A 222,824-nucleotide genomic window follows, 5' to 3' on the forward strand; every position below is an offset into this window, starting at 1 on the left:
GGATCAGTCCTGGATGCTTTCACTCCTGACGAATGCGCCAACTTCTTTACAGCCGCTGGATATGAGCCGGAATAAAGTGGACGTGCTCTAGCAAGAATTTCCGGCACTATGGTTAATTTCAGGCTTCACTTCGTGCCGATCGGAAGAAATCTGCGCCGAACGCGGCACCATCTGTTCATGATGCGTTGACTTCCCACCACGTCCTTGCGCATGGTCCGCCCCGATGAGTGCCGCTGTCCAGGGATGATCCATGCCGTTTTCCGCCCTTCGTGAGTCCATCGAAGCCCATTGGGAAAACCGGGATGCGCTCGGCCCCCGCACCGAAGGGCCGGAGCGCGAGGCCGTGGAACACGCCCTGGCGCTTCTCGACGCCGGTACGCTGCGCGTCGCCGAGCCTGGTAGCAACGGCTGGATCGTCCATGACTGGCTGAAAAAGGCCGTGCTTCTGTCTTTCCGTCTCAATGAGAGCCGCGTCGTCGAACGCGCCTGTGCCGGAACGCCGGGTTTCGACAAGGTGCCTCTGAAATTCGATGGCTGGGACCAGTTCCGTTTCGCCGAGGCCGGGTTTCGTGCCGTGCCGGGCGCCGTGGTCCGTCATTCCGCGTTCATCGCGCCGGGCGTCGTGCTGATGCCGTGCTTCGTCAATGTGGGCGCCCGCGTCGACAAGGGTGCGATGATCGACACATGGGCGACCGTGGGGTCCTGTGCCCAGATCGGCAGGAACGTGCATATCAGTGGCGGCGCCGGGATCGGAGGCGTGCTGGAGCCCCTTCAGGCGGCGCCGGTCATCATCGAGGATGACTGCTTCATCGGCGCACGCTCGGAAGTGGCCGAAGGCGTGATCGTCGAGCGCGGTTCGGTGCTGTCCATGGGCGTGTTCATCGGGGCGTCGACGAAGATCGTCGACCGTGCGACGGGAGAGATCTTCATGGGGCGCGTGCCCGCCTATTCCGTCGTGGTTCCCGGAACGTTGCCCGGCCGGACGCCGGAAGCACCGCATCTGGCTTGCGCCGTGATCGTCAAGCGTGTGGACGAGCGTACGCGCTCCAAGACGTCGATCAACGAGCTGCTGCGCGACTGAGCGCCAGATCATGACGCTGGACCGCTCCGGCTTCGACACCGCCGGATTTGCACAGGCGCTGCTGCGCCGTGCCTCCGTGACACCCGCTGATGACGGTGCGCTGGGTGTCGTGGCGGGCGCGTTGCTCAGGCTTGGCTTTGCCATCACACGCCTCGATTTCGGTCCTGAAGGGAAGCAGACGCCTAATCTCTTTGCGCGTCTCGGCACGCGCGGGCCTCATCTCTGTTTCGCGGGACATACGGATGTCGTCCCTCCCGGAGCGGGCTGGACGCATGCACCGTTCGACGGCGAGATCGTGGACGGTCGGATATACGGACGCGGCGCCGCCGACATGAAGGGCGGTATCGCGGCCTTCGTCGCGGCCGTGGCGGATATCGTGGCCCGTGGCGGATTGAAGGGTTCGATCAGCCTCCTGATCACGGGTGACGAGGAGGGGCCTGGCCGTCATGGCACGAAGGACGTCCTCCCCTGGATGGTCGAGAATGGTCATGTCCCTGATTTCTGCCTGGTGGGCGAGCCGACCAATCCGCAGGCGATGGGCGAGGTCATCAAGATCGGCCGTCGTGGCTCGATCAGTGCCGTGATCACGGTGCGCGGCGTGCAGGGCCATGTCGCCTATCCGCATCGTGCCGACAACCCGGTCCATCGCGCGGTCTCCCTGGCGCACGCTCTTCAGACCCATGTGCTCGACCGGGGCAACGAGACGTTCGAGCCATCCTCGCTTCAGATCACCAGCATCGACGTCGGCAACCCGACGACCAACGTCATCCCGGCCGAAGCCGTGATTCGCCTCAACATCCGTTTCAACGATATCCATCAGGGTCATGATCTTGCCGCATGGATCAGAACGGTGGCTGAACGCTACGCGCCCGACGCTGAAGTCGAGACGCATATCAGTGGCGAGGCGTTCCGTACGGCGCCAGGCGGCGTGGTCAGTCTGCTGGCCGATGCCGTGCGCGATGAGACGGGGCGTTCTCCGAAGCTCGATACCGGGGGGGGGACGTCCGACGCCCGATTCATCGCCTCCTATTGCCCGGTTGCGGAGTTTGGACCTGTGGGAGCCACGATGCACAAGGCTGACGAGTATGTCGCACTCGCCGATCTGGAGACGTTGCGGCGGGTCTATGGACGCTTCATGGAAGCGTTCGGTCTGTGATGAGTGGCAGAACCGAAACTCCGAAACCGCGCGGGCCGATCATGGCCGTGATTTACGGGACATGGCGGCTCACGCGTGGCGATCCGCGCGGGCTCTCTCTCTTCGGCGGAGATGTGGACGCTTTCGGCGCGGCCTTTGCGCCCTGGCTCGCGGTGTTCTTCGTAGTCGGATCCGTGTTCGCGCTCAGTGACGGGGCATCGGTCGGTTTCACGGCCATATTGCTGAATTTCACATGTATTCTTGCGCAACTTGTCATTGCCCACGCATTTGCGGCCCACTGGGCGCGCGAGCGACTGTGGATGCGTTATGCCGTTGCCGCGATGTGGACCATGTGGCTGCCGTTCCTGTTGCAGGTTTTCGTGACGCCCCTGCTGCATTTCACCCTGCCGTCGTCGATCATCGACACGAGGGGCGGCGCTATCGGCACGAACCTCGTCTTTTTCGTCTACGAACTGTGGCTGACCTGGTTCGTGGCGCGCGTAGCCCTGGCTCTGTCACGCGGGCGGGCTGTTCTGCTCGTCTCGGCGATCTACGGCGCCGGGATTGTTATGGATGTCACAGCCGCCCTGCTGCCGCCGTACTATAATTTCTGGACCGATTTTTCCACGCCGCTATTTGGAAACTGATGGGCGCAAGCCGACAGTCGCAAACTGACAGGCGCGCGGCGTTCAGGATGCGAACGGGTCGGTCGGGTAGCCGACGCCGGTCAGGCAGAGTCCCTCAGGCGGGGCGGTCGGCCCTGCCTTGCTGCGATCGCGCGCGGCGAGCGCCGCGCCAAGACGCTCGGGCGTCCATTGTCCGCAGCCGACCAGTTGCAGCGAACCGGCGAGATTGCGGACCTGATGATGCAGGAAGGAGCGCGCCCGGGCGTCGATGGTTACATATTCGCCCTGACGCTGGATATCGAGACAATCGAGGGTGCGGATCGGGCTGTTGGCCTGACACGACACCGCGCGGAATGACGAAAAATCATGATGTCCGACGAGGAGCGCCGCACCGGCGCGCATCGCCGCGATATCGAGCGGTCTTCGGATATGCCAGACGTGTTCGGGGTTCAGAACCGGGCGCGTGGGGCGGTTGAGGATCGTGTAGCGGTAGGAGCGCCAGATCGCGGAGAACCGCGCATGCCAGCCGGGTGCTGCGGGTGCCGCGGCGATGACGGCCACGCGATGGGGCTTGAGATGATAGCTCAACCCGTCGCGGACGTGATGGGGGGCGAAGCGCGTTTCTTCGGGAACGTCGAGTTGCACCACCATTCCGGCGGCATGGACACCCGCATCGGTGCGTCCCGCCGTCGCTGTCGCGACCGGGCGGCCGCTGACCATCCGCGAGGCGGCTTCCTCGAGCACCTGCTGTACGGAAAGCCCGTTGATCTGGCGCTGCCAGCCGACGAGACCCGTGCCGTCATATTCGATTTTCAGTGCCCAGCGGACGTAACCTTCCGGCGGCATGTCCTTGGACGACAGGTCCCTGGGCGACAGATTCCCGGGCGGCGAATCCCGAGGCGGGAGATCCGGCTGGACGGAGTTCGGGTCGACGTCAGGTTCCAAGGCGCTCATTCCGCCCGACGGTCTGCCCGCGCAGGAAGGCATCGGCGTCCATCATCGCGCGACCAGGGCGCTGGAGGCGTGTCAGGCGCAGCGCGCCCTCGCCGCATCGCACGGTCAGGCCATCATCCAGAAGTTCGCCCGGCTCGCCGCCAGCTCCGTCGACAGGGGTGGCGCTCCCGATCTTGAGCACTTCGCCCTTCAACGTCGTGAAGGCACCGGGCCAGGGCGTCAGACCGCGGATCTGGCGATCGATCTCCGTGGCCGGGCGCGTCCAGTCGATGCGGCCGGATTCCCGTGTCAGTCGTTCGGCATAGGTGACGCCGCCTGCGGGCTGGGGACGCGCATGAAGCGGATGCGCCAGCGTCTCGACGAGCAGTTTGGCTCCGAGCACACTCAGGCGGCCATGCAGCGTGCTCGCGGTTTCGGTGGCGGCAAGGTCCGTCGCGGCCTCGGCAAGCACCGCGCCCGTATCGAGACCTTCATCCATCTGCATGATGGAAACGCCGCTGCGCTCGTCGCCGGCGAGAATGGCGGACTGAATGGGCGACGCGCCCCGCCAGCGCGGCAGGAGGCTGGCATGCACGTTCAGGCAACCCAGACGGGGTGCTTCGAGCATTTCGACCGGCAGGATCAAGCCGTACGCCACCACGATGGCGGCATCGGCGTCCAGTGCGGCGAAAGCCGCATGCTCCGTCGGGTCGCGACGCACCTTTTCCGGCGTGCGTACCGCGATGCCAAGTGCCGCCGCGGCTTCGTGAACCGGCGAACGCCGCAGGGCCTTGCCGCGCCCGGCGGGGCGGGGCGGCTGGGTGTAAACCGCGATGATATCGTGCCCGGCGTCCCGCAGGGCGTGCAGGGCGGGCACGGCGAATTCCGGCGTGCCCATGAAGATCAGACGCATGGGAAGCTCCCTCCGGGCGTTCAGCGCCGGGCTTTCTGCTCTTTCGCAAGGCGGCGCATGATCATGTTGCGCTTGATCGCCGAGATATGATCGACGAACAGGATGCCGTCGAGATGATCGATCTCGTGCTGCACGCATGTCGCCAGGAGATCGTCCATCTCCCGCTCCTCGGTCGTGCCCTCGAGCGTCGTGTATCGCATGCGGATCGCCGCCGGGCGCATGACGTCCGCATATTGGTTCGGCAATGACAAACAGCCTTCCTCGCGGATGCTCTCATCCTCGCTTTCTTCGATGACCTCGGGGTTGATCATGACGAACGGGGCGCGATCTTCCCCTTCGGCCACGTCCACGATGGCGAAGCGCATGCTCAGCCCGACCTGTGGCGCGGCGAGACCGATACCGGGGGCCTTGTACATCGCCGAAAACATCCCCGGAAGAGCGGCGCGCAGCTCGGGCATGTCTTCAGGGCGCACGACACGCGCCACTTTGCGCAGCACCGGCTGGGGGGCGATCAGAATGGGCGTCGGCTCGACGGCATCGATCCCGTCAAGAAAAGCGAAGGCGTTCATGCGTTGCGATGTAGCGCCCGGGTCGGCGCATGACCAGTGGTTGAGGCGGGAATTTGTCCGTAGCCCGCGACCTCGGTTCATCCCGACGAGGTCAAGGTTTCGCGGCAGCGGGTGCGTTTCTCGTTATCAGCCGGGTGGATCGGATGTCTCGCAATATCGGGACATAAAAGTTCAAAAAACATCGGAAAACAGAAACGCAAGGAAATTTTCGTTTAAAAACGCCGGAAACGCTCACTTTATATATAAACTGTTGCATAAAAGACGCATAAAGAACAGGCAGGCAACAGATTGCAACGTAAATATGGCCTTCGCTAGGGAGGTTTATCACCAGATCCCGTAAGGTTTGCCATTCTTCATGCCCGTCGCTCCCTCCGTTCATTTCATCTCCGGTCTGCCGAGAGCGGGTTCGACGCTTCTCGCAGCCCTGCTCTCGCAGAATCAGGCCATCACGGCTCACGGTCGGACCTCCCCGGTGGCGCCCATGATGATTCGTCTGTCCTCCATGATGGCGGAGGGCGAGCATGCGACGGATTTTACTGACGGCCAGCGTGAGGCGTTGCTGCGCGGCGTTCTCGAAACCTATTACGGGCCGGAGCGTGGGGGAATCGTGCTTGATACCAGTCGGGAGTGGTGCACGCGGCTGGCCCTGATCGAGCGTCTTTATCCGGCGGCGAAAGTCATATGCTGCGTGCGCGATCCCGTGTGGATCGTGGACTCGCTTGAACGCCTGATCGTGCGGGATCCCATCCTGTCGTCGCGCCTCGTGCCGATCGGTCAGCGGGGTACGCAGCACGACCGGCTGGAGTATCTCCTCTCCCGCGAGGGTGTGTTCGGATACGCATGGCGCGTCCTGACGGAGGCTTTCCACGGCCCGTTCGCCCATCGGCTGGTGCTCGTGGACTATCAGAAGCTCGCGACGGACCCGCTATCCGTGCTCGCCTCGCTGACGCGGTGTCTCGGCCTGCCGCCTTGCGCTTACGACCCCATGAACGTCGTCAATCCGGATGCGGCCTCATTCGATCGCGCGCTTGGAACGCCCGGATTACATACGGTTCGGCCCGTCGTGACGCTTCAGTCACGCAACTGCATCCTGCCGCCGGACGTCATCAGTCGTCTTCAGGGCGGCATGTTCTGGCGCAAGCCGCAGGCGACGGGTCAGGGAGCGCGGATCATTGCCTGAATCCCCGAATTTTGCCGATCTCGTGTGGCGGGGCGATCGCCTCGCCCTTCCCCTCGCCTTGGTGGTTGCGTGCTGGGTGAGCATGACGTCCACCGCCTATGCCGGACCGCCGTCATATTTCATGCCACCGCATCCGGTGACGCGGCCTTCTTCCGCCACACCCGGTACCGGGCCCGACGCCAGTGCCCGCAGCTCATGGCCCGGTTCCGTTTCCGTGTTGCGATATCAGAACGAAGCCCAGGCGCCGGTGATGCCGAAGCCGGACTGGCAACCTCTGGATCTCTCCGCTCTGTCGCGGATCGGCCCTGTCGTCGTGGAACGAAGTCAGGGCTCTCCACTGCGGGAGGAAAAAGGCGTGACGACGATCTTCGCCTATCCCCTGAAGGGCGTGCCGGGCATGGATCTCACCGCCAGCTTCTTCGGAGGGCAGCGCAACACGGTTCAGGGTGCGCCCGGCGGGTCGGCAGCCATCACCGCCGGGATTCGTATTCACTGGTGAGCGCGTGATCCATGCCGACGATGGCAGTTCAGGGGTGGTGCCACGCCGCGCCGGTATAAAAGAAACGCCCCAGCCCGACCGTGAAAATCAGGCAACCGTAAAGACTATGTTCGAGGCATGTGAGCCGCAGGGAGCGGTGTCGCGCATAATCGGTGGCGAAAAGGAAACCGCCGACCAGTGTCATGGCGATCGCGATCCAGTTCAGGAACAGGATATGCGCGAAGCCGAAAGCGACGGCGCTGGCGATAACGGTTCCGGTGCGGGCGCGAAAAACAGGCTCGTAGCGCGCGAACAGAAACGCCCGATAGAGCATTTCCTGCGGCCAGACTGAGAGCAGGGGATAGAGCACCATGATCAGGAGCCAGAACCACGGTTTCTGTCGCGGGAGGCTCAGGAAGGCGTCCGGCAGGAACCACCATGTGGCGGCGGCGATCAGAGGGCCGAGGACGGCGAATCGCAGGAGCAGCCGTCGCAGCTCCTGTCCCGGGTCGTGCGGGATCGGCAACGTGCGTCGGACAGCGAACCCCGCGAGCGCGGCGCTGATCCACAATACCGCGAACAGCACGCCCGGACGTCGTAGAAACAGGAGAAGAAGCGGTCCGCCACCGAACAGGACGAGAAACTCGACGAGCAGCCGTCCGCGCGTCGCGAGGCTGATGTCAGAAGCTGGTGTCATGGGATGCGATCATGGGGAGCCCTCGCGCGAACCGTTCCGCGGCGCCATCGACAGGCGAGCGACGATGCGGCTTCGTTCCTATCACGGCGGGTTCGATCATGGACAGTCCGGTCGCGACCTGTCCGGTGGCTCCGGTTGGGGTCGGGTTGCACATGACGGGCAGCTCGCCATATTGTTATCCATGGAGCGTGGTGCCGTCCTTCGGGCCGCGTGACATTTCGTCTCGCTCATGGAGGAGGCTTCTCTGGTGTCTGGCCGACTTTTTACATCACCCATGTTCCTGGGCTTCGATCATCTGGAGCAGATGCTGGAACGCGCGGCGAAAACGGCGTCGGACGGTTATCCGCCCTATAATATCGAGCAGGTCAGTCAGACGACCCTGCGGATCACCCTGGCTGTGGCCGGTTTCGTCATGGATGATCTGCAGATCACGCAGGAAGACAATCAGCTCGTGATCCGGGGACGGCAGACGGATGATACGCAGGGGCGGGTTTTCCTGCATCGGGGAATCGCCGCAAGGCAGTTTCAGAAGGCGTTCGTGCTGGCCGAAGGTATCGAGGTCGGGGGGGCGTGGCTCGATAACGGGCTTCTGCATATCGATCTGCACCGTCCGCAGCCCGAAGTGCGCGTCAAGCACATCACGATTTCGCAGGGACGACGGGACGACGAGGGCATGACCGCCCCGCTTGGCACCCATCTGGACGTTCCCAAGCCCCGTCGGCCGCGCGCCGTGCGTGATATCGACATCGACTGATGTCGGGGTTTCCCGTCGATACATCATTCGGTCTGGCTGACGGAAAATCTCAAGCATCCTTGCGCCCTTGAACTCGACGGGGTGCGGAAGGAAGGACACAGGATATGAGCAGTTTTTCTTACGAGGACGCCAATCGGCCCCGTGCCGTGCGGCCATGCGATCCGCGGCGGATCAGCGGGCGTGAACTGCGTGATCTTGGCATGACGCAGCTCGCCTATGTGAAGGCGGTCGAACATGAGGGCGAGGACGCCTTCGCCATCCATGCGGCGGATGGCACGCCCATGGCGCTTGCCGGTGATCGGGCGAGTGCCGTGGAAGCCATTCTCGACCATGAAATGATTCCGGCATCGGTGCACTGACCATGACCAGACGATATGCTGAAGAAGAGCGGCTGAGTGGCGCGGTTCATCATGGCGGCGTGCTCTACCTGGCCGGTCAGGTGGCGGATGACACCACGCTCGACACCGAAGGGCAGACGGCGGACATCCTGCGACAGATCGACGCGCTGCTGGCCGAGGCGGGAACCGACAAGACGAAGCTGCTCTCCGTGCAGATCTTCCTGACCGACATCACCGAAAGTGCCGCCATGAACCGGGCGTGGGATGCGTGGCTCGACAAGCGCCACAAGCCTGCCCGGGCGACGGTCGAAGCGAAGCTGGTCAATCCGGACTGGAAAGTCGAGATCACCGCGATCGCGGCGTGCTGAACCCGCCTCCGGTCAAGCTGGCAGGTGGGGCCGTCTCCGATGCGCTCGATCGTCAGTGCGGGCGGAAGCCCGCCAGTCCCATCCGCCGCTTTCCGGCCGCGCAGGGTACGCGCACGGGGTCGAGGCATTCCGTCCGGTAGGCGTTGGCATGCAGCCTGACGACGGCGATCGCATCGGCGGCGATGCTGCGCGCGCCCGCGTCGTCGAACATGCCCACGAGATCGCTCTGCGTGTCGGATGCGATGTCCATGACCTCATGGGCGAGATGACCCGTGATGTGCGTGAATTCCATGCAGCCGAAAGGCGTGCGGCAGGTCGAAGCCTGGGCGCAGGCTTCGATATAGGCGGGTACGACCGTGGCTTTGCAGGGCTTGCAGAAGTGACGCTGGTGCCAGATCCGGGCCAGATGGTGCTCCCGTTCGGCGCGCAGATGCATGTCCAGTGAATCGCCGTCCGACGTGTGGGGACAATGGCATGTCCAGGCGGCAAGCCACGCGGCGGCGAAATCCCGATACCCGACGCAGGCCCAGTGCGGCTCGTGCGCTTCTCCCGGCAGTGAGAAACGGAAGCGCCGGGCACCGTCGATGCCATAATAGATCGGCATGTGCTTCGGGCTTCCGGGATCACGTCCGACGATGAGAATCTGATCTTCGTCGCCCGCGTGCATGTGACGCTGCCACGTGAACAGGTCGAAAAAAGCCTCGTCGTCATAGGACCGCGCGACATGGCGCTTCACGTAGCTCAGGAAGTTCGGATTGCTGACGCCGGTGGCGCCGCGGGGACAGAATGCGAAGTCCCACCAGAACGACATGCGGACCAGGTGGAAAGCCAAAGCGTCGCGCAGGTCGGAGAGAGCCTGATGGGAGGAGGGCGCGTCGCACAGATCCTCGACGGCCCGGAAACGACTGGTCATGAGATTGATCTGTCGCGCGAACGGCGTGCAGGGATTGAAATAATCGACCAGCTGAGCCGGCTGGGAATGTGCGAGATGCCACTCGGCATGCTGGAGGATCGTATTCATCGGGCGTCTCCTTTCCGGTGTCGGGCTTTGTTGGCCTGGGGCGTTGTGAGCCGGGGCGTTGAGGGGGATGATCAGTCGGTCACGAGGGAATCGAGCATGTGCTCGAGAGCCGGACGTCGCGCGGGGTCTTTGCCGGTCAGGACATGTTCGCGGGCGCGTGTCGCAATGCTGGCGCTGAGGCGGCCGACGCAGGGCAGTGTGCCAAGCGTGAGAAGCAGGGTCCGGATCGTCGTGCCGCTTTCGGATGCGCGGCGCGCGATGCGAAATGCTAGGTCATCGGCGATCCGCTCCATTTCGACCATGCCGATGGCCGAACGACAGGCGGCCCGTTGGGTCTGGGCCCGGGAGTAGGCCTGCACGAGTTCGGCGTCGCCGTAGGATGCGAAATGACGACGGTGCCAGATCGTTGCGAGATTGTGTTCCTCGCGTGCGAAACGCCATTCCGGCCGGTCTTTTCCCGCTATGTCCCAGTGACTTGCGACGACGCGGGCGGCGATCCATGCCGAGAGGAAGTCCGCGTGGGGCTGGCTGCCCCAGAGCGGCATACCTTCGGGCGCGATCCAACCGAAGCGAAAGCTCCGTCTTTCGTCCAGACCGATGAGGATGGGATGTCGTGTCGTGTCATCACGGGTGAGCACGAGAGCGGAAGGCGTAATTCCGGCAATCGTGCGGCCGGGTTCCGTCAGCAGATCGAGGAAGGTCTCGTCAGTATCGCTGCGACCTGCATGATGTCGGGCATAGGCGGTCAGCGTCTCCCGGGAAAGGCCCAGAAGCACCTGCGGAAAAAGATCCACGCCCCACCAGTGCGCGGTTTTGACGAGATGGAAGGCGAGTTCGTCGCGCAAGGCGATGATGTCTTCGCAATCCGTTCGTGCCGCGTCCAGAGCCAGAACTCCGCGCAACCGCTCGATGAGGGTATCGAGGCGCGCGCGCCAGTTTTCATGAGCATTCCCATAAGACGCCTGATGATCGAGGCGTGAATGGGTGAGATGCCAGCTGATGGTGTCCTCGTGCCCGGTGATCATGGACGCGGCTCCTTGCCTGCAACGCGGTCGGCTTCCAATAATGCGAACGATTATCAGTTGCATTGATGGAATGCAACAGGGAATTGCGTCGCATGAATACGATTGGCCGATCGGCGTCAGTCGCGCGCGGTCTGGCGGAGCCTCAGATGTCGCCGTCTCTGGGCGGAGTTCGCGATGCCCAGGCCTTCACGATATTTCGCCACCGTCCGTCGCATGATCTCGATGCCGCCATCCTGGAGTTTTGCCGTGATCGCATCGTCGGAAAGGATGTCAGCCAATGTTTCCGCGGCGATCATGTCCCGGATGCGCTGGCGGATCGACTCGGCGCTATGGGCGTCCCCTGTCTCGCTGGGAAGCGCGGTCGAGAAGAACGCGCGGAGCGGAAGAACCCCGCGCGGTGTTCCGATAAAGCGCGTGGCCGTGATCCGGCTGACGGTGCTTTCATGGAGCCTGGTCACGCTGGCGACGTCGCGCAGGGTCAGCGGGCACAGGGCGCCGATGCCATGTTCGAGGAAGCCCTGCTGGCGCATCACGACCTCGCGCGCGACGAGGAGGATCGAGCGCGACCGTTGCTCCAGCGCGGTGGACAGCCAGTTGGCGTGCGCGATGCGCTCTTTGCCATACTGGCGCGCCGCCGGGTCTCCGCCATCCAGGCGACGGGCCAGCATGTGGTCGATTCTCACGCGCGGGAGGGTCTCGGCATTGAGCTCGACGCCGAAGCCGTCCGGATGTCGCACGACGAGGACATCGGGGATGGCGGGCTGTCCCGCGTTCCGGGGATCGAAGCCGGGCTTGGGATCGAGCGCCCGGATTTCGCCCAGCATGTCGGCGAAATCCTCTTCATCCACGCCGCAGAGGCGACGCAGACGTACGAGTTCGCCGCTTCCGATGAGGGGAAGATGGCGAAGCAGGGCGTCCATCGCCGGATCGAAGCGGTTTTTCGCCCGAAGCTGGGCCGCGAGGCATTCCCTCAGGTCCCGGGCGAAGCAGCCGACCGGGGCAAATCCCATCATGAGCGTTCGGACGGTTTCGATCCGCGCGATCGGGACATTCAGGGTTTCCGCGATGTCCTCGATCCCGTCGGGGATGCGCCCGATCTCATCCAGAAGACCGATCAGTGAAATGCCGATGATGAGGTCTTCGTCGGAAAGGGCCGCCTGGCGCAGCTGCTCAGCCAGCCTGTCCCGGAGCGACGAGACCGCGGCCTGTTCGAAAGGGCTGTCCTCGTCATCGGGAATGATGCCGCCGCGATCCTCGTCATGCGTGAGCGTGTCGCGGGGCGCGTCAAGGAGCCAGTTGTTGTCCCGGTCGTCGTCTCTCGTGTGGTCCGCGTCCCCGGCGCTCTGGAATGCGTCGTCGATGCCATGCGTCGCGTCGGACGGTTCGCTGCCTTCCCCGGCCGCCTGTTCGGCGGGTTCGATCTCGACGAGCGGGTTGGTCTCGGCTTCCTGCAGAAGCCATTCCAGCGCTTCCTGATTGCTGCGTTGCAGGAGGGCGATGCCCTGCTGCATGCGCGGTGTCATCGCAAGGCCGCTGGTCTGCCGAAGCTGGAGGCCGGGCAGCATCATGGGCGGGCTAGAGGGAGAAGTTCTCTCCGAGATAGACGCGTCGCACGTCCTCGTTGGCGACGATCTCCTCGGGGGTACCTTCCATCAGCACCTGTCCACTGTGCATGATATAGGCGCGGTCAATGACTTCGAGCGTCTCGCGGACGTTATGGTCGGTGATCAGCACGCCGATTCCCCGATCCTTCAGATGCGAGACGAGGTCGCGGATTTCCCCGACCGCGATCGGGTCGATTCCCGCCAGCGGCTCGTCGAGCAGGATGTAGTTCGGCTGGCTGGCCAGCGCGCGGGCGATTTCGAGTCGGCGGCGCTCGCCGCCCGAAAGCGCGAGAGAGGGCGAGCGCCGCAGATGGGTGATGCCGAATTCCGCCAGAAGACCGTCCAGCATGGCCTCTCGCCGTGCGAAGTCCGGCTCGACGACTTCCAGCGCCGCGAGAATGTTCTGTTCGACGTTGAGGCCGCGGAAGATGCTGGCTTCCTGCGGAAGATAGCCGATGCCCAGACGGGCGCGGCGATACATCGGCAGTTGCGTGATATCCGCGCCATCCAGCGTAATGGCGCCTGTATCGGGCTGCACCAAGCCGACGATCATGTAGAAGCTCGTCGTCTTCCCCGCGCCGTTGGGGCCGAGCAGGCCCACGGCTTCGCCACGCTGAACCTGAAGGGAGACGTTCTGCACCACGGGGCGTTTCTTGTAGGTCTTGCCGATCCCGTGCGCGACGAGGCCCGCCTGAATGGAAGACGATGCCGCGTCGCGTGTGATGGCCGTGTCGCTGTCGCTCACTTGCTGCCGCCCGGTTTGCTGCTGCTGGCTTCGTTGGGAATGACTAGGCCTTCGATCCTCTGCCCCGCGCTCGGGTTCATGATGGAAATGCCTGTTTTCATGTTTACGATGGCGGAGGCGCCATTGTTCTGGTTCTGGCCGCTGGTCACGTGAACATGGCCGATGAGCCGGGCGATTTCCGTTGCGAACACATAGACGCCCCGATCGCCCGTCGCCGTTTCATTGGTCGTGCGCATGACCACATGGCCCCATCCATAAGCGCGATCCAGCTTCGAATTGCCGCCCAGAGGACCGTTCCCGCTGGCCGCCGGAGCCGCGCCGGGGGTGGTGACCGACTTCGCGGTCGGCTTGCTGTCATCGGCGGGGACGCTGAAGGCCACGAGCACGTCGGCGCGCACGCGCTTGCCGTCATTCGTCGTGACGGTCGCGTCGCCGCGCCCGACGGACATGTGTTCCTTGGAGTGATATTCCATGACGTCGCGCGCGGTCATGACCTGCTGGGGGGTCGTGACCTTCAGGGCCTTGCCCGTCATGACCAGGACGCCCTGGTCCATGTCATAAAGCGCCTTGTCGCCCCATGCCTGATCGGTCTGGGTGAAGATATGGACATGCCCGACCGCCTCGATGCGGTACAGCTCCATGCTGCCGCCCATCGTCGAATCTTCGCTGCTCTTCTTTTCGGCGTTTTTGTCTTCAGGCGGCGCGCCCGGAGCGGGCGCGCGTTTGCGCAGGAAGCCGATGAGCTGGTCGGCGTCCACGGTCGTGTCACCCCGGACTGCCCGTGCGCGATCGACCATCGTGACGGTCTGGGCATTGCGGTCATAGGTCTGCGGGCCAGACGAACTTAGGAAAACCTGATCGCCATGGGACTGGTCAGGGGCCTGGGACGTCGGGGCCGAAGTGCTGGTTTCAGGCAATGGCTCGACAGCCGTCTGCGCGGTGGCCGCGACAGGGGCGAGGATGATGGCGAGTGCCAGCGGGACGAGGTGGCGTTTCATGGTCTGGAGGCCGTGTCAGGAGTCGCCGCCGCATCGGCGGATTGCGGCGGCATGGCGGACTGGTCGTCGTTACGTATCACCCGTTGCGGTCCCGTGAATTGCAGCAGCCCGGCGTGCTGGTCGATAAAATAGCCCTGTGCGTCGAGAACGCCAAACGGACCTTCCGCATGCACCCAGTCGTCCGAGGCCAGAACGCTCTGCTTGAGGTCGATATCGGATGTGACGCCGTTCATGAGCGTGCCGTCATCGCGATAGAGCACCACATGGTCGCGCAGGTTCAGCGTCTGTTCGTGCTGCATGTAGACGCCGTGTTCCGCGCGGACGTCGGCCCAGCCGCCATCCATGAAAATATCCGCTTCGGGATCGGTCAGTTCCACCCGGTCCGGTCCCGTCTGGTGGGTCAGGCGGGCCGTGATCATATAGGGGCGTCCATGCTCGTCCAGACCGCGATAGATGGCGCCTTCCATGTTGCCGCTCTCGACTTTCATCTTCGCCATTTCACGCATGGCGGCACGATTCTCGTTCACGAGGCGGGAAAGCTCCGGCCAGACGGCGATGGATCCCAGAAGCAGAAGTGCCAGTGTTGGGAGCGCCCATTTGGCTGCCCCGAGAAAGGAGCGGCGACGGGCCAGATCGGCGGGGGTGGGAATGTGGCGATTGCGGGAGGGATCGCGCCCCATGGCTTCCCGGAGCATCTGGAGTCGGTTTGGGCTGTGGGCGAAATCGTCGCGTTGAGGTCTCCTGTCGTCCGCGCCTTTGCTCCCTGTCTCGCGGCCTTCGCTCATATGGACCCCGCGCGCAGCAGATCGTGCAGGTGAACGATACCGACTGGCCTGCCGTCGTGGTCGAGCACGAAAACGCTCAGGATCGGTTTGGTGCGGGCGCTCATCATGCGGAGCGCGTCCTGAACCAGAATGTCGGCCCCGACGGTGATGGGCTGATGGTTCATGACGGCGTCGGCGCGCGTCGCGGCGAGATCCTGGCTCAACGCGGGACGCAGATCGCCATCCGTAATGAGCCCGATCAGCGCGCCGTCTCCGTCCACCACACCCATGCAGCCGAACGTCTTGCGCGTCATTTCCATGATGACCGCGGCCAGCGGCATGTCGGGGCCTCCCAGAGGCATGGCCGCGCCCGTATGCATCAGCGCGCTGACAGGGCGCAGCATGGCGCCGAGGTGGCCGCCGGGATGATAGGCGCCGAATTCGCTGGGCGTGAAGCCGCGGGCTTCGAGCAGGGCGATGGCGAGCGCATCGCCGAGCGCCATCTGCATCAGCGTGCTGGTGGTGGGAGCCAGACCCATGGGACAGGCTTCCGGCGCGCGCGGCAGAACCAGCGGTATGCGACTGGCGCGCGCGAGGGCGGATTCGGGTGCTGCGGTAACGCCGATGACCGGCAGGTCGTGACGCGCGGCATAGGTCAGGATCGAGGCCAGCTCCAGCGTTTCACCGGATTGGGAGAGGACGATCAGCACGTCCTGCGGAGCGATCATGCCGAGATCGCCATGCGCGGCTTCCGCCGGATGGACGAAGATGCTGCGCGTGCCGGTGGAGGCGAGGGTGGACTGGATCTTGCGCGCGACGTGGCCGGACTTGCCGATGCCCGCAAGCACGACGCGACCGGCGCACGCCAGAAGGAGGTCGGTGGCGCGCGTGAACGCGCCGCCCAGCGCTGTGGGGTCCGCGAGAGCCCGGGCGAGCTGCGCCAGACCGTCCTTCTCCGTAGCCAGTGTCGCAAGCGCACTCTTGACCGGCGGCCGGTGCGATCTTTCGGGCGCGCTACGGCTCGGACGGGAGGCTGTTAATACTGTCATCCGCGCTGTCTTCCCCGTTTCTGCCTTTGTGGTCAATTGCCCCCTCATTGCGGCAATTTTCAGGGCGAGCGTCGCTAACGGACGAAGACCGACCGAGAAATGTCCGGGCGTCAGGCTCTGTGCGAGAAGATGTCCGGGTCTTCATAGCCGAGAAGGTCGAGTTCCGCTCGCGCGGGCAGGAAATTGTAGCACGCCTGCGCGAGATCGCGACGTCCTTCGCGATGCAGCAGGGCTTCGAGTTTGGCCCAGAGCGCGTGGAGATGCAGGACGTCCGAGGCCGCGTAAGCCAGTTGCTCGGGAGTCAGGGTGTCCTGCCCCCAGTCCGAGGTCTGCTGATGTTTGGCGAGATCGACGCCCAGCAGCTCCCGGCAGAGATGCGCCAGACCGTGGCGGTCCGTAAACGTGCGGACCAGACGGGCGGCGATTTTCGTGCAGATGACGGGCGATACCGTGAGTTTCAGGGCATGTTGCAGAACGGCCACGTCGAATCGGCCGAAATGCATCAGCTTCGTCACGGCCCGATCTTCCAGCAGCGCGCGGAGATTGGGGCACGGGCGGCAGGTCACGCCGCCGGATATGCCGGTCCGGGCTTCCGGACGGATCTGCACCAGATGAGCCTCGCCGTTCCCTGAGGAAAGCTGCACGAGACAGAGACGGTCGCGATGCGGATTGAGACCCATCGTCTCGGTGTCGATCGCCACCAGCGGGCCGAGATCGAGATCGTCGGGCAGGTCGCCGTCATGAAGATGAATCGCGGCGCTGGATCGGATCATGGCGGAGTTCTTTATGCTGAAAGCACGGAAGCCGACGATTTCTCGCCGGCTTTCCGTTGTGCCTGGTGCCCAGAAGAAGACTCGAACTTCCACGTCCTTGCGGACACAGATACCTGAAACCTGCGCGTCTACCAATTCCGCCATCTGGGCTCAGAGGCTTTCCTGAAGCACGGAACGGCACGAAGCCGGTGCATCCAGGATGGTGTTGAGGCGTTTAGCTTCGCGAAAGGGTGGCGTCAACACCCGCTCTTAAAAATTCCGTCGCAATCGCCGTGGGCGCGTTATGTGCTGGCGAAAGGGCGACGCGTCGAGAAAGGAACGGCCTATGGATCGCGTGGCAACCATCGTGGGAGGGGCAGGCTTCATCGGTCGCCATGTGGTCGAGGCGCTCGTTCGTCGCGGCTACGTTGTCCGTGTTGCTTCCCGCCGTCCCGACCGGATGCGGCGTTCGCGGCGATTCGCCGAGCATATCCGCAGCGGTCACGTCGTGCCGGTCTATGCGTCGTTGGTGGACGAGCCGACGCTGGATCTGGCGATCGATGGCGCGGAGGTGGTCGTGAATCTCGTCTCGATCCTGACGGAAACGGGGGACGAGACGTTTCAGGCGATCAATGCGCAGGGCGCGGGTCGGGTTGCCGATGTCGCGGCGCGTCATGACGTGAGCCGCTACGTGCATGTTTCGGCAATCGGCGCGGATGTGAATGCGAAATCGCATTACGGGACCAGCAAGGCCGAAGGAGAACTGGCGGTTCGCCGCGCCATGCCGCGCGCCGCGATCATCCGGCCTTCCGTCGTTTTCGGACCGGGAGACCATTTCCTCACGATGTTCGCGATGATGGCGCGATTCCTGCCGATCCTGCCCGTTGTCAGCGGCGGGACGCGGTTTCAGCCCGTCTATGTCGGCGATGTGGCGGAGGCGATCGCCCGGCTGGCGGACAGCGCCCAGGAAAGCGCGCGGACGGTCGAGGCGGGCGGGCCGAATATCCTGACGATGCGCGAGATCATGCGGTTCGTGCTGGATCAGACCGGTCGCCAGAGACGCCTGTTCGATCTTCCGATGCCGCTGGCGCGCCTGCAGGCGACGGTTCTCGAACGCCTTCCGGGCAAGCTGCTGACCAACGACCAGCTCAATATGATGCGGACCGACAATATCGTGTCGCCCGGGGCGATGACGTTGCAGGAGCTGGAGATTCGCCCGTCGTCGCTATCCGCCGTCGCACCGCGCTATCTGAGGCGAAAATCCAGCCGTTAAGAATATGTATGGCCGAAACGGACCTTAAGTATGAAATGAAATTGTTGTTTTGTGGTGGATGCGAGAAAGAAACTTCATTATTGGTCAGTATAGCTGACTTATAACCATTCGTGCCCTGATCTAGCTCACATGCATCCGGCAACGAGCCATGTGTCGGACGTGTTCATGGCGCCCTGTCCGAGGGCGCGGTCAGATCGGGGAGTGCGCACGGTGGCCGAGCGTATGCTGCAATTCGTATCCTTGCCGCAGGCACAGCCGGACAAGCGTCCGGCCAGCGAGCGCCGCGAGGATTTCGGCGAGATCTATCGCGCCTTCGCGGTCGAGCGCGCCGAGCAGCAGGCCAGCCGCTGCTCGCAGTGCGGCGTGCCGTTCTGCTCGGTGCATTGCCCGCTGGGGAACAACATTCCCGACTGGCTCAAACTGACGGCGGAGAACCGGCTGGAAGAGGCTTATGCCATCTCGGCCGCGACCAACACCTTCCCGGAAGTCTGTGGCCGCATCTGTCCGCAGGACCGTCTGTGCGAAGGCAACTGCGTCATTCAGAAGGGCTTCCAGGCCGTCACCATCGGCGCGGTGGAAAAATTCATCACGGAGACGGCTTTCGAGAAAGGCTGGGTGACTCCCAACCTGCCGACGTCCGAACGGTCGCAGAGCGTGGGCGTCGTCGGTGCGGGCCCCGCCGGGCTGGCGGCTGCCGAACGTCTGCGGTCCATGGGCTATCAGGTGCATGTCTATGACCGGTATGATCGCGTCGGCGGGTTGATGGTCTACGGCATTCCGAGCTTCAAGCTGGAGAAGTCCGTCGTCGCGCGGCGGCATCGTCTGCTCGAGGCGCAGGGTATCGTTTTCCATCTTTCGACGCCGATCGGTTCGGATGCGGGCGAAACGCCTCTGGAGGATCTGCGCGCGCGCCATGACGCCGTGTTCATCGCGACCGGCGTCTATCGCACGCGCGAAGTCATGGTGCCGGGCGTGGGGCTGGAGGGCGTCGTGCAGGCGCTCGACTTCCTGACGGCGTCGAACCGGCGCGGCTATGACGATGATCCGGGCGAGGACGCGGGGCTGCATGCCCGTGGAAAGCGCGTCGTCGTCATCGGCGGCGGCGATACGGCCATGGATTGCGTGCGCACCTCGATCCGTCAGGGCGCGACGTCAGTGACGTGCCTCTATCGCCGCGATCACGCGAATATGCCGGGTTCGATGCAGGAAGTGAAAAACGCCGAGGAAGAAGGCGTGGCGTTCGCGTGGCTCGCGGCTCCCGAGGCCTTTCTGGGCGATGGCGGGGTGCGGGCCGTGCGCGCGCATCGCATGCGTCTCAGCCTGCCGGACGCCACGGGGCGCCAGTCGGTCGAAGTCATGCCGGAGAGCCACTTCACGCTGGACGCGGATCTGGTCGTGCAGGCGCTTGGTTTCGAGCCTGAACCGCTTCCCGAAATGTGGAACGCGCCTGATCTGGCCGTGACGCGCTGGGGCACGCTGAAGGTTGAGCCAGGGCATTTCGCCACCAGCCTGCCCGGCGTGTTCGCGGGCGGCGATATCGTGCGCGGGGCGTCCCTGGTCGTATGGGCCATCCGTGACGGACGCGACGCGGCCGATGAAATCCATGATTATCTGTCTGTCCATGCCGGGTCCGACCGCGCGGGTCAGGCTCTCGAAGCGGCGGAGTGAGCGCGATGACCGACGGACGCGATTCGATGGCACAGGAAGATTTCGCCCAGGCCTACGCGGCCAACGTCGCCCGGCTCGAAGGTCTGTATGATCCTTCGCAGGAGCGTGACGCCTGTGGCGTCGGCCTGGTGGCCGCGCTTGACGGCCAGCAGCGGCGCGATGTGGTCATGGCGGGCATCAATGCGCTCAAGGCCCTGTGGCATCGTGGCGCGGTGGATGCCGACGGCAAGACGGGGGATGGCGCGGGCATCCATGTCGAGATCCCGCAGGATTTCTTTGCGGACGCCATCCATACGTCGGGCGACGATCATATCGAGGGGCGGATCGCCATCGGCATGGTGTTTCTGCCGAAGACCGATCTGGGCGCGCAGGAGGCCGGTCGCGCGATCATCGAGACCGAAATTCTCGAATTCGGCTATGGGATCTATGGCTGGCGCCAGGTGCCGATCGATACGGCGTGCATCGGCGAGAAGGCCAATGCGACGCGACCCGAGATCGAACAGATCATGATCCGCAACCGCCTTGGCCGATCCGAGGAGGATTTCGAGCGCGACCTCTATGTGATCCGTCGCCGGATCGAGAACGCGGCGCTGGCGAAGCATGTCGATCTCTATATCTGTTCGATGTCCTGCCGCTCGGTCATCTACAAGGGCATGTTCCTCGCCGAGAACCTGACGGATTTCTATCCCGATCTGCTCGACGAGCGCTTTACGTCGCGGTTTGCGATCTATCACCAGCGGTATTCGACCAACACCTTCCCGACCTGGAAGCTGGCCCAGCCTTTTCGACGCATCGCCCATAATGGCGAGATCAACACGATTTCGGGCAATGTGAACTGGATGCGCAGCCACGAGACGCGTCTGGCGGACGAGGCCCTCAATCCGTTCATGGGCGATCTCAAGCCGGTCGTGCAGCCCGCGGGTTCCGACACGGCCATGCTCGACAACGTGTTCGAGATGCTGACCTTCGCGGGGCGCGACGCGCCCATGACCAAGACGATGCTGGTCCCGGCCAGCGTCGGCGCGAATTCGGCCATGACGGAAAAGCAGCGCGCCCTGTTTTCCTACTGCAATGCGGTCATGGAGCCCTGGGATGGTCCGGCGGCGATCTGTGGCACGGACGGGCGCTGGATCGTGGCCGGTCTGGACCGCGCCGGTCTGCGGCCTCTGCGCTACATGATCACGGAGAACGACTTGCTCGTGGTCGGGTCCGAGACCGGCATGGTGCGTTTCCCCGACGCGCAGATCCGCGAACTGGGACGGCTCGGGCCGGGGCAGATGCTTGGCTTCGACATGAAGGAAGCGAAGCTCTACCAGCCCGCCGAACTGCTCGATCTCCTGGCTGGACGGCAGGACTATGAGGGCTGGAGCCAGCGCATCCGCAATATCGGCTCGGTCGTGCGCGACGACGTGGCCGAGCCCGTCTTCTATGCGGCGGATGAACTGCGTCGTCGTCAGCTCGCGGTCAATCTGACGCATGAAGAGCTGGAGACGATCCTCCATCCCATGGTCGAGACCGCGGCCGAGGCCATCGGCTCGATGGGGGACGACACGCCGCTTCAGATCGTATCGTCGACCTATCGCGGCCTGTCGCATTATTTCCGGCAGGGATTCAGCCAGGTCACGAACCCGCCCATCGACTCGCTGCGTGAAACGCGCGTCATGAGCCTGACGACCCGCCTGGGGAATCTGGGCAACGTCATGGACGAATCCGCCGAGCAGTGCGACATGCTGCAACTGCCGAGTCCGGTGCTGACGATCGGGGAGTTCGAGGCGCTGCGGGGTTTCTGCGGCCGTTCCGGCGCGACCGTGGATTGCACCTTCGACGCGTCCGAAGGCGAGGCCGGACTGCGTGACGGCATCGCGCGCATCCGGCGCGAGGCCGAGGACCACGTGCGCGGCGGGTGCGCGCATCTTTTCCTCAGCGACGAAGGGCAGAATGCCGGGCGCGCCGCGATCCCGATGATCCTCGCGACGGCGGCTGTGCATATCCATCTCGTGCGCCAGTCCCTGCGCACGTTCACCTCGCTGAACGTGCGTTCGTCCGACGCCATGGACGTGCATGCGATCGCGGTGACGATCGGCGTCGGCGCGACGACCATCAACCCCTATCTCGCGCAGGAATGTATCCAGGACCGGCTGCGTCGCGGGTTGTTCGGCGACATGACGCTGCGCGAGGCCGTCGAGCGTTATCGCAAGGCGCTCGACAAGGGGCTGCTCAAGATCATGTCCAAATCGGGCATTTCGATCGTTTCGGCCTATCGCGGCGGCTATAATTTCGAGGCGGTCGGCCTGTCGCGCGCGCTGGTGGCGGAGTTCTTCCCCGGCATGGCGTCGCGCATCTCCGGGATCGGCCTGCCGGGCATCGCGCGCAACGTCCTGACGGCGCATGAAGCGGCCTGGGGTGGTCCCGCGGGCGCGCTTCCGATCGGCGGGCTGTACAAGCTCCGCCGCTCGGGCGAAGTCCACGCGTTTAATGGCCAGCTCATCCACATGCTTCAGACGGCCGTGGCGACGGACAGTTTTTCGCTGTTCCGCCGCTATACCGACGCCGTGCGCCGTCAGCCGCCCGTCTCCCTGCGCGATCTGCTCGATTTCCGCCGCACGCGCGATCCGATCGCCGTCGACGAGGTGGAGAGCATCACGCAGATCCGCCGTCGCCTCGTCGCGCCCGGCATTTCGCTCGGCGCCCTGAGCCCCGAGGCGCATGAAACGCTGGCGATCGCCATGAACCGCATCGGCGCGAAGTCCGATTCCGGCGAAGGCGGCGAGGACTCGGCACGCGCGAAACCGCGCCCCAACGGCGATAACGCCAATTCCGCCATCAAGCAGGTGGCCTCGGGCCGTTTCGGCGTCACGGCGGAATATCTCAACAACTGCCGCGAAATCGAGATCAAGGTCGCCCAGGGTGCGAAGCCCGGCGAGGGCGGCCAGCTTCCGGGCTTCAAGGTTACGGAGCTGATCGCCAAGCTGCGCCATGCCACGCCGGGCGTGACGCTGATTTCGCCGCCGCCGCATCACGACATCTATTCGATCGAGGATCTGGCGCAGCTCATCTACGATCTCAAGCAGATCAACCCGACCGCGACGGTGACGGTCAAACTCGTCGCGCGGACCGGCATCGGCACGATCGCCGCCGGGGTCGCGAAGGCGAAGGCCGATTCGATCCTGATTTCCGGCCATTGCGGCGGCACGGGCGCCAGTCCGCAATCCTCGGTCAAATATGCGGGTCTGCCGTGGGAAATGGGGCTGAGCGAAGCGCATCAGGTGCTGATGCTCAACCGTCTGCGTCATCGCATCCTGCTGCGTGCCGATGGCGGGCTGAAAACCGGTCGGGACGTGGTGATCGCGGCGATGCTGGGCGCCGAGGAGTTCGGCATCGGCACGGCGGCGCTCGTGGCCATGGGCTGCATCATGGTGCGTCAGTGCCATTCCAACACCTGCCCGGTCGGGGTGTGCGTGCAGGACGAGGCTTTGCGCGCCAAGTTCGAGGGCACGCCCGAGAAGGTCATCAACCTTTTCACCTTCGTCGCCGAGGATGTGCGCAACATCCTGGCCGATCTCGGCTTCCGCAGTCTCGAAGAGATCATCGGGCGCACGGACCTGCTGCACCAGGTGTCACGCGGCGCGGATTATCTCGACGATCTCGATCTGAACTCGCTGCTGGTTCAGGCCGACCCCGGCCCCTATGCGCGCTACTGCACGCGTGAAGGCCGCAACGAAGTGCCCGAAACGCTGGACGCCCAGATCATCGCCGACGCCAGGCCGCTCTTCGAGCATCGCGAGAAGCTGCATCTGCACTACACGGTCCAGAACACGCACCGCGCCATCGGCACGCGCGTTTCGGGCCTGATCACGAGGCAATTCGGCATGCACGAACTGCCGCCGGACCATCTGACGCTGCGCCTGCGTGGCTCGGCGGGTCAGTCGCTCGGCGCGTTCGCCGTGCAGGGCGTGAAGATCGACGTGATCGGCGATGCGAATGATTATGTCGGCAAGGGGCTGTCCGGCGCGACCATCGTGGTCCGTCAGTCGCCGACCGTACAGCGCCGCACGGAGCGCAATGCCATCATCGGCAATACGGTGCTCTATGGCGCGACGTCGGGCATGCTGTTCGCGGCGGGGCAGGCGGGCGAGCGCTTCGCGGTGCGCAACTCCGGCGCGATCGCCGTGGTCGAGGGCGCGGGGTCGAATGCCTGCGAATACATGACGGGTGGAACCGTCGTGATTCTCGGTTGCACGGGCGATAATTTCGGAGCGGGTTTCACGGGCGGCATGGCGTTCGTGCTGGATACCGACGATCAGTTCGAGAGCCGGATCAATCCGGACACCGTGCTCTGGAACCGTGTCGAAGACGAAAAATACGAGGTCATGCTGCGTGAACTCGTCGAACGGCATGCGAAGGAAACCGGGAGCGCCTACGCGGCGGAACTTCTCCATCGCTGGGAGACGAACCTGCCGCGCTTCTGGCATATCGTGCCGCGCGATTATGCGCGGATCATCGGCTATGAGGCACCCGCCGCCGTTCAGGCGGCGTGAAACCCTGCCGGGCGGTGCACCTGCCCGGCGGGAGTCCTATCGTCCCAGATAGGTCGCACCGATCAGCCCGGCGTCGTTCCCGAGGCTGGAGCACAGGACCAGAGGCTCATCGGTGCGACGCAGGATGCGTCGTCGCGTTTCAATATCAAGCGCGTCGATGAGATCGGCGGCGTTCGAAAGCCCGCCGCCGACGGCGATGACCGTGGCCCCCGTGATGTTGACGGCCAGAGCCAGCGCGGACGACACATAGGACAGGAAATGCGCGATCGCCCGGCTGGCCGCGGAGTCGCCGGTCCGCCAGGCGTCAAGAATGGCCCGGCTTTCGCGGTTATCGTTCCCACCGACCCAACGATAGAGACGTTCGATCCCTCGCGCGCCGCCAATCGTATCCACGCAGCCCCGCTGGCCGCATCCACAGGGAAAGCAGGGAAGAAGATCATGCGCGTTTCTGATGTCGGGAACGAAAGGACCGTGACCCCATTCACCCGTCAGTCCGTTTTTTCCAAACACGGGCTTGCCGCCGATGACGAGACCACCGCCGACGCCGGTGCCCAGAATGATGCCGAACACACTGTCATGACCCCGCCCGACGCCCTGATGGCTCTCGGCCAGTGCGAAACAGTCGGCATCGTTGCCGATGTGAACCGGACGTTCCAGCAGATCGGATAATAGACGGGCGATGGGTCTATTGTTCAGACAAGGGATATTGGCAGCCGAGCAGAGGCCGGTCTCAGGGTCCTGGAGTCCTGCGAGCGCGATATGGAGCGCAACGCCGGGATGAGGGTCCGCCAATGTTTTGAGCGCTAACGCGAAAGCCTGGAAATCATCGCGTGGAGTCGGGACTCTTTGGCGTGCGAGCAGCACGCTGTTATCGTGGACAACGGCGCTGTCAATAAACGAACCACCGATATCAGCGCACAGGATTTTTTCTGGCATCAGATGCGGGCGGCTTTCATGTGTGTATCGGTCGCATGGCTTGGTGCCGCTGGCTTGAAATTCACGGCTGCGTCGTTCGGCACCCCTTTATGACCTGTCCTGTTGGCTTTGACCTCACGCTATCGAGGGAAATTTTGTTCAGCAAGAGAAATAATCATTCCTGAGCGTATACGGTGCGGAGCGTTTTTGGGGCTCGACCGAAATGAGAATATGCCGGTCATGCGACATCTCCTTCACGAGGATGTCTTTTGACAAAGCCCGAGATTTTCGAGGCGCATTTTATGGATGACTCCGCCATGCGGGCAGGAATGATGCGAAAGAAAGTTTGTTCCGACAAACAAATAAAAAGAGATTGACCTCGGGCCGGGAATTAATTCACAAATTTAACATGATCCTGTCCGCCCATGTCCGCGATCGATTTCATGTGGCTCTGACGCTCCTGTGCTGCGGCGGCTTCGGCATGGTCGTGGCGCCAGCTTTTGCTGCTGCCATACATCCGGATGTCGTCGCGCCAACCTCGGCCCTGACTCCAGCCCAGATTGACAGGGTGTGGGCACAGAGCCGGGCGCCTTTTGCAGCGTCCCTTCGTTCAGAGCTTGATCAGATCGAACGCGTCAATGCACAAGGTCCGTTCCGCGCCGACTGGGAGGGGCTGGAACCTTATCGTGTACCGGAGTGGTATCGGGACGCGAAATTCGGAATTTTTATCCACTGGGGTGTTTATTCAGTGCCAGCATTTGGCAATGAATGGTACCCAAGGCTCATGTATCAGGAGGGATCGGCGGACTGGAAACATCACGTCGCAACCTACGGATCTCCCGAAAAATTCGGTTATAAGGATTTTATTCCCCTTTTCCGTGGCGAGCATTTTGATCCGCGTGCCTGGGTCGCCCTCTTTCGCGATGCGGGCGCACGTTATGTCGTTCCGGTTGCGGAACACCATGACGGATTTGCGATGTATGATTCGCATATGTCCTCCTGGACTTCGGTGCTCATGGGACCGCATCGGGATGTGGTCGGCGAACTTGCCAAGGCCGCGCGAGCCGAGGGATTGCGTTTCGGTGTATCGTCTCACCTCGCGGAGCATAATTTCTTTTACGAAGAAGGTCGCAAGATCCGTTCGGATGTGAACGATCCGCGCTATGCCTCTTTTTACGGCCCCGCGCATAAGCGTATTCTGATGTCATCGGACGATGCCGATGTCATCACGGATTACACGCCGATTTCCCAGATGTGGCAGGATGAGTGGCTGGCGCGTTCGGCGGAGCTCGTGGATCTTTACCATCCGGATCTGGTCTATTTCGACTGGTGGATCGGGCATCCGCAGTTCCGTGGCACCCTTCCGAAATTTCTCGCTTATTATTACAATACCCGGCACGCCCGAACGCCAGATGACGAGGGCGTCGTGAATTACAAGCAGAACGGGTTCATGCCCGGTACCGGGGTTCTCGATATCGAACGTGGGGTAGCGGATGGTATTCAGGCTCAACCCTGGCAGACCTGCACGTTCGTCACGACCAAAGCCTGGGGATATGTGAAGGGGGATCATGCGCGCAAGGCGGATGTCCTCTTGCAGCTTCTCGTTGATGTCGTCTCGAAAAATGGCAATCTGCTGTTGAATGTCGGTCCACGAGCAGATGGCACGATCCCTGAGGACGTCGCGACAACGTTGCGTGATATGGGGCAGTGGCTGACGCGTAATGGCGAGGCGATCTATGGCACGCGTCCCTGGCGTGTGTTTGGGGAAGGCCCGACACGCCTGCCGACCGGTTCATTCGCAGAAGCGCATGGCCAGCATTATACGTCGGCTGATTTTCGGTTTACCCGTCGTGACGCCACGATTTTTGCCATCGCAATGGGGCGTCCTGCCGGGCGTTTGACGCTGCACTCCTTTCATCCGGACGATGGCGTTCAAGCCGTGTCCCTGCTGGGGGGCGGCGTGGTTCCCTTCACCGTTGATGCGACCGGACTTCATATTGATGCGCGTGGGTTTGGGTTGTCCGCCATGCCGGTTTTCCGTGTGACTACAAGATCATGATCAAAGGCGCAGACATGGCATTTCTTTTCAAAAAAACCACAGCGCGCCGCTGCGCTGCCCTCGGTTTACTCGCTGCCGTAGCGATGCCGGCATTGCAGGCATCCGCAAAAGCGCCGGAAAAACTGTTCTATATGATCGGGAGCGTGAAATCCTTTAACTCGTTCCAAAATCATATCGATAAAATCGATGTCGTCGTGCCGACCTGGTATAATACCGATAAGGACGGTCTCGTCAGCGGGAACGTCGATCCGCGCGTCCTTGCCATAGCGCACGCTCATCATGTACCGGTCGAGCCAATTCTCGCCTTGATGAATCATGATGATTTTCACAAGCTGTTGGGAAATCCGAAGGCGCGTCACACGATGATCGAAAGCATCGTCGATCAGGCGGTCACGAATCATCTGGATGGGATTCAGCTCGACTTTGAGGATGTTCTTTGGACCGATCGGGACGCGCTGAGCAATTTCGTGCGTGAGATCGGCACGGGGCTTCACGCGCATCATTTGCGCTTTTCCGTTGCGATCTGTCCGAATGCGCCGGGGCGACCGGGTGCGGGCGCGTTTGGCCGCTGGATGTGGCAGTACTGGCGCGGTTCCTATGATCTCAAGGCCATCGGTGCCGCGACGGATTATATTTCGCTCATGACGTATGACCAGCATACGCGCTGGACCGCGCCCGGCCCGGTGGGAGGATGGCCATGGATGGTCGAGAACATCGAATATGCGGAACGCTTCGTGCCGAAGGAGAAAATCTCTCTTGGCATCCCCCTATATGGTTATCACTGGTGGGCGGGCGATCCAGTCCACAAAGACGGGACGACGGGGCCGAATATTTCGGCTGATTATATCGATGCCGATGAATCCCTGCCGCTGGCGGCGCAGTATCATGCGGATATCCAGTGGGATTCCCGGGAGCATGAAGCTTTTTTCTGGTTTGAGCGTGACCAGTTGCGTGAATGGATTTTCCTGCCGCTGGCCCGCAGCGTCCGCGAGCGGTACGATTATGCGAAGGAAAACGGCCTGCTGGGAACGTCGGCCTGGGTTCTGGGCGCGGAAGACCCCGCGACGTGGGACGCTCTGCCTGCCACGCACGGCCAATGAAAACAGCCATCAGCAGGCTTTTGCCGCTCGCCGTTTTTCTGGCGTGCGGCCCGGTTCGGGCCGAAACGGTGGTCCGTGATCTTGATCAGGGCTGGATGTTCCGGCTGACTCCCGGAGAGGCGGCGGGGCGCACGCATCCGCTGGCCGCAGACTGGCAGGAGGCGCGTGTACCGGGAAGCACGCTGGCCGATCTCATCCGTGCGGGCGAAGCGCCGGACCCCTTACAAGGCCTGAACGAGGCGAAAATCCAGTGGATCGGTCTGTCGGACTGGCAGTATCGCGGTCGTCTAACTTTAACGGATAGCGAAAAGCAGGCTGCGCATCTCGATCTCGTCTTTGACGGGCTCGATACGTTTGCGAGCGTGTCCATCAATGGACACACGGTTCTCGATGCCGACAACATGTTTCGGACGTGGACCGTCGCGGATGTGCGGCAATATCTGCGCGACGGTGAGAACGAAATTCTGGTGACGTTCCGCTCACCCATTCGCGTGATGCATCAACGTCTTCTACACGTTGCGCACACGCTGCCGGGCGAATTCGAGACACCCTTTGGCGATGAGGCCGAAGGGCGGCAAAGTCAGGCTTATGTGCGCAAGGCGGGCTATCAGTATGGGTGGGATTGGGGTCCGCGTGTTCTGACGGAAGGCATCTGGCGCGGTGTTCACCTCGTGGCGCGGGATACGGTATCGCTCGCGCATGAATATCCGTCGACCGTCGGGCTGGACGCGCATGTCGCGAGGCTGAACGTCATGGGCGATATCAGTCTCGACGCGCCGGGCACCTATCGGCTGCAGGCGCGTTATCGCGGCCCGGATGGCAAGATGGGGCAGGCCGAACAGACGGCTCAGCTACCGGCCGGTACGACGGGCATCGCGGTTCCGCTGAGCATTCCGGAACCCGCGCTATGGTATCCGATCGGAGCAGGTCCGCAGCCTCTGTATCAGGTCGAACTGGCGGTGTTCGATGTGGCCGGTCATCGGGTGGCGTCGAGCACCCGCAGGATCGGTCTGCGGACTGTCGAGCTGGTGCGGGATCGTGACGGGAAAGGCCGGGCTTTCGGGTTTCGCGTCAACGGGCGGATCCTGTTCGCGAAAGGTGCGAGCCTGATCCCCATGGATATTTTCCCCGGTCAGGAGAGTGCCGCGCATCGCGACCGCCTGCTGACGATGGCGCGCGATGCGAACATGAACATGATCCGCGTCTGGGGCGGTGGGCTGTATGAGAGTGATGCTCTGTATGATCGGGCTGACGAACTCGGGCTGATGGTCTGGCAGGATTTCGCATTTGGCGGCCCGGTTCCACCGCCCGATGCGGCTTATGCCGAAAGCGCGCGGCAGGAAGCACGTGAGCAGATCCTGCGTCTGCGTCATCATCCTTCACTCATGCTGTGGTGTGGCAACAACGAAGTTGAGACGGGTTGGGAATCCTGGCCGGATCGTAAGGATTACGCGCGCGCCATCGGGCCGGTGCGGCGGGATGTCGTGGTGGCGGGCATGGCGCACCTGTTCGGTGGTGTTCTGCCGCAGGAAGTGGCGTCGCTGGATCCGCAAACGCCTTACTGGCCGACCTCGCCGGGAACGGATTACGACGGTCCGGCTAATGTGCCCGAACGGGGAGACATGCATGTTTGGAACGTATGGTCCGGTTCAGCGCCGATCGCGGATTATCTGAAAACGACGCCGCGCTTCCAGTCCGAATATGGCTTGCAGGCCATGCCGCCGATGTCCACCCTGGCCGACGCGATCGCGCCGGATCAGATGGGCGAGAACACGCAGGTCATGCGAGCCCACCAGAAATTTGCAAGCGGCGATGGCAACAGGCGCATCGGCTTTTATCTCAAGGCGGAATACGGTCGGGCCCGCGATTTTCCGGCCTTCGTCTACCTGTCGCAGGTCATGCAGGCTGATGGGATCGCGCTGGCGGCGGAGCATCTGCGAGCCAGCCGTCCCTGGACACTGGGATCGCTCTACTGGCAGCTGAACGACCTGTGGCCCGGACCGTCATGGTCGGCTGTCGACAAGCATAATCGCCCGAAAGCGCTCTGGTATCGGACGCGCGCGTTTTATGCGCCGCGCATGGTGACCATTCTGCCGGAAGGGGACGGTTTTTCCGTGAGCGCGGTTTCCGATCTGAACGCGGCGGAACCTGGGCATGTGGACGTCGAGCGCGTCAGCATGAACGGCACGAGAACCCTTCTCCTGTCCAGAGATGTGATCCTGGCGCCTGACGCCGTCATGGCGATTGGACATCTGGATCGTGCCAGGCTCGATCCCACGCGGGACGTGCTGGTCGCGACCTTGCGCGTGGACGGCAAAATCGTTTCTCGCCGGATCTTGCCGGTGGGGACTTATCGTCAACTCGCGCTGCAAGATCCTCAGCTTTCCTGGATCTGGTCCGCGAACGGTGAGACGGTCACTTTCACGGCGCGGAATTTCGCGCATGCAGTGTCTCTGGGTGTTGATGGGCCTGATACCCTTCCCGACGATGATTTTTTCGATCTTCTGCCGGGCGAAAGCCGGATGATCCATTTTTCGGGTCCGGCACTCTCTAAAGCGGTGCGGGCACATCTGAAGCCACGCTCTCTGTTCGGTGCGACACGATGAAAGCATATGTGTTCGTGCTTCTGCTTGTCATGATGGGAAGCCTACGCGCGCGCGCGGATACGATCGACGATCTCGTCGCGCGCATGTCCGTCGATGAGAAAATCGGACAAGTCCAGAGCTCCGCTCCCGCTATTCCCCGTCTGGGCGTGGCGGCCTATGACTGGTGGAGTGAGGGGCTGCACGGCGCGGCACGCAATGGGGCCGCGACCGTCTTCCCGCAGGCGATAGGGCTGGCGGCGACGTTCGATCCGGCGCTTGTGACCCAGATTGGGCAGGATATCGGCGCCGAAGCGCGTGAAAAATTCATGGTTACGGGGTGGCACGCGGACCATGGCCGTTTCGATGGGCTGACGCTCTGGTCGCCGAACGTCAATATTTTTCGCGATCCCCGTTGGGGACGCGGGCAGGAAACCTACGGCGAGGATCCCTGGCTCGCGGGTGAACTCGGGGCTGCCTTCGTTAGCGGCATGCAGGGGCAGGATGTGGCGCGTCCCGTTGCGGCGGCAGCCGTCAAGCACTTCGTGGCGCATTCCGGGCCGGAGCCGGGGCGCGACAGTTTCGACGTCGATCTCGCACCGTCCGATCTGGGCAATACCTATCTGCGCGCCTTTCATCGTGTAACAGGGGCGGGCAGCGCGGGTCTCATGTGCAGCTACAACGCCGTGAACGGAACGCCGAACTGCGCCAATCCGAAGCTCCTGCACGATGTCGTGCGCAAGCAATGGGGTTTCGGCGGGTATATCGTCGCGGATTGTGATGCGGTGATGGATATTACGGCTTTTCATCATGCCGTGCCGACCATGGCGCAGGCTTCCGCAGCCGCGCTTAAGGCAGGGGTCGATCTCGATTGCGGTGCGGCCTACGCGGCGTTGAAAGAGGCGTTGCGTGAAAAGCTGGTGACGGAAGCGGATCTCGATCGCTCGCTGAAAAGGCTGCTGCGCCTCCGTGCGGCGCTGGGCTGGACGCCAGGGCGGGCATCCGTCGCGGAGGTTCCCGTATTTCCGAAAGATACGCGTAGTGCGGAACGACATGCGCTGGCCTTGAAAGCGGCTGAGGAATCGCTGGTTCTGCTAAGCAACCCCAAAGGGACTTTGCCGATCAGCACGCAGAAAATCGCGGTGATCGGACCGGATGCCGACTCCCTGCCGGTTCTGGAGGGCAATTACCACGGCACGGTCCAGGACGCCGATACGCCGCTCCTCGCGCTTCGTCATGCGATCGGGGCGCAGCGCGTCGTTTACGCGCCTGGAAGTGTCCTGGCGAGCCATGTCCCGCAGACCGTGCCCGAAACGGCGCTCGTAGGTGGAATGCTGGAAGCTGTTTTCGCGCATGATGATTTTGCGTCCGCGCCTGTTGTGCTCCAGTCGGCGCGTCTGGTGGATGTGGACTGGGACCGTGCGCCTCCCGCGCCCGGCGTGGCGACATCACATTTCTCGGTGCGCTGGAGCGGGGTTCTCAGTGTGCCCGAGGGCGGTGCACAGCTCTCGGTCCATGTGGAGCGTTGCTTCGACTGCGCCGGGCACGATCCGGTGCGACTGGAAGTGGACGGGCGCACGGTCCTGACACATGCGGGAGACAGTCAGTCCGACATGGTCATGGCGGAACCCGTTGCGGCAGGACGTCACTGGGTGCGGCTCGATGTCGTCCATACGGGGCAGGATGGTGGTGTGCGAATGCAATGGCAGGTCGAGGCGGTGCCGCAGAGACGGGAAGCGCTGGCCGCTCTGGCACAGGCGGATATGGCGATCGCCTTTCTCGGCCTGTCGCCGGAAGTCGAGGGAGAAGCGCTGTCGGTGCACGCGCCGGGGTTTCTGGGCGGCGATCGGACTGAAATCGAATTGCCGGAGCCCCAGCGTGCTCTGCTTGACGCGTTGATGGAGACGGGCAAGCCGGTTGTGGTTGTTCTGCACTCGGGCGGAGCGGTGGCGCTTGGTCCGGCGCGCGAAAGGGCGGCTGCGGTTCTGGCGGCATGGTATCCCGGCGAGGCGGGTGGTGAAGCCATTGCGAACGTGTTGCTGGGGCAGGCTGAACCTGGAGGGCGGCTGCCGGTCACGTTCTACCATGCGACTGATGATCTGCCGCCATTTGCAGACTATGCCCTGTCCGACATGCTCGGTGGGCGGACCTATCGTTATTTCTCAGGGAAGCCTGACGCGCCCTTTGGATATGGGCTCGGCTATGGCGATGTTGTTTTCGGCCAGACGCATCGGGCTGGAAAGGGATTTGAGGTGACGCTGCAGAACAGAGGCAGACGGGCGACGACAGCCGTGCCTGAGTTGTACATTTTCCCGCCTGGTGGCGAAGGGCGGCCCGGTGTTGAACTCGGCGGCGTGCAGCGTGTGCCTCTCCGGGTGGGCGAAAGCCGTGTCGTGCGATTTGATGTTTTGCCGGAAGCTTTTTCTTTCGCAGATGTTCAGGGCGTGATGCATCGTGTGACAGGCACTTACCAGGTGGCTGTTCTTCCTGCGGCGCCTGTCGCCGGAAAGCCGCCATCAGGTGCGGCGACGTTTTCTGTTGGAATGGGCGCGCCATGAGCGCGTCCCGGTCACGCAATGGGCTGTGGATGGGGCGACGTGTTTTCGGCTCGACGCTCAGTGCGGCGATGGCGGGTCTGTCGGGGGCCTCAAAGGGATGGGCTGCGACGGCCGCATTCAAGGCCACCCCCGTGCGTTGTCCCGCTCTTGAACATGAAATCCGCCATGTGGCGGCTCGGATCGCGGATCAGAAACTCGCGAACCTGTTCAGCCGCTGTCTGCCCAATACCCTCGAAACTGCCGTTGTGCAGGGTGAGCTGGATGGGCGTCCCGATACATTCGTGCTGACAGGGGATATTCCCGCCATGTGGCTGCGGGATTCGGCATGTCAGCTTCATCCGTATGTGGCTTTCGCAAAGGGCGACAAGGGGCTGACGCGCCTGTTTCATGGGCTTTTCAACCGCTACATCCGCTCGATCGCCATTGATCCTTATGCCAATGCGTTCTGGCGCGACCCGGTCGATACGCGGCGCCTGGACTGGGCGGTGCATGATGAGACTGAGATGCGTCCGGGCGTGGCAGAACGGAAATGGGAACTGGATTCCCTCGCTTTCCCGATCTGGATCGCTCATGCCTACTGGCGGGCGACGGGAGATGGCACGCCGTTCGATGCGCGCTGGTGGGAGGCCATGGCGCGGATCGTCGCCGTATTTTCGGAGCAGCGCCGCTTGATGGGGAAAGGCCCCTACCGGTTCCGACGGCTATCTCTACAGCCGAGCGAGAGTCAGTTCGGAGAGGGCTATGGCAATCCGACGCGACCGGTCGGGCTCATTCACGCCGGGTTTCGCCCCTCGGATGATGCCTGTCAGTATCCGTTCAATATTCCGGGTAATCTGTTCGCCGCCCACGCGCTGCGACTGATGGCGGAGATGGCGCGCGCGATGGGCGGTCCGACGGCTCTCGTCGAGGATGCCGAAAGGCTGGCGGCGTCCGTGCAGCGGGCGGCCGAGGATCACGGACAGATCCGGGATCGGGACGGCGCCGTGTTCTGGGCTTATGAGGTCGATGGATACGGCAACACGCTGTTCATGGATGACGCCAATCTACCGAGCCTCCTTTCTCTTCCTTGGCTGGGGATCAGGACGGCGCGTGACCCCGTTTATGTGCAAACCCGCAAGCGTGTCTGGAGCGACGCCAATCCGTGGTTTTTTACGGGCAGGTTCGGTTCTGGCATCGGAGGGCCGCATGAGGGAGCGCGGATGATCTGGCCGCTGTCCCTGGTCACACTGGCCATGACGAGCCGCGACGACCTGGAGATCGCGTCGTGCCTGCGGGAACTGCGCGACACGGATGCGGGCACCGGATTGCTTCATGAGTCGTTCGACGTGGACGATCCCGCAAAATTCACGCGTCCCTGGTTTGCGTGGGTGAACGGCATGTTCGGCGAGCTGATCCTCGATCTCGCCAGACATCGCCCTGATCTTCTTCGTCGTCCTCTTCCGGCCCGATATGTGGGCGCGCTTTCTCTCTCCCGTCCCTGAATTTTCCGGAGTCTTCGCCATGTCTTCACGCTTTTCGCTGCGTCGCCGTTCGCTTCTGGGCTCTGTTCCCGCAGCATTGATGGCCGGTGGTCTTGGCGGATGCGCCGGGGAGAGGGCGGACGAAGTCACAGCGGTTCCTGGCTTGAACGCGTCGGGGGCGTTCGACCTTGTCGATCCTTTCATCGGGACGGGCGGACATGGACATACCTACCCAGGCGCTTCCGTGCCGTTCGGGTTCGTGCAGGTCAGTCCAGACACCGACAACACACGGTGGGATTCCGTTTCGGGCTATCACATGGATGATCCGACCATGCTCGGTTTTTCCCACACGCATCTGAGCGGGACGGGCGTGGGGGACATGCTTGACGTGCTGTTGCGTCCGGGCGTGGGCGAGCCCGTGCTCAATCCCGGCACGCTGGCCAACCCGGAGGGCAGCTATCGCGCGCGATACGCCCATCAGGACGAATATGCCGAGCCGGGTTATTATCGGGTGCTTTGGCGCGAGGAAGGCATTACGACCGAAGTGACGGCAACCTGCCGGACGGGTCTTCAGCGCTATCATTTTCCAGCGACAGGCGATGCTTTCGTGCTCGTGGATTTCGCCCATGGCATGCAGGATCATGTCGGGGTGCCAACCCGCATCAAGAATGCCTCCCTGCAATGGACCGGCGTGCGGCTCACGGGCTCGCGTCAGGTCTATCAGTGGGCGTCGGGGCGCATGATCGCGTTTGCCATGGAGTTTTCGCGCCCGCCGCGCTCGGTCACGCTTTATTCGGAAGACCGGCCTGTGGGCGACGGTGCGACGCATGTGACGGGTGAGCGTCTCAAGGCGGTCGTACGGTTCGACGGCACGCAGCCGGTCACCGTGCGAACGGGACTGTCACCGGTCGACGAAGCGGGCGCGCTGGCCAATCTGACGACCGAGTTGCAGACCTGGGCTTTCGACACGGTGCGACATGCCGCACGGCATGAATGGACGACTCTGCTGGCCCGCGCCGAGGTCGAGGGGGGGACGATCGACGAGCGCAAGAGTTTCTATACGGGGCTCTATCACGCGGCGCTCGGCCCGACCGTCGTCAGCGACGCGGACGGGCGGTATCGCGGGCTTGACAAAGCCATCCATACTGCACCTCAAGGCCGGGCGGTCTACTCGACCTACTCCATCTGGGATACGTATCGCGCCGAGCACCCGCTTCTGACGCTGCTGTTTCCAGAGCACGTGCCGGATATCGTTCAGAGCCTCGTCCTGATGATGGAGCAGACGGGCCGGATGCCGATCTGGCCGCTTCAGGATGCGGAAACGGGCTGCATGACCGGGCGGCATGCGGCGTCTATTATAGTTGAAGCCATGAACAAAGGCTTCGAGGGATTTGACCGCCGCGCCGCGTGGCGCGTCCTGCGCTGGAGCGCTTTTGAAGAACAGCAGGATGGGCTGGACTATTATCACCGGCAGGGATGGATTCCCGCCGATCGGGTCGAAGAATCGACGACGCGGACAGTCGAATACAGTTTCGACGACTGGGCGTTTTCGCAGCTTGCGGCCCATATGGGAGACACTCGCGCCGCCGAGCGGCTCAAGGCACGCAGCGCGTCCTATCGCCATCTTTATGATCCATCGACGGGGTTTATTCGTCCGCGCCTCTCCAGCGGGCGTTGGGCCGAGCCTTTCGCCCCCAACGAGATGGGACATATGAAGCGGTGGCGGGACTACACGGAATCCAATCCCTGGCAGGCCACGTTTCTCGCCCAGCATGACGTGTACGGCATGACGGCGATGATGGGCGGTGAGTCGCGTTTCATCGAGAAAATCGATGGGATTTTCGCCGCCGATCCGGCGCTTCCGGCGGATGCGCCGCCCGATATCGCGGGGCAGGTGGGGCAATATGCGCATGGCAACGAGCCCAGCCAGCATATTGCCTATCTCTATAGTTTTGCCGGTCAGCCCTGGAAAACTCAGGAGCGCGTGCGGATGTTGCAAAAAACGATGTATGCGGCGTCTCCCGATGGCCTTGCCGGGAATGAAGACGTCGGCCAGATGAGCGCATGGTTCGTCATGAGTGCGCTCGGTCTTTATCCGGTGGATCCGACGACGGGGATTTACGTGTTCGGCAGCCCGCTGTTCGAGAGGGTGACACTGAAGCTCGCGCAGGGCAGGACGCTTCGGGTGGAGGCGCCCGGTGCGAGCACGGATGCACGTTTCATCCAGAGCGTGACGTGGAACGGCCAGGCGCTGAGCCGCATGTGGATCTCCCATCAGGATATTGTCGCGGGCGGCACTCTTCGATTCGTTATGGGTACGAGTCCCAACGTCATGCTCGGGGCGGCTCCGGGTGATCGACCGCCCAGCCTGGGCAGGATTTCGGTTGCCGGATAAATTTCCTTTTAATTCAATACTATTCCATTACGATACAACTCCGTATCGGAATGCATCTAAAAAAAGAGCCCTCCGGGGCTCTTAATTTATTTCTGCGAATAAACTAATAGAATTGATTTACGTTGCGATATAGGAATATCCAGAAAGGGAAGAGGCGGTAGCGAACGGCAATGATTGAATGCAGCCGGGCGGTCCCTCCGGGTTGTTTTGTAAATTAACAATCTCCTGGGTGAACGGAATGAAACTGCGCGCGCGCAAGATTGCATTACTGACAACGACACTCGCATGGCCAGCATGTGCTCTGGCGGCTCAGACATCGGCTCCAGTCAGCACCGATACGGTTCATACCGGCAAGGTCCGGACCCATGCACGCTCCGTGAAGACGAGCGCACATCCGCCTGCTGTTACGCAGGACGCGCCTCATACAGTCCCCGCACTGAAGACGGCTCCCGCTGCGAATGCGACGGTTCCGGCCGCCGTGACGCCGACGATGGGCAATACGGCGAGGAATGCGGTCCCGGCAGCAGAAAATATCAGCGTGACCGGTCTGCGCCGCTCCATTCAGCAGGATATCGCCCTGAAGCGTCGGGCGAATGCGGTTGTGGACGTCATTACCGCGCAGGATGTCGGGCGTTTTCCGAATCTCAACGTCGCCGAAGCGATGGCGCATCTTCCGGGCGTCAGCGTCGATCACCTGTTTGGTGAGGGCGAAAAGGTCTCTATCAACGGCACCGATCCGGCTCTGAATCGCATTTTCATCGACGGACACGACGTCGCATCGGCTGACTGGGGCGGAAATCCGAACGATCCGACGAGCCGTTCCTTCAACTATTCCTTCCTCGCGCCGGACGTGATCAACACGCTTGAGGTCTATAAGTCTTCCGAAGCACGTCTCGACGAAGGTTCTCTTGGTGGCACGGTAATTGTGAAGACCCGCAAGCCGCTCGACATGAAAGCTAATACGGCCATGCTTCAGGCGGGGTGGCTGTATAACAGCAACTCCGGCACCAGCAATCCGAAGGGGTCGGCGCTGTGGAGCTGGCACAACAAGAAGGGTACGTTCGGTATCATGCTTTCTGGTGCGTATCAGAAAGAAAATCTTGCGCGCGCCGGTGCCGAGTTCTTTGGTTATGCCAGCGGTTCGGCGTTCTCTGCCTACAATCCGACCATTACCGGCGGGACGTCTGACGACCTCAAGAACGCCCGTTATCCAGCGGGTATCAACGCCGCCTATTTCCAGCAGCAGCGTGAGCGTCAGACGTATCAGGCTACCGCGCAATGGCGTCCGACGGAAGAACTGCAGTTCACACTGTCCGGCATGGTCATTCATGGAAATTATACAAACTATAATCAGTCAGAATACATCGATCCGACCTGGGCTGCAGCCTCAGTCCAAAGTGTGACGGTCAGGAAGGGCCTGGTGACCAACGCGACATTCGGCCAGACATCTTCCGCCCTCCCTGCGGCAGAACTGGATTCGATTTATCGTAAGGACCCGATGGGGAATTACTCCATCAATTTCGCGCCGCAGTGGGATCACGGCCCCTGGCACCTGAAAGCCGACGCGGGTTACACGCGTGCCGTTGGCGGTGCGGATCCTTATTACATGTTGACGGCCAAAAGCACGGTTCCGTTTAGCTACAGCTTCACCGGCAAAAGCACGTCAATCAACTATGCACAATCGCCCACCGATCCGGCGACATTTTCGCGCAATGGCGTTACGACCCAGACCGTCAACGGTCAACAGGTGACCGGCATCAATGTCGGTGGGGCCGAGTGGGACATGACGTATGACAAGGAAGTTTATGGCCAATTTTCCATGACCCGCGACCTGAATATTTCCTTTCTGAAGGATATTCAGTTCGGTGCGAAATATGTCGACCATGACAACCTGATCCAGGCGTCATCGGTTTCCTACTATGCCAATGACGGTTTCAACCTTGGAGATCTGAATTACGTTCTCACACCGAACGGAATTTTTGATGGTTTGAACATCAGTGGCAACGGGACACAATATGCCAGTGTGCCCAAGGGCGAAGTGGAGAAATATCTTTCAAGCCAGCAAACCATCTGGGGCGGCACCGACTTCGGGGCGAGCGAGGATGTGCGTGAACAAATTGCTGCTGGCTTTGCCCAGCTTGATTTCGAGGGCCATCGCTGGCGCGGCAATCTCGGTATTCGTCTTGCGGAGACGGTCGACAATTCAAGCTATTTCACGACTGAAGACAGCGGGCTGACCTATACCCGGACCACGTCGCGCAACGCGTATTTCCGGCCGCTTCCGGCCCTCAACCTCAGCTATGACGTGACGCATAATCTTCTGGCGCGCTTTTCGGCCGCAGAAGTCATCGCCCGTTCCCGTTATGCGGATCTGGCGGGGGCGCTCACCCGTGATGACCAAAGTCAGACGGCAAGTGGCGGCAATCCCAATCTCAAGCCCTATCAGGCCCTCAATCTTGAGGGATCTCTGGAATGGTATTTCGGGCATGGCGATCTGCTGGCCATCGAAGGCTTCTACCGCGACATCAGCAATTACGTTCTGGACACAACGCATGTCGAAAACATGTATAACCGCCTGCGCGACGTGGTGACACCCTATCAGGTCACGTCACCGATCAACGCGGGGGGCGCCAAGGTTTATGGATTTTCTCCCAGCCTGACCTGGCAGATCTGGAACGGTTTTGGTGTTCGCACCAACTATACAATGGCCTTTTCCGATACCGGCGCCAATTACAACATGCCGTTTCTGTCACGTCATAACGTGACCTTCTCTCCCTTCTACGAAAAGGGGAAGTGGATGACGACGGTCAACCTCAACTATCGCTCCAACTACTTCAATCAGGTCGGACGCCTAAATTCGAAGGATATGACGGCAGGTTACATGCAGCTTGACTACACATTGAGCTATAATTTCTACAAGAACGCCGTATTTACATTCAACGCTCAGAATCTTCTCAATGAAACCTACTATCAGTATTCGACGGTCAAGGACGCTCCGACCGCGTTCTACAAAAACGGACGCTCCTTCAACGTCAATATCAGCTATCGTTTTTAAGGCGATCCCGGGAGAGCGGGCTGCACGCATGAAAATGTCGCGGCCCTGTTTTTCCTGACATGAAACGGCGAGAACTCCTTGGAGGTTTGGCCGCAGTCGGAGCGGGTGCGCAGTTTTTTCCGTTGCGTGCGTCTCTCGCTGGCTCCGGCAGATGGGCTGTGCCGTCCGCCCGGCAGATTGCATGGCAGTGTCGAGGACGAATGGCGTTCATTCATTTTGGAATGAACACGTTTACCGATCGCGAATGGGGGTTCGGAAATGATCTCCCCGATCTTTTCAATCCCACCGATTTTTCGGCGGATCAGATTGCGGATACGGTGCGGGATGGTGACTTTGCAGGCCTGATTATTACCGCCAAGCATCATGATGGCTTCTGTCTCTGGCCCAGCCAATACTCCGATTATTCTGTCAAACAGGCGCCCTGGCGAAACGGACAGGGAGATGTCGTCGGGGATTTGGCCGCTGCGTGTAAAGCGCGTGATCTGAGGTTCGGGGTTTATCTTTCACCGTGGGACCGTCACCGGGCCGATTACGGGCATGAGGGGTATGTGCAGTTTTACATGCGCCAGCTTCACGAGCTTCTCACGCGGTATGGGCCGGTTTGCGAAGTCTGGTTCGATGGCGCCAATGGTGGTGACGGCTGGTATGGTGGAGCGGCGGAGACACGTCACATCGACGCCGAAACCTACTATCGCTGGCCCGAGATTTTTGCGCTGGTGCGAAAGCTTCAGCCGGAGGCTGTTATTTTCGCCCCACAGGGCGGCGACGTGCGCTGGATCGGCAATGAAGCTGGACGGGTGACGTCTCCCTGCTGGCCTACCGTTCCAAAGGGCTCTCTCAATTCGGATATTTTGCCCCATGGCATGTTCGGGGCTCCCGTCTGGCGCCCTGCCGAGGTGGATGTATCAATCCGGCCCGGCTGGTTCTGGCATGAGGAGGAAAATGGAAGCATTCGTTCAGCAGCCGAACTTTTCGACCTCATGTTTGCCACGCTCGGTTCGGGTGCCAACCTGCTTCTGAATCTTCCTCCTGACCGGCGTGGGCGTATTCCCGCTCTGGATCGGGACGCGGTGCGGGGGATGGCCGCGCTCTGGCGCGGCATGTTGGCGCGGGACTACGCCGGGGCGGGTCACATAACCGCAAGCGATACGGAAAATGGACGGAGTGGCGACGTGCTACTCGTTGATGATGTTCGATATTGGCAAGCGCCTGCCAGCGTGCGCGATGTCTCGCTGAAACTCATGCTGCCCACACGTCGTCGTTTTGATGTGGTGATGCTCAGTGAACCGCTCTCATGTGGTGTCACGATCCAGCATTATGAGATCGAGGTTCAGGAGCACCCTAGAGGGGCCTTCCGGCGTGTCGCTGGTGGTGAAGCCGTTGGGCATTGCTGTCTTGTGGCATTGGGCGGCCCGGTCGAGGCGATTGCGATGCGTGTGCGACTTTTCTCTTCCGATCGGGCACCGGCGTTGCGTCGTCTGGCACTGTATCGGGAACCGAAACGCGTCTATCCGCCGACGATCATGCGGGACGAACGCGGGCTGGTGGTCATAACGGCGCGCGACGGCGCTGCCGTGCTTTATACGGCCGATGGAACAGACCCGGCTTCTTCGGGAACGCTTTATCGAAAGCCTTTCCTTTTTGCCGGTGGCACCGTCAGGGCGTGCCTCGCCATGCACGCTGCGGAAACAGGCCGGGAGGCGATCTATGGTCTTCTTCCGACGTTGATACGGATTGTCGAGGCCAGCGCTCCGGGGGCCGAGGTTCTTTTGACGGGTCGGGGAGGGGGGTGGCGCTCATCTGTCGGTCCCGGGCATTCCGCGCGGATCGTCATGACGTTTCCAGCCAGAACGTGCATCTATGGTGTGGTTCTGACGCCGGTTGAAGGCGAGCCTGCGCCTGTGACTTATGCCGTTGCGAACGGGGATGACGGGCGGGAAATTCTCTCCGGGCGTTTCGACAATATGGCCGCGAACGCCGCGTCTCGCGAGATCCGATTCCGCGAGGCCGTTTGTTGCACGCGCCTGGTCCTGACCTTCTCTCGCGCAACGGGCGAATCTCCCGTGCTGTCGATTGGCAGTCTTAAGCTTCTGTCACGTTAGTCGCGCAGTCTCTCTGGGGGCTTGCGCTGCAAACTATGTCCGGGCGTTATGATCTCACCGGAACGTGAACAGAAAGGCACAGCCATGGACATCCAGACGATCGAGCAGGGTTACAATCAGCTTCAGGCACAAGGGCAGCAAACGACCCAGGCGCTTCAGCTCCTTGGCGGCAAACTTCAGGCCGCGGCGAATGCCGGTGATCAGCAGGCTCGCGAATGGTTTCTGGACCTGCGGGAGTTGGCGCTCTCTTTTCAGGCCGAGCAGCAGCAGGTGATGGCGCTCCTTCAATCCCTTCATGCCGGGATCGCCACGCAGGTCCAGTCTGCCCAGCCCTCCTACGCCGAAGCGCCGCCTGCCGCGCCTGCTCCCCAGCCGTCGCAGGGCGGCTTTCTCGGGAATTTGATGAATTCCGGATTCGCACAATCGGTCGCAGCCGGGGCGGGTTTCGGCATCGGCGATGATCTGATCAAGGAAATCTTCTGAGAGACGGGTCAAAAGAGGAATTTACTCGCTTGCCTCTTCGTGAGACGTTACGTTCAACGAACCATGAAGGAGGGAAATCATGCGCGATGTGATCGAGGGAGTTTCCGCGTTTTCCCGTGCCCGTATCGAACTGGCGCGGCGGGCGCCGTTCGTAACACCGCCGCTGCTTCTCGTGCTGGGAGCCGGTGCCGCGCATAATGCGACGATCGTGATCGTTCCCGTCGTCGTCGCGCTCCTGTTCGTGGTGATGAATGCCGCGCAGGTCTATGGCACCAATGCGGGGGCGGTCGAGCGCACGCGGGCTTCGGCTGCCGCCCAGGGATCGGGCGCGGACGTCCCGCAGCGTCGTCCCCTCTCTTTCTGAACGGTTTTTTGATCCTGCCGGACGCCAAATCTGGCAGGATCGCTTTCAGACCCGGATTACAGGCCGCCGAGCGGGGGCGGAACGCGTGCTTCGGCAAGGGCCGCGCTCTGGCGTGCCGCCAGTTCCGCTTCGTCGAAGTCCGCGATGACTTCCTGGAACAGCCGATGCCAGTTCAGTTTCGCGCCCAGGCGCAGGAACACGCTGCCAAGGCCGATGGCCGAGCGATCCACCAGCACGAATTCCCGTGACGGTTTGACGCCTCCCGTCCGCTTGATCCCTTCATAGACCTTTTCCAGCAGTTCGCGGCCCTCATTGGGATTGTCGCTGAACTGGATCGGCCGTTCGCGATCGTCCATCAACGGGCCGTAGAGGAACGCCGCCCATTCGTTGAGGATACTGGCCGTCTCGCGGGAAATGCCGGTAATGCCCCACATCTCGTAGGCGTGGAACGCTCTCTCCTCGTCCTTTTCGCTGAGTGCGGTGAAGAGTTCGATGATGCCTTTGACGAGACGTGGCGGCAGGATACGGATGGCGCCGAAATCGAGCAGGTTCAGGCCGGAGTCGTCACGGACCGTGAAATTGCCCATATGAGGGTCACCGTGAATGACGCCATAGCGATAGACGGGTACATACCACGCACGGAACAGGGCGCGTGCGATGGCGTTGCGTTCTTCCTGCGTCGGATTTGCGTCCAGAACTTTTTGCAGGGCGCGTCCGTTGACCCAGTCCATGGTGAGCAGACGGCTGGTCGTGAGTTCCTCGACCGGGGCCGGGACCGTGACCTCGGGCGTCTGGGCCAGCATCAGCCTGTAGAGGCGCAGATGGGAGGCTTCGCGCTTGTAATCGAGTTCCTCGCGCAGGCGTTCGGTCAGTTCCTCGATGACGTCTTCCTGCCGGATGGCGGGCGCGACTTTCTGGAAAATGCCCACGGCGGCACGGAACTGGCGCAGATCGGATTCGACGGCGGCGTGCATGTCCGGATACTGGAGCTTGCAGGCGACGTCCCGTCCATCGGTCGTCAGGGCTCGGTGGACCTGTCCGAGGCTCGCGGCTGCGACCGCGTCATGACTGAAGGAGCGGAAGCGGCGTTCCCAGCCCGTGCCGAGCTCGGCTGTCATGCGACGACGCACGAAGCTCCAGCCCATCGGGGGGGCATTGGCCTGAAGCTGGGCCATTTCCCGGGCATAGTCGTCCGGCAGGGCGCCGGGGATGGTGGAAAGAAGCTGGGCGACCTTCATCAGCGGTCCCTTCAGACCGCCCAGGGACGCCTTGAGATCATTGGCGTGGATCGCACTGTCGGTTTTGAAACCGAAGCGGTTTCCCGCCACGCGGGCGGCGATGCTGCCGACGGCGCCCGAGGTGCGGGCCATGCGCTTCAGCTCCCCGAAGAAGCCGCTACGGTCCATGTCCTTGCGGTCACTCATGACGGATTCGGCTCCTCACTGTCGCGGGCGAGATCGTCGATGAAGCCCGAGATCACGTCCAGCCCCTTGCGCCAGAAGGCGGGGTCGCCTGCGTCAAGTCCGAAGGGGGCCAGAAGTTCCTTGTGCCGTTTTGTTCCACCCGCTTCAAGCATGGCGACATATTTGTCCTGAAAACCGGGGAGGCCGCCCCGGAAGACGCCATAGAGTGCGTTCACGAGACAGTCGCCAAACGCGTAGGCGTAGACGTAGAAAGGCGAGTGCACGAAGTGCGGAATATAGGACCAGTAGAGGTCGTAATCGGGTGTGAAGTCGAAGATCGGGCCGAGACTGCGTTCCTGGATTTCGCGCCAGATTTCGCCCAGGCGCTCTTTGGAGATCTCGCCCTTGCGGCGTTCGTCATGGACGCGGGTTTCAAACTGGTAGAACGCGATCTGACGGACCACCGTGTTCAGCATGTCCTCGACCTTGGCGGCCAGCATCAGGCGGCGGCGCGCCGGATCGGTCTCGGCGTCGAGCAGGGACTGGAAGGTCAGCATCTCGCCGAAGACCGAAGCGGTTTCGGCCAGCGTCAGCGGCGTGCCCGACTGGAAATAGCCCTGCCGGGCGGCCAGGATCTGATGCGCGCCATGGCCGAGTTCATGGGCCAGAGTCATCACGTCGCGCACGCGGCCATGGTAGTTCATGAGGATATAGGGATGCGCGCTCGGGACCGTCGGATGGGCGAAGGCTCCCGATGATTTGCCGGGCACGGCGGCGGCGTCGATCCAGGGATTGGTCATGAACCGATTGACGAGAGCGCCGAGACGCGGGTCAAACGCGGTATAGGCCGAGCGCACGATGTCCTTGGCCCGCGACCAGGGGATCTGGCGCTCGTCCGCGCCGGGGAGGGGCGCGTTGCGATCCCAGTGTTCGAGCTTTTCAAGACCCAGCCATTTGGCCTTGAGCGCGTAGTAGCGATGCGCCAGACGGCCGTAATCGGCATCCACGGCGGCGACGAGCGCATCGACGACTTCGTCTTCGACCATGTTGGAGCGATTGCGATACGAGCCGGGGCGCGGATAGCCACGCAGCGTATCGCTGATCGCCTTGTCCTTGGCGAGGACGTTGGTGATCATGGCCAGAACGCGACTATTGGCGCCCAGAACCCGGCTGATTTCTGCTGCCGCCTCCCGCCGCTTCGCGCGGTCGGGGTCGGACATGCGATTGAAGGCATCGCCGAGCGGTTTCGTCTCGCCATCGAGCGTTACCGTCAGCTCCGCCATGGTTTCGTCGAACAGACGGTTCCAGGCGTTGCGTCCGGTGACGGATTTCTCCATCAGCACCTGCTCGACGTCATCGGAGAGCTGATAGGGCTGGAACACGCGCAGATCGCGCAGGAACGGCTGCCACGCGCTCAGGGCCGGATCAGCGGTCAGGGCCGCCATCGCGACATCTTCGATGCGGTTGAGTTCCAGCGTGAAGAACAGGAGATGTGCGCTGATCGCGGTGAGGCGCTCGTTCATGTCCTGCGCAAAGCGACCGCAGGCCGGGTCACTGGTATGGGCGGAAAAGGAGAGCTGAGCAAAGGAGCCCAGACGGCCCAGCCCTTCATCGATGTCCTGATACTGGTCCAGCGTCTCCGCCAGTTCGGCGGCGGTGAGGGCCGCCACACGCGTTTTCCACCGGTCGGCGAAAGTGCTTGCGCGGGCGTCCAGGGACTGGAGGTCGCGCTCGATGGCGGGGTCCGTGAGCGACGCGTAGAGATCGGACAGATCCCAACGTGGCGGCTCCTGGCTGCCAGCGGTCGAGACGGGATCGGACGCCGCGTCACGCGGGGCGGGCATGGGATGAATGATCATGACCCGAGATTAGTATGCCCCGCGACGGGAGCAACCCCTGATGCCCGGACGCATCTCACATTTGGGTTGCGTCCGGTTCCAGGCCGATCCGTCCATAGCGGCGGGCATAGGCGAAAATCGCCAGGTAGATGGGTGCGACCAGCACGACGAAAGCCAGCTGGAAGCCGAGAAGAGGCTTCAGCAGGACATAGAACTGCGGGATGATCGCGCCGCCGCTATAGGCCATCACCAGCCAGGCGGAGGCCAGCGGCGTCGCGGCGCCTGCGCCACGGATGGCGACCGGGAAGATGGTGGGCATGATCATGGCGTTGGACAGGCCCATCAGCGCCACGAACAGCACCGAAACATAGCCATGTGTCAGGAAGGCCAGCATGGCGAAGACGATGCCGAGTCCGCAGGAAATTTCCAGCAGACGCTCCTGCGGCAGAACGCGCGGAACCAGCAGGAAACCCGCGATATAGCCCACCAGCATCGCCGCGAGGGTCAGGGTCGTGAAGAATTTCGTCTGGTCGATCGGAATGCCGAAACCTTGCGCGTAAGTGCCGATGGCGTCGCCCGCCATGACCTCCACGCCGACATAGATGAACATCGCCAGCACGCCGAAGACGAGATGCGGACGAAACAGCCGGGACGTCGCCTCTCCGGAAAGCGCGGGCATCGGAGGCGCTTCGAGCTGGGGAAGGGCGGAATGCCAGACGATGACGGCCAGAAGGACGAGGAGCGCGGCCATGCCGAGATAAGGCAGGTAGATGGCATGGACGAGGCCCGCGAGAAGTGCCTCGCGCACGGCCGGATCGGTCGCATCCTGCGCGCGCTGCGCGACGGCGCCGATGTCGTGCATGACCAGGGTGCCGAGCACGATCGGCGCCAGCATGCCTGCGAATTTGTTGCTGATCCCCATGATTGCGATGCGTGTGGCCGCATGGGTCGGCGGGCCGAGCAGGCTGACGAGGGGGTTGATGACGACCTGCATGAGCGCCAGCCCGGCGCCGAGCACAAGCAGGCCGGTCAGTGCGCCGCCGTAAATCCGCATGTTCACGAACTGACCGAAGATGGCGACGCCGATGGCCGAGACCACGATAGAGGCGGCGAGTCCTTTTTTGAGGCCCAGCCTGCTCGCGATCTTCGATGCCGGGATCGAGAAGATCAGATAGGAGATGTAGAAAACCATCGGTACGAAGAACGCGTTGAAATCGTTCAGGCTGAACGCGACGCGCACGAAGGTGATGAGCGGCCCGTTGAGCCAGGTGACGAACCCCATGGCGAAGAAAATCAGGGCCGCGATGATCAGCGGTCGCCATCCATGAGCGCCGACCAGGCCGTTTCGGGGGGCGTTCGTTCCGACAGGACGTGAAATCGTGTCCATCGTCGAGGTCTCTTTCACGAAAGATCCGCTCGCCGCACGGCGCGGCGCGTCGGGGAAACCTGGAAAAAAAGAACAGGCCATTGCCGCGCGACGGGCGCAGGTGAGAGGATGCCCGGGCGGCGCATGTCGATTCGATAGGGAATCATCTATCATTTCGATACTTCATCCTCTAGGCTTTCTTTCCGACAAGTTGTTTCATGAATTGAAATAAGAGGCGCGCGGCGTCGGAGGAGTGGTGACGTGTTCTCGGCGGGTCATCATCGCATTCTCAGCACGATCGGACGGCTTGGTCCGATGAGCCGGACGGATCTTTCGCGCGTGCTGGCGTTGAGCAAAGCGAGCATTTCCATGCTTGTGCGCGATCTGCTGACGCAAGGGGTTCTGCGCGAGCAGGCGCTGGTTTTCGGTCAGGGTCGGCCTTCCGTGACGTTGGGTCTGCGCAGCGACGCGGCGAGCTTCATCGGCATTTCCCTCCATGCCGACCCGGTCACGATCGTTCTGACCGATCCCTACGGCGAAGTTCTGGCGCGGCACCTCCAGCCCCGGATCAGCGAGCCGGAAGCATGCTTCCGCAGCCTGGCCGCGGTCGTCGAGGCCGTCACGCGGGAGATCGGCGAGGGGGGCGGACCCGTCGCCGGGATCGGGATCGCGCAGCCGGGTTTCGTGTCGCGCGATCGTCGGGTGTGTCTTGCATCCGCGGCGCTCGGCTGGGTGGACGTCGATGTCGCGGGCCGCATGGGCAGCCTCACCGGGCTGCCGGTCTTTGTCGAAAATGACACGAATGCGCTGATTCTGGGCGAGCAGCTTTTCGGCGGCTTCGGTGATCGTCCCGATTTCAGCCTCGTGTTTCTGGGCGACGGGATCGGGAGCGCGCATATCATCGGTGGCCGACTGCACCGGGGCGCTCATGGCGGCGCGGGCGAGATGGCCCATTCGCCCATCGCGATCGACAGCCACGCAGCGCTTCCCTGTCGATGCGGCAACAAGGGCTGCCTTGAAACCGTGGCTTCTCTGCGCGCCATTCGCGGCGCGGCGCGGCAGGCCGGGCTCGAGGACGATCTCGCGCTTCTTTCGGCGCGCGCGGCGGATGGTCATCCGGATGCGCTGGCCATTCTGCATCGTGCCGGCGCGGCGCTCGGCGTCGCGCTCGCCCAGCTCGTGCAGATGATCGACCCTGCCCAGCTGGTCGTGATGATCGAGCCCGATCTGGAGCAGAGCGTGTTTACGCGCGTGATGCGGCAGGAAATGGAGACGCATGTTCTGCGGCGCTCCGGCGTGCAGATGGAACTTGTGCTGCGCGCGCCCGAACCCGACAGCTTCGCCAAGGGGGCCGCCGGTCTCGCGGCCAAGCATTATCTGTTCGGCGAAGACTGGGCATGACACCCGGCGTCACAACTGCGGGCATCGCTCCCACGGCATGGCATTGGAAAGAAGAGGAATGGACGTCAGCATGATATGTATTCGACACGCCCGCCGGGCGCTGATGGGCGCAGCCTGTACGATCGCCCTTCTCGCTTCAGGCGTAGCGCTGGCAACACCCACAATGATGCCCCTGCCGCGCGTGGCCAGCTTCGATGGCGGCATGTTGCCGCTGGGGGGCGGAGTGCGCGTGAGCTGGGATCAGGGACGTCCCACGCCGCTTCTTGAGCGCGCGGCCTCGCGCTTCGCCACGCGCCTCTCCATGCTGTCGGCGCCCCGCGCGGGTGTGGCGCCTGTTCTGGTGCATATCAGCGTCGAGGAGGACCCTGCCTATCTTTCGGTGCGGGAAAAGGAACATTACACCCTCCAGGTTGACGCCAACGGCGTCGTGCTGAAGGCGGACGGTCCGGCTGGCGTGCTGCACGGGCTGGCGACGGTCCTGCAACTCGTGGAGAAAACGCCGCAGGGCGACGCGCTGGCGACGGGTTCCATCGATGACACGCCGCGTTTTTCGTGGCGCGGAATCATGCTGGACGTTTCACGGCACTTCCTGTCCGTCGAGACGGTCGAACGCCAGATCGACGCCATGGAACTGACCAAGCTCAACGTCCTGCACTGGCATCTGAGTGACGGCACCGGTTTTCGCGTGGAAAGTCGCCTCTATCCGAAATTGCAGGCGGTGGGCGGCCATCACCAGTATTATACCCAGGCGCAGATCCGGGCGATCGTTCGTTATGCGTCGGACCGTGGCGTACGGATCGTGCCGGAATTCGATGTGCCGGGTCATACGCTTTCGCTGCTTCAGGCCTATCCCTCCCTTGCGGCGCAGCAGCCCGTGCCTCTGACGCAGGCATGGCTCAAGACATGTCAGACCAAATTCGGCGATGGCGGTTCCACGACGAGTTGCGGCAAGGGAGTCAATCTCAACAATTCCGCGATGGACCCGACGCGCCCCGACGTCGTGCATTTCGTCGCCGGTCTTTTCGGGGAAATGGGCGGCCTGTTCCCGGATCGTTATTTCCATTCGGGCGGCGATGAAGTGGTTTCGAAGCAGTGGACGACCAATCCGCAAATCGCTGCCTACATGAAGGCGCATGGATATGCGGACGCACCGGCCATGCAGGCGGCGTTCACCGCCGCCATCCAGAAGGTTCTCGCCAGCAAGGGCAAGATCATGATGGGCTGGGATGAGGTGAGCGAAGCGCCGATCCCGGCGGATGTCGTCGTCGAAGCGTGGCGCGGATCGAAATGGATTGCCTCGGCGACGAAGGCCGGTCATCCGGTCGTGGTGTCGTCGGGATATTATCTCGATCTCCTGCGGCCCTCGCGCGAGCATTATGCCGTCGATCCGACGGATGTTCAGGGAGAGGGATCTCACGGCGACGCGGGTGGCAAGGATGATCCGTTCGCGGCCGACCCGACATTGCCGCCGCTGACGCCCGAGCAGGAGAAGCTGGTGCTGGGCGGCGAGGCGCCGCTGTGGTCCGAGGTCGTGACGGACGAGATGACCGATGCGCGCCTCTGGCCGCGTTCGGCCGCGATCGCGGAGCGCTACTGGTCGTCCCGGGATGTGCGCGACATTGATGACATGGAGCGTCGCCTGCCGGGCGTTTACGCCGAGCTTGAGGCGCTGGGACTTGAGGCCTCGCAAAACCGTGCGCGCATGATCGCGCGTCTGACACCTGCGAACATCACGCCGTTGACGGTCTTCACCGATGTGACCGTGCCGGTGATGAATTACGCCCTGAACAAGCTCAACGGGCCGAATTCGGACAAGATGCTCAGCGCGCCGGTGGCGATCGCCGAACCGGACAGCTTTATCGGAATCCGGTTCAATGCCCTGGCTGCACGCTACGGCGCGGGGGATCATGCTTCCGAGGCCGATCTGCGCTCCATGCTGACGATGTGGCAGGCCAATGACGCGGCTTACGCCACGATTGCGACGACGCCGGACCTGCAACTGGCGCGGCCGGTTTCTCAGCGGCTCGCCGCCCTGGCGACCACGGGGCTGGAAGCTCTCGAAGCGGGTCGTCATTCCAGAGCGTGGCGTGAGAAGGCGCAAGCCCAGCTGGCCGAGCAGGATGCCGCCTTTGCATCCTGCGCGACCCATGCCTCGTCGCTCAAAGAGCCGTTGCCGCCGAGCGGCCTGCTGATCTCGATCGTGCCGGGTCTTCACGCGCTGGTGAATACCGCGCGCTGAGACCGACGACGGGCACGGCGGCTGTGGCCGGAATATGTGGGATTTGAAGCCCTATCGTTATTTTGATCGTTGTCCGGTCGGGCATTTTTATCCGACCGGATAAGCCCATCCGGCCGCCTGCCGTCCGGATGGTGTTCCGGGTGTTCCGTTCGCCGGTTTACAGCCGATCAAACGCGCGCTTTGCTGACATGGAGAGAGTTTGAAATCTCACGTCAGCAAGGAAGGAACGGAGCATGACGCGGATCGACGGGGCAGGTGTGGACGTATTGGACGGGAAGGCGCTCGTCATCCATGCCGCCCGCGATCTGCGTCTGACGCCGATCAGCACGGCTGCGCCCGGCGCGGGCGAGATCCGCGTCAGGCTGGCCTGGGGCGGCCTCTGCGGGTCCGATCTGCATTATTTTCTGCATGGCGGGGTAGGGGCCTCCGTTCTGCGTGAACCGATGGTCCTGGGCCATGAAGTGTCCGGCACGATCGATCGCCTCGGTCCTGGTGTGGAAGGGTTCCGCATAGGGCAGGACGTTGCCATTCACCCCGCGCAACCGTGCGGCGTATGTCCGGAATGCCAGCGCGGGCTTCGGCATCTCTGTCGTTCGACCCGCTTTTTCGGCAGCGCCGCTTTTCTGCCCCATACCGATGGCGGCTTTCGGACCTCGATGATCGTGCGCGCCGATCAGGTCCGCGCTTTGCCGCCGGGCCTGGATGCCCGCCGAGCGGCTCTCGCCGAACCTCTGGCCGTCGCCCTGCATGCCATCGCGCGCGCCGGTGACGTGCGGGGCCGGAGCATCCTGGTGCAGGGCGTCGGACCGATCGGGGCTCTGGTGGTGGCCGGGTTGTCCGATCACGGTGCGGGGCGGATCGTCGCCACGGATTTGCAGGACTTCGCCTTGTCTCTGGCGTCGAAGCTCGGCGCGCACGCCACATGGAATGCGCGTGAAGAAGCGCCGGAAGAGGAATTCGACGTGGTTTTCGAGGTCACGGGCGTGGCCGCGGCCCTTGCGAATGCCGTCGCACGCACGCGTCGCGGGGGGATTATGGTGCAGGTTGGCATGTTCCCTCCGGGTCTGGTGGAGACGCCTCTGGCGCAGATCATCAGCCGCGAGATCGATTTCCGCGGCACGCTTCGCTTCGACACGGAGTTCGACGATGCGCTGCGGTTGCTGGCGAAGCGGCCGGAGATCGCGGATATTCTCGTGACGCACCAGCTCGCGCTCGACGATTATCAGGATGCTTTCGCGATCGGCACGGATCGTAGCCGGGCCGCGAAGGTGCTTCTCGACCTGAACGCGTAACCGGGTCGGCTGGAGGCCGGAACAACTCGGCACGCTGCCCGATCTTCCGAAGCCCGCGTATTCCGGTTGCCCTGTTTTTCCGTCAGCCGATAACCGCGCGGGCGCGTGTTTCCGGGGAGAGATTGGAGGCGGCATCCTCGTCGAGGATGACGGTCACGTCGTGATGCAGGCGAATGGCGGAGGCGCTGACCTGGGGGCTGACGGGGCCTTCAAGCGCATCGGCGATGATGCGGGCTTTGACACGGCCGGTGGCGAGCAGCAGCAGGCGTCCGGCATCGAGGATCGTGCCCACGCCCATCGTGATGGCGCGGGACGGCACGGCGTCCGCGTCGCCTCCGAACATGGACGCGTTCTGCTCGCGCGTTTCGTCGTCGAGTTCGACGACGCGGGTGCGTGTGTCGAACAGGGACGGCGGTTCGTTGAAGCCGATATGGCCGGTATTGCCGATGCCCAGCAGTTGCAGCGCGATGCCGCCCGCATCCGCGATGGCTTTTTCATAAGCCGCGCATTCGGCATCGAGATCCGCTGCCGCGCCGCACGGGACATGCACGCGCGCCGGGTCGGGGCGCACGTGATCGAACAGGTGTTCCTGCATGTAATGGCGATAGGAATGCGGATCACTGGCGCTCAGCCCGACATATTCATCGAGATTGAACGATGTCATCTCACTGAACGATGTCTCGCGGGACTGCACCGCGCGCACGAGATGGCCATAAACGCCCTCCATCGTCCGACCGGTTGCCAGGCCGAGCACGCTGGCCGGTTCGGCGCTCAGGGTTTCGGCGATGATCGCGGCGGCCGTGGCGGTCGCCTGCAGGGTGTCCGGGGTGACGATGAGTTTCATGGAGTCTCGCTTGCCGGTTCTTGCGGAAAAGAGCTTGCCCTTTTTCGGGCGAGCGCATGAAATAGGCCAGCCCGGTTAGTTCGGCGAGAGAAATTAATCCCTTGCCGCCTCGGAGGCGACTGGACCGGTTTCCGTTGGGCTGGCTGGTTGCGAAGAAGAAACGTTGACGCGACCGGATCGCCCCTGAGCCGTCGTCAGGGCAGGGGACATGGAGAAACGGATGCGGCTGCGACATATCGAGGTGTTTTACAGCATCATGGCGACCGGGTCCCTCCGGCGCGCCGCGGAAGCCCTGCATGTTTCCCAACCCGCGGCGAGCAAGGTTCTGCGCCATGCCGAGCAGTCTCTGGGCTTTGCCCTGTTCGAACGCGTCGGGGGGCGTCTCGTTCCCACGCGCGAAGCCGAGATCATCATTCCGCGGATCAACTACATCTACGAGCAGATGGTGAGCCTGCGTCGCCTGACCGAAAATCTTCGCCTGGGACGGGGTGGGCACGAGCTGCATATCGGTTGCGTGCCCAGCCTGGGCCTGAGCGTCGTGCCGAAGGTCATCAAACGGTATACGGAAAAAGCGCCTGGCAATGTCCTGACGGTCGATGCCATGCACGGCGCGGATATCGTCAGCCGATTGCTCAAGCACGATCTGGATTTCGGCATCGTCTTCGGGGAGCAGCGCGCTCCCGGTCTGCGGCTGGACAAGATCGCGCGCGTTCCGCTGGTGCTGCTGGATTCGACGCTCAGCGAAGGTCCGGTTCGCTTGCAGGACATCGATCCGGACCGGTGGATCGGACTGAGCGAAAATGACCCGACCGCCTGGGCCGTGTCTCATATCTGGCGCCGTCTGGATCGCGAGGTCAGTCCGGTCATCCGGGTGCGGACGCATTACATGGCGGCCGAACTGACGAAGCTGGGAGTGGGCTGCACGATCGTCGATGCGTTTACCGCCCTGCACGACAAGACGTTACCGAAACCCCTGATGCTGGACCCGCCGATGTCTGTGGATTGCAGCGTGGTCTATCGCGAGGACTATGCGCTTGGTAAAATCGCGCAGGACCTCATCACGATCCTGAAAGACGAGTTTCAGGATCTTCTGGCGCAGTTCGAGCCTGACGGCAGTCATTAACCGGGGGTTATGCCTCAGGCCTCACTCCGACATGGGAACGTGAGATCGTTTCGCTAGGATGCTTTTTTCAGCGTGAAGGAAAAGGTGCCGCCGGAATGGAGACGTCGCGTCATATCGTGGTGATCGGGGGCGGTGTCGTGGGGCTGTGCGCCGCCTATGCCCTTTTGCGGCGCGGGCATGAGGTCACGTTGATCGAGGCGCTGCCGCAGGTCGGGCATCAGGCGAGCTATGCCAATGGCGGTCAGTTGAGCTACCGTTATGTCAGCCCCCTGGCCGATGCCGGAGTTCCCACGGACGCCATCCGCTGGCTGTTCCGCGCGGATTCCCCCATTGCGCTGACATTGCGGGCGGACTGTCGACAGTGGCGGTGGCTGCTGGAATTTCTGCGTGCCTGTCGGGCCGACATCAATCGCGCCCATGCGGCGCTTCTTCTGGAACTCGCCCTGCGCGCGCGGGATAGCCTGACGTCGTGGCGCCATGAGGGGCTGGGCGCATTCGACTGGCGACAGGCCGGCAAGCTCGTCATTCATCGCAGGAGCGCGGCGCTGAAAAAAGCGGCCGCGCATATCGTTCAGCAGGATTTGCAGCATGTCCTGACGGCGGACGAGTGCATCGCTACGGAACCCGCGCTGGATACAATGCGCGGACGGTTTGCGGGGGGTATTTTCACGCCCGATGAGGAGGTCGCGGATTGCGCGAAATTCTGCGAGGTGCTGGACGCGAAAATGTCTGAAAATCCGCTTTTCTCTCGCCTTAAGGGGGAGGCGACATTGCATTCAGGCAGCGGCGGGGGGCGTGAATTGCGGGCGTCCGTCATGGTGGAGGGCGTGACGGTCGATGCGGATGACGTCGTCGTCGCGGCGGGGCTGAATGCCGCCGGGCTTCTGCGGCGCTGCGGGGTCGACGTTCCGATATACGGGCTGAAGGGATACAGCCTCACGGTCACGCATCCTCAGGGCGTCGTGCCTTCGATCAGCGTGACGGATTATGCCAACCGCGTCGTTTATGCCCGGCTAGGGGATCGTCTGCGGGCCGCGGCGATGGTGAATATCGGGGCGACGCAGGCCGCTCCGAATCCCCGGCGCATCGCGCAGCTTCGAAAGCTCGCGCAGGATATTTTTCCGCTGGCCGACGATTACGCGCATGCGGATGTCTGGGCCGGTTTCCGGCCCGCGACGCCGACCGGCCTGCCGATCGTCGGGCGGGCGCCGGGATTTTCCAATCTCTACATCGATGCCGGACAGGGTGCGCTGGGCTTCACGCTGGCCCCGGGCTGCGGTGAAGTGATCGCGGATCTGATTTCAGGTGACACCCTCCCGTCGTCCATGACGGCGTTCGGGCTGGCATGAAGGGGCGGCCATTGGATCAGGAGCAGGGCATGAGCGGTCGCGTGACGCGGCGCGCGGCTCTCATGGGGAGTGCGGCGGCTTTTCTGGCGGGCTGCGTCGCCTCTCCGGGAGCGCCGACACGCCGTGTCGTCCGGGGCGCGACGGCGGATATCGAAATCCTGACGGACCGTCTCGGCGTCCCCCATGTGCGCGCGCGGACGATTGCCGATGCGTATTTCGGCGATGGATACGTCGCGGCGCGCGATCATCTCTGGCAACTCGACTTCGATCATCGGCAGGGACTGGGACGTCTGGCCGAGGTGTGGGGGCCGCCCCTGGTCGAATGCGATACGGCCAACCGGCTCTTTCTGTACAGGGGCGATGTCGGCGCGGAACTCGCGGCGCTCGATCCCCGCGTTCGCGGATGCGCGGAAGCGTATGTCGCGGGCGTCAACGCGTTCATCGGCGAGACGGAAAACCGGCCGGACCTTCTCCCCGTCGTTTTTTCGGCGCTCGGCTATCGACCGCTATCTTGGAAAATCGAGGATCTGATCCGCCTGCGCGCGGAGGCGACCGGCAATACCAGGGCGGAGATCCGCCGGGCGCGCCTTGCCGCGCGCGGCGCGCTGGAGATGGACGCGCTCATCCAGCCGCTTCAGCCCGCATGGAAGCTGCGTGTACCCGAAGGGCTCGACGTGCATGCGGTGCGGCCCGAAGATCTCGGTCTTTTCGCGGTGTTGCAGAAGGGGCCGCCCTTCGGCGCGGCGCTGGGGCGACCCGTGCGGCGTCGGCGCAATGAAGGCAGCAATGCCTGGGTGATCGCGCCGTCGCGCACGGCGACCGGGCGTCCCGTTCTCGCCAACGATCCGCATCTGGGCTTCGGCATTCCGGGGCCGCGCCATGTCGTGCATCTCAGCGCGCCCGGCCTGGATGTCATCGGCGGCGGCCTGCCGGGGATGCCGGGCGTCATGCAGGGGCATAACGATCGCATCGCGTTCGGGCGGACGAATTTCCATATCGATCAGGAAGACCTGTTCGTTCTGAAAACGGACCCGCTACGGCCCACGCATTACCGGCATGGCGGCGCATGGGTGCCGATGACGGAGATCACGGAGACCATCGCCGTCAGAGACGCGCCGTCGCGTTCCGTCACGCTGCGCTATGCGGCTCAGGGGCCGGTCGTCTCGGAAGAGCCGGACAAGGGCCGGGCGGTCGCTGTGGCGACCACGTGGCTTCATGCCGGAGCCAATGGATTATTGGCCAATATCGGCATCAATCTGGCGCGCGACTGGGACGAATTCCGTCAGGCCCTGAAGCTGCATACGAGCCCGACCAATTTCGTCTATGCCGATGTGGACGGCCATATCGGTTGGCAGGCGGCGGGCGGGCTGCCCGCGCGCGCCGAGGGTCATGACGGATTGCTGCCCGCGCCGGGCGACGGGCGCTATGACTGGCGCGGCCTCCAGACGCTCGACGATCTGCCGCATGTGCTGGACCCGGCATGCGGCTGGTTCGGCACCTCCAACCAGATGAACCTGCCCGAAGGCTACGATCAGGAGCAGCGGCGCGTCAGCTTCGAGTGGAGCCCGCCCTATCGCTATCATCGCGTTTCGGAATGGCTGACGGAGAACGCGCGCAGCACCGTGCGCGACAGCGCGGCCCTCCAGCATGATACGCTGTCGAAATTCGGGCGCTCTCTGGCGGTGCTGATGCCGGACTTGCCCGGATACGAGGCGGAGGTTGCGCGGCTGCGGCAATGGGACGGCGACGTTCGGGCCGACAGCGCGGCGGCGGCGCTGTACGAAGTCTGGTGGTCGAAATTGCGGGTGGCCCTGCATGAACATGTCGTGCCGAAGGCGTTGCACGATCTGGTGCCGGAACTGGACGTGACCGTCATCGAAGCCTTGCTGAAAGCGCCGGATCGCCGTCTCGGCGCGCGGCCCGTGGCGGTGCGCGACGCGCTCATGCGCCAGGCGCTCATGGCGGCGCGGGAAGAACTGGCGCGTCGTCTGGGGCCGGATTCCGCGATGTGGCGCTGGGGCGCGCTGCACAGCGTCACCGTGCGCTCTCCCCTGGCCCGGGTGCCGGGCATGGCCGATCTCTTCCCGCCTGTGGGGGGGGCGGGGGATGCCAGCGGCGGGGACGCCTATACGGTCATGGCGCGCTGGTATGACGCTACCCGCAAGGTGCCGAACCCGTACGAGGCGACGGGCGGGGCCAGCTATCTGATGGTCTGCGATGTCGGCGCGTGGGACAATTCGCTCTTTCTGAATTTCCCCGGACAGAGCGACGATCCGCGCTCGCCGCATTACGGCGATCTGATGCCGGAGTGGCTCGCCGGGCGCATGCAGCCCTTCACCTTTTCCAAAGAGGGCGTCGAAGCTGCGACCGTGCAGCGCGAAACACTGACGCCGGGAGATCGGACATGAAACGTTTTTCTGCGCTGGCGACGGCGCTCGTGCTGACGACGCCCCTGTTGACGACCTCCCTGCTGGCGATTCCCGTTCACGCCCAAACGACGACGGCGCTCGATGCCGAAATGGCCGGTATTCTCGGTCCGGCTTCGGCGCCGCGTCTGGAAGGGATCGCGGCGATCCGGCTCCATGACGGGCGGGAGATCTATCACTATTACGGCGGCTTCCGGCATCGGAAAGGTGAGAAAACCTGGCCGGTCCGGGCCGATACGCTGTTTCGCGTGGCGTCGGTGTCCAAAGTGGTGACGACCATCGGGCTGATGGAGCTGGTCGAGCAGGGCAAGGTCGATCTGGATCGCGACGTGTCGGACTATCTCGGTTTCAGGCTTCGCAATCCGTCCTTTCCCGACCGACCGATCCTCGTGCGGATGCTGCTCGACCATACATCGAGCCTGCGCGACGCGGATGGCTACTCCTTTCCGCCGGGCACGACGCTCGAATCCGTGCTCGGGGCGGGCGCGCCCGTCGGCAAGAGCGGCGATCATTTCGCGCATGAGGCGAACAGGGCGCCCGGAACATGGTTCGAATATTGCAATCTCGGCTATGGCATCGTCGGCACGATCATCGAGCGGGTGAGCGGCGAGCGGTTCGACCGCTACATGCGCGCGCATGTTCTCAGGCCCCTGAAGATCGAGGGCGGTTACAACGTCTTCGCTTTGCCGCATCCGGATCGTCTCTCGACGCTCTATCAGCGCACCCCCCAGGGCTGGAGCCTCGAATATGATGACTGGCCCCCGGAGGGCTGGACCGAGGACGCACTGAAAGATGACCGCATCGGCAGCAACGCCACGATGTTCTCGCCTCAGGGCGGCCTGCGCATTTCCATGCCGGATCTGGCGAAGATCGCGCGGCTGATGATCGGGCGCGGGGCGGTCGATGGCGTGCGGTTGCTGAAGCCGGAAACCGTCATCATGATGGAAAAGCCGCAATGGACCTATGACGGCCATAACGGCGTCACGGGTGAAAACAGCGCGGGGCCGTTCGATGCCTATGGTATGACGATCGCCACGCTTACGGGCTGGAAAGATGCTTCGGGCCGGGGCGATACGCCGTTTCCCGGCTATCATGGCGGTCTGCGCGGCCATCTGGGGGATGCCTATTCCCTTCACTCCGGCCTATGGTACGATCCGGCAAAGGGAGATGCCTATGTCTTCGCCTCGACAGGCTATCCTCCCTATGGCGCACCGGACGAGAAAGGCTTGTATTCCTATTTCACGCGCAGCGAGGAACGTATTTTCACGGCTCTGTCCCATGCTGGGGGCGCTGCTGATGCCAGCGCTCCTGATGCTGGCACTCCTGATGCCGGGGCTGGCGGCCGCTGAACCGCCCGGCGTCGGCGACCACCGGGGCGGGACGCTGCATCTGAGCGCGGTCGGATCGGGGGGGACGCTCGATCCGCAGGTCAACTACACGTCCGAATATATCAATCTTTTCGCCACGATGTATGACGGGCTCACGGGTTTTCGGAAGGCGCGCGGGCTGGCGGGCGACGGGATCGTGGCCGATCTGGCCGAGGCGCTCCCCGAGCCGCAGGATGGCGGCCGTACCTATGTGTTCCGACTGCGTGACGGCATCCGGTTTTCCGATGGGCGTCCGGTGACGGTCGAGGACGTCGCGGCCTCGATGCGCCGGATCTTCAGGGTGGGATCGCCGACCGCCGGATCGTTCTACGGCGCGATCATGGGCGCGAAAGCCTGTCTTGAACATGGCGCGGAGTGCAGGCTCGAAGGCGTCGTGGCTGATCCGTCGAACCGCACCGTGACATTTCACCTGACGGAACCCGACAGCGAGTTCCTGATGAAACTGGCTTTTACCCATGCCAGCATCCTGCCCGCCGATACGCCCGATCACGATCTGGGCAATGACCCGGCCCCCGCCACGGGACCGTACCGCATCGTGCGGTACGATCCGCAGGGCGGCATTTTCGCCGAGCGAAACCCGTATTTCCATGTCTGGAGCCAGGAGGCCCAGCCCGACGGCTATGTCGACAGGATCGAGTATCGCTTCGGGCTGACCGACGAGGCCGCCGTGACGGCGATCGCCAACGGACAGGTGGATTTTCTCTACGATCCCGTGCCGCTCGACCGGCTGGGCGAACTGGGTTCGCGCTACACGGCGCAGACGCATATCGAACCGCATCTGACCGTCTATTTCGCGCCGATGAACGTCCATATCCCGCCCTTCGACAATCTCAAGGCGCGTCAGGCCGTGGCCTATGCGATCAATCGCCACGCCATGACCATTCTCTATGGCGGCCCTGCGATCGCCGGGCCGCTGTGCAGCATGGTGCCGCCCGAACTGCCGGGACGCATGACGACGTGTCCCTATACGCGCGGCGCGTCGCTCGAAAATCCGGCGCCGGAATGGAAGGCGCCCGATCTGGAAAAGGCGCGCGCGCTGGTGCGCGAAAGCGGCACGGCGGGGCAGAAGGTGACGGTCGTGGTCGCCAATCGCAGCGTGGACAAGGCGATGGGTAACGAGCTGCGCGACACGTTGCGCGCCATCGGCTACGAGGCCGCTCTGCGGCCGCTCCAGCCCGCGTTGATGTTCAGCTACATTCAGAACAGCGCCAACAACGTGCAGATCTCGATCAAGGACTGGTCGTCGGATTTTCCCTCGCCATCGAATTTCCTCGACGATCTGTTCGGCTGCGAGAATTTCCATCCGGGATCGAGCAGTTCGATCAATATTCCCGGTTTCTGCGATGCGCCGACGCAGGCGCTGATCGACCGCGCGAAAACCGATGTGACGCTGACGGACGCGGCGCGCAACGACCTGTGGGCGCAGGTCGATCACTGCATCGCCGGGCTGGTTCCCGCAACCCCGGTGATCCACAAATACGACGTGGTGTTCGTCTCGAAACGGCTCGGTAATTTCTTTTACACGCATAATTTCGGGCTCTTTTTCTCGCAGGTCTGGGTTCAGTGAGCGCGACGGATTTCCTCGCTCTCGACGCCGTGGCGCTGCGCGACGCGATCCTGCGACGGGAAGTGAGCGCGCGCGCGCTTGTGACGGCGGCGCTCGAACGCGCCCATGCCGTGCAGGCGCGGCTCAATCCCTTCGTGGCGATTCGGGACGCTGGCGCGCTCGCGGAAGCGGCGAACGCCGACGCGGCGCTGGGGGGCGATGCGCCAGCGGGGCCGCTCCATGGCGTGCCGGTCGTCATCAAGGACATGACGCCGACGCAGGGCGATGTCTGGACCGAGGGTTCGCGCCTGTTCGCGGGGCGCGTGGCGGAGCGCGACGCGCTGATCGTCGAGCGTCTGCGCCGCGCGGGCGCGATTGTCATCGGCAAGACGACGACGCCCGAATTCGCATGGGCGGGGCGGACGGACAGCGCGCTCTGGGGCATCACGCGCAATCCGTGGAATCCGGCCCATAGCTGTGGCGGCAGTTCCGGTGGTTCGGCGGTGGCCGTCGCGACGGGTTGCGCGCCGCTTGGCGAAGGCTCGGACATGGGGGGCTCGATCCGCATTCCGGCGAGCGCCTGCGGGATCGTCGGGTTGAAGCCCGGCCTCGGGCGCATTCCGTTCGACGGGAGCGCCAACCGTTTCGATCCGCTGGCGCATTGGGGGCCGTTGAGCCGCTCGTGTCGCGATGCCGCCCTGTTTCTCGACGTCACGCAGTCGCGCTACTGGCACGACATCGCGGGCGCGCCCCCGCCCGAAGATTTTCTCGGCGCCCTGTCGGAAAGCGGCGCGGCATCTCCGCTCCGGGTGGCGCTGTCGGTCGATCTCGGCTGTTTCACGGTCGATCCGGCCATCGAGGCCAATCTGCGGGCGGTGGCCGCGCGGCTCGAGGGCCAGGGCGTTGTTGTCGAGGAGGTGGCGCTGGCTTTCCCCGCCGAGGCGTCCGCCGCCTGGGATCGTGAATGGGATGTCTGGCAGGCGTTCATGTATGGCGATGCCGTGCCCGGATGCGGGGATCTTCTGACGCGTGATGTGCGCGGGCTGATCGAACGCGGGCGGGACGTGCGCGCCGTCAGCTATCGTCAGGGCGAGCATGTGCGCACGCGCATGGCGCAGGCCCTGCAACCGGTGCTGGAGCGCTGCGATGCGCTGCTATGTCCCACGCTGGCCCGGGATGTCCCGCCGGCCGAGGGGTTCTATGCCAGCGCCGCGCCTGTGGACAGGAAGCTCAATGACACCACCATGACGGGGGTTTTCAACCTGCTCGCGCGTCTGCCGGTTCTCTCGATGCCCAGCGGTTTCGCGCCGTCCGGTCTTCCGACGGGCGTGCAGATCGTCGGGAGACCGGGCCGTGAACTCGACGTGCTGCGGCTCGGCCAGAAGCTCGAGCCCTGCCCGCGACCGCCGCTCCGAGTGGAGCGCGGGGCATGAGGGATGGTCCGTGGTCGCGGGTATGGCATGGGCTTGGCCAGCGGCGGGGTGCGATGGCGGCTCTCGGTCTGCTGGGGCTGATCGTCGCGGCGAGCCTTGCCGCGCCGTTCTATGCGGCCTGGGTGGGCGTCGATCCGTTCGTGTCCAACGTGGCGGGCACGACGCTGCGTCATGGGCAGGTCGTCGATCTCATGCAACCGAACGACAATCCGCTGCATCTCGGCCTGACGCCGCTCGGGCCGGACTGGCGGATCGGCGAAGCCTATGGGCTCGGGTCGGATGCGCAGGGGCGCGATGTGGCCGCCCGCGTGCTGTACGGGGGGCGCAATTCGCTGCTGATTTCGGCGGCGGCGGCGATCCTGTGCATGATGACGGCCACGGCCATCGGGCTGTGCGCGGGGTATTTCGGCGGGTGGGTCGATATCGTGCTGAGCCGGATGCTCGACGTGCTGTGGGCGATTCCGGTCTATCTGCTGGCGATCTCTCTTTCCATCGTGACCGTGGGCCATGGGCTGCGGCTCGGACCGGTGACGATCGGGGCGGATAACCTGCTCATTCCCGTCATCATCATCGCGCTCGTGTATATCCCCTATGCCGCGCGGCCCCTGAGGGCGCGGGCGCTGAGCCTGTCGCGCGCCGAATTTGTCATGGTGTCGCGCGGTCTCGGCGCTTCGCACTGGCGCATCCTGACACGCGAGATCCTGCCCAACCTGGCCGATACGCTCGTCGTGCTCGCGCCGCTGCTCATGGCGCTGTGCCTGCTGGCGGAGTCCTCGCTCTCGTTCCTCTCGCTGGGCGTGCAGGCTCCGGCGGCCTCATGGGGGACGATCATCCAGGACGGCGAGGGGCTGCTCTATACGCGGCCCGCTGTCGCGATCCTGCCGGGGCTGATGATCGTCGCGACGGTACTGTCGCTGAACGTGCTGGGTGATGCGCTGCGCGACACGCTCGACCCGAAGCGGCGGGGGCGTTCGTGATGCTGCGTATGCTCGCGGCCCGGCTGGGGCAGATGGTTTTCGTGCTGTTCGGCATTTCGGTGCTCGTCTTTGGCGTGTTCTTCGCCACGCCGGGCGCGGACCCGACGGCGCGGATCGCGGGGCGCGGGGCCAGCCCGGAAGTCATGGCCAGGGTGCGGAGCGCATATGGTTTCGATCGCCCGCTCCCCGTCCAGTATGCGCGGATGATGGAAAAGCTGTTCGTGTCGCGCGATCTGACGTCCTTCGTCGATCATGGCGCGCCGGTCGTGCCGGAAGTCATGGCAGCGGCGCCGGTGACTCTCTCGCTCGTGCTCTGGGCGTCGTTGTTCTGGGTCGTGTTTTCGCTGGCCATCGGCATCGTCTCGGCGGTGCTGCGCGATAGCTGGGTGGACCGCTTCTTCATGGGGATCGGGTTGCTGGGCCTGTCCATGCCGGTGTTCTGGCTGGGCGAGGTCGTCAACCTCGTCACGCAGAGCCGTTTTCACGACACATGGCTGTTTTCCTGGGTGCCGCCGCTCGGCTACGTGCCGTTCTCGGAAAGCCCGCTCGGCTGGGCCAGGGCCCTTCTCCTGCCCGCGCTGACGCTGTCGGTGGCGTTCATCGGGCTTTACGCGCGCGTGTTGCGGGCCGAGCTTCTGGCTGCGATGGGCGAGGACGCCATCCGCACCGCGCGCGCCAAGGGGGCGGGACCGGCGCGCGTCTGGCTGTGGCACGGGCTGCGTCTGTCGTGGCTGAGCTATGTTTCGCTGTTCGGCATGGATTTCGCCCAGCTCGTCGGCGGCGGCGCGTTGCTGACGGAAGTGGTGTTCGCTCTGCCGGGCGTGGGGCGGCTGACCTATCAGGGGCTGAACACGCTCGATCTGCCGCTGATCATGGCGACGGTGATGTATGCCGCCGTTTTCGTCGTGCTGGCCAATGCGGTGATCGACGGCGTGTATGCGCTGCTGGACCCCCGGATCGCGGAGGGTCGGCATGGACGCTGAGACGCTGCTCTCCATCGAGGATCTGCGTCTGGCCCTGCCGGATGGTCGCGTGCTGCTCGATGGCGTGTCGCTCTCGCTCGCACGTGGCGAAGCGCTGGGCGTCGTGGGCGAGTCCGGTTCCGGCAAGAGCCTGACGGCCATGACGGTCATGGGACTGCTGCCGGACGTGCGGTCCTCGGGAGCTGTGCGTTTCCGGGCGCGGGACCTGCTGATGCAGGACGCGCGGGCGTGGCGACGGCTGAGGGGCAAGGAAATCGCCATGATTTTCCAGGACCCCATGACGGCGTTTCTGCCGGTCCGGCGGGTCGGCGCGCAGATCGACGAGCAAATCCGCCTGCATGAGAAGCTGTCGCGTCGCGAAGCGCGGGCGCGCACGGTGCGTCTGCTGGGCGAGATGGGCGTGCCGGACCCCGCAGCGGCGGCGGAACGTTTCCCGCATCAGCTTTCGGGCGGCCTGCGCCAGCGCGCCATGATCGCCATGGCGCTGTCCTGCGCGCCCGCCCTGCTCATTGCCGACGAGCCCACGACGGCGCTGGATGTGACCGTTCAGGCGCAGATTCTCGTGCTTCTGACGCGATTGCGCGAAACGGGCGCGGGGCTGATGCTGATCACCCACGACATGGGCGTGGTCGCGCAGGCCTGCACGCATGTGGCCGTGCTTTATGCCGGTGTCGTGGTCGAGCGCGGTCCGGTCCGTGCCGTGCTCGATGCGCCGCTGCATCCTTATACGCGCGCGCTGCTGGCCGCGATGCCACCGCTCGACGGGCCACGTCCGGCGCATCTGCCCGCCATTGCCGGTCAGCCGCCAGCGCCGGATGCGCGACCACCGGGGTGTGTGTTCGCGCCGCGCTGTCCGCAGGTGCGCCCGGACTGCGCGATCCGGCCGCCCGTCGTGAGAATGGGCGAACAGGAGGTGGTCTGCGTGCTGTATGCGTCATGAGCGCGCTGCTGGAAGCGAAGGATCTGGAGCGGCGCTACAGGTTGCGGGATGGTCGGGAATTGCAGGCCGTCGCGGGCGTTTCGCTGACGATCGCGCCCGGCGAAGCTCTGGCGCTCGTCGGTGAATCCGGTTGCGGCAAGTCCACGCTGGGGCGGCTGCTCCTGCGGCTGGACGATCCGACTTCCGGCACGCTGCGCTTCGATGGGGAAGAGATCACGACCCTGTCCGAACGTCGGCTGCGGGCGCTGCGGCCACGCATGCAGATGGTGTTTCAGGACTCCTATGCGTCTCTCAATCCGCGCCGGACGGCGGGAGACGCGCTGGCCGAGCCGCTACGCATTCATCGCCGACCGGGCGTGGCGGCGCGGGTTCGCGAACTGCTCGGGCTGGTGGGGCTGCCGGAAGCGGCGGCGGCGAAGTTTCCGCATGAATTTTCGGGTGGCCAGCGTCAAAGGCTGAACATCGCCCGCGCCATCGCGCTCGGTCCGGCGCTGATCGTGGCCGATGAGCCGGTTTCGGCGCTCGATGTTTCCGTGCAGGCGCAGATCATCAATCTGTTCCGCGATCTACAGGCCCGGCTTGGGCTGGCCTGCGTGTTCATTTCGCATGATCTGGCCGTGGTACGGCAGATGGCGGACCGGATCGCGGTCATGTATCTCGGCGCGATTGTCGAGGAAGGCGAGGGCATGGCGGTTCTGGCGGCGCCCGCCCATCCCTATACCCGAGCACTCCTCGACGCGGTCCCGCGTGCCGACCGCCCGTTGCCGCCGCCGCTTTCAGGCGAGGTTCCCAGCCCGATCTCGCCGCCGTCCGGCTGTCGTTTCCATCCGCGCTGCCCGATCGCGCGGGATCGCTGCGGCATCGAAACGCCAGCTCTCCGCATGACAGGAACGGGGCGTGCGGTGGCGTGTCATTTTCCGCTGGTGTCGGAAGCGGGGAGCGGTTTTTCCTCCTGAAACGCTTTTGGCAGGCGGTTCCGCGGCACGATGGCACCTGGCGTTCGCAGGGGCAGTTCGGCGGGGCGGATATGTGTGGGTGTGGGGAGTATGATGGCGCGCTCCGGAGGGATGGGCTCGCCGGGATGATAATAGGGGCCTTGATAATTGGCGTTGATCTGCGCGTCGTTCAGGCGGTCCACGGCGGAGTCTCCCGTGCCATCGGGATAGGTGGATGTCGGTTTTGCCGCTGGTGACGCGACGGTTACGGGTGTTTTTGTTTCACGGGCGAGAGGAGGCGTGACGGTTGCCAGAACCGCGCCTGTCAGGGCGAAGATCAGTGTTCTTTTCATGGCTCGAAGACCTTTCCGCCGACATATGGGTCCACCGACACATGGGAGCGGAAGGGGGGCTTTCGCAAGTGGGGACCATGCTTTCCGATGAGCCGTGCGGACAGCTGAAAGGCTCCACTCATAAAAAATTAAGACTTTCATGCGAGATTGGGGCAATCGTCCTCAGAAGGAAGGTCTCGGTCCTATGTCAGGCAGCATTTCCTCCATGTCCGGCGCATCGGCCGTCAGCAGACTCTATGGCAGCCAGGGCGCATCATCATCCGCGTCGTCGTCTGCTAGCTCGTCTTCCTCGTCTTCGAGCAACACCACGACCACAACCCGCATGAACGCCAACGGCTCCATCACCACCATCGTGACGGACGGCTCGGGCAATATCGTTTCTGAAACGACAAGCGGCGGAAGCAGCAACAGCAACGGTAGCAACAGTTCATCGAACAGTCAGAGCCGTCTCGATCTGTTCGCCTGACCGGGCGGGTTTAAGAACCGGACGGGTTCAGGAGGAGAAACCCCGCGTTTCTCCTCCATGTCCGTTCTTTTCAGCGCCCGTTCGCTCCAGTGTCTGTCAGCATTCGGTCTGTCAGCATTCCGGGAGATTGACGGCCAGTCCGCCAAGGGACGTTTCCTTGTAGCGGTGGTTCATGTCTCGCCCCGTTTCGGCCATCGTGCGAATGACCTGGTCGAGCGAGACATGATGATCCCCGTCTCCATGCATGGCGAGGGACGCCGCATTGATGGCCTTGACCGCGCCGAACGCGTTGCGCTCGATGCAGGGGATCTGTACGAGACCCGCCACCGGATCGCATGTCATGCCGAGATGATGTTCCATCCCGATTTCCGCGGCATTCTCGACCTGGAGAGGGTTGGCGCCCAGCGCTGCGGCAAGCCCCGCCGCCGCCATGGATGACGCGACGCCGACTTCCCCCTGACAGCCGACTTCGGCGCCGGAAATCGAGGCGTTCAGTTTGAACAGCCCCCCGATCGCGGCGGCTGTGAGCAGGAAGTCCCGCATGCCCTGACGCGAGGCATTCGGGCAGAAATCCCGATAATAGCGCAGGACGGCGGGGATGACGCCAGCGGCTCCGTTGGTCGGGGCCGTGACGACCCGACCGCCAGCGGCGTTCTCTTCGTTGACGGCGATGGCGAAAAGGCTGACCCAGTCCATGATCTCATGGGCCGGACGCTGATTCTGCAAGGCGCTTTCGCGCAGGCGCGCGTAGAGGGCCGCGGCGCGTCGGCGCACCTTCAGGCGTCCCGGCAAGGTGCCGGTCTGGTGCAGGCCGCGTTCGATGCAGGCCATCATGATGTCGATGATGCGATCGAGATAGGCGTGGATCTCGGCTTCGGATCTCAGCGCGCTTTCATTGGCCGTGACCACACCGGCGATGCTCTGCTGGCTTTCGACGGTGCGGGCGAGCAGTTCCTTGCCGCTGGTGAAGTCGAATGGCATGTCCGGCAGGGCGTAGGTCGCGCCTTCGGTGTGGGTTTCCGGGACGATGAATCCGCCGCCGACCGAGCAGAAACGCGCGCGGGCAAGGCACGTCCCGTCGGGCGCGAGCGCCTCGAATTGCAGCGTATTGGGATGGAAGGGGGGCACCGTTTCCTTATCGAGTACGATGTCCGTCGCGGGATCGAATTCGATGCGGCGGTCGTCGATCAGGAGCGCGCGCCGCGCTGTGACGCTCTCGACGATGCCGTCCGCCGCGTCCGGATCGATGGTCTCGGGAGCCTCGCCGACGAGGCCGAGAATGACGGCCTTGTCCGTGGCATGCCCGCTCGCCGTCCAGGCCAGCGAGCCGTAAAGCGTGACGCGGATGCGCTCGACGGGGGCATCGGGCTCCAGATGGGTCATGAAGCGCCGCGCGGCGCGCATGGGGCCGATCGTGTGGGAAGAGGAGGGGCCAATACCGATCTTGAAGATGTCGAAGAGGCTGATCATTCCGTCCGGGACTCACAAAAAGCAGAAACACACGCAGCGTAACATGCCGCGTGCGTTTCCAGGAAAGCTTTCGGTTCGCCCGATGGACGGGAAATATCAGTGGTCGGTCCAGCCTTTGTACTGGCCGACATTGTCGCGCGTGATGAGAGCGGGCGCGATCAGCTTGACGGAACCCTTCTTGAGCTTGCCATCCATGATGTCCTGCCCAGCGGTCACCGCATCGATGCCCATCTGGTAGGGGTCCTGGCTGGCCGAGGCGACGACGGAGGAGTTCGGGTCTTTCAGCGCGGCGACGATATCCGGCGCGCCGTCGACCGACGTGATGACGATGCCTTTTCGATGGGCCTGGCGGATGGCGAGGTCACTGCCGACGGCCTGCGGGTCGTTGATGGTGAAGACGCCGCTCAGGTTGGGGAAGCGGACGAGGTAGCCCTGCATGACCTGGAAGCCGATATCACGCGCCCCTTCGCCGCTCTGATCATCGCTGACGATCTTGATGCCGGGGAACTTGGCCAGGGCCTCCTTGCATCCTTTCACGCGCTCGATGATGGACGTAACCTGCTGCCCGTTCTGGATGGCGACTTCGCCTTTCCCGTTGAGTTTCTGGGCGAGATATTCGCAGGAGAGACGCCCTGCGGCGGTATTGTCGGTCTGGACGGTGGCATCGACGCCGGTGGCGCCCACGTCCACGGCGACCACGGTGGCTCCGCCTTTCTGGGCGCGGCGAATGGCGGGCAGCGTCGCCTGCGGGTCGACGGCATTGAGTAGGATCAGCTTGGCGCCGGACGACATGAAACTGTCCATCTGGGAGAACTGCTTGTTGAGGTCCCAGTCCGCCGAAAGCGCGTTGACGCGGGCGTCAGGGGCCGTCTTGTGGATGGCGGTCGTCGCGCCTTTGACGAGGGTGACGAAATACGGGTTGCCGAGCGAGCCGACGGAGATTCCGACGCTGGAGATATCGGCTGCCGTGGCGCTTGTGGCCCCCGTGGTGGCTCCCATGGTGGCGACGAGAGCGAGAGCGCTGACGAGCAGAGTGGATTTGAAGGTCATGAAACGATGTCCGAAACAGTGAGGAAAGATAAAATCGGCAGGTGAGGTGAAAAGATTGCCCGCGCGTCAGGTGCGCGTGGCGGGCTGGCGGAAACGGTCAAGAGCGACGGCGATGATGATGACCAGTCCCTTGACGATGAACTGCCAGATGTCGGAGACGCCGATGAGGATCAGTCCGTTGGTCAGCACGGCGATCATCAGCGCGCCGACCAGCGTGCCCCAGATCGATCCCACGCCGCCGACGAAGGATGTGCCGCCGAGAATGACCGCTGCGATGGCGTCGAGTTCGTAGGACTGGCCGAGCTGGAGGCCGTTGGCCGCGTAGAGGCGCGCCGATGACATCACGCTGCCCAACCCGGCCAGGAAGCCGGAAGCGGCGTAGACGAACAGCAGCACCGCACCGACGCGGATGCCCGCCAGACGCGCGGCGGCGGGATTGCCGCCAATGGCGTAGATGTGGACGCCGAGCACGGTGCGCCGCAGGATGAACCAGCTTGCGGCCACGACGGCGAGCGCGATGACCGCGAGCCAGGGAATGGTCAGGGTCGATGTCACCGCAATGCCGTCATTGCCGATCCAGGCAAAGGACAGATCGGGATTGAAGATGGTCCTGTCTCCGCCCATCAGCCTCGCGAGGCCGCGCACGGCCGTCAGCGTGCCGAGCGTCACGATGAACGGGGGGATTTTGATGCCCGCGATCAGCACGCCGTTGAACAGGCCGATGAGCAGTCCGGCGCCGAGGCACGCCGGAACGGCGAGCCATCCCACCGATGGCAGGAGCGAAACGCTCAGCCCGCACATCGCGGCGAAGGCGAGCGTGGAGCCGACGGAGAGGTCGATGCCTCCGGTCAGGATGACGAAGGTCATGCCGGAGGCAAGGACGGTATTGATCGAGGCCTGCTGGGCGACGATCGAGAGATTCTGACCCGTCAGGAAACGGTGGCCGCCAAAGAAATGAAAGCCGAGCGCGATCAGGATCAGGACCGGCAGCATGCCCGCAGCCTGAAGGATGCTGCGCGTGCGTTCACGCGCACCGATCTGTTGCGAGGGGGTCGGCAGGGCGGCCGGTGTGAGTGTGCTGGACATGGCGAGGACTTCCTCAGGCCGCGATGGAAGAAGGACCGATTCCGGCGGCAAGAGCCATGATGGCCTCCTGCGTGATCTCGGAACCGTTGAGTTCACCGGTGACGACGCCTTCGCGCATGACGAGCACGCGATCGCTGACGCCGATGATTTCGGGCATCTCGCTGGAGATCACGATGATCCCGAGACCCTTGGCCGCGAGTTCGCCGATGATCCGGTAGATTTCCGATTTTGCGCCGATATCGACGCCGCGCGTCGGTTCATCGAGAATGATGACGCGCGGGCCGGTTTCGAGAAGACGCCCCAGCAGGACCTTCTGCTGGTTGCCGCCCGACAGGCCGCCGACATTGACGAGCGTGCTGGCCGCGCGCACGCGCAGCGTCGAAAAGGCTCCGGTGGCGCGCTGGCGGCCCTTGGCCCTGTCGAGCACGCCGCCACGGGCGTCCTTGCCGAGCACGCCAAGATTGAGATTGCCCGCGCACGACATGTCGAGGAACAGCCCCAGGGCCTTGCGGTCTTCGGTCAGATAGGCGATCCCGGCGGCGAGCGCGTCGCGCGGCGTACGGATATCCAGAGCTTTGCCGTCGAGCCGAATGGCGCCCCCGGTGCGGACGTCGGCCCCATAAATGAGGCGGGCCAGTTCGGTGCGGCCGGCGCCGACCAGCCCCGCGATGCCGAGAACTTCCCCGCGCCGCAGGGCGAAGCTTACGGGCTGCACGCGGGCACCGTCGGTCAGGCCGTCCACTTCGAGGACGGCTTCTTCCTCGGGCTGGGCGTGACTGCGGTCTTTCACGTAAAAGCCCGAAAGGTCGCGGCCGACCATCATGCGGACGATCTGCGCGGATGAGAGTTCGCCTTTTTCGAGTGTGCCGACATAGGCGCCGTCGCGCAGGACCGAGACGCGATCCGCGAGTTCATCCACTTCGGCCATGCGATGGCTGATATAGATCAGGGCAATGCCTTCGGCGCGAAGCTGGCGGATGAGCTTGAACAGTTGTTCGGTTTCGCGGTTCGACAGTGCGGTCGTCGGTTCGTCGAGAACCAGGATACGCGCCTTGCGGTGCAGCGCGCGCGCGATCTCGACGAGCTGCTGCTCCGCGACCGAAAGGGAGCCGACGATGGCTTCGGGTCCGAAGGGCGTGCCGAGCCGTTGCAGGAGAGGACGGCAGGCATCGTCCATGGCGGCGCGGTTGATCATTCCGGCCCGACGGATTTCCGCCCCGAGATGAATATTCTCCGAAACCGTCAGGTTCGGCGCGAGCGCCAGTTCCTGATAGATGATCGCGATTCCGGCCTCACGCGCCGCCGACGGACTGCCCATTCTGGCGAGTTCGCCATGGATGCGAATTTCCCCGCCGGGGTCTGCCGTATAGGCGCCGGAAAGGATTTTCATCAGCGTGGATTTCCCCGCGCCGTTTTCACCCATCAAGGCCAGGATTTCGCCGCCATAGGCCTGGAGCGAAACGTCCCGCAGGGCCTTGACGCCCGGGAAAGTCTTGGAAATTCCAGACATTTCCAGGATCGGCCTGGGGTCATGAACCTGTGAGTCTTCTGAATGAGGCATCGTCATGGAGCCTGCGCCCTGATTGAAACGAGGGAGTGCCGGAACCCGTCTTTTCAGGGGCGCGTTCCGGAACCTTACAGAGCATATGGCACATTAAAAATCTATAATAATAACCCAATAAAGTGACGATTATCACGTAACAGTGTTAATCGTTCGATTTGATCTTGTTTTGTTCTTTGGGGCGCATTAGGCTGCGCGGCCATGACGGGTCTTTCGCCCGCGCCGGAGCTCCGGCGCATTCTCCATATCGATATGGATGCGTTCTATGCGTCCGTGGAGCAGCGCGATGATCCGGCCCTGCGTGGCCGTCCGGTCGCGGTCGGCCATGCCAGGGCGCGCGGCGTGGTGGCCGCCGCCAGTTATGAGGCGCGCCGTTACGGCGTCCGGTCGGCGATGCCCTCTGCGGTGGCGTCCCGGCGGTGTCCGGAACTGGTGTTCGTCCCGCCGCGCTTTGACGTCTATCGTGCTGTGTCAGGTCAGATTCACGAGATTTTCTCGCGTTATACGCCGCTGATCCAGCCGCTCTCCCTGGACGAAGCCTATCTCGATGTGACGGAGACCGTGTCCCAGTACGGCTCCGCCACCGTCATCGCGGAGCGAATCCGCGCTGAGATTCACCGCGAAACCGGACTTACGGCATCGGCGGGCGTGTCCTACAACCGGTTTCTGGCCAAACTCGCCTCCGATCAGAACAAGCCGGACGGGATCTTCGTCGTGCCGCCTCAACGCGGCGCGGCCTTCGTTGCCGCCCTGCCGATAGAGCGTTTCCATGGGATCGGTCCGGCGAGAGCCGCGCGGATGCACGCGCTCGGAATTCGCACCGGCGCTGACCTGCGGGGGTGGGACATCGAGACCCTCCGGCGGCATTTCGGCAAAGCCGCCGCGTTTTATTACGGGGTTTCGCGCGGGATCGACGAGCGGCCGGTCGAGCCCCATCGCGTCCGCAAGTCCATCGGTACCGAGACGACGCTCGCGCGGGACCTGCATACCGAAATGGATGCGCGCACGGTTCTGGAACCCCTGGCCGCCAAATTATGGGAGTCCTGCCATCGGCGTGGTCTGACCGGTCGCACGGTGACGCTCAAGGTGAAATATGCCGATTTTCGCATTGTCACCCGTGCGCGCTCCCTGCCGGAACCCGTGACGGGCGCGGAAGAGATCCTCATCGCGATGACGCCGTTCCTGAAAGCGCTGTTTCCAGCCCGTGAGGGGGTGAGATTGCTGGGCGTGACCCTGTCCGCGCTCCTGTCCCTGGAGGGTGCGCATGGCTCCGGGCAACTGGCGCTTTTTGAAAGTTGATGGCGGCTTCGTGAAGGGATCGAGCCGTGCCTCGGCCCCTGAAAGACGCCAAGGTCTCATGACGATGGACTGAGGGTCCGCTATACCCATGAGGCGGCTCAGGGCCGTGTGAGCGAAAGAGGACTGCGGACGTCATGGATCAGGAGCACGACCCGGTGATCGAGTCACCGACCCGGCGCATCTTGCCTGTCGTGCTTCTCAACCTGCTTGTCTATCTCGACATCGGCATGCCCATGGCCGTGATACCGGTCTTTGTGCATGGCGGCATGCACCTCAATGTCATTCTCGCGGGTTTTGCCGTTTCGCTTCAGTATTTCGCGACGTTCGCCTCGCGTGCCTCCGCCGGTCATCGCATCGATTCCGGCGGTCCGAAACCCGTGGCCCTCGATGGTCTTCTGCTCTGCGCCTTCTCGGGTGTGCTCCTGACCGGCGCGGGGTTGGCCAAGGGGAATGCCGCGCTGGCGCTCCTGCTTCTGCTGGCCAGCCGTCTGGCGCTGGGCTGGTCCGAAAGCTGGGCCTCGACCGCCGCGATCATGTGGAACATCCGTCGTGTCGGCGTGCGCAACACCGCCCAGGTCATTTCCTGGAACGGCATCACGTCCTATGGCGGAATCGCCTTGGGCGCGACGATCGGAGAAATGCTGTCGCATGTGCCCGGGCCGCTCGGAGGGCTGACGCTCGTCGGGCTGCTGTCGCTGCTGCTGCCTCTGGGGGGGTGGTGTCTGGCCCGCAGCTATCCCGCCGTCGAGACCATGCGGGGGACCGCCCCGCTGATGCCGTTTCGCAAGGTTTTCATGCGTGTGCTGCCTCACGGTAGCGCCCTGGCCTGCGGATCGGTCGGATTCGGAGCGATTTCCTCGTGTCTGTCCCTGTATTTCGCAGCCCATGGCTGGTCCGGCGCCGCGCGGGCGCTTTTCGCGTTCGGCGTGGTGTTTGTCATCGTGCGTTTCATGTTCGCACGACAGATCGTCCGGCTCGGCGGGCTGAACGTCGCCATGGCGTCCCTTCTGATCGAGGGGCTGGGATTGTTCGTCCTCGCGGTGTTGCCGACACCGGCGGGGGCCATGCTCGGGGCCGCCCTGACCGGGGCGGGCTTCTCGCTGGTTTTCCCGGCGCTGGGCGTCTTGGCCGTCGAACGTGCCGGGCCGGAAAACCGGGGGGCCGCTCTGGGTGCGTTTTCAGTGTTTCTGGATCTGGCCATCGGCATATCCGGTCCGCTGCTGGGCTTGATCATTCATCTGTCCGGCTATGCCGCCCTGTTCCTTTTTTCTGCCGCCGTGACATTGATTGGCGCGGCTCTCGGGGCGATGCTGGGGCGAAAGCGGTCTGCGGCGAGCGGGTCGCGCTGAGCGGCGCGCGCTGAGCCTGGCCTGAGGCATGATATGACGCACGTCGACACGGACTGACGGGGCACTGAAGGAGAGAGATTTCGATGACCATTGCTGCTGCGGCTGTTTTCTGCGGCTCCCGTCACGGGAACGCGTCGGTCTATAGGGAAGCCGCCCGTATGCTCGGGCGCGGTATGGCGCAGGCGGGCATCCGTCTCGTCTACGGAGGTGGCGCCGTCGGTCTGATGGGAGAGGTCGCGGACGCGGTGATTGGTGCGGGCGGCGCCGTGAGCGGGATTATTCCCTCATTCCTGCATGACCGCGAAGTGATGCATCGCGGCGTCGACGACCTCGTGATCACGGAGTCGATGCATGATCGCAAGGCGCTGATGTTCGCGCGCGCCGAGGCGTTCATCGTGCTGCCGGGCGGTCTGGGCACATTTGACGAGTTGATGGAAATCCTCACATGGCGTCAACTCGGGCTTCACGACAAGCCGATCCTGATCGTCGATGTGAATGGCTGGGCGCATGGCGTGAAGCTGATGTTGGAGAACGCTGTCGCGCAGGGCTTCGCGGCTCCCCAGACCCGGAATCTTTATGAGGTTGTGGACGATGTGCCAGCGGCGCTGGACCGTCTGCGCACGCTGGTTCCGTCTCGGGCCGAAATGGATGCCGCGCGCATTTAATTTGCGATCAGCTACTTGCGGACGCTGCGTGCGGGCGTTATAGCCGCATCCGTCGGTTCGGAGTGTAGCTCAGCCTGGTAGAGCACTGTGTTCGGGACGCAGGGGCCGGAGGTTCGAATCCTCTCACTCCGACCAGACTTTTCAATGAGTTGGGTCTAATCGACGCATTGACTCGGGTGTTCCTATGAGCACAATGCCCTGTCTTCTCCCCGATATTCCCCTGTACACCGCCCCGGAACATGCGCTTCTGGCCAAGCTGCGGTGGCGTGAATGGATACGCGGAAGAGGGTTCTCTCCAAGCGGGATCAAACGGATCTCCTGTCCAGATCAAGCGTCATAACCGCCTGAGACGCCGCGTGCAGGTCAGGCCCTAGATTTCCCTGATTGCATTTCGGCTGGGTTGACCATCCTTGAAGCGCGAGCCGATCATGCGTGACGCGCCGACGGGAAGGGACAATTGTCATGCATCTCGCCCGAGCCATTCTGCTGCAAAGAGCCTGAAGGGCGGACAATGATCGAAAGACGAAGGCTTATGGCCGGAACGTTCGCTGCGGCATTCTGTGCAGGAGGTTCATCCGCCGACGCGCGCAGTGAAATTCCGTGGAGAGTTCCGGTTTGGCCGGGTCAGCCGCCAGGCGGTGGCGGTCCAGAGGGGCAGGAGCGGGTCTCTCGGAAAGGATCGGTCACAAATGTCGTTGTCCCAACCTTGACGGTCCTGCGTCCCATGAACCCCACGGGGTCTGCGATCCTCATCGCTGGAGGCGGCGGATATAAACATATCGAGAATGGGACCGAAGCGATGCCCTCGGCCCGATGGCTGGCGTCGATCGGGATAACGGCTTTTGTGCTAACTTATCGCCTGCCTCGGGAGGGCTGGCGAGCCGGCGCGCGTGCCCCTCTTCAGGATGCTGAACGCGCTATTCGGGTCATTCGCGGTCAGTCGGCTAGTTTAGGCATCGATCCGCGTAAAGTGGGCGTTCTCGGTTTTTCCGCCGGGGGGCATCTGCTCGGAATGGAAACCGTTCTTGCCAGTCGGCTCAGCTACCAGCCCGTGGATGCGCTTGACCGGATATCGGGCAATCCGGACTTTTCGCTTCTTATATACCCCATCGTGACTCTCGAGCCCCCCTTTCAGGATACGTCAACACGGCGCGTGCTGATTGGCGAAGATCCCAACCCGGTTGAGAGCGTGGAGTGGTCTGTCCAGACCCATGTTCATCCCGGTTTGGCGCCGTTCTTTCTCGTGCAGGCCGCAGACGATCCCATATCCAACCCCGCGAATACCGCGATTTTGCAAGCGGCGTGTGAACGCAACGGAGTTGACGTCGACCGTCATCTGTTTCCGACAGGAGGGCATGGTTTTGGTCTGGGAAGACCGGGAACCGAGACCGTGGACTGGCCCCGTATGGCGGAAGCCTGGATGGCGAAACGTCATTTTCTATAATCCGTTCCTGCCTTACATCTATGACGAGACGTCCGTGACGGGTTTTATGAAGCGCGGCGCCTCAAGCCAGCCTGGCAGGCGGCATCGACGGACGAGTCGTCGTGATTTCGCCATATAGGCGTTTCAGTCTGTCCTCGGGGCCGGAGATTTTCGGGACCAGAACTTTCTGCGTGTCGACCATCGTGAGGATGCCATGCTGCTTTCCTGTGTCGTCAACAGGTTCGGGTTGGGTGAGCGCGGCGGTATGAATGCCGTTGTGCCGTCGCGGGACTGGCTTTCGAACCAGTTGAGACAGCCCGATGCCGCGAATTTCGTGAATGTCGGCGATACGGCCGACGGCCTGATTGCCTTGCGCGAGCAGCGCCGCGCGAAAATGCAGGGGGATCCTCTGGTCAAGCCGATTTTCCAGGCGGAAGTCGCGACCCAGCTCGACAATCTGCTCCTGACCGAACAGCCTTTTCGCGAACGTCTCGTCTGGTTCTGGTTCAACCATTTCACGGTCAGTCTGCGGCAGGGCGGCACGCGCGGCGTCGTAGGCGCCTATATGCGCGAGGCGATCCGACCTCATGTGACCGGACGTTTCGTCGATATGCTGATGGCGGTCATGCATCACCCCGCGATGTTGATGTATCTCGACAACGCATCCTCCATCGGTCCGAACAGTCCCGCGGGGCAGCATGGCCGACATGGCCTGAACGAAAATCTCGCGCGTGAATGCCTGGAGTTGCACACCGTCTCTCCCGCCGCGGGCTATACTCAGGCGGACGTCACGGCCTTTGCGTCCATTCTCACCGGCTGGGGCCTCGACATGAAGGCGGAGCGTCCCGGTTTCGCATTTCGCGACAGGGCGCATGAGCCTGGTCCGAAAACCATGATGGGACAGGTCTTTCCCGCGGGCGTGGAAGGCGGGCAGCAGGCCCTGCATTTCCTCGGCACCCATCCTGCGACGTATCAGCACATCGCAAGGCAGATGGTCACTCATTTCATCTCCGACACGCCATCGCCGCAGGACGTCGGACATATCGCAGGAGTTCTGCGGGAGAACGAAGGCGATCTCGCCGCCGCGGCTCTTGCCCTGGCCGATCTTGCGGATGCCGGGCAGCCCGGACGCAAATTCCGCTCACCGTTCGACTACGTGACCGCCATCATGCGCGCGCTTTCCCTGGGCGGTGCGCCGAGCGCGCCTGACGATCCCCATTCCGCCGCTCATGGTCTTTTCGCGGGGATGGCGGCGCTCGGCCAGCCGCTCTGGACGGCGCCTCTGCCCAATGGCTGGAGCGATCGCGCGGCGGACTGGTCCGCGCCCGCGGACATGCTGGCGCGGGCCGATCTGGCGTGGCGCATGTCCGCCCATGTCCGCGTCGACGATCCCCTGGAGATCGCGCGGGCGTCCCTGGGGCCCGCGTTGCGCAAGACGACCATGACGGCCATGCGTCACGCCGGTTCACGGCAGGATGCCCTGACCCTGCTGTTTTCCTCCCCCGAATTTCAGAGGCGCTGAATCATGATGATACGCCGTCGTTCCGCTCTTCTGGGGCTGGCCGCAAGCTGGACTCTGGGCCGTTCATCCGTCGCGTTCGCGGTGCCTGCCCGGGGCGCGACCGATCCCAGACTGGTTGTCATCATCCTGCGGGGAGCACTTGATGGACTGGCCGCCGTCACGCCTTATGGCGACCGAAATATCGTCGCGCATCGAAAGGACCTGCTGCTCGCCGAGCCGGGGCAGGAACATGGGCTGCTGGATCTGGGGGGATTTTACGGGCTGCATCCCGCGCTCGGAGGCATGCATGATCTTTACGCGGCGGGTCAGTTGCTGCCCATTCACGCCGTCGCCGGTCATTATCGCAGCCGCTCGCATTTCGATGCGCAGGATTATCTTGAAAGCGGCGCCGACGAACGCCTGAACAGCGGCTGGCTGAACCGTGCCGTCGCGGCCTTGCCCGCCCGTGGCGGACGACCGGACGGGTTCGGTCTGGCCATGGGCCTGACCGTTCCCCTTCTGCTGCGGGGTTCAGAAAGGGTCGGCAGTTATGCTCCCGCAGGTAGCCAGCACCCTGATGCGGGGCTTTATACGCAGATCGCCGCGCTCAATGCGTCCGATCCCCTGACGGGGCCGGCGTTCCGGGACGGCCTGAAAGCCAGGGGTTTTTCTGACGCGCTCATGGAAGGTCGCCCGGTTTCCCCTTCGACTCAGGGGCGAAAACCCGATGCTTTCACCACCCTTTCCACGGCGGCGGGAGAAATGCTCGCCGATCCGCGTGGTCCGCGCGTGGCGGCGCTGGAGATCGGCGGCTGGGACACGCATGCCGGACAGGTGGGACGTCTCAATGGACCGCTCGCCCAACTGGATCGTGGCGTTCTGGCGCTGCGTCAGTCCATGGGCGCGGCATGGGAAAAAACGGTCGTGTTGGCCATGACCGAGTTCGGGCGCACAGTTCGGATGAACGGCACGGGTGGGACGGATCATGGCACGGGGACGGTGGCTTTTCTGGCTGGAGGCGCTGTTCAGGGCGGTCGTGTCGGAGGAACATGGCCCGGACTGGCCGCCGGGCAGCTTTTCGAGAACCGTGATCTCGCGCCGACGACGGACCTCCGTGGCGTGGCGGCCGGAATTCTCTGCGATCATCTTCATCTGCCGCATAGTGCGATCGCACGCGTTTTTCCGGGCGCCACGCCGACGCCAATCCAGGGGCTGGTCCGTTCGGTGTAGTCCATCGGCATGGAGGCGGCGCGACGTTTCGATTACACGCCGCAGTCCTGCCGAACGGACAGGCGATCACATAAGGCCGTGCCTTGATTTGATCGCCTCGATGCGGGTCATGCGTGCGTTCGCGGCGGTCATCCCTTCGCCGGCACCCGTGGTCGCCGTGACGATGCTGGCGAGGATCGATGCGACATTGGCGACGTCCGCGGCGACGGCTTCGACCCTGGACATGACGCCACCGTTCATGGCCGCGCTCTCGGAGGTTGCGATGGCCGAGAGATTGGCGCTGACCGTCTGGACATCATGGATCAGACTCTGGATGGCGGCTGGTACGTTCCGTGTGTCAAAGGTCAGGGAAATATCGGATCCGGCATAGGTCTTGAACGCCGTGATACCCGTCTGAAGCAGCGAAATGGCTTCATTGACAACCGTTACGATGGTCGCGGGGATCGGCGCGAACCCCAATGCCGTTTTAACCACGGAGAGAGCGATATTCGCGTCATAGGCGAACTCCGCGACATTCAGCGTGATGGTCGTCACACCATGGGTCGTCGTGAGCGTGCAGGCCGCCAGACCAGCGAGCGCCGAACCCGCGCCAAGGGCGCGCAGGAGCGAACGGCGGGAGAAATCAGCCATTTGTGATGGTCTCCGATGTCTTGGCCTGCGCGATGGCCGTCTCGACGCCCTTATAGGCCGTGTCGATGCCCGAAAGGCCCGTCGCCAGGGCGGTTTCGAGGGTCGCCCAGTCGATCCTGCCGTTGATCTCGGGAAGGATCGCGTTCATCGCCGAGCCCAGAATGCCCGTGTAAAGCGCGATTTTCGCCTTGGCATCCGTGCTCATGGCGTTTCCGGCCGCCTCCTCGATCAGAGTGACGAGGCCGGTTAGCAGTGTGTTGGCGTCAGCCATTTCGGGCTCCAATAAAAAAGCCGCCTCGGACGAGGCGGCGTGTGTGTGGTGAAAAATGGGCAAATTCTGGACCGCGTGCAGTCATGTGTCGGGCTTCTTCGGAAGAAGTACCTTCACACCGGAGGCGGTCAGGGCGGTTTTGGCGGTTTCAGCATCGTTGCGAGCCACCATGATGCCTGTCCGACCAACCTGCAGGCGGTTCGCGGCCCAGCCGATATTCAGCGCAATGGTCGAGATGATTTCGTAAGGAACGGCCCAGAACGACGATTTGGCGGGCGGTCTTACGAAAACGGTCACGATCTTGCAGCCAATGACCAGCAATGCCGTGCAGAGCGTGTACTGCGCCGGCAAGGCCGCGAGCAGGAGAGAGGGGTCCATAAAAATTTCCCGATTGTTTGAGATTGAATAGGGTGGGGCCGTAGGCTCGGAACTCTTTCCGCCTGGAAAGAAATGAGGCAGAATTCGCGACTACCCCCGTTCGGGAAGGGAGTTCGACATGAAGCTTTATTATTCACGCGGCGCGTGTTCACTGGCCTCGCACATCGTTCTTAATGAAATCGGCAAACCGTATGCGCTCGAAGCGGTCGATCTGAAGAACAAGAAGACGGAATCCGGTGCGGATTACCTGAAGATCAATCCGCGCGGCGCTGTTCCGGCCATCGAGATCGAACCGGGTGTCGTGCTGACCCAGAATGTCGCGATTTTACAATATCTGGGCGATCACTCCGACATTCCGGCCATGAAGCCGCCTCTTGGCTCGATCGCACGCGCGCGTCTGGAAGAGGCCCTTGGTTTCTGCTCCGACCTGCACAAGGCTTTCAGCGGCCTGTTCGCGTCGGACCAGAGCGAACAGGCCGTCAAGGCCGTGCACGCCGACATCCATCGGCGGATGACGCAGTTCGAGGACATGCTGTCGGCAGACCATACGTACTGGCTTGGAAACGCATTCACGCAGCCCGATGCGTATGCGGCGGTCATCATGACGTGGGCTGTGTTCAAGAAAGTCGATATCGCCCACCATAAAAAGGCATTTGCGTTGCGGGAACGCGTGCTTGCCCGCCCCTCGGCGCAGGCGGCGTTCAAGTCCGAAGGGCTGGCCTGAACGGCCGACCGACCCGATGCGTCTTTGGACGCATCGGGTTCAGCTCTGTCGGATTTCCGCGATCAGATCCTCGACGTCCTCGCCGAAAGGGGAGAGGCCCTCGACCTCCAGCCAGTTCTGACGGCTGACAAGCCCCCAGCACTCGTCGACGATCCGGTCCCAAAGAGCCCATTCCATGTGACGCGTGCCGCCCCAGGTCATGAAACGGATCCCCGCGTCGTCATAGCCGACGGCGGCGACGCAATGACCGCCGACAGGCGTCCAGTCGGCCTCGGCTTCGAACGTCCAGTCACCCTCGATCTGCATGATGTAACGCGGTACCTGGAGACCGACATAGAGACCGCCCAGTGCGCAGATTCCGCGCCGTACGGCTCCATGATCCTGCGGTGTCACGGCTCCAAACGCGGTAAGATAGTCCCGCCCAGGCTGTCCCGGACGCACGAAACCCGTGCGTCGCCACATATTCAGTGCGTCGAGCAGAACAGTACCGTTATCATTGGCCCCGGTGTCCGGATCGAAGCCGGTGGCCTGGGCATAATTTTCCAGAACCTGCTGTTCAGACAGGCGGATCGGAGCCTGCGCATGCGTTGTCATGGTCAGGATCAACGCGGCCTGACTGGCAAAAGCACAATTCCCGAACCGGTCATTGCCGTTCATGTCGTAAGTAATGGCATGCGACCAATCCATGGTCGGGGGGACATGGATAAGGCTGTGATGCAGTGTGTTGTCGAGCCGGTACGTACGCGGATCATGCCGCGCCGGCTGTTTGCCGAGCTTGTAAGTCACGTCGTCGATGTCCTGAAAACGGTGCAGCGATCGGAGCTCCGCTGACGCGGATAAAGACTCCGATGGCCTGGGCATAAAAAAAGCCGCCCCGAAGGACGGCGCATTCTGCCTTGGTGGCATTGTGCCACAGATAGGCGATTTCCGACGTTCATGCAAGACCTCCGTCGAGGATCTTCGTCAGGAAATCCCGAAGGCCCTCATCTTGCGATACAGCGTGGCACGACTGATCCCGAGGCTTTTGGCTGTGACGGTGACATTGCCCTGGAGAGCCGCCAGGGCGGAACGCACGACACTCTCTTCGGCCTTCTGAAAGCTGATCTCGTTACTGTCCTGCAATTCGGCGAGGAGATGCGGCTGTTCGAGCAGAGTGGCATCCGTCCATCCCATCAGGCACCGTGCGGCATGCGTCGCCCCTATGACCTGCCCGTTGTCATCCACGCCTACGAGGGGAGAAGAGCAGCCTTCCGCCGTTCCGAGTGTCAAAATCCTGTAACCCGCATAACGTTTTCGGAATAGCTCTTCCTCGATGCGGCGACATGACTGCATGATCGTATCGATGAGCAAAGGCGCCGCCTTGCGCGTCATGCAGCCATTGGGCGTCGAAAGCGCCAGTGCTCCCGACAGGCCGCCCCGCGCGTCGAAAATCGGGGCCGCATAGCTGGCGATCATCGAAAAACAGTAGCGCCAGTGTTCGCCCTGGTTGAGGGCGACAGGCGCCTCGTCCATGAGCGCCGTGCCCAGACCATTCGTACCGGCGGCCGTTTCGCTCCACATGGCACCTTCCTGCAGATGAATGCGACGGCATATGGACACATGGCTCTCGTCGAAGCACCGCGTCAGAACGGTGGCCTCATGGTCCGCAAGCACGACCATGAGGCCAAGCCCGCGGACGAGTTCAAAGAGGCGACGGGTTTCCGGAATGGCGGTGCGGAGCAGCAGGGCGGACTGCATGCTGACATGGCGGAATTCGGCGCCGCTCAGGACGTCCGCCGACCATTCCTGAGCCGGATCCAGATGGTAGCTGTCCACGCATCTCTGCCAAGATTTTTCCAGGGGAGCAGCGCTCAGCGGGAGACTGGAATGCATCATCGAAGAAAAGTTGAGTCCGTTCCAGAAGTAAGCCCATACGCCGAATGGCCCATGCACCGGGAACAGAGGGTTTCCATCGGTAGCTAAGCGGAAGTATTTAACACAAATTGCCGGGACATTTCTTCACGTTAATGCGATATGGAGAAGGTCCGGCGCGACGGCACGCACTCACGCGCCTTCATGATTCCGCCGTTGAAGGAACGCTGCTTACCAGAGATAGACGAATTTGATGTAGTAGGCATTGCTTTCAGGTGTGTTGCGGCCTTCGACAGAATGCGAATAACGCACCGTGAAAGAATAGTGTTTTGAAATATTGAACATGATGCCTGTGCCGAGCGCCACTTCACGACTGTTGGAATCGTCAATGTAATGGCGCTTCGTGTTGTTGTAGGTTCCGGTCGCGTTCTGCCAGTCCAGCGCGAAGAAGGGTTCGATCAGCTTCGTGGCTTTCCAGCTGAAACGCAGGTTCGTGTAAAAATTGACACCCGGCCGAAAGCTGTCATCGCCCCTGACGTGCTTGGTCGATCCCGTGACGGCGCCCGCATCCCCATCGAAGCTGAAATGGTCCCATTCGTAATCGAAGATGAAGCTCGAGATATTCAGCCAGTAATTGGTGGCGATGTTGGCCTGCGTGGCCGTTGGCGTCTGCATGAAAGTCTGAAAACCGAACGTGCTGTGCTTGTTGGGTTTGAACCATGCCGCCGGTCCGACGATCGTGCCGCCCAGACCACCAAAATTCGTCCCGTTCGCCAGTGTGAAGCTTTCGGTCTGAATTAATTCAAAAGCGAAGCCGACATGCGGGATGGCATCGAAGCTGCGAAAATGGACATATTTGGTCATGCCCGACCATGTATGACTCCCTCCCGTGGGACGTCGGGCGCCGCCGCTGTCATAGGTGTTGCCCGCCGCGTTGCCGTCGCCATATTGTACGAGGACGTTGAACGGGCTGAAATCCACCGGCAGATCATATTCGTGTGGCCCGATGATGCCGAGGGTGACATCCGAGGCCCTGGCCCCGTGAATGCACGCAAAGGCGAGGCCGGGAACGCAGAAGCGCAATAGAGAACAGACTCGTTTTGGCCATTCCGTCATACGCATGAGGATATTTTTCCGTTGAAGGAGTTTGGCGCACCGGAAAATCCGATGCGCCAGACCTGTTGTTCAGCTGAATTCAGGACACGGATCAGTGCGTCGGTGAATCCTGCTGACCGTCGAGGGCATAGGCGACAATCGCGTCGCCACTGCGCGTTCCGAGACCGCCATGGCCACCGGCGGCGATCAGGACATACTGCTTGCCGTTGATCTCGTAGGACATCGGCGTGGCCTGTCCGCCCGCGGGAAGGCGGTCTCTCCAGATCACGTCGCCCGTCCTGAGATCGAAGGCGCGCAGATAGTCGTCGGCCGTGGCCCCCATGAACACCAGACCGCCCTTGGTCACGATGTTGCCGCCCACGTTATACATGCCCGTCGGAAGCGGGATGTTGTTGTGCGTGCGGAACGGCCCCGTGTCGCGCGTGGTGCCGACGGGATGCTGCCAGACGATTTTCTTCGTCACGAGGTCGATCGCCGTGATCGTGCCCCAGACCGGGCCCTTGCAGGGAATCTGCAGCGGGTTCAGCCACGGGTTCGTATAGGCGATATAGGGCGTGCCGTAGTCCGGCGAGATCGAAAGCGCGTCACCCTTGGCGGCGGGCTCTTCGCCCTGTCCATTCCATTTCGGCAGCGTTCCGCTGGCTTCGAGCTTGTTGCGGTGATCGAGCTTGATGCGGAAAGGCAGATAGCTCGCATTCGCCAGCAGCAGTTTGCGCTGCGGGTCGATCGTGATGCCCTGCCAGTCGACGATGCCATAGAACGCCGGATAGACGACCGTGGTCTTGCCGACATGCGGCGGCGTAAACTGCCCCTCATAGGCTGACTGACGATACTCGATGCGACAGATCATCTGATCCAGCAGCGTCGCGCCCCACATGTCGCGTTCCTTCAGATCCGGCGGCGTCAGGCTCGGCATCGCGGCCGGGTAAGGCTGGGTCGGGCTCACATGGTCGTCGGGCGCCACACCAGCCGTCGGAACAGCGCGTTCCTCGACAGGATAGCCCGGAACCGGCGTGCCGGTGCGACGGTCGAGCACAAAGAACTCGCCACGCTTGGTGCTCTGCACGAGCGCGGGGACGGTTTCGCCATGCGCTCCCGGAAGATCGACCATCGACGGGCCGGACGGAATATCCATGTCCCACAGATCGTGATGAACGGTCTGATAGGTCCAGCGACGCTCGCCCGTCTCGATGTCCAGCGCGATCGTGGCCGACGACGTGGCGTCGTCGAACGGACGGCGTGTGCCGCCCCAGTTGTCCGGCGGCGAATTGCCCGTCGGGATATAGACGAGGCCGAGATTGAGGTCCGCCGTGTAAACGCCCCAGGCATTCGGTGTGTCGCGCGTCAGTTCGTCCGTCGGACCCGGCTTCCAGGTCTCGGGCTGGTGACCCGCATCCCACACCCAGGCAATTTCGCCCGTCGTGGCGTCGAACGCGCGGATCGCGCCGGATGGCTCGAAATTCGCCTGGTTGTCGAAGATCCAGCCACCCGTGATGACGCGGTTCTTCGCCACCATCGGCGGCGACGTTACGAAATGGAACCCGTGAGGCACGCTGCCGAGATACTGGCGCAGCGAAATGAAGCCATGATCGCCGAAGTCGTCGCAGGGTTTGCCGGTTTCGGCATCGAGCGCGACCATGCGCACATCGGCGACGGGCGAGTAGATGCGATTGCGGCAGGTCGTCTGGATGTCGTCGGGGATATGGTAGTAGCTGACGCCACGGCAGGCCAGATAGACGTTCTTGTCCAGATCCGCGGTCGCGGGTTTCGGATCGAACTTCCATTTGACCTTGCCGGTCGCGGCGTCGAGCGCCATGACCCAGCTATGCGGCGTGCAGATATATAGCGTATCGCCCACCTTGATCGGTGTGAGTTCGAGATTGAACTCATGGCCCTGATCGGGACCAGCCACAGTGCCTTCCCCGACCTGCTGCACGTCGCCCGTATGGGTCAGCCAGGCGCGCGTCAGATGAGAGACGTTGGCGGGGGTGATCTGTCCGAGCGGCGAGTAACGGTCGCCGGCAGCGGTGCGGCCATAGGCCTGCCAGTCGCCATCGGGCATGTCGACCGACGCCGTGTCGGACTGCCCCTGAGCGCTCATGCGCTCTTCCGGCACTTTTCCGTCGATCGAATAGGACGTGAAGCAGCTGATCAGCAATGCAAGGCTGCTCATCCCGACGGCGCCGAGGATGTCGCGCTTGTCCGCGAACCAGGCCCCGTTTGTCCGCCAGACCCATGGCAGCAGCATCCAGACGCCGATGCCGACAAGAGTGAGGAGACGAACTTCAAGGCCCCAGATGTCGAAGCCGACTTCGAACAGCGACCAGATCGTCGCCAGCACCAGGAAGGCCGCGTAGATCCGCACGGCCCGTCCGGGATTCCGGAAGCCGATCGCGGCCGCGCCGAGCATGACGCCACCGGCAAGGATGTAGAACCACGATCCTCCCAGAAACATCAGCTGTGCGCCGCCGATGAAAAGGAAAAGCCCGACCAGGGCCAGTAATACGGAGGTTACGATCGAGAGTAACCTCGGACCACTCTCTTGCATGCTCCACGTCTTTCTTGATGTTGCGGGTCCCGACCGCACCTTCGGAGCATTCCGGCAGGGATATCGGGTGTGGAGGCTTCACAGCATGCGCCCTTCGGCAACGGCCAGAGAGCGCATGCTTCCCTTCACGCGAACGTGTCTCGACGCCGCGCAACTGTCTCAGGGATGAGACAGTTGCGGGCTTTCCGACGTGGTTTTGAGGGCTCGTCGGAGCCTGGTTTAGATCCCGTTGTTGCGAGGAATTCGCATGACGCGTGCGAACTGAGCACCGGTTTCCGTCAAGGAGCGGCCGTCAAACACGTGCGCAGGGGACCTCACCGGAACTGAGCGTGCACCCGCGGCCTTCAGACCGAGAACGGCGAACAGGGCGCGTGTGGTGTCCGTCGCCTTCCCATCGGCCATGCTGTAGAAAATGGCGCGCGATTCACGCCGTGCCGCAACGAGATTGGCCCGGCGCAAGGCGCCGAGCTGCTGACTGAGGGTCGGTTGCGTGATCCCCGTCTCGTTTTCCAGTTCACTGACCGCCCGAGGCCCATCCAGTAAAAGGGAGAGAATGAGAAGCCGCTGAGGTTGAGCGAAAAGCTTCAGACGCTCGGTCAGTTCCCGGGCCTCATCCAATGTCATGCGGGTCATCTAGTCAGTCGCCTTTGGATGGGCCAGTTGCATGAACCATGCCCCCTCGGTGCGGGCGAGAGCATCCTGGGTCTGCGGCGGCGGCGCGAATGTCGGCTCTCCTGGCATCCATCCTTCCGGCGTCAGCGCTTCGCCGTCAGCGGCGGCCTGAAGAGCGGCGACAAGACGGAGCAGTTCGGCGACGGAACGCCCGACGGACATGGGATACCACGTCATGGCCCGGATCACGCCGCCGGGATCAATGACGTGGACGGTGCGGACAGTGGCGCTGTTTTCGGAGGCGGCGTCGAGCGTGCCATAGGCGCGCGCGATGGCCATGGTCGGGTCTTCGACGATCGGGAATGGCACAGTGACACCGAACTGCGTGCGGATCGTCTCCACCCACGCAAGATGCGAAGGCAGACTGTCGACCGAAATGCCGACAAGGGCACAGTCGAGTTTTTCGAAATCTTCCGCCGCCCGGGACAGCGCAATGAACTCACTCGTGCAGACCGGTGTGAAGTCGGCGGGATGAGCAAACAGCATGACCCAGTGGCCACGCAATGCGCTCAGGGTCAGGGGGCCCTGGGTCGTCCGGGCGCTGAAATCGGGAGCGGGCTCGCCGATCTTGGGTGCGGTCTGCATGGCGGGTGAGGGGGGCTCGACGATGTCGTTCATGAGGCTTCATTAGGCCACGAACTTCACCTTGACGCAAGAAGGTTTAATCATTAAATAAAACGAGAAATTATAGTTAATTTAAAAATGTAAAGGTGTGCCATGAGCGATCCCGCGATTGAAGCTGCCACGGCTCAGGTTTTGGAGGTGGTGCATCATACCCTGTCCCGCCCGGTCGTGCGGACCTTCTTTGACGCCGCGACCTTCACCGCGACGCACGTGGTCCACGATCCTGCGACCCGGCAGGCCGCGATCGTCGACAGCGTGCTGGGCTACGATCAGGCCTCGGGCCGGACCGACCATGTCGCGGCAGAGGCCGTCATGGCCTATGTCCAGGCGGAAAATCTTCACGTGCAGTGGCTGCTGGAAACCCATGCGCATGCCGATCACCTTTCCGCCGCTCCCTGGCTGCAAAGCCAGCTGGGCGGCCAGATCGGCATCGGGCGGCAGATCATCCACGTTCAGGATGTATTCGGAAAGATCTTCAACGCGGGAACGGAATTCGCGCGTGACGGATCGCAGTTCGATCGCCTGTTCGACGACGGCGACCGATTTACACTGGGATCGATTCCGGTCGTCGCGCTGCATGTGCCGGGGCATACACCGGCCGATATGGCGTTTGTCATCGGCGATGCCGCATTCATCGGCGACACGCTGTTCATGCCGGATTATGGAACGGCACGCGCGGATTTTCCGGGCGGGGATGCGGCTCAGCTCTTTCGTTCGATCCGCCGCCTTCTGACTTTGCCCGGTGCGACACGACTTTTTCTATGTCATGATTACAAAGCGCCGGGACGGGACGAATTTGCGTGGGAAACCTCGGTGGGAGCCGAAAAGACAGGCAATATCCACGCCCATGACGGCGTCACTCAGGAAGACTTCGTTGCCATGCGCACGGCGCGGGATGCGACGTTGTCCCTGCCCAATCTCATTATGCCATCGGTGCAGGTGAATATTCGTGGCGGTCGCCTTCCAGAGCCGGAATCCAACGGGACGCGCTACATCAAAATTCCGATCGATAAACTGTGATGTCGACGTCCGTCTTCAATCTGGCTGGCAAGGGGCTGCGCCGTGTTCGGACACGTTCTGCTTGAGATCTTCTGCGGGTGCCTGATCGGCTTCACGCTGGGGCTGATCGGCGGTGGCGGCTCGATCCTCGCGGTGCCGCTGATGGTTTACGTCGTCGGTGTCGAGAACCCGCACGTCGCGATCGGCACGAGTGCGCTGGCCGTCGCGGTTAACGCTTTGGCCGGGCTGGCGCAACATGCGCGGCTGGGGACGGTCAAGTGGCGCTGTGCGGCCATTTTTGCCGGATGTGGCGTCGCGGGGGCTTTTGGCGGGGCCGCGCTGGGCAAAGCCGTGGACGGACAGAAGCTGCTGACGCTGTTCGCGCTGCTCATGGTGCTCGTCGGCGTGCTCATGCTGCGAGGCCGTCGGAATCCGGGCTGTGAAGGGGCCGCCTGTCATCGCGGGAATGTCGGGCGGGTCATGGGATGCGGCCTGGGCGCGGGCGTTTTGTCCGGGTTCTTCGGAATCGGTGGCGGATTTCTGATCGTCCCGGGTCTCGTGGCTTCCACCGGCATGCCGATCCTCAACGCCATTGGAACCTCCCTCGTGGCCGTGGCGGCCTTCGGAGCCAGCACCGCGCTCAGCTATACGATGTCCGGCTACGTCGACTGGGGGATGGCAATGGCCTTTATTGCAGGCGGCATTATAGGAAGTGCCGGAGGGATGCGCATGGCCCGACGCATGGCCGGTTCCCAAGGCCGGTTGACCACATTTTTCGCGGTCATTATTTTCCTGGTCGCCGGATATATGCTGGCGCGTATTTTCTGGTGAGGACGCCAACGCGCGCATGACAACGGCTTTTGCTGGACGATTTTCGCGAGATCATGCACGTGGTCCGGTCATGTTGATGCTTCGGGATGGCGGGCGCGATGTACGCGGGAACGGAGCGTCCGGTTTCCGGCGGACGCGCGCGGCTCGCGTGTTACGTCTGATCATGGTGGTGCTGGTCTCGGGCAGTGGCTGCGGCGCCTCCGCGGCTTTGGCGGGAGGCAGATCCTGTCTGCCCATGCCCGACGGGAGCAATCCATGTCCCGTGACGTTGCGTCGCCCGGCGATTGGCCCTCTCTCGGCGATGGCAAAGATTGGCGAACAACTGTTTTACGATCGGGAACTGTCAGGTTCCGGCCGGCTGTCCTGCGCATCATGTCACGTCCCGTCCGCGCATTATGCGTCGGTGGACGCGCAGGCCTTCGTGCCTGGCGGCCAGGAGATGGAGCGCCGGGGTCGTCGCGCGGTCCCGTCGCTCATGTATCTGGAACGCGAGCCCCCGTTGAGCATCGGGCCGGACAATCCCGTCAATGAAGGAGAGGCCGCGCCGACGCCTGCCCCGGCGGCATCGGGGCATGTGAGCAAAACCGCGGGAAATGGCGCGGTCAATGCCGTGCAGCTCGTGCCGCAGGGGGGGCTGTTCTGGGATGGTCGGGCGGATACACTTCAGGAGCAGGCCCACGGCCCCTTGTTTGACCCGGCGGAAATGGCATCCAGCCGGGAGATCGTGATCCGTCGGTTGCGACATGCGCCGTATACGGCGGAGCTGATGAAGCTGGCAGGCCCGTCGGCGGATCGGTTTTCTGATTTCCTGGTGTCGGAGGCCCTGTTTGCCCTGGCGCGGTATCAGATCGAGAATCCGGCTTTCCATCCCTATGCCAGCCGTTTCGATGCCTGGCTCGAAGGGCGAATTCGTTTCACGACGGCGGAGCGGAAGGGGTATCTCGCCTTCAACGACCCGCTCAAGGGCAATTGCGCCGCATGTCACACGGATACGGTCGGGGTGGGCAGTCTGCCGCCCCTGTTGACGGACGGGCAATATGAAGCCCTTGCCGTGCCGCGGCACACTTTGTCCGGCGAGAAGAGTTTTGATCTCGGCTTATGTCGTGCGCCACGGGCAGATATTGCGCTCACGGATGATTATTGCGGCATGTTCCGCACGCCAGGACTGCGCAATACCGCTGATCGACGCTTCTATTTTCACAACGGCGCCTATGACAATCTTGCGGGTGTGCTCGATTTCTATCGGTTTCGTGAGACGAAGCCCGAAGCCGTCTATCCGGTGGACCGTCAGGGGCGGCTCAGACCCTACGACGATATTCCCCTTCAATATCGCCGCAATATCGATGTCACGGATGGACCGTTCGATCGGCATCGGGGAGATCCGCCGGCTTTCGACGACGAGGAGAGGGACGATATCGCCGCCTTCCTTCGCATGTTGACGGATACGCCCCAAAAAGACGGTGTCGCATCACCCTAACGTGAGGCAGGCGCCGGAATCCGACTTCCCGGAAAAGTTTTAGGCTGTCAGTGCGCCGCCGCTAGAGGAAGAAAAAATGCACAAAACAAGAACAAAAACATTTTTCCTTTCTTGACTCATGGTCGAGGCTTTATGCGAATCGATATTCTGACGGGACACGGAACTCTGGATGGCCGGAAGATTCACCCTATGTTGCGATTCCAGGTGTTCTTGGAGCGTGCCTTTCGCAGTTAAAAACCTCTGCAAAGCATACCATCTCCCCGGATATGCCTCCTGTTAGCGAGTAACAGGGTGGGAATCGGCCGAACAGAAGGGGGATATTGTTTCGAAAGTTTTCATGGAGGGTTATCCTGTTTTTATGGAAATACATTGCGTATGGGTGTAATTTTTGGACGACCTCAGGTGAAGATAAGGCGGTTAAATGTAAATACTTTGAAAATATTTTTTTTAAAAACAAAAAAATAAAATTTCAGTATATTCTCATAATAAATATACGAGAACTACATAAATCTGCATGGCGCCTGTGCAAAAATTCGGCGTTTGCGGAGGCGATTATTTGTCTACATTTCCCTCAACGCCAACTGGTCAACCCGAAGCGGGCTTCCAGACCGGATACAAAGGAAATGATTCAATGAGCATCATCAAGACATTCGCCGCTGTCGCCACTTTCGGCTCCATGATCGTTGCGGGTCACGCAATGGCCGCGGAGCACCGCTCGATGGGCAATCCTGTTCCGCAGGTCGAGCACCGTTCGATGGGCAACCCCGTTCCGCAGATCGGACATCGTTCGATGGGCAATCCCGTTCCGCAGATCGGACACCGCTCGATGGGCAATCCCGTTCCGCAGATCGGACATCGTTCGATGGGCAATCCCGTTCCGCAGGTGGCTGTCTGAAGCTTCCTTTGACGGCCTCGGGTTGATCGTCGGATCCCGATCGCCCTGCCATGTAATTTTCTTCGGTGTGGCCTGACGCGGATTTTTTTCGCGTTCAGGTCTTCCGATGGAAAATGACCTGAAATGTGTCGGACGTCACTCCGCCCATCGGAAGTTGTCGGGCGTCACAAAGAAGCAAAATGGTGGAACGCGGCCTTGGCCGTGTGCATCTTCCAGAAAATATTATTCTCGCCGACGGTCTCAATGATGCCGTGACGCGCCATGTCGGCGTGCAGGAACGGCGATACTCTTGCAAACATCATTGTGATGCCGCCTTTGCCGCAGTCCTCAATGACGCCGCGCACAAGCCGCGCTGCCGAATAGTCAAGATCGGTGATTGCACTGCAATCGACGATAATACACCGTACAGGCACCTTGGCGTCGCGCGTGAGGGTATGGATATCGGCTGAAAACAGTCGGCAATTCGCGTAAAACAGATCCGCACCGAAGCGATAGACGACAAGCCCGGGTTCTATTTCTCCATCGGGGTGAACAGTCTCGACTTCAGGTTCCCCATCCGATGCCAGAACGACGATGCCTGTATGCGGTCGATAACTGTGACGTACGTGATGCAGGAGGGACAAACCAATCGCAATCAGAATGCCCTGCTCCACGCCGATCCCGATGACGGTCGCCGCCGTCACGATGGCCAGCCGAAATTCCCCCGGGCTCTCTTTGCGGATGTCGCGCAATGTCTGGATCCGTATCATCCCTGCGGCGACGCAGAAAACAATGGCGCCCAGCACGCAACGCGGCAGGTAACGCAGCGGTCCGCTCAGAAAAAGCAGCACGCAGAGCGTGACGGCAGCATAAACGATCTGGGTGGTCTGGGTGCGCGCGCCAGCCTGCACCGCGAAGGCGGACTGGGTGAGACTGCCATTGACGGTGAAAGTTCCGGTCATTCCTGCGGCCGCGTTCGCCGCGGCCAGCCCCAGAAGGTCGGCATTCTCGTCGAGGGGCTCGCCGAACATGTCGGCGAAGGTGCGTGATGCGGCGGCGCTCTGCGCAATGATGACAAACACGCATGAGCCGACGACCGGCATCAGCAGCAGCATTTCATGCCAGGATATGATGGGAATGGAGAACGAGGGGAGGCCTCCGACGAAGGGACCGATGACGGCGACCCCTCTCGCTTCGAGTCCGGTCGCCCAGCTCAGCAGGATGCTGCCCGATACGGCGACCAGAGCAATCGGGAACATCGGCATCACACGGCGCGTCAGATATGTCGCTACGCATGTTCCAACGGAAATCGCCGTTGCGATTGCTCCGAGGGAGGAGATGTGGGTGAGGATGGTGAAGGCTTGCGCAAGTGTCGCGTGCGCCTTCACCGGTATGGACAGCATGTCCCCCAGCATGGCCACGCCGATCTGTACCCCCACGCCAGCCATGAATCCGACAAGAACGGTGCGCGACAGGAAATCCGCCAGAAAACCGAGTTTACAAACGCGCGCGATCAGAAGCAGCGCCGCATTCAAAAGGGCGATAGCGCTGACGAGCGTGATGTAATGCTGACCAGCGGCAGGATCGCTCAGCGATAATCCGTTGGAAAAAATGGCCGCGGTGGCGGAATCGGCGCCAACCATGAGATGACGCGAGGAGCCGAGCAGAGCAAAGGCGACAGGCGGAAACAGAATGGTATAGAGCGCCGTCAGGGGCGGTACATTGGCGATGCGGGCATATCCCATGACGGAGGGTATGCTCATGGCCGCCACGGACAGCCCGGCCCAGATGTCGCTTGAACGCGATGCGATGGCTCGGACTGCGGTTGCGGGGACAAGGCGCTCTGGCAGCGCTCGTATCGTTTCCAGAAACCGGGACATCCCTCCGCCTCTCCTGTTCGGACTCCGGTTCGCTCTCTCGAATCGAGCGTGTCGTCAAGATGGCTGTAACGGAAATGACACGGATGCAACGTCCTCGGCGCGGAAGGAGACGTTTGCCGTGAAACGGGCGGTCGATGGGTCGCAGCGATACAGTGCGGCTTTTTCGGATGCCTCGCTGGCCAGCGTATTCACAGCCTTGATGATGGCATCAACTTTGCCATCGTCCATCAGGACGCTGAAATTCAGACGTACCCAGCCTGGCTTTTCAATTTCCTCGCCCGAGAGAATGGCCGTGCGCATCGCGTCCGATCCAGCCGCATCGATGCCCAGAAGAGCATGCGCGTAAGGGCCTGCGCAGGCGCAGCCGCCACGGGCCTGAATGCCGTAAAGGTCCGAGAGCATGCGGGTGAACATCTGCTGATGGATCAGGCCACCGGCGGCGTCGCGAACGCGGAACGAAAAGATGGGAAGGTGGCGCTTCGCCGTTGGAGAACCGAGCAGTTCGATATGGGGATTTCGTGACCATACATGGTGCGCACGGTCATAAAGTTCGGTGTTGCGTTGGGCCATGACACGATCGCCGATGGCGTCTTTGACGACGAAGCACAGAGCCGCACGGATATCACCAATGCCGTTCGGGGTTCCGGCTTCCTCGCGGGCCTCGACCGAAGTGCTGTAATCATGCCCCCATGGAGAGACGAAGCGCACGGTCCCGCCACCTGCCAGCGAGGGCGACGTCGTCATGACCGCGGCCTTGCGCACGATCAGAACACCTGACGCTCCCGGCCCGCCAATGAATTTGTGGGTCGAGATGACCACGGCATCTTTCTCGCAGTCGGTTCCCGCTTTCATATCGATCGGAAGATAGGGGCCGCCGCCCGCATAGTCCCAGACAGACCGGGCGCCGTAATGCCGGAGAAGACGCGTGACGGCATCGGTGTCGGTGATGATGCCGGTAACGTTCGACGCGGCGGAGAAGGCGCCGATGACGGGCCGACCCGCTGCCGCTTTCAGTTGCTCTTCGAGCGCCGTGAGGTCCGGGCCGCCCTGTGGCGCTTCGGGAATTGTGATGATTTCGGCGCCGCTTTCGCGCCAGGGGAGAATGTTGGAGTGATGTTCGTACGGGCCGATCAGGACAAGCGGCTTTTCCCCGGACTGGACGGCCTGGGGCACGCCCAGCAACCAGACGAGGCGGTTCAGCCCCGCTGTCGCCCCGTTGCCCGCGAAAATCGTGGCATATCCGTCATCGGCCTTGCACGACCGCGCGATCGTGGCGCGCGCGGCGTGACGGAGCCTGTTCATCACCTGTCCACAATAGGACGCCTCGGTATGGCTGTTGGCGTAATAGGGCAGCACTTCGCTGGTGATGGCCTCTTCGATGCAGCGCAGGGCGCGACCCGAGGCCACGTAGTCGGCATAGATGAGGGGTTTGGAGCCGAAAGGACCGGGAACGTCGAATCCTTCTCCCACGAGATCCCGACTTAATGAACCAAGCGGGTCATGTTCCTGCAGGCGCTGTGCGAAGCGGGCGATAAGCGTTTCAGGATCATGGGCCACGGGCGATCTCCAGTTCGGGGGGCGCCGAAACGCTAGCGAAACTCCTGATGAAAAAACTTTCCTATTTTTGCGTCGTTTGTCTTAAATTCCGATCGTATGAACGAAAAAACGGAAAAAATTGATCATATCGATCGACGCATCATCCGAACGCTTCAGAAGGATGCGTCTCTGTCCCAGCGTGAACTGGCCGAACGGGTCGGTTTGTCCCAGAATGCGTGCTGGAGACGGCTTCAGCAGTTGCGTGAAAGCGGCATCCTCGCCGGAAGCCGGGCGCGTGTCGATCGCAAGGCGGTCGGCCTGGATCTCACGGTTCTGATGCTCGTACGCACGCGTAAGCACTCGCAGGAATGGCTCGGTGATTTCCGCAGGATCGTCCTGGCCGATCCCCATGTGATCGATTTCTTCCGGGTCGCGGGGGAATATGATTACATGCTGAAAGTCGTTGCCGCGGACATGAACGCTTTTGACGCCATCTATCGGCGCATGATCGAGAAGATCGATCTCGATACCGTGACGTCCTATATTGCGATGGAAGCGATTGCCGACGGCAGAGACCTGCCCGTCTGACAGGTCGGGTGGCCGTCGATTTCAGGAGGAGAGAGCAAGATGACGGAAACAGCGTATCTGAAAGTCGAGGGCATGCATTGCGACGGCTGCTCCAGCAAGCTCAGGAAGGCGCTCGAAGCCGAGCCGGGGGTCAGGGAGGCCGATGTTCTCCTCGAAGGTGGCAAGGTTACGGTCTATTTCGATCCTGCCGTTGCCGACCCCAGGAAGTTCGTGGGCGTCGTCGAGGAACTGGGATTCGACGTCGTTCCATAAACGTCGTCCTTGACGCTGCGATGTTCGTGAAATTCATGGCGAAAGACCTGGAAAAGCGTTTCACGCAGCCAGCGATGCACCGGGTCGGCGTCCTTGCGGGGATGCCAGGCCTGAAACGCCTCGATCGCCGGAAGCACGAGCGGAAACTCGAAGGTCGCAAGGCCCAGCGCCTCGACCGAAATATGATCGAGCACGATCCCGGGCAGCGGCAGCACCAGATCGGTGTGTCGCATGCTCTCGACCATGGCATGGTAATTCGGAACGACCATGACGACCCGTCGCTTCAGCCCGTGATGATCGCGCAAGGCATCGTCGATCGGGCCGAAGGCCCGGCCACGGCGTGAGACGCTGATATAATCGTAGCGCGTCATGCTTTCCGGCGTGATGGGCTCGTCGAAAATCGGGTGGTCGCGGCGGACGAGCCCGATCATGCGGTCGCGCATGAGAGTCTGGCGCCGGATCTCCGGCTTCATCATGTCGGTCGCGCCGATATAAAGATCGGCGGCTTCATGACGTAACGCGTCATAGACGAGATCATCCCACTCGGCGGTGAAAACAAGTTCGCAGCGTGGACAGTCCTTGCGCAGCGCCCTGAGAAGCGGCAGGCCGATGGCCGCGACGATCAGGTCATTGGCGCGGATGGTAAATTTTGGCGCGATATTGCGCAGGTCCATCAGCGCGCGGGTCTTGATCAGCGTGTCGGCCGAGCGCACGACATCCTGAACGCGGTCGAGCACACCTTGCGCGAAGGATGAGGCGCGCAGACGTCGGCCTTCCGGCACCAGAATGGGATCGTTGAAGACGGAACGCAGCTTGCCGAGATGGCGGCTCATGGCCGGTTCGCTGACGCGCATGCGCCGGGCCGCCGCCGAAACGCTTTCCTCTTCGATCAGAACCTGCAGATAGCGCAGCAGGTCGAGGTCATATCCGCGCATGCCGCTCTCCATAGGTCACGCCAGTCGCAGATACCATGCGCGACAATTCCGGAAAGTGGAATCGTTGACTGTCGGTAATGTGGGTTTTCTGCGTCCGGTTTCTGGAGAACATGCCTCCCATGAGCGCTGTCATCCATCCACCGATGTCTCCCGAAACCGCGAGTCCACGCGCCGTCGATCCGGGAGGGAGCCCCGTCGCGCCCGTCATCCATGCTTCGCCACCTCTGCCGTCCTACATCCCTCCATTCGGGCTGCGGACGGTCATCGGCTGCGTCGGGATGCTGCTCGCCGTTCACGTGGCGGGCTTCAACGAGCACGTGACGCAGATCGGCCTGTCCGATATCCGGGGCGCGCTCCATATCGGGCATGACGAAGGCACCTGGCTGGTCACGAGCTACGAGGCCTTCAACATCGCGGCCATGGCCTTCACGCCATGGTTTTACATGACGTTCTCGATCTACCGTTTCTCGATCTTCATGACGGCCATGCTGGCGCTCCTGTCGATCCCGGCCCCCTTCATGCCGGATGTGACCTCTCTCTGCGTGCTCAGCGCTTTCCAGGGCATGGCGGCCGGATGCCTGCCGCCGGTCCTGATGACGGTCATGCTCAAATATCTGCCCCCTGAACTCCGGGTGTTCGGCATCGCGGGCTATGCGATGAGCGCGACATTCGGACCCAATCTGGGATTGCCGCTGGAAGCCTTCTGGTTCGAGCATGTCGGCTGGCACTGGCTGTACTGGGAGGTGATTCCGCTCGCAGTCCTTTCGATTGCGATGATGGCCTACGGCCTGCCCCGCGATCCGGTGCACATGGAACGTTTCAAAAGCTTCAACTGGCTTGGCATCACGGTGGGTCTGCCCGCGATCGTATCACTTGTCACCGTGCTCTATCAGGGTGATCGCCTGGACTGGTTCCGCTCGCCCGTCATCACGAACCTGACGTTCTGGGGCGGGGCGGCGTTTCTGGTATTCGTCGTCAACGAGGCGCTTCATCCCAGCCCGTATTTCCGGATTCAGTACTGGCGGTCGCGCAACATCCAGGCCGCGCTCCTGTCCCTGGTCGGCATTCTCGCGATCTGCGCGCTGATGGCGGAAATCCCGGCGACCTATCTCGAAGAGGTGCGCGGCTATCGCCCGATCCAGACCGTGCCGGTATCCCTCATCGTGGCGCTGCCGCAGCTCGTCATGCTGCCGCTGATCGCCGCGATCTGCAACAGCGCCAGAGTGGACTGCCGTTATGTTTTGGCGGGGGGCATGCTGTGTCTGGCGGCCGCCGCGTGGCTCGGCACATGGCTCACGCCGGACTGGGTGCGCGACAATTTCTATGCCCTGCAGATCCTTCAGGTCTTCGGCCAGCCGATGACCGTCATCCCGACGCTGATGCTGGCCACCCTGGCCATGGGACCGGCGGACGGTCCGTTCATTTCGGGGATGGTGAACATGCTCAAAGGGCTGGCCAACGCCGTGGCCTTTGCCCTGTTCTCCGCCCTGACGCGTCGCCGGGAACAGTATCATTCGAGCATGCTTCTCGATCATCACGGCACGCACGGCCTCGCGTTGCAGGGCATGGACAACCCGATCGACCGGCAGCTTTCGGGCCTCTCGCCCGATCTGGGCCGCATGGCCCGCAACACGCTCGAGGTGTTCCACACCTATGTGCGCGAGCAGTCCATCGTGCTCGCGCTGGCCGACATCTACTTCATCCTGATCTTCGTCTGCGTCGGCTACGCGATCATGAATCTCATCCTTCCCCGGCGGGTCTTCCCGCCGCGCGCTCCTTCTCCCAGCGCCCCTGCACGCTGAAGCCGGAAACGTCTCACCATGATCTACAAGAAACCTCTCCTCTATGCCGGTTGCGCGGCCATCGTACTGACGGCGGTCGCGTGGGGCGCAACGCGCCTCGTGAACGGCAACGGCGTGGACCAGTACACCAACGACGCCTATGTCACCGCCGATTTCACGACCGTGGCCCCGAAGGTCCCGGGCCGTATCGATCGTGTGCTGGCCGAGGATAACGAGCACGTCCATGTCGGCGAGGAACTCGCCCATATCGAGGATGACGACTATCGCGCAGGCCTTGATGTGGCGCGGGGAAACGTGCTCGCGGCCCAGGGCGACGTGGATAATCTGGGCGCTGAAATCGAACGTCAAGATTCCGTGATCGCGCAGGAACGCGCCGCGCTGGACTCCACGAGGGCGGCGCTTCTGTTCGCGCATGAAAATGCCGTGCGCTACAGGAATCTCTCCTCCGGCGGCGCCGGGACGATCGAGCAGCAGCAGAACTCGGCCGCGAAGGAAAAGGAGGAAACGGCGGATGTCGCCCATGCGCAGGCTTCGGTCGACGCGGCCATCCGGCAGGTGGCGGTTCTCAAGGCGCAGCTTTCCCGCGCCCGTGGCGTGCTGGCCCGCGCGCAGGGCGACGAGAAACAGGCCGAACTGAACCTGTCCTACTGCACCATCCCCGCGCCGGTCGAAGGCGTGGTCGGCGAGCGCGGCGTGCGCGTCGGGGCCTATGTTCACCCGGGCACGGGCATCCTGGCCGTCGTGCCCACGCAGGCGGCCTATGTTCTGGCGAATTTTCAGGAAACGCAGCTGACGAAGGTCCAGACGGGTCAGAGCGCGACCATCTGGGTGGACACGTTCCCCGGCCATCCGCTCAAGGCGCATGTGGACTCTCTGGCGCCCGCTACCGGCGTGGCTTTTGCGCCGATCCAGCCGGACAACGCGACGGGCAACTTCACCAAGGTCGTGCAGCGCGTGCCGGTCAAGCTGACCTTCGATCCGGGCCAGCCGCTGGCCTCGAAGGTGCGCGTGGGCATGTCCGTCGAGGTCAGCATCGACACCGCGTCGCATCCGTCGGGCCCGCATGCGGGGGATGAGCGTTATGTCTGGCGCTGAAATTCCCCGCATGAGCCGCAGGCCGTTCGTCTGGCTGTTGCCGCTGCTGGCGGGAGCCTGCACGGTCGGGCCGGACTACCATAAGTCGAACATCGCGGCGCCCCAGGCATGGCATGAGAGCCTGCCTGCGGCGGAGAGCCGCGTGACGGCGGCGGCGGCCGATCCGCAATGGTGGCATCTCTTCAACGATCCCGTGCTGACGCAGCTTGAGAAGGATGTGGCGGATGCCAGTCTCGATCTGCAAGCCGCCTCGTTCCGTCTGGCCGAGAGCACGGCGGAGCGTCGGATCGCCAGCGCCGCGCAGTTTCCGCACATGGAAGGCAATGCCTCCTATGCCCGCGAGCGCGCCAGCACGAACGGCATCCTCGGCCTGCTCGGCAGCATGGAGCGAAACGGCGAAAATCCCGGCAGCATCGCCAGCGGCGCGCAGGGCTTCGGCCCCACCGCGATGCCGGGCAGTGTCGGCAATCCTTCGTTCAATCTGCCGCAATACGGCATGAGCGCCTCATGGGAAGTCGATTTCTGGGGACATGTACGCCGTCAGGTCGAAGCCGCGACGGCGGCGATGCGCGCCACCGAGGAAGAGCGCCGGGGCATTCTCGTCTCGCTGATGGCGGAAACGGCGCAGGACTATATCAATCTGCGCGGCGTTCAGGCGCAGAAGGCGATCGTCAGCCATAACATCGACATCGCCCGTCGCAGCGTGAAGCTGACGACGCTGCGCTTTCAGGAAGGTGCCGCGACGCGGCTCGATGTCGCGGATTCGACCGGGCAGCTTCATACGTTCGAGGCCCGTCTTCCGGCGCTGGAAAGCCAGGAAGTTCACCTGCTGAACGCGCTCAGCTTCCTCGTGGCGCAGCAGCCCGGCGCGCTGAACGCCCGGCTCGGGCCGCCGAAGCCCATTCCGCCCGTGCCCGAAAACGTGCCGACGGGCCTGCCGTCCCAGCTCGCCGAACGACGGCCCGATATCCGCATGGCGGAAGAAAGGCTGCATGCGGCGACAGCCAGCATCGGCGTGGCGGTGGCGGATTTCTTCCCGCGCGTCACGCTGTCGGGCAGCCTCGATATCCAGGCGCTTCAGTTCAGCGGTCTCGGTTCATGGGCGTCGCGCCAATATGGCTTCGGGCCGACGGCGACATTGCCGCTGTTCGAAGGCGGACGGCTGACGGGGCAACTGCACCTGCGCAAGGACCAGCAGCGGGAAGCCGCCGTGCTGCTCCAGCGGACGGTTCTCCACGCCTGGCAGGAGATCGACGACGCGATGGCGGATTTCACGGCGGCCCAGCGCGAGCGGGACCGGCTGGAGGAAGCCGTGCATGAAAACGAGATCGCCGTGCAAACGGCTCAGGCGCAATATGTTCAGGGATCGTCGGACTTTCTCAATGTGCTGACATTGCAGAACGCGCTTTTGAACGCGCAGAGTTCGCTCATCACGGCGCGCACGCAGGTCTCGCGTTCCGTGACGCAGATTTACCGGGCGCTGGGCGGCGGCTGGGAGACGCGCTATCCGCGCGAAATCGCGGATCGGGATGTCCCGGCGCGGCATGGCTGAGGAAAGGACGCGCGCATGACGATCACAATACGCCGCGCCTCGTCTCTGGGCGAGACGAAGCTGGGAGACGCCGCCTTGCGCTGCCATTTTTCCTTTCGCGACGCGCTGGACGGCCGTCATGTTCATGACGGGCGGCTGCGTGTCGTCAATGCCGGCGTTCTGCCTGAAGGGGGCGCGTTCGCCCTCGGCCCGGAAGAGAATATCGACATTCTCACATGGTGCGGGCATGGGGACCTGTCGGCCACGGTCGAGGGTTTCGAGCCTCAGACGCTGGAGGCCGGATCGCTGCATGCGGTGAGCACCGCGAGCGGCGTCTCGAAGCTGGTATGGGCCAGCGAAGCCGGAGCGACGTTCCTGCAATTCTGGTTCCTGCCCGATCTTGAAGGCGGCGAGCCAACCCAGGAAACCCGTCCGGCCTTTCCCGCGCTTGAAGATGGCGCGTTCCGGGTTCTGGCGTCCGGTTTTCCGGAGGACAATTCCGAAGATGGCGAGATCGTCCGTGATGGCGCGCCAGTGCCGCTGCGGGGGAATGCAAGGCTCCTCCATGCCGATATCCGGGCTGGAGAAGGAGCGGCCTACGGCACGCGACCGGACCGCGATCTCTATCTCGTGGTCGTTGCGGGCACCGTCTCTCTTGGCGCTACGGCCCTGTCCGCCGGTGACGCGGCGGCCATCGCAGGCGTGACCGAGATCATCGTCATGGCGACCGCCACGGCCTGCGTTTTCCTGACGGATACGAGCGCCACCTGATGAAGAGTTGAAGAAAACAGACGAACCTCGGGCTTTCCCAACTGTTTCCCCCCCGACGTATCACGCTCATAGTGTCGAACCATGTCGCCATGACTGATGCCCGGAGGGAAGAAGACCATGAAGAAACGCACCGTCCGCCTCTCGCGCCCTTCATCCTGTCTCCTCGGCGGGGTGCTGGTGTTTGCTTCGGGCTTCTCCGTCGCCGAGGCCGCCCCGATCGCCCTGACCCATGTCCGGGTGATCGACGGACGTGGCGCAGCGCCCGTGGAGGATGCCACGATCATTATGGATCAGGGGCATATTCTCGCCTTCGGTCGTGACGTGAGTGTTCCGGCTGGTGCGACCATCCGCGATCTGAGCGGCGATACGGTCTTGCCGGGGCTGATTTCCGATCACAGCCATGTCGGTCAGGTCGGAGGCGCGAAATCGGGGCCGGAGAATTACACACGCGAAACCATCACCGCCGAACTGGCCCAGTTCCGGCGGTATGGCGTCACCACCGTGACGGCGCTCGGCAATAACGGACCGCTTTTCGACACGCTTCGGATCGAGGCGCATGAAGGGCGTCTGCCCGCCGATCTGTTCGGCGTGGATCAGGGGATCGGGGTGCCGCGCGGTGCGCCGCCGGTGAAGGTCGCGGCCGATCAGCTTTTCCGCCCCTCCACGGTCGAGGAAGCGCGCGCCGATGTCGACAGGATGGCGGACGAACACACCGATCTCGTCAAGATCTGGGTGGATGATTTCGACGGCACCCTGAAAGTGAAGATGGACCCCGCGATCATCCGGGCGGTCGTCGATGAGAGTCACAGGCGCGGTCTGCGCGTCGCGGCGCATATTCACGACCTCGAGGATGCCGAGCATGTCGTCGAAGCCGGTGTGGATATCGTCGCTCACGGCGTGCGCGACAAGCCCGTCCCTCCGGCGTTCGTTCAGGCGCTTCATGACAGGCATATCTGGTATATCGCAACGCTTGAACTCGATGAATCAACGACCGCCTGGGCCGATCGGGCACCATGGACGCTGACACCTTTCGCACAGGCGGGATTGTCGCCCGCGCTGAAAGCGGAATTCGCCGATCCGAAATGGCGCGCTGAGAACCGGACGGGCCGCAAGGCGCAGGATGCGCGGCGCTCTCTGGCGATGAACCTCCGCAATCTCAAGACGCTTTATGACGCGGGCGTCCGGATCGGCTTTGGCACGGATAGCGGGGCGACGCCCCTGCGCATTCCGGGACTGGCTGAGCACAGGGAACTGGCCCTGAGTGTGCAGGCCGGTCTGACGCCGCTGGATGCGATCCATATTGCGACCGGCAATGCCGCCGCGCTGCTGGATCTTCATGATCGCGGCGTTATCGCGCCCGGCAGAAGGGCGGATCTTCTGGTCGTGCGCGGAAACCCGCTGCGCGACATTACCGCAGTCGACGATGTGGTCGAGACCTGGGAGAACGGTGATGCCGTCTCCGGTCCGCTCGTGGCTGCCGCGGAAAAAGGAACGAACTGATGGACTATCGTCTTCTGGGCCGCTCGGGCCTGAAAATCTCGACGCTGATTCTCGGGACCATGACATTCGGCGGCAAAGGAGCCTTCGCCAAGACGGGGGACACCAATGCTGACGGCGCGCGTCGGCAGATCGATATGGCGCTGGATGCGGGCGTTAACATGCTCGACACGGCGGATATTTATTCCGACGGGGCTTCGGAAGAGATCATCGGCGAGGTTCTGGACGATGCGCGCCGCAACCGCCTGATGCTGGCGAGCAAGGTGCGTTTCCCGACCGGCACGAAAGGTCCGAACGAGCGTGGCCTGTCGCGGCATCATATCATCAAGGCCTGTGAGGCGAGCCTCAAGCGCCTGAAGACCGATCATATCGATCTCTACTGGTGCCATGAATGGGATGGCGTCACGCCGGTCGAGGAAACGCTCGCGGCACTGGACGATCTCCGGCGTTCAGGGAAGATCGGCTATGTCGGCGTGTCGAACTATTCCGGCTGGCATATCATGAAGACGCTGGCTGCCGCCGAGAAAGACGGTTTCGTACGTCCCGTCGCGCAGCAGATTCATTACACGCTTCAGGCCCGCGAGGCGGAATACGAACTCCTTCCGATCGCTGTCGATCAGGGCGTGGACGCCGTGATCTGGTCGCCGCTCGCCGGTGGTCTGCTCTCGGGGAAATATCGTCGCGGCAAGCCCGAGCCGGAAGGCACGCGCAAGGCGGCGCAGTGGAACGAGCCGCCGGTTTACGACATCGAAAAGCTCTACGACATCATCGAAGTCGTCGTCGCGGTCGCTGACGCGCATGAAGGCGTCACACCCGCGCAGGTCGCGCTCGCCTGGCTGCTGACACGCCCTGGCGTGGCCAGCGTGGTCGTCGGCGCGCGGACCGATGCTCAACTCGCCGACAACCTCAAGGCCGCCTCGGTCGAACTGACGCCCGAAGATCTGAAGAAGCTCGAGGAAGTCAGTCGGCCGCCGCTGCTTTATCCGTACTGGCACCAGCAATCGACGGCGGCCGATCGGCTCTCGACGGCGGATCTCGTCCTTCTCGCGCCGTTCCTCGACGCATGAGGCGGTCCGTTCTGATGGCATGCGCGGCGCTCGCCGCCATGCCGGTTTTTCCCGCCCGCGCCCAGTCTGGCGCTCCGACGATCACCGACAATACCGATCCCGGTTTCGGCGCGCGCGGGACGGTCGAAATCGTCGCCAGCATTTCAGATTTCAATCTCGGTCCTTCGGGAATCGTGGTGACGGCAGGACGGACGTTCCTCAGCTTTCCGAGACATGACGTCGATCATCCCGGCCCGACGCTGGGCGTGTGGGAAAACGGCAAGGTCGTGCCTTTTCCCTCCGAAGCGATGGCATCGCGCCGGAGTGGCGCGCCAGGCGATCGTCTGGTGTCGGTTCACGGGCTGACGCTCGACGCGAAAGGGCGTGTCTGGGCCATTGATGACGGCAAGGTCAAAGGTCATGACATCCCCAGGGGCGGGGCCAAGGTCATAGGTTTCGATCCGCGGACGGGCGCCGTGATCGGGAAGGTCATTCTCGACGCGGCTCTTTTGCCGGACAGTCACATGAACGACCTGCGCATCGATTTGACTCACGGAGTGCAGGGGACCGCCTATGTCGCCGATAGCTCGTTCGGTGGTCATCCCGCTCTGGTCGTCGTCGATCTCGCCACAGGCCGTCAGCGTCGCGTGCTGGCTGGCGATCGTTCGACCTCGCCCGATCCGGGCTACCAGACGGTTCTGGACGGGCGCGTGCTGCATGTCGATCCAAAACATCCGCAGTTTCCGGGCGGGGGCGCGGACGGCATCACCCTCTCCAGGGACAGCGGCACGCTCTATTATTCGCCGCTCTCCAGTCGTCGGCTCTACAGTCTTCCCACCGCTCTGCTCTCGGATTTCTCCAAAGATGATGCCGCGCTCGCGGCGGCGGTGAAGGATGAGGGCGAAAAAGGTTCGGCCGACGGTCTGGCGAGCGACGCCTGGGGGCGGATCTACACGACCGCCGCCGATCACGACGCCGTCTTCCGGCGCAATCCCGATGGCTCGTTCGATCTGATCGCGACCGATCCACGTTTCGTCTGGCCGGACGGCATTTTCGCCGATGATCGGTTCGTTTACGTCGTGCTCGGCCAGTGGACGCGGCTGCCGCGCTTTCATGACGGCAAGGATCTGCGCAAGACACCCTTTCTTGTGGCGCGCATGCCGATTCAGCCGCCGCAAAACTGAAATTCAGCCCGCAACGTCATGCCTCCCTGTCCGGCGCGCTGCTCGGCAGGGAAGCACCCGCTTGGTCAGGCTTCGCGGGAAGCGTCTTTTCGGGGCCGTCCCCAGACGCCTGATGATGCCGTGGCAGAACAAATCTTCGCCGACATCGGGTCGTGAAATGACTTTCCCCGCTCCTCGTCACAACATTGCCTGCGATCCGCCTATGGGTTGGAGCCCTGAGAAAAGCATTGTCTTTTGCCTGGAGGTCCGGTTCTCCCATCCGGCTGGAGCAAAGCGCGGGACATAAGGGGCGGGAGAGCATCACCCCGTCGCGCACCATGGGATGGTGTGTTTTTGGAACGCGCCTCCTCGTGGAGGAGATGTAACCTTATCGTGTGAATAAAATGATATAAAAAACGTTCTTCATCGTGGACTCCTGCGGAATTAATGTTCTACATACTCCCATAGTAACGTTATGGATGTGAGATATGGCATCCGACACGAACATTCCGATTTCGTTCCCGGCATCTCAGAATTGCCGGGTGGCGGAAGGAAAGTGCCTGTGTCGGACTCAATTCTCAAGGAACGCCGGGCCAAGGATCTCTCCCGATGCCAGGCCCGAGCGGGCGACATCCTGACCATTCGCTCATCAGCCCAGGCCCAGAACTCCGCGTCTGACGCTGGAGATGCGTGGGGGAGAAAAAGACATGAACACGATTTCGGACGTGATTATGGTGAAGTCCGAGCGGCATGACGTCGCTTACGTGCTGAGAATATGCTCTGTCGCGGCACTCGGAGGTATTCTTTTCGGCTATGATACGTCCGTCATATCGGGCGCGATCGGGCCGTTGCAGACGTTTTTCCACCTCTCTCCGGCAGCGACGGGATGGGCTGTCTCGAACGTGGTGGTGGGCTGCATATTCGGCGCCCTGGCATCGGGATGGCTCGCCCATCATCTCGGGCGTCGCATGACGCTCTTCGTCTGTGCGCTGCTGTTTTCGATTCAGTCCATAGGTGCGGCGCTGGCGCCGGATTTTTTCTGGTTCGTCCTTTATCGCATGCTGGGCGGCGTGGCCGTAGGCATCGCCTCGGCCGTATCTCCGATGTACATGTCCGAAGTTTCGCCCAAGGATATGCGCGGCCGGGCCTTGAGCATGGAGCAGTTCGCGATTGTTTTCGGGCAGGTCGTCGTTTTTATCGTCAACTACTTCATCGCGCGCACGGCTTCGACCGAGTGGTTGCAGACGATGGGTTGGCGCTGGATGTTCGCATCTGAAATCCTTCCCTGCATCCTGTTCTGCGCCACGATTTTCCTGATCCCAGAATCTCCGCGCTGGCACATGCTCAAAGGCCGCGAGGAAGATGCGCGCAAGACTCTGACTCGCATTTCCAACGAACGTCATGCCGGAAGCCTGATGAACGAAATTCGCGAATCGATCGGATCTGAAGAAGGGCGGTCCAGTTTCGGTCTCGCCGGGCTTCTCCGCGATCGCAATGCGCGCTGGATTGTCTTCGTCGGTGCTGCCGTGGCCGCGCTTCAGCAGGTCACCGGTATCAACGTAATGATGTATTATGCACCGATGGTGCTGAAGACGACCAGTGGCAGCATTCAGGAAGCTCTTTTCCAGACCATTTGGATCGGCGTCTCCATGCTGGTGGGCTGCATTGTCGGCGCATGGATCGTCGATCGCAAAGGACGTCGGCCGCTGATTCAGTATGGATCGATCATTATGATGGTCAGCCTTCTGGTTGTTTCGTGGGCCCTTTATTCCCAGAGTACGGGTTTGCTTGCCCTTATTGGTATGCTTGGCTTCATGTTCGCCTTCGGATTTTCCTGGGGGCCGGTAGCGTGGATTCTGGTTTCTGAAATTTTCCCCAATCGCTTTCGTGCGATCGGCATGAGTGTGGCTGTGGCCTCCAACTGGGCGGCCAATTTCATGGTGGCGCAGGGTTTCCCGATGATCAGCCAGAACGCGTGGCTGAACGCGCATTTTCATGGTGCTTTTTCGATGTGGCTCTTCGCGGCGCTGGGTGCCGTGGCGATGTGGTTCGTGATGCGATATGTGCCTGAAACGAAGGGTATTTCTCTCGAAAAAATCGAAGCGACCATGATGAGTCTGGCACCGGTGCGTCATGCGCCGATCCCCGATGAGATCGACACAGATGGCGTCAAGTCTCCGCTCACGCCGTCTCGCTGAAACTTCGCGCGATAGTGACAGACCCCGGATCGGTGTCTGTCACTATCGTCACGAAACGACGGTATGAAACCATCCGCAACGCGCGAGGATGTGAGCGGCTGGAGCGCCTTATGTCTCTTTTGTATCGTGACATATACCGGAACATATGTTCTCTCTTGCTCTGACGGATGGAATGCCGGTTGCCATCCAGGCATGGATGTGGATCGGCTTCAGGAGGACGGGCATGACGATGTCGAAGATGTTGCGTGAGGCGTGGCGTGCCGTTTCGAGCGGGGCTCGTCGGAGCGCGGGTCACGTCGCAGGGACGCCGGAGCGGGATGCAGCACTCTCACCGATCGCACTTCCGGTGGACGGACATAAATTCTCGGATTTTTTGGCGCTTTCACAATTTCTGACGGAAAAGTCTGATCTCGATCCCGCCGTCGCAACACGTGCTTTTCTGGCGTTGACCGAAGCGGACGAGGCGTTCGAGGGGCATGCAAACCGCCTTTTGGCCGCGATCCAGGATGGTCGGCTTGCGGATATGGACGGGTTCGACAGCTTCATGGCCGCGCATCCCGCTCTCAGGTCCACGGCCATGCGCATCATTTCCGCCTGGTATCTCGGCTATACCGGAACGCCCGCTCCCCTCGACACAGAGGACGATGCGCGGTTCGTCGCTTATGAAAGCGCGCTCATGTTCCGGCCCACGGCGGACGCCACCGCCGTGCCATCCTATACGCGCGGCAGGACGGATTATTGGCGCCATCCGCCCGCGTCGCTTGCGACTGACTGAAAACGTTCCGCGTTCGACCAGAGAACATAATGATGCCTATTCAATATGACGCCGACGTCATTGTCGTCGGTTCCGGCGCCGTAGGCAGCAATCTCGCCTATGAACTCGCAAAACAGGGAAAATCCGTCCTCATTCTGGAGGCGGGCGTATGGGTGCCGCGCTGGAAAATCGTGGAGAATTTTCGCACTTCGCCGCGCAAGGTCAATCGTAACGATCCCTATCCCAACGCCCCATGGGCGCCGAATTCCTATACGCCCGGCTATATTGAAAATACGGGAGAATTCGATTTCCGGCCCGGTATGTTGCGCCTTGTCGGTGGTACCACCTGGCATTGGGGCGGTGCTACGTGGCGTTTCCTGCCCAATGACATGAAGCTGCGCACGCTCTACGGCGTGGGCCGTGACTGGCCGCTTTCCTATGATGAATTGGAGCCGTATTACACGCGGGCCGAATATAATCTCGGCGTTTCCGGTTCCGATACGCAGGACCAGTCCGGTCAGCGGCGCGGCGCGGCCTATCCGCCGCGCTCCGCGCCATATCCTGTGCACAACGAGGAAGAAACCTACTATTTCCAGCGTTTGAAGGAACGCATCGGCGCGGAAGGATACGAGTTTCTGCATGAGCCGCATGTGCGGACCAACAGGCCGTATGACGGTCGGCCCGCGTGCTGCGGGAACAATAACTGCATGCCGGTTTGTCCGATCGGCGCCATGTATTCCGGCGAAGTCCACGCGAAACATGCGCAGGCGCAGGGCGCGCGCGTCATTCCCGACGCCACGGTATTCAGGATCGAAAAAGGCGACGGCGGGAAAATCGCCGCCGTGCATTATCGTACGTCCCTGGGGAATGATGCGCGCCTGACAGCACGCTATTTCGTCATGGCCTGTAACGGGCTGGAAACGCCCAAACTTCTGTTGATGTCCGACGTCGCCAATTCTTCGGACCAGGTCGGACGCAATCTGATGGATCACACCGGCATCGGCTTGCAGTTCCTGGCGGATGAACCGCTATGGACCGGACGCGGCCCCATCCAGCAAGGTGGCGTGTTCAACTGGCGGGACGGCGCGTTTCGAAGCGAGCATGCGGCGATCAAGCATGCGATCAACAATGCCGTGCCCAATCAGGAAGTGACGCGCATTCTGCTGGAACGTGGCGTGGTCGGAAAAAAACTCGATGAACAGATCCGGCATATGTCCGCGCGATGGGTCGAATTTTCAACAACGTTCGAAATGCTGCCCCATGCCCATAACAGGGTGCAGCCCTCCACGATCCGCACAGATGCACTCGGCATTCCCACCCTGAAAGTCCATTACGAAACGGATGACTATATCGCGAGAGGCGCGGCCAGGGCGCGGGAAGATTTCGCCCGCTTCGTCGCCATCATGGGCGGCACCGTTATCGAGGATCATACCGGCTGGCAAAACCGCGATCATCTGATGGGCACGGTACTCATGGGCGACGATCCGCGCGATTCCGTCGTCAATCACGAGTGTCGGAGCTGGGATCACAGCAATCTCTTCATGGCGACTACGGGCGTGATCCCGGCCAGCGGGGTGGTCAATCCCACGCTTGCGGCGATCGCTCTTGCAATCCGTTCCGCTGATATTATCGCGAAAGAGATCTGATCCATGACCGTCCGTAAAATTGCGGGTCTGGTGCTTTGCGGGATCCTTATGGGCAGCGGGCCGGCGAAGGCGTCGGAAAGCGCTTCGATTTTTTCGTCGCAGACGGGGCCTGGAGAAAACCTGGCGCAGCTTATCGCGCGCGGCGCATATGTAGCGCGGACAGCCGATTGCGCGGCCTGTCACGTCGGCGCGGATGGCGCGCCCTATGCGGGCGGGTATGAAATCGCATCGCCACTAGGCACGATCATTGCCACGAATATTTCTCCCTCGCGCACGTTCGGAATAGGCGGCTGGTCGGAAGAGGTTTTCGCGCGTGCTCTTCGCATGGGCGTCACGCCGCACGGAAACCTGTATCCGGCCATGCCTTATCCATCCTATGCCGGAATGTCGGACGAGGACGTCCACGCGCTTTATATCTATCTCACCCACGCCGTGAAACCGGTGGAGCGGGGGCCGACTGTGGGCACCAGATTGTCGTTTCCTTTCAATCTGCGCACGCTCATGACAGGCTGGAACGCTGTTTTCTCACGTCAGAAGCCCATGGCTCATGCGGCGACGGCGCCCGGAGGGATCGAGCGCGGGCGTTATCTGGTCGAGGTGGTCGGGCACTGTTCGAGTTGTCATACGCCGCGCAATTTCGCCATGGCGGAGGATCGGTCGCAATTCCTGGGCGGTGCCGCAGTGGGCGGATGGTTCGCGCCCAACATCACGTCTGATCCGATCAGCGGCATCGGGGGATGGAGCGAGGACGAACTGGTCACCTATCTGCGCACCGGTGCGGTTGCGGGGAAAAGCCAGGCGGCCGGTGGCATGGCGGAAGCGATCGAGCATGGTCTGCGACATCTCGCGGATGACGATCTGAGAGCGATCGCCCGCTACCTGAAATCGGTACCGCCGATCCGTGAAGCGGGCCAGAGAGAACCGGCCTACGGCGTCGCCTTCGCCCAGCCCTCCAATTTCGAAGCGCTCAATCTCGGTCATGATCGCTCGCCGGCCGCCATGAGGGACGGCGCGAGCACGCAGGGCGAGCAGATTTACGTGGCGGCCTGCGCGGCCTGTCATCAACTGCATGGCGAAGGGACGTCGGACCAGTTCTATCCCTCCCTGTATGCCAATACGGCGACGGGCGGAACGTCGCCCCGCAATCTCGTCATGGCGATCGTCAAGGGCGTGCATCGTGAAACGAATGACGGCACGGTGGTCATGCCCGCTTTTGGAGCCGAGTTGAACGACGCGCAGATCGCGGCGGTCTCCAATTACGTGCTCAGCCGCTTCGGCAATCCGCATCTGAGTGTCTCGGCCGCGGAGGTGGCGGGATACAGGATCGGGCGGGAAGAGCCGCTTGTCGTCAAACTCTTCGGCCCGGCCGGTGTCGTGGCCGCGCTTGGCGGCTTGGCGGCGGGGCTGGCGGGCATGTCTCTTGCGCGGAGAAGGCGAGGCGATGGATCCGACGGGGCCGTTGCGAAAATGAGGATCGAGGATTGAGGCGTGTGTCGAATGCTATTTCCGGCGTTCGGCGATGGCGGTCGCGAGCGTCATGATCAGCACCATCGTCGCGGCATTGGAGCGGAAGCCCTGGAAATCGGCTTCCATGACGTCGAGCCACAATCCCGTCGATGGAATGACCGGACTGGCCGGGCTGTCGGTGACGGCGACGATCGGCACGCACCGACGCTCAAGTTCCTTGAACAGTTCAACCGTGCGCGGCGCATAGGCGGCGAAACTGATGACGATCGCCGCGTCGCGCGGTCCGGCGGACAGCATGGCTTCCTCCTCCATGCCGGATTCCAGTCCGATCACCTGATGGAGGATTTCCATTTTTGTCAGCAGATAGGAAAGGTAGCGCGTGACGGGCATGGAACGACGCAGACCCAGGATGTAAATACGTTGCGCGCCAACGAGACGGGTGATCGCTTTTTCGAGCTTTTTCCGGTCGAGATGGTGGTGCAATGCGTCCAGAGATGCGATCGCGGCGTGGTAAAATCCGTCCAGGACGGCCACGGATGTGGCGGGTCCGCCATCCTCGCCATGCAGGGCATGCAGCCGTTCACCATAAGACGTGGATCGGCTGCGAATACGCTCGCGAAAAATTGCCTGCATTTCCGAAAAGCCGTTCAGGCCGAATGTGCGGGCGAACCGGATGACCGTGGAGGGCTGCACCTGGGCATCCGCAGCCAGACTGCTTACGGTTCCCAAGGCGATATCGTCCGGCTTTTTCAGGATGGTATCCGCGATCTGACGCAGACGGGTCGGCAGGGTCGCATAGCGTGCCCGCAATTTCTGATGGAACGCGTCGTAGCCGTCTGAGACGAGGTCGGGCTCGTGAGTCGCGGGCTGTGCTGTGCGGACATGCGTGGACGACATGGGCAGTGGCTCCGATCTGAAATGTCCCTTTTTGAAGGGAAGGCCCAAGCCAATGCGGCTTCTGAGACGTTGCAATATCACCATACGGTGAAATGAGTGAAAAAGAAAAGAAAGCACGTTCTATATGATGACAAATAACAGAACGTGTGTTCTATATGGCCGACAGATCAACCTCAGGGGTTACAAGAGATGGAATCGTCTGATTTGGACGTCATCGCGATAGGCCGCTCCTCCATTGATATCTACGGTCAGCAGATCGGTGGCCGTCTTGAAGATATGGCCAGCTTCAGCAAGGGCGTGGGCGGTTGCCCCGCCAATATCGCGATCGGCACGTCGCGCCTCGGTCTGCGTTCCGGTCTTGTGACCCGCGTGGGCAATGAAAATTTCGGCCGTTTCATTCGTGAGCAGCTGGGTCGTGAAGGCGTCGTCACGGATGGTATCGTCACAGATCCGGAACGTCTTACGGCGCTGGCCATTCTCGGCGTGCGTGACCAGAACAGTTTTCCGCTCCTGTTCTATCGGACGGATTGCGCGGACGCGGCCCTGAACGAAGAGGACATCGATCCTGCTTTTATGCGGAGGGCGAACGTCGTCGTCGTCAGCGGGACGCATTTTTCGCGCCCACACAGCGCGGCGGCCCAGCGCAAGGCCATGAAGATCGTCCATGAAAATGGCGGCAAGGTCGCGTTCGATATCGATTACCGTCCCAATCTGTGGGGCCTCGCGGCGATCGGCGAAGGGGAGTCACGATATGTCCGCTCCGATGAGGTCACGGATCACCTGATGACCATCCTCCCCGAATGCGATCTGATCGTGGGGACGGAAGAGGAGTTGCACATCGCGGGCGGAAGCGAGGATACGCTGACCGCAATCCGCAATATTCGCGCGGTTTCCAAAGGTACGATCGTCTGCAAGCGTGGCCCGATGGGCTGCGTGGTGTTCGAGGACGAAATTCCCGACGACCTTCAGGACGGCATCAAAGGGGCGGGCTTCCCGATTGAAGTCTACAACACGCTCGGCGCCGGGGATGCCTTCATGTCCGGTTTCCTGCGGGGATGGGTTCGCGGCGAACCGCTGGCCGATTGCTGCACCTACGCCAATGCCTGTGGGGCTTTTGCGGTATCGCGCCTGCTTTGCTCGTCGGAAATCCCGACCTGGGAAGAATTGCAGTATTTTCTGAAAAACGGCAGCGAACATCGCGCGCTGCGTCACGATGCGGAGCTTAATCATCTCCATTGGGTGACGACGCGCCGTCATCAGCCGACGCCGATCATGGCGTTTGCATGCGATCATCGTCTGCAACTTGAAGACATCGCCCGCGAAGCGGGTGCTTCGTTTGAAAAAATTCCGGAATTCAAGAAGCTGGTGATCGCGGCGGCCACGCGCGTGGCTCAGGGACGTCCCGGCTTCGGCGTATTCATGGACGGTATTTACGGACAGGAAGCCCTGTTCGCGGCGTCGCATGAAAAACTGTGGATTGCGCGACCGATCGAAAAGACGGGTTCACGCCCTCTGGAATTCGAATGCGGCGGCAGCCTTGGCGCGCATCTGACGGAATGGCCGACGGAACAGACCGTCAAATGCCTTGCCTTCTATCATCCGGACGATCCGGAAGATTTGAAGCTCCGACAGGAGCGCGAGCTTTTCCGCGCCTATGACGCCTGTCGCAGGATGGGTCGCGAAATCCTTATCGAGATTATCGCGGGCAAAAATGGTCCGCTCGGGCCGGACAGCGTCGCGCAGGTTCTTGACCGGCTCTACGACATCGGCATCAAACCGGACTGGTGGAAACTCGAAGGGCAGAAAAATCCGGCGGCGTGGCAGGCCATCGCCCGCGTGATCGAGGCGCGGGATCCTCATTGCCGTGGCGTGGTGATTCTTGGTCTCGATGCGCCGATCGAAGATCTGCTTGAGGCTTTCGAAGCGGCGGCCGTGACGCCCTGGGTCAAGGGTTTCGCGATCGGCCGCACGATTTTCGGCCCGTCGGCACGGGCATGGCTCGCCGGTAAACTGGATGACGAAAGCGTGGTTGCGGAAATGGCTCGGCGCTTCGCGACGTTCGTCGAAGCCTGGACGGCCATCGAAAAGCGTCGGGCGGTCTGAGGCCGGACGCTTCCAGATCGGGATTTTTGAGGATCATGACGATGAAAACGATCCGTTTAACCATGGCTCAGGCGCTGGTGCGCGCCATAATCGCGCAGAAGACGGAGATTGACGGGACGATCCGACCGTTCTTTCCCGGCATATGGGCGATTTTCGGGCATGGCAACGTGGCTGGTCTCGGTGAGGCGCTTCAGGAGAAGCGCGACGCCTTGCCGACCTATCGCGGACATAACGAGCAGGGCATGGCTTTTGCCGCGACGGCCTTTTCCAAGGCGGTGCGGCGTCGTCAGGTGATGGCCGTGACCAGTTCGATCGGACCCGGCGCCCTTAACATGGTGACGGCGGCGGGTGTGGCGCATGTCAATCGCATTCCGCTGCTCCTGCTGCCCGGCGATGTGTTCGCCAACCGGATTCCAGACCCCGTCCTGCAACAGATCGAGGATTTCGGAGATGGCACGATCAGCGCCAACGACGCCTTCCGGCCGGTTTCGCGCTATTTCGACCGTATCGCGCGTCCGGAGCAGTTGATTCCGGCCTTCCAGCAGGCCATGCGTGTATTGACCGATCCCGCTGATTGCGGACCGGTCACACTCGCATTGTGTCAGGATACGCAGGCCGAGGCCTTCGATTATCCCGAGAGCTTTTTTGCCGAGCGCATTCACCGTCTGCGTCGTATCGCGCCGGATCAGCAGGAACTCGAAGAGGCAGCGGCGCTGCTTCGCGCCGCGAAAAACCCGCTCGTCATCGCAGGCGGTGGCGTGCTGTATTCGGGTGCCGAAGCGGAACTCGCGGCGTTTTGCGCCGCGAGAGGAATACCGCTCGGCGAGACGCAGGCCGGCCGTTCGTCCGTTGCGACGTCGCATCCCATGAATATGGGCGGCATCGGCGTCAGCGGTAGTTCGGCGGCAAACGCCATGGCGGAGGACGCCGATCTCGTGATCGCGATCGGCACGCGTCTACAGGATTTCACCACGGGTTCCTGGGGACTGTTCAGGAACGCCGACGCCCGGATTCTGGCGTTGAACGTGCAGCCTTTCGACGTGGCCAAACATGCATCCGTCCCGCTGGTGGCGGATGCCAGGACGTCTCTGGCGGCGCTGGATGCAAAGCTCGGCGCATGGAAGGCGGACGCGGCATGGACGGCCAAGGCCGAGCGTGAGCGCAGGGCGTGGCTTGAAATGTCGGCGCGGTATCAGGACGCGCCAGCGGCGAGCCAGACCGGCCTTCCGACGGACGCCCAGGTGATCGGTGCGGTGCAGCGCGCGACGCGGCCGACCGATACGGTCGTGTGCGCGGCGGGCGGTCTGCCAGCCGAATTGCAGAAGCACTGGCGCGCGGAGCAGCCGGGCGGCTATCATATGGAATATGGTTTTTCCTGCATGGGTTACGAGCTGGCCGGCGCGCTTGGCGTGAAAATGGCCACGCCCGAGCGCGAAGTCGTCGTGATGCTCGGGGATGGTTCGTTCCTGATGCTCAATGCCGAAATCGCGACCTCCGTCATGCTGGGGCGGAAACTGATCATCGTGCTGCTCGACAATCATGGTTACGGCTGCATCAACCGCCTTCAGAACCATACGGGCGGCGCGCCGTTCAATAATCTCTGGCAGGACTGCAAGCAGGAGATTTTCCCGGAAATCGACTTCGTGCAGATTGCCCGTGGCCTCGGCGCGCGCGCGGAGAAGGTGGCGACTGTCGAGGAACTGACCAAGGCCGTGACCCGCGCCCGTAGCGCCGATCGCACCAGCGTTATTCTGATCGACACGGACCCCAAACCCACGACGGAAGACGGTGGCGCATGGTGGGACGTGGCGGTGCCGGAAGTGTCCACGCGTGAGCCGGTCCGCGAAGCGCGCTCGACCTATGAGCGTCTGCGCGGCATGCAGCGTCTGGCGAACTGAGGTTCGTATGATGGAGCCAATCATGCCGCAGCAGAAAAAAAAGGTCAGGATCGGCGCCAACCCGATCATCTGGAGCAGCGACGACCTGCCTTCCATCGGGGGCACAACATCGCTTGCGACATGTCTGGACCAGGCCCGTCGTGCCGGGATCGAGGGGATGGAGCTTGGGCACAAGTTTCCGACCGATGTGGAGGGTATGCGCGCGGCGCTCGCGCCCTATGGACTGGCTTTCATCTCCGGCTGGTGGTCGCTCAATCTGCTGACGCGCAGTGCGGAAGCGGAAATCGAGGCGCTTCAGCCACGGCTCGCCTTGCTCAAGGGCATGGGATGCAAGGTCTGCATCGCATGCGAGACCTCCAATGCGATCCATTCGGATTTCGACAAACCCCTATCGGAACGGCCGGTCCTGAGCGAACACGAATGGACGACGTTCACGCAACGTCTGACAGCGGTAGCAGAGTATCTGCAAAGCGAGGGGATCGATCTCGTCTATCATCATCACATGGGCACGATCGTGCAGTCCCGTGAGGATATCGGACGGCTGATGGATCTCACCGGCCCGGCCGTCAAGCTTCTGCTCGATACGGGACACGCTCTGTGGGGCGGGTCCGATCCCGCCGAACTGGCGCGCACCTATCATGCACGTATTCGTCATCTGCATGGAAAGGATATCCGCCCGATCAACCGGGCGAGGGCCGATGTCAACGACTGGAGTTTCCTGCGTGCGGTCCTTTCGGGTGTGTTTACGGTGCCTGGAGACGGCTGCATCGATTACGTGCGTATTTTAAACCAACTGCCGGATTATTCAGGCTGGATCGTTCTGGAAGCCGAGCAGGATCCGGATATTGCGGACCCGCTGATTTATGCACGGATGGGCCGTAATTATCTGGTCGATGTTCTCACACAGACGGGGCACAGATAATGTCTTCAGAACTACGCGTTCATTCGCATGCCCGCGATGAGGCCAAACGGACAGTGAAGATCACCCCGCAGAGTGCGGGCTGGAAGTTCATTGATTTCGAAGTGCGCAGGCTGGAGCCGGGAGAGTCGACCGAGGGGAACACGGAAGGCACGGAAGCCTGTCTCGTTCTCGTCAGCGGCAAGGCGCGGATCGCGGGCGCGGGCCAGGATTTCGGTCTGATGGGCGAGCGGATGAATCCGTTCGACGGTCTGCCGTGGTCGGTTTACCTGCCGCCACGGAGCACCTGGACGATCGAGGCCGAAACGCCGGTCGAGGTTGCCATCTGCCGCTCTCCGGCGACGGGCAAGTTTCCCGCGCGCGCGATCCTTCCCGACGAGGTCGGTGAAGTCGCGCGGGGGGAGGGTACCAATCAGCGTTTCATCCGCAACATTCTTCCTGATAACGCACCAGGCGAGACGCTGCTGGTCGTTGAAGTTATAACCCCGGGCGGTCACTGGTCGAGTTATCCGCCTCACAAGCACGATACGGACGACTTCCCCAACGAGACCTATCTCGAGGAGACGTATTATCACCGTCTCAAACGGGGCAGCGGTTTCGCCCTCCAGCGCGTTTATACAAAGGATGGGTCTCTCGACGAGACCATGGCCGTGTCGGATGGGGACGTCGTGCTCGTGCCCCGGGGCTATCACCCGGTCGGCGCACCGCACGGGTTTGATCTTTATTATCTGAACGTGATGGCGGGTCCGCGCCGTGTCTGGAAGTTTTCCATGGACCCGGATCAGGCTCATCTGCCGTATTGAGAACCGGGTTTCTTAAGAGACGGGCTTCTCGCAAGAGAATACGGCTTCCATTTTTCCGATCGTCGATTTTCGGATCGCCGATTTTTCTGAAGGATATTTCCCATGCCTCTTCTGCATTTCCATATTCTCGAAGGCCGCAACGAGGCCGAAATCAGGAAGCTCCTCGACACGGCGCATGAAGCCATGCTCGAGGTCTTTCAGGTCCCGCGTCGCGACCGGTATCAGCTCGTCTCCGAGCACAAGCCGTCTCACATGATCGTGGAAGATACCGGTCTCGACATTCCGCGTACGGAAAAGGTCGTGCTGCTCCAGATGTTCAGCCGCCCGCGTGGACCGGAAAAGACAGCCGAATTCTACAAGCTGTTGACGGATCGGCTCAAAGCGGAATGCGGCATCGAGCCCTCTGACGTCATGGTGTCCGTGGTCGAGAACGAAGATGCGCACTGGTCTTTCGGCAATGGTCGGGCGCAGTTCCTGACGGGCGAACTGGGCGGCAAGCCCAAGGGCTGACAGGGCCAACCACACGGCTCGGGCTCCTCTTCGGGCCGTGTGCCGGGAACAGTGCCGACGCGGCAGGCGGGAGGCGTCAGGCGCCATAGGGATAGAGTTCAATGACAGAAGAAAACGGTTTCACTCTGGCCGTCTGCGCCGAGATGGTTTTCCGCGACCTTCCCATGACCGACCGTGTGCGTGAAATTTCCGCACGCGGGTTTTCCGTCGAGATATGGGACTGGACGCGTCACGATATCGATGCGCTGGCCGCGACGGGCGCCGATTTTACGTCGATGACCGGCTATATTCGCGGCACGCTGGCGGATGATGTGGGCGCCGATGAACTCCTGGCGACAGCGGCGGAGTCCATTCCCATCGCCAGGAAGCTCGGAATCCCACGCCTGAACCTGCATGGAACGGGGCTCGATCCCAACGGTTTGCCCCTCAAGCCGTCATGCGGCGAGACCGGCGCGATGTGGCTCAAGGCCTATGACACGCTGAGCCGCATCGCGGAACTCGGTGAAAAGCATGACGTGATGTTCGTGCTGGAGAACCTCAATGCACAGGTGGATCATCCGGGTGTACCATTCGGCACGGCACAGGCATGTTACAGCCTGATCAAAGCTGTCGATCACCCTGCGCTGCGCATGATGCTGGATCTGTACCACGCCCAGATCGGGGAAGGAAACCTGATTGCGCTCCTGCGTGAGACCTTCCCTTATATCGGCGAAATTCAGGTGGCGGATGTTCCGGGGCGATGCGAGCCGGGGACCGGTGAGATCAATTATCCGGCCATTGCCCGTGAACTCCGTAAGCTCGGTTATCGGGGCACGATCGGCATGGAAGCCTGGGCATCGGAAGATGACGTGCTGGCGCTGGACCGTTTCAGGGCCGCGTTTACGGTATGATTTTTCCAGTGCGGCAATCCGTGAACGTCTCGTGGCCTTTATCTTAGACTTGTGCATGGGTCGTGCGTGTTCCCGGCTCGCCTGAATATGGCCGCACCGCACGCGTGAGCCGTTTTATCGTCGGTCTCGGTATGGAATGGAGAGATTTTATGACCCTTGCACAAAATCTTGGCGCCATTATCGCGCAGGAAAAAGGACTCGTATTTTCCAGTTTCGATGAAAATATCGCCTGGAAAATCGGATGTATGCTGCATGAGCGGGCCGTGACGGAAACTCTTCCCCTGGCGATTGACATACGTTTTTTCGACCGGCAGCTTTTCTTCGCGGCGACGCATGGCGTGGTCGCGGATAATCACGACTGGGTGCGACGCAAGGCGAGGACGGTGCAGCGCTTTCTTTGCAGTTCCTATCGCGTGGCGCACGAACTGGCCCTCGAAGAGACCAATATCGAGCAACGGTATTTTCTGTCTCCGGTGGAATACGCCGCATGCGGCGGCGGCTTCCCTATTACGATCAGGAACGTTGGTGTCATCGGCAGCGTCGTCGTTTCCGGTCTGCCGGATCGGCGGGATCATGAACTCGTCGTGGATGCGCTGTGTGACGCGCTGGGAAAGGCGCGGGCTGATTTCCTCCTGCCGACCTGATCGCCGATCACGGGATCTCCGCGGGTGAACTGTAAATTGAAGGACATGAGGGATATGGCGGGATCTGGTATCCGTGTCGGGCTGATCGGCTATGGTTTTGTCGGAAAAACCTTCCATGGACCGATGATTGCGGCGACGTCGGGCATGACGCTTGTGGCCGTGGCGTCGTCTCGTCCCCGGGAGGTCGGGCGGGATTATCCGGATGTGGAAGTGGTTCCGACGCCGGAGGATCTGATCGCCCGTGATGATCTGGATCTCGTCGTGATCGCCTCACCCAATGAGACTCACCGTCTCCTCGCGGAGGCGGCACTGCGGTCCGGAAAAAACGTCCTTGTCGACAAGCCTTTCATGCTGTCCCTGTCGGACGCACGATCTGTCGTCGAAACCGCGCGGCTCTGTGGAAAGAGTGTCTCCGTTTTCCAGAATCGCCGATGGGATAGTGATTTCCTGGGCGTGAAGTCAGTCATCGATTCAGGTCGGCTCGGGCGGATCGCTCATTTCGAGTCGCATATCGAGAAATTTGACCCTGTTCCCGGCCCGGGCTGGCGCGACGCTTTTGTGCCCGGCGCGGGTATGTGGTTTGATCTGGCGCCTCACATGGTGGATCAGGCGCTTCTGCTGTTCGGATTGCCAACAGCGGTCATGGCGGAGATTGCCGTCATTCGTCCGGAGAGTGAGGTCGATGACTGGTTCGAGGTCATCCTTCGATATCCGACCCACCGCGTCACGCTTCATGGCAGCATGGTCGTTGCGGGCGGGACATCCCGCTTCAGCGTGCATGGTGCCGCGGGATCGCTGATCAAACACGGCGCGGATCGTCAGGAGGATCGTCTCAAACAGGGATGCATTCCCGGTTCGCCAGGTTTCGGTGACGATGACGATGCCATGATGTTCCATAAAAGCGACGGAGAGACCGAAACTCTGCCGACGCCGCCGGGCGATCAGATGGCGTTTTACCGGGCCCTTGCGGCCGCCCTGCGTGGAGAAAAGCCCAATCCCGTCTCGACGAACCAGGCGCTGGGCGTCATGGCCGTGATTGAAACGGCGATCGAAGCCTCAAAACAGGGGCGCACCTTGCCTCTGCCCCTCAGCGCGGAAGAACGGGCTGGCTGGGCGCGTGCCGAAGAGGCGCTGACATAAAATTTTCATGGGCGCCCGACCCTGACGAATGTCTTTTTTGACGCATGTCAAGGTACGGAACGCCCATTCATGATCTAAGGAACTCTGGCTCCGGGCATGACCCGGATGGCCGGAGTACTCCTTAGGGGCGATCGCTGCCGCCCGCGCGTAGATAAGGAGTGTTTCGCGCTCGACACTCAATACGACGCGGGGATCAAACATGGCCTTGAAAATAGCGGCACTTAAGGAGACAGACGCGGGAGAGCGGCGCGTCGCGCTTGTTCCCGACGTGGCGGCCCGGATATCCAAGCTGGGTTGTGATCTGGCGATCGAAGCCGGCGCGGGCACGGCCTCGTCCTACGTCGACGCGGCTTACAAGGGCGTATCCGTCGAGGCGTCCCAGGCGGCCATGATCGCTTCGGCGGATATCGTGCTCTCGGTCAATCCCCCGTCGGTCGCTGCGATTTCGGCCATGAAGCCGGGGTCGATTCTCATTTCCCTCATCTACGGTCGCAATCATCCCGAGCTGGTCGAAGCGCTTCGCGACGGGAAGATATCATGCTTCGCGATGGAGCAGGTGCCTCGTATCAGTCGTGCGCAGGCGATGGACGTGCTGTCGAGCCAGGCCACTCTGGCCGGTTATTACGCCGTCCTGCTCGGCGCGACGCACATGCAGAAGATCCTTCCGATGATGACGACGGCGGTCGGCTCCCTGCGGGCGGCCCAGGTTCTGGTCATGGGTCTGGGCGTGGCCGGGCTTCAGGCGCTTGCCACCGCGCATCGTCTGGGCGCCGTGACCGAAGGTTATGACGTCCGCCCCGAGACAAAGGAGGAGGCGCATTCCCTTGGCGCCAAATTCGTCGATACGGGCGTGGACGCAACGGGTCAGGGCGGATATGCGCGCGAACTGACCGACGACGAAAAGGCCAAGGTGCGTGCGGTTCTGACCGATCATATCGCCAGGGCCGATCTCATCTTGACCACGGCGGCCGTTCCGGGACGCCGCGCGCCGCGCCTGATTGACGCGGACCAGATCGCGAAAATGAAACAGGGCGCGGTGATCGTCGACATGGCGGCTGAGGGTGGCGGCAACTGCGAAGGCACGAAGGCGGGTGAAACCGTCCAGGTCGGTCCTGCCGTGATCGTCGGCCCGGTCAATCTGCCATCCTGCCTCGCCGAGCAGGCGAGCGAGCTTTACGCCAAAAACGTTCTCAACCTGCTTCAGCAGATCGTCAAGGACGGCAAGCTTTCGCTCGACATGACCGATGAGGTCATTGCGAAAACGCTCGTGACGCATGACGGCAAGATCACCAATGACGGCGTGCGGCAGGCTGTCGAGGGGCCAGCGTCCCCTCCTGCCGCTTCCGCCACCGCGCCTGCGGCGAAAGGATAATCCGATGGCCATTACCTCAATGACCTTCGTCATCGCCCTCTACATCTTCATGCTTGCGGCCTTCACCGGCTACGTGGTTATCAGCCGCGTGCCGTCGATCCTGCATACACCGCTGATGTCCGGCTCCAATTTCATTCACGGCATCGTGGTCGTGGGCGCGCTTTCGGCGCTGTTCTCCGCGACCACGGTTCCCGAGCAGATCATCGGTTTCGTCGGCGTCCTGTTCGGGGCCGGTAACGTCATGGGCGGTTATGTCGTAACGGATCGCATGCTGGCCATGTTCAAGCCCAGCGCCGCGACCACGACCGCGAAAAATGCGGCGAACCAGAAGGCGGCGTCATGACTGTCATCGAATATATCATCGGCCTGAGCGGCCTTATCGCCTCGGCGCTGTTCATCTACGGTCTGAAGGGGATGTCGTCTCCGGTGACGGCCGTGCGCGGCATCGTCATCGCGGGCTGGGGCATGGCGTTCGTCGTGCTCGTCAGCTTCCTCGGGATCGTGAATGTTTCCGACGACGTGCGCGCCCATCTGCCGGTCAATATCGGTCTGGCCGTGCTCGCGCTGCTGATCGGCGGCCTCTGGGCGGGCCGTCAGGGACGCACCGTTCCGATGACGGCGATGCCGGAGATGGTCGCGCTCTTCAACGGCATGGGCGGTGGCTCGGCATCCGCCGTGGCCGCCGTCGCGCTGCTGCGTCATCAGGAGAGTTCGGCGTTACACCTCGGCGTGACGGTCGCGGGCGGCCTCATCGGCTGTATCTCGTTGACGGGTTCCGTCATTGCGTGGGCCAAGCTTGCCGGGCACATGAAAAACCCGATGCGTTTTCCCGGTCAGCGTCCTTTCAACGCCCTCGTTTTCGTGGCGACGCTGGCGCTTGGCGTGATGACCGTCGTAACGGGCATGCAGGGCGCGGAGAATGCCGGGATCTATTCCGGTCTCTTCTTCGCGGGCGCGCTGTTCTTCGGTGTGTGCATGACCATGCCCATCGGTGGCGCGGACATGCCGGTCGTGATCTCGCTCTATAACGCTTTCACGGGGCTCGCCGTCGGACTCGAAGGGTACGTCATGGCCGATCCGGCGCTGATGATCGCCGGTATGGTCGTGGGTTCGGCGGGCACACTTCTGACGGTGCTGATGGCCAAGGCCATGAACCGGTCGATCGCCAACGTTCTGTTCAGCAATTTCGGCGCGACTTCCGCCGCCGCCGCGGGGCCGCAGGGCGAAATGAAATCGGTCAACGCCGACGACGCCGCGACGACGATGCGCTACGCGTCCAGCGTCATCATCATTCCGGGTTATGGTCTGGCCGTCGCACAGGCGCAGCAGAAACTCTACGAGATGGTGAAGCTGCTGGTCGCGGCGGGCGTGGATGTGAAATTCGCGATCCATCCCGTCGCAGGTCGCATGCCGGGTCATATGAACGTCCTGCTCGCCGAAGCCGGTGTGCCGTATGACATGATCTTTGACATGGATGACATCAATGACAGCTTCAAGACGACTGATGTCGCTCTGGTCATTGGTGCCAACGACGTGGTCAACCCCTCCGCGCGCACGGACAAGTCATCGCCGATCTATGGCATGCCGATCCTGAACGCGGATCAGGCCAAACAGGTCTTCGTCATCAAGCGTGGACAGGGCACCGGTTATTCCGGCGTCCAGAACCCACTGTTTTTTCTGCCGAATACGACCATGGTCTTCGGCGATGCGCAGGCAGTCCTGAGCAAGATGGTCGAATCCCTGAAAGCTTTGGGCACCAGCTGATTCGCCGGTCTTTCGTGCCGGGCCGCGTGTCCGGTCACGAAGGCCGGATACGAGACTGAGAGTTCAGAGAAGAGGATAAAGACGATGTCGGGAAAAATGAAAGCGGCTGTCGTTCGCGAATTCGGCAAACCGCTCACGATTGAGGAACTCGATATTCCGACCATCGACCAGAATCATATTCTGGTGAAGATGGAAGCCTGCGGCGTCTGCCACACGGATCTCCACGCCGCACGCGGTGACTGGCCGAGCAAGCCGAATCCGCCCTTCATCCCGGGGCATGAAGGCATAGGGCGGGTGGTCCAGGTCGGCGGCAATGTCAAATGGGTCAAGGAAGGCGACCTCGTGGGCGTGCCCTGGCTTTATTCGGCCTGCGGTCACTGCGAGCATTGCCTCGGCGGCTGGGAAACGCTCTGTGAAAAACAGGACGATACCGGCTATACCGTCAATGGCTGCTTTGCAGAATATGTTGTCGCGGACCCGAACTACGTCGCTCATATCCCCGCCGGGGCCGATCCCATCGAGATCGCGCCGGTACTCTGCGCGGGTCTGACGGTCTACAAGGGTCTGAAAATGACCGAGGCCAAGGCAGGGAACTGGGTTGCCATTTCCGGCGTTGGGGGTCTTGGGCAGATGGCGGTGCAGTACGGCGTCGCCATGGGCCTCAATATCGTGGCCGTCGATATCGACGATGCAAAGCTGGCGACGGCGCGTAAACTCGGAGCAGCCTTGACGGTCAATGCCAAAGACACCGACCCTGCCGCTTTCGTGCAGAAGGAAGTGGGCGGGGCGCATGGGGCGCTGGTTACGGCCGTCTCGCGCACGGCCTTTTCGCAGGCGATGGGCTATACACGCCGCGGCGGCACGATCGTGCTCAATGGTCTGCCACCGGGAGAGTTTCCGATCTCGATTTTCGACATGGTGATGTCGGGGACGACCGTGCGGGGTTCGATCGTGGGGACGCGTCTCGATATGATCGAGGCGCTGTCCTTCTTCGCCGAAGGAAAAGTTCGCACGGTTGTGAAGACAGACAAACTTGAGAATATCAACGGCATCTTCGACGATCTACAGAATGGGCGGATCGATGGACGGATCGTGCTCGACTTCCGCAACTGAGACGGTTCCCGTTTTCTTCCTGTGCGGCTATTCCTTTGGATGCCCGCAAGCGACAACAAGGATCTGAGTTATGGCATACGCTACCACCAATCCGTTTACGAACGAGCAGATCAAGGTTTTTCCGAATTCGACGGATGCCGAGATCGATACGGCGCTCGACAAGGCGCACGCTGCTTTTCTGTCGTGGCGTGAGACCTCTTTCGCAGAGCGTGCGAAGGTCATGCAGAACGCGGCGGATATCCTGCGGCGTGACATGGATGCCTATTCGAAGCTTCTGACGCTGGAGATGGGCAAGGTTTTCGGCGAGGCAAAGGCCGAGACGGAGCTTTCAGCCGCGATCTTCGAGTATTACGCGAAGAACGCCGAAAAACTCCTCGTTCCGGAAGCGCTGCCGGTGGCGGATGCGGCGGAAGGCCGCGCCCAGATCATTCATCAGCCGCTTGGTATTCTCCTCGCGATCGAGCCCTGGAATTTCCCGTTCTATCAGGTTGCACGCATTATCGCGCCCCAGCTCTCCGCTGGTAACACGATCGTCCTGAAGCATGCTTCCAACGTTCCGCAATGCGCGGCCGCGATGGATAAGCTGATGGTGGAGGCCGGGCTGCCCGATGGGGCTTTCCGCAACCTCTTTCCTTCCCATGCTCAGGTGTCGCGTATCATCGCCGATCACCGCGTGCGCGGCGTGGCGCTCACCGGTTCGGAAGGGGCTGGTGCGAAGGTGGCGTCTGAAGCCGGGCAGGGCCTGAAGAAGTGCACGATGGAACTCGGCGGCGCTGATGCCTTCATCGTTCTGGAAGACGCTGATCTCGAAAAGACCGTCAAGTGGGCTGTGTTCGGTCGTCATTGGAACGCCGGGCAGGTCTGCGTGTCGTCCAAGCGCATGATCGTCGTAGACTCGATCTACGACGAATTTCTGAGCCGCTATCGGGAAGGTGTGACCAAGTTGAAGATGGGCGATCCGATGGACCCGTCGACGACATTGGCACCCCTGTCCTCGCAAGGTGCTGTCGACTCGCTGCGTGAGCAGGTCGAGGGCGCCGTAAAGGCTGGTGCGAAGTCTGAAGAAATTCCGCTCGACATGCCGAACGCCGGAGCATTCTTCCGCCCGGTCATTCTGACCGAAGTGGATCAGGCCAATCCTGCGATGCGCGAAGAGTTCTTCGGTCCGGTATCGATGCTTTTCCGTGCCAAAGATGAAGATGAGGCAGTTCGTATCGCGAATGACTCGCCGTATGGTCTGGGTGGTTCGGTCTTTACGAAGGATGAAGCCCGCGGCGAACGGGTCGCGAAGCGCATTGAAACGGGCATGGTCTTCGTCAATCATCCGACGATGGTCAAGGCGGATCTGCCCTTTGGCGGCGTGCTGCGTTCTGGCTACGGACGTGAACTCGTCGGTCTGGGTATCAAAGAGTTTGTGAATCACAAGCTCATCGATGTTGTCGATATCGACGCGCCGTTCTGAAAATAAAGACCGTCTGAAGGTCTGAGGCGTGGGACGGTGCTTCGTCCCACGCCGGGAAGAACTTGAAATTTTTTCCGCTTGAAACCCTGAATGCGGCTTCGTGTTCTTGATTTCATGGCGGAATACCCCTCTCGCGGGAACCCTCTTTGAAAGGGGCGGTAAGTAGTAGTGTTTTTTTGACTTGATTAAATCTCGCTATTCTATTCTTTGGTTAAAAAATTGCATGTTTCGACCAACTGGAAGTTCCGACTGGTCCCGCAGTGGGAGGTCGCCGACGTTCCGATACCGCGCCCGATATCTGGCTCGATGCCCTGTCGGTCAAAAAGCCAAAGATGCCTTTATCGAGCGGATCAGTGCTGCCGCATGACAGTCCTGGGTGCAAGAATTTCAATCAACGGTTCGTCGATCCCTTAGGTTCTGAAAGCAGTCCTTTACGGTCCAAACGAGGTGCAGCCGCGAATTCGATAAAATCCTTCAGATAATGAATCTCGTCGTCGGTTTCCCGATGACCAAGAAATATCTGTTTCGCAATGCCCTTTTTCCCGAGTTTTACAGGATAAAGCTCGAAGCGAGCCGCATACTCCTCTACGAGCCAGCGCGGAAGTGCCGCAACGCCTCTTCCATGCGTCACCATCACCAGCATGATGTCCGTCGTCTCGATCTGTTTTTGCTGCCGTGGCCCAATACCGGCCGGCTGCAGGAATTGCGTATAAATATCAAGCCGATCGGATGGAACTGGATAGGTAATCAGCGTTTCGTCGGCAAGCTGCTCCGGCAAGACGAACTTCGCATTCCGCAGAGGATGACCGGGGCCAACGGCCAGAACGAGTTCGTAATCGAAGACCGGTGTGAATTTCAGACCGGGTTTATAAAGTGGATCCGGTGTGACTACGATATCAATTTCATTACTGAACAATGCACCGATCCCGCCAAACTGGAACTTCTGCCTTACATCCACATCGACCTTCGGCCATCTTTCGAGATACGGTGAGACCACCTTCAGGAGCCACTGATAGCAGGGATGGCACTCCATTCCGATGCGCAATGTGCCACGCTCACCATTCGCGAATTGTTCAAGACGATTCTCCGCGAGTTCAAACTGTGGCAGCAGTCGGTTTGCCAGCGACAGCAGCCATTCGCCGGCTTGGGTAAGCACGAGGGAGCGTCCTTCCCGCCTCCATATCTTGACGCCAAGTTGCTGCTCGATCTTGCGGATAGCGTGACTGAGCGCTGGCTGGGTCAGGTTCAGACGTATTCCAGCGGCCGTCAGCGAGCCTTCTCGCGCGACTTCCCGAATGATCGTCAGGTGACTGCGCTCCAGAATGGCCATGTTTTGTCCGATGTATGCACGAAATTCATACTAATGAAAAAATATATCACTTCAGTTTATTTTTATAAACTCTTATCGTGATAGATCAATGACTCACTTGGATCTCCCGCGACGGTCGTCGCTCATAGTCCAGACCTTCCTCGCCCTGCGTTCAGACGCTCAACGAAGTTTCCGACGGACCCACTCAGGAAAAGAGCCGGATTCTGGTGCTTTTTGCGACGAACATGACGGACGTGCTGATCTGGGCAGCGCTCTGGCCTATTCAGGCAGGCACAAAAGCGGTCGCTCACTATTTAACCCGGGACTGATGTTTAAAACTCTGGTGATCCAGATGCTGAATAATCTGTTCAGTGGATGGACGGAGGATCCGATCAACGATAACCTTTCCTTTATACGCCGCTTTCTGTTCCTGACGCGCACAAGCGTCCCCACGTAGCAAGCCAGAACACCATGTTTTCCGCTCTGGTCTCCATACAGACCAACTATCATCGCAAAGAACCGTCAACCTCGCCTCGTTGAGAGCCAAAAAATCAGGTTATATTCGCTTCAGTCAAGAGTTTTCGTATAAAATAAATAAAACCGCTTATTGTTTTAAATATAAGATGGGAATCCTGATAATGGAGGGATGGTAATTTCTAATGTTTGTGAACTGCAAAAAATCTCAATTCGATAAATTAATGGGTCTCGAGCCTCATGACGCTTCTTCCGCCGGAGATGTTGTATCGTCGTGGTGCAGCGTCCGGGGGAAAGCGGTAGGATTCAATGCGGCCAATACCAGGCCGACAAGAGCTGTGAGAGCGGCAGCAGGACAAAGAACCGCAAATCCAAGGGTGCTCAGCAGATGGCCACCGATCGCTGATCCGAACAGGATACCGAAATTGCTACTGCTGTTGATGGCGGCGCCCGCCACATCCGCGCTGGTCGCCCGTGCGCGAATGGCGCCAGACATGACAAAAGGAATGATGGCGGCATAGCCCATGCACCACAGTCCGACCGCTGCGACGGTTTCCCAACCAGCAAGCAGACGGCCGTAAACCAGCCCGATCCCGGAGAGCATGGCAAAGCCGCCGCCGAACAGCCCCGCCGCGGGCCAGCGATCCACGACCAGTCCCGCGCCCCACAGCCCGCAGACACTGACGGCGCCTGTGATCAGCAGGGCGACGCTCAGAGCACGTTCAGGCAGACCATGCGCGAGCAGGAGCGGTGAAACATAAGTATAGAGAAGGTTGTGGGCGAAGAAAAAGACGGCATTGATCATGACGACGACGGCAAAGATCCGCACGGCCTGTCGCGACTGAAGCGACGGCAGACGCAGGGTTCGCGTCATGGGCGCTTCGATGCGGGGTAGGCAGAATGCGATGAAGACGGTGAGCAGGGCCGACAGGATGGCCATGACGTAGAGGGCCGGTCGCCAGCCTACGAAGTGACCGATAGCTGCCGCTCCCGGAACACCGAGGACGGAACCCAGAGACGTTCCGCCATATACGAAGGAAATCGCGCGGCCGGTCATCTGCTTGGGTACCAGATACGCGGCATAGGCTGATGCGATGGACATCAGGACAGCATGGGAGACGCCTCCGAGTGCGCGCCCCAGACAGAGAATAAAAAAGGTCGGGGCCACGGCTGAAACGAGATTGGAGACAACGTAGCCGCCCAGGCAGAGAAGCATCAGGAGCTTGCGATCTACTCTGGCTGTCGCGATGGTGAGCGGTACCGCGCCCAGAGCCACCAGCAGCGCATAGGCGCTTACGGCGAGGCCCGCGTGACCTTCCGTGATCCGAAAACCCTGGGCCATGTCGATCAGAATGCCGACAGGTGCCACCTCGGTCGTGACGGCTATGAAGGTCGAGGCGAACAGGGCCCACAGTCCGAGAATCGCCTGGGTGGAAAGTGATTTGAACAAGATGAGGTTCCCGACGGAGACAGGGGTCTGAGCGTTTGTGTCTATTGACACGTTTGCCCGGACGACAGGAAGCAGAAGATGACCTCGCTGCCACCTGGCGACGTCTCTGCGAAGAGACGGGCATGGCAGTTCACGCCTGAACCGTCACGACCGGTAAGAGCGGCAGTGTCAGTGCTTCCGCACGGACCCCCGAGCGATGACCGTCGTGCATCATTCCGGCAACGTCTGCTTCCGTGTGTTATCCGGCTCATGGAAGAGCTTGGAGTGCCTTACGGAAGCCGCTCTCAAAGACATGTTCCAAAGACAATGTTGCCGCAGATCGTCTTCGGAACACTCACCTATACGGCACGTCACTGATCATGATCGACGAATAGGTGATGGTTGATGAAAATGGGGCGATCATCGCATGGATACCGGACGTCCATGGCCTCAGGCATCCAGGATGGGAGAAAAACTGCGGATTGTCGGGATTCCGTGGACTGGCTGCTTTATGCGGAAGGGACGGCGACGTCTGGAAAAGTCGGTCAATAGGGTGGTGGGAAAGTTTGACGAACGGGCCAGCCGCTTCGCTTCACGGTTCTTTTTCGAACTCTCGACGTCTTTGACCACAGAGTTATAAACTGCACCAACCCATGAATGATATTTATATTTTTATGAAATAAAATCATTTTTATTCACTGTGCCGTTTGGGCATAAAGCAGACATGACGATGGCCATCATTTCAGAAAGATAGAATTAAAAACCATGTATTCATGTAAAATATAAAATAAAATTCTGACTTTCTGTGAGATAAAGGACGAAAGACCATAATGATCCAGGATTCAACCTTCAGTATCCATCGACTTCGCTTCGATGAGAACTATCATCCGTCGGACAGGACGCGGCTTACGACCAATTTCGCCAATCTGGCGAGAGGTGAGAGTCGCCAGCAAAACCTGCGTAACGTTCTGTTGATGATTGAAAATCGTTTCAATGATTTGGCGTCCTGGGATAATCCCAGGGGAGATCGCTATTCGATCGAACTCGAAATCGTTTCCGTCGAGATGGACCTTGCTTTTGCCGATAAGAACGGCAGCTTTCCGCTGATTGAAATCCTTTATAGTACGATTGTCGATAAAAAAGCCGGTATACGCATGAAAGGTCTCGCAGGGAACAGTTTTTCTTCATATGTCCGAGACTACGATTTCAGCGTGTTATTGCCGGAATACAATAAAGACAAGGCAGAATTCACTGTTCCTCTTAATTACGGAGATCTGCATGGAAATCTCTTTAAGGCGGTTGTAAATTCAGCGGCATATAAGAGGGATTTCAGGAAGCCACCTGTCATATGTCTCAGTATTTCAACCAATCGAACCTATCACCGGACAGAAAACCGGCATCCTATCCTGGGTGTCGAGTATCAACAGCATGACTTTTCTCTGACGGATCAGTATTTTAATAAAATGGGCATGAAAGTTCGTTATTTCATGCCTGCCAATAGTATGGCGCCACTGGCATTTTATTTTTCCGGTGATCTGCTGTCTGATTACTCTTTTCTTGAACTTATCAGCACCATCAGCGTGATGGAGTCTTTTCAGAAAGTTTATCGTCCTGAAATCTACAATGCCAATGCTGCGGCTGCCGAGTGCTGTCAACCCAGTCTGAAACATCAGGATTATTCAAACACCCGAATAATCTACGACCGTGAAGAGCGGAGCCAACTGGCGACCGCACAGGGAATATATACGGAAGAGAATTTCATCAAGCCGTATCACGATATTCTTGAACGGTGGTCTGCCCGTTACGCCGCCTGATCGATTAGAAGCATAAGGTCACTCTCATGAAAACACTCCTTCCCACGTCGACGGCTGGTAGCCTGCCCAAGCCGTCCTGGCTCGCTAAGCCTGAAACATTATGGTCTCCCTGGAAATTACAGGGCGAAGAACTGGTCGAGGGCAAGCAGGATGCGCTGCGCCTGACGCTGGACGATCAGGATCGTGCCGATATCGATATTGTCAGCGATGGCGAACAGACGCGTCAGCATTTCGTCACCACGTTTATCGAGCATCTTGGCGGTGTTGACTTCGAGAACCGTCAGACGGTTAAAATTCGTGACCGCTACGATGCAAGCGTGCCGTCGGTCGTGGGCGCCGTGACGCGTGAGAAGCCGGTCTTTGTCGAGGACGCGAAGTTTTTACGCAGTCTGACGAAGAAACCGATCAAATGGGCTCTGCCTGGCCCCATGACCATGATCGACACGCTCTATGATGGCCATTACAAAAGCCGCGAAAAGCTGGCCTGGGAATTCGCCAGGATCCTCAATCAGGAGGCGAGAGAACTCGAAGCGGCTGGCGTCGATATCATCCAGTTCGATGAACCTGCCTTCAATGTTTTCTTCGATGAGGTGAACGATTGGGGTATTGCCACTTTGGAAAAGGCCATAGAAGGACTGAAGTGCGAAACCGCGGTTCATATCTGCTATGGCTATGGCATCAAAGCCAATATCGACTGGAAAAATGCTCTCGGGGACGAGTGGCGCCAGTATGAACAAATATTTCCCAAACTCCAGAAATCCAATATCGACCTGATTTCTCTGGAGTGCCAGAACTCCCGCGTTCCCATGGATCTGATCGAGCTCATTCGCGGAAAAAAAGTCATGGTCGGCGCCATTGATGTCGCCACCAGAACGGTCGAGACGCCCGAAAAAGTGGCCGATATTTTGCGAAAGGCACTCAAGTTTGTCGATGCGGACAAGCTTTACCCCTGCACGAACTGCGGCATGGCGCCATTGCCGCGTGAGGTGGCGCGCGGCAAGCTCAATGCTCTGGGCGCGGGCGCGGAAATCGTGCGAAGGGAGCTTTCGGCCTGATAACTGTCGGAGCACGGCTCGTGTCGATGGAGAGGCGCGGAGACAGGCAGTCGATGCGTTTCTCCATCAGGATGCGTGAAGCGCTTTCAGCCGTTTATAACGTCAGGAAGAAACATTGGTGCTCTTTCATGGCTGTCGTTGCGATTGTCTGAACAGCTTGTGTTCGACTCAAAGCAGCCAGGGGATCATGCAGCACTGGCAGCCGAACAGGTCGTTGTCATCGGTGGCGCCGCCTTTCGAATCCTCACATGTCAGGGACAAGCCGTCAGGCGCGTCATGGACTCTCTCCTTCGAGATCGAGACATCCGTTCCGATGGGTCGGCATTCTGCTTCATCTTTTGTGCCGTCAGGCTTCATTATCAGTTCCATAATAGAGCGTTTGCCGAACTCGATCGCTGGATGGCCCTGAAACTGATCGGCCCCTGTCTTGCACCGAAGGTGTGGAGTCCGGTGAGCAGGCTTTTGATCCAAACAACCTGAATTGCGTGGGCAATCCCGAAAACAGCTCTCTGCCACAGACGCTGCCGCTCGACGAGGGACGCGGCAGCGCGTTCGCCGTCCAGATCATATGACTCAGATATCGAAGCTTGTCGAACGGGAAACTGTCTCACGGGCGGTGATTTGCGAGGTCATCTGCTCAAGCTTTTGGCGCACGAAACCAGGAGCGTCTCGGATATGTCGTCGAGCGCAAATTTTCTGCCGCAGTAAAAGCTGATACCGGGCTTTGTGATGAAGCCGCTCATGGATGTGACATTGACGATATGCCCATGCCGCACTTCCCGCCTTCCCGGCAGCACGGCCTTGATCATTGCCACCACGCCGAAGACGTTCGCATCGAACTACCTCCTGAGATCATCGATGGAGCCAGGAATTTTCTCGCGGGTCAATTGGCATTGGCTTTCCACGGTTGCATTACGTTCCGGTCAGCCAGTGAAATCAGGGATGAAGGCCCGCGCGCGCCCGGACGGCCATTTTGCGGGGACGCTCCTGTTCGGTTTCGTGAAACCCGCTGACGAGGCGCGGTTGATGCGTTTTTTTACAGCGGATGGGCGAAAAAGCCAGCTTGGCGGAACACCGTTTTCTCGCAGATCACGCTGCGTGGGTCATGTGTCCCGCACTGTAACCATCGGGACGTGCGAGAAGAGCGGTCGGAGCATCGGCGCCAGGTACGCCGGATGACGCTTCCACGAAGCGTACGCTGTCGGCTGACAACCAGTCAGGCAGCGTGATGCGTGTACCATTGCCGGACGAGAGATGGAGCCATCGTCCGTCCGCCAGAAGACTGTGGATGGTCGTCGATGTTCCGTCCGCCAGCGTCACGGGGTGATCGGGCACCCGTTCGCCGCTGCCCATCCGGTTTCCGAAAAGGCCGCCAGCGGGATAGCGGAGATCGAACCCGGACAGCACGCCCGCGAGCCTGCGATTGACCTCGGGCATTTTCAGCAGCTCCGACATTTCAGCACGCAACGCCAGATGAGCCGGGTCGAAACGCGTCATCAACGCACCTTGTGCCTCGGTATTGCGTGCAAGCTGGGCACCGATCGGCCGACGTTCGATTTCGTAACTGTCGAGCAGCGCGTCGGGCGCTTCGCTCTTCAGGACCGCTGCGAGCTTCCAACCCAGATTCATCGCGTCCTGCAATCCGACATTCATGCCCTGTCCGCCCGCGGGCAGATGCAGATGAGCAGCATCGCCGGCTATGAAAAGATTGCCTTCGCGGTAACGCGCGGCAAGCCGTGTCTCATCGCCGAAGCGGGTCAGCCATGACGGTTCGCTGAGCCGGATACCGGCACCCAGTATCCGTTGAGTAGATGTCGTCAGCTCATCGAGCGACAGAGGCTGGGCCACAGGAACATGCATACGTTCGGGGTCCGCCATGATGACGCGCACCGTGCCGTCGGCCGCGACCGGCACGATCGCCACGCCACCATGTTCGTTCGTCACCATACGGACTGGCGGGCCTTCAAGGCCATCTATGCGCACATCGCCCATCATGATGCTTACCGTTGCATCATGCCCATCGAACGAGATACCTGCCGTCTGTCGCACGACACTGTGTCGCGCGTCCGCGCCGACCACCGCGCGGGCATGGAAGGTGGAATTGCCCTGCGCGTGACGGGCGACAAGGTCGTAGCCGTCAGACGTATTGCCGGTGATATACTCGACATGATGGCCGCGCAGGATATCCACACCCAGTTCGCGCGCATGGTCCTCGATCAGGGCTTCGGTGCGGCTCTGCGGCAGAAACAGTGTGAAGGGAAAGCGCGTGTCGAAGCACGAAAAATCCAGCCGCGTTTCGAGCCCTGCATAGTGGCCGTTCGAAATGGGACGCCCTTCGGCAAGAAAACGTTCCGCGATGCCGCGCATGGCGAACAACTCGATCGTCCTGCCATGAAGGGTCAGTGCCCGGGATTGCGCGACCCTTTCCGTGCGGCGTTCAAGCACCGTGACGTCAAGTCCGCCAAGCCTGAGTTCGCATGCTGTCCACAAACCCACAGGGCCGCCGCCAACCACAACGACATCGAGATTTTTCATATCGAAACTCCAATCTAACGTTGTTAGACTGGCCCTAACGATGTTAGGGAGTCAAGCATGGCAATTGATAAACAGACCGTCCTGCGCACGGCGCTGACACTTCTCGACGAAGTCGGCAGTGATGGATTGACCATGCGTGTATTGGCAAAAGCCCTTAACGTGCAGGCACCCACGCTTTACTGGCACTTTCCATCGAAGCGGGACCTGCTCGACCAGATGGCCGATGCCCTGATCGCGCCCGTTGCCGGTATGGTGAATGTGACGACAGAGCCAGACGACGTATTATGGTCTTTGGCAACGGCGTTGCGTGCGACATTGCTGTCGCGTCGGGATGGAGCACGGGTTTATGCGGGCACCTATGTCATGGGCGAAAACGTTCTGGCAGTGGCCGATATCGCGCTTGCAGCCTTGCTGTGTAAAGGGCTGACACAGCAGACGGCGGTCGATGCCATGTTCAATCTCGTTTCGTATGTTCTTGGTTTCACAATCGAGGAACAGGGTTTTCGCGAGCGATGGAGCGGCGAAGAAAGCGTTGAGTCCGTGCGGGAACAATTCATCTCTGCGATGGGCGGTCGGTTTCCAGCGTTGTCCCAAAGCCTCGACGCCGTTCTTGCCGGTGATTTCGACGCGCGCTTCGAACGAGGGCTGGACGCGTTTTTCGGCGGTCTGTCATCTCCCGGCTGACGCCCATACGCCGCGAGGCAGGCGTTACCGGACGGTTTTTCAGTCGGACCGTATTATCAGATGGATTTCGTCTGATAATACGAGTGCTTGCACGTTATGTCGAAGAGGATAGGCTTTCAGCGAGCGCTGTCCAACCGTCCTGGACCGGGGAAAGAGCCGCTTCAAAGGTCACGTCATCAAGAGGGGCATTTTCTCGAATGATGGCGTTTGAAAGAGTCATCGCGGGCATCGGAGAAACAGGCCTCATTTTGAGTCCCTCAGCCACCTGATGCAGTTGTGCCGCGCATTTCCCGCCGCCATGACCGCCATAGGTGACGATCATCAGGGGTTTTCCTTTCCATTCGAGATAGCAGTGGTCGATGGCGTTCTTCAGCGCGGCCGGATACCCCCAGTTATATTGGGGTGTCACGAAAACGAAGCCATCGGCTCGCGCCACCTTCTCGCTCCAGGCTTTTGAATGGGGTTGCTCGTAAAGACCGAGTGCTGGGATGCCGGGCTCGTCGTCCATGGGAAGCGACCATTCCGCGAGATCGATAATCTCGATTGCAAGATCGGTCCTTTCCTGTCCGATCCTGGAAACCCACCGTGCGATGGTCGGACAATGACGCCCGGCCCGCACACTGCCCATGATCACCAGAACCCGTTTCGTCATTTTTGCGGCCAAGACTTCCGATGTGTTCGTGCGGTTTCCGTCCATCCTACTTCAAGCCACTCTCCTGTCGCACGCGTTCCAGCAGCACGACGAAATCGCGATCGGCGTCTCCGGCACTGACGGCGCTGAGCAGGCGATCGCGGACGACCGAGGCATAAGGCAGCGGAACGCCGTAATCGCCTCCGGCATCCATGAACATCTTGACATCCTTTAGGCCGAGCGTCACCGGTGCGCCGGGATAATCATAATCGTGCTCGATCATCAGCTTGCCGTAGTTCCTGTGGACCGGAGCATTATAGAAGCTACCCGTCATGACTTCGAAAATTTTGCGTGGGTCGGTTCCGGCCTTCTCGTTGAGCGCAAACACCTCCGCCATTTGTTCGATGGTCGAATAGATCATGAAATTGAGCGACAGTTTGGCCAGATTGGCCTGAATGGGGTCGTCACCCATTCTGAAGATATGCGGCCCAAAACACTTGAGCACCGGTTCCAGGCGGTCCAGCGCGTCCTGGGCTCCTGCCGCCATGACGAACAATTCTCCTGCTTCCGCCGCAGGTGGGCGCCCGAGAACATTGGCGCTGACATAAGTCTGCCCACGCTCCGCATGACCGTCGCGCAGACGGCGCGCCTGGGCGAGGGAGACCGTGCTACAGCAAACGTGAATGGCCTTCGACGACAATCCGGACGCGATCCCGTCCTTGCCGAAGGTTGTTTCCTGGGTGGTCGCATCGTCGAACATCATGGAAAAGACGACATCGACTTCCCACGCGACGGCGGCGGGCGTTTCCACCAGGGCCGCTCCCATAGCCACGAGATCGTCCGCTTTGGCTGCTGTTCGATTATAGACAACGAGATGGTGTCCCGCGTCGAGCAGGCGTCTCGCCATAGGATGGCCCATGGCGCCAAGTCCGATAAATCCGATTTTCATGATGATGTCTCTTTGCTGTGGTTGCACGAGATCCGCAGGGGGCCCGTGTCGCTTCATGCGAGATTTTAAAAGGGCGGGGCTTGGCGTGCTTCATCACATAAGCCACATTTCGACTCATGCGCGCCACTTCTTCCCTGATCCCGTCCTGTATGGACAGTCCAGACGCGGATCTTCCCTGGCTGTTGGGGGGACATATGCAGCAGGAAACACGCCGGATTGCGGACCTGCATGCCCATTCCCGTGGTCAGATCTTCGGGATAGGGCATGGGGTGATGGGTATGCGGACGGACGAGGCATATTGGCTGATCGGCCCCGGCCAGGCTTTGTGGTTGCCACCTTATCTGTGCCATACAGCCCGCTCGCACGGCGCCGTGCGCGGCTGGAGCCTGTTCATCAATCAGGCACGATCCACGATGTTACCCGCGCAGCCGTTTCTCGTGCGGGGTACGCCCCTTCTGATCGCGCAAGCAGAGCGGCTAGCGCATTGTGTGTCAGATCCATTCTGGAGCGATAGTCTCGCCCGTCTGGCCGAGAGTTTCTGGGATGAATTTTTGTCCTTGCCCCGCGCATCGGTTTCCCTGCCTTTTCCGACGGATGGCCGCTTACGGCGTGTCGCTGATGCGCTGAGCGAAAACCCGGCCGATGCGCGCGAGCAGCAGGACTGGGCGATCGAGGCATCCATGTCCGTGCGCTCCTTCGTCCGGCATTTCGGGGCGGAGACGGGAATGCCGTTTACGGCCTGGCGTCAGCGGCTGCGTATCCTCAATGCCCAGGAAAGGCTGGCACGCGGGGAGGCCGTCACCAGCGTCGCACTTGACGTCGGTTACGAAAGTCCGGGCGCTTTCGCGGCAATATTTCGGAAGATCACGGGACATAGTCCCGCTGCCTATATGAAACTTTGCAGGTCGAGCGATGAAGGTTCGTAGTATCCATGACTTGCGAGTCTGCCGTAGCGGGACGTAATCAGTCTCGGCATGTCGGTTCAAATCATCAAGCGGATCACTCGGAAGGCAGCGTTTCTCCGGCAATGGGGTCCGGTTCCTGGTCGTCGATCCAGAGAGAGGCTTGGACTTCGGTCGTAAAAGGGCCTTCGTCCCGAATGTCAGTGCCATCGAGAATATACCAACCGTCTTCACGCGGTGCGGCCGGTTTCGAATCTTTGTCGAGAAATACGGGCATCATGATGTTTTCTTCCCGATCGAGGTCAACTCACTAGAAAAACCGGATGGCAGTCACTCATTGTCCTTGAGGTATTTCTCCTCATCACCCCGCGTTGCGAACGGCACTTCCTGCTTGTCGTCGAGTTCGTTCATGCTGCCACCCGGATTGCCGAGGTTCTCCTCCAGCCACGCCTCTTCGAGAGGCTGACCATACGGTCCGACGGGCACTGGCGAGTGGACGGGAATCTGGCCAGCGTCGGGATCGCTCTCCATTCCGATCAGATCCGAAGCCTGCTCCCTGTAGGCATCGGGACCGCAGGCCGGCTTGCCGTCGGCCGCCCACAATTCTTTTGCCTTGGCGAAAATGCGCGCTTCTTTTTGCGGAGAATTTTCGAGCGGATTGTCCATGTCAGTCTTCTTTCCTGCGGGGCTGTTCGTGGGCTATCGGAAGAGGAAAGACTTGGGCGATAACCCGCGAACGCATCTGTCGGTTTTAAAGTGCGATATCGATATCGTGGATTTCCGCTCTGACCCTGGCGTCCCGATGGCCTTTGTGGAAAGCTTTCTCGGGCATGATCCGGCCTCATTCAGGAAGAAACGATAAAGAGATTTCCGAAAGGTCACTCTTATTTGTCTTCGAGGGTCTTTTTCCCGAGAATGACCAGTTCGTCCGCTTCCACGCCTTCGGGATTATGGGTCGTCTTTTTGGCGATTTCCTTTTCCAGTTCGCTGGCATGCTCGCCCCCTTTGAGGACGTGTTCGGCAATACGGATAACCTCTTCCCGAGAAAGAAGTTTCGGAGAATGCATCGCTTTGCGGCCAAGATCCCGTAGGGAACTGGCGGCATGCGGAACGTGGTCGTGAGACATGTTCTATCCTGTTGTTAGAATTGAAAACTGATCGTCTGAATCCGTTCGTCAGAAAGGTTGAACGTGGAGCGGGTGGTGGATGTTCCGGCTTAGGGCGTCGAAATCGCTTTCGGGACCGTATTATTGATCGCTACAGTCGCCTCGCTGGTCAGGACGCGGAAGATGAAGCTTTCTTCGAGATACAATTCGACCGTATCGGCCGTGTGGCTGAGATAGCCAATCGAAAAATCCTGCCCGATATCGAGCACCAGATCGCCGCCCCGCATGGTGACGACGAAGGCGCCCTCGATCGCGGGCGCCCAGATAATCTTGCCGTCGATCAGGCTTTCAATGTGCTTGCGCACCGGATAGCCGTCATCGTCACCGGCGCTGACGGCCAGATGGGCCTGCGCGCCCAGAACCACCGAATAGGGGCCGTTCACGCCCGCCAGTCGGAGCGTGTTGAGCGCTTCGGCAATGACTCGTGGATAGTCCTGGACCGACGCCGGGAGCGTGAGGGGCGTATTGGAGGTTGCTTGACGAACGCCCTGGATGCCCGCGGCGGCGTAACCGTCGAATATGGCGCGATCCTCGGCGAATGCGATGGTCTTCGCCGCATCCTTGACCGGCTGCCAGTCCGAATCCTGGGAGCCGCGATCGACGGCGTCGATCTCTTCGCGGGACAGGGTGAACGGAACCCGCAGTTCGACGAGCGGAAGGATTTCCCGCTTTATGGCGCGAACGCCGCTCTGCGGCGCATCGATCCTGCTGCCGCGTCCCGTTCCGATTCCAGCCAGCGCAGTCCCGCGCGGTTCGGAGGTATCGACCACACGCCGACCCGCCAGATGTCGCCGGATCGTGCGCGCGGCTTCGTCTTCGATCTGCTCCCAGGCCGCGCTGGAAACAGGTGCGAGATGGCGATGGAGATTGTTCATGTTACGGTTTCTCTTTCAGTGAGCCGATACCCAGAGACGTGCGATCGACGTCGCGGGTTTCAGGCGCCGGATTCCCGGACATGTGGTGGTCTGTCGGTTGAGAGGCGGGCAAGTCAGGCGCGTCGTCCAGAAAATCGGCGGTTGGAATGAAGAACAGCCCGCCCGTGATGGCGGTGCTGACATCCAGGATCCGGTCGTAATTGCCCGGCGGCTTACCCACGAACATGTTTTGCAGCATCTGTTCCGTGCGTGCGGGCGATCGGGCATAGCCGATGAAATACGTGCCGAATTCGCCTTTGCCGACCTCGCCGAACGGCATGTTGTCGCGCAGGATCTGAAGCTGTTCGCCGTTTTCCTCGATATTCGTCAGAACATTATGGGCATAGCTCTTCTTGTTGAAGTCGCGCTGCTCGATATCGGAGAGCTTGTGCCGACCGATGACGTCTTCCTGCGTTTCGACCGGTATCGCGTTCCATTTTTTCAGGTCATGCAGGTATTTCTGGATGATGACATAGCTGCCGCCGGCAAAATCCGGATCCTCGTCCCTGATAATGGTCGCATCAATCGCCGCCTGACCGGACGGATTTTCGGTGCCATCGACAAAGCCTAGCAGATCGCGTTCGTCGAAATATTTGAACCCGTGAACCTCGTCGGTCACGGTCGCGGCCCCTTCGAGGCGCGAGACGATCGTGGCGGCCAGTTCGAAGCACAAATCCATCCGCGTGGCACGGATATGAAACAGCAGATCGCCAGGCGTGGACGGCGCGTGATGCACCCCGTGAATTTCCACGAACGGATGCAGATCCTTCGGGCGCGGCGCACCGAAGAGCACGTCCCACGCGTCCGAACCGATGCCGGTCACGCAGCTCAGACGACCATCGGGAATACGGAAACCGACGCCCCGCACCAGGGAGGACATATCGCCCAGCAGATCCCGAACCTGCGCGCCGATCGCGGTATCCTCGCCGTTATTCAATGTCACGATCAGGAACATCGCGGCTCGGGTCAGTTTTGCGTCGACGGGTTGAAGCGTGGTCAATACTCGAAAACTCCTTGCCGGTTCATGCTTGGCCGGACGTGTCCAGAGATGAGGAATGCCGGGAAAATCGCATCCTTGCGTGACGCTTTCCAGTATAATCCATAATCAGGATAGATGGAAATTCCACATCGATATAACCAATATGCATATTGTTATAAGTAGAAGGTCTTGGACGAATGCGCAGGGAAATCTTACGATAGGAATCAGCTTCCCGCGAGATGTTCACGCATTTCTCATCGGTGTTCAGATGTGACCCCCTACGGATTTCCGATGCGGAAAATAACAGACATCTTCCTGTCGATGTCGAGAAAAATTTTGGAAGGTATGGATGCAGAATGCTCACGATATAGCGTTCCTTCTGGCGCGGTTTCAGTTCGCCTTTACCGTGGGCGTTCACATCATCTTCCCTGCCTTTTCGATCGGACTGGCGGCGTATCTGGCTGTTCTCGAAGGGATCTGGCTGGCAACGGGGCGGCAGGTCTTTCTTGATCTCTACCGATACTGGATCAAGGCATTCTCCATTGTTTTCGGGATGGGCGTCGTGTCCGGCCTGGTCATGGCCTACGAATTCGGCACCAACTGGTCGGTCTTTTCGAAGAAGGCCGGCCCGATCACGGGTGTCCTGCTGTCCTACGAGGTGATGACCGCGTTCTTCCTGGAAGCCGGCTTCCTGGGCGTCATGCTGTTCGGCATGAACAAGGTCGGACGTGGACTGCATTTCGCCGCGACCTGCTGCGTATCCGTCGGCACGCTGATTTCCATGACCTGGATTCTGGCATCCAATTCCTGGATGCAGACGCCGCGTGGCTATCGGATCGACCCGTCCAGCGGGCAGTTCCTGCCCGATGACTGGCTGGCCATCATCTTCAATCCGTCCTTTCCCTTCCGTCTCGTGCATATGGGCCTCGCGGCGTTCCTTTCGGTGGCCTTCGCGGTCGGCGCGACCGGCGCATGGCACCTGCTGAAGGCGCGACGGCAGGGCAAGATGTCCACTGAACCCGTGCGGGTCATGTTTTCGATGGCGATGTGGATGGCGACCATCGTGGCACCCATCCAGATCATGGCGGGCGACGCCCATGGGCTGAACACGCTGAAATATCAGCCCGCCAAGCTGGCGGCCATGGAAGGCGACTGGAACAGCGAGGGACGTGCGCCGGAACTTCTTTTCGGCATTCCCAACATGACAACCGAGCGTACGGATTATGCGGTCGGCATCCCGCTCCTGGGTTCGCTGATCCTGACGCACAGCCTGGATGGCAAGGTGCCGGGGATGAAGGATTTTCCCCGTGACCAGAGACCGCCCTCTCCGATCATCTTTTTCTCGTTCCGCATCATGGTGGGGCTGGGTGTTCTGATGATGCTGGTCGGCCTCTGGTCGCTGTGGCATCGGCGGAACAGCACGCTTTTCCTGAGTCCGCTCTTTCACCGTGTTGCCCTGTGCATGGCGCCCGCAGGGTTTCTTGCTCTACTTTGCGGCTGGGTAACCACCGAAGTCGGACGACAGCCCTGGACCGTCTACGGCCTTCTGCGGACCACCAAAAGTGTCTCGCCGATCGTGCTGTCGAGCATGGTCGTGTCGATGACGGTTTTCGTCGTCGTTTACGTGATCGTCTTCGGGTCCGGTCTCGGCATTCTCGTCAGGATGCTCGGTCGCGCGCCCGAGGAAGGGGAGCGGAATGCCGATCCGTCGCATGCCTCCGATCTCCTGGCGACGCACATGCACCCCGCGGTCGTCGACGCCTCCACCACGAAAGGGGCCTGAGCGATGATGGATTTCGCACACTGGCTGCCTATTGTCTGGGCCATCATCCTGATTGCCGCGATTTCGATCTATGTCGTGCTCGACGGGTTCGATCTCGGCATCGGCATGCTGTTCATGACGGAACGCGACGAGACACGGCGCAATGTCATGATCAGCACGATCGCGCCGGTCTGGGACGGCAACGAGACCTGGATGGTGCTTGGGGGTGCCGTTCTTTACGGCGTCTTCCCCGGCGCCTACGCCACGCTGCTGCCCGCCTTCTATCTGCCGATCGTGCTGATGCTGGTTGCGCTGATCTTTCGCGGCGTCGCGTTTGAATTCCGTGTGGTGACCAAGGGCACGTCGAGGGCGCGACACTGGGACTTCGGCTTCATGACCGGCTCGGCGGTCGCCGCATTCTGTCAGGGTGCGATCCTCGGTGGCGTGATCCAGGGCGTTAAAGTCACCGATGGCGCCTTTTCGGGGGGCTCACTGGACTGGCTGACGCCGTTCACCATCCTGTGTGGGCTGTCCGTGATGTGCGGGTACGCCCTGCTTGGTGCGACATGGCTGGTGTGGCGCACGACGGGCGGGCTGGAAGAGTCGTGCCGTCACGCGGCCAGCCGACTGGCCGTTGGACTCTTTGTCGGCATTGTCGCCGTCAGTTTCTGGACGCCGCTGCTGCATGCGCCCTATCTGCGTCGCTGGACGGAGTGGCCGAACATCGCGTTCGTCGCGCCCGTTCCGGTTCTCGTGGTCGTGTTGGGCTTGCTTCTGGCGGCAAGCCTGCGGAAGGGACATTCGCGCGTGCCCTTCCTGTGCGCCTTGGGGTGGTTTTTTCTATGCCTGTCGGGGCTCGGCATCACCGTCTGGCCCTATGCCGTGCCGCCGACGCTGAGCCTGTGGGATGTGTCGTCGCCACCGTCGAGCCAGTTCTTTCAACTCGTCGGCACTGCCATCATGTTGCCGATCATTCTGGCCTACACGATCTACTCCTATCACGTTTTTCGCGGAAAGGTGTCGGACGCCGATGGCTACCATTGAAATCGTCAAGGGCGACGGATCGGAGGCGCCCCGGCGCTGGAGCGCCCGCTTCGGCTGGCTCGTGGGAATCTGGGCAGTCAGTACCGCCGCATTCTTCATTGGGGCGTCGCTACTTCATCTTCTGGTGCCCAGATGAGAACGACGTCCCTCGTGACGGGTGAAAGGGCAGGCGCGATGTCCGAGCATTCCATGATTTTCGAATTCGAGCGTGATTTCGCCGGGTCTTTGCGCTGCATTCCCATGATCGCGCGGCAGAAACTCGATATCGTCGGAATCAAGATGACGCTCCGGCAGTGGAGTCGGCTGACGCGCCAGGAGCGTGTCCTGCTGGTGGACGGGTCATGCGAGACCGACGGAGAGCAGGGGGATTACCTCGCGCTCGTTCAGGATCTGATCGCGGCGCGGGCGGATGAGCCTGTTCGTTTTCTGCCGCCCCAGGCGTTGCAAGACTGGCGCGAAGAGAACCGGATGCCTGATGCCGTGTCGATGCAGGCCGAGGCGGATGGCGTTCCGGCTCCGACCCCTGAGCAATGGGCCGGACTGGCGCCGCTCAAGCGTTTCGCATTGATCAAACTTGCGCGCTCGAAACATGAGAACGAGAACTTCGTCCCGGCGTTGAAAGAGTTCGGTATCCTTCAGGGAGAGGATTGAGACCATGAGCAAAGAGAAAAAATCCGAGTTCAAGCCCTATCATCACCCTGCCGGTGGCTGGGGCGCCGCAAATGCCACGGCCAAGGTGCTGATGGAGCAGAGCGTGCTGGTCAAAGGGTCGCGCGGCCTGCTTTCCATGAACCAGCCCGGGGGCTTCAAATGCCCGAGCTGCGCCTTTCCCGACCCGGATCATCGCAAGACGCTGGAATTTTGCGAAAACGGCGCCAAAGCGCTCGCATTCGAGGCGACCAAGGCGCGTGTGACGCGGGAGTTTTTCGCGCAGCACACCGTTACGTCGCTGATGGAGCAGAGCGATCACTGGCTGGAGATGCAGGGCCGCCTGACCGAACCGATGCGCTACGACGCGGCAACCGACAAATATGTGCCCATCGCGTGGGACGATGCCTATGCGTTGATCGGCAAGCATCTTCAGGCGCTCGACAGCCCGCATGAGGCGGAATTCTACACCTCCGGCCGGACGGCGAATGAAACGGCGTTCCTGTATTCCATCTTCGTGCGCGAATTCGGGACCAACAACTTCCCCGACTGTTCGAACATGTGCCACGAGCCGACATCACGCGGCCTACCGCCCGCGATCGGAATCGGCAAAGGCACCATCGTCATGGCCGACTTCGACCAGACGGAGGCAATTTTCGTCATCGGTCAGAACACGGGTACCAACTCGCCACGCATGATGACCAATCTGGTCGAGGCCCGCAAACGCGGTGTTCCGGTCATCCTGATCAACCCGATGCCCGAACGTGCGCTGATCCGCTTCACCGAACCGCAGGACGTCCTTCAGATGGGGACGTTTGGGTCGACGGCGATTTCCACGGATTTCGTGCATGTCCGGATCGGCGGCGATCTGGCCATTTTCAAGGGCATGATGCGCGCCCTGTTCGAGGCGGACGCGGCTGGCGAGGACGTGCTGGACAAGGCGTTCATTGCCGAGCACACCGTCGGCATGGAAGCGGTACGCGCGGATGTCATGAGCACGTCCTGGGCCGACATCACGCGTATCTCCGGCATCTCGGAAGAGCAGATCCGTCACATCGCCGGGATTTACGCGAAGTCGAATGCGACGATCATCTGCTACGGCATGGGCCTGACGCAGCATCAGGAAGGATCGCATCTCCTTCAGCAGCTGGCGAACCTCCTGCTGCTGAAAGGAAATTTCGGAAAGCCCGGCGCCGGAATCGCGCCGATCCGCGGCCACTCCAACGTACAGGGAGACCGCACCGTCGGAATCGACGAGAAGCCGACCCAGGCCTATCTCGACCGTGTACGCGACGTTTTCGGGTTCGAGCCACCGCGCGAGCACGGCCATCATGTGGTCGAGGCCGTCGCGGCGATGGAAGCGGGTACGGCGAAGGTGTTTTTCGCCATGGGCGGCAACTTCGCCCGCGCGATCCCCGATACCGAACGCTCCTATGCCGCCATGGCGCGCCTGAACCTGACGGTGAACATCACGACCAAGCTCAATCGCGCGCATCTGGTCCATGGCAAGGATGCGCTGATGCTGCCGGTCGTCTCGCGTTCGGAAATCATTCGCACGACAAAGGGCGAGCAGTTCGTCACCATCGAGGACGCGATGGCGAATGTCACGCCGTCACGCGGCGTGTTCGAGCCGGTGAGCGGGGATGTGCGTCCGGAGACGGAAATCATCTGCCGGATGGCGATGGCGACGCTTCCGAACTCGAAAACGCCCTGGGCGGATTATATCGAGGATTATACGCTGATCCGCGACAGGATCGCTGATGTCTATCCGGACATTTACGCTGATTTTTCGGAGAAGATGAAGAACCCGCACGGTTTCCATCTGGATATTCCGCCTCGGCGGCGGGTCTGGAAGACACCGAACGGCAAGGCGAATTTCCTCGTCATGCCGGGTCTGGAGGTGAACGATGTGATCGCGGACCCTGCGATGCTGCGGCTGGCGACGATCCGTTCGCACGACCAGTACAACACGACGATCTACAGCAACAGCGATCGGTATCGCGGGGTTTATAACAACCGTCTCGTCATATTCATGAACAAGCAGGACCGTGAGGATCGGGGCCTGGAGAATGGTGCGGTCGTGGGACTGGAAACCTATAGCGACGACGGCTACCGGCGTTATGTCGATGGACTGACGATCCTCGATTACCCGATGCCGCGCGGTGCCATCGCCGGATATTATCCGGAGCTCAACCCGCTCCTGCCGCTCGATTTTTACGACGAGGTCAGCGGAACACCGGCGGCCAAGGCCATTCCGGTCAAGATCGTGCCGAGCGTCGCTTCGGCGGCGCCGATCCGTATTGCCGGCTGACCGCGTTCCATTCGTCGCGGCGTCCTTCATTGATGATGGACGCCGTAGGATGGAGAGTGGAGATCCAAGGCTATGAGCGCGGGAGATTTATCGAAAGAGCAACCTTTGAGGAAGCGACGGAACCGTTCGCTCGGGGAGTGGCGCGTCTCGGTGATGGAGCGGTGGAACATCCACTCTCCAGCCCGCGACGAACGGCTGAATTTTGACGCAATCGAACCTGGGACAGCGCAACAAGGTATCCCCACACGGCACCTGAAGGGTGGGAAAATGCTGCCGCGTTCCGGCTGGCCAAAGCTGACGAAACGTCAAGTGTTCGCATTGGCGTTGCACGATATCGGAGGCGCGCACGCTCCATGATCCCGCTGTTTCATACGCGCAAGGTCACGGTTCTTGGTCGCGCGGACGAGGCGATCGACCTGAACGTCGCCGAGGAAGTGCCGATCAGGCTCGTCTTTGGCGGAATTTTTCCGCACGGCATGATGATGATGACGCCGGATCATTTGACGGATTTCGCCTTCGGCTATTGCCTGACCGAGCGGATCGTCGAGTCCGCGCAACAGATTCAGGCGGTGTCGGTGTCGAAAGATGAGGATGGACTGACGCTCGACGTAACGATTGCGGGGGATCGTCTCTCGATGCTGCTGCGACGCAGACCACATGCCCATACCGGCCATTCGAGCTGCGGCATTTGCGGCAGTGCCGAAGTGCCATCCGTCAAAGCGGCCGGGCAAACGCCCTTCCCTCTGGAGCCGCCGATTGCCCCGGCGGCGATCCGCCGTGCCCTCCATGATCTTGACCGCTGGCAGGAATTGAACGCCCGCACGCGCATGGTCCACGGCGCGGCCTGGGCGAATGCGGAAGGCCAGATCCTTCTGATCCGGGAAGATATCGGTCGGCACAATGCGCTCGACAAGTTGATCGGTGCCCGCATGCGCGACGGCACGCTTTCCGAGCCGGGCATTTGTCTGCTGACCAGCCGCTATTCCTATGAGATGGCGCTCAAGACGGTGTGTGCGGGCATGAACACTGTGGTTGCGGTGTCAGCGCCTACCGACCGCGCCCTGCGTCTGGCGGAGACGATGAACCAGACGCTGATCGCCATCGCCCGACATGACAGGCAGTTCGTCTTTTGCGGCGCTCAACGTCTGGTCGGGTAATGACCAGAAAGGTTGGCGGACCCATGATGGCACCAAAGTTCGCACGCTGGGACTGGTTGCACGCGTCGCGTGAAACGCGCATTGCACGAGATCGTTGAGAACGCAGTTTCATCCGAGACTACGACGATATACGGATCGCCCGGTTTGACGCGCCATCATCCGCGAGAGGCATGAGATGTTTTTGAAGCAGTTGCAATATCTGCGTGAAATCGAACGCCACAAAAGCTTTTCCAAAGCGGCTACAGCATGCGGCGTGTCGCAGCCCGCCTTGTCCCGAGCGATCCGCCTGCTGGAGGATGAACTGGGTGTCATCATCATCGATCGCAAGAAAAAAGTATTTGGGATCACGGATGATGGAGCGCGCGTTCTCAAATGGGCGCATGATATTCTCAGGGGGGTCAGCGAGCTGCGTCATGAAGTTTCGGTGACGAAACAGGCGATCGCGGGGATCGTCAAGATCGGCGTCATTCCGACGGCCGTGCATATCGTGCCGATATTGCTGGAAGCCGTGCAGGAGCGATGCGGTGATTTCGCCAGCGAGGTACATGTGCTTCCCAACGGTTCGATCATCGAGAAACTGGTCAGTAAAGATCTTGATATCGGGATCATGTATTATGATCAGTGTCCTCAGGCGAAAGCGTTTCAGGTTCGTACCCTGTATGCCGAGCAACAGGTTTTGGCGGCATCCAGAAGTTTTCGGCTTCCTGAAGGAGACGATATCAGCTGGGAGGCCGCATCTAGGCTGCCGCTCGCACTGCTGACCAAGGAAATGCGCTGCCGACAACTGGTCGATATCGGATTTCAGACGGCCGGTGTCGAGCCGATGATTCGCCTGGAGACAAGTTCACTGGAATTGATTCATGCCCAGGTCATGATCGGGAAAGTCGCCGCCATTCTGCCGATTTCATCCTTTCCGCTCAGGGTACCGCCGCCCGGTCGGCTCAAGATCCAGCGATTGCCGGGTTTTTCACCCGGCGCCGTGGGGGTGGTGCGTCTGAGTGAACAGGCCATCCCGGAATTTGTGTCGGACGTGTGGGACAGCGTAATGAAAACGCGTCTTCAGGACGACCTCGACCTGCTCTGTAAGCCCGTGACGGCATCCGGGAGGAGGCTATGAAATTTTATCCTTGTCATCGGCATGTTCTCTGCATTCCGATATTTTCACGTCCGATCCGATATCGCCCGGAACGTCTGGAGCCAAACGCGGCTTCATCCCGTCGCCGCGGCGATGAGGCGGCCAACGCGGGATGGATACGTGCCGAAGCAGCAGAAAACCCGGAACCGTGGTGACAACAGATGCTTCTTGGCCATAGCTAGTGACATGTTGACGCCCTTCGTGATGTTCTTGGGGACCAAATAAACGGTATCGATGAGTGTTGCAGAGGCGAAAGGTATCGCCGGGGATCAGTCAGATCGGGCCTCGTATCATTCGTCAGCCATAAGCCGGAAAAGGGTGAGTGGCAGAAGGCTAGGCTCGCCCTGTCCGTCTTCGCTCTTGCCAGAGTCAACCTGCTCTTGATCCGCAAACCATTGTGACGGGAGAAGACTCCCGGAGGATTCACGGAACCATGAAACGTCGGGGCAGGGCACCGCGCTCGGCGGTGATCGGGACACTGGCGTCCCGCCGGATGCAAGTCGCGATCATACAGTCAACGCTGGAGAAGCCCGAAACCAGATTGTCGAGAAATAATCAGGGCACTCGTCACTGGCCGCCATCGGCCCCGCCCTGTTTTGCGGTCTAAATCTCCTGGAAGGCTGCAATGGAGGGTCGTGGAGCCAGCGCATTGGATAATTGATTCATGTCCAATATCCGTGGGAGTATTTGTAACGAATTGGGAAGACCCACCGCCGTCAAGCATGAATACCGTAGTCGAATGAAAATGCTCTATCATATAATCCGCGGCCTCCCAAGGATAAAGTCCGCTCTTGCGCGCGTCTCGCCGTCCTGGCTGGAAAACCGCGACCACCATCTGATAAGGGTTTATTTTTCTGTTATCGCCAATGCCGATGACGGTACGAGCGGCTGGATACTGGCTTGCGATCGGAATGCCGAGGCATCTGTCGAGGGTTTGCCTGTCGCAGCTTTCCAAAAATGGTTTGCCGTTCTCGGCGATAATAAATCCGCTGACCGCTGTGGTGACACCATTTTTTATAAATGCATATGTGTCTGGCGGAGGCTCGTTCTCATTACTGTTCCAAAAATTTCGAGTGGTCGTGACGTCCTGTAAATGCTGTGAGTCTTTATAGCGGAAGGACAGAATATCATAACCAATGGCGTGCTTTCTCTGGCCATTTCCTTCGATAGAACGGGCATCTGATAGGATCTTGCCCTCTCCAATCAGGCTTCCAAGCGGAACACTGCACGGCTGTTCGTAATAGACATTTCCATCGTGCCTCTGTCCTGTTATCCGGCTTTTTGTCGAAAGGAAGTTGGCATTGATTGCCACAAGCATGCCTTTTTCCAATTGCGCTCGCACAATCTGCTCACTGACCGGGTAGAGTGGGAGTTCTTGAGCATGTCCGTCCATCGAGTTCGGATACAACTCGCCACAGAGTGTCACTCCGGACCGACATCGCGAATCAGGAATACCCCTGCATTCGACTGGAATGTCAGACGTAACGGGGACGGTGAACGTCCATTTACGATAATCCGAAATATGAAAGGTCGCGCCCCGTAAACCGAAAACCGTACGCGCGGAGGGCAGTTGCCGAGGCTGGAGAGGAAATGTCTCCGCCCCCCGAATTGCTTCTATTTTCCACTGTGTAGACGCGACGCCAGACTGACGACCCATCAAGGGTGACGCGTTCGATATGGCGGGAATTATGCATATCGCTACGCTCCAGACTCCATATCGAAGTGATGCCACAACTCCGTGGTAGACCCTATGTTTCATGATAAGAATCCGAGATTTTGTATCATATCATTGAGAAATTACGCTTCGTCTGGCGGGCGGCGGTGACGTGCGCATGAGCGGATTGCATGAAACCGTCTCGGTCTCTGCTTTTGTCCCCTGGCCTTCTGATGAAACGATGAAACGGATATTGTATAGACTTATATGAAATAAAAATTACACCGACGTGCGATATTTTTTCCTAAATCCATTCAGGGCAAGCATACGATGAGATGTCATAAATCGTTTATGAATTCGCGTATATCCAGATTGCCATTTCCCGGTTAATGGAAATTCCTCCTTTCTGCAACAGCGAATTATACGGACGTTGGAAATATCACAGTAGGTTGATGGACACCGAAATTAATTTTGAAACATGATTTTTAACATCCGAATCGATACGAAGTGATTTAATAAATATGTCATATCCGTTTATTAAAAAGTATATACAAGAGCCAACCGAACCGAAGCCCGGCGAGTTGGATGTATTTCAGGGCTCAGGAAAACATGGTCCTTCCAAGGCGATATTCGCGTCAAACCGGAGTAATGATGATGTCCTCCCGAAGTCCCCGCGTCAAAAACTGTCTCTTGTCGAGGCCCTCAGGAAAGGTGCTCCTCATGGCAGGCGTGACCGGGGTCGGCATGTCGATAAGCGGCATCGCGCAAGCACAGGTGATTGCCATGCCCGGCACGACAACGGGGAAGTCAATCGCCAGTGAATCGCGTTCCGACGCCCGCAAGACAAAAAAAACAAAGACTGAAAAGAAAGAAATTAACCCAGCGTCCGAGACCATCGTCGTCATCGGGACGCATCTGGGGACCAAGGCGACAGAGGAAATTCAGCCTGTCGCCCTGATCACGGGGCAGCAGATTCAACAATCTTCCGCCATGACGATGGGCGAAGTGTTCCAGAACATTCCCGCTATGGGTTTTACGGGCAGTGCGCCTTCAAACGCGGCGGGCAGTTGCGTCAGTCTGCATAATCTGGGTGTCGAACGGACGCTGGTTCTGGTCGACGGTCACCGTGTCATATCTGGCGGAACGGGAGCAACCGTCGCGGGCTGTGTGGATATGAATACCATATCGCCGGACATGGTATCTTCGGTGCAGATACTGAAGGATGGTTCGTCGACAAATTACGGATCGGATGCGATCGCGGGCGTCGTAAACGTGTCGCTCAAGCATGATTTTACAGGCACGACAATTACGGGGAATGGCGGAATTTCTCAACGGGGCGATGCGTCCAACTCGGTCCTCGCGATCTCTCATGGTGAAAATTTCTGGAATGGACGCGGTAATATTTCGTTAAGCGGCAGTTTCAGTAATCAAGATCCTCTCGAACAAAAGAATCGTAAATGGGCGCGCGAGAACGTCAATTGCAGCGATCCACCGGCCGGACAGAGTGCGACGAATTGCGGTTATACGTCGTTTAGCTCGGCAGGGCTGCTCTGGGCTGCCAACGGTTCGCCTTCTCTAAGGCCGGCAGGTGGACAGTCCAATCCGACCGGCCAAGCTTTGACGCCGGACGGCGGCGGCGGTCTCAGATTCGAACAGCCCGGCGATTATTATCAGCAATGGACCGATACGAACATTATCCAGCCCCAGCGAAAAGGATCTCTCAGCGGATCGGCTCATCTGGACGTCACGGACGATTTGCAGCTCTATATCGACGGGATGTGGTCAAAGACGACGTCGCAGGCCAGTGTCGGCACGGCGACCGTATCGACGATGCCGACACGTCTGGTAGGCCTTTCGAATACCATCATCGTTCCGAAAGGGAATCCCTACGCTGAAAATCTCGGAATCAATCAGGACGTCCGTCTTTATAAAGCTTGGGATGATTTGGGAAAAGAATACAATAACTTTACAAATGATATGTATCAGGTCACCACTGGCGCACGGGGAACTCTATCGTTCGCCCGTGACTGGAATTATGACATATTTTATTCATATGGAAAATATGTCGGCTCCCAGGATGACAGCAACCATATCAATATGGAAAATCTCGAACGTTCGCTCGGTTTTAAATGGATGCCTGGACAAGCCGCAGGGGGAACTCTGGGAACATTCGATCCCACCGTGTGCACAAATTCGCCAGGATGCAGCCTGATCAATCCTTTCTCAAATTCGTTAACCAGTCAGCAGAAAAATTACATAGGCTATACAAAAAGCATCACGAGCGGGTTCGAAATGCGTGATGTACAAGCGACTGTTTCGAACAAGCATCTTGCCAAGTTACCCTACGGCGCGCTTGGCATCGCGCTCGGAGTTGAGCATCGCAGCTATGACGGCTTTTATCACGTGGGTCCCGTCGCGTCACAGGGTCTCGATGGTGAAGGCTCGACCTCCAGCTTCTCCGGCGGTTACAATGCAACGGAAGCATTCGGTGAAATCAGCGCGCCGCTTCTGCGCGGATTGCGAGGCGCGGAGAGTCTCGCCGCGGAGGCATCGGGGCGTTATTCACATTATAACAATTTCGGGGATGCCTTCACCTGGCATGCGGGCCTTCTATACAGCCCTGTAAAAGGGATTTCCTTTCGCGCAAATATGTCGACCAGTTTTCGTGCCGGGTCGCTTTCCGACCTGTATTACGGACAGACACAATTTACTTATACGAACGCCAATTTCGATCCTTGTGTCAACCCGACCAATCCGGTTGTCTACGCCAACTGCGTGAAATCTGGTGTCAAAAATCCTGAATCCTACAAAGAGCCTGGCAATCAGTATCGCGTCATATCGGGCGGCAATCCGAAACTGATGCCTGAAACGGCGAGAACCTTTGTTATCGGCACTATCTTGCAGCCGGAATTTATAAAGGGTCTTTCTGTTACGGTCGATTATTGGCACACTACAATGTTCGATACGGTCGGCAAGATCAATTTGCAAAGCTATGTGCAGAATTGTTTTGCATCTCAGAATTTGTCCGGTCCTTCCTGTTCGGTTTACAATGGACGGGACAATTCGGGACAGCTCCTGCCATTGACCTACTTGGAAACGAATGTCGGCGAGATGAAGACGAGTGGGCTCGATATCGCAGGAAGTTACACGCGGCCCCTGACCTATCTGGATAGTCTTATTTTCTCCGCTGATATTCAAAGAACCTTGACGTTCAAAGAGCAGAATAACGGTAATTTGTTTACGAACTATCTTGGTACTTCTGCGAGCCCCAATCCGCGTTGGCTGGCCGTCGCTTCGGCGGCGTGGCGTCATGGACGCTGGACTGTGCAATACGGCATGCAGTTCATAGATTCTCTGACCTATGAAAATGAGTATCTCTACGACAAAGATGCCTATAAAGGCTTTAACATGGTTTTCTATCATAATATCGGCGTGACATACAGCGGGGATAAATATACCGTTACTTTCGGCGTTAAAAATTTGGGTGACAAGGACCCGCTGTACTATCCGTTGAGCACGACGGGAACGAATCCCTCCGTCTATGACGTGCGAGGACGTTATTTTTATCTTAAGGGTCAAGTCCATTTCTAATGCGGAATACTATGGAACGAAACGGAACGAACCTTCCGTTCGTTCCTTGCTCCTTTCCCGGAGCAAATCATCAACTGTGTCCGTGTCATGAAACGGGAGATCCGCGTGTTGCAGATGCCGTCTCAACCTGAAAAATGTCGTGGAAGGGCGGCGAGGAAAGCTATCGCCGCGTTCATCACCCTGCTTTTTCCAACAGAGATCGGTCTCGCGGCCGATATGCCTGCGGAGATTCTGCCCAGACCCGCGCATATGACGGTTGACTCCCGGGCGATCATTCTGCCGCAGCTGCTCCAGCTTGAGGTTCAGGGCGTACGCTCCGCGCTTATCCGGCGGGCAGTCGAGCGCTTTCGCTCTCAGTTGACCCGGATGTCGGGGCAGGAGATGACCTTTTCAAAAGTCCGTAACGGGTCTCTGCCGATTGAAATCCGTTTCGTGCATGATCCGCGATACCTGACGCTGGACATGCACGAAGGATATAGTCTGGATGTCGATGACAAAGGCGTGCGCCTAACCGCTCAGGGTGAGGCTGGCGTTCTGCATGGGCTGAGCAGTCTTCTGCAACTCGTGCATCGTGAATCCGGGCACGCTCTGCTGGCGGCGGTTCATGTCAATGATGAGCCGCGATTGCACTGGCGTGGCCTCATGTTGGATGTCAGTCGCCATTTTTTCCAAGTTACAACGCTTGAGAGGCAGATCGATGCGATGGCGTTCGTGAAACTGAACGTCCTACATTTGCATTTGTCGGACGGCGAAGCCTTTCGGGTTGAGAGCCGCCGCTATCCGCGCCTCCAGCTGATCGGGGGACATGGCGAGTATTATACGCAGGACCAGATCCGGCACCTTGTCGCCTACGCCGCTGACCGTGGAATCCGGATCGTACCGGAATTTGATACGCCGGGCCATGTCTTCAGTCTGCTGGAAGCTTACCCCGCCTATGCCGCGGTACCGTCGCTCAATCGCGACGACCGTGCGACGATTAACCGTGCGGCTCTGGATCCCAGCAATCCGCAAACATATCTCTTCGTAACGAATCTCTATCGTGAGATGGCGGGTCTATTTCCCGATCGCTACTTCCATATTGGGGGAGATGAGGTGCGGGGCGCCCAGTGGACGACGACACCCCGTATTGCGCGCTATATGGCAGAACGACATATCGCCTCCGTCGAGGCCATGCAGGCCGCTTATACAAGTCGCATCGTCAATGCGGTGACGCGCATGGGGAAGACGGCGATCGGATGGGACGAGGTGCTTCGGGCGGATATTCCCAGAAATACTGTTATTCAGGTCTGGCGTGGCCGGGAACATATTGCCGATGCCGCCGCCGGAGGGCATGCGGTCGTTCTGTCCAGCGGGTTTTACCTCGATCATCTCATGCCGTCCGACGCCTATTACCGCCTGCCGTTGCCCGATGCTCCGACCGTGTCACCAGGTCACGACGACGACACGGTGGCCCCCCCCCTCTCGTCTACGGTGCCGGTGATCGGGGCCGAGGCCGCGCTGTGGACCGAAATCGTTTCGGACGAGATGCTGGATGGACGCCTCTGGCCGAGAATGGGCGCTATTGCCGAACGTTTCTGGACCCCGGATGCGGCATGCGATTCCGCAACACTTTATCCGCGCCTTACGACCCTCTATGAGCGGATTGAACTCCTGGGGTTGCAGGCACGCGCCAACGCCGACGCGATGCTGGCGCGTCTGGCGCCAGGTCAGGCAGACGCGGCGCGGATTCTGCTCGAAGTGACTTCGCCCGTCCGGAATTATGGGCATAACCACGAATTCATGCAGATCCGCCATAAGAAACCCGCCATCAGGCAGACGCTCGATTCACTTGCCGACATCGCACAGCCCGATAGTTTCCGCGCGGAAGCCTTCAATGCAGAAGCGGAAGCTTTTTCCAGAGGCGACAAGGCCGTCAAGCCAGATCTCATCCGATGGCTGATTTTATGGGCGAACGATGTCGAACCGTTCGAACGTGAAGCGGCGCAATATCCCGGACTGAGAGACGGGATCGGGACCGTTCGTGACTTGAGTAATATGGCAAAAGTCGGCTTGGCGGCGCTCGATGTCGAACAGGACACAAATTGGCGCCAGCGGGCCAAGGCCGTGATCGCCGATGCTGATGCCGACTATGCGGCGTCGGTGGACACCTCGATCGTTACGAACTCAGTGCAGCCGCCTGCCGATCTGCTGCAACGCATACTTCCTGGGATTAAAACATTGGTTGAAAAATCGAACCGGAGCGCAGAACGATGAGTGCCCTCTCTCCTTTTCGAGCAATCCTGTGCGGCGTTTTCGTCGCCACGCTCATGCCCTGTGCTTGCGGGATGGCGCAGACAGCATCCGGAGAGGAACGACATGCGACAAGTCGGCATGTCGTCATCATTTCCGTCGACGGGCTGAAGCCAGAATTCCTGTTCAGGCACGATCTGAAGCTCCCGGCGATGCGGGGCCTTATGAAGCAGGGCACCTATGCGCGGGGGGTCGTCGGCGTGACGCCGACTGTGACGTTTCCCAGCCATACCACGATTATTTCGGGCGTTACGCCGTCCCGCCACGGCATATGTTCGAATGCCCATCCGGATAATGACGGTCACCTCGTATCTTATGCCCGTTATTCCGAAATCAAGTCTCCGACAATATTAGACGCCGTGCATGGCACCGGTCTGACCACCGCGGCAATCGGTTGGCCGGTGACGGTCGATGCGCCCGTTGATTATCTCATCACGCCTCAGGCGCCCGACGGGGCATCGCCTCTGGCGCGTCAGATTTCTTTTCCCGACAGCCTGCGTGCGGTTGACGATGATGCTCGTAGCATTTGGGCATCGCTCATCATCAAGCGTTATAATCCTAATCTCATGCTGCTGCATTTCAATGATCTCGATCGCATGGAGCATAAATACGGTCCCGACAGCGATGAGGCGGCTCAAACGGCCCAGCGGATCGATGCGCGGATCGACGCTGTCATAGTCATGGAGAAGGCGCTTAATCCGGATGCCACGATCATCGTCGTATCCGATCATGGCTTCGCGCCACTCCGTCACGACGTCGCACTTTCTGTTCCTCTGCGCGAGGCTTTGGACGCGAACGGCACCTCAGAGGCAGGGAGCGACAAGCGGGCCGGGCGCCGGTTTCTTGTCTGGTCGACAGACGGGTCGGCTTATGTTCTGGTTCCCGACGCGCGAGACCGGCCTTTCATTCAAACCGAGCTTCAACGTCTGAAAAACAGAGACGATATGGGAATTGACCGCATCTTGTCCGAGACGGAACTTGCACAGGCTGGCGGTTGTCCCGATGCGGCATTCATGGTGGGTATGAAGCTGGGATGGGGTGTATCGGGCGCAGTGGACGGTCCGGCTGTTCGTGATATCGCACACGGCGGCACTCATGGCTACCTGCCTGATCAGCCGTCGATGCGATCGACCTTTATCATGACAGGACCGGATATTGCCCATGATCATGATATCGGCATCATCGACATGCGTCAGATCGCACCGACGATCCTGCATATTCTCGGTGTCGCGCCCGAGCCGGGAATGGTGTCGGCTCTCGGCGTTTCAGGCCATGTGCGAGCTGCGAGGTCGAGCGCGGATGCCCGATAAGGCGACGGAATCGTGGTTTCCTTTTCCGGATATAATTTCGATGCTATTGATGGAGAATCCCGTCCTGTGATAAGTGATGCCGTTCTTCTTTGTCCGGCAGATTTTTAATGACGATAAAATGGGAAGATATCCCGCTCGACCGTAAGAGTTACATACCGCTCTACGCCCAAATTCATGAGCGTGTTTCGTCGCGTATAAAAGCCGGGGTGTTTTCCGTTGGAGACTTGTTGCCGTCGGAAAACGAACTGGCGTCATTTTATGACGTCAGTCGCATGACGTGTCGGCAGGCATTGCAATTGTTGACGACGCAAGGCTACCTCACGCGCGTCAGGGGGGCGGGCAGTATTGTCGCCTTGCCCAAGGTCGATAAGGATATAGCCCATTTGCAGGGCTTTTCGGCTGAAATTCGTGCTATGGGCGGCCAGCCTTCCAGTCAGGTTCTGAACCATGACGTCATCGCGGCTTCGCAACATGTCGCCTCCTGCCTGAATATTCAGGCAGGAGACCCTGTTTTTCGGCTTGTTCGCCTTCGGTTCGCCGACAATGTTGTTCTGGCTCTCGAAGAGACGAACCTGCCTCTGAAACGATTTATTGGTATCGAGAAAAAGGATTTTTCCCGTAATCAGTCGCTATATCAGGTCATGACTGAAACATTCGGTATCCGATTGCTTTGTGCTGAAGAAACGATCGAGGCGCGTATCGCTTTGAGAAAAGAAAGTCGTGCGCTGGACCTGAAACCCGGCGGAGCCGTTCTTGTTATGGAACGGATTCTGTTCGATGTGGAAGACAAGCCGATCGAATGGGCGCGATCAGTCTATCGTGGCGACAGGTATCGCGCCAAGATCCAGATCAGCCTCTAGCAGGCTATCGGGTTGGGGGCTGTCGTAGTGACGATTGACGAGGCGCGGACGTTTATGCGGCAGCCAGCCGGGTGATCCGGCGGCGATTATGTGCAAGGGCGACGTCGGCGAAACCCATATCGGCGAGGATTGTTCGGCAGGCCGATCCCGCCCTTCATATCCTGGATCACATCGGCAAAGCTTACCATGATTCCCTTTTCTACGATCAACTGGCAGCTCTCGGCGCAAACCATGCTCTGGACGTTGTAAGCGTGCCGATATCCATGCGCGACGGAGACTGAAGTTCACGAAAGCGGCGCGGCAGGAGGAAGGTGGAACGATCTCGTCAAAGGATATCGCCGCCAGCGATGGTGCGAGATTGAGAGAAAGTCTGCTCGATCGCAATACGACAGCATCGAACCTCTGGGCGGACACAGCCTATCGCCCAAAAGCCCAGGAAATCTTCGTGGAAAGCGTGACTTTGTTTCAAAAATTCACAGGAAAAGCTGGGTCTCGAGGCCATGTCGCAGCAGATTCAGAGATCAAATGCCGGAAAATCCGCCGTTCAGGCCCGTGTCGAGCATGTCTTTACGTGTCAGAAATCACAGACCGAGCTGTTTATCCGGATAGTAGGTATCACCCACGCTGACACGAGGACCGGCTCGGCCAATCTTGCCTATGATATGCACTGCGTTTTATTTCTGGAGCGGATTGGCGCCATCATGCGGCAATCCAGAACACCATGTGTTCCGCTCTGCTGCCGATACAGAGCAAATATCGTCGCGAAGAACTTTCAACATCCGGCCGTTCAGATCCAGATCAAGACATATCGCTTCCGTCGACAGTTCTTCGATCCTTCCAGTCTTATCTTCCCTTCCCTCTCAAAAAATGACCACCGAGTCTGGAGCGTTGCTTGTTTGGTTTTCCAAAAGAAAACTGTCAGGAGATTGTCCGATCGATGGCGCGCAAAGCCGCCTCGAAAATGGCGTGATGGAGCGCCGCCGGCGTCATGTCTCTTTCTGCATTGCTCAATAGGGCATGACTTCCGAATTCACATACCAGATAGGGTGTATGCCGTTCGCCATTCGGCGTGACGGCATCCGGAATGGCGGGCCGATGATCGCCATAGAAAGCCAGGACGGCTGGATGACCGGACTGCTCAAGACAGCCGTGGATCGTCCCGAGCATGGCGTCCCCATGCATCAAGTGCTCAAGATAGCCTGAAATTCCTTCAGGCCAAGGGCCGTGGTTCTCGATCGAGACCGCAAAAATGAACGTGCTCTCATTGCGCTGGACGGCCTCTCCGATCAAATGAGTGAGGCGTTGTCCCAATTCATGATCGCTGATATGGGGTCCGCATATCTGAGCGCCGGTGAAGGCGTCATCGCCGAGCACCTCGTTGAATCCAGCCGCGGGCATCAACCGGTCCCGCCCATAAAACCGCAGGTCATGAGGATGAACGAAAATACGACGGTCGAAAGCCCGGGATAGTCTCGACGGAAGAGCATCCCGATACTGGGATTGCACGCTCAGATACGGGTCAAAGCGTCGGAAGCCGAGCGCATCTTCATCGTGGCCAAACAGGACGCCGTATTCGGTGCGCATCGTGTAGGCTCCGAAACCCGACATGTACAGACGGCCATGCTGTTGCGCGGTGCGGCATGTACGCTCGAGGTTCGGCAATCGCGGAGCTGCCGTCCCGATTATACCAAAATTTTCGGGATCTGCGAATGACTCGCATTGCACGACTACGACGATGGGTCGCTTGATCCGGGGGGCATCGTAGCCGCGTTTCAGTTCCAGCGGCGGATGCGACGGCAAGATATTGCGTCGCTGATGCTCCCATTGCAGCCAGCTCATGGCGGTCGTCGCCAGAAAACCATGTACCGGAATGGCCCGATCGCAGTCGGGCACAGGCATGAGCCGATGCGAAAGACCGATATGTCCCAGGAGTTTCAATAAAAGCCAGGATACGAGGGCAATGGAAATGCCAATAAATCTCAGTATAAATGTCGAGTACTTATTATTAATAAAATAAAATATATCAATAAAAAATAACACTATTATGGATGCTGTTACCAGAAAAATACTCAACAGGACGAAAATCCGTGCGGGGAAAGTTAATGCGCTCACATAAAAGCGGGGATGCTGAAAGCAGGCCTTGATGACGGCCGCGTCGCTGAACAGCAATGGTTCTCCAAGCAGACCACGTTTGAGGTTGGATCCCAGAACAAGAAGACCGACAATCACGACGGTCAGGACACCCGCGCCTGTGGAGCGTCCGGTCAACGTCAGAAAACAGCCGAAAAGAAACGTAATCGCCAGCAGCCGGAAGGGTATTCCCGGGAGCCAGGCGCCACGACATCGTTTGTTCGGATGCGTGAACTTTGTCGGCTGTGCCAGACGGTCAAGGCATGCAGAAACAAAAATGGTGGACGCCAGTGTCGCCAGAAGCAGGATGATCATGATCGATTATCCGATTCCGCCGGATAGCATCGTATCATCCCGTTGGATTTCTGACGTTAATGTTGCTGACATAAATACACGGTGGTTCAAGGCGGATCGGGATTGCATCATGGCTCAATATCAATGATCTCCCGTGTTGACAGGTCAGTCTCCACCTGACAAGCGTCGTCGGCAAACACGTACACAATGACCTGTAGGCACCTTTCTCTGCTCAAGTTTCCAAGATATCCGGTTCGGGGGTTGCGCCTGTTGAGGCCTGAGTTGCCTGCAAACGTTGGCTTGGCGCCGGTGTTGTTGTCGGTGCCTCCTTTCGTTCCACACGATCTCGTGCTCGGTACGGTGAGCGTCGCTTGGAGCGGGATCGAACCGCGTGTCTTGGATTGCCGGGACGAGCCGGTCATACGATCCGTGTGGGAAGAACGGATCGGAGATACGTTCTGGGCGCCGGACGCCCTTGCTCAGCGAGCAACCATCCTGTGTGTTCCGACGAACCTGAAGGCGGCCGAAGCGCTGTGGGCTACGGCGAAAACGGGCCGCCTCGCCAGCGCGATGGTCGTGATCTTCCCGGACCGTTCGCGGCACTGGCACGCTTTGCGCGCGCGCGTCCTGGCCGACGGCGGGGCGGTCGTCTGCCAGCCTGTCAATCCGTTCTCGCTGCTGGAGCAAGCGCGCGACATCCTTACGATGCCCGGGGCCATTCAACCCCTGGCCGCTTTAGGCGCTATGGCCGGTCTCCCCCTCTGGATCTTGGACCCTTTTGGTCGCTGGCCCTCGGCTCCTGACGCCGACGCGCGGGGGCAAGCCGCCGCTTTGTTGCTGGATGCCACACAGTATCGATGCCCGTTCACCGGCAAAGCCCTCTCCGTTCAGGATGCTGTAGGTTTGCTGATTGAATGGCGTGACATCATGCGGCGCAACCGCGCGGTGCCGGTATGCGTCGGCATGGCGTGGTGGAAGCGCAACCGGATTGGCGATTTTTTTGCCACGGCTGACACGCGTCGTCCGAAACCGCTGTTTCGCCGGGATGCAAAACTGGCCGTCTCCGTGGCCCGGCGTCTGAGGGGGCGCGTGGCTGTGTGGTCGACCCGCATGCCCGGGAGGCTTGAACAATATGCGCGGATGGCGGGCGTCGGCGTCTGTCGGGTGGAGGATGGCTTCATTCGTTCCGCGGGGCTGGGGAGCGGTCTGTTGCCTCCGGCCTCCATCGTCGTGGATACGTCTGGTATTTATTACGATCCAACCGGGCCGAGCGATCTTGAGACGCTTTTGGAGAGCCATCCCCTCGGACCCGATTTGCAGCTACGGGCGGGACGCCTTGTGGACCGGATGATCAGCGAAGGCGTGTCGAAATACGCCCTTGGCGGCGCTGTCCCGGACCTTGCCGCTCCTCCTGGCCGGAAGATCGTCCTGGTGCCCGGTCAGGTTGCGGACGATCTTTCGGTCGTTCTCGGGGGCGCTGGTACGGATGGCAATCTGGGCCTGTTGCGTCAGGTGCGTGCGTCGGAGCCTGAAGCATACATCGTTTACCGTCCTCACCCCGACGTCGATGCCGGTCATCGATCGGGCACGATCCCGGACGCGGTTGTGCTTCGGTTTGCGGATTGTATTTGCCGGGAAGGTGCGATGGCGCGCCTGCTGGACATCGTCCATGAAGTCCACACTCTGACCTCTCTGACCGGGTTCGAAGCTCTGATGCGGCGCAAGCCGGTTACGACATACGGACAGCCCTTTTATGCGGGATGGGGCCTGACACATGATCGTGCACCTGTCGCGCGTCGGACGCGTTGTCTCAACATGGAACAGCTTGCCGCCGCCACATTATTGCTCTACCCGCGCTATATCGATCCCCTGACCCGCATGCCATGCGGGCCGGAAATTCTTGTCGGGCGCTTTGGAGAGGCGGAGTTGTGGCGTCCCTCCTTGCTGATGCGCCTGAGGCGGCATCAGGGAACGCTGGTCAAGGCGATCAGAAAAGGAGGCCAAAGTGTGTTTCGACGACTTTCGCCCCATCGGGGATTTTGAGTGAGCGCAGGAAATATTTTGAGCGTGGTCAAGTCACCGGCGGCGCATGACGCGCCCCCGCCTGTTCAGCGCAACGTGCTGCTGCTGCAAGGCCTGATGGGGCCGTTTTTCCGCATGATCGGTCAGGCGCTGAGGGAGGACGGTTATGGCGTCTGGAAAGTGAATTTCAATGGGGGCGACCGACTCTTCTGGCGACTTCCGAATGGCATTGACTTCACGGGCCGCCCTGACGAATGGCCCGACGCCCTTGCCCAGATCATCGCGACCCGCGAAATCACGGATGTCCTGCTTTTTGGTGACTGCCGTCCGCTGCACAGCGCGGCGATTGCCGTTTGCGCCCGACTTCATATCCCGGTGCATGTCTTCGAGGAGGGCTATATCCGTCCCGACTGGGTGACGTTGGAACTCGGCGGCGTGAATGGCAATTCGAGCCTGCCGCGAGATCCGGAATACTATCTGCAACGCGCGCGGGAACTCCCTCCGGCATCCGAGCACAAACCGGTACCGTCGTCGTTCAGGACCCGCGCCCTTCAGGGGCTCGCCTATAACACCGCAGATCTCGTGTCGCGCTGGCACTACCGATACTGGGACAATTACCGCCCATGGCATCCTCTGACCGAGGGGATCGGTTGGCTGCGAAAGCTGAACGCAGGCAAGGCGCGCGATGCGCGCACGGCTGCGACATTCGCAAAGTTACGGGATTCTCAAGCACCGTTCATGCTGTTTCCCCTGCAACTGGACGCGGACGCGCAGGTTCGCCTGCATTCCAGTTTCAGTGGCATGGCCGAGGCGATCCGAACTGTCATCGCCTCATTCGCGGCTTACGCTCCTCACGGGATGCGTTTGGCCATCAAGGAACACCCGCTCGACAACAATGTCCGTAACTGGCGCAATGAGGTGAGTTTGCAGGCCGCGGCCTATGGGGTCGCCGACCGCGTAGATTATTTTGAAACGGGCGATATCGCAGAACTGGTGCGTAGCGCTCTCGGCGTGATTACAATCAACAGTACCACGGGAACCCTGGCGTTGGCCGAAGGAAAGCCTGTCATTACACTGGGGGATGCAGTCTACAGTCTGCCAGGCATTACGTTCCAAGGCAGTCTGGCGGAATTCTGGGGTGATCCAGGCCAACCCGATGCGGCTGTTTTTGCCGCTTATCGCCGTGTGCTGATCGACCGGTGTCTTATTCCGGGCGGGTTCTTCTCCACCCAGGGAATCGACAAACTGGTCCGGGGCGCCATCGATAGACTGACCAAACATTGTCCACGCGATTTTGCCGCCGCTTCGCGCGCTGAAATGTTACGTCGTGAGGCGCTGCGGCGCGAGTTGGCGCGGAATCCCCGGCAGCTTCGGGATGTTGTTTCTTCGGCGCGACAGCTGACGACATGAAAAGATCGAAGACGTCTTTGCCAGCGTTTTTCACGCTTGATATTTCCAGACTACTCTCACGCGCGAGCGCCTGTGTACCGACCGGTATCGACCGTGTTGAGCTGGAATATGCGCGTTATCTCCTGACGACGGCGCCTGACAGAGTGGAATTTGCGGCGATGCATCCGATGGGACGTTTCGCCGCTTTGCCCTTTTCCATGGCTTCCGATTTCATATCGGCCATTGGAGCGATGTGGGACCGGGGGCAGGGCGATGCAGCGTATACGACGCGTCTGGCCTTTCGTCTGAAGCATGGAATATTGACGCCTCGTCTCGGCTCGATTGCGCGTGTGGCGCGAGGAACGCGGCCGACGAATGTTTATCTGCTGCTCTCGCACCATCATCTGATTCGTCCTGCCGTTGTCGTGGCGGCTCTCAAAAGACGAAAGCGCACCTTGTTCGTGCCGATGGTGCATGACCTCATTCCCTTGGAATACCCGGAATACTCCCGCCCGCGTGAGTTTGCCCGTCACCGTCAGCGTGTCGAAACCGTCGTGCGCTATGCCGATGCCGTCCTGACGCCATCTGAGGCGGTGCGAACGTCTCTCCAGCCCCACTTTGCTACGGCCGGGAGGGAAGCCGTTCCCATCTGGGCCATTCCGCATGGCGTTCATCTCCGGGCACTGGACGATGAACCAGACGTGACCCCTGTCTCGGAAAGCCCTTATTTCGTTTTTCTCAGCACGATCGAGGCACGCAAGAACCACCTGCTGCTGCTCAATATCTGGCGCCGACTTGTGGAGGAACACGGAGCGGCAGCGCCGAAGCTGATCATTGTCGGCAAACGTGGCTGGGAAAATGAACAGGTGCTGGACATGCTGGAGCGCTGTCCAGCCCTGCAAGGCTTTGTGGAAGAGCACAACGCCCTGCCCGATACGCAGGTTGTCAGTCTTCTGCGTGGAGCGCGCGCATTGCTGTTTCCGTCATTCACCGAAGGGTTCGGACTGCCTCTGGCTGAAGCCCTTGCGCTGGGCACGCCTGCCATCTGTTCCGACATTCCGGTTTTCCGGGAGGTCGGCGGCACTGCGGCGCATTATGTCGATCCCCTGGACGGCCTGGAGTGGATGCGCCGTATCGACGCGTTTGCACGGATGACAGCGCAGGAAGCTCGCGCGCTGAACCGTTCGGGCCACAATCCTGGGATCGATTGGCGTGAGAGCGTAAGCCGGGCTCTTGGCCAGATAGAAGCCTTTGCGGCCCGGCAGTGACGGGACGGACCGTCGGAAAAAAGACCCTTGGCCTCCGGTCGCGATATGTCGATATACGAGCTGCGGGTCGCAGGGATGGATATCCCTTCTCTGGTGCCTCACGCCACTATGCATGACGAGCCGAGATCCGCGCTTTCCTTCATGCTGACCTTCCAGCTCGTTCCTCAGCCTCAAAACTCATGCCGGGTGGCCTTGAAAGACGGCCCTATCGGATGACACGACCAAGGATCGCGGTCGTTGAGCGGTCGGGCGTAAGCTTGGCGAGCACGACCGTGCCTCCCTGGGCTTCGACAAAATCGGCCCCGATGACCTGACCGAGTGTATAATCCGCTCCCTTGACCAGCACATCGGGACGGAGACCCTGGATCAGATCGAGAGGCGTGTCCTCATCGAAAGCCACGACCGCGTCCACCTGACGCAGGGCGCCAATGACTTCGGCGCGGTCTGCGAGCGGATTGACGGGGCGGGATGTGCCCTTAAGGCGACGCACGCTTGCATCCGTGTTGAGGGCGACGACAAGCCTGTCGCAGGCGGCGCGTGCCTGGGTAAGAAGCGAGACATGCCCGGGGTGCAGCAGGTCGAAGCAGCCATTGGTCAGGCCCACTTTCATACCCTGCATTTTCCAGCGCTCGACAAGCGCGGCAGCATCCTCTTGCGAAAGCAGCATACAATTCGCCGGTGGAGCATTTTCCGCCGCCGTGTCGAGTTGAGCTTCGAGTTCAGCCGTCACTTCCACGATATCGGCGGTCGCTGTGCCGAGCTTGCCCACGACCACTCCGGCCGCCGCATTGGCGATGTGCATGGATTTTTCGAGTGAGGCACCTGAGGCATGAGCGAGCGCCATGGTTGCGATAACGGTGTCTCCAGCCCCGGACACGTCAAACACCTCACGCGCGCGGCTGGGGACCGAACGAATGGGTTGATCGGCGACGATCAGGGCCATGCCCTGTTCGGAACGCGTGGCGAGCACAGCATCGATTTCGGCCTGCGACATCAGTTCGCGCGCGGCCTGTTCCACTTTTTCGAGCGTGTCGGTGACAAAACCCGCGGCGGCACCGAGTTCCCGGGCATTCGGCGTGATGCAGGTCGCGCGACGATAACGACGGAAATCCAGTGATTTAGGATCGACGAAAACGGGGATGTCCCGCGTGCGCGCGGTTTCGATCACGGCGGCGATGAGATCGGGATGGCAGACGCCTTTGCCATAGTCGGAAATGATGACAGCCTGCACGTCGGGCAGCAACCTCATGGCGGCGGCTTCGAGGTTCCGGCGCTCTTCGGACGTCAGTTCGGCAACGCTTTCTTCGTCAGTCCGGATCACCTGCTGGTTCGCCGCGATGAAGCGGGTCTTGCAGGTGGTGAGACGCGTATCACTCGTGATCGTGTGATCGTCGATTCCCTGGCTCTCGGCGATCAGGGCGCGCAGAGCGGTTCCGGGCGTGTCGTGTCCGCGCAGTCCGAGAAGGACGGCGCGGCCGCCGAGACTCCGGATATTGTTTGCGACATTGCCGACGCCTCCCGCCATCTCCCGCGTGTTGGTCAGGCGCAGGACCGGCACGGGCGCCTCTGGGGAGATGCGCTCCATCGCTCCGTAGATAAAGCGATCCAGCATGAGATCCCCGAGGCAGAGAACCGAGACGCGCGTGAAGTCCAAGATCTTCAGCCTCCGACAACATGGGGCGCGAAGCTCGCGACCATCTGTGCCAGCCCGGTCTGGCGGACGGTTTCAAGCCGGGCGGCGATCAGAATCGATCGGGCCGCGTTGACGGCCCGATCGAGTTCGTCGTTGACGATCACATGGTCGAACTCGGCCCAGTGAGAGATTTCATCACGTGCTGCCGCCATGCGTCGCTCGATCTCCGCAGGATCGTCGGAAGCCCGGGAGTGCAGGCGACGTTCGAGCTCCGCCAGAGACGGAGGAAGAACGAAAAGGCTGACCACGTCTTCCGGCAGCGCGGCGCGGAGCTGGCGGTGGCCCTGCCAGTCGATGTCAAACACCATGTCGCGCCCGCCAGCCAGCGCGGCTTCGACAGGCGCGCGCGGCGTGCCATAGCCCCGCCCGAACACTTCGGCCCATTCCAGAAGTTCTCCTTTCCGGGCCATCTCCCGGAAGGTTTCCATGGAGCGGAAATGGTAATGGACGCCTTCGTGTTCTCCGGGACGTGACTGACGGGTGGTCACTGAAACGGAATGGCTGAGGCGGGGCTCCGAAGCCCGAAGCGCATTGGCGATAGTGGACTTTCCGGCGCCCGAAGGTGCCGAAATCACGAGACAGACACCACGTCGTGCTATGGCAGTCATCCGGGATGGTTTTCCTTTGACAGGGATATGTCTATGCGCCCTCGGGACGTGCTCGCTCTCATACCGGATCTGCCGCTCTCCGTCACGACCGGCTGAAGACGGGACATATCGATGTTATGGTTTACGTAATCGTAACCGAATGCGACTAGCCTGCTCGGTGCGCACGGGTTCGGTATCAGTTATCCTGATGCATATCGTGAGCGGAAAACGGCGGAACATCATGTTTCGGCAGGGTTTGGAAATTTGTTGTCTGACGCTTCAGATGTCGAGACGAATGTGTTGAGGGGCGAGATTCTCAACGCGACCATTGATGACGTCCTGATTGTGGCCATCACCGATGCGCGTGGCATCATTCGTCATGCGAATACCAAATTCTGCGAGATCAGCGGGTACAGTGCTGACGAACTGGTTGGGCGGACACATCGGGTTATCCGTTCGGGCTATCACTGCCGCAGTTTCTATCGCGCCATGTACGCCGCGATCACCTCCGGTAAAATATGGCGTGGCAATATTTGCAACCGTGCGAAAGACGGGAGTCATTACTGGGTCGCTACCACCATCATTCCCCACATGGACGTTGCTGGAAAAATCGATGCTTATATTGCCTATCGTTTTGACATAACGGCTGAAATAGAAGCCGGTCAGCGTATGCGCAAGCTTGCGCTCCAGGATCCCCTGCTGGGAGTCCTCAACAGGATCGGCTTCAGTCAAAGACTGACTTCTGTGCTGCATCGGCATCCCACCGACGCCAGGGATGTCGCGCTTGCGCTCGTTGATCTCGACGGTTTCAAGGAACTGAACGAGCAGTACGGGCATGACGGTGGCGATGTCGTGTTGGAAACCATTGTACGGCGCATGGGCGAAGTGTGCGGCGACAGAGGGATTATCAGCCGCATCGGTGGCGACGACTTCACGCTTCTCTTCCCTTTCGCGGAGCCGCCGGAATTGATGGGGGCAATGCTCCGGAGATTGCAGGCGGCGCTCGAACGGCCGATTTCCCTGAGCCACACGGACGTCACGGTCTTCGTCAGTATCGGCTACACGTTCACGGGACCTGAATGCCACACCGAAGCCGCTCTGATGAAGAGAGTCGATCTTGCGCTCAAGGAAGCCAAGAAACACGGTGGACATTGCATCATCGCTTATTCCGAGCGGCTCGGAAACGAGGTGCTTTACCGCCAGAGAATGCTGCGCAACGCGCGAGAAGGCATGCGTGATGGCGAATTCAAGGTGTACTACCAGCCGATTGTCGACATTCGGAGCGGAGAAGTTACCGCCTGTGAAGCCCTTCTGCGCTGGGTTCACCCTGTAAGGGGCGTGCTGACGCCGTGTGCTTTCTGGGAGATTTTTCTCGATTTTCCCCTGACGGCGGAAGTGGGGCGTCTCGTCCGCGACGTCGTGGTGAACGATCTTGCCGCGTGGCGCGCGAGCGGGGGCTTCTCCGGCGCCGTCTCCATCAATCTGACCTCGGCCGATCTCGCGGAGGATAATTTCGTCAAAGCTTTCACGGATCAGGTTGCGGCCAGAAATCTGCCACCGGACTGCATCGTCTTCGAGGTGACGGAATCGATGCTGCTGACCGGCGCCCGGGCCGAGCGCACGCGCCAGGACCTCCTCGCTCTGACGGCGGCGGGTTTCGCGATTGTGTTCGATGATTTCGGCACGGGCTATGCCTCTCTGGGGCAACTTCGCGAGCTTCCGTTGCAGTCCATCAAGATCGACAGGAGTTTTATCGCCAATATTGCGACCAACGAACGTGACAGGCAGATCGTGGCCGGAATTACCGACCTGGCCCACCGCCTGTCCATACGGGTGGTCGCGGAGGGAATCGAGAATGAAGAGCAGTGTCGCATCCTGAATGAGATCGGCGTTGATGCGTTGCAGGGCTTCCTTCTGGCCTGTCCTGTCAATACGCACATGCTGTCCCTTGCTGTTGCCAGTGCGCGAGAAACGCTCCTGAAGATCGCGGACTGGCCCCTGACAGAGCGCCCGTCGCGAATGCCGCCTGTGACCGTCGGGGTTGGAAGCGCCTCACGGCCGGGCTAATGGCCCTCCATGACGCTCAGAACCATCCTGATTACAGGCGCCTCGTCCGGCATTGGACGTGGGCTTGCCCTCTCTCTTGCTCGTCACGATACGATTCTGCATCTCGGGGGGCGGGATCGTGGGCGTCTTGACGCCACGGTCGAGGCCTGTCGACGGCTTGGCGCGGATGCTCGCCCCCATGTTCTGGATGTGACGGACCGGGCCGGGATGGAACGCTGGATTCGCGAAGTCGGCGCAGATCGTCTCGATATGGTTTTTGCGAGTGCCGGCATTACGGGTGGCGCTCATGCACGGGACGACGAAGGGGCGGCGTTCGAGACCGCCGGACAGATCCGACGTATCATCGCCGTGGATCTCGATGGTGCGTTGAACACGATCCTGCCCGCGCTGGACATCATGAAGGGGCAGGACAGGGACGGGCAGGGCCGGCGCGGGCAGATCTGTGCCATTTCGTCGGTCGCAGGCCTCGTATCCTACCCGGGGACAGCATCCTACAGCGCCGCGAAAGCGGCGCTCGACCGTTTCATGGTGGCCACGGGAGCCTATGCCGGGAAAGCTGGCATTCATCTGACAAGCGTGTGCTGTGCTTTCGTTGATACGCCCATGGTGGCGCGGAACCGTTTTCCGATGCCCGGACTTGTCAGCGTGAACAAGGCCGTGAGGATCATTCTTCGCGGCGTGGCGCTGCGGAAGAGGCGCGTTATTTTTCCACGCTGGCTGGTAATGGGTTCACGATTCATGGACATGCTGCCTGTCGGGGTCGCGGAGGCCTATTATCTGCGGCAGCCTACCGGAAAGCCCGGTTCCCTGCCGCCTGTCGAAGAAAAAGGGTGAGCGCCATCAGGCACTTGTCATGACGAAATATGTCGATATCGTCATGAAGACTTGGGGAGTTGTTGTCGCTATAATGATGTTATGAATCTTTGTCGTCCGTTTATCCTTCGACCGGTCATGACGACCCTGCTGGCAATCTCCATCCTTGCCGCGGGCGTGCTGTGCTATCCGCTGATGCCGGTCGCCGACATGCCGAACGTGGGCGCTTCAACGATCGATATCCGCGTGGAGGAACCGGGCGCGAGTCCGCAACAGATGGTGACCTCGGTGATTTCACCCCTGGAGCGCCATCTGACGACGATTTCCGGCATCGAGGAGATGGAGTCCGACAGCGACAACGGAGAAGGCAGCATACGGATCGACTTTGTCGCGTCGCGCAATATCGATGGAGCGCTACGGGATGTGCAGGCCGCTCTGAGGGCGGCTCATGCGGATCTGCCGAGCGGAACGCTTCAGTCCGATCCGACCGCCAACAAGATCGATCCGACCGAAAACCCGGTCTATCTGCTTTCGCTGCAGTCGAAGACCATGCCGATCGCCCAGCTCTATGACATCGCCGAGACGAGGGTGAAGCCGTTGCTAGCCCAGGTCAGCGGGGTCGGGCAGGTCGAGGTGGTCGGATCCGCGCGCCCCGCCGTGCGCGTGGACCTCAACCCCTATGCGTTGTTCAAATGGGGGATCGGCTTTGAGGATATTCGCCAAGCGCTTGCATCCGCCAACGCGAATACGCCCAAAGGCTTTATCGATGCCGGTGGTCAGAGGCTCATGCTGGCTTCAAACGATCAGGCGGGGAAGGCGTCTCAGTATCGCGATCTGATCGTCGGTTACCGGACGGGTAATTATCCCGTTCGGCTGTCGGATGTCGGCTATGTCTATGACGGCGTGCAGGACGTAAACCAGAGCGGCTTCTACAATGGGGAGCAGGCCATATCCCTGGTCGTGCATGCCCAGCCGAAAGCCAACAAGGTCAAGATCGTCGACAGCATCCGGCAGCACATGACCGTTCTTCGGGCGGCGCTCCCCGCTGGAATCGACATGTCCACATCCATGGACCTGTCCTACACCATTCGTGCGGCGCTGGTTGACACGCAGCTGACCCTCGTCATCTCGGTCGTGCTCGTCGTGGGCGTCATTCTCTTGTTTCTGCGCCGACTGCGTTCGACGTTGATCCCGGCCGTGATCGTCCCGATCGCGCTCGTAGGCACCATCGCCGTCATGAAGCTTCTGGGCTTCAATCTCGATATCATGTCGCTCATGGCCCTGACGATCGCTGTCGGGTTCGTCGTCGATGACGCGATCGTCGTCGTCGAGAACATTGCGCGGCATATGGAAGATGGCATGGACCGAATGGATGCCGCCCTTCTGGGGTCTGGCGAGATCGGTTTTACCGTTCTTTCCATCACGGCGTCCCTGACGGCTGTCTTCGTTCCCATCATGTTTCTGCCCGGTATCGCGGGAGCCATTTTCTACGAATTTTCGATGACGATCGTCGCGGCCATCACGATTTCCCTTTTCCTGTCTCTGACACTGACCCCCATGATGTGCGCGTATCTGCTTGAAGTGGATAACGGCCACGAAAAGCGCCGCCCCCTGACGGCCAGGTTGGTTCGGGGAATCGACTGGGGTCTCGACGGCATCACGCATCTTTACGACGTGACGCTCAGCTGGAGTCTGCGGCACCATGTCATCGTCTTTCTGACATTGCCTCTGAGTTTCGTGGTTCTCGTCGGTTCGATCTATTTCATGCCCAAGACAGCCATCCCCGCGCAGGATATCTCGCTCCTGGTGGGCTTCGTGGCGGTCGATGAAACAGCCTCCTTCGAGCATCTGTCCCATCGTCTGAAGCAGGTGAGCGATGTTCTGCTCGCGGACCCGGCTGTACAGGGTGTCACGAGCTGGAACGAAAGTGCCGCGGAAGCGCAGATGTTCGCGACGCTCACGGACAAGAACACGCGCGTCAACGATCATGTCGTGGCGGATCGCATCCGGGCAAGGCTCAAGAATATTCCCGGCTTGCGCATGTCCCTGTTTTCGGCCGGTGAAATGAATGGTGGCGGCGGTCAGAGCCGACAGGGCACTTACCGCTACGTCCTGCGGGCCCAGGACCCGGACGCGCTCTATGCGTATATTCCCAAGCTCGTTGCCGCGCTGCGCAAGGATAAGACGGTCATCACCAATGTCACCAGCAATTTCGAAGGCCGGGGTGCCGCGGCTTACGTGATGCTGCAGCGCGATACCGAGGCGCGTTATCTGATCACGCCGCAGCTTGTGGGCAACACGCTGTTCGATGCCTATGGACAGACGATTGCCTCGCGCATCCACACGGATATTTCGACCCATTCCGTTGTCATGCAGGTGGCGCCGCAGTATCGCAGTACGCCAGACGTCCTGAAGAGCGTTTGGGTGTCGGCGGCTGCCGGAACGCCGGGAGGTGCTACGGTTTCCAACCAGATCCGCGCCAAAAGCACCACGACGGCGACGTTGAGCGAGGCGGCGCAGCTCAGCCAGCAGTCCCTGCGGAATTCGATTGCCAACCAGATTACCGGCAATGGCTCAAACGGTTCCGCAGTCGCATCGTCGAGCGAAACCATGGTGCCTTTGAGCAACGTCGCGACGATCCAGATGCGCCCGACGGCAACGGAAATTTCTCATCGTGACGGCTATGTGGCTGCCGCGATCAGTTTCGATGTGGCCGCCGGGAAGAGCTATGAGGACGCGCAGAAGGTCATCGAGCAGATGATTGCCAACACCCAGGCGCCCATCGGCATAACGGGCAAGTTTTCAGGCCTCGCGGGCGATACGAGCAAGATGCTGATCAACGAGCTTCTCGCTTTTGTCGCAGCGATCGCAGCCATGTATATCGTGCTGGGCGTTCTCTACGAGAGCCTGATCCACCCCCTGACGATCATGTCGACGCTGCCATCGGCGGGGATCGGCGGTGTGCTGGGCTTGTGGGTTTGTGGAGAAGAATTCAGCGTGATCGCGATGATCGGCATGATCCTGCTGACGGGTATCGTGAAGAAGAACGCCATTCTGGTGATCGATTTCGCGCTGCATGCTGAAAAACAGATGGGTTACGCGCCGCGAGACGCGATTCATAAAGCTAGCATCACGCGCTTTCGTCCTATTCTCATGACGACGCTGGCGGCCGCGTTCGGCGCCGTTCCTCTGGTCATCGGCAGTGGCTATGGTGCGGAAATGCGCCGTCCACTGGGGATTGCCATTATCGGCGGCATGGTCATCAGCCAGTTGCTGACACTTTATACCACGCCGATCGTCTATCTTTACATGGATGCCATCAGTCGCGGCTGCATGCGGCTATGGCGCAGATTCGTTCCTGAATCCCGCGCGGCGGAAGATCACGCCGCGCCTGTCGCACTTTCTTCCCGCTGAATGGCCCTGTCTGGAACTTCGAATGCTCATGCGCGAACACGTTTTTGCCCTTTTGCTTCTTGCGGGTGCCTCAGTACCCCTCGCTGCGGCGCAGGCGGCTCCACTCATGCATCTGTTTTCCGAACCCGCACTGTCTTCGGATGGGAGGCATCTGGCGACGCTTGAGGGCGATGAAAATCCGAAACCCGGCGAGCACGTCATCAAGCATATTGTGCTGCGCGATCTCACGGGCCCAGCGGATGCCGTAACGACCACGGTCGATACCGGCTGCCCCACCTGCACGCTTTCCGATCTTACATGGAGCCGCGATGGGCAGCACCTGGCGTTCATCATGCGCCAGCCGGGGGACGCGATGCGTCGGGTCGAGATCGTCGATGTCACCGGAGCGCATCGTCAGGAGCGCCTCGCCTTCAAGGGCTCCTTGCAGGATCTGCGTTTCGGCCCTGATGGCACGCTCGCCGTGCTCGCCATCGAAAACGCGCGTCGCGATCCAGGCGCGTTGCAGGCAGGTGCGCCGCAAACTGGGGAAATCGATGCGCAGGAAGACGAACAGCGTATCGCGACCGTCGTGGATGGCCACCTTGAGTGGCAGTCACCTGCTGATCTCTACGTGTACGAATATGACTGGCGCACGGATGGCCCGTCCGGAAAGGCCACCTTTGTTGGAACCGGCGCGGCGGGCAACGGCGACAACAACTGGTGGCTGGCCCATCTTTTCGCGTTCGAAAACGGGCAGTCGCGCTTGCTCTATGCTCCGCCGATCGATCAGCAGCTCGGCTTGCCGCATGTTTCGCCCGACGGACGTTCCGTCGTGTTTATCGGTGGGCTGATGAGTGACTTCAGCTTCTTCGGTGGCGATGTGTTCAGTCTTGAGCTCGACACGTCGCATGCAAAGCCACGCAATCTCACGCCGGGACTGCCAGCGACCGTGACAGGACTTTCCTGGTGTGGTTCGAGGCTTGTCGCGTCGGCGCTCCAGGGCGCGCAAAGCGTGTTTTTCTCAGTAGGGGCTGGCAAGCCCGAGGAGATGGGACGGAGCGACGATCTCATTTCCACCGGCGGCGGCGAACCGGGACTGGTCTGTGCGGGCGATCAGAGCGCGGCGGTCAGGCAAAGTTTCACGGTCGCACCGGAACTCGTTGCCGGACCGATTGGGCGCTGGAAGCCTCTGACCCGCGCCAATGCCGATATGCCCGCCAATGCGCATGCTCGGAGTGTGACCTGGAAAAGTGACGGTTTTACCGTGCAGGGCTGGCTGTTGACCCCTCTTGAGCGCAAGCCGGGTGTCGAACATGAAGGCAAGGTGCCGCTCGTGACCAAGGTGCATGGCGGCCCGTCCGGCGCCGTAACGCCGCGCTATCTTGCGACGCGAACCATGAACAAGGAACTGCTTGACGGAGGGTATGACATCTTCATGCCCAGCCCGCGTGGCAGCTATGGACAGGGTGAAGCCTTCACACGTGCGAATCGTAAGGATTTTGGCCACGGAGATCTGCGTGACATTCTGCGAGGCGTGGATGCGGTGGAGAAAATCGCTCCCGTGGATGATGGACGCCTTGGCATCATGGGGTATTCCTATGGTGGCTACATGACGATGTGGACGGTCACCCAGACCAATCGCTTCAAGGCCGCCGTCGCGGGTGGCGGCATCGCGAACTGGCAGTCCTATTATGGCCAGAATGGTATTTCCGGCTGGATGCCGCCGTTCTTCGGCGCGACGGTCTATGACGATCCGGCGGTCTATGCAAAGTCGTCCCCGATCAATTTCATTCGTAACGTCAAGACGCCGACTTTCATTTATGTCGGAGCAAATGATGAGGAATGTCCCCCTGCGCAGAGCCTTGAGTTTTATCGTGCGCTGAAATTTCTCGGTGTCCCTACGAAGCTCGTGATATATCCGGGCGAGGGCCACGGCATTCGCGATCCTCATCATGATCAGGACTCGAACGAACGCAGTGTCGCGTGGTTCGACACCTATCTTTCAAAATAAACGGTCAACATACGGTCGCGCGAGCGGTCGTATGTCCAAGTTTGCAATGATATTACAGAAAAATTTCCTCGAAAGATCGACAAAACTCCTGACGTGAACTCGATAAAATCGAGAACCGGGAATGCTTCTCATGTGGGGTATCATTATCTTTATTTGTTGTTTTCGATCCGTATGTGTTAGCCCTCTCCTATCGTGGCATATATAAAGTCTATTATCATTGACGTCTTCCTACGCAGCACTTGATCTTATTCCTGATTTGGTGGGTCTGTTTCGAGCCGATGGGAGATATGAATTTTTCAATGAAGCTTGGCGAGAGCGCGCCGGGATCTATGCGGAGCATTTCCTGTCATCCCGGTGGATCGAGTGCCTTCATGAGGCAGACCGGCATGTCGTTCATGAGCTGTTCGCGAAATCCTTTGCTTCTCGCAATGCGTATGATCTCGACATTCGCCTGGTAGAAAATACAGGCGCGCGCCGCTGGTATCGTCTGCGGTTGCAGCCGGCACCGGAAAGCGCCTGCGAAACGGACCTTTGGCTTTGTATCCTGAGGGATATTCACCAACGCAAACAACGTGAAATCGACATGGAGCGCAGACTGACGGCCCAGTCGAGCATGCTGGACGCTACCCGGGACTGCATCAAACTGATCTCGACCGATGGCACGCTGATGCACATGAACAAGGCAGGTTGTGCCGCTTTGAGCGTTAACGAAGCTTCAGGTTTCGGTATGAAGTGGCTGTCTCTTCTGCCGGAAGATATTCATGAGGCTGGTGAAGAGGCACTTCGGATTGCAGCGAGTGGTCAATCGTCGCGTTTCCCCGGCATGAGCGCAGCCCCGGGGGAAAATGTGCGTCACTGGGACAATATGCTGACCCCGTTGCTCAACAGGCGGGGGGAGACCGAGACTATACTATGCGTTTCGCGTGACGTGACGTCTCAGTGGGAAAATGAGCGCCGCATCGAACTTCTCCTGCAGGAACTCAATCATCGGTCGAAAAATATGCTTTCCGTCGTGCAGGCTCTGATCCGTCGCAGCGTTCCCGATCCGCAGGCGGATTTCGTCGTCGCACTTGAGCAGCGTCTCGTGTCCATCGCCCGAAGTCAGGATATGCTTGTAAATGGCGAGTGGGTCGGCATGACCGTTTGCGAACTGGTTCGGTCCCAGACAACCATCGTTGGCGACGTGCACGAAAAGCGCATTATTGTCAGGGGGGACCCTGGTCTTCGTTTGCGTGCGAATGCGGCTGGAATGCTAGGACTGGCCCTTCATGAACTGGCTACGAACGCTCTCAAATATGGTGCGCTTTCCAATGATCGCGGCGTGGTCACTATTTCATGGACGCTCATGGATGGCGCAGGAACGGGTTGTCCGCAGTTCTGCTTGCGTTGGGTTGAGTCGGGCGGTCCGGAAGTGTCGTCCCCGCGTCATCGTGGTTTCGGAACCGCCATTATCGGACGCAATCCGCTCTCCCGTCATGGTGTGAATGTCACACATGCATTCGAACGAAGCGGTGTACGTTGGGAAGTGAGCGCACCTGTCGCAGATATTTTGGCGATTACTGTACCGCAGGCATCTGTGGAGACAACAGGCATCCGAGCGGAACAGCCGCTTGCAGACTCAGTATTGGGTTCCTCGTCCGTGCTCCTTTGAGACTGCGCCCGCGCGCTAGCGAATTAAAACGCGGATAGATATTGTCCGTGTATGGCACTTATTGGCGTCTGTACCGAATATGGCCTTCATAGTCTGATCTGGCTGGTCGATAATCCCGAACCCGTCCTAAAGTTTCGGCCACGCCCGCAACCATGGTTCGAGTGAGAGCCGTGGTATCCTTAAAGGGTTGATACGCGGATAAAAAGCCTGACGCATGCGTGGCCGCTGGTGAGACGTCGCGACAAATTCTTGCTTATGTGTCTGAGGACACCAGTCCGCGGAGCCAGGTTTCGCAGCGGCCAAGTTGCTCCAGTGTGACAAATTCGTCTGCTTTGTGGGCGTGGAGGATCGATCCGGGTCCGCAGACTAACGTCTCGATTCCGGCTTTCTGGAAAAGCCCTGCCTCTGTGCCGTAAGAAACACATCCGCCATGCATCTTTCCCAGCGAAGAAACAATGGGTATCAGGGCGTCGCAGCGCAGTGTCCGCATGGCGGGAACGTGGGCGCGTCGATGGAGAACAACATCGGCGTTGCGATCCTCCCGTCGCATATCAGGCAATATTGTCTCCGATATGTAGGTTCTGATGGCGGTTTCGACCGCTTCATCATCGTGGGTGGGTAAAGTCCGGAAAGCAAAAGTGAAAACACAGCTTTCAGGGACGGTATTGGTTGCGACCCCGCCCTGAATGGTGCCGACGACGAGCGTGCTGAAAGGAGGATCGAAGGCGAGATCCTGTTTCTCCTCGGAGCGCATGTTCTCGGCGATTTTCTGAAGAAACATGATAAGTCTGGTCGCATAATGGATAGCGTTCACTCCGTGATCGGGGTCGGCGGAATGACAGGCCTTACCCTGCACATGGCATTCGAACACCCGTGACGCTTTGTGGGATACGACGGGCATCATGTCGGTCGGTTCGCCGACGATGCAGGCGCGCGGACGATAGCCCCGCGCGACCAGGTCGGAGATCATCGAAGGGGCGCCAAGACAGCCCAGTTCTTCGTCGTAGGACAGGGCATAGTGCACAGGGCGAGAGGGGGGCCTTGCTGCAAACGTCTCGGCCAGGGCGATAGCGACACCAAGAAATCCCTTCATGTCACACGCGCCCCGTCCGTAGAGACGGTCCTGACGGATATCCATCGCGAAAGGATCGGATGACCAGTCCTGTCCGTCCACCGGCACGACATCCGTATGACCCGAGAGGATCAGACCATCCTTGTGACAGCCTGACCGGCCGGGCAATGTCGCGAAAAGATTGGCTTTGGTCCCGGCCACATTCGTGGTGAGACATACGTCCAAGCCTAATCCCGTGAAATGTTCGGAAACCTCGTCTATGAGCGCCATATTCGAGTCGGAAGAGATGCTATGGTGCGCAATCAGGCGTTCGATCCACCCGAGTGAGCTTTCTGTTGGCCTGTCCGCCATATCTTCCCGGTCTTTCCAACAGAAAAGGCATGCCGTCATGGCATGCCTCAATATATCGCGGATCGGAAAAATCAGAAATTGGCGCTGATCGATCCGAAGAACATGCGCGGCGCGCCGACCAGAAAAGACTGGTAGGCGAGCGCGCCGGTGGCAATGTTCGTCGGGTTGCCGTTCTCACCCATCGTCGCGATGTAATGCGTGTTTTGCAGGTTGGCGACGCTGAACGAAAGCGTCAGATCCTTGGCGGGTTTCAGATTGTCATGGATTACAGGCAATTTGCTGAGATTATACTGAATGCCAAGGTTCGAAAGCCAGTAAGACGGCACCTTGACGTCGCCTGTATAGCTGAAATTCCGGCGGCTGTTGTAGCTGGCATCGATATAGGCGGTCAGGCCTTTCCAGTCATAGGATAGACGGGTTTTGTACATGTAGCGCGGATAGTTGACGATCTGCGCGCCCTTGAGATGATAGATGGTGCCAGCTTCGGTGATGTTGTTGTCATAGGTTGCGTGATCGTAGCTGAGACTGTTCGTGAACATCAGGTTGCGGATCGGCATGATGGTCAGGGCCGCGTCCACGCCGTTCATGGTGACACCGCCGACGTTGGCCACGGTTGAGATCGGGTTGACCGAGGAGCCGGATGTCACCTGTTGCAGACGATTGTTGAAATTGGTGCGATAGCCGTAAAGTGACAGGCCGACGCGCTCGCTGGAATAACGATAGCCGACGGCATAAGTCCAGTCCGTTTCGGGCCTGAAAGAGGACTGGCCCGCCTCGAAAGCCGTCTGCGTCACCGCGAAAGGCGAGGCGCATAACTTGTAGCCACATTGCGCGTAGGTGTGGACGTTCTCCGAAATATCGAAGAACAGCTCATGATGCTGGAGAAAATGCCAGTCGGCGCTGATATGCGGCAGGAACGCCTTCGCTGTGGTCAGGCCGACGCCGCTCGCAAGTTGGGTTCCCGCGCCGTAATAGTCTGGATTGGCATAACCATTCCCCACGCGCGTTGTGCTCAGGACAGATTTGAAACCGAAATGCAGCGCGAGATGCTCGATCGGATGGTACGTGTCCTGAACGAAGGCCGTGAAGGTATTGGTGTTATAATCCTGATTGAAGATCTCGGCGAACGGATGCTTCCAGTAATTCAGCGGATTCGGCAAAGCCGACGTCATTTTTCCATCGACGATATTGGGCATTTCAAAGTCGTACTGGGGAGAGCGGAAATTATTGTTCTCATACCAGACGCCGCCGCCAAGCTGATTATTCTCGGTATCGTAATGGATGCGTGACAGGATGCCGAAACGCTGAATGGCGGGGGCTTTTCTCAGCTCCGAAAGAGGAGAACCGTTCGGAGAGGGGTAATAAGGCGTGGTCCATGTCGACTGGTTGGTCTCGCCATGTCCGTAAGCCGTCGTATCCCACAGGAGGTGATCCGTGAGTTGCAGATGAGCGCGCAGACCACCCATATAATCCTCACTGTTGAGGGTCGCGTCGTAATAGGCAGAGTCCTCGGGGTCTTCCAGGCCCGCAAACGAGGGTTGGAAAATACCGTTGGCGGCGTCGATGGCCGTCTGGAGGCCGCTCTGCTTGCCATTATAGTAGTTCGTGACGTTATAGCCGACTTTCCTGATGACTTCGGGAGAAGCGTCCGGCGTCGAGAACTGGTGTTCGTCCGCCCAGTCGAAATAGGCCGACAAGAAACTTTCCGCACCGAGAGGCTGGATGAGCTTCGCATTGACCTGCTGGACGAACTGGTCTCCGGTCCCTTTCCAGATCTGGCCGTCCTGGCGGCTGTAGGAGGTATAGAAGCGCGTGCCGGTCCGGTTCAGGTCGCCGCTGTCGAAGCGCAGGAACGTGTGGTAGTTCGCGTAACTTCCAAAGCCCTGGCTGATCGTGCCCCCCAGTTTGTGCAGCGGGTCGCGCGAGACGTAGGCCAGCGATCCGCCGAGATTGCTCGTCGAGGCGACATCTTCGGCGCCCGCCGATTGTGAGACGTCGATCCGCGCGACGTTTTCAGATGAAATCGCGAGGAGTGTGTTCAGGCCGTTATAATTTCGCAACGACTGCTCGCCGAGCGGCATGCCGTCGAGCGTAAAGCCGATCTCCTGCTGTTGAAAACCATGCATGAAGAGCTGCTGCGACCAGATGTCGATGCCCTGTGGTTCGGCCGACTGGAACATGACGCCGGGAAGTTGCGAAAGCACTTTCAGCGGATTGGTGCCGGCAGGTGCTTGCGATAACAGTTTCTGACTGACCGTCACCAGCGCGCCATGCGTGATGTGAGCCGCTTTGACGTCGAAGGTTTCAGACGTCGAGCTCAGGTAAAACGCGGGCTTTTTTTCCGGTAGCGGAGTTTTGGCGGTCACGGCTGTTTTTTTTGTTTCGGTCGGCGGTGTGGACCGATGCTTGACGGTCCGCGCCTTCACGGGGGTTGCAGTCTGCGCGGAAGCGAGGCCCGTGCCAATCGAAATAAGCATTGTGGAGAACAGACACAATTTCGACAGGGGTATCATCCGCATGTTTATCCACCCAATAGGCAATGCGCAGGCTGCTTGAGCCTCGCTGTGATGAGACAGTGCCATTTCCTCAAATCTGCCGTAACGGCGTCGCTGCTCGTTTCGAGCCTAAAATGTCTATACGAGTATAGTCAACGGGATTCGTATCGAAACAGAAATTAAGAGAGTCTGGATGTCGCACGTACGACCAGGACGTACGCCAGACCTGTCAGAGACAGACCAAAAATCCACGATAGATCCGCACCACCGAAGAATTGCGCGATCGGACCTTCATAGAGCTCATTTGAGAGAAAAGGGATCTGCACCAGAAGGCCGAAAACATAGGCGAGCAGGGCGGGAACATTAAAGCGGCCATACACGCCGCCATCAGCCGCGAAAAACGAGGGGATGTCGTAGCTGCCGTGACGCAGGATATAATAATCCACCAGATTGATCGCCGACCATGGGACCATGATCGCCATCAGCAGTTCAAGAAAGCCAGCATAGGCTGAGTCGAACTGCGAGGCCATGGCCATCGCCACGAAGAGGGACGCGGCGAGCAGCCCTGTCGTCAGGCCGATTCGCCAGCCGCGCCCGAAATGTTTCCAGGGGATGATTGTCTGGAAAACGGTAATCGATGACAGGGCGCCGCAATAGAGGTTCATCGCATTGGCGACGATAATGCCGAGCGAGAGAACGCCGAGAACGGGCGCGCCCCATCCGCCGAAGGCGCGTGTGAGGACGGCCGTCACCTCCGCGCCCGTGACGATCCCCACGAGCATGGCGATGAAGGAGCCCAGAACGCATCCCCAGTAGGTGGAATGAAAGGCCTGACGTTCTCCAGACCGACTGCTCGGCAGATAGCGCGAGTAGTCGGAAACATAGGGGGCGTAGGCGATCTGCCATAAAGCGGCGATCGACATCGCGCCCAGGAATCCCGGGATCGTATCGTGGCCCCCGGTGATCCACCATGTCGCCGTATGCGGAACATTCATGAATGCGACGGCGAGGCACGCAAACACCGCGCCACCACATAGAACGGCCGCGATACGCGTCGCATTGTGAATCGCGCGATAGCCGAACACCGCGGGTATGAGAGACAGCAGGGAGACGACGATCATGCCCGGTGTGCCGTCGAGGCCTGGGATGATCGACGATAACCCCTGACCGCCCAGAACAAGGTTGGATGCCGAAAAGCCGAGGAACATGACGACAATCAGCGCCGTCATGGGGGCCGCTCCCAGCATGCCGAACTGCGCGCGGGACTGGACCATCTGCGGGATGCCGAGATGCGGGCCCTGCGCCGCATGGAGGGCCATGAAGAGACCGCCGACGAGATTGCCCACGAGGGCGGCGGCGAGAGCCGTAAGAGGCGTCAGATGAAACGTGCCGCGCATGACGCCGCCTGTCGTGACGGTAAGCATGGTCATGTTGGCGCCAAACCACAGTCCGAAAAGATCCCTGGCCGTTCCGTGACGCTCGGACGTCGGGACCGGGTAGATGGTCTGGAACTCCACACCCGTATCAGCCGGGGCGTCGGTCATGGTCGGGTGTGCGGTCATAATCACCTGCGTTAGACATTCGGGAAAAATCGGGACGCTACGCTCAGTGCGCGGCAGCGGCCATAAAAGTCCGGATACGACCGGGATTCGTTTTGTGCAGCAGAAGGGCGGGCGATCCGCTTTCGAGGATATGACCATCGGCGCAGAAATGAACCGTCGTCGCAATGCTTTTTACGAGGCGCATGTCATGCGTGACGATCAGCATGGTCATGCCCTCCGCCGAAAGGTCGCGCATCACGCTCTGGACTTCCTGGACCAGTCCCGGGTCCAGCGCGCTCGTCGGTTCGTCGAACAGGATGAGCGCGGGTGACATGGCCAGCGCGCGTGCGATCGCCACGCGCTGCTTCTGGCCGCCCGAAAGCTGATCGGGATAGAATTCCGCACGATCGAGCATGCCGACGCGCGCGAGGCAGGTGCGCGCGCGTTCGCGCGCTTCGTCCTTGTGGCGACGCAGGACGACGATCTGACCTTCCATGACGTTTTCGATGACCGTCCGGTGCGAAAACAGATTGAAGTGCTGAAAGACCATCGGCATACGCGCGCGAGCGGCCTGCAGGGCGCGTTCCGGAGCGGTATGGAAAACATTCCCGTCTTCGGAGCACAGGCGCTCGCCAAAAAAGGTGATTTCTCCCGCTTCCGGTTTTTCGAGAAAGTTGATGCAGCGCAGGATGGTGGACTTTCCGGCCCCGCTCGGCCCGATCAGGCATGCGATTTCGCCCTGGTGGACGGAAAGATCGACGCTCTTGAGAACCGGGTTACCGGCATAGGACTTGCGGAGTTGCCGCACCGAGAGAACGGGCGTGGAGGACGGGGCGGAAAAGGCGTTCAACGCGCGCCCTCCTTGTCCATGGTCAGCGGTATCGTGATGGTGCCGCGCCTGTTGGACGGCGTCAGGCGGATTTCAATCTGGCGGATGATCCGCGCGCTGACGAAGCTCATCACGAAATAGATGATCGCGACCATGATATAGGTGTTCATGCTGTCGAACGTGTCGGAAATGACGATCGTTGCGTGCCGCAGGAGTTCGTTGACCGAAATGAACGAGACCAGCGAACAGTCCTTGAGCAGGGCAACGAAATAGCCGCCGAGCGTGGGGAGGCAAGCCAGCCCGGCCTGTGGAATCACCACGCGCCGGTACACGGCGACAGGCGACATGCCCAGCGATATCGCGGCGGCCTTCTGTCCCGGATCGACGGCCGAGATGGCGGCGCGGAATACTTCGGAAAGATAGGCCGCGAGATTGAGCGTCAGACCCGCGATTCCCGCCCAGAACGCACTCAGGACGATCCCGGCCTCCGGCAGCGAGAAATAGATCAGCAGCAGTTGTACGATCAGCGGTGTATCGCGGATGATCTCCACGAAGACGTCGAGCGGCAGGCGGAGGACACGTCGGGGTGAGAGGCGACCGATCGCAAGGAAAAAGCCAAGAAGCGTGCCGAGAATCATGGAGATCAGCGAAAGTTCGATCGTGACCAGCGCGCCTTTGAGGAGGAACGGCAGGTGTTCGGGTACTTCGAGAAAAAAGAAATTATACATGCGGTACGCTCAACCCTGTTCGCCTGTTCGGGCGCGGCCCCCGGGCGTCGTGGAGGACGTCTTGAGGAGGTGATCCTGTTGCGGTTCCCATACGCCGTAACGTTTGAGGATCGTTCTGATGGTGCCATCTTTTCGCATGCTGTCCAGAGCGGTATCGATGGAGGCCAGCAGATCAGGACAATGCTCCGGCACGACGACGCCCTCGCTGCCGAGGCGGTAGGGCGCGGCGGCCTCGGCGGCGACCCACCGGGGCTTGGGCGTGTAGAAAAGCGGGCTGCCGACCGTGCGCAGGCCTTTGAAATGCGTCTGCTGGGCGTGGAGCGTGCCCTGATCGACGACGACCGCATCGACCTGACCGTTATGCAGCGCCAGGAAAGGATCGCCGAACGTGTCGTAATCGGCGACGCTGGCGGCGATGCCGCGTTCGACCAGACCGTGAGCCGTCGCCGAATCGTTGGTGCCCAGAACCGAGCCGATCGTCCTGCCCTTCAGATCGGCGAGCGTGTGGATCGGCGAATTCTCGGGAACGATCACATAGTCGTACAGCATGAAATAGGGCGACGAGAACAGCACATGCCCCATCACGCGGCGTTCCTGCGTGATGTTGACGTCCGACAGAACGATGTCCCATCGGCCCGCCTTGAGGCCAGGAACCATGGTGGACCACTCGGTAATCATGAATTCCGAGCGCGGAAGTCCCATGCGGCGCGTCAGTTCATGCAGGAGATCGGCGTCGATGCCGTGATAGACGCCGTCGCGATCCTGCCAGAGCGACGGGTGCGCGCCGAGTAGTCCGTTGCCCACGCGCATGACGCCTGCCGCGCGGATGTCATCCAGGCAACCGGCCAGGGCAGCGCCGGGCAGGAGGCAGATCGAGAGCGCAAGCGCGCAGAGGAGCCACCGCAATTTCACGCCGGAGCAGGATACAGGAGAGGAAAATCGTCCCCGACGAGCGGGTCGCCGTCGTGCAGGGAGAGGTGGGAAAAAGGCGGTGATCCCTTGCCGCCCCGGTCGGCGAAGGTGGTTTCGTCCCCGACGAGCCGCGCGGAAAACACACGTCGGCGATCGATGGCCCCGACGGTCGCGGCAGCGCCATGCACGGTTCCGAAGTCGAATGCGACGGCGTCTCCGGGCGCCATGTCCCAGGCGAGAATCCGATAGTTTTCGCGGGCGGCGTCGATGTCCGGCATCGGCGTGCTCTCGTCCCCGGCATAGAGGGGCGTGCCGTCGAAGCGCATGGGCTTGTGGTCCCGCCCCCATCGATGGGAGCCCGCGACGCATTCCAGCGCATTGGCGGCCGGCACGGGATCGAGGGGAATCCAGAAACTGACCGTCTTCGGTCCACGAGCGCAGTAATAGGGGCGATCCTGGTGCCAGGGCGTCACCAGAGATGTACCGGGTTCCTTGACCAGAACATGATCGTGAAAAAACCGAACCTCGCGCGCGCCCATGAGTTGGGCGGCGAGCGAGCCGATGCCGGAACGTTCTATAAAGGTGCGGAATTCCGGGATGCGTTGCCAGTTGCACAGATCCTGAAAGAACGGGGCTGACCCTTGAGGCTGGTAGGAGCGTTCCAGAGGACTCGGATCCGCCATGAGGCGCTCGATTCCGGCGCGCAGGGTATCGGCCCAGGGCGAGAAGGCGCCGCGAAGCACGGCGGCGCCATCGTTGCGGAAGGCGTTGATCTGTGAGTCCGAGAGAGGCGTTGGTGCGGGCGATGACATCGTCCGTGAAACTCCTGCATGGCCGCGGAAGCACTGAGCCTATGTTGTCTGTACAAGAATGGTCAATCCTATTTCGAAACGAGGAGGCCGTTTTTGTCCGATCGGCGCTTATGGCGTTGCAGAAGCGAAAAACGTTTCGATAACGCTCGACCTCCGCATGGGCTTATGCTTGTATATACGTGACTGAACAGGAGAGCCGGTCATGTTGTCCGAACCCCCGTCTTTTGGTACGCCACTCGCCTGCCGCCCGGAAATCGCGCGGTTGCCGCCTTATAATGCGGGGCTGGGCACCGACGCCGTCAAGGCACGATACGGGGTTGCGTCCGTGGTGAAGCTGGGGAGCAACGAAAATCCGTACGGTCCGCCTCCGAGCGTCAGGGATGCCCTGTCCGATCTCGTGAGCCACGTCGCCCTCTATCCCGAAGCCGATCGGCCACTACGCAGCCTGATTGCCGGGGGACTCGGCGAAGCCGAATCGCGCATCGTACTGGGCAATGGTTCCGAACAGATCATCCGCATGATTCCCGAAGCCTATGTCTCGCCGGGTGATCGGATCGTGACGGTCATTCCTTCTTTCGGCCTGCATATTCTGGACGCCGAGGCGATGGGCGGGCTCGTCGAGGCCGTGCCGGTCACCGATTCCTGCGAATTCGACCTGCCCGCGATGATCGAGGCTGTCTCAAAGCCGCTCAGGATGCTGATTTTCTCCAATCCGTCCAATCCGGTCGGCTGCACGATGGGGGAAAGCGATCTGCGCGCGCTTATCGCGGCCTGCCCGCCGGATTGCCTGATCGTCGTGGACGAAGCCTATCGCGAATATGCCGAGCTTGATCCGTCCTATCCGCAGGCGCGAGAGATCCTGCGCGCGCAGAGTCGGCCATGGATCGTCCTGCGGACGTTCTCCAAGGCCTACGGCCTGGCAGGACTGCGCATCGGCTATGCCGTGACGTCGTCCGACGAGATCGCCCGAACGCTGGGAGTCGTGCGCGACCCGTTCAATACGAACATCGCCGCCCAGTTGGCCGCGATCGGGGCCTTGAAAGGCGCGGACCATGTGCGCCGAAGCGTCGAGCGCACGGCGCTCGATCGGGAGTTCCTGCGCGCGGAACTTGAGACTCTGGGGCTCGAGGTCGCGCCGTCGCTCGGCAATTTCCTCTTTTTTCGTTCTCCCGTGCCGTCTGGTGAGTTGGCCGAGCTGCTGCTGCGTCAGGGCGTGATCGTCAAGCCGTGGAAAGAGAGCGGCTATACGGACCGGGTGCGCGTGAGTATTGGCCTTCCCGAAGAAAACGCGCGCTTCCTTGCGGTTCTCTCCAACGTCCTCAAAACTGTGGCCGTCCCAGAAACCGTGGAGGCCTGACAGACATCATGAGCGCGGAGAGGATCGAAGCCGCCATTGCGGAACTGGCGGCGCATTTTGGCGATCGCCTGTCACGCAATATGTCCGTGCGCGAGTCGCACGCGCATGGAGAGGGCTATCATGAGCAGCATTTCCCGCATGCCGTGGTCTTTGTCGAAAGCACGGAAGACGTTTCCGCCGCTCTGAAGATCTGCGACGCCCATCATGCGCCGGTCATAGCCTTTGGCGGCGGCACGTCTCTCGAAGGGCAGCTGAACGCCATCGAGGGTGGGATTTCGCTCGATCTGTCGCGCATGACGGCCGTGCTCGAAGTCAATGCGGGCGATCTCGACTGCCGCGTTCAGGCGGGCGTCACGCGGCAGGAGCTGAACGTTTATCTGCGGGACGAAGGGCTGTTCTTTCCGGTCGATCCCGGCGGCGAGGCCACGATCGGCGGGATGTGCGCGACGCGTGCGTCGGGTACCGGCGCCGTGCGATACGGCACGATCCGCGAGAACGTGCTGGGGCTGACGGTCGTGCTGGCGGACGGGCGCGTCATGCGGGTCGGGCGTCGGGTGCGTAAATCGGCGATGGGCTACGATCTGACCCATCTCATGATCGGCTCCGAAGGCACGCTCGGCATCATTACCGAAATCCAGTTGCGGCTTCACGGCATCCCCGAAACGACGGCGGCGGCCGTCTGTCAGTTCGAGACGCTGGCGGATTGCGTGGAAACGGCGGTTCAGGTCATGCAGATGGGCGTGCCGATCGGCCGCATGGAACTGCTTGACGACGTGCAGATGGATGCGTGCATCGCATACTCGAAACTCGAGGGCTATCGCGCGGTGCCGACGATGTTCTTCGAATTCGCGGGCGGACCGGCCTCTGTGCGGGAGCAGATCGAGACCGTCGAGGCGATCGTCGCCGAGAATGGCGGTTCGGCGTTTCGCTGGAGCACGCAGCCCGAGGAGCGGGCCGCGCTGTGGAAGGCGCGACATGCGGTGTACTGGGCCTGTCTCGCTTACCGGCCCGGCTATACCGGCATTTCGACGGACGCCATCGTGCCGATCTCGGCCCTGACGGAGATGATTCTCGGCGCCCGGAGCGATATCGAGGCCTCGGGGATCACCGCGCCGATCGTCGGGCATATCGGCGACGGCAATTTCCATACGGTGATGCTCGTGCCTCCCGGCCCGGATGGCATCGCGAAAGCCCATGACCTCGATCGCAGACTGATCGCGCGCGCGCTCTCCCTTGGTGGATCAGCGAGCGGAGAGCATGGCGTCGGACTGGCCAAGATGGAATTCATGGCCGATGAGCATGACGCCGTTTCGCTCGATGTCATGCGCGCCATCAAGGCGACGCTCGATCCGAACGCCATTCTCAATCCCGGCAAAATGCTGCCGCCCGTCACGACATGACGATCGCGGTTTCGCTCGTCGCGTCGTTTCCATCGCGTCCCTGGCGCAACGGGAGAGGCATGACGCGTGAAATCGCGGCCGGTGAGGGATGGCGGGTCAGTCTCGCGGATATCGACGCCGACGGAGAGTTCTCCACCTTCCCCGGACTGAAGCGCAGTCTCGCGCTCGCCTCGGCCGGGCGGCTTACCTTGACGGGCCTGTCGCCAGCTGCCGTTACGCTTGAGGCGCGCGGCGATATCGTTCGTTTCGACGGGAGCGAGACCGTCTCGGCCTGCTGTCACGGCCAGTCTCTCCGGGCCTTCAACCTGATGGCCCGCGCCGGGATACGGGCCGGGCTTGCGCTTCATGACCGCGCTTTCGCCCTGCCCGCCGGGGCGCGGTTCGTTCTGCTGCCGCTTGCGGGCGTCTGGTCTGTCGAGGGCGCATCCCGCAGCGTCTCTCCCGATTGGATCGCCATGGGGGGCGGTGACGGGCGATCTCTTTTTCTCCGTCCGGATGGCCATGCTTCGGCCTGTCTGGCGGCTTGCGTTTTTCAGACAACCTGATTTCCCGAGGGCGATTCATGAGCGAGACGGCCTATCTTCCCATCATTGATCTCGGTCCGGCACGCGCGGGCGACTATGCCCCGACCGGGGCGCTCATCAGCAATGCCTTTTCGACGTCTGGCTTCTGCTATCTGCGCAATCACGGGATTTCCGAAGACCTGATCCGCCGCGTCCACGACGAGGCGCTCGATTTTTTTCATGCGCCGATGGACGAAAAGCTGGCCTGCAAGCCGAAGGAAGCCGTGCGCGGCTTCAACGCCCTGAACCGCACGACGATGTATGGCGCCGAAAACCCGGACTACAAGGAGTTCTACCAGATCGGTCTGGAGCTTCCGGCCGATGATCCCGTTGTTTTGGCAGGGCAGCCTTTGCGTGGTCCGAACCAGTGGCCCGCGGACCGGCCCGCGTTTCGCGAGGCCATGACGGATTATTTCGAGGCCGTCGGGGTCTGCGGGCAGCATCTGCTACGCGCCGTGGCGTGCTCGCTCGGGATCGCACCGGATTTCTTCGTTTCCAAATATGATCGTCCTTTGCAGCGGACCCAGGCCATCTGGTATCCGCCGCACCCGCCGGAGCGCGAGAAGGACCAGTTCGGGGTCGCGCCGCATACCGATTACGGATGCATCACCCTGCTGTGGCAGGACGGCACCGGTGGCCTCGATGTGCAGGGCGTGGACGGGCAATGGGTGCCCGCGCCGCCCATTCCGGGGACGCTGGTCATCAATATCGGTGATCTTCTCTGTCGCTGGTCCAATCGACGCTATAATTCGAACATGCATCGCGTGACCAATCGTTCGGGCCGGGAACGTCTTTCGATCGCGACGTTCTACGATCCCGATTATGACGCCATTGTCGATCCGCGTGATCTGAACCTGCCGGACGGGGTGGACTCCCTTTTTCCGCCCGTTTCGGCGGGCGATTACATCATCGGGCGAATTCGGGATTCGCAGAAGCCGAAGAGCCCCTGACACCAGGTAAAGGCAAGGGCGCTGCCCTTGACCCGCCAAAGGCCCCGGCCTTTGGGAACCGATGCGTTGATGTCGATGGGGTAAAGGGGTTTAAACCCCTTCCGGGTGCAGGCAGAGCCCGAGGGGGATCCTTCAGGACGGCAGAGGCCAGAGCGCCGTTCGTCCGGCCCTTCGCAGCGCCGCGATATCGCACAGCCCCGCCAGCGCCATGACGTCGCGGAGTTCGCGCTCCAGATCCGCGAGCGCCGCGCCGACGCCGCGCGCGCCATAGGCCGCCAGTCCCCACGCCCAGGGACGTCCGAGCGAAACGGCGGAAGCGCCCAGCGCCAGGGCGGTGACGACATCCCCACCGCGCCGGATGCCGCCATCAACGACGATGTCCAGCCGCCCGCCGATGACGTCCGCGATGGCTGGCAGGACATCCAGCGTTCCCGGCGCGGGGTCCATCTGGCGACCGCCATGATTGGAGACGATGATGCCATCCGCGCCGTGTTCCGCCGCGCGCAGGGCGTCGTCCGGATGCATGATGCCCTTGACCACGAGCGCGCCGTTCCATGCGTCGCGCAGCCAGGCCAGGTCGTCCCAGTCCAGCGTCGGGTCGATTTGTGCGGCCACGTCGCGTGCCTGTGCCATGACGCCGCGCGCCGTCGTGTAACGGTCGATATTGCCCACGGTATTGCGTCCCCGCCTCACGGTATCCGTTAACCACAAGGGGCGTTTCAGCAGCCCGACCATCTGGGCGGCGGTCGGGCGCGAAAGATGCCGGAAGCCATTGCGCACATCGCGCTCACGCACCGGGGTGATGGCGGTGTCGATGGTGACGATGATGCCCGACATGCCGCAGGCGCGGGCACGGGCCAGCATGTCACGCGTGATGCCGCGATCGCGCATGACGTAGATCTGCGCCATGAGATCCGCGCCGCTGGCGGCGACGGTTTCCATGGCGTGAATGGAAAAGGTCGAGACGCCCATGCCGACCGAGCGTCTCGCGGCCTCGTTTGCGGCCCCCGGTTCGCCGTCGGCATGGAACATGCCCGCGAAGCCGACGGGGGCGAGGAAAAACGGCAGCCGCCAGGCGCGCCCGAAGCAGGATGTGGTCAGGTCGATGGATGAGACGTCGCGCAGGCCGCGCGGCATGACGCCCCAGCGGGCGAAGGCGGCGCGGTTGCGATGCAGCGTGTGCTCGCCATGCGCGCCGCCATCGATGTAGTCGGCGAAAAGTCGCGGCAGACGACGGCGCGCCTTCCGGGCAAGCCCAGAGAAAGCGCCGTCGTCGATGCCGTGTCCCATCATCGGGTTTTACGCGGCCTCGACGCCGGGCAGGGCGAGCGTATCGGCGGTGACGCGCGTCAGCGCACCGTCGGCGATCAGGCCGTCCGCCACTTCCATGTCCGGTGTGAAGAGCCGGTCCTGCGCGTAGAACGGCACATGTTCGCGCAGCAGGGCCGCCGCCGCCGCCAGAGGCGACGAGGATGTCAGCGGCGCCAGGAAGTCGAGGCCCTGCACGGCGGCGAGATATTCGATCCCGAGGATGGTCCGCACATTGGCGTTGATATCTCCGACGCGACGGGCCGCGAACGTGGCCATCGACACATGGTCTTCCTGATTGGCCGAGGTCGGCAGGCTGTCCACGCTGGCCGGATGGGCGAGCGTCTTGTTTTCGGACGCCAGTGCCGCGGCGGTCACCTGCGCGATCATGAAACCGGAATTGACGCCGCTGTCATTGACGAGGAAGGGCGGCAGGCCACTCATGCTCGGATCGACCAGCAGGGCCAGGCGGCGCTCGGCGATGGCGCCGATCTCCGACACCGCGATTGCGAGCAGATCGGCGGCGATGGCCACGGGTTCGGCATGGAAATTGCCGCCGGAGATCATTTCGTCCGTTTCGGGGAAATGGATCGGGTTGTCCGAGACCGCATTCGCTTCGATCAGCAGAACGCGGGCGACCTGACGCAGGTTGTCGAGCACGGCCCCCATGACCTGCGGCTGGCAGCGCAGGCAGTAAGGGTCCTGCACGCGCTCGTCATCGACCTGATGGGAGACGCGGATGGCGGAACCTTCCATGAGCTTGCGATAGACCGCCGCGCATTCGATCTGTCCCTGCTGGCCGCGCAGCGCGTGCAGGCGCGGATCGAACGGTGCATCCGTGCCGCGCGCGGCGTCGAGCGTCAGGGAGCCGGTCACGAGCGCGGCCTGGAACAGGCGCTCGGCATCGAACAGCGCGACGAGGGCCAGCGATGTCGAGGCCTGCGTGCCGTTCAGCAGCGCGAGGCCTTCCTTGGGGCCGAGTTCGACCGGCTCCAGCCCGGCGGCGCGCAGGGCCTCGCGGCCCGGCAGACGCCTGCCATCAAAGAACGCCTCGCCCTCGCCGATCACGACAGCGGACATATGGGCCAGCGGGGCCAGATCGCCCGAAGCGCCGACCGAGCCTTTTTCCGGAATGACCGGGATGACGCCGCGATCCAGCATGTCCAGCAGGATCTGGACCACTTCCAGCCGCACGCCGGAAAAGCCGCGCGCCAGGCCGTTGGCCTTGAGCAGGAGAATTAGCCGCACCACGCGCTCGGGCAGCGGCTTGCCGATGCCGGCCGCGTGGCTGAGCACGAGATTGCGCTGGAGGTCGCGCAGGCGGTCATCGGGAATGCGCGTCTTGGCGAGCTTGCCGAAGCCGGTATTCACTCCATAGACTGCGGCGCCCCCGGCGACGATGCGCTCCACCGAACGCGCGGCGGCATGAAGCACCTCGGCCGTGTCCGGGCTGAGAGTCACGCGCGGCGTGGTGAAGACGAAGTCGCGCAGTGTCGCGAGATCGAGCTGGCCGGGGTGGAGAACGAGTGTCTGCGTCATGGCCGTCAGCCTTTGGTGATCATGGGGAGGTTGAGGCCCTTTTCGTGGGCGCAGTCAATCGCGATGTCATAGCCCGCATCGGCATGGCGCATGACGCCGGTGCCGGGATCGTTCCACAACACGCGCTCTAGACGCCCGGCCGCGTCCTCGGTGCCGTCGGCGACGATGACCATGCCGGAATGCTGCGAAAAGCCCATGCCGACGCCGCCGCCATGATGCAGCGAAACCCAGGTCGCGCCCGAGGCCGTGTTCAGCAGCGCATTGAGCAGCGGCCAGTCGGACACGGCGTCCGAGCCGTCGCGCATGGCTTCGGTTTCTCGGTTGGGGCTGGCGACCGAGCCGCTGTCGAGATGGTCGCGTCCAATGACGATCGGGGCCTTGAGTTCACCCTTGGCCACCATCTCATTGAAAGCGAGGCCGAGGCGATGGCGGTCGCCCAGACCGACCCAGCAGATGCGCGACGGCAGACCCTGGAAGTGGATCTTCTCGCGCGCCATGTCGAGCCAGTTGTGGAGATGCTTGTCGTCCGGCAGCAGTTCCTTGACCTTGGCGTCGGTCTTGAAGATGTCCTCCGGATCGCCGGACAATGCGGCCCAGCGGAACGGGCCGATGCCACGGCAGAAAAGCGGGCGGATATAAGCGGGCACGAAGCCGGGGAAGGCGAACGCGTCCTCGCAGCCGACCTCGAAAGCCATCTGGCGGATGTTGTTGCCGTAGTCGAAAGTAGGGATGCCCATGCGGTGAAAGGCCACCATGGCTTCGACATGCAGGCGCATGGACTCCTTGGCGGCCTTCTCGACGGCGGCAGGGTCGGTCACGCGCATCTTCGCGGCCTTGTCGAGCGTCCATCCGGCGGGAAGATAGCCATTGAGCGGGTCGTGCGCGGAGGTCTGGTCCGTCACGCCATCGGGGCGGATGCCGCGTCGGACGAGTTCGGGAAAGATCTCGGCGGCGTTGCCGAGCAGGCCGACCGAGACGGGGTTGCCGCTCTTGCAGGCGGCGTCGATGATTTCGAGGGCCTCATCCAGCGTGTCCACGCGGCGATCGAGATAGCCCGTCTGGAGGCGCTTTTCGATGCGGCCCGGTTCGCACTCGACGGCGAGCAGCGAAGCGCCCGCCATGACGGCGGCCAGCGGCTGCGCGCCGCTCATGCCGCCGAGGCCGCCGGTCAGAATCCATCGGCCCTTGAGATCGCCGCCGTAATATTGACGGCCCATTTCGACGAAGGTCTCATACGTGCCCTGAACGATGCCCTGCGTTCCGATATAGATCCACGATCCGGCGGTCATCTGGCCGTACATCATCAGTCCGGCGCGATCGAGTTCGTTGAACTTGTCCCAGTTCGCCCAATGCGGAACGAGGTTGGAATTGGCGATCAGCACGCGCGGGGCGTTCGGGTGAGTGCGGAACACGCCGACCGGCTTGCCGGACTGCACGAGCAGGGTCTCGTCGCTTTCCAGCGCCCGGAGGCTGTTGACGATCTGATCGTAGCATTCCCAGTTGCGCGCCGCGCGACCGATGCCGCCATAGACAACCAGTTCCGAAGGCTTTTCGGCGACTTCCGGGTCGAGGTTGTTCATCAGCATGCGCAGCGCGGCTTCTGTCTGCCAGCTTTTGGCCGTCAGATCGGAGCCGTGATCGGCGCGGATGACGCGATCATTGGAGAGACGGGAAAAGGTCGGACTGCTCATGACACTACCCTGACTGTACTTGTATATACATCAAGGAGTGCCGCAGCCTCCCGCTTCTTGTCAACGGGAAATCGTCAGCAAAGCGTATCGAGTCGCCTAGCCTTGAACGCATGTCCGGTCACAGGCGCGTTTTTGGAAGCCCTACGGGCGGTAGCGACCCACGAAGCTGTAGCGGCTGCCGGAATAGGTGAAGACGCCTTTCATCACGACGCGGCCGTCCACCCAGGTGCGGCGCATGAGTTGCAGGCAGGCTTCCGGCTCGTCGAGGTCGAGCAGGGTGCAGATGTCGAGGCTCGGCGTGACCGCGAAGACGACATGCTCGATTTCCTCGGGATGGGCGATGGCCGAGAGGTGCCGGTGCGGATGCGTCAGGGTAAAGTCCTGATCCAGATAATCCGGCGCGAAATGGGGAGATACGAAACGTTCTTCAACCTGAAGCGGCGTTCCGTCTTCGTAATGGACGATGATGGAATGAAAAAGCCGCGCGCCGGGACGCTGCCCGAAAGCCATGGCGAGGTCGCTGTCGGCGCGAATGGAGTCCAGCGTTATGATGCGCGTGCTGTGAACATGGCCGTTGGAGACGATGTCATCGGCGATATCACGCAGTTCCAGAAGTTCGACGCGCTGCGCCGGTTCGGCCACGAAGGTGCCGACGCCCTGGGCGCGCGTCACCACGCCATCGACGGTCAGTTCGCGCAGCGCGCGATGAACGGTCATGCGCGAGACGCCGAGGATTTCGACAAGTTCGCTTTCCGATGGGAGGCGGTGGCCGACGCCCCATTCGCCGGTTTCGATGCGTTCAGTGATATACAACTTTACCTGTTCATAACGGGCCGCAGGTCTGTCTTTTCCCAAAGTTGTCGCCACTGAGCTTTACCTTATTTTAAACGGCAGATGTCTATACTGGCATGAACCATGTGGGCGTATCCATATCTTACGTTACGCTTCCGTCCGGAACGCCGCCGAAAATGCGTGTCACCGGAACGACGCCGCCGATCCAGTAGGACAGTTCATGTGGACCCGACACGTTCCAGAGCGCCATGTCGGCGGCCATGCCGGGTGCCAGACGGCCGACAGCGCCATCCAGCCCAAGCGCCCTGGCTGCGATGTGGGTGTGCCCGGCAAGAGTCTCGCCGGGGGTCAGACGGAAGAGCGTGCAGGCCATGTTCATCACGCCGGTCGGCGAGAGAACGGGCGATGTGCCGGGATTGCAATCCGTGGCGAGGCCCATGGGCACGCCATGCTTGCGGAACAGCGCGACCGGTGGAAGCTGATGTTCACGCACGAAATAAAACGCGCCGGGAAGCAGCATGGCGACGGTCCCGGATTCCGCCATGGCCGCGACGCTGGCTTCGCTGGCATATTCGACATGATCGGCCGATAGCGCCCCCCATCTTGCCGCGAGATGGCCGCCGCCGAGATCGGACATCTGGTCGGCATGCAGACGCAGGGGGAGATTCCAGCGGCGGGCGGCCTCGAAGATGCGCTCAACTTCGGCGGGCTGGAACGCGATGGTTTCGCAAAAGGCGTCCACGCTGTCGGCCAGCCCTGCGTCGGCCACGGCCGGCAGCATCGTCTCGCAGAGATGGGTGACGTAGTCGCCCTGGCGTCCGGCAAACTCGGGAGGCAGGGCATGCGCTCCGAGAAAGGTGGTGTGCACGCGGATCGGCAGATGTTCGCTGACGGCGCGTGCGACGCGAAGCTGTTTGAGTTCGTCGTCCAGCGTCAGGCCATAGCCCGACTTGATTTCCACCGTGGTCACGCCATTGGTGATGAGGCGGCGTGCGCGTTTGAGGGTGAGGGCCAGAAGCTCCGCCTCGCTCGCCTCCCGCGTTGCCCGCACGGTCGAGAGGATACCGCCGCCGCGTCGCGCGATGTCCTGATAGGACACGCCTTGCAGTCGCTCGGCGAATTCCGCGCTGCGATCGCCACCGAAAACGAGATGGGTATGCGGGTCGACCAGCCCGGCGGTCATCCAGCCGCCCTGGCCGGAAATCACTTCGCTGGCGAGGGTTTCCGGCGCGGCGGGCAGATCCGCCTGACGGCCGACCCAGACGATTTTTCCCTGGTTCGCGGCGATGGCGCCGTTCCGTACGATCCCGAAATCATCGCCGCCCGGCTGTCCGGTGCCGTGGGCGTCGGTTGCCAGATGAACGTCAATCCACAACCGCTCCCACATGCGCCTCTCCGTCATTTCGGGGTCTTGACCAATAACATATATACATGTCTAGTTCTTGCGTCGTCACCGTGCAACGACAATTCCCTCGACATTGATTGACAGGCGGCTCCATGTCCTCACCGACGCGCTCCGTTTTTGCCCGCCAGGCCCTGTTGCCGGGCGGCTGGCGTTCCGATGTCCGCCTCGAATTTTCGGGCGGCCGCTTCACCGCGATCGATGCCGGTGTCGCTGCGCATCCCGCGGACGAGCGCGCCGATATCGTCCTGCCTCCGCTGCCGAGCCTACATTCGCATGCCTTCCAGCGCGCCATGGCGGGGCTGACGGAAACGCGTCGCGATCCTGCGGATTCATTCTGGACATGGCGCGAGCAGATGTACGCGCTGGCCTCGCGCATCGATCCGGACGGCATGCGGGCGATCGCGGCCCAGCTTTACATGGAAATGCTCAAGGCGGGTTTCACGCAGGTGGCGGAGTTTCACTATCTCCATCGCGCGCCGGATGGCCGACCTTATGACCGCCCGGCGGAGATGGCTTTCAGCGTTGTGGACGGCGCGGGCGAAGCGGGGATCGGCATGACGCTGCTGCCCACGCTCTATCGCCGCGCCGGGTTCGGTCGGCCGCTCGCCCCGGAACAGAAGCGCTTTGAAAGCGCGCCCGATTTCATCGTCGGGATCATGACGGACATCGCAGCCGCGCATCGCGACAACGGCCGGGTCCATGTCGGTGTGGGGCTGCACTCCCTCCGCGCCGTCAATCGCGAGGACATCATCGCCATGCTGGCGCTCGTCCCCCAGGATGTTCCCATCCATATTCATATTGCCGAACAGCAACGGGAAGTCGCGGATTGCGTGGAGTTTCTGGGCCGTCGTCCGGTGGCGTGGCTGCTGGATGAAATCGCGGTCGATGCGCGCTGGTGCCTCGTCCATGCCACGCATCTGGACCCTGGCGAGACGCGTCGTTTCGCCGCTTCGGGCGCGGTCGCGGGGCTTTGTCCGATCACGGAGGCTAATCTGGGAGACGGTCTCTTCCCGCTGGTCGATTTCATCGATGCCGGTGGGCGCTTCGGTATCGGGACGGACAGCAATGTTCTGGCCAGCGCGAATGAGGAGCTTCGTCTGCTGGAATACGGGCAGCGGCTTTCGGCCCGGAAGCGGTGTCTTGCGCTGCCGGGCGACGAGAAGGGGTCTGTCGGGCGTTATCTTTATGACGCGTCCCTGAAAGGCGGGTCGCTGGCCTGCGGGCATGGGGGCGGGGCGCTTGCCGTCGGACAGCGCGCGGATCTGTGTGTCGTGCGCGAAGCGGCGCTCCCGCTGCCGGACCTGCGGGGGGATGCCGTGCTCGACAGCCTGGTTTTCGCGCGTGCCGCTTTCCCGGCCCATAATGTATTATGTGGTGGAGACTGGGTCGTGCGGGAGGGTCGTCACGTCCGTGAAGACGAGATTTCCGCGGCGTTCCGGGCCGCGATCCGCCATCTGCGTTCCTGAGAGGAAGGAAGAATCCATGTCCGAGCTTCCGGTTTTCAGCTTCGCGCGCGGTGATGCGCCCGTTCTGGTCACCATCCCTCACGCCGGAACGGCGCTCATGCCCGGCATGGCCGGACGGATGACGGACACAGGCGCGGCCCTGCCGGATACCGACTGGTATATGGAGCGGCTTTACGCGGGCGCGTTCGCTCTCGGTATTGGCGTATTGCGGGCCAATTACTCGCGCTACGTGATCGATCTGAACCGGGGCGCCGATGATGCGACGCTCTATCCCGGCCGCCCCAAGACCGGTCTCGTGCCGGAACTCACATTCGATGGAGAGCCCATCTACCGCGAAGGTGAAGCGCCGGATGAGGCGGAAATCGCGGCGCGACGCCTGGCGTACTGGCAGCCTTACCATGACGCCGTCGCGGAAGAACTGGCGCGGCTGAAAGCGCGCTGGGGATGGGCCGTGCTGTGGGACGGGCATTCCATCCGCGACGAGATCCCGCGCCTGTTCGAGGGACGGCTCCCGGACCTCAATTTCGGGACCAATGAAGGCGCGTCCTGCGATCCCTCGCTGATGGCTCCGATCATGGAAAGCGTCGGGAAGCAGGTGCGTTATACGCATGTGCTCAACGGACGTTTCAAGGGGGGTTACACGACGCGGCATTATGGTCGGCCACCGGAAGGACTGCATGCGATCCAGCTTGAAAAGGCGCAGAATGTATATCTCGACGGGCAGCGCGCGCCCTGGCCGATCAGCGAAACGAAGCTGCGGGATATGGCCGGGATCGTGGCCGGTTTTCTGCGCCAGGCGAAGGCGTGGCGTCCCTAAACCGTAAAGGCTCTGTCATACTTCTGTCATAAACCGTTCATCGGAGCTTCACACACCGATCACGAAGTTGCGACTAGGTTCCGCCCGTCTCGACCCGCCACGTTACGGAAAGATCATCATGCCGCACTCTTCGCTGGGTTTTCGACTCTTTCTGGCGGTTTTCTGCTCGCCGCTGGCCGTGGCCACGGCTCTTGCCGCCCCGGCCAAGTCACCGGCTCGACCCCTGGTCCAGGCTCCGGCAACGAGCAAAAAGACGCCAGCCTCTCAGCATAAAGCCAAGGCCGCGGCCCTTGCCGGTGGCAGTGAGCAGCTTGTGATCACGGCACGCCGCACCCGGTCCGAGCAGGCCCTGGGTCATGTGCAGATCCAGCGCCTCCTGCCCGGCGTCAACCCGGTCAAGGCCCTGGAGATTCTTCCCGGCGTCGTGTTCAACGATGCGGACCCCTGGGGAAATAACGAGCAGAATTCCTCGCTCTACGTTCACGGTTTCAACCAGAACCAGCTGGGTTATACGCTGGATGGCGTTCCGCTCGGCGACCAGGCCTATGGCAATTATAACGGGCTTTCGCCGCAGCGCGCGGTGATCAGCGAAAATGTCGGGTCGGCGTCGGTTTCAAGTGGCGCGGGCGCGCTGGGCACGGCCTCGACGTCCAATCTGGGTGGAACGCTTCAGTTCACGACACAGGATCCGCTGCACCAGCGCGGCGCGCAGATCGAGCAGGTCTTTGGCAGCTGGTCCACGTTCCGCACCTTCGCGCGGGTCGATACGGGCGATTTCGGCAATGGCAACTCGGCCTATGTATCGTTCGTGCGCCAGGACGCCCGTGCGTGGGATTTCGCCGGGCATCAGGGTGGTTATCAGGTCAACGCGAAATTCGTGCATAACAGCGAGCGCGACCATGTTTCGGCGTTCTTCGACTGGTCGCAGAAAGTCGAGCCGAACGAGGATAGCGTTACGCTGCCACAGGGTTATGGGACCTATGTGCGCCCGTTTACCTATCCTGATTTCAATTACGCGAAGAATTATATCAATTCGGCTGCCTATAAAAATGCCGGTCTGAATTATCGCAATTATTATTCCGCCGCACAGCGCGAGGATTTCCTCGCCTATGCGAAGTGGACGCATGATTTCAGCGAGAACCTGCACTGGGACAATACGATCTATTATCATCACGATCTCGGCGAAGGCGTGGTGGCCGGTCCGATCACGGCCGCGGGCCTGCCGACGCTTTTCGCGGCATATTTCCCCGGCCAGGAGCTGAACACGGTTTTCGGCGGCTCGGGCTACGCGACCCGCACGACCGAATACTGGGACAATCGCGGTGGCATCACCTCCGCGTTGCGCTATCACCTCGGCAATCACTCGATCGAGCTGGGCGGCTGGTATGAGCGCAACAACAACACGCAGGCGCGCCGGTGGTATGCGCTGGACGCTGATAATCCCACGACGCCCTATGAGCGCCAGCAGGATCCTCTGATCCACCAGTATACCAATAATTTCTATACCAATACTTTCGTGACACACCTTCAGGATACCTGGAAAATCACGAAGAACTTCTCGTTGATGGCGGGTTTCAAATCCGAACTCGTCTACACCAACGGCACTCTGCCGGTCGCAGCCAAGCCGGGCTCTCTTTCGCCGTCTTACGCTGTCACGGCGCCCGGCGGGGAAATCGATGCGGCCAAGCCGTTCCTGCCGGCTTTCGGCGCGGTCTGGAATATCACGCCCAATGAGCAGTGGTTCGCCAATATCCAGGAAAACATGCGGTCCTATCAGGATGCGGGTTACGGCAACGCGACGCCCTGGGGCGCCACCAGCCAGGCGGCTTTCGAAGAGTTCAAGCAGCACGGCAAGCCCGAGACGTCCTGGACCTATGAAACGGGTCTGCGCGAGCATCGTCACGTCAATCTCGGCCCGCTGACGGATATCGAGGGTCAGGTCGAATACTACCACGTCCATTTTTCGAACCGTCTCCTGGCGATCGCGACCACGCAGACGCTGTCTTCTATCATCGGTTCGGCGACGACGCTTGCCAATGTGGGCTCGGTCACGACGGATGGCATGGATTTCTCCTTCACCACCCATTTCGGCCCGCATTTCTCTCTCTACAACGCGCTGTCGTACAACAAGTCGATCTATAACGATAACTACGGCAACGGGAAAACGATCATCCAGACGGCGGGTAAAAACGTTGTTGGCATGCCGGACTGGTCGGAGAAATTCGTCTTTTCCACCAACTGGGGAAATGCCTATGGTCAGTTCGTCGGAGACGTGATCGGCAAGCGTTACGCCACGTACACCAACGACATGTGGGCCGCGCCCTATGCGCAGTTCAGCATCAATGCGGGATACACGTTCCACCATATCCCCCATATCGCGGCCCTGAAGGTTCAGGGTAACATCACGAACCTGACCAATACCAAGGGCTGGTCGACGATCAATGCGACGCAGACATCGGGTCAGTTCTCGGCCTATCCGATTGCGCCGCGCATGTTCTTCCTGACCCTGAGCGCGTCTCTCTGAAAGGCGAAACGATGCTGACACGCCGCCATTCCCTGGCTCTTCTGGCGACGGCTCTCTGCGTCCCGCAGGGTCGTGCGAAAGCGGCTCCCACATTGGCTCCGAAGCCTCTGGTCTTCGCGCATCGCGGCGCTTCGGCGCTGCGGCCGGAGCACACGCTCGCTTCTTACGCGCGGGCGATGATGGACGGGGCCGATTTCATCGAGCCGGACCTCGTCATGACCAGGGACGGCCATCTGGTCGTCCGGCATGAAAGCAATATCGCGGACACGACCGATGTGGCGGATCATCCGGAGTTCGCGTCCCGCCGACGCACCGTCGAAATCGACGGCCGGAACGAGACGGGCTGGTTCACGACGGATTTCACGCTCTCCGAACTCAAGACCCTGCGCGCCCGCGAACGTCTGGCGCAGATCCGCGTCCACAACACGCGCTATAACGATCATTTTGAAATTCCGACGTTCGAGGAAGTCATCGAGCAGGTGGCCGCCCAGTCCGCCGCGACGGGACGGGTTTTCGGTCTGGTGCCCGAGATCAAGAATTCCACGCATTTCCACAGCCTGGGTCTGGACCCCGAGGCGGCTTTCCTGCGCACGATCGCCGCCCACGAATACACGCGACAGGCTCCGCTCGAAGTCCAGTCTTTCGAGACGGGCAATCTCCGGCGCATCCGTGCGGACATTCTGGCGATCAACCCGCAGGCGCGGCTGATGCTGCTGATGGGAGAGCGCAAGGCCGTGCCGCCCGATCTTCTCAAGGCCGGAAAATCCACGACATTCGCGGACCTCATGACGCCGCGCGGCCTGGCCGAGGTGCGTCGCTATGCCGACGTCATCGGTCCGTCCAACACGGATCTTATTCCCCGTGACGCCAGGGGCGCATGGCTTGAACCGACGACACTGGTGACAGACGCGCATCAGGCTGGTCTGCTGGTTCATTCCTACACGGCGCGGCCCGAAAACCTTTTTCTTCCGGTCCAGCTGCGGAACGCGGCTGGCGATATGGCCCGCAATCCGGACGGGATGATCGCGGAACTGCGCCGCTATCTGGACATGGGGATTGACGGCTTCTTCACCGATGATCCGGCGCTGGGGCGCGTTGCCGTCGATGGGACCCTCTGACAGGGGTTTTTACACCGTGCGGCGGAAGGCTGTAACGTCCGGAATATGGCAGATCTCCCGCCGATCCTGAGTTTGGAGAGGTATGTTTCCCCTGTCGGCGGCCGCGGCGTTTGACGCTTCGTGACGAACTTCATAGGTTCCGGAACGGATTGTCGTCGAACGGGTGAAGTTGCATGGTTTACAGGTTCAGGGCGCACGCGGCGTGCGCGCTCTCGGTCATATCTCTCATGGCCGTCAACGCACGGGCCGCCGGGACGAACCCGCTTTTCAGCGCGAGCACCCTCCCGTTTCAGGCGCCGCGTTTTGATCAGATCAGGGATAGTGACTACGCGCCCGCTTTCGAGAAGGGCATGGCGGATCACCTGCGCGAAATCCAGGCGATCGCCGATAGTCGCGCGGCGCCCGATTTCGAGAACACGATCATTGCGATGGAACGTTCGGGGCGTCTGCTCGACCGCGTGGGAGAGACGTTCTTCGCGGTGTACCAGGCCAATGGCGACGATGCGCTGAATGGGGTTCAGAGCTCTGAGGCGCCGCGTCTGTCGCAGCATTGGGACAGCGTTTATCTCAACGCGCGATTGTTCCAGCGCGTAAAGACGCTGTACGACAGGCGCGCCACCCTGTCGCTCAATGACGAGCAGGCGATGCTCCTCGAGGTCTATTATCAGCAGTTCGTTCATGCGGGAGCGCTGTTGTCGGCGCCCGATAAACGGCGGCTGGAAGCGCTGAACACGCGAATATCGACGCTTGAGACGCTGTACGCCCAGAAACTCGTCGCCAGCGCGCGCGATGCGGCTCTGGTCGTGGACAGCGCGCAGGCCCTGGCCGGTCTCGACGCGGGCGAAGTGGCCTCTGCCAGCAAGGCTGCGGAAGCGAGAAAACTGACCGGCAAATGGGTCGTGCCTTTGCAGAACACGACCCAGCAACCGGCCCTGTCATCGCTGAACCGTCGGGAGACCCGACAGACGCTGTTCCAGCAAAGCTGGACGCGTGCCGAAAAAGGCGATGCCAACGACACGCGCGCCATCATCTCCGAACTTGCCCAGCTTCGTGCGCAAAAGGCTGCTCTTTTCGGCTATCCGGACTTTGCCAGCTATACGCTCTACGACCAGATGGCCAGGACGCCGCAGGCCGTCGAGACGTTCATGCGGAAACTCGTTCCGGCAACGGCGGCGGCACAGAAGCGGGAGGCTGCTGTTCTGCAAACGGCCATGCGAAAGGACGGGAAGGATTTGACGCTCCGCCCGTGGGACTGGGCCTATTATTCCGAACAGGTCCGCCGTGAGAAATATGATCTCAACCAGGATGAGGTGAAGCCCTATTTCGAACTCGACACGGTCCTGCGGGACGGCGTGTTCTATGCCGCGAACCAGCTTTATGGGATCACGTTCCGACAGCGGTCCGATATTCCGGTTTACAATCCCGATGTCATGGTTTTTGAAGTGACGGACAAGGATGGCTCGCCGCTCGGGCTGATGTATTTCGATTACTTCAAGCGCGATAATAAGTTCGGCGGCGCGTGGATGACCAATATGGTCGGACAGTCCAGCCTTCTGGGCACACGCCCGGTGATCTGCAATGTCGCGAATTTCACCAAGGCCGCGCCGGGGCAGCCCCAACTCATCACGTCTTCGGACGTGACGACCATGTTCCATGAATTCGGCCATGCGTTGCACGGGCTGTTCGCCAGCCAGACCTATCCGATGCTTTCCGGCACCAGCGTGGCGCGGGATTTCGTCGAGTTTCCCTCGCAGTTCAACGAAAACTGGGCGACCGATCCCAAGGTTCTGGCGCATTATGCCCGTCATTATAAAACCGGGGCCGCGATGCCCGAGGCGCTCGCGGCCAAGATCCGCAAATCGGCGCATTTCAACCAGGGCTTTGCGCTCGGCGAGGTCGTGGCGGCGGCGCAGCTGGATATGAAATGGCACGCATTGCCCGGCACCGCGCCGCGTCAGGACGTCGATGCTTTCGAAGCCAGGGCCCTCGCGGAGACCGGGCTGGATGTCACGGATGTGCCGCCCCGGTACCGGTCGAGCTATTTTCTGCATATCTGGGGGAACGGATACGCTGCCGGTTACTACGCTTATCTCTGGACGGAAATGCTGGATCAGGACGCGTTCTCGTGGTTCCAGCAGCACGGGGGGCTGACGCGGGCGAACGGGCAGCGGTTCCGCGACATGATTCTCTCCAGGGGCCATACGATGGATTACGGGCCGATGTTCCGTGCTTTCTATGGCAAGGACCCGGATATCGGCCCGATGCTTGCCCATCGTGGGCTGGGGGAGGTAGCGCCGTAAAAGTGGCTGAAGGTGTTCGGCGCGCCCGGCAGGTGTAGGGTGACGCGCGTCGGCGGATTGCGGCGTGCAAGAAGTTTATTGTCTCGTCGTGATCCGTGCGGCATGAGGGACACCATTCGACGCCCCCTCAGTCTGCAAGCAGGTTTTACATGTCAGCGCACACGCCCATCGGTCTTGAGAATGCCACGACGATCGTCAGGGCTCTGACCCATTCGGGGAATTTCCACGTCGATGAGACGCTGGGCTATGTCATCCTCCATTATGCCCTGGCTCCGCAGGGGGATCTGCGGGGCCGCGTTCTCGGCGAGGCGGGCGCGGACAGGCTGACGTTCGAGCGCACGCGCGCGCCGGAGCGCATCGCGGCGGCCGATATCGTGTTCGATGTGGGGGGCGTCCATGAACCCGCGAAAGGCCGTTACGACCATCACATGAAGGACAAGCCGCTGCGCGCGGACGGCACGCCTTACAGTGCTGCGGGGCTTTTGTGGAAGGATTACGGTCATGCCGCCATCCGCAACATTCTCCAGACGCAAGCTGACGAAAACACGGTGTCCTCGATCTGGGAGACGCTCGACCGGGCGCTGATCCTGCCCGTCGATCAGGACGACAACGGCGTTGTGAAGATGGGCAAGCTTTCGCTGGCGGATATTGTATCGGCCTGTAGTCCTGCATGGGATACGGCGGAGCTGTATGGCGTTGCCGAGGCGCAGAAGAGGGAATCTCTTGGGTTCGCAAATGCCGCTACGGCGGTGGAGCGGCATCTGGTCAATATGGTGGACCGGGTGCGTGCCAGCTTGAAAGCCGAAAGCCGGGTTGTGGCCGCGTATGAGGCGGCCGAGGATAAGCGTATCCTCGTCATGGACACCGGCATGCCCACGGAGAAGGTGATCTTCGCGCGGGATCTCCCGGTGGTTTACGTGGTGTCTCCGGCCTCGCCTGACCGTTGGAACGTGAAAGCGGTGCCGCCGACACGGGGAGAGTTCGGCCAGCGCGTGTCTCTGCCTGAAGCGTGGCGCGGGCTGGATGGAAAGGCGCTCGCAGAGGTATCGGGTGTGCCCGACGCGGTCTTCGCCCACCCGGCGCGCTTCATCTGTGGCGCGGCCAGCCGGGAAGGCGCGCTGAAAATGGCGCGTCTGGCCCTGCAGATCGACGAAGCCGAGAAGGCTGCCGCCACCTGACGCAATTTGGGTGGGGAAATTGGCCAGAGATCGGCACGACGCATAGATTGAGTGGCGATTGCGGGTCGCCACTCTGCGAATCAGGACGCTGGCTTGGCTCTGTTCCAGAGCGCGGGTATCTGAAACCGGCCCTCGAAGGATACGGATTCGAGCGGCAGGCGATCGGATGGCGCTTCGCGCGCGCTCAGACCTTCCGGCAGGACGCTGGGGTCGCCCTGCTTGCCGATGACCAGCGCGGCGTTGAGGGCATACTCCTCGGGTAATTCCAGCCCGGCACGTGCAAGGTCATGATCGAAGCCACTCACCGGGTGGGTGGCCCAACCGGCCTGGCTGGCCTGAAGCTGGATCAGGACACTGGCCGCCCCGGCATCGAACGCATGGGTCGGCGCCGGGCGTGGCTCGGGGCTGCTGGACGATGTGGTGACGCTGCGTGAGGCAATGTAGACGATCGCCGAGGCATTCATTGCCCAGGACTGGTTGAACGGGATCAGCCACGACAGGAAGCGCTCCCAGTCTGGCGTGTCGCGGCGTGCATACAAGAAGCGCCAGGGCTGGCTGTTATAGGCCGACGGCGCCCATCGTCCGGCTTCCAGGAGCGCCAGAAGCTCGTCCTGCGTCATGGAGGCGACTTCGAACGCGCGTGGCGACCAGCGGTCGAGGATGAATGGTGCCGCCGAAGAGAGAGCGGCGCGGGAAGGGGCCTTGGTCATGCGGTGGGTCACTCCGTGGTTTTTGTTCGGGGCAGAGCGTGGAAGCGTCGATCGAACCACGTCAGGAGGTCAATGTCATCAGCCCCATGCCGAATGGCCTTCACATGACACATCAGGACATCATGGGTGCCGGAAACATGAACGGCTTCGACCGTGCAGTCGAGAGAGACCACGGCCCGGTCCAGCAGGGGCGCGCCGGTCAAGGCCTGATGCCACGTGCCGTGGGCAAAGCGTTCTTCCGGCTGCAGGCGGGAACTGGCAAAGGCGGCGGCGAGAGCCTGATCGCCTTCACCGAGAATGTTGAAGCCCAGCACATGATTGCCGGCGAAAGCCGTATAAGAACGATTGGTGCGATTCAGGCAGACCAGGAGCGTGGGCGGCGTATCGCTGACGCTGCATACGGCGGACACCGTGAGACCGTGTCGCCCTTCCGGCCCATCGGTGGTCACCACCACCACGGGGGCCCCGAGCCGGCTCATGGCGGCGCGGAAAGCGTCGACCGAAATATCCGGGGGCGGAGCGGACATAAGATTGTCTCCTGTCATGAAGCGGCTTCATCGGGCCACCAGGCGACGCTGGTCATGCTGAGGGAGCCATGCTCGATGTGCCGCGGCTCGAAATCGGGACGGTCGGCAGCGGTGGTCGCGCCCAGCGTGTAGAGCAACGGCCAGTAATGGTCTGGTGAGGGGACGGAGAGCGTGGCCGCGTCCCCGAGCACCTCGTAATCGACCACACCGTCAATGTCTCTGGTGGCGATGGCGTTGACGATATGGTCGTCGAACGTTCTGGCCCAGGGATAGGGGGCGCAGTTCTGCGAGCCCCAGTTCATGCGCGGCAGGTTATGCACGATATTGCCCGTGCCGATGACGAGCACGCCCGCGTCTCGCAGCGGCAGCAATTTCCGGGCCAGGGCGTAATGATCCCGGGGTGAGCGCCGGGCATCAAGGCTGAGTTGCACGACGGGAATATCAGCATCGGGCCACGCTTTGCACAGGACGGACCACGTTCCGTGATCCAGACCCCAGCCACCTTCATCGAGGACAACATGTTCCGGCGCCAGAAGAGCGGCGACCTCACGGGCGACTTCAGGGCTGCCCGGTGCGGGATATTGGATATCGAACAGCGGGCCGGGCAGCGAGCGGCCGAAATCGTGAATGGTTTTTGGATGCGCCATGGCCGTTACGCCGACGCCGCGTGTCAGCCAGTGGGCCGAGATGGAAAGGATGGCGCGTGGTCGACCGTAATCGCGCTCGATCCGCAGGGCGAGGCGTCGCCAGAGCTGTGTGGTTGCGTTGTCCTGCAAGGCGATGGCCGGGCTTCCATGTCCGAAAAATATGACAGGCATCCGCATGGATCGTTCCTTTTGCGTTTCATAAAGGCCCCTGAAGGCTCTTGAAATAGCATGACTGTGGCGCGGCGGGCGTGCCAAGTGTCTTGATGTGACCGTGAATGCAACTTGCTTTTCCATGATAGTCTGCGTCGCATTCAGGCAAGCGGCGATGCCGGAACAATGTCTAGATCGAAACGACAACATGTGACGCACGTCGCGGCGACGTCCAGAGGAGAAGCAGAAGATGGCGGACTCGATGGCAACCCAGACAGCTCTTCGCATTGCACCGCTCAAGCCGGGCTCCGGTTTCGGGGCGGAAATCATCGGGCTTGATATCGCCACAGCCGATGACGCCACACTGGACGAAGCCGTGGACGCGTTCAATCGGCATGGCGCGCTTCTTCTACGCGGGCAGAAGCTCGACCCGGCGGATCTGATGCGGTTTATCCGTCGCGTCGGAACGCCGGAGGGACATACGATCCAGGACTTCACGCTTCCCGGCTTTCCGGAAATCTACGTGCTGTCCAACCGGATCGAGAACGGTCGCCCGATCGGCGCTCACAATGACGGGGTGGGTTGGCACACCGACTATTCCTACAAGGAAGAGCCGGTCATGAGCACGATGCTTTACGCGGTCGAAGTGCCGGCGGAGGGAAGCGATACGCTGATTGCCGACGGCGTGGCCGCCTATGAGGCCCTTCCGGCCGAGCGTCGTGACGCGCTCGAAAAGCTCAGGCTGCATCACTCCTATCGGCATTTCATGGAAACCCGCGAGCATCAGCGCCGCGAACTGACCCCCGAGCAGATCCGCGACAATCCCGATGTCGTCCATCCCCTGATCCGCGTTCATCCCAAGGATGGTCGGCGCGCGCTCTGGCCTTCGACGGGCACGGTGACGGAGATCTCCGGGCAGGACGACCCGAAGGATCTGTCGATCCTCGATGAGCTGGTGGCGTTCATGACGGGCGAGGAATTCGTTTACCGCCATAAGTGGCAGGTAGGCGATCTCCTGATGTGGGATAACCGCTGCACGCTTCATACGGGCACGCTGTTCGACGACAGGAAATATATACGGACGATGCATCGTCTGTGGGTGAAAGGCGATCGCCCCACCTGAGCGACGGACTTTCGGCAGGTTTCATGACTGGCCGCCGATCATGGAATGGCCAGCGTTTCGTTGGGATGGGATTTTATGCCTGATACACTGATTTTCGTCGATATTCCTGCTGACGATCCGTCGGCGGCGGCAAAATTTTATTCCGAAGTGTTTGGATGGCGGAACGACCCGAAGCCGGAAGGTCTTTACCATCGGATGGTGCCGGGCGGACAATTCCGCAATCCCGATGGAACCGACAGCGAAATCGGCAATCTGCATATCGGAATTTTCAAGGCCGATAATGCGCGGCCCCATCCACAGCCCGAGGGTGTCGCGCCCCGGGCCTTGTCTCATGAGGGACGCAAACCGCGTGTCTGGCTTCTGATCGGCGATGACGACACGCCTGAACGCATTCTCACGGAAGCTGTTGCGCGCGGGGCCACGGAGCTGTGGCGTGATCATTACTGGTCCACGTTCAATGGCTACAACCACGCGTTCATGGACCCTTGGGGGAACGAAATCCTTCTATGGGGCAAAGCCGGATCTGATCCCGCCATTCCAGATCATTATACGCGCGAATAGGCCCGGCAGGGGAGGCTCCGGCCTCCCTTTTTTGTCTTTTCCGGCTTCCTGTTGTGCCGGTGATCGAGGAGTGTTGAGGAGGAGACGGCGTGATTTTCACTTAAAACCGAAAAGAACCCGGCGAGCGGGTCTTGGATAAAGTGAGAGCGGATATGGAAAAGACGTTATATGCGACGATGCGTGCCTTGTCGGGTCAGGAGGACGTCGTCGCCCGGCTTCTGGCTGAACTCACCGTTCATGTGCGGGCGGAGCCTGGGAATGTCCGCTTCGTAGCCTATCGACTGAGCGCGGACCCGGCGGCTTTTCATGTCGAGGAAACCTATCGCGACGAAGCGGCCTTCGAAGCCCATATGGGCATGGCTCACGGCGCGCGCTTCAACAAGGCGATCGAAACCCTGGTCGAAGGCGGAGCTTCAAAGGTCGTTTTCCTGACGCCTGTCTGATCCGTCGTTCTTTACGACCTCCAAGTCTCGTTTTTTTATCGAGGTCTCTTTTCGATGTGTGGGGAGCGCGCCATGCCGGGCGTATGGCCGCTTCAGGGAGGCCGATGAGGTCACCGTCAGGTGCTGGTTCCAGCCCATGCACGCTTTATTCCTCCGCGACGATACCCGTCGCCTGACGCCGCCATTCGCGCGGCGTCAGGTCATAGGCCTGTCGGAAGCTGCGGCTGAAATGGGCCGCGTCGTTGAAACCCCAGCGGAAACAGATCTCCGAGATGGAGAGATGGGCGGAAAGCGGGCTTGCGAGGTCGTCGTGACAGCGCGCGAGACGGCGCTGCCGGAGATACTGACTGAAATTCTGTCCTGTCGCGGCAAAGAGTTTCTGCAATCCACGCGGCGAGATGCCGTGCTTGCGGGCGATGGCCGTCATGGTCAGATCGGGATCGGTGAGTTCCGATTCGATGAGCTGACAGAGACTGTGCATGGCGGCGATGCGGCGATTGAGTGGCGGATCGCCGCCGCCATAAGCCGGGTCGCTCAGAACGCAGCCGATCAGCAGTTCCGACAGCGCCAGCTCGATGGTGCGAAGCTGGCGTGTATCCATGGCATCCAGGGACTGACCGAGGGACTGGAGAAATCCGGCGAGAACGCGTCGGATTCCCGGCGTCGGGTCCAGCACGCCGACACGCAGGGGTGTCGGCGCGAGAAGCCGGAAATGGAGGGCCAGTCTCGGGAGCCGCACATAAAGCATCGAGAACGAGCGTGGCAATGTCAGGACGGCATCGGCGGCCAGAGGGCCGCAACCGATCGCGCCCGCAACCAGCGGCCAGCTCTTGCCATTCGACGCCAGGGTTGCCGTCGGCCCGTCGGACGTGTCGCCTTCCGAGAGCAGGATCGCCAGCCAGACACCGTCCGTCTGCGCCGAATAACGTCCGGCGATCCGCTGCGGCGATCCGGTCAGGCGCGTCATTTCGATGCCCAGTGGGGTGATGACCTGGGTGACGCGTCCGATCGTTCTCTGGCGCGGGTCCGCGCGACGTTCGGTGTCGGTGGGTGTGAGCAGTGTCGCTTCCGGAAGAGAGAGCCGCGCCAGCGTCTGTCGCCAGACCGTCGCGGCGGGCTGATCCGCATGATCTGCAAGGTCGAATGTCCAGGGTTGCACTTTGATCTCCCGCCAATCGCATGGGATCATACAAATGAGCATCGCATTCAGACAAGAAACCGAGTGGAACGGATGCGTAATATTCCTGTGGATTTTGCAATCGGTTTGCGAAACGATCGGCCAGCAAGAAGGAGAGGGCCCTATGCCCACGATCTCATCCCCGGTGTTTGACCTGCCTTCCGAGAAGGGTGGAAAGGATTTCGGGATTTTCATGCCGATCGCCAACGGGGGCTGGATTCTGTCCACCACCGCGCCGAAGGTGGACGGCTCCTATGAGTATAACCGTCGCGCGGCCCTGCTGGCCGAGGAGATCGGGCTCGACTTCATCATGTCGATGGCCAAGTTCCGGGGCTATGGCGGGGCCAATCATCAATGGGACGTGGCGCTCGATTCGACCGTCCTGATGAGCGCGCTCGCAGCCCAGACCAGACGGGTGAAGATCTGGACCACGTTTCAGACGCTGCTGCACAATCCGGCGGTCGTCGCCAAGATGATTGCCACGCTCGATCAGGTCAGCAATGGCCGTGCGGGTCTCAATGTCGTGCCGGGCGCATTCAAGGACGAGTTCTCCCAGATGGGCGCATGGCCCGAGACGCTGGGGCATGATGCGCGCTACGACTATGCCGGAGAGTGGATGGAAGCCGTTCGCCGTCTGTGGGAAGAGGACGGTGAGGTCACGGTCGACGGCAAGTATATCAAGCTCGATCACTGTCTCTCGGAGCCCAAGCCGCTTCAGAAGCCGCGTCCCTTCGTCGTGGCTGCCGGTCAGTCCGAAAAAGGCATGGATTTCGCCATCCACAATACGGACGCGCTGTTCATTGGCGGTCGGGACGATGCGGAGATGCGCGCCATCAGCCAGCGCGCCAAGAAGAAGGCCAGGGCCGCAGGGCGTCGTCTGCGGACCTACGCCATGGCCATCATCGTCCAGGGTGAGACGGATGCCGAGGCCGAGGCCACGATGGATGTCTTCCGCGAAGGGTTTGACGCTGAAGGCTTCCGTAACATGATGCGGGCCTATGGTGTGATCGATGCTGAAATCGGCAAGGAAAACGCCATGACGGCGCGGGCGAGGACCGGTTTCATGGCGCCGCATATCGCGGGTTCGGCGGCGACGATCGTCAAGCGTATCGAGCAGGTCATCGACGACACCGATCTCGACGGCCTCATGTTGATTTTCCCGGATTACGAGCGGGGACTGAAGAAACTGTCCAAAGATGTCCTTCCGGCACTCCGGGCGCGCTACGGCGCATGACGGACGCGCTCACCCGGCGTCTGGACGCGCTGCTGGACCGGGATGTCCTGCGTCGGCGCATCCTTGAGCTTTGCAGCATTCCCTCCCCTCAGGGACATGAGCGGGAAGCGGGAGAATACGTCGAACGCTGGATGGCGGAAGAAGGCTTTCGCCCGCGCCGCCTCGCCGCCGTTCCTGAGCGTTTTCATGTCGTCGGCTGTCTTGGCGGTCATGGACCGGCTTCGTCACGCGAGTTGTTGATGGCTTCGCATCTCGACACCGAAGGCGGCCTGGACCCGCAGGACGCCCGCTGGTGCGTGCCGCCCGGAGCCGCGCCGGAGGAGCCCGTCGCGGAACGGGACGGCGTTTTCACCGGGGCGGCGGTGGCGAATGATCGCGGCCCCATGGCGTGCTTTCTCATGGCGGGTTCGCTCATCCGGAAGGCCGGAATCCGGCTGGCGGGCCGGTTCCACATGGCGGCCTGTCCGGGCGAGATCGGGCCTGATCCGGTGGATGGACGCGAGGGCGTGGCGCAGTCGGGCAAGGATGTTGGCGCGGCCTATCTGCTCGCGAATGGCGGCATGGCGCCCGATTTCATGATCGCCGCCGAGGGGACGGACTTCGCGGTTACGGCGCAGGGAGCCGGTTATGCGATTTTCCGGCTCAGCCTTTATGGCGAGCAGATCTTCACGCCCCTGTTCGATGCCAGCCTGCCGCTGAAAGACCACCCCAATCCGGTGTATCGCCTGGGGGGCGCCATTGCGCGGTTGCATGACTGGGCGCCCCGTTTCGAGCAGGCGCACCGTTTCGAAACGGCCTGGGGGACCACGATCCCCAAGGTCCAGATCGGCGCCATTCGCGGCGGTCTGCCTTATGCGCTCGGCGGCGGGACGGGTGTCTGCGCGCTCTATGTCGAGGTCGGGCTGTCCGCCATCGATCGCGTGCAGGATATCCGGCGGGAAATGGAAATCGTGCTCGACGGGATCGGTCCGCACGCGCTCGACTGCGTCGCCTATCGTCAGGGTGGCGTTGCGGATGAAGCTGCCGTCACGCCGCTGCTTGGAGCGATCGCGACCGCCAGCCGTGCGGTGCGCGGGGCGGAGCTTGAAGTTGCCGACCCGGTCTACGCCTCCATGTGGCGCGACCACAATGTCTACAACCGCGCGGGAATACCGGCGGTCACGTTCGGGCCGCGCCGCTGGCGCCCGACGCTCGACGATTTCGTGACGGCAACGCTGCTCTATGCCCGGACCGCGATCGAGGTCTGTGGCGTGGCGGCTTCGGAGGTCCAATGATGCCCGGTAATTTGGAGATGGGAGATTTGGGAATGAACGTGATCGCGCTTGAAGGTGATGTCATTGCCCGTCCGATGACGGCCCGGATCGGCGCGGAGATCGAGGGCGTGGATCTGACGCGTCCGCTGGACGCGCGCACGCTGAAGGGCCTGCGGGACGCGCTGCTGCGCCATCAGGTGATTTTCTTCCGCGATCAGCCGATCTCGCATGAAGACCATCTGCGCCTCGGTCGCGCTTTCGGCGAGCTTGCGATCCATTCGGGTGTCGCGGGCCTGCCGGACTACCCCGCGGTCGTCGCCATTCACGCGGATGCGAATTCGAAATTCGTGGCCGGTGAGAACTGGCATTCGGATCTTTCATGCAATGCCGAGCCGCCGCTGGGCAGTATTCTCACGATGAAGACGGTCCCCGAATATGGCGGTGATACGTGTTTTTCGTCGATGTATGCGGCCTATGACGCGCTCTCCGAACCGATGCGTCATTTTCTCGACGGGCTGACCGCGATTCATGACGGCGAGCACGTTTATCGCCCGATCGTCGGCCATAACGGCCAGACCTTTCCGTGCAGCGAGCATCCTGTCGTGCGCACGCATCCCGAAACCGGGCGGAAATGCCTTTTCGTGAACGCGTCCTACACGACGCGGATCCCGCAGCTTTCCAAGCCTGAAAGCGACGCCGTCCTGAACATGCTCTACCGCCACTGCATGGCCGCCGATTTTCAGGTGCGCTTCCGCTGGCAGCCGAATTCCGTGGCGTTCTGGGACAATCGCTGCACCCAGCATCAGGCCATCTGGGATTACTTCCCCCAGACGAGATCCGGGTTCCGCGTGACCGTTGCGGGCGACAAGCCCTTCTGATCCCCCTTCCTTTGCGATCTGGATTGACCATGACGAGCATTCCCCTCGACGATGCCCTGTTCGACGCGATGGAGACATCCATCCTTCCGACGGAAGAGGCCGAGAGCCTGCCGCCGCTCTGCTATACGGATGCCGCGTTCTACGCATTCGAGAAGAAAGCGATCTTTTCAAAGGAATGGCTCTGCGTCGGACGTGAATCGTGGGCAGCGAACCCTGGTGACTATTTCACGTCGTTCATCGCCGATGAGCCGTTGATCGTCGCGCGGGGCCGTGACGGCGTGTTGCGGGCCATGTCCAGCGTATGCCAGCATCGCGCGATGCTGGTCGCCGAAGGCAGTGGAAAGGCGCGTGCCTTTGTCTGTCCCTATCATCACTGGACCTATGCGCTGGACGGCACGCTCGCGGCGGCCCCCGCGATGGAGCGTTCGTGCAAGTTCCACAAGGAGGATTTCAACCTTCCGGTCTTTGCGCTCGAAATCTGGGAAGGCTTCGTCTTCATCAACTTCGACAGGGACGCCCTCCCGCTGGCGCCGCGTCTGGCCAAGGTGTCGGAAGTCCTGCGCGGTTATGACCTGCCGAACGCCCAGGGCGACAAGCCCGCCGGGGAGCAGCGCTATCCGTGGAACTGGAAGGTCATGTTCGAGAACAACAATGACGGGTATCATGCCAGCAAGCTTCACCAGGGGCCGCTGCATGATTTCATCCCGAGCGAACTGGCCGAATTTCCCGATGATCTGGGCGAGGATACGGCGGGTTATTACCGCACCAATCGCACGCTCCACCCGGATGCGGCCTTCAATGCCACGCAGCGCGCCGTTCTGCCGGTTTTCCCGGATCTGACGGCGGATGAACGCCATCGGATGGTGTTCGCCAACGTCCCTCCCACACTGTCTCTCGTCATGACGGTCGACTCGGTGATTTATCTCATTCTGCGCGCCGACGGCCCCGAAAGCCATCGTGTGGATCAGGGTGTCCTGACAGCCCCGCGCGCCAAGGCCGATCCGGCCTATCATCAGAAGATGGCGATGGGATTTCTCGCGGCCACCGAGATCATCGACCAGGACCTGCATGTCGACGAGATGGTGCAGGTCGGGCTGAGATCGCGCTTCGCTCCGCGTGGTCGCTATTCCTGGCAGGAGGGCGCGCAACGCCTGTTCAACACCTGGCTCGTTCCGCGCTATCGTCAGGCCTGGGGCGAGGTAGAAACAGGAAAAAGCTGAGATCATGGCTGTGTCCGGTGTATGCCGGCGACTTTGCAATGGCTCAGCCGTTTCGGAGACACTTTGAAACGGTTTTTAAGCGGGTCGGATTTGTCGAAGTTGCGTAAACGGAATATAATCCGTTCGCGTAGCGCAAGAATATCCCTGTGGCGCGGTCTAGCGTTGCGAGAGGTCTGGTCGCGTCTCATGGGCGCTGGCGGCCAGTGTTTGGACAACCCGACCCGATCCGCCTATGCGGGTGAGGGTCCGTGAGATGGAGAACCGCCCCATGCCTCTCGCCATTTCCAGTGAGGACATCGTCGTGGTGACGACCGCGGACCCGACCGTCCCTTCGACAGTCAGGCGATATTTCGCCCTGGCCGCTGTCACGGCGCTCTATTTCTTTCTCATGGCCGGTTCGTTCAATGCGCTCGGTGTCGTCCTGCCCGCCATGGTCGCGGACATGAAGCTGAGCTGGAGCGATGCCGGTTTCGGCTTCACGCTGCTGGGGCTCGCCTGCGGACTGACCAGCCCCTTGCCCGCCATGGCGATCCGGCGCTTCGGGATCGTCGCGACGCTGGTGGCGGCTGGCGTGCTTCTGGCGCTGGGTTTTGCGCTGCTGGCCAGCGCGTCGAGCAAACTGCAATACGATCTGGGGACGCTGCTGATCGGATGCGCGTTCACGATCGGCGGGACGGTGCCCGGCACCTATGTCGTGGCCAATCTCTTCGAGCAGTCGAGCCGCCCGATGGGGATTTATTTTGGCGTTGGCGGTCTCGGTTCGATCGCCGGGCCACTTTTCTATCTGGGCGTCGACGACGTTTTCCATGCCTGGCGTCCCTTCTGGTGGCTCTGTGCGCTGGCGACGGGTCTGTGCGGCATAGCGGCGGCCCTCGTTGTACGTGGCATTCCTTTCGGTCATGCCCATGACGATACGATCCGCACCGCGGGCTGGCCCGCCAGGGCTGCGCTCAGCGTTCCGGCGTTCTGGGTGATCGTCGCCTCCTATACGGGTTGCCTTGCCATCAGCACGACGTTGCATGGCTTTTCGGTCCAGCATTTCACGGAACATGGCTTGTCATCGGCGCATGCCGCCGAAATCATGTCGCTTGTGGCGTTCTTTGCGGCGGCCGGATCTTTTCTTGCCGGTGAGGTCGGGCGGATCATGGGCGCACGTGTCCTCACGGTCGCGGCCACCGGCGCCATGACGCTCGCAGCCGTCGATCTTCTGCTTCCCCAGAGCAGCCTGACGCTCGGTGTTTTCGTGTTGACGATGGGGCTGGGCGTGGGTTTGTCCTACGTGGCCAGCGCCATGCTTCTGCTCGAATATTTCGGCACGCGGCACAATCTCGAACTCTATGCGACGATGTGTCTGATCTCGACGGCGGCGGCGTTCGGTCCCTGGTTCGGGGGCGCGATCCATGACGACACGGGCAGCTTTCGCGCGATCTTCATGGCATTCGGCGCGCTGGGTCTGGTGCTTACGATCGCCGTTTCCTTCCTGCGGCGGCCTCGCTTGCGGGACGAGGCATGATGCTCTCGCCTCAGGATATCGCGCCCTCCCGAACCGCCTTGCTGGTCATCGATATCCAGAACGATTTCGGAGCGCCGGGCTTTGCGATGGCGCGCGCGGGCATGGCGCTTGAACCGGTCGAGGCGGCCATCTCGCGAACGGAAACACTGATCGCCGCCGCGCGACGGGCCGACGTGACGCCATGGTTCGTTCGTGTAGTCACGCGCCCTGAAACCGATCCGCGCGCGCTCAGGCGCTTCATGGCGCGTGCCGGTATGGCTGAGGACATCGCGATCTGCCGCGCGGACACGCCGGGCGTTGATTACTATCGGGTTTCTCCGGCGGATGGAGAGCCGGAGGTCGAAAAGCTTCTCTACAGCGCCTTTGCGGGCACGGATCTTGAAGCGCGCCTGCATGAGCGTGACGTCGAAACCCTCGTCCTGTGCGGTCTGACGACGGATTGCTGCGTCGATGCGACCGCGCGCGATGGTTTTCACCGCGATTTCGATATTTTTATCGCCAGCGATGCGTGTGCGGCTTTTGATCCGCGCACGCATGAGAATGCGCTGGCGATCCTGTCCACGCATTGCGCCACGTCGGTCATGACGCAGGAAATCGTCACGGCATGGGATGTCGGCTGACGCGCTGAAACGACGCGCCGGGTCGGATGTGGCGTTAGGTCCGCTCAGTTGCCCGCAGGCGAGCGGGGTAGGTCGGCAGGGCGCATAAGGCAAGGCTGCCACAGGCGAAGACGATCGTCATAACGCGCAGAGACCATCCGTAGTCTCCCGTGTGATCATAGGACATGTCCATCAGGACGGGGGTTATTCCCTGTGCCATCATGACGGTCGCATACATGACGCCCGCGATGCGTCCATAGGCCGCAAGCCCGAAATACCGGGAGACCACATAAGGCAGCGCGCCGAACTCCGTTCCCATGGCGATGCCGACGGCAAATCCGCCACCCAGAACGGCTGCGAAACTGCTGCTCCGGAGCAGCAGCACGCCAGCGAGCGCCACGAGATAGAAAGGGGCGATGGCGCGGCCCGCGCGTGTCCGGTCCCCGCAATACCCGATACTGACACTCCCGAAGCCCTGGCTCCGGGAGTGTTCGTGTTTCTGGCCCCCTGATCGCGTGAGGCGGCGAAATCC

The 222,824-nt window shown here is 61.2% G+C and carries 185 protein-coding genes, 2 tRNA genes and 3 pseudogenes; 121 read left to right on the forward strand and 69 right to left on the reverse strand.

Annotation, left to right across the window (positions count from 1 at the left end):
* The first annotated feature begins 250 nt into the window (after positions 1-250).
* Genes dapD through PWM43_RS09575 form a run of 3 tightly spaced genes read left to right on the forward strand, consistent with a single transcriptional unit; the run spans position 251 to position 2,863 of the window.
* Complete coding sequence (gene dapD / locus PWM43_RS09565) at positions 251-1,081, forward strand: 2,3,4,5-tetrahydropyridine-2,6-dicarboxylate N-succinyltransferase (RefSeq protein WP_289842283.1); 831 nt, start codon at positions 251-253, stop codon at positions 1,079-1,081.
* A gap of 10 nt (positions 1,082-1,091) precedes the next feature.
* Complete coding sequence (gene dapE, locus PWM43_RS09570; RefSeq protein WP_289842284.1) at positions 1,092-2,237, forward strand: succinyl-diaminopimelate desuccinylase; 1,146 nt, start codon at positions 1,092-1,094, stop codon at positions 2,235-2,237.
* Entirely contained in the window at positions 2,237-2,863 is a 627-nt protein-coding gene (locus PWM43_RS09575; RefSeq protein ID WP_289842285.1) for a hypothetical protein, read from the forward strand. The genes dapE and PWM43_RS09575 overlap by 1 nt, the downstream gene beginning before the upstream one ends.
* A 42-nt stretch (positions 2,864-2,905) precedes the next feature.
* Here the strand turns inward: PWM43_RS09575 and truA are convergent, their stop codons facing one another.
* The 3 genes from truA to def form a co-directional block, all read right to left on the reverse strand.
* A complete protein-coding gene (gene truA / locus PWM43_RS09580) occupies positions 2,906-3,688 on the reverse strand; it encodes a tRNA pseudouridine(38-40) synthase TruA (RefSeq protein WP_289842458.1) in 783 nt (260 codons plus the stop codon).
* A gap of 88 nt (positions 3,689-3,776) precedes the next feature.
* A complete protein-coding gene (gene fmt / locus PWM43_RS09585) occupies positions 3,777-4,688 on the reverse strand; it encodes a methionyl-tRNA formyltransferase (RefSeq protein WP_289842286.1) in 912 nt (303 codons plus the stop codon).
* A gap of 20 nt (positions 4,689-4,708) precedes the next feature.
* Positions 4,709-5,257: a peptide deformylase gene (def, locus tag PWM43_RS09590; protein WP_289842287.1), complete on the reverse strand. Its 549-nt coding sequence runs from the start codon at positions 5,255-5,257 to the stop codon at positions 4,709-4,711.
* 355 nt (positions 5,258-5,612) lie between these two features.
* On the opposite strand from def, the gene PWM43_RS09595 reads away from it, so the two are divergent.
* Positions 5,613-6,437 carry a sulfotransferase family protein gene (locus PWM43_RS09595; protein WP_289842288.1) on the forward strand — a complete coding sequence of 275 codons (825 nt, stop codon included), beginning with the start codon at positions 5,613-5,615 and terminating at the stop codon, positions 6,435-6,437.
* A complete protein-coding gene (locus PWM43_RS09600) occupies positions 6,430-6,936 on the forward strand; it encodes a hypothetical protein (protein ID WP_289842289.1) in 507 nt (168 codons plus the stop codon). The genes PWM43_RS09595 and PWM43_RS09600 overlap by 8 nt, the downstream gene beginning before the upstream one ends.
* A gap of 28 nt (positions 6,937-6,964) precedes the next feature.
* Here PWM43_RS09600 and PWM43_RS09605 read toward each other — a convergent pair whose 3' ends face one another.
* A complete protein-coding gene (locus tag PWM43_RS09605; RefSeq protein WP_289842290.1) occupies positions 6,965-7,612 on the reverse strand; it encodes a CPBP family intramembrane glutamic endopeptidase in 648 nt (215 codons plus the stop codon).
* Positions 7,613-7,676: 64 nt separating this feature from the next.
* On the opposite strand from PWM43_RS09605, the gene PWM43_RS09610 reads away from it, so the two are divergent.
* From PWM43_RS09610 to PWM43_RS09625, 4 genes are all read left to right on the forward strand, one after another.
* A complete protein-coding gene (locus tag PWM43_RS09610) occupies positions 7,677-7,826 on the forward strand; it encodes a hypothetical protein (protein WP_289842291.1) in 150 nt (49 codons plus the stop codon).
* A gap of 33 nt (positions 7,827-7,859) precedes the next feature.
* Positions 7,860-8,366, forward strand: a complete 507-nt coding sequence (locus tag PWM43_RS09615) for an Hsp20 family protein (RefSeq protein ID WP_289842292.1) — start codon at positions 7,860-7,862, stop codon at positions 8,364-8,366.
* A 104-nt stretch (positions 8,367-8,470) separates the two neighbouring features.
* Complete coding sequence (locus PWM43_RS09620) at positions 8,471-8,725, forward strand: DUF1150 family protein (protein ID WP_289842293.1); 255 nt, start codon at positions 8,471-8,473, stop codon at positions 8,723-8,725.
* A gap of 2 nt (positions 8,726-8,727) precedes the next feature.
* The gene (locus PWM43_RS09625; RefSeq protein WP_289842294.1) at positions 8,728-9,072 is read left to right on the forward strand and encodes a RidA family protein; all 345 of its coding nucleotides are present in this window, start codon (positions 8,728-8,730) and stop codon (positions 9,070-9,072) included.
* A 52-nt stretch (positions 9,073-9,124) separates the two neighbouring features.
* Here PWM43_RS09625 and PWM43_RS09630 read toward each other — a convergent pair whose 3' ends face one another.
* The 9 genes from PWM43_RS09630 to PWM43_RS09670 form a co-directional block, all read right to left on the reverse strand.
* The gene (locus PWM43_RS09630; protein WP_289842295.1) at positions 9,125-10,093 is read right to left on the reverse strand and encodes a hypothetical protein; all 969 of its coding nucleotides are present in this window, start codon (positions 10,091-10,093) and stop codon (positions 9,125-9,127) included.
* A gap of 71 nt (positions 10,094-10,164) precedes the next feature.
* Positions 10,165-11,118 (reverse strand): hypothetical protein, encoded by a 954-nt coding sequence (locus PWM43_RS09635; RefSeq protein WP_289842296.1) that lies wholly within the window; start codon positions 11,116-11,118, stop codon positions 10,165-10,167.
* A 116-nt stretch (positions 11,119-11,234) separates the two neighbouring features.
* Positions 11,235-12,686, reverse strand: coding sequence for an RNA polymerase factor sigma-54 (gene rpoN, locus PWM43_RS09640; protein WP_289842297.1), 1,452 nt, complete (start codon positions 12,684-12,686; stop codon positions 11,235-11,237).
* A gap of 7 nt (positions 12,687-12,693) precedes the next feature.
* On the reverse strand, positions 12,694-13,467 hold the full coding sequence (gene lptB / locus PWM43_RS09645; protein WP_289842298.1) for an LPS export ABC transporter ATP-binding protein: 774 nt from the start codon (positions 13,465-13,467) through the stop codon (positions 12,694-12,696).
* On the reverse strand, positions 13,464-14,465 hold the full coding sequence (locus tag PWM43_RS09650) for an LptA/OstA family protein (protein WP_289842299.1): 1,002 nt from the start codon (positions 14,463-14,465) through the stop codon (positions 13,464-13,466). The genes lptB and PWM43_RS09650 overlap by 4 nt, the downstream gene beginning before the upstream one ends.
* The gene (gene lptC / locus PWM43_RS09655) at positions 14,462-15,250 is read right to left on the reverse strand and encodes an LPS export ABC transporter periplasmic protein LptC (RefSeq protein ID WP_289842300.1); all 789 of its coding nucleotides are present in this window, start codon (positions 15,248-15,250) and stop codon (positions 14,462-14,464) included. The genes PWM43_RS09650 and lptC overlap by 4 nt, the downstream gene beginning before the upstream one ends.
* Positions 15,247-16,278 (reverse strand): KpsF/GutQ family sugar-phosphate isomerase, encoded by a 1,032-nt coding sequence (locus PWM43_RS09660; protein ID WP_289842301.1) that lies wholly within the window; start codon positions 16,276-16,278, stop codon positions 15,247-15,249. Before PWM43_RS09660 ends, lptC begins: the two co-directional genes overlap by 4 nt.
* 110 nt (positions 16,279-16,388) lie before the next feature.
* Positions 16,389-17,051 (reverse strand): ribonuclease D, encoded by a 663-nt coding sequence (locus PWM43_RS09665; protein WP_289842302.1) that lies wholly within the window; start codon positions 17,049-17,051, stop codon positions 16,389-16,391.
* Positions 17,052-17,114: 63 nt separating this feature from the next.
* A tRNA-Leu gene (locus PWM43_RS09670) sits at positions 17,115-17,201 on the reverse strand.
* A 175-nt stretch (positions 17,202-17,376) separates the two neighbouring features.
* Here PWM43_RS09670 and PWM43_RS09675 point away from each other — a divergent pair.
* The 3 genes from PWM43_RS09675 (at position 17,377) to gltB (ending at position 24,509) form a co-directional block, all read left to right on the forward strand.
* Positions 17,377-18,303: a complex I NDUFA9 subunit family protein gene (locus PWM43_RS09675; protein WP_289842303.1), complete on the forward strand. Its 927-nt coding sequence runs from the start codon at positions 17,377-17,379 to the stop codon at positions 18,301-18,303.
* 210 nt (positions 18,304-18,513) lie between these two features.
* The gene (locus tag PWM43_RS09680) at positions 18,514-19,971 is read left to right on the forward strand and encodes an NAD(P)-dependent oxidoreductase (RefSeq protein WP_289842304.1); all 1,458 of its coding nucleotides are present in this window, start codon (positions 18,514-18,516) and stop codon (positions 19,969-19,971) included.
* A gap of 26 nt (positions 19,972-19,997) precedes the next feature.
* Positions 19,998-24,509 carry a glutamate synthase large subunit gene (gene gltB / locus PWM43_RS09685; RefSeq protein WP_289842459.1) on the forward strand — a complete coding sequence of 1,504 codons (4,512 nt, stop codon included), beginning with the start codon at positions 19,998-20,000 and terminating at the stop codon, positions 24,507-24,509.
* A 36-nt stretch (positions 24,510-24,545) separates the two neighbouring features.
* Here the strand turns inward: gltB and PWM43_RS09690 are convergent, their stop codons facing one another.
* Positions 24,546-25,445, reverse strand: a complete 900-nt coding sequence (locus tag PWM43_RS09690; protein WP_289842305.1) for an ROK family protein — start codon at positions 25,443-25,445, stop codon at positions 24,546-24,548.
* 388 nt (positions 25,446-25,833) lie between these two features.
* On the opposite strand from PWM43_RS09690, the gene PWM43_RS09695 reads away from it, so the two are divergent.
* The 10 genes from PWM43_RS09695 to PWM43_RS09740 all read left to right on the forward strand — a co-directional run bounded on the left by PWM43_RS09695 (position 25,834) and on the right by PWM43_RS09740 (position 43,582).
* Positions 25,834-27,483, forward strand: coding sequence for an alpha-L-fucosidase (locus tag PWM43_RS09695; protein ID WP_289842306.1), 1,650 nt, complete (start codon positions 25,834-25,836; stop codon positions 27,481-27,483).
* Between the two features lie 374 nt (positions 27,484-27,857).
* Positions 27,858-28,583: a glycosyl hydrolase family 18 protein gene (locus tag PWM43_RS09700; RefSeq protein ID WP_394356063.1), complete on the forward strand. Its 726-nt coding sequence runs from the start codon at positions 27,858-27,860 to the stop codon at positions 28,581-28,583.
* Positions 28,580-31,189, forward strand: a complete 2,610-nt coding sequence (locus PWM43_RS09705) for a beta-mannosidase (RefSeq protein WP_289842307.1) — start codon at positions 28,580-28,582, stop codon at positions 31,187-31,189. The genes PWM43_RS09700 and PWM43_RS09705 overlap by 4 nt, the downstream gene beginning before the upstream one ends.
* A complete protein-coding gene (locus PWM43_RS09710; protein ID WP_289842308.1) occupies positions 31,186-33,723 on the forward strand; it encodes a glycoside hydrolase family 3 protein in 2,538 nt (845 codons plus the stop codon). Before PWM43_RS09705 ends, PWM43_RS09710 begins: the two co-directional genes overlap by 4 nt.
* Positions 33,720-35,204, forward strand: a complete 1,485-nt coding sequence (locus PWM43_RS09715) for a glycoside hydrolase family 125 protein (protein ID WP_289842309.1) — start codon at positions 33,720-33,722, stop codon at positions 35,202-35,204. Before PWM43_RS09710 ends, PWM43_RS09715 begins: the two co-directional genes overlap by 4 nt.
* A 19-nt stretch (positions 35,205-35,223) precedes the next feature.
* The gene (locus PWM43_RS09720) at positions 35,224-37,578 is read left to right on the forward strand and encodes a GH92 family glycosyl hydrolase (RefSeq protein ID WP_289842310.1); all 2,355 of its coding nucleotides are present in this window, start codon (positions 35,224-35,226) and stop codon (positions 37,576-37,578) included.
* A 238-nt stretch (positions 37,579-37,816) separates the two neighbouring features.
* On the forward strand, positions 37,817-40,633 hold the full coding sequence (locus tag PWM43_RS09725) for a TonB-dependent receptor (RefSeq protein WP_289842311.1): 2,817 nt from the start codon (positions 37,817-37,819) through the stop codon (positions 40,631-40,633).
* Between the two features lie 200 nt (positions 40,634-40,833).
* The gene (locus PWM43_RS09730) at positions 40,834-42,735 is read left to right on the forward strand and encodes an alpha-L-fucosidase (protein ID WP_289842312.1); all 1,902 of its coding nucleotides are present in this window, start codon (positions 40,834-40,836) and stop codon (positions 42,733-42,735) included.
* 84 nt (positions 42,736-42,819) lie between these two features.
* On the forward strand, positions 42,820-43,218 hold the full coding sequence (locus tag PWM43_RS09735) for a hypothetical protein (RefSeq protein ID WP_289842313.1): 399 nt from the start codon (positions 42,820-42,822) through the stop codon (positions 43,216-43,218).
* A 79-nt stretch (positions 43,219-43,297) separates the two neighbouring features.
* Entirely contained in the window at positions 43,298-43,582 is a 285-nt protein-coding gene (locus PWM43_RS09740) for a hypothetical protein (protein WP_289842314.1), read from the forward strand.
* A gap of 56 nt (positions 43,583-43,638) precedes the next feature.
* On the opposite strand, the gene PWM43_RS09745 is transcribed toward PWM43_RS09740, so the two are convergent.
* The 3 genes from PWM43_RS09745 to gluP are packed head-to-tail and all read right to left on the reverse strand — an operon-like array spanning position 43,639 to position 48,210.
* Positions 43,639-45,006, reverse strand: a complete 1,368-nt coding sequence (locus tag PWM43_RS09745; RefSeq protein ID WP_289842315.1) for an ABC1 kinase family protein — start codon at positions 45,004-45,006, stop codon at positions 43,639-43,641.
* On the reverse strand, positions 45,003-46,844 hold the full coding sequence (locus PWM43_RS09750) for a M3 family oligoendopeptidase (protein ID WP_394356060.1): 1,842 nt from the start codon (positions 46,842-46,844) through the stop codon (positions 45,003-45,005). The genes PWM43_RS09745 and PWM43_RS09750 overlap by 4 nt, the downstream gene beginning before the upstream one ends.
* A 55-nt stretch (positions 46,845-46,899) precedes the next feature.
* Complete coding sequence (gene gluP, locus PWM43_RS09755; protein WP_289842317.1) at positions 46,900-48,210, reverse strand: glucose/galactose MFS transporter; 1,311 nt, start codon at positions 48,208-48,210, stop codon at positions 46,900-46,902.
* Here gluP and PWM43_RS09760 point away from each other — a divergent pair.
* From PWM43_RS09760 to PWM43_RS09775, 4 genes are all read left to right on the forward strand, one after another.
* Complete coding sequence (locus PWM43_RS09760) at positions 48,203-48,421, forward strand: hypothetical protein (protein ID WP_289842318.1); 219 nt, start codon at positions 48,203-48,205, stop codon at positions 48,419-48,421. The genes gluP and PWM43_RS09760 overlap by 8 nt on opposite strands.
* Positions 48,422-48,450: 29 nt before the next feature.
* Positions 48,451-49,590: an ROK family transcriptional regulator gene (locus PWM43_RS09765; protein WP_289842319.1), complete on the forward strand. Its 1,140-nt coding sequence runs from the start codon at positions 48,451-48,453 to the stop codon at positions 49,588-49,590.
* Positions 49,591-49,660: 70 nt separating this feature from the next.
* A complete protein-coding gene (locus PWM43_RS09770) occupies positions 49,661-51,829 on the forward strand; it encodes a beta-N-acetylhexosaminidase (protein WP_289842320.1) in 2,169 nt (722 codons plus the stop codon).
* 233 nt (positions 51,830-52,062) lie between these two features.
* The gene (locus PWM43_RS09775; RefSeq protein ID WP_289842321.1) at positions 52,063-53,121 is read left to right on the forward strand and encodes an L-idonate 5-dehydrogenase; all 1,059 of its coding nucleotides are present in this window, start codon (positions 52,063-52,065) and stop codon (positions 53,119-53,121) included.
* An 82-nt stretch (positions 53,122-53,203) separates the two neighbouring features.
* On the opposite strand, the gene nagB is transcribed toward PWM43_RS09775, so the two are convergent.
* The gene (gene nagB / locus PWM43_RS09780; protein WP_289842322.1) at positions 53,204-53,965 is read right to left on the reverse strand and encodes a glucosamine-6-phosphate deaminase; all 762 of its coding nucleotides are present in this window, start codon (positions 53,963-53,965) and stop codon (positions 53,204-53,206) included.
* A 220-nt stretch (positions 53,966-54,185) separates the two neighbouring features.
* On the opposite strand from nagB, the gene PWM43_RS09785 reads away from it, so the two are divergent.
* The 10 genes from PWM43_RS09785 (at position 54,186) to PWM43_RS09830 (ending at position 67,086) form a co-directional block, all read left to right on the forward strand.
* On the forward strand, positions 54,186-55,088 hold the full coding sequence (locus PWM43_RS09785; RefSeq protein WP_289842323.1) for a LysR family transcriptional regulator: 903 nt from the start codon (positions 54,186-54,188) through the stop codon (positions 55,086-55,088).
* A gap of 95 nt (positions 55,089-55,183) precedes the next feature.
* A complete protein-coding gene (locus PWM43_RS09790) occupies positions 55,184-56,437 on the forward strand; it encodes an FAD-dependent oxidoreductase (RefSeq protein WP_289842324.1) in 1,254 nt (417 codons plus the stop codon).
* A 29-nt stretch (positions 56,438-56,466) separates the two neighbouring features.
* On the forward strand, positions 56,467-58,845 hold the full coding sequence (locus tag PWM43_RS09795; RefSeq protein WP_289842325.1) for a penicillin acylase family protein: 2,379 nt from the start codon (positions 56,467-56,469) through the stop codon (positions 58,843-58,845).
* On the forward strand, positions 58,842-60,212 hold the full coding sequence (locus PWM43_RS09800; protein WP_289842326.1) for a serine hydrolase domain-containing protein: 1,371 nt from the start codon (positions 58,842-58,844) through the stop codon (positions 60,210-60,212). The genes PWM43_RS09795 and PWM43_RS09800 overlap by 4 nt, the downstream gene beginning before the upstream one ends.
* On the forward strand, positions 60,160-61,818 hold the full coding sequence (locus tag PWM43_RS09805; RefSeq protein WP_394356064.1) for an ABC transporter substrate-binding protein: 1,659 nt from the start codon (positions 60,160-60,162) through the stop codon (positions 61,816-61,818). Before PWM43_RS09800 ends, PWM43_RS09805 begins: the two co-directional genes overlap by 53 nt.
* Entirely contained in the window at positions 61,815-63,230 is a 1,416-nt protein-coding gene (locus PWM43_RS09810) for an amidase (RefSeq protein ID WP_289842327.1), read from the forward strand. The genes PWM43_RS09805 and PWM43_RS09810 overlap by 4 nt, the downstream gene beginning before the upstream one ends.
* A complete protein-coding gene (locus PWM43_RS09815) occupies positions 63,227-64,207 on the forward strand; it encodes an ABC transporter permease (protein ID WP_289842328.1) in 981 nt (326 codons plus the stop codon). Before PWM43_RS09810 ends, PWM43_RS09815 begins: the two co-directional genes overlap by 4 nt.
* Positions 64,207-65,190 (forward strand): ABC transporter permease, encoded by a 984-nt coding sequence (locus PWM43_RS09820; protein ID WP_289842462.1) that lies wholly within the window; start codon positions 64,207-64,209, stop codon positions 65,188-65,190. The genes PWM43_RS09815 and PWM43_RS09820 overlap by 1 nt, the downstream gene beginning before the upstream one ends.
* Positions 65,180-66,130, forward strand: coding sequence for an ABC transporter ATP-binding protein (locus PWM43_RS09825; protein ID WP_289842329.1), 951 nt, complete (start codon positions 65,180-65,182; stop codon positions 66,128-66,130). Before PWM43_RS09820 ends, PWM43_RS09825 begins: the two co-directional genes overlap by 11 nt.
* Positions 66,127-67,086: an ABC transporter ATP-binding protein gene (locus tag PWM43_RS09830; RefSeq protein ID WP_289842330.1), complete on the forward strand. Its 960-nt coding sequence runs from the start codon at positions 66,127-66,129 to the stop codon at positions 67,084-67,086. The genes PWM43_RS09825 and PWM43_RS09830 overlap by 4 nt, the downstream gene beginning before the upstream one ends.
* Here PWM43_RS09830 and PWM43_RS09835 read toward each other — a convergent pair.
* Positions 67,041-67,418, reverse strand: coding sequence for a hypothetical protein (locus tag PWM43_RS09835; protein WP_289842331.1), 378 nt, complete (start codon positions 67,416-67,418; stop codon positions 67,041-67,043). The genes PWM43_RS09830 and PWM43_RS09835 overlap by 46 nt on opposite strands.
* Positions 67,419-67,602: 184 nt before the next feature.
* Between PWM43_RS09835 and PWM43_RS09840 the strand changes: the two genes are divergently transcribed.
* Positions 67,603-67,884, forward strand: coding sequence for a hypothetical protein (locus PWM43_RS09840; RefSeq protein WP_289842332.1), 282 nt, complete (start codon positions 67,603-67,605; stop codon positions 67,882-67,884).
* Positions 67,885-67,995: 111 nt separating this feature from the next.
* Here PWM43_RS09840 and PWM43_RS09845 read toward each other — a convergent pair whose 3' ends face one another.
* From PWM43_RS09845 to PWM43_RS09860, 4 genes are all read right to left on the reverse strand, one after another.
* Positions 67,996-69,354 (reverse strand): L-serine ammonia-lyase, encoded by a 1,359-nt coding sequence (locus tag PWM43_RS09845; protein WP_289842333.1) that lies wholly within the window; start codon positions 69,352-69,354, stop codon positions 67,996-67,998.
* Between the two features lie 96 nt (positions 69,355-69,450).
* Positions 69,451-70,404, reverse strand: coding sequence for an ABC transporter substrate-binding protein (locus tag PWM43_RS09850; RefSeq protein ID WP_289842334.1), 954 nt, complete (start codon positions 70,402-70,404; stop codon positions 69,451-69,453).
* Between the two features lie 66 nt (positions 70,405-70,470).
* Positions 70,471-71,490, reverse strand: coding sequence for an ABC transporter permease subunit (locus PWM43_RS09855; protein WP_289842335.1), 1,020 nt, complete (start codon positions 71,488-71,490; stop codon positions 70,471-70,473).
* Positions 71,491-71,503: 13 nt separating this feature from the next.
* Positions 71,504-73,000, reverse strand: coding sequence for a sugar ABC transporter ATP-binding protein (locus PWM43_RS09860; RefSeq protein ID WP_289842336.1), 1,497 nt, complete (start codon positions 72,998-73,000; stop codon positions 71,504-71,506).
* Positions 73,001-73,252: 252 nt separating this feature from the next.
* On the opposite strand from PWM43_RS09860, the gene dinB reads away from it, so the two are divergent.
* The 7 genes from dinB to PWM43_RS09895 all read left to right on the forward strand — a co-directional run bounded on the left by dinB (position 73,253) and on the right by PWM43_RS09895 (position 80,518).
* Positions 73,253-74,350, forward strand: a complete 1,098-nt coding sequence (dinB, locus tag PWM43_RS09865) for a DNA polymerase IV (protein ID WP_289842337.1) — start codon at positions 73,253-73,255, stop codon at positions 74,348-74,350.
* 134 nt (positions 74,351-74,484) lie between these two features.
* The gene (locus PWM43_RS09870) at positions 74,485-75,699 is read left to right on the forward strand and encodes an MFS transporter (protein WP_289842338.1); all 1,215 of its coding nucleotides are present in this window, start codon (positions 74,485-74,487) and stop codon (positions 75,697-75,699) included.
* Positions 75,700-75,782: 83 nt separating this feature from the next.
* On the forward strand, positions 75,783-76,364 hold the full coding sequence (locus PWM43_RS09875) for an LOG family protein (RefSeq protein ID WP_289842339.1): 582 nt from the start codon (positions 75,783-75,785) through the stop codon (positions 76,362-76,364).
* A 58-nt stretch (positions 76,365-76,422) separates the two neighbouring features.
* A tRNA-Pro gene (locus tag PWM43_RS09880) sits at positions 76,423-76,499 on the forward strand.
* A 589-nt stretch (positions 76,500-77,088) separates the two neighbouring features.
* On the forward strand, positions 77,089-77,808 hold the full coding sequence (locus PWM43_RS09885) for an alpha/beta hydrolase (RefSeq protein ID WP_289842340.1): 720 nt from the start codon (positions 77,089-77,091) through the stop codon (positions 77,806-77,808).
* Positions 77,809-78,001: 193 nt separating this feature from the next.
* Positions 78,002-79,309: a DUF1800 domain-containing protein gene (locus PWM43_RS09890; RefSeq protein ID WP_289842341.1), complete on the forward strand. Its 1,308-nt coding sequence runs from the start codon at positions 78,002-78,004 to the stop codon at positions 79,307-79,309.
* A 3-nt stretch (positions 79,310-79,312) separates the two neighbouring features.
* Entirely contained in the window at positions 79,313-80,518 is a 1,206-nt protein-coding gene (locus PWM43_RS09895; RefSeq protein WP_289842342.1) for a DUF1501 domain-containing protein, read from the forward strand.
* Between the two features lie 66 nt (positions 80,519-80,584).
* On the opposite strand, the gene PWM43_RS09900 is transcribed toward PWM43_RS09895, so the two are convergent.
* The 3 genes from PWM43_RS09900 to PWM43_RS09910 form a co-directional block, all read right to left on the reverse strand.
* Positions 80,585-81,148: a hypothetical protein gene (locus PWM43_RS09900; protein ID WP_289842343.1), complete on the reverse strand. Its 564-nt coding sequence runs from the start codon at positions 81,146-81,148 to the stop codon at positions 80,585-80,587.
* A complete protein-coding gene (locus PWM43_RS09905) occupies positions 81,141-81,419 on the reverse strand; it encodes a hypothetical protein (RefSeq protein WP_289842344.1) in 279 nt (92 codons plus the stop codon). The genes PWM43_RS09900 and PWM43_RS09905 overlap by 8 nt, the downstream gene beginning before the upstream one ends.
* Positions 81,420-81,500: 81 nt before the next feature.
* Positions 81,501-81,797 (reverse strand): hypothetical protein, encoded by a 297-nt coding sequence (locus PWM43_RS09910; protein ID WP_289842345.1) that lies wholly within the window; start codon positions 81,795-81,797, stop codon positions 81,501-81,503.
* A 118-nt stretch (positions 81,798-81,915) separates the two neighbouring features.
* On the opposite strand from PWM43_RS09910, the gene PWM43_RS09915 reads away from it, so the two are divergent.
* Complete coding sequence (locus PWM43_RS09915) at positions 81,916-82,521, forward strand: glutathione binding-like protein (RefSeq protein WP_289842346.1); 606 nt, start codon at positions 81,916-81,918, stop codon at positions 82,519-82,521.
* Positions 82,522-82,560: 39 nt separating this feature from the next.
* Here PWM43_RS09915 and PWM43_RS09920 read toward each other — a convergent pair whose 3' ends face one another.
* The 6 genes from PWM43_RS09920 to PWM43_RS09945 all read right to left on the reverse strand — a co-directional run bounded on the left by PWM43_RS09920 (position 82,561) and on the right by PWM43_RS09945 (position 89,326).
* On the reverse strand, positions 82,561-83,307 hold the full coding sequence (locus PWM43_RS09920; protein ID WP_289842347.1) for a C1 family peptidase: 747 nt from the start codon (positions 83,305-83,307) through the stop codon (positions 82,561-82,563).
* Between the two features lie 177 nt (positions 83,308-83,484).
* Positions 83,485-84,336 (reverse strand): helix-turn-helix domain-containing protein, encoded by an 852-nt coding sequence (locus tag PWM43_RS09925; protein ID WP_289842348.1) that lies wholly within the window; start codon positions 84,334-84,336, stop codon positions 83,485-83,487.
* Between the two features lie 267 nt (positions 84,337-84,603).
* Entirely contained in the window at positions 84,604-85,494 is an 891-nt protein-coding gene (locus PWM43_RS09930) for a transporter (RefSeq protein WP_289842349.1), read from the reverse strand.
* A gap of 85 nt (positions 85,495-85,579) precedes the next feature.
* Positions 85,580-88,036 carry a membrane-bound PQQ-dependent dehydrogenase, glucose/quinate/shikimate family gene (locus PWM43_RS09935; RefSeq protein ID WP_289842350.1) on the reverse strand — a complete coding sequence of 819 codons (2,457 nt, stop codon included), beginning with the start codon at positions 88,034-88,036 and terminating at the stop codon, positions 85,580-85,582.
* A 219-nt stretch (positions 88,037-88,255) separates the two neighbouring features.
* Complete coding sequence (locus tag PWM43_RS09940) at positions 88,256-88,669, reverse strand: ArsR/SmtB family transcription factor (protein WP_289842351.1); 414 nt, start codon at positions 88,667-88,669, stop codon at positions 88,256-88,258.
* Positions 88,670-89,326: a peroxiredoxin gene (locus tag PWM43_RS09945; protein ID WP_289842352.1), complete on the reverse strand. Its 657-nt coding sequence runs from the start codon at positions 89,324-89,326 to the stop codon at positions 88,670-88,672.
* Positions 89,327-89,425: 99 nt separating this feature from the next.
* Between PWM43_RS09945 and PWM43_RS09950 the strand changes: the two genes are divergently transcribed.
* From PWM43_RS09950 to PWM43_RS09965, 4 genes are all read left to right on the forward strand, one after another.
* Positions 89,426-90,352, forward strand: coding sequence for an MBL fold metallo-hydrolase (locus tag PWM43_RS09950; RefSeq protein ID WP_289842353.1), 927 nt, complete (start codon positions 89,426-89,428; stop codon positions 90,350-90,352).
* Between the two features lie 42 nt (positions 90,353-90,394).
* Positions 90,395-91,162: a sulfite exporter TauE/SafE family protein gene (locus PWM43_RS09955; protein WP_289842354.1), complete on the forward strand. Its 768-nt coding sequence runs from the start codon at positions 90,395-90,397 to the stop codon at positions 91,160-91,162.
* Between the two features lie 16 nt (positions 91,163-91,178).
* Entirely contained in the window at positions 91,179-92,639 is a 1,461-nt protein-coding gene (locus PWM43_RS09960; RefSeq protein WP_289842355.1) for a cytochrome-c peroxidase, read from the forward strand.
* Between the two features lie 631 nt (positions 92,640-93,270).
* The gene (locus PWM43_RS09965) at positions 93,271-93,534 is read left to right on the forward strand and encodes a hypothetical protein (RefSeq protein ID WP_289842356.1); all 264 of its coding nucleotides are present in this window, start codon (positions 93,271-93,273) and stop codon (positions 93,532-93,534) included.
* A 164-nt stretch (positions 93,535-93,698) separates the two neighbouring features.
* Here PWM43_RS09965 and PWM43_RS09970 read toward each other — a convergent pair whose 3' ends face one another.
* Both PWM43_RS09970 and PWM43_RS09975 read right to left on the reverse strand, forming a co-directional pair.
* A complete protein-coding gene (locus PWM43_RS09970) occupies positions 93,699-95,393 on the reverse strand; it encodes a SulP family inorganic anion transporter (RefSeq protein ID WP_289842357.1) in 1,695 nt (564 codons plus the stop codon).
* 54 nt (positions 95,394-95,447) lie between these two features.
* Positions 95,448-96,950: an aminotransferase class V-fold PLP-dependent enzyme gene (locus tag PWM43_RS09975; RefSeq protein ID WP_394356061.1), complete on the reverse strand. Its 1,503-nt coding sequence runs from the start codon at positions 96,948-96,950 to the stop codon at positions 95,448-95,450.
* Positions 96,951-97,046: 96 nt separating this feature from the next.
* Here PWM43_RS09975 and PWM43_RS09980 point away from each other — a divergent pair, with 96 nt between their 5' ends.
* Together PWM43_RS09980 and PWM43_RS09985 are read left to right on the forward strand one after the other, a co-directional pair.
* Positions 97,047-97,517 carry an Lrp/AsnC family transcriptional regulator gene (locus tag PWM43_RS09980; RefSeq protein WP_289842358.1) on the forward strand — a complete coding sequence of 157 codons (471 nt, stop codon included), beginning with the start codon at positions 97,047-97,049 and terminating at the stop codon, positions 97,515-97,517.
* A gap of 39 nt (positions 97,518-97,556) precedes the next feature.
* Positions 97,557-97,769, forward strand: coding sequence for a heavy-metal-associated domain-containing protein (locus tag PWM43_RS09985; protein WP_289842359.1), 213 nt, complete (start codon positions 97,557-97,559; stop codon positions 97,767-97,769).
* Here the strand turns inward: PWM43_RS09985 and PWM43_RS09990 are convergent.
* Entirely contained in the window at positions 97,691-98,704 is a 1,014-nt protein-coding gene (locus PWM43_RS09990; RefSeq protein ID WP_289842360.1) for a LysR family transcriptional regulator, read from the reverse strand. The two genes, PWM43_RS09985 and PWM43_RS09990, sit on opposite strands and share 79 nt — an antisense overlap.
* A gap of 143 nt (positions 98,705-98,847) precedes the next feature.
* Here PWM43_RS09990 and PWM43_RS09995 point away from each other — a divergent pair, with 143 nt between their 5' ends.
* From PWM43_RS09995 to PWM43_RS10045, 11 genes are all read left to right on the forward strand, one after another.
* Positions 98,848-100,506 carry an MFS transporter gene (locus PWM43_RS09995; RefSeq protein ID WP_289842464.1) on the forward strand — a complete coding sequence of 553 codons (1,659 nt, stop codon included), beginning with the start codon at positions 98,848-98,850 and terminating at the stop codon, positions 100,504-100,506.
* An 18-nt stretch (positions 100,507-100,524) separates the two neighbouring features.
* Entirely contained in the window at positions 100,525-101,601 is a 1,077-nt protein-coding gene (locus PWM43_RS10000; protein ID WP_289842361.1) for an HlyD family secretion protein, read from the forward strand.
* Positions 101,602-101,611: 10 nt separating this feature from the next.
* Positions 101,612-103,153, forward strand: a complete 1,542-nt coding sequence (locus tag PWM43_RS10005) for an efflux transporter outer membrane subunit (RefSeq protein ID WP_289842362.1) — start codon at positions 101,612-101,614, stop codon at positions 103,151-103,153.
* 15 nt (positions 103,154-103,168) lie between these two features.
* The gene (locus PWM43_RS10010) at positions 103,169-103,903 is read left to right on the forward strand and encodes a pirin family protein (RefSeq protein ID WP_289842363.1); all 735 of its coding nucleotides are present in this window, start codon (positions 103,169-103,171) and stop codon (positions 103,901-103,903) included.
* Positions 103,904-104,020: 117 nt separating this feature from the next.
* On the forward strand, positions 104,021-105,403 hold the full coding sequence (locus PWM43_RS10015) for an amidohydrolase family protein (protein ID WP_289842364.1): 1,383 nt from the start codon (positions 104,021-104,023) through the stop codon (positions 105,401-105,403).
* A complete protein-coding gene (locus PWM43_RS10020) occupies positions 105,403-106,467 on the forward strand; it encodes an aldo/keto reductase (RefSeq protein WP_289842365.1) in 1,065 nt (354 codons plus the stop codon). Before PWM43_RS10015 ends, PWM43_RS10020 begins: the two co-directional genes overlap by 1 nt.
* Entirely contained in the window at positions 106,464-107,630 is a 1,167-nt protein-coding gene (locus tag PWM43_RS10025; RefSeq protein ID WP_289842366.1) for an L-dopachrome tautomerase-related protein, read from the forward strand. Before PWM43_RS10020 ends, PWM43_RS10025 begins: the two co-directional genes overlap by 4 nt.
* A 686-nt stretch (positions 107,631-108,316) precedes the next feature.
* Entirely contained in the window at positions 108,317-109,807 is a 1,491-nt protein-coding gene (locus tag PWM43_RS10030) for a sugar porter family MFS transporter (RefSeq protein WP_289842367.1), read from the forward strand.
* A 145-nt stretch (positions 109,808-109,952) separates the two neighbouring features.
* Entirely contained in the window at positions 109,953-110,582 is a 630-nt protein-coding gene (locus PWM43_RS10035; RefSeq protein ID WP_289842368.1) for a sugar dehydrogenase complex small subunit, read from the forward strand.
* Between the two features lie 29 nt (positions 110,583-110,611).
* A complete protein-coding gene (locus PWM43_RS10040) occupies positions 110,612-112,207 on the forward strand; it encodes a GMC family oxidoreductase (protein WP_289842369.1) in 1,596 nt (531 codons plus the stop codon).
* 3 nt (positions 112,208-112,210) lie between these two features.
* Complete coding sequence (locus PWM43_RS10045) at positions 112,211-113,692, forward strand: c-type cytochrome (protein WP_289842370.1); 1,482 nt, start codon at positions 112,211-112,213, stop codon at positions 113,690-113,692.
* Between the two features lie 15 nt (positions 113,693-113,707).
* On the opposite strand, the gene PWM43_RS10050 is transcribed toward PWM43_RS10045, so the two are convergent.
* Positions 113,708-114,571 carry a MurR/RpiR family transcriptional regulator gene (locus PWM43_RS10050; protein WP_289842371.1) on the reverse strand — a complete coding sequence of 288 codons (864 nt, stop codon included), beginning with the start codon at positions 114,569-114,571 and terminating at the stop codon, positions 113,708-113,710.
* 189 nt (positions 114,572-114,760) lie between these two features.
* On the opposite strand from PWM43_RS10050, the gene PWM43_RS10055 reads away from it, so the two are divergent.
* The 13 genes from PWM43_RS10055 to PWM43_RS10115 all read left to right on the forward strand — a co-directional run bounded on the left by PWM43_RS10055 (position 114,761) and on the right by PWM43_RS10115 (position 129,189).
* Positions 114,761-116,674 carry a bifunctional 5-dehydro-2-deoxygluconokinase/5-dehydro-2-deoxyphosphogluconate aldolase gene (locus tag PWM43_RS10055; protein WP_289842372.1) on the forward strand — a complete coding sequence of 638 codons (1,914 nt, stop codon included), beginning with the start codon at positions 114,761-114,763 and terminating at the stop codon, positions 116,672-116,674.
* A 41-nt stretch (positions 116,675-116,715) separates the two neighbouring features.
* Positions 116,716-118,572 (forward strand): 3D-(3,5/4)-trihydroxycyclohexane-1,2-dione acylhydrolase (decyclizing), encoded by a 1,857-nt coding sequence (iolD, locus tag PWM43_RS10060; RefSeq protein WP_289842373.1) that lies wholly within the window; start codon positions 116,716-116,718, stop codon positions 118,570-118,572.
* A gap of 22 nt (positions 118,573-118,594) precedes the next feature.
* Complete coding sequence (iolE, locus tag PWM43_RS10065; protein WP_289842374.1) at positions 118,595-119,494, forward strand: myo-inosose-2 dehydratase; 900 nt, start codon at positions 118,595-118,597, stop codon at positions 119,492-119,494.
* Entirely contained in the window at positions 119,494-120,294 is an 801-nt protein-coding gene (gene iolB / locus PWM43_RS10070; protein WP_289842375.1) for a 5-deoxy-glucuronate isomerase, read from the forward strand. Before iolE ends, iolB begins: the two co-directional genes overlap by 1 nt.
* 102 nt (positions 120,295-120,396) lie before the next feature.
* A complete protein-coding gene (locus tag PWM43_RS10075) occupies positions 120,397-120,804 on the forward strand; it encodes a tautomerase family protein (RefSeq protein WP_289842376.1) in 408 nt (135 codons plus the stop codon).
* 101 nt (positions 120,805-120,905) lie between these two features.
* Complete coding sequence (locus tag PWM43_RS10080; protein WP_289842377.1) at positions 120,906-121,694, forward strand: TIM barrel protein; 789 nt, start codon at positions 120,906-120,908, stop codon at positions 121,692-121,694.
* Between the two features lie 149 nt (positions 121,695-121,843).
* Positions 121,844-122,338, forward strand: a complete 495-nt coding sequence (locus tag PWM43_RS10085) for a heme-degrading domain-containing protein (protein WP_289842378.1) — start codon at positions 121,844-121,846, stop codon at positions 122,336-122,338.
* 54 nt (positions 122,339-122,392) lie between these two features.
* Positions 122,393-123,478, forward strand: coding sequence for an oxidoreductase (locus PWM43_RS10090; protein ID WP_289842379.1), 1,086 nt, complete (start codon positions 122,393-122,395; stop codon positions 123,476-123,478).
* Positions 123,479-123,677: 199 nt separating this feature from the next.
* Complete coding sequence (locus tag PWM43_RS10095; protein WP_289842380.1) at positions 123,678-124,850, forward strand: NAD(P) transhydrogenase subunit alpha; 1,173 nt, start codon at positions 123,678-123,680, stop codon at positions 124,848-124,850.
* A gap of 4 nt (positions 124,851-124,854) precedes the next feature.
* Positions 124,855-125,193, forward strand: coding sequence for an NAD(P) transhydrogenase subunit alpha (locus PWM43_RS10100; protein WP_289842381.1), 339 nt, complete (start codon positions 124,855-124,857; stop codon positions 125,191-125,193).
* Positions 125,190-126,614, forward strand: coding sequence for an NAD(P)(+) transhydrogenase (Re/Si-specific) subunit beta (locus tag PWM43_RS10105; RefSeq protein ID WP_289842382.1), 1,425 nt, complete (start codon positions 125,190-125,192; stop codon positions 126,612-126,614). The genes PWM43_RS10100 and PWM43_RS10105 overlap by 4 nt, the downstream gene beginning before the upstream one ends.
* 84 nt (positions 126,615-126,698) lie before the next feature.
* Positions 126,699-127,727 carry an alcohol dehydrogenase AdhP gene (adhP, locus tag PWM43_RS10110; protein WP_289842383.1) on the forward strand — a complete coding sequence of 343 codons (1,029 nt, stop codon included), beginning with the start codon at positions 126,699-126,701 and terminating at the stop codon, positions 127,725-127,727.
* Positions 127,728-127,797: 70 nt separating this feature from the next.
* Positions 127,798-129,189: an NAD-dependent succinate-semialdehyde dehydrogenase gene (locus PWM43_RS10115; RefSeq protein WP_289842384.1), complete on the forward strand. Its 1,392-nt coding sequence runs from the start codon at positions 127,798-127,800 to the stop codon at positions 129,187-129,189.
* A gap of 391 nt (positions 129,190-129,580) precedes the next feature.
* Here PWM43_RS10115 and PWM43_RS10120 read toward each other — a convergent pair whose 3' ends face one another.
* The 3 genes from PWM43_RS10120 to PWM43_RS15430 form a co-directional block, all read right to left on the reverse strand.
* On the reverse strand, positions 129,581-130,519 hold the full coding sequence (locus PWM43_RS10120) for a LysR family transcriptional regulator (protein WP_289842385.1): 939 nt from the start codon (positions 130,517-130,519) through the stop codon (positions 129,581-129,583).
* A 691-nt stretch (positions 130,520-131,210) separates the two neighbouring features.
* Complete coding sequence (locus tag PWM43_RS10130; RefSeq protein ID WP_289842465.1) at positions 131,211-132,425, reverse strand: MFS transporter; 1,215 nt, start codon at positions 132,423-132,425, stop codon at positions 131,211-131,213.
* 426 nt (positions 132,426-132,851) lie between these two features.
* Positions 132,852-133,031 (reverse strand): DUF723 domain-containing protein, encoded by a 180-nt coding sequence (locus PWM43_RS15430; RefSeq protein WP_394356062.1) that lies wholly within the window; start codon positions 133,029-133,031, stop codon positions 132,852-132,854.
* A gap of 200 nt (positions 133,032-133,231) precedes the next feature.
* Between PWM43_RS15430 and PWM43_RS10135 the strand changes: the two genes are divergently transcribed.
* From PWM43_RS10135 to PWM43_RS10145, 3 genes are all read left to right on the forward strand, one after another.
* Positions 133,232-134,215, forward strand: a complete 984-nt coding sequence (locus PWM43_RS10135) for a DUF1852 domain-containing protein (RefSeq protein ID WP_289842386.1) — start codon at positions 133,232-133,234, stop codon at positions 134,213-134,215.
* A gap of 26 nt (positions 134,216-134,241) precedes the next feature.
* Positions 134,242-135,270 (forward strand): methionine synthase, encoded by a 1,029-nt coding sequence (locus PWM43_RS10140; RefSeq protein ID WP_289842387.1) that lies wholly within the window; start codon positions 134,242-134,244, stop codon positions 135,268-135,270.
* Between the two features lie 75 nt (positions 135,271-135,345).
* Positions 135,346-135,750, forward strand: a complete 405-nt coding sequence (locus PWM43_RS10145) for a hypothetical protein (protein ID WP_289842388.1) — start codon at positions 135,346-135,348, stop codon at positions 135,748-135,750.
* A 149-nt stretch (positions 135,751-135,899) separates the two neighbouring features.
* Here the strand turns inward: PWM43_RS10145 and PWM43_RS10150 are convergent.
* A pseudogene (locus PWM43_RS10150) lies at positions 135,900-136,097 on the reverse strand (SDR family NAD(P)-dependent oxidoreductase); the annotation flags it as partial.
* Positions 136,098-136,359: 262 nt separating this feature from the next.
* Positions 136,360-137,805 carry an FAD-dependent oxidoreductase gene (locus PWM43_RS10155; protein ID WP_289842389.1) on the reverse strand — a complete coding sequence of 482 codons (1,446 nt, stop codon included), beginning with the start codon at positions 137,803-137,805 and terminating at the stop codon, positions 136,360-136,362.
* 57 nt (positions 137,806-137,862) lie between these two features.
* On the opposite strand from PWM43_RS10155, the gene PWM43_RS10160 reads away from it, so the two are divergent.
* The gene (locus tag PWM43_RS10160) at positions 137,863-138,489 is read left to right on the forward strand and encodes a TetR/AcrR family transcriptional regulator C-terminal domain-containing protein (protein ID WP_289842390.1); all 627 of its coding nucleotides are present in this window, start codon (positions 137,863-137,865) and stop codon (positions 138,487-138,489) included.
* Positions 138,490-138,583: 94 nt separating this feature from the next.
* Here PWM43_RS10160 and PWM43_RS10165 read toward each other — a convergent pair whose 3' ends face one another.
* Positions 138,584-139,141 carry an NADPH-dependent FMN reductase gene (locus PWM43_RS10165; protein WP_289842391.1) on the reverse strand — a complete coding sequence of 186 codons (558 nt, stop codon included), beginning with the start codon at positions 139,139-139,141 and terminating at the stop codon, positions 138,584-138,586.
* Positions 139,142-139,187: 46 nt separating this feature from the next.
* Positions 139,188-140,069 carry an NAD(P)-dependent oxidoreductase gene (locus PWM43_RS10170; protein ID WP_289842392.1) on the reverse strand — a complete coding sequence of 294 codons (882 nt, stop codon included), beginning with the start codon at positions 140,067-140,069 and terminating at the stop codon, positions 139,188-139,190.
* 149 nt (positions 140,070-140,218) lie between these two features.
* On the opposite strand from PWM43_RS10170, the gene PWM43_RS10175 reads away from it, so the two are divergent.
* Entirely contained in the window at positions 140,219-140,995 is a 777-nt protein-coding gene (locus tag PWM43_RS10175; protein ID WP_289842393.1) for an AraC family transcriptional regulator, read from the forward strand.
* Between the two features lie 73 nt (positions 140,996-141,068).
* Here PWM43_RS10175 and PWM43_RS10180 read toward each other — a convergent pair whose 3' ends face one another.
* From PWM43_RS10180 to PWM43_RS10200, 5 genes are all read right to left on the reverse strand, one after another.
* Complete coding sequence (locus tag PWM43_RS10180) at positions 141,069-141,251, reverse strand: hypothetical protein (RefSeq protein ID WP_289842394.1); 183 nt, start codon at positions 141,249-141,251, stop codon at positions 141,069-141,071.
* 50 nt (positions 141,252-141,301) lie between these two features.
* A complete protein-coding gene (locus PWM43_RS10185; protein WP_289842395.1) occupies positions 141,302-141,637 on the reverse strand; it encodes a hypothetical protein in 336 nt (111 codons plus the stop codon).
* Between the two features lie 218 nt (positions 141,638-141,855).
* Positions 141,856-142,098: a hypothetical protein gene (locus PWM43_RS10190; protein WP_289842396.1), complete on the reverse strand. Its 243-nt coding sequence runs from the start codon at positions 142,096-142,098 to the stop codon at positions 141,856-141,858.
* An 89-nt stretch (positions 142,099-142,187) separates the two neighbouring features.
* Positions 142,188-143,012, reverse strand: a complete 825-nt coding sequence (locus PWM43_RS10195; RefSeq protein WP_289842397.1) for a family 1 encapsulin nanocompartment shell protein — start codon at positions 143,010-143,012, stop codon at positions 142,188-142,190.
* Position 143,013: 1 nt separating this feature from the next.
* On the reverse strand, positions 143,014-144,051 hold the full coding sequence (locus PWM43_RS10200; RefSeq protein ID WP_289842398.1) for a Dyp-type peroxidase: 1,038 nt from the start codon (positions 144,049-144,051) through the stop codon (positions 143,014-143,016).
* Between the two features lie 328 nt (positions 144,052-144,379).
* On the opposite strand from PWM43_RS10200, the gene PWM43_RS10205 reads away from it, so the two are divergent.
* From PWM43_RS10205 to PWM43_RS10235, 7 genes are all read left to right on the forward strand, one after another.
* The gene (locus PWM43_RS10205; protein WP_289842399.1) at positions 144,380-145,813 is read left to right on the forward strand and encodes a cytochrome ubiquinol oxidase subunit I; all 1,434 of its coding nucleotides are present in this window, start codon (positions 144,380-144,382) and stop codon (positions 145,811-145,813) included.
* Between the two features lie 3 nt (positions 145,814-145,816).
* Complete coding sequence (gene cydB, locus PWM43_RS10210; protein ID WP_289842400.1) at positions 145,817-146,836, forward strand: cytochrome d ubiquinol oxidase subunit II; 1,020 nt, start codon at positions 145,817-145,819, stop codon at positions 146,834-146,836.
* Positions 146,823-146,972 (forward strand): DUF2474 domain-containing protein, encoded by a 150-nt coding sequence (locus PWM43_RS10215; protein ID WP_289842401.1) that lies wholly within the window; start codon positions 146,823-146,825, stop codon positions 146,970-146,972. The genes cydB and PWM43_RS10215 overlap by 14 nt, the downstream gene beginning before the upstream one ends.
* A 53-nt stretch (positions 146,973-147,025) precedes the next feature.
* Entirely contained in the window at positions 147,026-147,487 is a 462-nt protein-coding gene (locus PWM43_RS10220; RefSeq protein WP_289842466.1) for a nitrate reductase associated protein, read from the forward strand.
* Between the two features lie 4 nt (positions 147,488-147,491).
* A complete protein-coding gene (locus PWM43_RS10225) occupies positions 147,492-149,795 on the forward strand; it encodes an FdhF/YdeP family oxidoreductase (RefSeq protein ID WP_289842402.1) in 2,304 nt (767 codons plus the stop codon).
* 353 nt (positions 149,796-150,148) lie between these two features.
* Positions 150,149-150,952: a formate dehydrogenase accessory sulfurtransferase FdhD gene (fdhD, locus tag PWM43_RS10230; protein ID WP_289842403.1), complete on the forward strand. Its 804-nt coding sequence runs from the start codon at positions 150,149-150,151 to the stop codon at positions 150,950-150,952.
* A 175-nt stretch (positions 150,953-151,127) separates the two neighbouring features.
* Positions 151,128-152,069, forward strand: a complete 942-nt coding sequence (locus PWM43_RS10235) for a LysR family transcriptional regulator (protein ID WP_289842404.1) — start codon at positions 151,128-151,130, stop codon at positions 152,067-152,069.
* Positions 152,070-152,601: 532 nt separating this feature from the next.
* On the opposite strand, the gene PWM43_RS10240 is transcribed toward PWM43_RS10235, so the two are convergent.
* Positions 152,602-153,405, reverse strand: coding sequence for a phosphodiester glycosidase family protein (locus PWM43_RS10240; protein WP_289842405.1), 804 nt, complete (start codon positions 153,403-153,405; stop codon positions 152,602-152,604).
* A 1,056-nt stretch (positions 153,406-154,461) separates the two neighbouring features.
* Between PWM43_RS10240 and PWM43_RS10245 the strand changes: the two genes are divergently transcribed.
* From PWM43_RS10245 to PWM43_RS10265, 5 genes and pseudogenes are all read left to right on the forward strand, one after another.
* Positions 154,462-157,332 carry a TonB-dependent receptor domain-containing protein gene (locus PWM43_RS10245; protein ID WP_289842406.1) on the forward strand — a complete coding sequence of 957 codons (2,871 nt, stop codon included), beginning with the start codon at positions 154,462-154,464 and terminating at the stop codon, positions 157,330-157,332.
* 216 nt (positions 157,333-157,548) lie between these two features.
* Positions 157,549-159,585 carry a beta-N-acetylhexosaminidase gene (locus PWM43_RS10250; RefSeq protein ID WP_289842407.1) on the forward strand — a complete coding sequence of 679 codons (2,037 nt, stop codon included), beginning with the start codon at positions 157,549-157,551 and terminating at the stop codon, positions 159,583-159,585.
* Entirely contained in the window at positions 159,582-160,931 is a 1,350-nt protein-coding gene (locus tag PWM43_RS10255; protein ID WP_289842408.1) for an alkaline phosphatase family protein, read from the forward strand. The genes PWM43_RS10250 and PWM43_RS10255 overlap by 4 nt, the downstream gene beginning before the upstream one ends.
* A gap of 89 nt (positions 160,932-161,020) precedes the next feature.
* A complete protein-coding gene (locus PWM43_RS10260; protein WP_289842409.1) occupies positions 161,021-161,791 on the forward strand; it encodes a GntR family transcriptional regulator in 771 nt (256 codons plus the stop codon).
* Positions 161,792-162,047: 256 nt separating this feature from the next.
* Positions 162,048-162,489, forward strand: a pseudogene (locus PWM43_RS10265) (IS5/IS1182 family transposase); the annotation flags it as partial.
* 220 nt (positions 162,490-162,709) lie between these two features.
* Here the strand turns inward: PWM43_RS10265 and PWM43_RS10270 are convergent.
* On the reverse strand, positions 162,710-163,690 hold the full coding sequence (locus tag PWM43_RS10270) for an LTA synthase family protein (protein ID WP_289842410.1): 981 nt from the start codon (positions 163,688-163,690) through the stop codon (positions 162,710-162,712).
* 225 nt (positions 163,691-163,915) lie between these two features.
* Between PWM43_RS10270 and PWM43_RS10275 the strand changes: the two genes are divergently transcribed.
* The 4 genes from PWM43_RS10275 to PWM43_RS10290 all read left to right on the forward strand — a co-directional run bounded on the left by PWM43_RS10275 (position 163,916) and on the right by PWM43_RS10290 (position 168,894).
* Complete coding sequence (locus tag PWM43_RS10275; protein ID WP_289842411.1) at positions 163,916-164,263, forward strand: hypothetical protein; 348 nt, start codon at positions 163,916-163,918, stop codon at positions 164,261-164,263.
* Positions 164,264-164,497: 234 nt separating this feature from the next.
* Entirely contained in the window at positions 164,498-166,258 is a 1,761-nt protein-coding gene (locus PWM43_RS10280) for a capsular polysaccharide export protein, LipB/KpsS family (protein WP_289842412.1), read from the forward strand.
* 15 nt (positions 166,259-166,273) lie between these two features.
* A complete protein-coding gene (locus PWM43_RS10285; RefSeq protein WP_394356065.1) occupies positions 166,274-167,647 on the forward strand; it encodes a capsule biosynthesis protein in 1,374 nt (457 codons plus the stop codon).
* Positions 167,644-168,894 carry a glycosyltransferase family 4 protein gene (locus tag PWM43_RS10290; RefSeq protein ID WP_289842414.1) on the forward strand — a complete coding sequence of 417 codons (1,251 nt, stop codon included), beginning with the start codon at positions 167,644-167,646 and terminating at the stop codon, positions 168,892-168,894. Before PWM43_RS10285 ends, PWM43_RS10290 begins: the two co-directional genes overlap by 4 nt.
* A gap of 205 nt (positions 168,895-169,099) precedes the next feature.
* Here the strand turns inward: PWM43_RS10290 and rfaE1 are convergent, their stop codons facing one another.
* Positions 169,100-170,548, reverse strand: a complete 1,449-nt coding sequence (gene rfaE1 / locus PWM43_RS10295) for a D-glycero-beta-D-manno-heptose-7-phosphate kinase (RefSeq protein ID WP_289842415.1) — start codon at positions 170,546-170,548, stop codon at positions 169,100-169,102.
* A 5-nt stretch (positions 170,549-170,553) separates the two neighbouring features.
* On the reverse strand, positions 170,554-171,195 hold the full coding sequence (gene gmk / locus PWM43_RS10300; protein ID WP_289842416.1) for a guanylate kinase: 642 nt from the start codon (positions 171,193-171,195) through the stop codon (positions 170,554-170,556).
* Positions 171,196-171,441: 246 nt separating this feature from the next.
* Here gmk and PWM43_RS10305 point away from each other — a divergent pair, with 246 nt between their 5' ends.
* The 6 genes and pseudogenes from PWM43_RS10305 to PWM43_RS10325 all read left to right on the forward strand — a co-directional run bounded on the left by PWM43_RS10305 (position 171,442) and on the right by PWM43_RS10325 (position 181,109).
* Positions 171,442-173,241: a putative bifunctional diguanylate cyclase/phosphodiesterase gene (locus tag PWM43_RS10305; protein ID WP_289842417.1), complete on the forward strand. Its 1,800-nt coding sequence runs from the start codon at positions 171,442-171,444 to the stop codon at positions 173,239-173,241.
* A gap of 9 nt (positions 173,242-173,250) precedes the next feature.
* Positions 173,251-174,075: an SDR family NAD(P)-dependent oxidoreductase gene (locus PWM43_RS10310; protein WP_289842418.1), complete on the forward strand. Its 825-nt coding sequence runs from the start codon at positions 173,251-173,253 to the stop codon at positions 174,073-174,075.
* 81 nt (positions 174,076-174,156) lie between these two features.
* On the forward strand, positions 174,157-177,468 hold the full coding sequence (locus tag PWM43_RS10315; RefSeq protein ID WP_289842419.1) for an efflux RND transporter permease subunit: 3,312 nt from the start codon (positions 174,157-174,159) through the stop codon (positions 177,466-177,468).
* 28 nt (positions 177,469-177,496) lie between these two features.
* Positions 177,497-179,458: an alpha/beta hydrolase family protein gene (locus PWM43_RS10320; RefSeq protein WP_289842420.1), complete on the forward strand. Its 1,962-nt coding sequence runs from the start codon at positions 177,497-177,499 to the stop codon at positions 179,456-179,458.
* A 217-nt stretch (positions 179,459-179,675) separates the two neighbouring features.
* Positions 179,676-180,023 (forward strand): annotated as a pseudogene (locus PWM43_RS15435) (PAS domain-containing protein); the annotation flags it as partial.
* An 18-nt stretch (positions 180,024-180,041) separates the two neighbouring features.
* Positions 180,042-181,109, forward strand: a complete 1,068-nt coding sequence (locus tag PWM43_RS10325) for a sensor histidine kinase (RefSeq protein WP_289842421.1) — start codon at positions 180,042-180,044, stop codon at positions 181,107-181,109.
* 253 nt (positions 181,110-181,362) lie between these two features.
* Here the strand turns inward: PWM43_RS10325 and argE are convergent, their stop codons facing one another.
* From argE to PWM43_RS10360, 7 genes are all read right to left on the reverse strand, one after another.
* Positions 181,363-182,571 (reverse strand): acetylornithine deacetylase, encoded by a 1,209-nt coding sequence (gene argE / locus PWM43_RS10330; RefSeq protein WP_317134987.1) that lies wholly within the window; start codon positions 182,569-182,571, stop codon positions 181,363-181,365.
* Positions 182,572-182,603: 32 nt separating this feature from the next.
* The gene (locus PWM43_RS10335) at positions 182,604-184,898 is read right to left on the reverse strand and encodes a TonB-dependent receptor (protein ID WP_289842423.1); all 2,295 of its coding nucleotides are present in this window, start codon (positions 184,896-184,898) and stop codon (positions 182,604-182,606) included.
* Positions 184,899-185,206: 308 nt separating this feature from the next.
* Positions 185,207-186,571, reverse strand: a complete 1,365-nt coding sequence (locus tag PWM43_RS10340) for a purine-cytosine permease family protein (RefSeq protein ID WP_289842424.1) — start codon at positions 186,569-186,571, stop codon at positions 185,207-185,209.
* 61 nt (positions 186,572-186,632) lie between these two features.
* Positions 186,633-187,418: an amino acid ABC transporter ATP-binding protein gene (locus tag PWM43_RS10345; protein ID WP_289842425.1), complete on the reverse strand. Its 786-nt coding sequence runs from the start codon at positions 187,416-187,418 to the stop codon at positions 186,633-186,635.
* Complete coding sequence (locus PWM43_RS10350; RefSeq protein WP_289842426.1) at positions 187,415-188,125, reverse strand: amino acid ABC transporter permease; 711 nt, start codon at positions 188,123-188,125, stop codon at positions 187,415-187,417. Before PWM43_RS10350 ends, PWM43_RS10345 begins: the two co-directional genes overlap by 4 nt.
* A 9-nt stretch (positions 188,126-188,134) precedes the next feature.
* Positions 188,135-189,031, reverse strand: a complete 897-nt coding sequence (locus tag PWM43_RS10355; RefSeq protein ID WP_289842427.1) for a substrate-binding periplasmic protein — start codon at positions 189,029-189,031, stop codon at positions 188,135-188,137.
* A gap of 2 nt (positions 189,032-189,033) precedes the next feature.
* Positions 189,034-189,849, reverse strand: a complete 816-nt coding sequence (locus PWM43_RS10360) for a phytanoyl-CoA dioxygenase family protein (RefSeq protein WP_289842428.1) — start codon at positions 189,847-189,849, stop codon at positions 189,034-189,036.
* A gap of 202 nt (positions 189,850-190,051) precedes the next feature.
* On the opposite strand from PWM43_RS10360, the gene PWM43_RS10365 reads away from it, so the two are divergent.
* The 4 genes from PWM43_RS10365 to PWM43_RS10380 are packed head-to-tail and all read left to right on the forward strand — an operon-like array spanning position 190,052 to position 194,119.
* Positions 190,052-191,206: an aminotransferase class I/II-fold pyridoxal phosphate-dependent enzyme gene (locus PWM43_RS10365; protein WP_289842429.1), complete on the forward strand. Its 1,155-nt coding sequence runs from the start codon at positions 190,052-190,054 to the stop codon at positions 191,204-191,206.
* A gap of 8 nt (positions 191,207-191,214) precedes the next feature.
* Positions 191,215-192,606 carry an FAD-binding oxidoreductase gene (locus tag PWM43_RS10370; protein ID WP_289842430.1) on the forward strand — a complete coding sequence of 464 codons (1,392 nt, stop codon included), beginning with the start codon at positions 191,215-191,217 and terminating at the stop codon, positions 192,604-192,606.
* Positions 192,603-193,151 carry a HutD/Ves family protein gene (locus PWM43_RS10375; protein WP_289842431.1) on the forward strand — a complete coding sequence of 183 codons (549 nt, stop codon included), beginning with the start codon at positions 192,603-192,605 and terminating at the stop codon, positions 193,149-193,151. Before PWM43_RS10370 ends, PWM43_RS10375 begins: the two co-directional genes overlap by 4 nt.
* Before the next feature lie 17 nt (positions 193,152-193,168).
* Positions 193,169-194,119: an isopenicillin N synthase family dioxygenase gene (locus tag PWM43_RS10380; protein ID WP_289842432.1), complete on the forward strand. Its 951-nt coding sequence runs from the start codon at positions 193,169-193,171 to the stop codon at positions 194,117-194,119.
* Positions 194,120-194,251: 132 nt separating this feature from the next.
* Here PWM43_RS10380 and PWM43_RS10385 read toward each other — a convergent pair whose 3' ends face one another.
* The 5 genes from PWM43_RS10385 to hutI all read right to left on the reverse strand — a co-directional run bounded on the left by PWM43_RS10385 (position 194,252) and on the right by hutI (position 200,836).
* Positions 194,252-195,412, reverse strand: coding sequence for an alpha-hydroxy acid oxidase (locus PWM43_RS10385; protein WP_289842433.1), 1,161 nt, complete (start codon positions 195,410-195,412; stop codon positions 194,252-194,254).
* A gap of 6 nt (positions 195,413-195,418) precedes the next feature.
* A complete protein-coding gene (hutH, locus tag PWM43_RS10390; RefSeq protein ID WP_289842434.1) occupies positions 195,419-196,966 on the reverse strand; it encodes a histidine ammonia-lyase in 1,548 nt (515 codons plus the stop codon).
* A 5-nt stretch (positions 196,967-196,971) separates the two neighbouring features.
* Entirely contained in the window at positions 196,972-198,657 is a 1,686-nt protein-coding gene (gene hutU, locus PWM43_RS10395) for a urocanate hydratase (protein WP_289842435.1), read from the reverse strand.
* Positions 198,658-198,798: 141 nt separating this feature from the next.
* Positions 198,799-199,524, reverse strand: a complete 726-nt coding sequence (hutC, locus tag PWM43_RS10400) for a histidine utilization repressor (protein WP_289842436.1) — start codon at positions 199,522-199,524, stop codon at positions 198,799-198,801.
* Between the two features lie 67 nt (positions 199,525-199,591).
* Positions 199,592-200,836: an imidazolonepropionase gene (gene hutI, locus PWM43_RS10405; protein WP_289842437.1), complete on the reverse strand. Its 1,245-nt coding sequence runs from the start codon at positions 200,834-200,836 to the stop codon at positions 199,592-199,594.
* Between the two features lie 110 nt (positions 200,837-200,946).
* Between hutI and PWM43_RS10410 the strand changes: the two genes are divergently transcribed.
* The 6 genes from PWM43_RS10410 (at position 200,947) to PWM43_RS10435 (ending at position 210,257) form a co-directional block, all read left to right on the forward strand.
* Positions 200,947-202,320: a formimidoylglutamate deiminase gene (locus PWM43_RS10410; protein WP_289842438.1), complete on the forward strand. Its 1,374-nt coding sequence runs from the start codon at positions 200,947-200,949 to the stop codon at positions 202,318-202,320.
* 16 nt (positions 202,321-202,336) lie between these two features.
* Entirely contained in the window at positions 202,337-203,137 is an 801-nt protein-coding gene (gene hutG, locus PWM43_RS10415; protein ID WP_289842439.1) for an N-formylglutamate deformylase, read from the forward strand.
* A gap of 118 nt (positions 203,138-203,255) precedes the next feature.
* Positions 203,256-205,661, forward strand: coding sequence for a TonB-dependent receptor (locus PWM43_RS10420; protein WP_289842440.1), 2,406 nt, complete (start codon positions 203,256-203,258; stop codon positions 205,659-205,661).
* 11 nt (positions 205,662-205,672) lie between these two features.
* Complete coding sequence (locus PWM43_RS10425; RefSeq protein WP_289842441.1) at positions 205,673-206,779, forward strand: glycerophosphodiester phosphodiesterase; 1,107 nt, start codon at positions 205,673-205,675, stop codon at positions 206,777-206,779.
* A 173-nt stretch (positions 206,780-206,952) separates the two neighbouring features.
* Positions 206,953-209,079 carry a M3 family metallopeptidase gene (locus PWM43_RS10430; RefSeq protein ID WP_289842442.1) on the forward strand — a complete coding sequence of 709 codons (2,127 nt, stop codon included), beginning with the start codon at positions 206,953-206,955 and terminating at the stop codon, positions 209,077-209,079.
* A gap of 149 nt (positions 209,080-209,228) precedes the next feature.
* Positions 209,229-210,257 (forward strand): MYG1 family protein, encoded by a 1,029-nt coding sequence (locus tag PWM43_RS10435; protein WP_289842443.1) that lies wholly within the window; start codon positions 209,229-209,231, stop codon positions 210,255-210,257.
* 80 nt (positions 210,258-210,337) lie between these two features.
* On the opposite strand, the gene PWM43_RS10440 is transcribed toward PWM43_RS10435, so the two are convergent.
* From PWM43_RS10440 to ygiD, 3 genes are read right to left on the reverse strand one after another with little or no spacing between them, the layout of a single operon-like run.
* Positions 210,338-210,967: a nitroreductase family protein gene (locus tag PWM43_RS10440; RefSeq protein WP_289842444.1), complete on the reverse strand. Its 630-nt coding sequence runs from the start codon at positions 210,965-210,967 to the stop codon at positions 210,338-210,340.
* Between the two features lie 8 nt (positions 210,968-210,975).
* The gene (locus tag PWM43_RS10445) at positions 210,976-211,494 is read right to left on the reverse strand and encodes a flavin reductase (protein ID WP_289842445.1); all 519 of its coding nucleotides are present in this window, start codon (positions 211,492-211,494) and stop codon (positions 210,976-210,978) included.
* Positions 211,495-211,508: 14 nt separating this feature from the next.
* Positions 211,509-212,312, reverse strand: coding sequence for a 4,5-DOPA-extradiol-dioxygenase (ygiD, locus tag PWM43_RS10450; RefSeq protein ID WP_289842446.1), 804 nt, complete (start codon positions 212,310-212,312; stop codon positions 211,509-211,511).
* 229 nt (positions 212,313-212,541) lie between these two features.
* On the opposite strand from ygiD, the gene PWM43_RS10455 reads away from it, so the two are divergent.
* From PWM43_RS10455 to PWM43_RS10465, 3 genes are all read left to right on the forward strand, one after another.
* Positions 212,542-213,414: a TauD/TfdA dioxygenase family protein gene (locus tag PWM43_RS10455; RefSeq protein ID WP_289842447.1), complete on the forward strand. Its 873-nt coding sequence runs from the start codon at positions 212,542-212,544 to the stop codon at positions 213,412-213,414.
* Positions 213,415-213,489: 75 nt separating this feature from the next.
* A complete protein-coding gene (locus tag PWM43_RS10460; RefSeq protein WP_289842448.1) occupies positions 213,490-213,975 on the forward strand; it encodes a VOC family protein in 486 nt (161 codons plus the stop codon).
* Positions 213,976-214,127: 152 nt separating this feature from the next.
* The gene (locus PWM43_RS10465; protein ID WP_289842449.1) at positions 214,128-214,418 is read left to right on the forward strand and encodes a putative quinol monooxygenase; all 291 of its coding nucleotides are present in this window, start codon (positions 214,128-214,130) and stop codon (positions 214,416-214,418) included.
* Positions 214,419-214,563: 145 nt separating this feature from the next.
* Here PWM43_RS10465 and PWM43_RS10470 read toward each other — a convergent pair whose 3' ends face one another.
* Positions 214,564-215,577, reverse strand: coding sequence for a helix-turn-helix domain-containing protein (locus PWM43_RS10470; RefSeq protein WP_289842450.1), 1,014 nt, complete (start codon positions 215,575-215,577; stop codon positions 214,564-214,566).
* A gap of 142 nt (positions 215,578-215,719) precedes the next feature.
* Between PWM43_RS10470 and PWM43_RS10475 the strand changes: the two genes are divergently transcribed.
* The 6 genes from PWM43_RS10475 (at position 215,720) to PWM43_RS10500 (ending at position 222,313) form a co-directional block, all read left to right on the forward strand.
* Positions 215,720-216,829, forward strand: coding sequence for an LLM class flavin-dependent oxidoreductase (locus PWM43_RS10475; RefSeq protein ID WP_289842451.1), 1,110 nt, complete (start codon positions 215,720-215,722; stop codon positions 216,827-216,829).
* Positions 216,826-218,103 carry a zinc-binding metallopeptidase family protein gene (locus PWM43_RS10480; protein WP_289842452.1) on the forward strand — a complete coding sequence of 426 codons (1,278 nt, stop codon included), beginning with the start codon at positions 216,826-216,828 and terminating at the stop codon, positions 218,101-218,103. The genes PWM43_RS10475 and PWM43_RS10480 overlap by 4 nt, the downstream gene beginning before the upstream one ends.
* A 32-nt stretch (positions 218,104-218,135) precedes the next feature.
* A complete protein-coding gene (locus tag PWM43_RS10485) occupies positions 218,136-218,960 on the forward strand; it encodes a TauD/TfdA dioxygenase family protein (RefSeq protein ID WP_289842453.1) in 825 nt (274 codons plus the stop codon).
* Positions 218,961-218,989: 29 nt separating this feature from the next.
* Positions 218,990-220,180: an aromatic ring-hydroxylating oxygenase subunit alpha gene (locus PWM43_RS10490; RefSeq protein ID WP_289842454.1), complete on the forward strand. Its 1,191-nt coding sequence runs from the start codon at positions 218,990-218,992 to the stop codon at positions 220,178-220,180.
* A gap of 268 nt (positions 220,181-220,448) precedes the next feature.
* Positions 220,449-221,693, forward strand: coding sequence for an MFS transporter (locus tag PWM43_RS10495; protein WP_289842455.1), 1,245 nt, complete (start codon positions 220,449-220,451; stop codon positions 221,691-221,693).
* Entirely contained in the window at positions 221,690-222,313 is a 624-nt protein-coding gene (locus PWM43_RS10500; protein ID WP_289842456.1) for a cysteine hydrolase family protein, read from the forward strand. Before PWM43_RS10495 ends, PWM43_RS10500 begins: the two co-directional genes overlap by 4 nt.
* Positions 222,314-222,347: 34 nt before the next feature.
* On the opposite strand, the gene PWM43_RS10505 is transcribed toward PWM43_RS10500, so the two are convergent.
* On the reverse strand, positions 222,348-222,824 hold a 477-nt coding region (locus tag PWM43_RS10505), incomplete at its 5' end, for an MFS transporter (protein WP_289842457.1).

This window comes from Brytella acorum (assembly GCF_029309905.1).
GTDB classification, from domain to species: domain Bacteria; phylum Pseudomonadota; class Alphaproteobacteria; order Acetobacterales; family Acetobacteraceae; genus Brytella; species Brytella acorum.

Bases quoted from the DNA above. Each gene is read 5' to 3' on its own strand.
- dapD (WP_289842283.1), top strand. From the start codon at position 251: ATGCCGTTTTCCGCCCTTCGTGAGTCCATCGAAGCCCATTGGGAAAAC.
- dapE (WP_289842284.1), top strand. From the start codon at position 1,092: ATGACGCTGGACCGCTCCGGCTTCGACACCGCCGGATTTGCACAGGCG.
- PWM43_RS09575 (WP_289842285.1), top strand. From the start codon at position 2,237: ATGAGTGGCAGAACCGAAACTCCGAAACCGCGCGGGCCGATCATGGCC.
- truA (WP_289842458.1), bottom strand. From the start codon at position 3,688: ATGCCGCCGGAAGGTTACGTCCGCTGGGCACTGAAAATCGAATATGAC.
- fmt (WP_289842286.1), bottom strand. From the start codon at position 4,688: ATGCGTCTGATCTTCATGGGCACGCCGGAATTCGCCGTGCCCGCCCTG.
- def (WP_289842287.1), bottom strand. From the start codon at position 5,257: ATGAACGCCTTCGCTTTTCTTGACGGGATCGATGCCGTCGAGCCGACG.
- PWM43_RS09595 (WP_289842288.1), top strand. From the start codon at position 5,613: ATGCCCGTCGCTCCCTCCGTTCATTTCATCTCCGGTCTGCCGAGAGCG.
- PWM43_RS09605 (WP_289842290.1), bottom strand. From the start codon at position 7,612: ATGACACCAGCTTCTGACATCAGCCTCGCGACGCGCGGACGGCTGCTC.
- PWM43_RS09610 (WP_289842291.1), top strand. From the start codon at position 7,677: ATGCGGCTTCGTTCCTATCACGGCGGGTTCGATCATGGACAGTCCGGT.
- PWM43_RS09620 (WP_289842293.1), top strand. From the start codon at position 8,471: ATGAGCAGTTTTTCTTACGAGGACGCCAATCGGCCCCGTGCCGTGCGG.
- PWM43_RS09625 (WP_289842294.1), top strand. From the start codon at position 8,728: ATGACCAGACGATATGCTGAAGAAGAGCGGCTGAGTGGCGCGGTTCAT.
- PWM43_RS09630 (WP_289842295.1), bottom strand. From the start codon at position 10,093: ATGAATACGATCCTCCAGCATGCCGAGTGGCATCTCGCACATTCCCAG.
- PWM43_RS09635 (WP_289842296.1), bottom strand. From the start codon at position 11,118: ATGATCACCGGGCACGAGGACACCATCAGCTGGCATCTCACCCATTCA.
- rpoN (WP_289842297.1), bottom strand. From the start codon at position 12,686: ATGATGCTGCCCGGCCTCCAGCTTCGGCAGACCAGCGGCCTTGCGATG.
- PWM43_RS09650 (WP_289842299.1), bottom strand. From the start codon at position 14,465: ATGAAACGCCACCTCGTCCCGCTGGCACTCGCCATCATCCTCGCCCCT.
- lptC (WP_289842300.1), bottom strand. From the start codon at position 15,250: ATGAGCGAAGGCCGCGAGACAGGGAGCAAAGGCGCGGACGACAGGAGA.
- PWM43_RS09660 (WP_289842301.1), bottom strand. From the start codon at position 16,278: ATGACAGTATTAACAGCCTCCCGTCCGAGCCGTAGCGCGCCCGAAAGA.
- PWM43_RS09665 (WP_289842302.1), bottom strand. From the start codon at position 17,051: ATGATCCGATCCAGCGCCGCGATTCATCTTCATGACGGCGACCTGCCC.
- PWM43_RS09675 (WP_289842303.1), top strand. From the start codon at position 17,377: ATGGATCGCGTGGCAACCATCGTGGGAGGGGCAGGCTTCATCGGTCGC.
- gltB (WP_289842459.1), top strand. From the start codon at position 19,998: ATGGCACAGGAAGATTTCGCCCAGGCCTACGCGGCCAACGTCGCCCGG.
- PWM43_RS09690 (WP_289842305.1), bottom strand. From the start codon at position 25,445: ATGCCAGAAAAAATCCTGTGCGCTGATATCGGTGGTTCGTTTATTGAC.
- PWM43_RS09695 (WP_289842306.1), top strand. From the start codon at position 25,834: ATGATCCTGTCCGCCCATGTCCGCGATCGATTTCATGTGGCTCTGACG.
- PWM43_RS09705 (WP_289842307.1), top strand. From the start codon at position 28,580: ATGAAAACAGCCATCAGCAGGCTTTTGCCGCTCGCCGTTTTTCTGGCG.
- PWM43_RS09710 (WP_289842308.1), top strand. From the start codon at position 31,186: ATGAAAGCATATGTGTTCGTGCTTCTGCTTGTCATGATGGGAAGCCTA.
- PWM43_RS09715 (WP_289842309.1), top strand. From the start codon at position 33,720: ATGAGCGCGTCCCGGTCACGCAATGGGCTGTGGATGGGGCGACGTGTT.
- PWM43_RS09720 (WP_289842310.1), top strand. From the start codon at position 35,224: ATGTCTTCACGCTTTTCGCTGCGTCGCCGTTCGCTTCTGGGCTCTGTT.
- PWM43_RS09725 (WP_289842311.1), top strand. From the start codon at position 37,817: ATGAAACTGCGCGCGCGCAAGATTGCATTACTGACAACGACACTCGCA.
- PWM43_RS09730 (WP_289842312.1), top strand. From the start codon at position 40,834: ATGGCGTTCATTCATTTTGGAATGAACACGTTTACCGATCGCGAATGG.
- PWM43_RS09735 (WP_289842313.1), top strand. From the start codon at position 42,820: ATGGACATCCAGACGATCGAGCAGGGTTACAATCAGCTTCAGGCACAA.
- PWM43_RS09740 (WP_289842314.1), top strand. From the start codon at position 43,298: ATGCGCGATGTGATCGAGGGAGTTTCCGCGTTTTCCCGTGCCCGTATC.
- PWM43_RS09745 (WP_289842315.1), bottom strand. From the start codon at position 45,006: ATGAGTGACCGCAAGGACATGGACCGTAGCGGCTTCTTCGGGGAGCTG.
- PWM43_RS09750 (WP_394356060.1), bottom strand. From the start codon at position 46,844: ATGATCATTCATCCCATGCCCGCCCCGCGTGACGCGGCGTCCGATCCC.
- gluP (WP_289842317.1), bottom strand. From the start codon at position 48,210: ATGGACACGATTTCACGTCCTGTCGGAACGAACGCCCCCCGAAACGGC.
- PWM43_RS09770 (WP_289842320.1), top strand. From the start codon at position 49,661: ATGATATGTATTCGACACGCCCGCCGGGCGCTGATGGGCGCAGCCTGT.
- PWM43_RS09775 (WP_289842321.1), top strand. From the start codon at position 52,063: ATGACGCGGATCGACGGGGCAGGTGTGGACGTATTGGACGGGAAGGCG.
- nagB (WP_289842322.1), bottom strand. From the start codon at position 53,965: ATGAAACTCATCGTCACCCCGGACACCCTGCAGGCGACCGCCACGGCC.
- PWM43_RS09785 (WP_289842323.1), top strand. From the start codon at position 54,186: ATGCGGCTGCGACATATCGAGGTGTTTTACAGCATCATGGCGACCGGG.
- PWM43_RS09790 (WP_289842324.1), top strand. From the start codon at position 55,184: ATGGAGACGTCGCGTCATATCGTGGTGATCGGGGGCGGTGTCGTGGGG.
- PWM43_RS09795 (WP_289842325.1), top strand. From the start codon at position 56,467: ATGAGCGGTCGCGTGACGCGGCGCGCGGCTCTCATGGGGAGTGCGGCG.
- PWM43_RS09800 (WP_289842326.1), top strand. From the start codon at position 58,842: ATGAAACGTTTTTCTGCGCTGGCGACGGCGCTCGTGCTGACGACGCCC.
- PWM43_RS09805 (WP_394356064.1), top strand. From the start codon at position 60,160: ATGCCAGCGCTCCTGATGCTGGCACTCCTGATGCCGGGGCTGGCGGCC.
- PWM43_RS09815 (WP_289842328.1), top strand. From the start codon at position 63,227: ATGAGGGATGGTCCGTGGTCGCGGGTATGGCATGGGCTTGGCCAGCGG.
- PWM43_RS09820 (WP_289842462.1), top strand. From the start codon at position 64,207: ATGCTGCGTATGCTCGCGGCCCGGCTGGGGCAGATGGTTTTCGTGCTG.
- PWM43_RS09825 (WP_289842329.1), top strand. From the start codon at position 65,180: ATGGACGCTGAGACGCTGCTCTCCATCGAGGATCTGCGTCTGGCCCTG.
- PWM43_RS09830 (WP_289842330.1), top strand. From the start codon at position 66,127: ATGAGCGCGCTGCTGGAAGCGAAGGATCTGGAGCGGCGCTACAGGTTG.
- PWM43_RS09835 (WP_289842331.1), bottom strand. From the start codon at position 67,418: ATGAAAAGAACACTGATCTTCGCCCTGACAGGCGCGGTTCTGGCAACC.
- PWM43_RS09840 (WP_289842332.1), top strand. From the start codon at position 67,603: ATGTCAGGCAGCATTTCCTCCATGTCCGGCGCATCGGCCGTCAGCAGA.
- PWM43_RS09845 (WP_289842333.1), bottom strand. From the start codon at position 69,354: ATGATCAGCCTCTTCGACATCTTCAAGATCGGTATTGGCCCCTCCTCT.
- PWM43_RS09850 (WP_289842334.1), bottom strand. From the start codon at position 70,404: ATGACCTTCAAATCCACTCTGCTCGTCAGCGCTCTCGCTCTCGTCGCC.
- PWM43_RS09855 (WP_289842335.1), bottom strand. From the start codon at position 71,490: ATGTCCAGCACACTCACACCGGCCGCCCTGCCGACCCCCTCGCAACAG.
- PWM43_RS09860 (WP_289842336.1), bottom strand. From the start codon at position 73,000: ATGTCTGGAATTTCCAAGACTTTCCCGGGCGTCAAGGCCCTGCGGGAC.
- dinB (WP_289842337.1), top strand. From the start codon at position 73,253: ATGACGGGTCTTTCGCCCGCGCCGGAGCTCCGGCGCATTCTCCATATC.
- PWM43_RS09870 (WP_289842338.1), top strand. From the start codon at position 74,485: ATGGATCAGGAGCACGACCCGGTGATCGAGTCACCGACCCGGCGCATC.
- PWM43_RS09875 (WP_289842339.1), top strand. From the start codon at position 75,783: ATGACCATTGCTGCTGCGGCTGTTTTCTGCGGCTCCCGTCACGGGAAC.
- PWM43_RS09885 (WP_289842340.1), top strand. From the start codon at position 77,089: ATGAACCCCACGGGGTCTGCGATCCTCATCGCTGGAGGCGGCGGATAT.
- PWM43_RS09890 (WP_289842341.1), top strand. From the start codon at position 78,002: ATGCTGCTTTCCTGTGTCGTCAACAGGTTCGGGTTGGGTGAGCGCGGC.
- PWM43_RS09895 (WP_289842342.1), top strand. From the start codon at position 79,313: ATGATGATACGCCGTCGTTCCGCTCTTCTGGGGCTGGCCGCAAGCTGG.
- PWM43_RS09900 (WP_289842343.1), bottom strand. From the start codon at position 81,148: ATGGCTGATTTCTCCCGCCGTTCGCTCCTGCGCGCCCTTGGCGCGGGT.
- PWM43_RS09905 (WP_289842344.1), bottom strand. From the start codon at position 81,419: ATGGCTGACGCCAACACACTGCTAACCGGCCTCGTCACTCTGATCGAG.
- PWM43_RS09910 (WP_289842345.1), bottom strand. From the start codon at position 81,797: ATGGACCCCTCTCTCCTGCTCGCGGCCTTGCCGGCGCAGTACACGCTC.
- PWM43_RS09915 (WP_289842346.1), top strand. From the start codon at position 81,916: ATGAAGCTTTATTATTCACGCGGCGCGTGTTCACTGGCCTCGCACATC.
- PWM43_RS09930 (WP_289842349.1), bottom strand. From the start codon at position 85,494: ATGCGTATGACGGAATGGCCAAAACGAGTCTGTTCTCTATTGCGCTTC.
- PWM43_RS09935 (WP_289842350.1), bottom strand. From the start codon at position 88,036: ATGCAAGAGAGTGGTCCGAGGTTACTCTCGATCGTAACCTCCGTATTA.
- PWM43_RS09940 (WP_289842351.1), bottom strand. From the start codon at position 88,669: ATGACCCGCATGACATTGGATGAGGCCCGGGAACTGACCGAGCGTCTG.
- PWM43_RS09945 (WP_289842352.1), bottom strand. From the start codon at position 89,326: ATGAACGACATCGTCGAGCCCCCCTCACCCGCCATGCAGACCGCACCC.
- PWM43_RS09950 (WP_289842353.1), top strand. From the start codon at position 89,426: ATGAGCGATCCCGCGATTGAAGCTGCCACGGCTCAGGTTTTGGAGGTG.
- PWM43_RS09960 (WP_289842355.1), top strand. From the start codon at position 91,179: ATGACAACGGCTTTTGCTGGACGATTTTCGCGAGATCATGCACGTGGT.
- PWM43_RS09965 (WP_289842356.1), top strand. From the start codon at position 93,271: ATGAGCATCATCAAGACATTCGCCGCTGTCGCCACTTTCGGCTCCATG.
- PWM43_RS09970 (WP_289842357.1), bottom strand. From the start codon at position 95,393: ATGTCCCGGTTTCTGGAAACGATACGAGCGCTGCCAGAGCGCCTTGTC.
- PWM43_RS09980 (WP_289842358.1), top strand. From the start codon at position 97,047: ATGAACGAAAAAACGGAAAAAATTGATCATATCGATCGACGCATCATC.
- PWM43_RS09985 (WP_289842359.1), top strand. From the start codon at position 97,557: ATGACGGAAACAGCGTATCTGAAAGTCGAGGGCATGCATTGCGACGGC.
- PWM43_RS09990 (WP_289842360.1), bottom strand. From the start codon at position 98,704: ATGCGCGGATATGACCTCGACCTGCTGCGCTATCTGCAGGTTCTGATC.
- PWM43_RS09995 (WP_289842464.1), top strand. From the start codon at position 98,848: ATGTCTCCCGAAACCGCGAGTCCACGCGCCGTCGATCCGGGAGGGAGC.
- PWM43_RS10000 (WP_289842361.1), top strand. From the start codon at position 100,525: ATGATCTACAAGAAACCTCTCCTCTATGCCGGTTGCGCGGCCATCGTA.
- PWM43_RS10005 (WP_289842362.1), top strand. From the start codon at position 101,612: ATGAGCCGCAGGCCGTTCGTCTGGCTGTTGCCGCTGCTGGCGGGAGCC.
- PWM43_RS10010 (WP_289842363.1), top strand. From the start codon at position 103,169: ATGACGATCACAATACGCCGCGCCTCGTCTCTGGGCGAGACGAAGCTG.
- PWM43_RS10015 (WP_289842364.1), top strand. From the start codon at position 104,021: ATGAAGAAACGCACCGTCCGCCTCTCGCGCCCTTCATCCTGTCTCCTC.
- PWM43_RS10020 (WP_289842365.1), top strand. From the start codon at position 105,403: ATGGACTATCGTCTTCTGGGCCGCTCGGGCCTGAAAATCTCGACGCTG.
- PWM43_RS10025 (WP_289842366.1), top strand. From the start codon at position 106,464: ATGAGGCGGTCCGTTCTGATGGCATGCGCGGCGCTCGCCGCCATGCCG.
- PWM43_RS10030 (WP_289842367.1), top strand. From the start codon at position 108,317: ATGAACACGATTTCGGACGTGATTATGGTGAAGTCCGAGCGGCATGAC.
- PWM43_RS10035 (WP_289842368.1), top strand. From the start codon at position 109,953: ATGTTCTCTCTTGCTCTGACGGATGGAATGCCGGTTGCCATCCAGGCA.
- PWM43_RS10040 (WP_289842369.1), top strand. From the start codon at position 110,612: ATGATGCCTATTCAATATGACGCCGACGTCATTGTCGTCGGTTCCGGC.
- PWM43_RS10045 (WP_289842370.1), top strand. From the start codon at position 112,211: ATGACCGTCCGTAAAATTGCGGGTCTGGTGCTTTGCGGGATCCTTATG.
- PWM43_RS10050 (WP_289842371.1), bottom strand. From the start codon at position 114,571: ATGTCGTCCACGCATGTCCGCACAGCACAGCCCGCGACTCACGAGCCC.
- PWM43_RS10055 (WP_289842372.1), top strand. From the start codon at position 114,761: ATGGAATCGTCTGATTTGGACGTCATCGCGATAGGCCGCTCCTCCATT.
- iolD (WP_289842373.1), top strand. From the start codon at position 116,716: ATGAAAACGATCCGTTTAACCATGGCTCAGGCGCTGGTGCGCGCCATA.
- iolE (WP_289842374.1), top strand. From the start codon at position 118,595: ATGCCGCAGCAGAAAAAAAAGGTCAGGATCGGCGCCAACCCGATCATC.
- iolB (WP_289842375.1), top strand. From the start codon at position 119,494: ATGTCTTCAGAACTACGCGTTCATTCGCATGCCCGCGATGAGGCCAAA.
- PWM43_RS10075 (WP_289842376.1), top strand. From the start codon at position 120,397: ATGCCTCTTCTGCATTTCCATATTCTCGAAGGCCGCAACGAGGCCGAA.
- PWM43_RS10080 (WP_289842377.1), top strand. From the start codon at position 120,906: ATGACAGAAGAAAACGGTTTCACTCTGGCCGTCTGCGCCGAGATGGTT.
- PWM43_RS10085 (WP_289842378.1), top strand. From the start codon at position 121,844: ATGACCCTTGCACAAAATCTTGGCGCCATTATCGCGCAGGAAAAAGGA.
- PWM43_RS10090 (WP_289842379.1), top strand. From the start codon at position 122,393: ATGGCGGGATCTGGTATCCGTGTCGGGCTGATCGGCTATGGTTTTGTC.
- PWM43_RS10095 (WP_289842380.1), top strand. From the start codon at position 123,678: ATGGCCTTGAAAATAGCGGCACTTAAGGAGACAGACGCGGGAGAGCGG.
- PWM43_RS10100 (WP_289842381.1), top strand. From the start codon at position 124,855: ATGGCCATTACCTCAATGACCTTCGTCATCGCCCTCTACATCTTCATG.
- PWM43_RS10105 (WP_289842382.1), top strand. From the start codon at position 125,190: ATGACTGTCATCGAATATATCATCGGCCTGAGCGGCCTTATCGCCTCG.
- adhP (WP_289842383.1), top strand. From the start codon at position 126,699: ATGTCGGGAAAAATGAAAGCGGCTGTCGTTCGCGAATTCGGCAAACCG.
- PWM43_RS10115 (WP_289842384.1), top strand. From the start codon at position 127,798: ATGGCATACGCTACCACCAATCCGTTTACGAACGAGCAGATCAAGGTT.
- PWM43_RS10120 (WP_289842385.1), bottom strand. From the start codon at position 130,519: ATGGCCATTCTGGAGCGCAGTCACCTGACGATCATTCGGGAAGTCGCG.
- PWM43_RS10135 (WP_289842386.1), top strand. From the start codon at position 133,232: ATGATCCAGGATTCAACCTTCAGTATCCATCGACTTCGCTTCGATGAG.
- PWM43_RS10140 (WP_289842387.1), top strand. From the start codon at position 134,242: ATGAAAACACTCCTTCCCACGTCGACGGCTGGTAGCCTGCCCAAGCCG.
- PWM43_RS10155 (WP_289842389.1), bottom strand. From the start codon at position 137,805: ATGAAAAATCTCGATGTCGTTGTGGTTGGCGGCGGCCCTGTGGGTTTG.
- PWM43_RS10160 (WP_289842390.1), top strand. From the start codon at position 137,863: ATGGCAATTGATAAACAGACCGTCCTGCGCACGGCGCTGACACTTCTC.
- PWM43_RS10165 (WP_289842391.1), bottom strand. From the start codon at position 139,141: ATGACGAAACGGGTTCTGGTGATCATGGGCAGTGTGCGGGCCGGGCGT.
- PWM43_RS10170 (WP_289842392.1), bottom strand. From the start codon at position 140,069: ATGAAAATCGGATTTATCGGACTTGGCGCCATGGGCCATCCTATGGCG.
- PWM43_RS10175 (WP_289842393.1), top strand. From the start codon at position 140,219: ATGGACAGTCCAGACGCGGATCTTCCCTGGCTGTTGGGGGGACATATG.
- PWM43_RS10180 (WP_289842394.1), bottom strand. From the start codon at position 141,251: ATGATGCCCGTATTTCTCGACAAAGATTCGAAACCGGCCGCACCGCGT.
- PWM43_RS10185 (WP_289842395.1), bottom strand. From the start codon at position 141,637: ATGGACAATCCGCTCGAAAATTCTCCGCAAAAAGAAGCGCGCATTTTC.
- PWM43_RS10190 (WP_289842396.1), bottom strand. From the start codon at position 142,098: ATGTCTCACGACCACGTTCCGCATGCCGCCAGTTCCCTACGGGATCTT.
- PWM43_RS10195 (WP_289842397.1), bottom strand. From the start codon at position 143,012: ATGAACAATCTCCATCGCCATCTCGCACCTGTTTCCAGCGCGGCCTGG.
- PWM43_RS10205 (WP_289842399.1), top strand. From the start codon at position 144,380: ATGCAGAATGCTCACGATATAGCGTTCCTTCTGGCGCGGTTTCAGTTC.
- cydB (WP_289842400.1), top strand. From the start codon at position 145,817: ATGATGGATTTCGCACACTGGCTGCCTATTGTCTGGGCCATCATCCTG.
- PWM43_RS10215 (WP_289842401.1), top strand. From the start codon at position 146,823: ATGGCTACCATTGAAATCGTCAAGGGCGACGGATCGGAGGCGCCCCGG.
- PWM43_RS10220 (WP_289842466.1), top strand. From the start codon at position 147,026: ATGATTTTCGAATTCGAGCGTGATTTCGCCGGGTCTTTGCGCTGCATT.
- PWM43_RS10225 (WP_289842402.1), top strand. From the start codon at position 147,492: ATGAGCAAAGAGAAAAAATCCGAGTTCAAGCCCTATCATCACCCTGCC.
- fdhD (WP_289842403.1), top strand. From the start codon at position 150,149: ATGATCCCGCTGTTTCATACGCGCAAGGTCACGGTTCTTGGTCGCGCG.
- PWM43_RS10235 (WP_289842404.1), top strand. From the start codon at position 151,128: ATGTTTTTGAAGCAGTTGCAATATCTGCGTGAAATCGAACGCCACAAA.
- PWM43_RS10240 (WP_289842405.1), bottom strand. From the start codon at position 153,405: ATGCTTGTGGCAATCAATGCCAACTTCCTTTCGACAAAAAGCCGGATA.
- PWM43_RS10245 (WP_289842406.1), top strand. From the start codon at position 154,462: ATGGCAGGCGTGACCGGGGTCGGCATGTCGATAAGCGGCATCGCGCAA.
- PWM43_RS10250 (WP_289842407.1), top strand. From the start codon at position 157,549: ATGCCTGCGGAGATTCTGCCCAGACCCGCGCATATGACGGTTGACTCC.
- PWM43_RS10255 (WP_289842408.1), top strand. From the start codon at position 159,582: ATGAGTGCCCTCTCTCCTTTTCGAGCAATCCTGTGCGGCGTTTTCGTC.
- PWM43_RS10270 (WP_289842410.1), bottom strand. From the start codon at position 163,690: ATGCCTGTGCCCGACTGCGATCGGGCCATTCCGGTACATGGTTTTCTG.
- PWM43_RS10275 (WP_289842411.1), top strand. From the start codon at position 163,916: ATGCTGAAAGCAGGCCTTGATGACGGCCGCGTCGCTGAACAGCAATGG.
- PWM43_RS10290 (WP_289842414.1), top strand. From the start codon at position 167,644: ATGAAAAGATCGAAGACGTCTTTGCCAGCGTTTTTCACGCTTGATATT.
- gmk (WP_289842416.1), bottom strand. From the start codon at position 171,195: ATGACTGCCATAGCACGACGTGGTGTCTGTCTCGTGATTTCGGCACCT.
- PWM43_RS10310 (WP_289842418.1), top strand. From the start codon at position 173,251: ATGACGCTCAGAACCATCCTGATTACAGGCGCCTCGTCCGGCATTGGA.
- PWM43_RS10315 (WP_289842419.1), top strand. From the start codon at position 174,157: ATGAATCTTTGTCGTCCGTTTATCCTTCGACCGGTCATGACGACCCTG.
- PWM43_RS10320 (WP_289842420.1), top strand. From the start codon at position 177,497: ATGCGCGAACACGTTTTTGCCCTTTTGCTTCTTGCGGGTGCCTCAGTA.
- PWM43_RS10325 (WP_289842421.1), top strand. From the start codon at position 180,042: ATGGAGCGCAGACTGACGGCCCAGTCGAGCATGCTGGACGCTACCCGG.
- argE (WP_317134987.1), bottom strand. From the start codon at position 182,571: ATGACGGCATGCCTTTTCTGTTGGAAAGACCGGGAAGATATGGCGGAC.
- PWM43_RS10340 (WP_289842424.1), bottom strand. From the start codon at position 186,571: ATGACCGACGCCCCGGCTGATACGGGTGTGGAGTTCCAGACCATCTAC.
- PWM43_RS10350 (WP_289842426.1), bottom strand. From the start codon at position 188,125: ATGTATAATTTCTTTTTTCTCGAAGTACCCGAACACCTGCCGTTCCTC.
- PWM43_RS10360 (WP_289842428.1), bottom strand. From the start codon at position 189,849: ATGTCATCGCCCGCACCAACGCCTCTCTCGGACTCACAGATCAACGCC.
- PWM43_RS10365 (WP_289842429.1), top strand. From the start codon at position 190,052: ATGTTGTCCGAACCCCCGTCTTTTGGTACGCCACTCGCCTGCCGCCCG.
- PWM43_RS10370 (WP_289842430.1), top strand. From the start codon at position 191,215: ATGAGCGCGGAGAGGATCGAAGCCGCCATTGCGGAACTGGCGGCGCAT.
- PWM43_RS10375 (WP_289842431.1), top strand. From the start codon at position 192,603: ATGACGATCGCGGTTTCGCTCGTCGCGTCGTTTCCATCGCGTCCCTGG.
- PWM43_RS10380 (WP_289842432.1), top strand. From the start codon at position 193,169: ATGAGCGAGACGGCCTATCTTCCCATCATTGATCTCGGTCCGGCACGC.
- PWM43_RS10385 (WP_289842433.1), bottom strand. From the start codon at position 195,412: ATGATGGGACACGGCATCGACGACGGCGCTTTCTCTGGGCTTGCCCGG.
- hutH (WP_289842434.1), bottom strand. From the start codon at position 196,966: ATGACGCAGACACTCGTTCTCCACCCCGGCCAGCTCGATCTCGCGACA.
- hutU (WP_289842435.1), bottom strand. From the start codon at position 198,657: ATGAGCAGTCCGACCTTTTCCCGTCTCTCCAATGATCGCGTCATCCGC.
- hutI (WP_289842437.1), bottom strand. From the start codon at position 200,836: ATGTGGGAGCGGTTGTGGATTGACGTTCATCTGGCAACCGACGCCCAC.
- PWM43_RS10410 (WP_289842438.1), top strand. From the start codon at position 200,947: ATGTCCTCACCGACGCGCTCCGTTTTTGCCCGCCAGGCCCTGTTGCCG.
- hutG (WP_289842439.1), top strand. From the start codon at position 202,337: ATGTCCGAGCTTCCGGTTTTCAGCTTCGCGCGCGGTGATGCGCCCGTT.
- PWM43_RS10420 (WP_289842440.1), top strand. From the start codon at position 203,256: ATGCCGCACTCTTCGCTGGGTTTTCGACTCTTTCTGGCGGTTTTCTGC.
- PWM43_RS10425 (WP_289842441.1), top strand. From the start codon at position 205,673: ATGCTGACACGCCGCCATTCCCTGGCTCTTCTGGCGACGGCTCTCTGC.
- PWM43_RS10430 (WP_289842442.1), top strand. From the start codon at position 206,953: ATGGTTTACAGGTTCAGGGCGCACGCGGCGTGCGCGCTCTCGGTCATA.
- PWM43_RS10435 (WP_289842443.1), top strand. From the start codon at position 209,229: ATGTCAGCGCACACGCCCATCGGTCTTGAGAATGCCACGACGATCGTC.
- PWM43_RS10440 (WP_289842444.1), bottom strand. From the start codon at position 210,967: ATGACCAAGGCCCCTTCCCGCGCCGCTCTCTCTTCGGCGGCACCATTC.
- PWM43_RS10445 (WP_289842445.1), bottom strand. From the start codon at position 211,494: ATGTCCGCTCCGCCCCCGGATATTTCGGTCGACGCTTTCCGCGCCGCC.
- ygiD (WP_289842446.1), bottom strand. From the start codon at position 212,312: ATGCCTGTCATATTTTTCGGACATGGAAGCCCGGCCATCGCCTTGCAG.
- PWM43_RS10455 (WP_289842447.1), top strand. From the start codon at position 212,542: ATGGCGGACTCGATGGCAACCCAGACAGCTCTTCGCATTGCACCGCTC.
- PWM43_RS10460 (WP_289842448.1), top strand. From the start codon at position 213,490: ATGCCTGATACACTGATTTTCGTCGATATTCCTGCTGACGATCCGTCG.
- PWM43_RS10465 (WP_289842449.1), top strand. From the start codon at position 214,128: ATGGAAAAGACGTTATATGCGACGATGCGTGCCTTGTCGGGTCAGGAG.
- PWM43_RS10475 (WP_289842451.1), top strand. From the start codon at position 215,720: ATGCCCACGATCTCATCCCCGGTGTTTGACCTGCCTTCCGAGAAGGGT.
- PWM43_RS10480 (WP_289842452.1), top strand. From the start codon at position 216,826: ATGACGGACGCGCTCACCCGGCGTCTGGACGCGCTGCTGGACCGGGAT.
- PWM43_RS10485 (WP_289842453.1), top strand. From the start codon at position 218,136: ATGAACGTGATCGCGCTTGAAGGTGATGTCATTGCCCGTCCGATGACG.
- PWM43_RS10490 (WP_289842454.1), top strand. From the start codon at position 218,990: ATGACGAGCATTCCCCTCGACGATGCCCTGTTCGACGCGATGGAGACA.
- PWM43_RS10495 (WP_289842455.1), top strand. From the start codon at position 220,449: ATGCCTCTCGCCATTTCCAGTGAGGACATCGTCGTGGTGACGACCGCG.
- PWM43_RS10500 (WP_289842456.1), top strand. From the start codon at position 221,690: ATGATGCTCTCGCCTCAGGATATCGCGCCCTCCCGAACCGCCTTGCTG.